At 68.8% G+C, this 169,106-nt stretch carries 136 protein-coding genes (1 of these 136 only partly in view); 65 read left to right on the forward strand and 71 right to left on the reverse strand.

The genetic code is table 11. From position 1 onward, the window contains the following. From ACFYTS_RS26205 to ACFYTS_RS26220, 4 genes are all read left to right on the forward strand, one after another. Positions 1 to 745, forward strand: partial view of a nucleobase:cation symporter-2 family protein gene (locus tag ACFYTS_RS26205; RefSeq protein WP_357287996.1) — the 3' portion only. It extends 671 nt beyond the left edge of the window; 745 of the gene's 1,416 nt are visible here — the last part of the coding sequence; the start codon falls outside the window, past its left edge; the stop codon is at positions 743 to 745. 126 nt (positions 746 to 871) lie between these two features. Continuing rightward, positions 872 to 2,086, forward strand: a complete 1,215-nt coding sequence (locus ACFYTS_RS26210; RefSeq protein ID WP_387307861.1) for a glycosyltransferase 87 family protein — start codon at positions 872 to 874, stop codon at positions 2,084 to 2,086. Positions 2,087 to 2,216: 130 nt separating this feature from the next. After that, entirely contained in the window at positions 2,217 to 2,393 is a 177-nt protein-coding gene (locus ACFYTS_RS26215) for a hypothetical protein (RefSeq protein ID WP_357287990.1), read from the forward strand. A gap of 174 nt (positions 2,394 to 2,567) precedes the next feature. Then, a complete protein-coding gene (locus tag ACFYTS_RS26220) occupies positions 2,568 to 4,061 on the forward strand; it encodes an AIM24 family protein (protein WP_357288080.1) in 1,494 nt (497 codons plus the stop codon). Here the strand turns inward: ACFYTS_RS26220 and ACFYTS_RS26225 are convergent. Next, positions 3,991 to 5,295: an RNA-guided endonuclease InsQ/TnpB family protein gene (locus ACFYTS_RS26225; RefSeq protein ID WP_387307863.1), complete on the reverse strand. Its 1,305-nt coding sequence runs from the start codon at positions 5,293 to 5,295 to the stop codon at positions 3,991 to 3,993. The genes ACFYTS_RS26220 and ACFYTS_RS26225 overlap by 71 nt on opposite strands. 22 nt (positions 5,296 to 5,317) lie before the next feature. On the opposite strand from ACFYTS_RS26225, the gene tnpA reads away from it, so the two are divergent. From tnpA to ACFYTS_RS26240, 3 genes are all read left to right on the forward strand, one after another. Continuing rightward, positions 5,318 to 5,761: an IS200/IS605 family transposase gene (tnpA, locus tag ACFYTS_RS26230; RefSeq protein ID WP_357287987.1), complete on the forward strand. Its 444-nt coding sequence runs from the start codon at positions 5,318 to 5,320 to the stop codon at positions 5,759 to 5,761. Between the two features lie 33 nt (positions 5,762 to 5,794). Then, positions 5,795 to 6,625 (forward strand): DUF1460 domain-containing protein, encoded by an 831-nt coding sequence (locus ACFYTS_RS26235; protein ID WP_387307866.1) that lies wholly within the window; start codon positions 5,795 to 5,797, stop codon positions 6,623 to 6,625. Between the two features lie 231 nt (positions 6,626 to 6,856). Further along, positions 6,857 to 8,038 (forward strand): N-acetylglucosamine-6-phosphate deacetylase, encoded by a 1,182-nt coding sequence (locus ACFYTS_RS26240; protein WP_387307868.1) that lies wholly within the window; start codon positions 6,857 to 6,859, stop codon positions 8,036 to 8,038. Between the two features lie 6 nt (positions 8,039 to 8,044). On the opposite strand, the gene ACFYTS_RS26245 is transcribed toward ACFYTS_RS26240, so the two are convergent. From ACFYTS_RS26245 to ACFYTS_RS26255, 3 genes are all read right to left on the reverse strand, one after another. Continuing rightward, positions 8,045 to 8,893 carry an NAD(P)H-binding protein gene (locus ACFYTS_RS26245; RefSeq protein ID WP_387307870.1) on the reverse strand — a complete coding sequence of 283 codons (849 nt, stop codon included), beginning with the start codon at positions 8,891 to 8,893 and terminating at the stop codon, positions 8,045 to 8,047. 11 nt (positions 8,894 to 8,904) lie between these two features. Then, complete coding sequence (locus tag ACFYTS_RS26250; RefSeq protein ID WP_387307872.1) at positions 8,905 to 9,909, reverse strand: saccharopine dehydrogenase NADP-binding domain-containing protein; 1,005 nt, start codon at positions 9,907 to 9,909, stop codon at positions 8,905 to 8,907. A gap of 147 nt (positions 9,910 to 10,056) precedes the next feature. Further along, positions 10,057 to 10,488 carry a MarR family winged helix-turn-helix transcriptional regulator gene (locus ACFYTS_RS26255; protein WP_387307874.1) on the reverse strand — a complete coding sequence of 144 codons (432 nt, stop codon included), beginning with the start codon at positions 10,486 to 10,488 and terminating at the stop codon, positions 10,057 to 10,059. Between the two features lie 115 nt (positions 10,489 to 10,603). On the opposite strand from ACFYTS_RS26255, the gene ACFYTS_RS26260 reads away from it, so the two are divergent. Next, positions 10,604 to 11,731, forward strand: a complete 1,128-nt coding sequence (locus tag ACFYTS_RS26260; protein ID WP_357287972.1) for an NADH:flavin oxidoreductase — start codon at positions 10,604 to 10,606, stop codon at positions 11,729 to 11,731. Between the two features lie 20 nt (positions 11,732 to 11,751). On the opposite strand, the gene ACFYTS_RS26265 is transcribed toward ACFYTS_RS26260, so the two are convergent. The 3 genes from ACFYTS_RS26265 to ACFYTS_RS26275 are packed head-to-tail and all read right to left on the reverse strand — an operon-like array spanning position 11,752 to position 14,671. After that, positions 11,752 to 12,945, reverse strand: a complete 1,194-nt coding sequence (locus ACFYTS_RS26265; RefSeq protein ID WP_387307876.1) for a cytochrome P450 — start codon at positions 12,943 to 12,945, stop codon at positions 11,752 to 11,754. 20 nt (positions 12,946 to 12,965) lie between these two features. Beyond that, positions 12,966 to 13,697 carry a DJ-1/PfpI family protein gene (locus ACFYTS_RS26270; RefSeq protein ID WP_357287969.1) on the reverse strand — a complete coding sequence of 244 codons (732 nt, stop codon included), beginning with the start codon at positions 13,695 to 13,697 and terminating at the stop codon, positions 12,966 to 12,968. Further along, positions 13,694 to 14,671 (reverse strand): GlxA family transcriptional regulator, encoded by a 978-nt coding sequence (locus tag ACFYTS_RS26275; RefSeq protein ID WP_379100618.1) that lies wholly within the window; start codon positions 14,669 to 14,671, stop codon positions 13,694 to 13,696. Before ACFYTS_RS26275 ends, ACFYTS_RS26270 begins: the two co-directional genes overlap by 4 nt. Before the next feature lie 114 nt (positions 14,672 to 14,785). On the opposite strand from ACFYTS_RS26275, the gene ACFYTS_RS26280 reads away from it, so the two are divergent. The 3 genes from ACFYTS_RS26280 to rplL are packed head-to-tail and all read left to right on the forward strand — an operon-like array spanning position 14,786 to position 15,984. Further along, positions 14,786 to 15,169 (forward strand): thioesterase family protein, encoded by a 384-nt coding sequence (locus ACFYTS_RS26280; RefSeq protein WP_357287965.1) that lies wholly within the window; start codon positions 14,786 to 14,788, stop codon positions 15,167 to 15,169. Then, positions 15,169 to 15,558, forward strand: coding sequence for an acyl-CoA thioesterase (locus ACFYTS_RS26285; protein WP_387307879.1), 390 nt, complete (start codon positions 15,169 to 15,171; stop codon positions 15,556 to 15,558). Before ACFYTS_RS26280 ends, ACFYTS_RS26285 begins: the two co-directional genes overlap by 1 nt. Positions 15,559 to 15,600: 42 nt before the next feature. After that, positions 15,601 to 15,984 (forward strand): 50S ribosomal protein L7/L12, encoded by a 384-nt coding sequence (rplL, locus tag ACFYTS_RS26290; RefSeq protein ID WP_357287961.1) that lies wholly within the window; start codon positions 15,601 to 15,603, stop codon positions 15,982 to 15,984. A 59-nt stretch (positions 15,985 to 16,043) separates the two neighbouring features. Here rplL and ACFYTS_RS26295 read toward each other — a convergent pair whose 3' ends face one another. From ACFYTS_RS26295 to ACFYTS_RS26325, 7 genes are all read right to left on the reverse strand, one after another. Further along, entirely contained in the window at positions 16,044 to 16,808 is a 765-nt protein-coding gene (locus ACFYTS_RS26295; RefSeq protein WP_357287959.1) for a MerR family transcriptional regulator, read from the reverse strand. Between the two features lie 72 nt (positions 16,809 to 16,880). After that, positions 16,881 to 18,347: a flavin-containing monooxygenase gene (locus tag ACFYTS_RS26300; RefSeq protein WP_387307882.1), complete on the reverse strand. Its 1,467-nt coding sequence runs from the start codon at positions 18,345 to 18,347 to the stop codon at positions 16,881 to 16,883. Continuing rightward, positions 18,344 to 19,264: a ferritin-like domain-containing protein gene (locus tag ACFYTS_RS26305; protein ID WP_387308051.1), complete on the reverse strand. Its 921-nt coding sequence runs from the start codon at positions 19,262 to 19,264 to the stop codon at positions 18,344 to 18,346. The genes ACFYTS_RS26300 and ACFYTS_RS26305 overlap by 4 nt, the downstream gene beginning before the upstream one ends. Positions 19,265 to 19,280: 16 nt before the next feature. Continuing rightward, entirely contained in the window at positions 19,281 to 20,180 is a 900-nt protein-coding gene (locus ACFYTS_RS26310) for an SDR family NAD(P)-dependent oxidoreductase (RefSeq protein WP_387307884.1), read from the reverse strand. A gap of 1 nt (position 20,181) precedes the next feature. Then, entirely contained in the window at positions 20,182 to 21,180 is a 999-nt protein-coding gene (locus ACFYTS_RS26315; RefSeq protein ID WP_387307886.1) for an alpha/beta hydrolase, read from the reverse strand. Between the two features lie 187 nt (positions 21,181 to 21,367). Next, the gene (locus ACFYTS_RS26320) at positions 21,368 to 27,415 is read right to left on the reverse strand and encodes an amino acid adenylation domain-containing protein (RefSeq protein WP_387307888.1); all 6,048 of its coding nucleotides are present in this window, start codon (positions 27,413 to 27,415) and stop codon (positions 21,368 to 21,370) included. Between the two features lie 145 nt (positions 27,416 to 27,560). Next, positions 27,561 to 28,424 (reverse strand): class I SAM-dependent methyltransferase, encoded by an 864-nt coding sequence (locus tag ACFYTS_RS26325; protein WP_387307890.1) that lies wholly within the window; start codon positions 28,422 to 28,424, stop codon positions 27,561 to 27,563. Positions 28,425 to 28,470: 46 nt separating this feature from the next. On the opposite strand from ACFYTS_RS26325, the gene ACFYTS_RS26330 reads away from it, so the two are divergent. Both ACFYTS_RS26330 and ACFYTS_RS26335 read left to right on the forward strand, forming a co-directional pair. Next, positions 28,471 to 29,169: a haloacid dehalogenase type II gene (locus ACFYTS_RS26330; protein ID WP_387308053.1), complete on the forward strand. Its 699-nt coding sequence runs from the start codon at positions 28,471 to 28,473 to the stop codon at positions 29,167 to 29,169. Positions 29,170 to 29,226: 57 nt separating this feature from the next. Then, positions 29,227 to 30,495: a TerD family protein gene (locus ACFYTS_RS26335; protein WP_387307892.1), complete on the forward strand. Its 1,269-nt coding sequence runs from the start codon at positions 29,227 to 29,229 to the stop codon at positions 30,493 to 30,495. Positions 30,496 to 30,501: 6 nt separating this feature from the next. On the opposite strand, the gene ACFYTS_RS26340 is transcribed toward ACFYTS_RS26335, so the two are convergent. Next, complete coding sequence (locus tag ACFYTS_RS26340; protein ID WP_357287939.1) at positions 30,502 to 31,596, reverse strand: TerD family protein; 1,095 nt, start codon at positions 31,594 to 31,596, stop codon at positions 30,502 to 30,504. Positions 31,597 to 31,874: 278 nt separating this feature from the next. On the opposite strand from ACFYTS_RS26340, the gene ACFYTS_RS26345 reads away from it, so the two are divergent. The 3 genes from ACFYTS_RS26345 (at position 31,875) to ACFYTS_RS26355 (ending at position 40,346) form a co-directional block, all read left to right on the forward strand. Continuing rightward, positions 31,875 to 32,504: a GNAT family N-acetyltransferase gene (locus ACFYTS_RS26345; RefSeq protein ID WP_387307894.1), complete on the forward strand. Its 630-nt coding sequence runs from the start codon at positions 31,875 to 31,877 to the stop codon at positions 32,502 to 32,504. A 100-nt stretch (positions 32,505 to 32,604) separates the two neighbouring features. Then, a complete protein-coding gene (locus ACFYTS_RS26350; protein WP_387307896.1) occupies positions 32,605 to 38,949 on the forward strand; it encodes an SDR family NAD(P)-dependent oxidoreductase in 6,345 nt (2,114 codons plus the stop codon). Then, entirely contained in the window at positions 38,946 to 40,346 is a 1,401-nt protein-coding gene (locus ACFYTS_RS26355) for an aminotransferase class I/II-fold pyridoxal phosphate-dependent enzyme (protein WP_387307898.1), read from the forward strand. The genes ACFYTS_RS26350 and ACFYTS_RS26355 overlap by 4 nt, the downstream gene beginning before the upstream one ends. Here ACFYTS_RS26355 and ACFYTS_RS26360 read toward each other — a convergent pair. Then, positions 40,319 to 41,581 (reverse strand): MFS transporter, encoded by a 1,263-nt coding sequence (locus ACFYTS_RS26360; RefSeq protein WP_387307900.1) that lies wholly within the window; start codon positions 41,579 to 41,581, stop codon positions 40,319 to 40,321. The genes ACFYTS_RS26355 and ACFYTS_RS26360 overlap by 28 nt on opposite strands. Before the next feature lie 94 nt (positions 41,582 to 41,675). Here ACFYTS_RS26360 and ACFYTS_RS26365 point away from each other — a divergent pair, with 94 nt between their 5' ends. Further along, positions 41,676 to 42,554 (forward strand): LysR family transcriptional regulator, encoded by an 879-nt coding sequence (locus ACFYTS_RS26365; protein WP_357287925.1) that lies wholly within the window; start codon positions 41,676 to 41,678, stop codon positions 42,552 to 42,554. A gap of 18 nt (positions 42,555 to 42,572) precedes the next feature. Here ACFYTS_RS26365 and ACFYTS_RS26370 read toward each other — a convergent pair whose 3' ends face one another. Further along, a complete protein-coding gene (locus ACFYTS_RS26370) occupies positions 42,573 to 44,861 on the reverse strand; it encodes a molybdopterin-dependent oxidoreductase (protein ID WP_387307902.1) in 2,289 nt (762 codons plus the stop codon). Positions 44,862 to 44,969: 108 nt separating this feature from the next. Between ACFYTS_RS26370 and ACFYTS_RS26375 the strand changes: the two genes are divergently transcribed. From ACFYTS_RS26375 to ACFYTS_RS26400, 6 genes are all read left to right on the forward strand, one after another. Then, positions 44,970 to 45,617: a TetR/AcrR family transcriptional regulator gene (locus ACFYTS_RS26375; RefSeq protein ID WP_387307904.1), complete on the forward strand. Its 648-nt coding sequence runs from the start codon at positions 44,970 to 44,972 to the stop codon at positions 45,615 to 45,617. Between the two features lie 2 nt (positions 45,618 to 45,619). Beyond that, the gene (locus ACFYTS_RS26380; protein ID WP_357288073.1) at positions 45,620 to 46,480 is read left to right on the forward strand and encodes a 3-hydroxyacyl-CoA dehydrogenase; all 861 of its coding nucleotides are present in this window, start codon (positions 45,620 to 45,622) and stop codon (positions 46,478 to 46,480) included. A gap of 46 nt (positions 46,481 to 46,526) precedes the next feature. Next, positions 46,527 to 48,290 (forward strand): oleate hydratase, encoded by a 1,764-nt coding sequence (locus tag ACFYTS_RS26385; RefSeq protein ID WP_387307906.1) that lies wholly within the window; start codon positions 46,527 to 46,529, stop codon positions 48,288 to 48,290. A 172-nt stretch (positions 48,291 to 48,462) separates the two neighbouring features. Next, positions 48,463 to 48,900, forward strand: coding sequence for a nuclear transport factor 2 family protein (locus tag ACFYTS_RS26390; RefSeq protein ID WP_387307908.1), 438 nt, complete (start codon positions 48,463 to 48,465; stop codon positions 48,898 to 48,900). A 76-nt stretch (positions 48,901 to 48,976) separates the two neighbouring features. After that, a complete protein-coding gene (locus ACFYTS_RS26395) occupies positions 48,977 to 49,771 on the forward strand; it encodes an SGNH/GDSL hydrolase family protein (protein ID WP_379272376.1) in 795 nt (264 codons plus the stop codon). 125 nt (positions 49,772 to 49,896) lie between these two features. Beyond that, positions 49,897 to 50,718: a PLP-dependent cysteine synthase family protein gene (locus ACFYTS_RS26400; RefSeq protein WP_387307909.1), complete on the forward strand. Its 822-nt coding sequence runs from the start codon at positions 49,897 to 49,899 to the stop codon at positions 50,716 to 50,718. On the opposite strand, the gene ACFYTS_RS26405 is transcribed toward ACFYTS_RS26400, so the two are convergent. Further along, entirely contained in the window at positions 50,700 to 51,275 is a 576-nt protein-coding gene (locus tag ACFYTS_RS26405; protein WP_387308056.1) for a TerD family protein, read from the reverse strand. The genes ACFYTS_RS26400 and ACFYTS_RS26405 overlap by 19 nt on opposite strands. Before the next feature lie 556 nt (positions 51,276 to 51,831). Between ACFYTS_RS26405 and ACFYTS_RS26410 the strand changes: the two genes are divergently transcribed. Next, complete coding sequence (locus ACFYTS_RS26410; RefSeq protein ID WP_387307911.1) at positions 51,832 to 53,046, forward strand: lipase family protein; 1,215 nt, start codon at positions 51,832 to 51,834, stop codon at positions 53,044 to 53,046. Between the two features lie 27 nt (positions 53,047 to 53,073). Here ACFYTS_RS26410 and ACFYTS_RS26415 read toward each other — a convergent pair whose 3' ends face one another. Continuing rightward, entirely contained in the window at positions 53,074 to 53,424 is a 351-nt protein-coding gene (locus ACFYTS_RS26415; protein ID WP_387308058.1) for a DUF6882 domain-containing protein, read from the reverse strand. Between the two features lie 9 nt (positions 53,425 to 53,433). Then, positions 53,434 to 53,778: a hypothetical protein gene (locus tag ACFYTS_RS26420; RefSeq protein ID WP_387307913.1), complete on the reverse strand. Its 345-nt coding sequence runs from the start codon at positions 53,776 to 53,778 to the stop codon at positions 53,434 to 53,436. Between the two features lie 150 nt (positions 53,779 to 53,928). Here ACFYTS_RS26420 and ACFYTS_RS26425 point away from each other — a divergent pair, with 150 nt between their 5' ends. Continuing rightward, positions 53,929 to 54,378 carry a DUF4189 domain-containing protein gene (locus ACFYTS_RS26425; protein WP_387307915.1) on the forward strand — a complete coding sequence of 150 codons (450 nt, stop codon included), beginning with the start codon at positions 53,929 to 53,931 and terminating at the stop codon, positions 54,376 to 54,378. A gap of 76 nt (positions 54,379 to 54,454) precedes the next feature. On the opposite strand, the gene ACFYTS_RS26430 is transcribed toward ACFYTS_RS26425, so the two are convergent. Then, a complete protein-coding gene (locus tag ACFYTS_RS26430; protein WP_387307917.1) occupies positions 54,455 to 54,910 on the reverse strand; it encodes an SRPBCC domain-containing protein in 456 nt (151 codons plus the stop codon). After that, positions 54,907 to 55,212 (reverse strand): meromycolate extension acyl carrier protein AcpM, encoded by a 306-nt coding sequence (acpM, locus tag ACFYTS_RS26435; RefSeq protein WP_387307919.1) that lies wholly within the window; start codon positions 55,210 to 55,212, stop codon positions 54,907 to 54,909. The genes ACFYTS_RS26430 and acpM overlap by 4 nt, the downstream gene beginning before the upstream one ends. Before the next feature lie 87 nt (positions 55,213 to 55,299). Between acpM and ACFYTS_RS26440 the strand changes: the two genes are divergently transcribed. Further along, positions 55,300 to 56,232, forward strand: a complete 933-nt coding sequence (locus ACFYTS_RS26440) for a MerR family transcriptional regulator (protein WP_387307921.1) — start codon at positions 55,300 to 55,302, stop codon at positions 56,230 to 56,232. Between the two features lie 25 nt (positions 56,233 to 56,257). On the opposite strand, the gene ACFYTS_RS26445 is transcribed toward ACFYTS_RS26440, so the two are convergent. Continuing rightward, entirely contained in the window at positions 56,258 to 57,859 is a 1,602-nt protein-coding gene (locus ACFYTS_RS26445) for a carboxylesterase/lipase family protein (protein WP_387307923.1), read from the reverse strand. Between the two features lie 185 nt (positions 57,860 to 58,044). Here ACFYTS_RS26445 and ACFYTS_RS26450 point away from each other — a divergent pair, with 185 nt between their 5' ends. Both ACFYTS_RS26450 and ACFYTS_RS26455 read left to right on the forward strand, forming a co-directional pair. Continuing rightward, positions 58,045 to 59,277 carry a cytochrome P450 gene (locus ACFYTS_RS26450; protein WP_387307925.1) on the forward strand — a complete coding sequence of 411 codons (1,233 nt, stop codon included), beginning with the start codon at positions 58,045 to 58,047 and terminating at the stop codon, positions 59,275 to 59,277. A 126-nt stretch (positions 59,278 to 59,403) separates the two neighbouring features. Next, on the forward strand, positions 59,404 to 59,787 hold the full coding sequence (locus tag ACFYTS_RS26455) for a hypothetical protein (protein WP_357288403.1): 384 nt from the start codon (positions 59,404 to 59,406) through the stop codon (positions 59,785 to 59,787). Positions 59,788 to 59,849: 62 nt separating this feature from the next. Here the strand turns inward: ACFYTS_RS26455 and ACFYTS_RS26460 are convergent, their stop codons facing one another. Then, complete coding sequence (locus tag ACFYTS_RS26460; protein ID WP_357288401.1) at positions 59,850 to 60,311, reverse strand: YiiD C-terminal domain-containing protein; 462 nt, start codon at positions 60,309 to 60,311, stop codon at positions 59,850 to 59,852. A 151-nt stretch (positions 60,312 to 60,462) separates the two neighbouring features. Here ACFYTS_RS26460 and ACFYTS_RS26465 point away from each other — a divergent pair, with 151 nt between their 5' ends. Further along, positions 60,463 to 61,113 carry a GntR family transcriptional regulator gene (locus ACFYTS_RS26465; RefSeq protein WP_357288398.1) on the forward strand — a complete coding sequence of 217 codons (651 nt, stop codon included), beginning with the start codon at positions 60,463 to 60,465 and terminating at the stop codon, positions 61,111 to 61,113. Continuing rightward, positions 61,113 to 62,339 (forward strand): MFS transporter, encoded by a 1,227-nt coding sequence (locus ACFYTS_RS26470; protein WP_387307928.1) that lies wholly within the window; start codon positions 61,113 to 61,115, stop codon positions 62,337 to 62,339. Before ACFYTS_RS26465 ends, ACFYTS_RS26470 begins: the two co-directional genes overlap by 1 nt. Before the next feature lie 50 nt (positions 62,340 to 62,389). Here ACFYTS_RS26470 and ACFYTS_RS26475 read toward each other — a convergent pair whose 3' ends face one another. Together ACFYTS_RS26475 and ACFYTS_RS26480 are read right to left on the reverse strand one after the other, a co-directional pair. Beyond that, positions 62,390 to 63,550 (reverse strand): acyl-CoA dehydrogenase family protein, encoded by a 1,161-nt coding sequence (locus tag ACFYTS_RS26475; protein ID WP_357288392.1) that lies wholly within the window; start codon positions 63,548 to 63,550, stop codon positions 62,390 to 62,392. 5 nt (positions 63,551 to 63,555) lie between these two features. After that, on the reverse strand, positions 63,556 to 64,386 hold the full coding sequence (locus ACFYTS_RS26480; RefSeq protein WP_387308061.1) for a CoA transferase: 831 nt from the start codon (positions 64,384 to 64,386) through the stop codon (positions 63,556 to 63,558). A 100-nt stretch (positions 64,387 to 64,486) separates the two neighbouring features. Here ACFYTS_RS26480 and ACFYTS_RS26485 point away from each other — a divergent pair, with 100 nt between their 5' ends. After that, positions 64,487 to 65,071, forward strand: a complete 585-nt coding sequence (locus tag ACFYTS_RS26485) for a TetR/AcrR family transcriptional regulator (RefSeq protein ID WP_387307930.1) — start codon at positions 64,487 to 64,489, stop codon at positions 65,069 to 65,071. A gap of 15 nt (positions 65,072 to 65,086) precedes the next feature. On the opposite strand, the gene ACFYTS_RS26490 is transcribed toward ACFYTS_RS26485, so the two are convergent. Continuing rightward, positions 65,087 to 65,410: a rhodanese-like domain-containing protein gene (locus ACFYTS_RS26490; protein ID WP_357288383.1), complete on the reverse strand. Its 324-nt coding sequence runs from the start codon at positions 65,408 to 65,410 to the stop codon at positions 65,087 to 65,089. An 82-nt stretch (positions 65,411 to 65,492) separates the two neighbouring features. On the opposite strand from ACFYTS_RS26490, the gene ACFYTS_RS26495 reads away from it, so the two are divergent. Both ACFYTS_RS26495 and ACFYTS_RS26500 read left to right on the forward strand, forming a co-directional pair. Then, the gene (locus ACFYTS_RS26495) at positions 65,493 to 65,957 is read left to right on the forward strand and encodes a MarR family transcriptional regulator (protein WP_357288380.1); all 465 of its coding nucleotides are present in this window, start codon (positions 65,493 to 65,495) and stop codon (positions 65,955 to 65,957) included. Between the two features lie 104 nt (positions 65,958 to 66,061). Next, positions 66,062 to 67,054, forward strand: coding sequence for an LLM class F420-dependent oxidoreductase (locus ACFYTS_RS26500; RefSeq protein WP_357288377.1), 993 nt, complete (start codon positions 66,062 to 66,064; stop codon positions 67,052 to 67,054). An 83-nt stretch (positions 67,055 to 67,137) separates the two neighbouring features. Here ACFYTS_RS26500 and ACFYTS_RS26505 read toward each other — a convergent pair whose 3' ends face one another. Further along, complete coding sequence (locus tag ACFYTS_RS26505; protein ID WP_387308063.1) at positions 67,138 to 68,451, reverse strand: family 1 glycosylhydrolase; 1,314 nt, start codon at positions 68,449 to 68,451, stop codon at positions 67,138 to 67,140. A 67-nt stretch (positions 68,452 to 68,518) separates the two neighbouring features. On the opposite strand from ACFYTS_RS26505, the gene ACFYTS_RS26510 reads away from it, so the two are divergent. Beyond that, positions 68,519 to 69,100, forward strand: a complete 582-nt coding sequence (locus ACFYTS_RS26510; protein ID WP_387307933.1) for a TetR/AcrR family transcriptional regulator — start codon at positions 68,519 to 68,521, stop codon at positions 69,098 to 69,100. Here the strand turns inward: ACFYTS_RS26510 and ACFYTS_RS26515 are convergent. The 3 genes from ACFYTS_RS26515 to ACFYTS_RS26525 form a co-directional block, all read right to left on the reverse strand. Then, positions 69,097 to 69,336 carry a hypothetical protein gene (locus ACFYTS_RS26515; protein WP_387307935.1) on the reverse strand — a complete coding sequence of 80 codons (240 nt, stop codon included), beginning with the start codon at positions 69,334 to 69,336 and terminating at the stop codon, positions 69,097 to 69,099. The two genes, ACFYTS_RS26510 and ACFYTS_RS26515, sit on opposite strands and share 4 nt — an antisense overlap. Beyond that, positions 69,279 to 71,291 (reverse strand): M20/M25/M40 family metallo-hydrolase, encoded by a 2,013-nt coding sequence (locus tag ACFYTS_RS26520; protein WP_387307937.1) that lies wholly within the window; start codon positions 71,289 to 71,291, stop codon positions 69,279 to 69,281. The genes ACFYTS_RS26515 and ACFYTS_RS26520 overlap by 58 nt, the downstream gene beginning before the upstream one ends. 72 nt (positions 71,292 to 71,363) lie before the next feature. Beyond that, complete coding sequence (locus tag ACFYTS_RS26525) at positions 71,364 to 72,662, reverse strand: ROK family protein (RefSeq protein WP_387307939.1); 1,299 nt, start codon at positions 72,660 to 72,662, stop codon at positions 71,364 to 71,366. 67 nt (positions 72,663 to 72,729) lie between these two features. Between ACFYTS_RS26525 and ACFYTS_RS26530 the strand changes: the two genes are divergently transcribed. Both ACFYTS_RS26530 and ACFYTS_RS26535 read left to right on the forward strand, forming a co-directional pair. Next, complete coding sequence (locus ACFYTS_RS26530) at positions 72,730 to 74,289, forward strand: carboxylesterase/lipase family protein (protein ID WP_387307940.1); 1,560 nt, start codon at positions 72,730 to 72,732, stop codon at positions 74,287 to 74,289. Positions 74,290 to 74,350: 61 nt separating this feature from the next. Beyond that, on the forward strand, positions 74,351 to 75,058 hold the full coding sequence (locus ACFYTS_RS26535) for a hypothetical protein (protein WP_387307942.1): 708 nt from the start codon (positions 74,351 to 74,353) through the stop codon (positions 75,056 to 75,058). A 75-nt stretch (positions 75,059 to 75,133) separates the two neighbouring features. Here the strand turns inward: ACFYTS_RS26535 and ACFYTS_RS26540 are convergent, their stop codons facing one another. The 8 genes from ACFYTS_RS26540 to ACFYTS_RS26575 form a co-directional block, all read right to left on the reverse strand. Next, positions 75,134 to 76,636: a flavin-containing monooxygenase gene (locus ACFYTS_RS26540; protein WP_387307944.1), complete on the reverse strand. Its 1,503-nt coding sequence runs from the start codon at positions 76,634 to 76,636 to the stop codon at positions 75,134 to 75,136. 92 nt (positions 76,637 to 76,728) lie between these two features. Continuing rightward, positions 76,729 to 77,736, reverse strand: a complete 1,008-nt coding sequence (locus ACFYTS_RS26545) for a diiron oxygenase (protein WP_357288351.1) — start codon at positions 77,734 to 77,736, stop codon at positions 76,729 to 76,731. A 93-nt stretch (positions 77,737 to 77,829) separates the two neighbouring features. After that, positions 77,830 to 79,182, reverse strand: coding sequence for a hypothetical protein (locus ACFYTS_RS26550; protein ID WP_357288348.1), 1,353 nt, complete (start codon positions 79,180 to 79,182; stop codon positions 77,830 to 77,832). Between the two features lie 13 nt (positions 79,183 to 79,195). Then, the gene (locus tag ACFYTS_RS26555) at positions 79,196 to 80,029 is read right to left on the reverse strand and encodes an ABC transporter permease (protein ID WP_387307947.1); all 834 of its coding nucleotides are present in this window, start codon (positions 80,027 to 80,029) and stop codon (positions 79,196 to 79,198) included. Further along, the gene (locus tag ACFYTS_RS26560) at positions 80,026 to 80,997 is read right to left on the reverse strand and encodes an ATP-binding cassette domain-containing protein (protein ID WP_387307949.1); all 972 of its coding nucleotides are present in this window, start codon (positions 80,995 to 80,997) and stop codon (positions 80,026 to 80,028) included. Before ACFYTS_RS26560 ends, ACFYTS_RS26555 begins: the two co-directional genes overlap by 4 nt. After that, positions 80,994 to 82,463: a glycosyltransferase gene (locus ACFYTS_RS26565; RefSeq protein WP_387307951.1), complete on the reverse strand. Its 1,470-nt coding sequence runs from the start codon at positions 82,461 to 82,463 to the stop codon at positions 80,994 to 80,996. The genes ACFYTS_RS26560 and ACFYTS_RS26565 overlap by 4 nt, the downstream gene beginning before the upstream one ends. Before the next feature lie 136 nt (positions 82,464 to 82,599). After that, complete coding sequence (locus tag ACFYTS_RS26570; RefSeq protein WP_387307953.1) at positions 82,600 to 84,162, reverse strand: condensation domain-containing protein; 1,563 nt, start codon at positions 84,160 to 84,162, stop codon at positions 82,600 to 82,602. Positions 84,163 to 84,357: 195 nt separating this feature from the next. After that, the gene (locus tag ACFYTS_RS26575) at positions 84,358 to 84,756 is read right to left on the reverse strand and encodes a hypothetical protein (protein WP_387307955.1); all 399 of its coding nucleotides are present in this window, start codon (positions 84,754 to 84,756) and stop codon (positions 84,358 to 84,360) included. Positions 84,757 to 85,089: 333 nt separating this feature from the next. On the opposite strand from ACFYTS_RS26575, the gene ACFYTS_RS26580 reads away from it, so the two are divergent. After that, positions 85,090 to 85,800 (forward strand): Mut7-C RNAse domain-containing protein, encoded by a 711-nt coding sequence (locus ACFYTS_RS26580; RefSeq protein ID WP_387307957.1) that lies wholly within the window; start codon positions 85,090 to 85,092, stop codon positions 85,798 to 85,800. A gap of 26 nt (positions 85,801 to 85,826) precedes the next feature. On the opposite strand, the gene ACFYTS_RS26585 is transcribed toward ACFYTS_RS26580, so the two are convergent. The 6 genes from ACFYTS_RS26585 to ACFYTS_RS26610 form a co-directional block, all read right to left on the reverse strand. Continuing rightward, positions 85,827 to 86,333, reverse strand: a complete 507-nt coding sequence (locus ACFYTS_RS26585; RefSeq protein ID WP_357288325.1) for a MarR family transcriptional regulator — start codon at positions 86,331 to 86,333, stop codon at positions 85,827 to 85,829. Next, positions 86,333 to 87,337, reverse strand: coding sequence for an aminotransferase class I/II-fold pyridoxal phosphate-dependent enzyme (locus ACFYTS_RS26590; protein WP_357288322.1), 1,005 nt, complete (start codon positions 87,335 to 87,337; stop codon positions 86,333 to 86,335). The genes ACFYTS_RS26585 and ACFYTS_RS26590 overlap by 1 nt, the downstream gene beginning before the upstream one ends. A 12-nt stretch (positions 87,338 to 87,349) precedes the next feature. Further along, a complete protein-coding gene (locus tag ACFYTS_RS26595) occupies positions 87,350 to 88,366 on the reverse strand; it encodes a 3-oxoacyl-ACP synthase III family protein (RefSeq protein WP_387307961.1) in 1,017 nt (338 codons plus the stop codon). Positions 88,367 to 88,368: 2 nt separating this feature from the next. Then, positions 88,369 to 89,028 carry an SRPBCC family protein gene (locus tag ACFYTS_RS26600; protein WP_357288316.1) on the reverse strand — a complete coding sequence of 220 codons (660 nt, stop codon included), beginning with the start codon at positions 89,026 to 89,028 and terminating at the stop codon, positions 88,369 to 88,371. After that, complete coding sequence (locus tag ACFYTS_RS26605) at positions 89,025 to 90,737, reverse strand: thiamine pyrophosphate-binding protein (RefSeq protein WP_387307963.1); 1,713 nt, start codon at positions 90,735 to 90,737, stop codon at positions 89,025 to 89,027. The genes ACFYTS_RS26600 and ACFYTS_RS26605 overlap by 4 nt, the downstream gene beginning before the upstream one ends. Before the next feature lie 234 nt (positions 90,738 to 90,971). Then, positions 90,972 to 92,192, reverse strand: a complete 1,221-nt coding sequence (locus ACFYTS_RS26610; protein ID WP_387307965.1) for a serine hydrolase domain-containing protein — start codon at positions 92,190 to 92,192, stop codon at positions 90,972 to 90,974. A gap of 172 nt (positions 92,193 to 92,364) precedes the next feature. Between ACFYTS_RS26610 and ACFYTS_RS26615 the strand changes: the two genes are divergently transcribed. Together ACFYTS_RS26615 and ACFYTS_RS26620 are read left to right on the forward strand one after the other, a co-directional pair. Continuing rightward, positions 92,365 to 93,603, forward strand: coding sequence for an MFS transporter (locus ACFYTS_RS26615; protein ID WP_387307968.1), 1,239 nt, complete (start codon positions 92,365 to 92,367; stop codon positions 93,601 to 93,603). Continuing rightward, positions 93,600 to 94,802, forward strand: a complete 1,203-nt coding sequence (locus ACFYTS_RS26620; protein WP_357288305.1) for an amidohydrolase — start codon at positions 93,600 to 93,602, stop codon at positions 94,800 to 94,802. The genes ACFYTS_RS26615 and ACFYTS_RS26620 overlap by 4 nt, the downstream gene beginning before the upstream one ends. 239 nt (positions 94,803 to 95,041) lie before the next feature. Here ACFYTS_RS26620 and ACFYTS_RS26625 read toward each other — a convergent pair whose 3' ends face one another. The 6 genes from ACFYTS_RS26625 to ACFYTS_RS26650 form a co-directional block, all read right to left on the reverse strand. Then, positions 95,042 to 96,085, reverse strand: a complete 1,044-nt coding sequence (locus ACFYTS_RS26625) for a 2Fe-2S iron-sulfur cluster-binding protein (protein WP_387307970.1) — start codon at positions 96,083 to 96,085, stop codon at positions 95,042 to 95,044. Beyond that, a complete protein-coding gene (locus tag ACFYTS_RS26630; protein WP_387307972.1) occupies positions 96,082 to 96,972 on the reverse strand; it encodes an SDR family NAD(P)-dependent oxidoreductase in 891 nt (296 codons plus the stop codon). The genes ACFYTS_RS26625 and ACFYTS_RS26630 overlap by 4 nt, the downstream gene beginning before the upstream one ends. Beyond that, a complete protein-coding gene (locus tag ACFYTS_RS26635; protein WP_387307975.1) occupies positions 96,969 to 98,540 on the reverse strand; it encodes a flavin-containing monooxygenase in 1,572 nt (523 codons plus the stop codon). The genes ACFYTS_RS26630 and ACFYTS_RS26635 overlap by 4 nt, the downstream gene beginning before the upstream one ends. 16 nt (positions 98,541 to 98,556) lie before the next feature. Further along, positions 98,557 to 99,438, reverse strand: a complete 882-nt coding sequence (locus tag ACFYTS_RS26640; protein ID WP_357288296.1) for a metal-dependent hydrolase — start codon at positions 99,436 to 99,438, stop codon at positions 98,557 to 98,559. A 31-nt stretch (positions 99,439 to 99,469) separates the two neighbouring features. Next, complete coding sequence (locus ACFYTS_RS26645) at positions 99,470 to 100,327, reverse strand: metal-dependent hydrolase (RefSeq protein ID WP_387307978.1); 858 nt, start codon at positions 100,325 to 100,327, stop codon at positions 99,470 to 99,472. A gap of 103 nt (positions 100,328 to 100,430) precedes the next feature. Beyond that, positions 100,431 to 100,973: a helix-turn-helix domain-containing protein gene (locus tag ACFYTS_RS26650; RefSeq protein WP_357288292.1), complete on the reverse strand. Its 543-nt coding sequence runs from the start codon at positions 100,971 to 100,973 to the stop codon at positions 100,431 to 100,433. 208 nt (positions 100,974 to 101,181) lie between these two features. Between ACFYTS_RS26650 and ACFYTS_RS26655 the strand changes: the two genes are divergently transcribed. From ACFYTS_RS26655 to ACFYTS_RS26665, 3 genes are all read left to right on the forward strand, one after another. Continuing rightward, positions 101,182 to 102,870, forward strand: a complete 1,689-nt coding sequence (locus ACFYTS_RS26655) for a SulP family inorganic anion transporter (RefSeq protein ID WP_387307980.1) — start codon at positions 101,182 to 101,184, stop codon at positions 102,868 to 102,870. 8 nt (positions 102,871 to 102,878) lie between these two features. After that, entirely contained in the window at positions 102,879 to 104,678 is a 1,800-nt protein-coding gene (locus tag ACFYTS_RS26660; RefSeq protein ID WP_357288288.1) for an alkyl sulfatase dimerization domain-containing protein, read from the forward strand. 135 nt (positions 104,679 to 104,813) lie between these two features. Further along, positions 104,814 to 105,449, forward strand: coding sequence for a hypothetical protein (locus tag ACFYTS_RS26665; RefSeq protein WP_387307982.1), 636 nt, complete (start codon positions 104,814 to 104,816; stop codon positions 105,447 to 105,449). Positions 105,450 to 105,456: 7 nt separating this feature from the next. On the opposite strand, the gene ACFYTS_RS26670 is transcribed toward ACFYTS_RS26665, so the two are convergent. Next, positions 105,457 to 106,080, reverse strand: coding sequence for a TetR/AcrR family transcriptional regulator (locus tag ACFYTS_RS26670; protein ID WP_387307984.1), 624 nt, complete (start codon positions 106,078 to 106,080; stop codon positions 105,457 to 105,459). A gap of 131 nt (positions 106,081 to 106,211) precedes the next feature. Here ACFYTS_RS26670 and ACFYTS_RS26675 point away from each other — a divergent pair, with 131 nt between their 5' ends. Next, a complete protein-coding gene (locus tag ACFYTS_RS26675; protein ID WP_387307986.1) occupies positions 106,212 to 107,099 on the forward strand; it encodes an oxygenase MpaB family protein in 888 nt (295 codons plus the stop codon). On the opposite strand, the gene ACFYTS_RS26680 is transcribed toward ACFYTS_RS26675, so the two are convergent. Next, the gene (locus tag ACFYTS_RS26680) at positions 107,068 to 108,276 is read right to left on the reverse strand and encodes a cytochrome P450 (protein ID WP_357288278.1); all 1,209 of its coding nucleotides are present in this window, start codon (positions 108,274 to 108,276) and stop codon (positions 107,068 to 107,070) included. The genes ACFYTS_RS26675 and ACFYTS_RS26680 overlap by 32 nt on opposite strands. A gap of 185 nt (positions 108,277 to 108,461) precedes the next feature. Here ACFYTS_RS26680 and ACFYTS_RS26685 point away from each other — a divergent pair, with 185 nt between their 5' ends. The 4 genes from ACFYTS_RS26685 to ACFYTS_RS26700 all read left to right on the forward strand — a co-directional run bounded on the left by ACFYTS_RS26685 (position 108,462) and on the right by ACFYTS_RS26700 (position 128,882). After that, positions 108,462 to 110,084, forward strand: coding sequence for a GMC oxidoreductase (locus tag ACFYTS_RS26685; RefSeq protein WP_387308065.1), 1,623 nt, complete (start codon positions 108,462 to 108,464; stop codon positions 110,082 to 110,084). A gap of 22 nt (positions 110,085 to 110,106) precedes the next feature. After that, positions 110,107 to 110,976 (forward strand): SDR family NAD(P)-dependent oxidoreductase, encoded by an 870-nt coding sequence (locus tag ACFYTS_RS26690; protein WP_387307988.1) that lies wholly within the window; start codon positions 110,107 to 110,109, stop codon positions 110,974 to 110,976. A gap of 204 nt (positions 110,977 to 111,180) precedes the next feature. Continuing rightward, the gene (locus tag ACFYTS_RS26695) at positions 111,181 to 128,211 is read left to right on the forward strand and encodes an amino acid adenylation domain-containing protein (protein WP_387307990.1); all 17,031 of its coding nucleotides are present in this window, start codon (positions 111,181 to 111,183) and stop codon (positions 128,209 to 128,211) included. Continuing rightward, on the forward strand, positions 128,208 to 128,882 hold the full coding sequence (locus ACFYTS_RS26700; protein WP_357288607.1) for a DUF6875 domain-containing protein: 675 nt from the start codon (positions 128,208 to 128,210) through the stop codon (positions 128,880 to 128,882). Before ACFYTS_RS26695 ends, ACFYTS_RS26700 begins: the two co-directional genes overlap by 4 nt. A gap of 15 nt (positions 128,883 to 128,897) precedes the next feature. On the opposite strand, the gene ACFYTS_RS26705 is transcribed toward ACFYTS_RS26700, so the two are convergent. Further along, complete coding sequence (locus ACFYTS_RS26705; protein WP_357288610.1) at positions 128,898 to 129,545, reverse strand: TetR/AcrR family transcriptional regulator; 648 nt, start codon at positions 129,543 to 129,545, stop codon at positions 128,898 to 128,900. A 105-nt stretch (positions 129,546 to 129,650) separates the two neighbouring features. On the opposite strand from ACFYTS_RS26705, the gene ACFYTS_RS26710 reads away from it, so the two are divergent. Both ACFYTS_RS26710 and ACFYTS_RS26715 read left to right on the forward strand, forming a co-directional pair. Further along, positions 129,651 to 130,901 (forward strand): oxygenase MpaB family protein, encoded by a 1,251-nt coding sequence (locus ACFYTS_RS26710; RefSeq protein ID WP_387307993.1) that lies wholly within the window; start codon positions 129,651 to 129,653, stop codon positions 130,899 to 130,901. 84 nt (positions 130,902 to 130,985) lie between these two features. After that, on the forward strand, positions 130,986 to 131,963 hold the full coding sequence (locus ACFYTS_RS26715) for a nitronate monooxygenase family protein (protein ID WP_357288616.1): 978 nt from the start codon (positions 130,986 to 130,988) through the stop codon (positions 131,961 to 131,963). Between the two features lie 70 nt (positions 131,964 to 132,033). Here ACFYTS_RS26715 and ACFYTS_RS26720 read toward each other — a convergent pair whose 3' ends face one another. After that, positions 132,034 to 133,758 carry a GMC family oxidoreductase N-terminal domain-containing protein gene (locus ACFYTS_RS26720; protein WP_387307996.1) on the reverse strand — a complete coding sequence of 575 codons (1,725 nt, stop codon included), beginning with the start codon at positions 133,756 to 133,758 and terminating at the stop codon, positions 132,034 to 132,036. 100 nt (positions 133,759 to 133,858) lie between these two features. Next, entirely contained in the window at positions 133,859 to 134,305 is a 447-nt protein-coding gene (locus tag ACFYTS_RS26725; RefSeq protein ID WP_387307998.1) for a MarR family winged helix-turn-helix transcriptional regulator, read from the reverse strand. A gap of 126 nt (positions 134,306 to 134,431) precedes the next feature. Between ACFYTS_RS26725 and ACFYTS_RS26730 the strand changes: the two genes are divergently transcribed. The 6 genes from ACFYTS_RS26730 (at position 134,432) to ACFYTS_RS26755 (ending at position 140,400) form a co-directional block, all read left to right on the forward strand. Next, entirely contained in the window at positions 134,432 to 135,343 is a 912-nt protein-coding gene (locus ACFYTS_RS26730) for a VOC family protein (protein WP_387308000.1), read from the forward strand. A 197-nt stretch (positions 135,344 to 135,540) separates the two neighbouring features. Further along, positions 135,541 to 136,809: a styrene monooxygenase/indole monooxygenase family protein gene (locus ACFYTS_RS26735; RefSeq protein WP_387308002.1), complete on the forward strand. Its 1,269-nt coding sequence runs from the start codon at positions 135,541 to 135,543 to the stop codon at positions 136,807 to 136,809. Then, positions 136,806 to 138,023, forward strand: a complete 1,218-nt coding sequence (locus tag ACFYTS_RS26740; protein ID WP_387308004.1) for an acyl-CoA dehydrogenase family protein — start codon at positions 136,806 to 136,808, stop codon at positions 138,021 to 138,023. Before ACFYTS_RS26735 ends, ACFYTS_RS26740 begins: the two co-directional genes overlap by 4 nt. A 29-nt stretch (positions 138,024 to 138,052) precedes the next feature. Further along, positions 138,053 to 138,883 carry an acyl-CoA thioesterase domain-containing protein gene (locus ACFYTS_RS26745; RefSeq protein ID WP_387308006.1) on the forward strand — a complete coding sequence of 277 codons (831 nt, stop codon included), beginning with the start codon at positions 138,053 to 138,055 and terminating at the stop codon, positions 138,881 to 138,883. 208 nt (positions 138,884 to 139,091) lie between these two features. Next, entirely contained in the window at positions 139,092 to 139,244 is a 153-nt protein-coding gene (locus ACFYTS_RS26750; RefSeq protein ID WP_357288622.1) for a hypothetical protein, read from the forward strand. Positions 139,245 to 139,329: 85 nt separating this feature from the next. After that, entirely contained in the window at positions 139,330 to 140,400 is a 1,071-nt protein-coding gene (locus ACFYTS_RS26755) for a YeiH family protein (protein WP_387308067.1), read from the forward strand. 60 nt (positions 140,401 to 140,460) lie between these two features. On the opposite strand, the gene ACFYTS_RS26760 is transcribed toward ACFYTS_RS26755, so the two are convergent. Continuing rightward, complete coding sequence (locus ACFYTS_RS26760; protein ID WP_387308008.1) at positions 140,461 to 141,603, reverse strand: lipase family protein; 1,143 nt, start codon at positions 141,601 to 141,603, stop codon at positions 140,461 to 140,463. A 223-nt stretch (positions 141,604 to 141,826) separates the two neighbouring features. Between ACFYTS_RS26760 and ACFYTS_RS26765 the strand changes: the two genes are divergently transcribed. Beyond that, complete coding sequence (locus tag ACFYTS_RS26765) at positions 141,827 to 142,396, forward strand: NADPH-dependent FMN reductase (protein ID WP_387308010.1); 570 nt, start codon at positions 141,827 to 141,829, stop codon at positions 142,394 to 142,396. A gap of 64 nt (positions 142,397 to 142,460) precedes the next feature. Here the strand turns inward: ACFYTS_RS26765 and fadD32 are convergent, their stop codons facing one another. Together fadD32 and ACFYTS_RS26775 are read right to left on the reverse strand one after the other, a co-directional pair. Further along, positions 142,461 to 144,341 carry a long-chain-fatty-acid--AMP ligase FadD32 gene (gene fadD32, locus ACFYTS_RS26770; RefSeq protein ID WP_387308012.1) on the reverse strand — a complete coding sequence of 627 codons (1,881 nt, stop codon included), beginning with the start codon at positions 144,339 to 144,341 and terminating at the stop codon, positions 142,461 to 142,463. A 109-nt stretch (positions 144,342 to 144,450) separates the two neighbouring features. Continuing rightward, on the reverse strand, positions 144,451 to 145,695 hold the full coding sequence (locus ACFYTS_RS26775; RefSeq protein WP_387308014.1) for a KasA/KasB family beta-ketoacyl-ACP synthase: 1,245 nt from the start codon (positions 145,693 to 145,695) through the stop codon (positions 144,451 to 144,453). A gap of 295 nt (positions 145,696 to 145,990) precedes the next feature. Between ACFYTS_RS26775 and ACFYTS_RS26780 the strand changes: the two genes are divergently transcribed. Beyond that, complete coding sequence (locus ACFYTS_RS26780; RefSeq protein WP_387308016.1) at positions 145,991 to 146,989, forward strand: acyl-ACP desaturase; 999 nt, start codon at positions 145,991 to 145,993, stop codon at positions 146,987 to 146,989. Between the two features lie 54 nt (positions 146,990 to 147,043). Here ACFYTS_RS26780 and ACFYTS_RS26785 read toward each other — a convergent pair whose 3' ends face one another. The 3 genes from ACFYTS_RS26785 to ACFYTS_RS26795 are packed head-to-tail and all read right to left on the reverse strand — an operon-like array spanning position 147,044 to position 150,192. Then, positions 147,044 to 147,877, reverse strand: a complete 834-nt coding sequence (locus tag ACFYTS_RS26785; protein WP_387308018.1) for a DUF72 domain-containing protein — start codon at positions 147,875 to 147,877, stop codon at positions 147,044 to 147,046. A 10-nt stretch (positions 147,878 to 147,887) separates the two neighbouring features. Further along, the gene (glpK, locus tag ACFYTS_RS26790; protein ID WP_387308020.1) at positions 147,888 to 149,402 is read right to left on the reverse strand and encodes a glycerol kinase GlpK; all 1,515 of its coding nucleotides are present in this window, start codon (positions 149,400 to 149,402) and stop codon (positions 147,888 to 147,890) included. A gap of 25 nt (positions 149,403 to 149,427) precedes the next feature. Beyond that, positions 149,428 to 150,192, reverse strand: coding sequence for an IclR family transcriptional regulator (locus tag ACFYTS_RS26795; RefSeq protein ID WP_387308022.1), 765 nt, complete (start codon positions 150,190 to 150,192; stop codon positions 149,428 to 149,430). Positions 150,193 to 150,374: 182 nt separating this feature from the next. Here ACFYTS_RS26795 and glpK (ACFYTS_RS26800) point away from each other — a divergent pair, with 182 nt between their 5' ends. The 3 genes from glpK (ACFYTS_RS26800) to ACFYTS_RS26810 all read left to right on the forward strand — a co-directional run bounded on the left by glpK (ACFYTS_RS26800) (position 150,375) and on the right by ACFYTS_RS26810 (position 155,217). Further along, a complete protein-coding gene (gene glpK / locus ACFYTS_RS26800) occupies positions 150,375 to 151,901 on the forward strand; it encodes a glycerol kinase GlpK (protein ID WP_387308024.1) in 1,527 nt (508 codons plus the stop codon). Between the two features lie 54 nt (positions 151,902 to 151,955). Beyond that, positions 151,956 to 153,632 (forward strand): glycerol-3-phosphate dehydrogenase, encoded by a 1,677-nt coding sequence (glpD, locus tag ACFYTS_RS26805; protein WP_387308026.1) that lies wholly within the window; start codon positions 151,956 to 151,958, stop codon positions 153,630 to 153,632. Between the two features lie 160 nt (positions 153,633 to 153,792). Beyond that, positions 153,793 to 155,217 carry a WGR domain-containing protein gene (locus ACFYTS_RS26810; protein ID WP_387308028.1) on the forward strand — a complete coding sequence of 475 codons (1,425 nt, stop codon included), beginning with the start codon at positions 153,793 to 153,795 and terminating at the stop codon, positions 155,215 to 155,217. A 14-nt stretch (positions 155,218 to 155,231) separates the two neighbouring features. Here ACFYTS_RS26810 and ACFYTS_RS26815 read toward each other — a convergent pair whose 3' ends face one another. Both ACFYTS_RS26815 and ACFYTS_RS26820 read right to left on the reverse strand, forming a co-directional pair. Continuing rightward, a complete protein-coding gene (locus ACFYTS_RS26815) occupies positions 155,232 to 155,735 on the reverse strand; it encodes a PaaI family thioesterase (RefSeq protein ID WP_357288654.1) in 504 nt (167 codons plus the stop codon). A gap of 47 nt (positions 155,736 to 155,782) precedes the next feature. Then, positions 155,783 to 158,374, reverse strand: coding sequence for an ATP-dependent Clp protease ATP-binding subunit (locus tag ACFYTS_RS26820; protein ID WP_387308030.1), 2,592 nt, complete (start codon positions 158,372 to 158,374; stop codon positions 155,783 to 155,785). Between the two features lie 126 nt (positions 158,375 to 158,500). Here ACFYTS_RS26820 and ACFYTS_RS26825 point away from each other — a divergent pair, with 126 nt between their 5' ends. Beyond that, positions 158,501 to 159,781 (forward strand): M20 family metallopeptidase, encoded by a 1,281-nt coding sequence (locus tag ACFYTS_RS26825; RefSeq protein ID WP_387308032.1) that lies wholly within the window; start codon positions 158,501 to 158,503, stop codon positions 159,779 to 159,781. A gap of 16 nt (positions 159,782 to 159,797) precedes the next feature. On the opposite strand, the gene ACFYTS_RS26830 is transcribed toward ACFYTS_RS26825, so the two are convergent. From ACFYTS_RS26830 to ACFYTS_RS26845, 4 genes are all read right to left on the reverse strand, one after another. Continuing rightward, positions 159,798 to 159,995, reverse strand: coding sequence for a hypothetical protein (locus ACFYTS_RS26830; protein ID WP_357288663.1), 198 nt, complete (start codon positions 159,993 to 159,995; stop codon positions 159,798 to 159,800). A gap of 239 nt (positions 159,996 to 160,234) precedes the next feature. Further along, positions 160,235 to 160,576, reverse strand: coding sequence for an Lsr2 family protein (locus ACFYTS_RS26835; RefSeq protein WP_213561466.1), 342 nt, complete (start codon positions 160,574 to 160,576; stop codon positions 160,235 to 160,237). A gap of 134 nt (positions 160,577 to 160,710) precedes the next feature. Beyond that, positions 160,711 to 161,328 carry an Rv3235 family protein gene (locus tag ACFYTS_RS26840; RefSeq protein ID WP_387308034.1) on the reverse strand — a complete coding sequence of 206 codons (618 nt, stop codon included), beginning with the start codon at positions 161,326 to 161,328 and terminating at the stop codon, positions 160,711 to 160,713. A gap of 24 nt (positions 161,329 to 161,352) precedes the next feature. Then, complete coding sequence (locus ACFYTS_RS26845; protein ID WP_387308036.1) at positions 161,353 to 162,843, reverse strand: flavin-containing monooxygenase; 1,491 nt, start codon at positions 162,841 to 162,843, stop codon at positions 161,353 to 161,355. 70 nt (positions 162,844 to 162,913) lie between these two features. Here ACFYTS_RS26845 and ACFYTS_RS26850 point away from each other — a divergent pair, with 70 nt between their 5' ends. Both ACFYTS_RS26850 and ACFYTS_RS26855 read left to right on the forward strand, forming a co-directional pair. Further along, complete coding sequence (locus ACFYTS_RS26850; protein ID WP_387308038.1) at positions 162,914 to 163,924, forward strand: AraC family transcriptional regulator ligand-binding domain-containing protein; 1,011 nt, start codon at positions 162,914 to 162,916, stop codon at positions 163,922 to 163,924. A gap of 113 nt (positions 163,925 to 164,037) precedes the next feature. Beyond that, complete coding sequence (locus tag ACFYTS_RS26855) at positions 164,038 to 164,265, forward strand: hypothetical protein (RefSeq protein ID WP_357288717.1); 228 nt, start codon at positions 164,038 to 164,040, stop codon at positions 164,263 to 164,265. A gap of 21 nt (positions 164,266 to 164,286) precedes the next feature. Here the strand turns inward: ACFYTS_RS26855 and ACFYTS_RS26860 are convergent, their stop codons facing one another. Both ACFYTS_RS26860 and ACFYTS_RS26865 read right to left on the reverse strand, forming a co-directional pair. After that, positions 164,287 to 165,093 (reverse strand): nuclear transport factor 2 family protein, encoded by an 807-nt coding sequence (locus ACFYTS_RS26860; RefSeq protein WP_387308040.1) that lies wholly within the window; start codon positions 165,091 to 165,093, stop codon positions 164,287 to 164,289. A 66-nt stretch (positions 165,094 to 165,159) separates the two neighbouring features. Continuing rightward, positions 165,160 to 166,029, reverse strand: a complete 870-nt coding sequence (locus tag ACFYTS_RS26865) for an LLM class F420-dependent oxidoreductase (protein WP_357288678.1) — start codon at positions 166,027 to 166,029, stop codon at positions 165,160 to 165,162. 127 nt (positions 166,030 to 166,156) lie between these two features. Between ACFYTS_RS26865 and ACFYTS_RS26870 the strand changes: the two genes are divergently transcribed. Together ACFYTS_RS26870 and ACFYTS_RS26875 are read left to right on the forward strand one after the other, a co-directional pair. After that, on the forward strand, positions 166,157 to 166,702 hold the full coding sequence (locus tag ACFYTS_RS26870; RefSeq protein ID WP_387308043.1) for a YdcF family protein: 546 nt from the start codon (positions 166,157 to 166,159) through the stop codon (positions 166,700 to 166,702). 104 nt (positions 166,703 to 166,806) lie between these two features. Further along, positions 166,807 to 168,399 (forward strand): GMC oxidoreductase, encoded by a 1,593-nt coding sequence (locus ACFYTS_RS26875; RefSeq protein ID WP_387308045.1) that lies wholly within the window; start codon positions 166,807 to 166,809, stop codon positions 168,397 to 168,399. Between the two features lie 19 nt (positions 168,400 to 168,418). Here ACFYTS_RS26875 and ACFYTS_RS26880 read toward each other — a convergent pair whose 3' ends face one another. Then, a complete protein-coding gene (locus ACFYTS_RS26880) occupies positions 168,419 to 169,006 on the reverse strand; it encodes a hypothetical protein (RefSeq protein ID WP_357288684.1) in 588 nt (195 codons plus the stop codon). Between the last annotated feature and the right edge of the window lie 100 nt (positions 169,007 to 169,106).

Genomic DNA, 169,106 nt, shown 5'->3' on the forward strand with positions numbered 1-169,106 from the left:
GCTGCTCAGCGTCGCGATCGGCACGCTGGTCGCGGTGCCCATGCATCTGGTGGACATGTCCGGGGTGGGGTCGGCGGGCTGGTTCGCCGTGTCCCGGCCGTTCATCTTCGGCGCGCCCGAGTTCCATCTGGGCGCGATCATCTCCATGTGCGTGGTCATGCTGGTGACCTTCACCGAGTCCACCGCCGATATGGTCGCCGTCGCCGAGATGGTCGACAAGCAGCTCGAACCGCCCGACCTGGCGCGCGGCCTGGCCGCCGACGGCTTCTCCGCGGTGCTGGCCGGCTTCATGAACTCCTTTCCCGACACCGCCTTCGCCGAGAACGTCGGCCTGGTCGGGCTGACCGGGGTACGCAGCCGCTGGGTGGTGGCGGCCTGCGGCGGCATGCTGGTCGCGCTGGGCTTGGTGCCGAAGGTGGGCAGCGTGGTCGCGGCCCTGCCGGGTCCGGTGGTCGGCGGAGCGGCCACCGTCATGTTCGCCATGGTCACCGCGGTCGGCCTGCGCATTCTGCACAAGGTCCAGTTCGAGGGGACCAGCAATATGCTCATCATCGCGGTCACCCTGTCGGTGGCGCTGCTGCCCGCGGTCGCCCCCAACATCTACAAGCAGTTCCCCACCGACTTCCAGATGATCGCGGGCAGCCCGATCACCTCGGCGGTGATCGTGGTCTTCGTGCTGAACCTGGTCTTCAACCACTGGGGCGCGGGGAAACGACAGGGCCCGCCGGGCGGGACCGTGGTGTGACGAAACCATCAAACCCTGCCGGTAGGGTTCAGCACATCCGGGAGGGGGTATCGCACATCTGAGGTGGGTTGGGTGTTGATCGGTGCTGAAACACAAGACGGTGTGGTCGAATCGAAAGATCAAGCGGTGGCGCGCGATTCCGGTGCGCCACCGCGACCGTGGAATCGAACGACGGCGTGGGTGCTGGCCTGTGGCGCGGCGCTGTCCCTGGCACTGATCTTCACCACCGTCGACCCTTGGCTGGACCAGGTGGGCTTCCTGGCCGGCGGTTTCGATGTGCACGTCTATCGCGACGGCGCCTGGAAGATCTACAACGGGCATCCCCTCTACACCGAGACCACCCATCGCGGGCTGTCCTTCACCTACACCCCGTTCTCCACCTTGAGTTTCCTGCCGATGCTGGCCATCCCGTGGCCGTACGTCACGAATACCTGGCTGGCACTGAACATCGGCGTGCTCTACGCGTGCGTCCTGTCGTGCTGGCGGGTGCTCGGCTACCGCCTGACCTGGCAACTGGCCGGGCTGAGCGCGCTGCTCACGGCCACCTGCGTGTTCCTGGAGCCCGTGCGGACCACCCTCTACTACGGCCAGATCAACCTGGTGCTGATGGCCTTGATCCTGTGGGACTTCTCGCGCCCGCCGAACAGCCGGATACGCGGTGCCGGGGTCGGGCTTGCCGCGGGAATCAAGTTGGTGCCGCTGTATTTCGTGGCGCAGTTCGTGGTGCTGCGGCAGTGGGCGGCGGCGGTGATGGCCGCGGCGACCTTCGTCTTCACGATCGGGCTCGCCGGGGCGGTGCTGCCCTCGGATTCCCGGCAGTACTGGACCCGCACCTTCTTCCAGTCCGACCGGATCGCCCCGGATAGCCAGCCCGCCAACCAGTCCCTGCGCGGCACGATCGCGCACCTCACGGGTGGCCAAGTACCGCAATGGCTGTGGCTGCTGCTGGCCGCGCCGGTGGCGATCGGCGGGCTGCTGCTCGCGGCGGAACTCTATCGGCGCGGCGAGAAGCTGCTGACCGTCACGCTCGCGGGCCTGACCTCGTGCGTGGTGTCGCCGTTCTCCTGGAATCACCACTGGGTGTGGTTCCTGCCGCTGTTCGTCTACCTGGTGTATCGCGCGGTGTCGGACCCGCGCTGGTGGGCGGCGGCCGGTGCCGTCTATGTGGCGACCGGCGCGTGGGCATACCACTGGACCGACACCTGGGTGGTGGTCGGCTGGTTCCTGTTCCCGCCGTCGTGGCCGATCTCCCCGATCCTGTTGAACTGTTACGTCGTCGCGTACGCGGTGATCGCGGGATGTCTGATCGCGTCCGTGTGGCGCGCCCGTGACACCCATTAAGCAACCGACCGGTCGGCAAACCGGCCGCATCCGTTACGCAAGAGTGCCCGGACCTATATCCGAAACAGGCCGTGAGTGGGAATCCCTCTCCCGCATACCCTTCGCGGAAGCGACGACAGAGGAGGACGCCATGACCGAGCCGATGTGCATCGATTGCTGGCGGCGTGACAACCTCAGCTTCACCCAGCGGCTGGACCCCGCCTACATCAAGCCGGGCCCGAAATACCGCTGCGCGCTGCACCGTGCCCAGTACGAAGCCGACCTGCCGCACCCGGACCACACCGAGCGCACGGACCGCGCGGCCTGACGACGCACCGGGCGCCACGCGGACTCCGGGTATCCCCGGATGGCCCTGGCGGCCGAGTTTCGACACACTGGATGCCGTGAATCGTCTATCGCCCGAACGGGTCCGCGCCGACCGCGGAGGACACCGGTGACCGCCCTCGCGCGCGGCGAGAACCGGCCCGCGCCCGCCGACCGGATGACGGTCACCGTCACCTGTTCCGTCGCGGTCGATGTGTCCGCGCTGCTCCTGGGCGCGGACGGGCGGGTCAGATCCGACGGTGACTTCATCTTCTTCAACCAGCCGGTGGGTCCCGGCGTGGTGTACCGGCACGGCCGCGGCGCGGGCGACATGGTCGACGTGATCACCGCCGCGCTGCCCGCCGACGTGGACAAGATCGCCATCACCGCCAGCCTCGACGGCAGCGGGCCCGCCACCTTCGCCGGGGCGGCGGGCTCGCTGACCGCCACCATCGGATCCGACGCGGGCACACTGACATTCCCCATGAACGGCCTGACCAGCGAGGCCGCCGTGGTGTGCGTCGAGATCTACCGGCGCGGGGACGGCTGGAAAGTACGCGCCGTCGGCCAGGGGTACGACGACGGGCTCGCGGGTCTCGCCGCGGCTTTCGGCGTCAACATCGACGACGAACCGGAACCCGCCCCGGCTCCCCCGCCGACCACCTTCGCGCCGCCGCCCCAGCCCGCGGGTTACCTGCCGACACAGCCCAACCCGGCGCCGCAGCAGATGCCGCCGCCCACCATGCCCGCGCCGCCCCACCAGCAGCCGGCGCCCGCGCCGTCCTCTCAGCAGCCGGTGCCGCCGCAGCCCTACCAGCAGCCGGTGCCACCGCCTCCGCAGCCGATGCCCGCTGCCCCGCAGTCCTTCTCACCGCCCGCGTATCCGCCCGCGGCCCCTGTTCCGAATACACCCGCATCACAAGGAGTTCCGCCCGTGCAGAGCGAGCTGTTCAATCCGCAACACGCCGAGGTCAGCGGTTTCGGCATCCAGAAGCAGGGCGGCAAGATGATTCGCGTCGCGGTCGACGGGGAGACGCTGGCGCGGGCCGGGTCGATGGTGGCCTATCAGGGTGATCTGCGATTCAAGGCGCTCGGGTCCGGCGGGATCGGGCGGGCCATCCAGCAGCGGCTGACCGGTGAGGGCGTGCCGCTCATGCAGGTGCAGGGGCGCGGTGATCTGTTCCTGGCCAATGCCGCCGCCGATGTGCACGTCGTGGATCTGGACGGCACCGACGGGCTGACCATCAACGGCGCGAACGTGCTGGCCTTCGATTCCTCGCTGTCCTACAACATCCAGCGGGTGCAGGGCGCGGCCGGTTACGCCAGCAATGCCGGGTTCTTCAACTGCGTGTTCACCGGTCGCGGCCGGATCGCCATCACCACGCACGGTCAGCCGGTAGTGCTGAATGTCGATCAGCCGACCTATGCCGACCCGCAGGCGGCGGTGGCCTGGTCGTCGAGTCTGCAGACCGGGATCAAGCGCAACGACTCCATGGGTTTCGCCCGCTTGATCGGTCGCAGCACGGGTGAGGGCCTCACGCTCTCGTTCTCGGGTCGCGGTTTCGTGATCGTGCAGCCGTCGGAGCTGCCGCCGGGCGGATTCATCGGCGGGACCGGCGGCGGGCAGGAAGCCGGACAGCAGGGTGGTCTGCTGGGCGGCCTGCTGGGTTGACGTCCTCCCCACCCTGAAGGATAGGGATTCCGGCCAGCGTCGGCTGTGCCGCGCTGCCGGTGGGTTCCTGCTTCATCGCCGGTTGCTCGACCGAAACCGAGGCTGACACCAGCTCCACAGGCGTTGGGCTGTCCGCACGTCCTGCGGCCAGAATATTGCGCGCGGCGTTCACGTCCCGGTCATGGACGGCGCCGCACCTACACGACCATTCCCGGATTTGCAGCGGCTTCTTCCCGTCCAACGCACCACACACCGAGCACATCTGCGTGGACGGGAAGAACCGGTTTACCTTGCCGAAGGTACGGCCGTACCGTGCGGCCTTCTCCTCGAGCATCCGGATGAACATTCCCCACCCGGCGTCGTGCACTGACTTCGCCATACGTGTACGGGCGAGAGCTTTGATGCGCAGGTCCTCGACGTACACCGCTTGGTTGTCGCGGATTATGATCGTGGACTGCTTATGCGCCCAATCGCGGCGCGTGTCGGCCACTTTCGCCTGCGCTCGGGCCACCTTGATCTGGGCCTTGGCCCGGTTCCCGGAGTCCTTCGCTTTGCGGGACAAGGACTTCTGTGCGTTGGCAAGCTTGCGTTCGGCCTGCCGCAGGAATCGTTGTGAGTCGATGATCCTTCCGTCCGACAACACCGCAAACGTCGTCAAGCCGAGATCGATGCCCGTGTCGGAATCGGTCGGCGGCAGCGGTTCGGTCTCGACGTCGACCACGAACGAGGCGAAATATCGGCCGGTGGCATCCTTGATCACGGTCACGCTCGATGGCTCGCAGGGCAACTCCCTCGACCAGCGAACCGGCACATCTCCCACCTTCGGAAGCCGAAGTCTCCGGTTCGCCAACACCCGGAAACGTGCATTGCGGGTGAACCGAATCGACTGCCGATTGTCCTTGCGGGATCGAAGCTTCGGCGGCGCGACCCTGGCACCCTTCCGCTTGCCCGCGACCGATTCGAAGAAGTTCCGGTAGGCGGTATTCAGATCCGCGAGGGCCTGCTGCAGTACGACGGAGGACACCTGATCCAGCCACGCCCGTTCCGAAGTCGCCTTGGCGGCGGTGAGCCGCTTGGATAGTTCCGCGTCGCTGACTCGCTGACCCGCTGCGAACGCCTCCCGACGCGCGATCAGGGCATCGTTGTACACCACTCGCGCGCACCCGAACGCCCTCGCCAGCTCTACCCGCTGGCCCGGCGTCGGGTAGACGCGATAGTTGTACCGGAGCTGCACACCAAAATCTTATCATTGGTCTATGCGCGTATCTGACGATATTCGAACTGGTAGACACTGTGTTTTTGCACTTCACGCACACTTGGTTTTTGTCACTAAGTATCGACGTCGAGTGTTCACCGACACGCATCTGCCCAAGATGGAAGAGATCATGAGGCAGGTGTGCGCGGACTTCGAATGCGCACTGGTCGAGTTCAACGGGGAAGCCGATCATGTGCACCTGCTGGTGACTTTCCCCCCGAAAGTGGCGCTGTCGAAGCTGGTGAACTCGCTCAAGGGCGTCTCCTCGCGGCGGATGCGGCAGGAATATCCCGAACTCGCACGTCACTACTGGCGGGCGACACACTTGTGGTCCGGTTCCTACTTCGCCGGATCGGTTGGCGGCGCTCCCATTTCCGCTGTTCGCGATTACATCGAGCACCAGGTCCAGGGCACGTTCGACGCCAACGGCAGCCCCACTCGGTAGTGTCAGGGGCAGTCTCGTTCCGAGGGAGGGCTCGTGCGCATACTGACCCGGCTACTGCTGATGCTGGTCACGCTGGTTTCGGCGTTGGCGCTGCCGCCGTCGCAGGCCCTGGCCGCGCCGGCCGAACCAGCTCTGGCCGCGCCGGCGGAACCGGCTCTGGACGAGTCCACCTCCCGGCAGCTGGACGAGCTGCTCGCGCTGCGCAACTCGATCCCGGGCGCCCGGACCGACGCGATCGCGCAACTGTCCGGCCGCTTCCTCGGCACCCCTTACGGGGCGAAAATGCTGATCGGCTCGGCCACCCGGGCCGAGCAGCTGGTGGTCGACTTCCGGCGGGTCGACTGCTTCACCTATCTCGACTACGTGGACGCGCTGAGCCGTTCGGCCGACCGCGCCCAGTTCGTGCAGAACCTGGTGGCCACCCGCTACGCGGATTCGCGGGTGGAATTCGCCGGCCGCAAGCATTTCTTCACCGATTGGGCGGCGGTGAACCGCACGGCCGCCACCGATATCACGCGCGGCCTCACACCCGCCGCGGTCACCGTGACCAAGCATCTGAACGCGAAAGCCGATGGCGGCAACTATCTTCCCGGCCTGCCGGTGGTGGACCGTGACATCACCTATGTTCCGGCCGCGGCGGTCGACAATACGGTGATCGGCAATCTGCGCACCGGCGATTTCCTGGGCGCGTACACCGATGCCGCGGGCCTGGACGTCACCCACGTGGGTATTTTCATCGACACCCCGAATGGGCCGATGTTCCGCAACGCGTCCTCGCTGGCCGCGAACGAGCAGGTCGTCGACACTCCGCTGACCCAGTATCTGACGACGGTCCCGGGCCTGGTGGTGCTGCGCCCCCGCTGAATCGGGTGGCGCCCGATTCAGTGGGTGCAGGGGCAGACGGCGCCCCTCAATTCGCCGTCTGCTGAATCGAAATTGGTGCTGAGAGAGCAATTTTCGGGACGAATGATTGGTATCTCTCGAATCTAACGCGGCGGCCGCCCGAATGTGATTCGTTTGAACAGGAAATCGACAGGACCGAACACCCGCGCACCGTCCCGCGATCGGTCATTCTGAGCTGATGGGTGTGGCGTGATGGCTGACGCGGCAACGGGTCTGGCGAGCGGGCGGCGCGGCCTGGAACTGCGCGGCCGCGTGGTGACCCGCGCGGGCGTGCTCGAGGACGGCGTGATCACCGTGCGGGGTGAGCGGGTGGCCGCGGTCCGGCCGGCCACCGAATGGGCCACCACGCACCGGGAATTGCCGCCGGTCTACGCGGGCACGGTGGTGCCGGGTCTGGTGGACATCCACACGCACGGCGGTTTCGGGTATCGCTTCGACACCGAGGACGCGGCCGAGGCCGAGGAGGCCGCGGCGTTCCATCATCGGCGCGGCTCGACCAGTGTGCTCGCCAGCATCGTGACCGCCGCTCCCGACACCATGGTGGCGCAGGCGGCCATGCTGCGCCGGCTCGCCGCGAACGGGGTGATCGCGGGCGTTCACATCGAGGGCCCATTTCTGTCGCGGACACGCTGCGGCGCACACGATCTCGGCTATCTGACCGATCCGGACCCGGAGCTCATCGACCGTCTCCTGCACGCCGCCGACGGTCAGCTGCGGGTCATGACCCTGGCCCCCGAACGCCCCGGATTCGACACCGCCGCCAAACAATTGGCCGACAGCGGCGTGGTGGTGGCTGTCGGGCACAGTGATTCGAGTTTCGCCCGCTTCCGGGCGGCGCTGAGCCCGCAGGGCTGCGGCACCCTGGTCACCCATCTCGCCAACGGCATGCCGCCGCTGCATCACCGCGCGCCCGGCCCGGTGGCGGCGGGCCTGGTGGCGGCGGCTCAGCGGCAGGCGTTCGTGGAGGTGATCGGTGACGGCGTGCACGTCGACTCCGGTTTCGGCGCACTCGTTTTCGCCACCGCCCCCGACCGGGTGGTACTGGTCACCGATGCCACCCAGGCCGCGGGCATGCCCGACGGCCAGTACCGGCTGGGACCGCGCCCGGTCACCGTCACCGACGGGGTGGCCCGGGTACCGGGCGGCTCGCTGGCGGGCGGCACCGCGACGCTGCTGCACTGCCTGCGCTGGGCGGTCCGCGACTGCGGCATCCCGCTCCGCGACGCGGTCGCCGCCGTCACCTCGACCCCCGCGGACGCGGCGGGCCTCGACGACGTCGGCGACCTGCGCCCCGGCATGTACGCCGACGCCGTGGTGCTCGACGACCAGCTGGGCCTGCGCCGGGTGCTGCGGCACGGACGCTGGCTCGCCTGACCGGCCTCAGGCCCCGGCGGTGAACTCCCGCAGGGTGATCGGCGGCCGCCCCGTGAAGCGCTCGATGGATTCGGTGACCCGGAACAGCTCGTGCCCCGAGCCGATGGCCGCGAACATGGTCCACAGGTGGGTCAGGTGTTCCACCGCCACTTCGTCGCGGTACACCGTCATGGCCCATGCGGACCATTCGGCCGGATCCACGTTCCGGTAAGGGACGCCGAGTAGGTCGGCGGCCTCGCCGACGGTCATGATCTCCCCGGCCAGCCACAGCACCGGATCCACCGGGCCCTCGGTGCGCAGCACCCCGGCTCCGACGCCCGCCACGTCCGCGCCCGCGATGAGCGGCAGCACGGTGTCGGGCGAGCCGAGCGGCAGCGCCAGTTCACCCCGGTCTCCGATGGCCACCCGCAGGTTCTCGAAGAACACCGCGGCCCGCAGGTGCACCGCGCCGATCCCGGCATTGTCGAGGACCTGTTCGGCCACCCAGTGCCGCCGCATGTGCGGGGTGCCCGCCTGCGGATCGGAGCCGAGCTGGGAGGTGGCGACCACCCGCTCCAGCCCGGCCTGCTTCCCGACGGCCGCGAGAACCGCGGTGGCGTCGAGCATTCCGGCGGTCACCGGGTAGGTGAAGTAGGCCCGGCGCACGCCCTGGAGAGCGGGCGTCACGGCGCTGATCTCGCGCAGATCGCCCGTGACCACCTCCGCGCCCAGGTCCTTCAGCTCGGCCGCGCGGCCGTCGTCGCGGTGCACGAAGGCGCGTACCGGCAGGCCCGCGCGTACCAGGGTCTCGGCGACGCGACGGCCGGTGCCGCCCTGACTGCCTCCGGCCGCGCCGGTGACGAGAATCGGTTCCATGGTCGCGCTCCTCACGCTTGTTCCGGCAACCGGAGTTCGAAGGCCCCGCGCGCGGCGAGATCCCGCAGGAAGCCGACGGCCTCGAAAGCCTCGGCGGGACTGGCGACTCCGCTCTTGACGGCGCCCTCGGTGAGCCGCACCGCCGCCTCCACCGAGGCCAGCGCGGCCGCCGACCACAGGTCTCGCCCGGTCAGGGTCCCGGACGCCGAGCCACTGGATGCGAGCACCTGGGCGGCGATCATGAATCGGCTGTCGGCGCGGGCGGCCGGATCGACCTGCTCGCTGGTGAAGGCCTGATCCTCGGCGAAGGTGTGCGCGGTCAGTTGCGCCTCAACCGCTTTCGTGCGGGTGTGCCGGGGCACGGTGACGGCCTCGGGGAACGGCACCGGCGCGATCATTGGCCGCGGCCCGACCGGCGGTGGGAACGCGAAGATCGCCTGCCGCGGTTCCACGAATCCGTATCGAGGCTGCCCGTCCTCGTAGCCGATGCGGTCGGTGTCGGCGAACAGCAGTCGCGCGGTCTCCACCGCGCCGTGGGTCATCATCCAGTTGGTGACGTGGTAGGCCACCGTGATCCGGTCGATGCCCGATGCCGCGCGCGCGACCGCCCCGGCGAGCAGATCACCCAGTCCCCCATAGAAACTCACACTCGGCAGCAGAGTGACCCCGGCCCGCTGCGCGGGTTCGGTGAAGTCGTCGAACAGCCGCTTCACGTGGTGCACCTCCACGGCGTGGTCGACGTAGTGGCAGCCTCCCTCGACGGCGGCGGTGGCCACGGGCAATCCGGTGGTGGCGAAGGGTCCGGCGCAGTGGATGATCACGTCCGCGGCCTCGGCCAGCGCACGCAGCGCCGCCGGATCGTCGAGCGCGGCGGGCATGACCCGCGAATGCCCCAGGGCGGCCAGGGCTTCCGGATCGCGCCCGGACACCACGACGTCCTTCCCCCGTGCGATGAGATCGGCGGCGACGAGGCGACCGGTGTGACCGGTGGCCCCGTAGATGGCGAATACGGTCATGAAAGATCAACTCTTCTGACTCGATGAATAATTCGAACGTCTGTTCAGAGATATAGACCTCGCCACCGACCGAAATTCATCGCTCGCGCGGTACCGTCTCTCCGCTGAGGCGGCACCGTCTCATCGCTCAACGCGTGCTGTCGCAGGTCACTCCGGTCGAGCGACGAAGACCCGTTTCAGCAAGGCGTACAGGCGGTCCCGGTCCTCGGCGTCGAGGTTGTCCAGGCCCTCTCGGGTGGTGTGCATCTTCGCCCGGATGGTCTCGGCGAGTCGCTCGCCCTCGGCCGTGATGACGAGGTTCGTGACGCGCCGATCCGATGCGCTGACCTCGCGGCGCACGAGGCCGCGCTTCTCGAGCCGGTCGATGATGCCCGTCACGTTGGAGGCGTCGCAGGTCATGATCTCGGCCAGGGCGCGCATCGCGATCGGGCCGTGGCGCAGCACGGTCAGCGCCTTGCCCTGGATCGCGGTGAGGTTCTCGCTCGCCGCGGCGAGGGTGAAGTCGCCGTAGTAGGCGCCGAGCGACACCGAGAGCAGCTCCATGAGCTGAGCGGTGTCGACGCGGGGACCTTCTGTCATATGAACAAGCCTATCCACAGAAACTTGACGATCTCAAATATTCACCACTAGCGTCTATCGCAATGCTTGAAGTTCTCAACCATCTAGGTTGGCAAGTAACCATGAGGAGAGTTCCGTGACCGTCACCACGTCGGACGCCGCCCGCACGGCTCAGGTCCTGTCTCGGCCCGTCACGCTGAACGGACTGACCGTTCCGAATCGCATCGTGATGGCGCCGATGACGCGCATGTTCTCCCCCGGTGGCGTTCCCGGGGACGATGTGCGCTCCTACTACGCCCGCCGCGCCGCCGCCGGCGTCGGACTGATCGTCACCGAAGGAACCTATGTCGGCCACGATTCGGCCGGTCAGAGCGATCGGGTGCCGCGCTTCCACGGTGAAGAGCAGCTGGCCGGGTGGGCGCAGGTGGCCGCGGACGTGCACGCCGCGGGCGGCACGATCGTGCCGCAGCTGTGGCACATCGGCATGGTTCGCAACCAGGGCGACGGACCCTTCACCGAGGCTCCCGCCGTGGGCCCGTCCGGTATCCGCGTCGACGGCACCGAGGGCACCGGCAACGCGATGAACCGACAAGATCTGGACGACGTCATCGGCGCTTTCGCCGAGGCCGCCGCGGCCGCCGAACGCATCGGCTTCGACGGCGTCGAACTGCACGGCGCTCACGGCTATCTGCTGGACCAGTTCCTGTGGGCACGGACGAACCGCCGCACCGACGCCTACGGCGGCGATGCCGTGGCGCGGACCACGTTCGCGGCCGAGATCGTGGCGGCGGTCCGGGAGGTCGTCTCGCCCGAATTCCCGATCATCTTCCGCTACTCGCAGTGGAAGCAGGACGCCTACGACGCGCGGCTCGCCGAGACCCCGCAGGAGCTGGAAGCCATCCTGACCCCGCTCGCCGCAGCCGGCGTCGATGCCTTCCATGCGTCGACCCGCCGCTACTGGCTGCCGGAATTCGAGGACTCGGACCTGAACCTGGCCGGCTGGACCAAGAAACTCACCGGCAAGACCACCATCACCGTCGGTTCGGTCGGCCTCGACGGCGAGTTCCTGCGCGCGTTCGCCGGCATGGGCGCCGAACTCGGCAGCCTCGACAACCTGCTCGATCGGCTGGAGCGTGACGAATTCGATCTGGTCGCCGTCGGCCGAGCCCTGCTCCAGGACCCGGAGTGGGCGGCCAAGGTCTTGGCGGGGCGGCTCGACGAGCTGAAGCCGTACGACGGCGCGGCGTTGAAGACGCTGAGCTAGCCACCCCGCGGGCCACGGATTCACGTCCGCAGTCGCACCGGCAGTCGCTTCAGGCCGCGGATCACCGGGTTCGGATGCCAGCGCAGCTCCGAATCGTGCACGGCCAGTTCGATGTCGGGGAACCGGTCGAGCAGCTGGGTGAACGCGACCCGGGCCTCGAGCCGGGCCAGCGGCGCGCCGACGCAGTAGTGGACGCCGTGACCGAAGCCCAGGTGCGCGCCGTGCTCGGCCAGCGGGTCGAGGCGGTGCGGGTCGGTGAAGTGGCCCGGGTCCCGGTTGCCGGCGGCCAGGGCCACCAGGACCAGTTCGCCCGCGGGAATGATGGTGTCGCCCACCGTGATCGGCTCGGCGGTGAACCGCAGGGTGGCCAGATCGACCGGCCCGTCGAAGCGCAGGAATTCCTCGACGGCCGCCGGGATCAGCTCCGGCGCCGCGCACAGCCGGTCCAGCCAGGGCCGGTCGCGCAGCAGCGCCAGCATGCCGTTGCCGATCAGGTTCACCGTGGTCTCGTGCCCGGCGACCAGGAGCAGCAGTGCCATGCCGATCAGTTCGCCCTCGTCGAGGCGGGCGTCGGCGTCGGTCACCAGCGCCGAGAGCAGGTCCTCGCCCGGCTCGGCCCGTTTGCGCCGCAGCAGGTTCCGCAGGAAGGCCACCATCTCGTCGTGCGCCCGGGCCGGGTCCACGCCGGGTTCCAGGGTGCCGACCAGCGCCTTGGTCCATTCCCGGAAGGTGCCCTGGTCCTCGATGTCCACATCCAGCAGGTGGCAGATGATCGCGACCGGCAGCGGCACGGCGAAGGCCCGCAGCAGATCCACTTCGTCGTGATCGGCCATGGCGTCCAGCAGTTCTCGCGCGGTCTTCTCGATGACCGGTTGCAGCGCCGCCACCCGCCGCGCGGTGAACGCCTGCGAGACCGCCCGCCGCAGCCGGGTGTGGTCGGGCGGGTCGGCATTGAGCATGTGCCGCAGCCCGTCGTGGGTGCGGGGCCCCTCCCAGGGCCCGGTGCGCTTGCGGGCGATCACCGATTCGAGGAGGTCGATGTCCTTGCGCAGCCGCGGATCCGCGAGCGCGGCGCGGGCCTCCTCGTAGCCGATGACGAGCCAGCGTTCCACGCCGTCCCCGAACCGCACCCGCAGCACCGGCCCGTCCTCGCGCCAAAGCCGGTAGTACGCATGCGGATTGGCGAAGAAGTGATCGCCGAGCAGCTCGGTCACCCTTCCGACGGTACGGGAATTCAGCGTGTGGCGGCGGCCCGATCCCGCATGCGGTTGAGGGTCAGCCGCCACAGGGCGGTGGCCACCTCGAGCGGCACCCGCGGCTTGGCCGATCGTTTGGTGGCGAGCAGGCGCGTCTTGCGTAGCAGGTCGGCGCTCGCCTTGTCGGGGTGGCCGGTGTCGTACGGCGGGTGCGGGTCGTACTCGATGTAGAGCTGGGTCATCTGCGCCCGCTCCTCCCCCGCGATCCGGCCGACCAGCCACAGCCCGAGGTCGATGCCGGCGGAAACGCCTGCGGCGGTGACGATCTTGCCGCTGTGCACGATGCGGTCGTGCGGACGCGATTCGGCGCCGAAGGGCGCGAGCGCGGGCTGGCCCAGCCAGTGGGTGGTGGCGGGCTGACCACGCAGGATGTCGGCGGCGGCCAGGATCAGCGATCCGGTGCAGACCGAGGTGGTCCACTGCGTCTTCGGGTGCACCGCCCGCAGCCAGTCGATGAGCTCCCGGTCGGCCATCGCGCCGGTGGTGCCCTGTTCCCCGCCGCCGACGAGCACCAGATCGGGTGCGGGCGTCTCGGCGAAGGTGTGGGTCGCGCCCAGCGCCAGCACCCCGCTGTCGGCCACCACCGGGCCGACTTCCCCGGCGACGAAACGGATCTCGCTGTCGGGGATGCCGCGCAGCACCTCGTACGGTCCGACCACGTCGAGCACGGTCATGCCGGGATAGAGCACGATGGCGATCTGGAATGTCATGAGACACGCTCTCCTTCGGAGTTCTTGAATCGGGCGCGGTACTCGCCCGGGGGAATGCCCAGGTGGCGGTGGAAGATTCGGTACAGGGTCTCGGGGCTGCCCAATCCGACCGCGGCGGCGACCCGGTCCATGGGCTGGTCGGTGGTCTCGAGCAGGCGCCGGGCGGCGGCGATCCGCACCCGCTCCACGTAGCGGGCGGGCGTGGTCCCGGTCTCGCCGGCGAAGACGCGGGAGAAGTGCCGCGTGCTCATACCGACCCGCAGGGCCAGCGCGGGCAGCGACAGGTCCGCGGCCGGATGCTCCTCCATCCACACCTGGAGTTCACGCAGCGGATCGCGCCGGGGCGGGTTGCCGGTGAGCGGCGCGCTGAACTGGCTCTGCCCGCCGGGCCGGTGCAGGTACACCACCATCCAGCGCGCCACTTCGCGGGCCAGTTCGGGTCCGTGGTCGGCGGCCACGATGGCCAGGGCCAGATCGATGCCCGCGGTCACCCCGGCCGAGGTCCAGATCGGGCCGTCGCGCACGTAGATGCGGTCGGGTTCGGTGGTGATGGCCGGGAACTGCTGGGCCAGAAGCTCGCCGCCCGCCCAGTGCGTGGTGGCGCGGCGGCCGTCCAGGAGTCCGGCGCGGGCCAGCAGGAAGGTGCCCGAGCAGACCGAGCCCACCCGGTCGGCCACCGCGGCCACCCGGCGGATCCCGGCCACCAGTTCGGCGTCGCCGGACGCCGCCCAGAAGGCCAGCCCGCCCACCACCAGCAGCAGGTCCAGCGGCCCGGTCCAGGTGTCGAGACCGTGCCGCGCCGTCACCTCGATGCCGCACGAGGACCGCACCGGACCGGCCTGCGCCGCGGCCAGTTCGACCCGGTAGCCGCCGCCGTCGCCGAGCAGGGCGGCGGCCCCGGAGAAGACGTCCGCGGGCCCGGCCAGATCGGTCAGCTGGAACCCGTCGAACACCACGATCAGCACCACCCGCATGCCCTCAGCCTGCGGCCCGCGGGCGACGGCGTCAACGACACGACTCTTGCAAATTCGGCCATCGCGACGATGGCCGCGAGGTTGCCGGCCCCGCCCGCTTGATATGAATGCGGGGTGGCCCGACACCTTTTCCAGTGCCCGCTGCGGTGGTCCGATATGGACGCCGACGGGCACGTGCACAATGCCGCGCATTTGCGCTACCTCGAGGAATCCCGGATCGATCTGTTCTGGAAGAAGGGATTCGGCGGGGCGAACGTGGTCGCGCAGATGGATATCGACTATCTGACGCCGCTGCGGTATCGGCCCGATCCGGTGCGGATCGAGACCTGGGTGAGCCGGGTCGGCACCTCCTCGTTCGTGTTGGAGCAGGAGATCCGCGACGACGACGTGGTGTATTCGACGGCGGTGTGCACGATGGTCGCCTTCGACCAGGAGACCCAGCGGTCCCGCGCGCTGCCCGAGGACCAGCGCGTGCTCCTGAAGGATCTGGAGGCCTGATGCACACCTACGACATCCAGTTGCGCCGCACCGATATGGACGCGCAGCAGCATCTCAACAATGTGGTCTTCGCCCAGTACCTCGACGAGGCGCGCGCGGATCTGCTGGACCGCTACGACTCCAACGGCGGTCCGTGGCGCGTGGTGGTGGCGGGTCAGCGGCTGAGCTATCGCATGCCGCTGGTCTTCCGGGCCGCGCCGGTGACCGTCACCTCCGCGGTGGAGAAGCTCGGTACCACGTCGTTCACCCTGCGGCACGAGGTGCGCGACGGCGAATTCCTTTATCTGTACGCGACTTCCACCCTGGTCGCCATCGCCGACGGCGCGCCACGCCCGCTGACACGCGGGGAGCGCGAATATCTGATGACCTTGGCGGTCCCCGGCGCTTAGAATTACTTGTATCGCCTGGTCAGCGTTGCAAGGGGTTACATCATGGCCAAGATGACCGTCGTCGAATTGCTCGACGTGTTCAAAGGGATGACGCTGCTGGAACTTTCGGAGTTCCTGAAGGCGTTCGAGGAAGAGTTCGGCGTCAGCGCCGCGCCTCCCGTGGCTGTCCAAGTCGCCGCGGATTCGGCTCCGGCGGAGGCGGCCGACGAACAGGACGAATTCGATCTCGTTCTGGAATCCTTCGGGGACAGGAAGATTCAGGTCATCAAGGCCATGCGGGAGATCATCCCGGGGCTGGGTCTCAAGGAGGCCAAGGACCTGGTCGAGGCCGCGCCGAAGGCGGTGCTGGAGAAGGTCGACAAGGACGCCGCCGAGGCCGCCCGGATCAAGCTCGAGGCGGCCGGCGCCCGCGCCGCCCTGCGGTGACTCGATCCAGCTTTCGGTGACTCGATCCAGCTGTGGTGACTGATCCAGCCCTGTGCTGATCAGTCCTGCGCGCGGCGGCGGGCGGCCGTCTCCAGGTACGCCCCGAGTTCGGCGTGCAGCACCTTGTCGAGCGCTTGATCGAGGCTGTCGCGGACCGAGCGGGTCCCGAGTTCCCGGAAATGGTTGAGCATTCCGGTGGTTTCGGCGATCTCGGCGTCGGTCTCGGGCAGCCATCCGGGTCCGTGCGCGGACTCGATGCGGTCCTTGGCCGCCACCACCATCAGCCGGGCGATGGATTCGAGCCGCTCGGCGATGGCGCTGTGCAGATCGATGAGTTCGGGCAGCCGGAATCCGTAGGAGCTGAGATCGGCGAAGATGCCGAGCAGTTCGGGCCGGGTGAGCTCGACGGTCTCGTCGCGCAGCCGCACCATGCCGAGCTGTTCGAGCCGGGCCAGCTGGTCGGAGTCGACCTGGTGCTCCTCGGTGTCGCCGAAGAAGGTGTCCACCAGTTCGCGCGGGATCGCCACCGGCTCTTCGGCTTTGCCCCAGCTGTCGGTGACCGCGCTCTGCAGCCCGAGGATCTCGGTGAGATCCTTGCCGGTCTCCCAGCTGGTGATGAAGTCGGCGATGTGGGCGATGGTGAACCCGCGTTGCAGCAGCGCGTCGATGATGCGCAGCCGGGCCAGGTGGGTGTCGTCGTAGATGAGCGCGCGCCCGCTGCGGCGGGTGGGCGTGGGCAGCAGCCCCTTCTCCTGATAGGCGCGCACATTGCGCGTCGTGGTGCCGGCGGCCTGGGCGAGATCGTCGATGCGGTACTCCGCCATTCGTTCTGTTCCCGTCCCTTCCGCCGGCGACCCCCTGGCTCCGCCGGAACTTCGGCGCAGCCGTTCTGAACACTAGCGCAGGTGGAAATCCGCCAGATCCACCCTGGCCAGCTGCCGCGCGTACTGGCTGCCGAATCCCGGGTACATGGTGGCGTTGAACCCGTCCTCGGTGAGATACCAGCTGCTGCACCCCGAGTTCCAGGTGGTGGCGGTCAACCGGCGCTGCAGGCCGCGGTTGTAGCGGTCCTGCCGATCCCGCCGGGCCTCGAGCGTGCGCAGCCCGCGGTCGAGCACGATCTTGATGGCGTCGGTGAGGTATTCGATCTGCGCCTCCATGTAGACCAGCGCCGAATTGTGGCCCGGCCCGGAGTTCGGCCCGAAGGTGAGGAACAGGTTGGGGTATCCGGCCACCGTGACGCTCTTGAACGCGTATGCGCCGCCGCGCCATTCGTCGGCCAGCACCCGGCCGCCGCGCCCAGTCACCGGAATCGGCGAGCCCTGCTTGGACACCTCGAACCCGGTCGCGAACACGATGCAGTCGAAGCGGTGCTCGATGCCCTCGGCGGTGCGGATGCCGTGCGGGGACAGTCCCGCGATCGGCCAGGTGATGAGCTTGCAGTTGTCGGCCTGCAGGGCCGGGTAGTACTCGCTGCTCATCAACAGCCGCTTGCAGCCTGCCCGGAAATCGGGGGTGAGCTGCCGCCGCAGCCACGGATCACGCACCTGGGACCGCAGATGCATCAGGGCGACCGATTCGACGACCCGGGTCAGCGGCGTATTCCACACCACGCCCAGCGCCACCGACTCGTGGCCCCAGAACCAGGCTTCCCGGGCCAGCGACTGGGTGACCGGCAGCTGCCGGTACACCTGTTTGGTGAGGCCGTTGGTGCGCCGGTTGACCCGCGGCAGCACCCAGCCGGGCGTGCGCTGGAAGACCTTCACCGAGGCGGCCTGTTTCACCAGCTCCGGGATGATCTGCACGGCGCTGGCGCCGGTGCCGACCACGGCCACCTTCTTGCCGGTGAAGTCGTAGTCGTGATCCCAGCGGGCGCTGTGGATCTTGTGGCCCTCGTAGTCGTCGATGCCCGCGATATCCGGGAACCCGGCATTGGACAGCGGGCCGGAGGCGAGGATCACGGTGCGCGCCCGCACTTTTCGCCGCCCGGCCCCGAACGACAGTGTCCACAGCCCGGTCTCGTCGTCGAACACGATGCCGGTCACGGTGTGCCCGAAGCGCAGGTGCGGGGCGATGCCCGAATCCGCGACCATGGTGTCGATGTAGCCGAGGATCTCGGCGCTGCCGGAGTAGGTCCGCGACCAGTCCGGGTTGGGCGCGAAGCTGTAGGAGTACAGCCGCGACGGAATGTCGCAGGCCGCGCCCGGATAGGTATTGTCGCGCCAGGTGCCGCCTACCCGGTCGCCGCGCTCGAAGATCGCGAAGTCGGCGATCCCCTTCTGCCGCAGGCGGATGGCCGCGCCGATGCCCGCGAATCCGGCCCCGATGATCGCCACGTCCAGTGGCTTGGTCACGGCGTTCACGCGACCGGCTCGTAGGTGAGTTCCTTGGACCAGGTCGGCTGCGTGGGCAGCAGGCGGTCCGGGATGGCCCCGGTGACCTTGACCATGGCGTCCGCGAACAGGTGATACGGGTGCTCGCGGTTGACGACCCAGTCGGAATGCATTTTGACGATCCGGTACATGGGCAGGCGGTTCACGATCGGCGCGCGCTCGCCGACCTGCTTGAAGCGGGCCATGGCGGCGTAGAGCTTCTCCTCGCTCACGCCCATGTCGACGATGTTGTCGCGCATCTTGTTCAGCAGCGGGATGTAGCTGAGCAGTCCGATGAACAGCGACGGCTTGATCCAGCCGCCCACCAGGTCGATGGCCAGCTTGCGGGCGCCGGCGTGGCCGAGCAGCTCCATGACCGCGTAATCGGTGGCCAGGTGCCGGGATTCGTCGTTGTTGATCTTCTTGAAGACCTCCTGGGCGACCGGGTCGGCGATCTCGTCGGTGACGAACTTGATCAGCGCGCCGTCGAGGGCCACCTCGAGCATGGGGATGACGGTGCCCAGGAAGGACAGCGACATGCCGTCGGAGTACTTGTCCAGGAAGTCGATGACCAGCTTGACATTGATATTGGGCTCGGGGATCTCGTCGCCCTCGAGCATGCCCCAGCGGCGCATGAGGGCGAGTTCGGCATTGGCGTGCCGCTGTTCCTCGGCGTGGAAGTAGCGGTAGATCTCGGCCAGCGCGGGGGTCGGGGCCTTCTTGGCCATGGCGGCGAAGCCGCGCGCGCCGACGTTCTCGATCCACATGAGATCGGCCATGAACGGCTTCAGCTTGGCGTGCAGGGCCGGGTCGATGAGCTCGGCGCCCGGTGCGTCCCAATCGATGTCGGCCAGCGCCCACTGCTTGGACTTGATCTTGGCCAGCATGTTGTCGAAGTCGAAGGAGATGGTTTTCGCAGACATGTCAGACTCCTGTCTTCTGGAGATTCGTGCCGGTCGCCGCCGCATCCTGCTGCGGCAGGACGCGATTCACGACGCCGAGGGCTTGGGTGTAGAGGGCCGGGAAGTGCCGCTTGAGGTGCCAGACCACGCGGGCGTCCAGCTGCGGCAGCACGTACAGCGCGCCCCGGTCGTGGGCGTCGAGGGTGGTGCGCGCCACCGACTCGGGCGAGAACCCGGTCCAGCGCATCAGCCCGTCCGCCAATCGGGAGGAGCCCGAGGTGATCCGGCCGTCGGTCACCACATTGGTGCGCACGAAGGTCGGGCACAGCGCGGTCACCGCGACCCCGCTGCCCGCCAGTTCGGCGGCCATGGTCTCCGACAGCGACACCACCGCCGCCTTGGACACGTTGTAGGCGGCCATGCCGGGCGCGGCCGCGAAGCCCGCGGCCGAGGCCACATTGATGATCCCGCCGCGGCCGGCCGCGCGCAGCTGGGGTGCGAAGATCTCGCAGCCGTGCACGACGCCCCACAGGTTGATGCCGAGCGCCCATTCCCAGTCGCCGAAACCGATGTCGCCCACCGGTTTTCCACCGATTCCGACACCCGCGTTGTTGATCACCAGGGTGGGCGCGCCGCCGAACAGCAGTTCCGCGTGCAGGGCCAGGCTCTCCACGTCCTCGCGCCGGGACACGTCGCAGAACACCGCGTGCGCCGTGCGTCCGCGGGTGCGCTCGATGAGCCGCACCGTCTCGTCGGCGCGGTCCTTGTCGATGTCCGCGCACACGACCTCACCGCCGCGCGCGGCGATCTCGAGCGCGAACGCGCGCCCGATCCCGCTGCCCGCGCCGGTCACCACGGCCTTGGCGCGCTGGGAGCGGCGCTTGCCGCCCAGTGCGAAGATCACCTCGTCGATCGGCCACATGTCAGCCCACCCGCTTTCCTGGAGTCGAATCCGATTGCGCCAGTGCCGAGGTCACGAACCCGGCGGCGCATCGCAGGGCGGGCCCGGCCTCGGGCACCAGCAACGGCAGGGCCTGGAAGACGTGGATGCGCCCGGGCCACAGTTCCAGTTCGCACGGCACGCCGGCCGCGGCGGCCATATCGCGCAGGTGGCGGGCGTCGTCGGCGAGCATCTCCCCCGCGCCGGCCTGCACGAACAGCGGCGGCAGCACGGTCCCGGCCGGAATGGTCAGCTTCAGCCGCGGCGAATCCGCGGGCTCGGCGGCGGTGTACAGCTCGATGAGCCGCCGCCCGGTGCGGGCCGGGGCCATGGGATCGGGCAGCACCCGGTCGCGGCGTTCGGCGAGGGTCAGGGTGGGATCCATGAGCGGCGAGAACATGAAGGCGCCCGCGGGCTGCGCGGTGCCGTCGATCGCGTTCTGCAGCAACAGGTCCAGGGTCAGATGACAGCCCGCCGAGTCGCCGCCGATCACCAGATCGCCTGCGCGATAGCCGTGTTCGAGCAGCCACCGGTAGCCCGCCGCGGCGTCGTCGGCGGCCGCGGGGAACGGATGCTCGGGCGCGAGCCGGTAGTCCAGCACGAACACCGGCAGCCCGGTGGCCTTGGACAGCCGGGCCGCGAGTCCGCGATGGGTCTTGGCCGAGCACACCACGTAGCCGCTGCCGTGCAGGTAGTAGATGGCCCGATCGCCGTGCCGCACACCGGCGGCCCGGACCCATTCGCCGCGCACGCCGCCGGAGCGGACCGAGGTGACCGAGGTCCCCGCCGGGGCGGGGCCGCCCGCCGCCATGATCGCGGCGATGAGCGCGCGCCCGGCCGCGATCCCGATTCGATTGTTCGGCAACCACCCATTGACCTGGCGTACCCCCACCACCGACGCCGCGGCCGCGAGTCGCGTCCGCGTCGCCGCCCGGGTGGGGACCGCCGTCGGCGGGAAGGTCGCCATTGACCTCGTCCTCATGGGCACAGCATCGCGATTCAATGTGCCAGTTGTCAATGGCACATTGGTAACGGCCTAGTCACCTGTATAGTGAGCCCTGTCAGCGCGCCGTGGTCATCGAGGAACTGGACCCGTTCCTGGTCGCCTCGGTCCAGCACCCCCGGCGAGCTCTACACCAAGCTGCACCTGCCCGCCGACTGGCGAATGGTCATGGCGGGGGCAGGAAACCGGTCTTCATGTAGTAGTCGAGGTAGCGGGCCAGGATGGGGCGATCGACTCCGGGACAGGCCGAACGGGGATCGCGCGCGGCCGTTCCGGTGACCTCGGCCGAATAGTTGACGCTGAGGGCGGCGGCGCGCACCAAACGGGGGTCCGCGTCCGGCCGTTCGGCCGCCGTGAGCAGGGCCGTGGCGAAGTCCGCCGGAGCCACCGGGGCGAGACGGTAACCGTGATAGAGGATTTCGTCTCGAACGGTGGCGAGGGACACTGTCCGGACCGGCAGCAGGGTGACGGTCTCGACGTCACCGGGTTCGGCCGGTTTCCGGGCGGCGGAGACGATCGCGGCGGCGACCTGATCGACGGGCACCATGGCGACCTCGGCATCGGGTAGCTCGGGGGCGAGACCGAGGACCAGCATGGCGCGCAGCATCGTCCACCAGGCGTCGTCGGCCCCGGCCGCGCCGCACCGGGAATCACCGGTGATGAGGCCGGGGCGGTAGACGCGGACCGGAACACCACGCTCGGCGGCGGCTCGAACCAGCTGTTCCCCCACCCATTTCGTGGCGATATAGCCGGGCACGCCGTCCGGGAGCGGGCCGTTCGAGATCGAGGCCGTCGAGATGAAGTGGACCGGTGTGGCCTGGTGGGTGGCGGCCAGCCGGAGGATCTCGGCGGTGCCGGTGACATTGGCGGCGCGCATGCGGGCGTACGGCTCGAGGTGGTTGACCAGCGCGCCGTTGTGGTAGATCGCGTCGATCCGCTCGGCCAGGTCGGCGAACTCGTTCGTGCTCAGGCCGAGGCCGGGCTGCGCGAGATCACCGGGGACAGGCACTATTCGATCCATATGCGGGACGAGGTCGATGCCGAAGCGGTCGGCATTGGCGACGATGCGACGGCGGGCCTCGAGTACGCCGGGTGCGCGGGTGAGGCAGTGGACGGTGGCGGAGGTTCGTTCGAGCAGCTCCCGGAGCAGGAAACTGCCGAGGAAACCCGTTGCGCCGGTGAGCAGTACCGCCGACCGCGAGCCCGGACGCCGGGGGGCGAGACCGGCCGCGGTGATCCGGACATCCAGCACGGCGTCCGCCACCGGGTCCGGCCCGCCGCCGGCCACGGTTGCCTCCGCCCGTAGCGCGGCGGCCAGGTCGCGGACGCGCGGGTGGGCGAACAGGTCCGTGAGGGACACCGGAAAGCCGAGCCGGCCGGCCAGGGCGGCGCGAACCCGGATGGCGGACAGAGAGTTTCCGCCCAGGGCGAAGAAGTCGTCGTCACGTCCGACCCGCTCGACACACAGTTCGGCGCCGAGGACGTCCGCGACCGCGTGCTCGTCGGCCGTTTCCGGCGCGGTGTACATCCGCGACGACGGTTCCGGGTCGGGGAGGGCGGCGCGGTCCAGCTTGCCCGTCGAGCCGAGCGGGAAGGCATCCAGAATGACGAGGTCCGAGGGAATCATGTAGCCGGGCAGCAGCTTTCGGGCCGCGGCCAGAACTTCCTCCGGGCACGGAGTGCGACCGGTGACGGCGCGCAGGTATCCGACGAGCCGGTCCCGGCGGATAGTGACCACGGCTTCGGCCACCTCCGGGTGCGCGCGCAGCGCGGCCTCCACCTCCCCCGGTTCCAGCCGTTGACCCCGCAGTTTGAGCTGTAAGTCGGTGCGGCCCAAGTATTCCAGTCCCCCATCGCGGGTGCGGCGAACCAGGTCACCGGTGCGGTACATGCGCTCCCCCGCACCGCCGAAGGGGTCGGTGACGAAGCGGCCGGCGGTGCCCGCGGGGCGTCCGAGGTAGCCGCGGGCGAGCTGCGCACCCGCGACGTACAGTTCCCCGGGCGTGCCCGGTGGCACCGGGTGCAGTCGGGCGTCGAGCACGTAGGCGCGGGAATTCCAGTGCGGCGCACCGATGGAGATCGGGCCGCCGTCGTGGTCGGTGACGTCGGTGCCGGTGATGGAGATCGTCGCCTCGGTGGGCCCGTAGAGGTTGTGCAACCGGGCCGGGCTCGCTGCCCGGAACCGCGCGATCAGCTCGGCGGGCAGGGGCTCGCCGCCGACGCACACCACCCGCAAGCCCGACAGCGCGCCGTCGGGTGCGAACTCCAGCAGCGCCCGCAGCAGGGACGGCACCGTGAGGAAAGCCGTCACCCGGTGCCGGATCAGCAGGTCGGCCAGGTGGTCCGGATCGGTGCGGCGGGCGGGCGACGGGATCACCAGGCGACCGCCCACGGCGAGCGGGGCGGTGTAGCCGATGAGCGAGGCGTCGAAGGTGCTCGACACCAGCTGGATGTAGGTATCGCGTTCGGACAGCCCGTATTCGGTGGTGAGGAAGGCGATGTGGTTGGCCATGGCTGCGTGCGAGATGCCGACGCCTTTCGGGCGGCCCGTGGACCCGGAGGTGAACAGCAGGTACGCGAGGTCCTGTTCGTGCAGTGGCCGCGACCGGACGGCGTCGGTGATCGGCGCGGGCGAGAAGCTCTCCAGCTCGGGGGCATTCACGAGATCGGCGGTCACGACGCAGACGGGCTCCGCCGTGGCGAGCAGGTCGGCGGTGCGTTCGGCGGGCTGGTCGGGTTCGATCGGAAAGTACGCGCCGCCCGCCTGCACGATGGCGTAGAGACAGATCACGAGATCGGGTCCGGGCCGCACGGCCGCGCCGACCACGGTGCCGGGTCCGACACCCGATGCGATCAGCTTGCGCGCCAACCGGTTCGACCACTCGAAGAGTTCGCCGTACGTCAGCGCGGTGCGGTCACCTGTCACCGCGACCGCTTCGGGAGTGCGCGCCGCCCGATCGGCGAAGCAGCTGAACAGGAAGGTCTGCGACACCTCGCGCCGCGGACCCGTCGTCGGCAGGGCCGCGAGTTCGGCAGGATCGGTGCAGGGCAGGTCGCCGACGGGCGCGTGCGGATCGGCGGCGATGGCGGCCAGCACGGCGACAACCCGCCCGCCGAGCCGGACGATCGTGCTCTCGTCGAACAGGTCGGTGGCGTATCGCCACGAACAGTGCAGTCCCGCGGGACCTTCGGCATCCTGCTGCGGCACCACGGTGAGCTGGAGATCCAGCGGTGACACCGCCTCACCGAGATCGATTCCGGTGACGGTGAGCCCTGGCAGTCCCAGCACCTGATCTCCGAAGTCCTGGAACGACAGCGCCACCTGGAACAGCGGGTGATGGGCCTGGGTGCGGGGTGGGTCCAGTGCGGCCACCAGCCGTTCGAAGGGCAGCTCGGCATGGGCGAAGGCGGCCAGGTCGGTGTCACGCACCCGGTCCAGCAGATCGGCGAAGCGCTCGGCCGGGTCGACGCGGGTGCGCAGGACCAGCGTATTGACGAACATGCCCACGACATCGTCGAGTTCGGGTTCCCCGCGGCCGGCCACGGGCGCGCCCACGGCCACATCGTCCACCCCGGCCAGCCGCGCCAGGACGACCGCGAGCGCGGCGTGCACCACCATGAACAGCGAGACGCCCCGGGCGCGGGCCAGCTCCGCCAAGGCCCGATGCAGGGTAGCGTCCACCCGGAAATGCTGTGCCGCACCGCGATGCGAGGCGACGGCCGGGCGGGGACGGTCGACGGGCAGGTCCAGCAGGGGCGGCAACCCCGTGAGCGCGGTCCGCCAGTGACCGAGCTGTTCGGCGTGCGATGAGCCGGGATCATCGGCCGCGCCCAGCAATTCGCGCTGCCAGACGGCGTAGTCGGCGTATTGCACCGGCAGTGGTGTCCAGTCCGGGGCGGCGCCCCGGGTGCGGGCGGCGTAGGCGGTCATGAGGTCGCGGGTCAAGGGGACCATGGAGAAGCCGTCGGCGGACAGATGGTGGATGACCACCCCGAGCACGTGGTCCTGCTCCGCGATCCGGAACAGCCGCAGTCGCAGCGGAACCTCGGTGGTGACGTCGAATCCCGTGCCCGCCAGGGCGATCAGTTCGCTCCGCACTCCGGACTCGGTCACGTCGGCCGCGACCGGGTCGATCGGCACGGCGTCCGCCGGGCGGATGTCCTGATACCCGTCGCCACCGTCCTCGGGATAGACGGTCCGCAGTGCCTCGTGCCGTTCGACCAGGTCCCTCAGTGCGCACACGAGCGCGGCCACGTCGAGCTCCCCGGTCAGGCGCAGCGCGAACGGAATGTTGTAGACCGCCGACTCCGGATCCAAGCGCGCCAGGAACCACATGCGCTGCTGCGCGAGCGACAGCGGAGCCCGCGTCCCGTGCCGCGACCGCGCGGCCGGTGCGGGCCGGTCACCGGTGCCGAGCCCGTCGATGGCCGCCGCCAGAGCGGCGACCGTCGAGTGCTCGAACACCAGCAGCACAGGCACCCGGACGGCCCGGCCGGCCCCGAGTCGTCCCGCCAATCTCGTAGCGAGCAACGAGTTTCCGCCGAGGTCGAAGAAGTCGTCGACCGCGCCCACTCGCGCGACACCGAGCAGCTCGGTGAAGGCCGCGGCCACCTCCCGCTCGGTCGCGGTCAGGGCCCGCCGGTACGGCCGGGCTGCGAATACCGGCTCGGGCAACGCGTCGCGATCCAGCTTCCCGGATGGGGTCAGCGGAAGGCGGTCGAGCACCGTGAGGGCGGCCGGCACCGCGTGGCGCGGAAGATGGTGCCGCGCATGGTCGGTCAGCGCCGCGGCATCGATATCGGCTCCGGGGACGGGCACCACGTACGACACGGCCCCGTCGACGCCACTGGGCAGCCGGCGCACCAGCGTGGTCGCGAAGGCGACGGATTCGTGGGCGAACAGCACCGCGTCGACCTCGTCCAGCTCCACCCGGATGCCGCGGATCTGCACCTGGGAGTCGTTGCGCCCCAGGTATTGCAGTCCCGGCACACCGTCGCGGTCGAGCACCCACCGCACCATGTCCCCGGTGCGATAGATGCGCTCCCCCTTACCGTTCGGGTGCGGCACGAAGCGCGCGGCGGTCAGCCCGGCCCGCCGGTGATAGCCGCGCGCGAGCCCCGGCCCGGCCAGGTAGAGCTCACCGGCCACGGCGGTCGGCACCGGCCGCAGCCGGGCGTCGAGCACCAGGGCGGTCACGCCGGGTATCGGTCCGCCGATGGTGACGGTATCGGCGCTGGTGAGCGGATCGCTGATGGTCGCGGCGACGGTGGTCTCGGTGGGTCCGTACAGATTGAAGAACCCGCGCCCCGGTGACCAGCGGGCCACCAGATCCGGCGGGCATTCCTCACCGCCCGCCACCACTACCGCGAGGTCCGGCAAATTCGAGGCATCGATCCCGGCCAGCGCGGCCGGGGTGATGAAAGCGTGCGTCACCCGCTCGGCCCGCAGCAGCCGCGCGAGTTCGCCGCCGCCGTAGCAGTCGGCGGGCGCGACGACCATCGTGGCCGCCGAGCCGACGGCCAGCAGGAGTTCCAGGATGGCCGCGTCGAAGCTGGGCGACGCGAAGTGCAGGGTGCGGGAATCCGGGTCGACCCGGAAGCGGCGGGTGAGTTCGCCGCAGAGCCCGGCCAATCCGGTGTGGGTGACCGCGACGCCCTTGGGGCGGCCCGTCGAACCGGAGGTGTAGACGACGTAGGCGATGTCGTCGGCGTGCACTCGGCGGGTGCGGTCGGTGTAGTGCAGCGGTTCGGCCGAGATGTCGGCCAGTTCCGCGCGGCAGTCCGGGGCATCGAGTTCGAGCCAGTCGAGCCCGTCACCGAGCCGCTCGCGGGTGGCGGTGAGGGTGAGTCCGCAGGCCGCGCCCGCGTCGGCGAGCATGTGCGCGACCCGGTCCGGCGGGTAGGCGGGGTCGACGGGCACGAAGGCCGCCCCGGATTTGGCGACCGCCCAGACCGCGACGACCGCCTCGGCCGAACGCGGCAGCGCCAGCACCACGCGGTCGCCGGGACCGAGTCCGCGGGCGATGAGCAGCCGGGCCACCCGGGTGGAGTACGCGTCGAGCCGGGCATAGGTGAGCGAGCGGCCGCCCGCGCGCAGGGCGATGCCGTCCGGTCTGCTCTCGACCGCGGCGGCCAGCAGACGCGGCAGCGTCTGGACCCGTCTTCGGCCGCCGGGACCCGGTGCCCGGCCTGCCGCGGGAAGATCGACGGTCACCGGTTCCTACCTTCAAGCCTCGACTCGCGTACCCACCCGAGCGAACTGAATACCGGTCCGGAGCTGATCGGGCAATAGATCGGTCGAGCGCCACCGCACCGGGGCTACCAGTGCAAATGCCGGGCAAACGGGTGGGCGCGGCGGCTCACGCCCCGGCCGCGGCGTGCAGCAGCGGCGCGGGCCGGTTCCGGGCGGGCAGGCCCGCGAGCGGCTCGCCGAGGTAGTCGGTGAACAGCTCCGCCAGCGGCCGCGCCTCGACGGTGTCGAAGCCGCAGGACCGCAGCAGCGCCTCGATGTCCTCGTGCTCGAAGTAGCTGAGCCAGGGCTCGCTGATGGCCGCGATCCGGGCCGCGCGCTCGCGGACCGACGCGCGTTCCTCGTCGGTGGTGCCGCTGCTCAAGTAGTCGAGGACCAGGTGCACCGGCCGTCCTTGTCCGGCGATGAAGCGCAGGGTCTCCTCGATGGCGAGCCGGGTCAGGTACATGACCACGCCGAGCCAGACGAACACCGCGGACCGGTCGCGATCGAACCCGGCGGCGGCCAAACCCGCTGCCAGCGTGTCGGTTTCGAAGTCGACGGGCACGAAGGTGAGCGACTCGGGAATGTCGATCCCGGCCTGCGCGAGCCGGTCGCGCTTCCAGGTCTGGGTGTCCGGGTGATCGACCTCGAACACGCGCAGTCCCGGATACGGATTGCGGTATCCGAAGGTGTCGAGCCCCGCGCCGAGAATCACCACCTGCCCGGTTCCCGCCGCGACCGCGCTCGCCACCACGTCCTCGGCGAATCGAGCCCGGGCGGCGAGGAAGTAGCGCCGGATCCGCTGCCGGGGGTCCGGACCGCCGGGCCGGTCCAGGGTCGCGGTGTCGAGATCGGCGATCCGCTCGGCGGTGACGCCCGCGATCGGCGCCGCCAGCGGATCGGTGAAGACCCGTGGTTCGCCCGAGAGCTGGTGGTAGGCGCGCGCGTACGCGGTCGCCAAGGCTGTTCTGCTGGCCCGACCGATCTCCATGCCCGCCAGCCTAGAACCGATCTCGTAGGCTTTCGCCGTGAACGCGATGAGGCCGAGAGCACTGCTGTTCGATGTCCAGGGAACCGCCACCGACTTCCACTCGACCATCGTGCGGGCCGCCGTCGCGGCCGCCGGGGAGCTGAGCCCCGACCAGGACTGGGGAAAGTTCGTGAACGACTGGCGCGCGGCCTATTTCACGGAGATGTCCCGGCAGCCCGCGGACAGCGGGTGGGTCAGCGTGGCGTCGATCTACCGCAAGACCCTCGACCCGCTGCTCGACGTCGAGGGCATCGACCTGAAGCCCGCCGCCCGCGACGAACTGGCCCGCGCCTGGGCGCGCCTGGATCCGTGGCCCGACACCGTCCCCGGCCTGCGCCGCCTGCGCGCGACGTTCACCCTCGCGACCCTGTCCAATGCCGATGTCAGTGCGGTGGTGGAGATTACGCGCCACGGCGACCTCCCCTGGCACGCCGTCTTCGCGGCCGAGATGGTGGGCGCGTTCAAGCCGGATCCGCGCACCTACGGCCTGGCCGCCCGCTACCTGGGCCTGGAGCCGTCGGAGATCATGATGGTGGCCAGCCACAAGTACGACATCCGGGCCGCGCGCGAGCTCGGTTTCCGGACCGCGTTCGTGGCCCGGCCGCTCGAATACGGCGACCCCGCGCTCGCCGATGCCGAGTTCTCCGCCGAGTTCGATATCAATGCCGTGGATTTCCTGGATCTGGCCGACCAGCTCGCCTGCTGAGCGCCGAACCGTCTCCTAGAGTGGCAGGTGGGCGTTTTCGATACGGGAGGATCGGTTTTGTCCACAACACTCGTGAAGGGTCAGAACGGCGCACTGGCCGCGGCGGAGGTGGTGGTCTCCGTCCGCGTCGCGGCCACCGCCGAATTGTCCGCGCTGCTGGTGACCGAGCAGGGGAAAGTGCGCTCGGACAACGACTTCGTGTTCTACAACCAGCCGACCGGTCCGGGGGTGCGCCTGCGCAACGGCGTGGCCGGGCAGCCCGCCGATCTGGCGGTCTCACTGGCGCAGGTGCCCGCCGAGATCACCCAGATCCGGGCGGTCATCACCCTCGACGGGACCGGGGCCACCTTCGGGCGGATCGCCCCGCCCATCGCGGTGGTCTCCGACCCGGGCGGGAACGCGCTGTACGAGTACAAGATCGAGGACCTGCAGAGCGAGTCCATCGTCATCGCGGTCGAGCTGTACCGGCGCTACGGCGCCTGGAAGGTGCGGGCCGTCGGGCAGGGGTACGCGGGCGGATTCGCCGCCTTGGTCCGCGATCACGGCGTGACGGTCGAGGACGCGCCGCGGCCCGCCCCGATGCCCGTCGCTCCCCCGCCGCCGCCCTCGGCCTACCCGCCGCCGATCGCTCCGCCGCCGATCACTCCGCCCCCGGTCCCGCCGACGCCGGCCGACCGCACCCAGCCGCCGCCTCCGCCGCCCTCTTCGCCGCACCCCACCGAGGGCGGGCTCTCGGGCGCCAAGCCGGTGAATCTGTCCAAGGGGCAACGCGTCACGCTGCGCAAGGAGGGCGGGGTCGCGCTCACCCGCATCCGCATGGGCCTGGGCTGGGACCCGGCCAAACAGGGCGGACTGTTCGGCCGCCGCGCGGCGAACATCGACCTGGACGCCTGGGTGGCCATGTTCGCCGACCGGCACCTGGTGGACGTGGCCTACTACGGTCAGCTGATCTCGAAGGACGGGTCCATCCGGCACTCCGGCGACAATCTCACCGGCGAGGGCGCGGCCGGGGACGACGAGGTGATCCTGGTCGACCTGAGTCGCATTCCGCGCCACGTGAATACACTGCTGTTCATCGTCACCTCCTACCAGGGCCACACCTTCGAGCAGGTCAGCAATGCCTACTGCCGGCTGGTGGACGACACCACGCAGGCCGAGCTGGCCCGCTACGCGCTGGCGGGCGGCATGCCGTTCACGGCCATCGCCATGGCGAAGGTGTTCCGCTCGGGCGGCGAATGGAAGCTACAGGCCATCGGCGAGGGCTTCCAGGCCAAGCACCCCGGCGAGGCGGTGCCGCAGCTGGGCCGGTTCATCACCGTGGACTGAACCCGCTCACAGGAATCCGACCACCTGGGATGCCGCTTCGACCGGGTGCCCGGCCTCGATCGGATGCCCCAGCGCCGACACCTTCCAGATGCCGTCCTCGCGATGCACCTTGGCCACCACCATGCCGGTGTGCGCGCCGCCCGAGCTCAGATTGGAGCGGGTGAGCTCGGTGCTGGTGGTGCCGTCGGTCAAGCGCCAGAACGCGTTCCGGACCCGTTCGAAGGTGTGGCCCGCGTAGGAGGTGATGACGAAGACGATGGTGGTGACCTGCGGGCCGATCCGGGTCAGGTCCACGGTGATGGTCTCGTCGTCGCCCTTGCCCTCACCGGTGAGGTTGTCGCCGGAGTGCCGGATGGCGCCGTCCTTGGTGACCAGTTGGCCGTAGTAGGCGGCGTCGATCAGATCGTGCCCGGCGTAGACCAAGGCCGAGGCGTCCAGGTCGATCTCGACCGGCCGCGAACCCCATTTGTGCTGCACGTGCACCGGATCCCAGCCCAGGCCCATCTTGACGAAGCTCAGGTCCTGGCCCTGCCGGCGCAGGGCCACGGTGTCGCCGGACTTCATGACCGGCGCGATCGACGGGGCGGCGGGGCGGGCCGCGTGCGGCGAATTGCTGATGGAAACACCGTGATCCGCGACCAGCGCCGCGAAGCCGCGGGGGTGGCCGAAGCCGACCGCGCGGGCGTACCATCCGTCGTCGCCGCGGTCCAGGTCCACCGCCGCCACCGTGGTCTCGTTGCCGAGGCCGTCGATCACGTACTCGTACAGCGGGTTTCCGCGATCGTCGGCGATGCCGATGTGCGGGGCGGGATGGTCGCCGAAGCGGCTGTCGCGGTCGTCGAGGCTGACCACGATGCGAATATGGGCCACGCCCGGCGGCACGGCGCTCAGGTTCACGGCGACGGCGTGCTGCCCGGGCACCAGCTGGATGCCGGGGCCGGTGGGCTGGTTGTAGAAGATCAGGTCGGTATCGTCACGTACCGCACCGCGATCGGTCAGGAGCAGCGCGGCGAGATCGACTCCCGCGCTGAAATGCACCGTCACGGTGATGTCCGAGACGCCCAGTTCACCGGTCTGCCCTTGGGTGAGAAGTGCGGCCACGTTCTCCACTCTATTGGTTCGGCCGGACACCCGGATGAAACGAACCCATATCTGTTTCGCGCGTGGCATTTTGTGCGCGCGAACCTTAGGGCATCCGGAGGCGCTTGGCCATCTCCCGGCGAATCGTTTTATGCCACAAGGTGAATCGGTCGCATGTTCAGTAACTGTTGGGTACATTACCGGTCAGTAGCCGTTCAGGTTACCGTCGAGTAGTGGGACGAGGGACTGTCCGTCATCGAAGTCGGGCGCTGACGGGCGCGAAAACGTAAGGGACAGTTTTGGTTCAGTCGGGTACACCGACCATTCGCCGCGCCACCGAATCCGACATCGAGGACATCGTCCGGGTCATCGCCCTGGCCTTCGAGTCCGACGATCCGATCGAGGACTACGTCTTCCCCGATCCGGAAGTGCGCGCGCGGCGCACGCCGGGCATGCTGCGCGTCCTCGTCCGGCACCGCTACCTGCCCGCCGAGGCGGCCATCGTCGCCGAGATCGACGGCGTGATCGTCGGCGCTTTGCTGTGGATTCCCCACGGCTTCCGCAATACCGCTCGGCGGGAAGCGATTTCGGGTCCGCAGCTGCTGTGGGCCATGGGCCCGGCGGCCACCCGCCGGGGTATCGAGGTGGACGCCGCCATCGCCGGCTCCGCCCCCGCCGAGCCGCACAACTACATGGTCTACCTGGGCGCGGACCCCACGGTCCCGCGTTCGGGCATCGGCCGGGCGCTGACCCGCTGGCTCATCGCCGAGTCCGAGGCCCACGGGCGCGCCCTGTGCGGCATCTGCAAGGACGCCAACGTCGGCTACTACCAAGCGATGGACTTCGCGCGGCTCGCCGGAACCCGAATCGGGAGTAAGGGTCCGGAATTGAATTTCATGCTGCGGCCGGCGGGCGTGACCGCGGGCTGACATGACTCGGAGGGGAGCCCGATCGCGGAACACGATCGGGCCGCCGCCGCGCGCCCTCGGGGGGGATCACCAGGTTCGTTCTGTTTTCCGAGGAGATGCAGTGTCTGACCTTGCCATTGTCGGAATCGGGTGCCGCTATGCCGGCGGCATCGATTCCCCGGAGTCGTTCTGGGACTTCATCATCAACAAGGGCGACGGGGTCGTGGAGATCCCGTCCGACCGGTGGGACTACCGCCGGTATTACGACCCGGACAAACGCACGCCGGGACGCATGTACACCAAACGGGCCGCCTTCATGACCGGCGACCCGTGGGCCTTCGACCCCGACTTCTTCGGCATCTCGCCGCGCGAGGCCGCCGCCATGGACCCGCAGCAGCGCCTCGTCCTCGAGGTGGCCTGGGAGGCGCTCGACGACGCGGGCATCGCCGGACAGGCCGCGGGCGCGCCGATCGGCGTCTACGTCGGGGCCTTCACGCTGGACCAGATGGCGGTGTCCAACACCAATGCGGCGCTGCCGTGGGTGGACATGCACACCGCGGCGGGCGCGTCGTACACCATGCTGTCCAACCGGATCGCCTACGCGCTCAACATGATCGGCCCCGCGCTCACCGTCGACACCGCCTGCTCGTCGTCGCTGGTGGCCTTCCACCTGGCCTGCCAGGCGCTGGCCAACGGCGACTGCGAGGTGGCCCTGGCGGGCGGCGTCACCATGCTGCTGCAGCCGGAGGTGTTCGTCTCGATGTGCAAGGGCGGCTTCCTGGCCGCCGACGGCCGCAGTAAGCCCTTCGACGCCGCCGCCGACGGCTACGGCCGCGGTGAGGGCTCGGGCATGGTGGTGCTCAAGCGGCTCGAGGACGCCGAGCGCGCCGGGGACCGGATCTACGCGGTGGTCAAGGCCACCGGATCCAATCAGGACGGGCGCACCACCGCCATCACCGTTCCCAACGCGGATCTGCAGGAGGCCCTGGCCAAGTCGGTCACCGAGCGGGCGGGCATCGCACCGCACGAGGTCACCTACGTGGAGGCGCACGGCACCGGCACCCCGGTCGGCGACCCGCTGGAACTGCGGGCCATCGGACGCGCCTACGGGCAGGTCGAGGGGCGGACCGCGCCGCTGGGCGTGGGCTCGGTCAAGGGGCAGCTCGGTCACACCGAGGCCGCCTCGGGTATCGCGAGCGTCATCAAGTCGGCGCTGGCCATCACCCACCGCACCATCGCGCCGCAGGGCTGGTTGAACGAGCCGAACCCGGAGATCCCGTTCGACGAGCTGGGTCTGGCCTTGCAGGTGGAGGCGCAGCCGGTCGATCCGGAGACCCGAATGACGGTCGCGGTCAACGGTTTCGGCTACGGCGGCACCAACGCGCACGTCATCCTCCAGGAATACGTCGCGGCGGACACTCCGGAGCGGGAGCCCAGACACCATGGCGTGCTGCCGATTTCGGCGCGCACCGACACCGCCGCGCGCGAACTGGCGCGCGGCTACGCCGAGCTCATCGCCGCCGGAGCCGAACCCGCCCGGCTGGCCGAGGCGGCGTGGACCCGGCGGCACCATCACGGTGTGCGCGCGGGCCTCACCTTCGGTGACGACGCCGAGCTGGTGCGGGCGCTGATCGACTTCGCGGGCGGCGAGGGCCGCACCGCCAAGGTGATCGCCCGCAAGGCGCCCGAACCGGTGTTCGTGTTCACCGGCATGGGTCCGCAGTGGTGGGCCATGGGCCGCCGACTGCTCACCACCGGTGGCGCTTTCGCCACCGAGGCCGAGCGGATCGACGCGGTGTTCCGGGAGATCTCGGGCTGGTCGATCGTCGAGGAGCTGCTGCGGCCCGAGGAGCAGTCGCGGGTCACCTCGACCGCGGTCGCCCAGCCCGCCAACTTCCTGATCCAGGTCGCTCTGGTCGCCCTGCTCGACGAGCTGGGCATCCGGCCCGCCGCCGTGGTCGGCCACAGTGTCGGCGAGGTGTCGGCGGCCTACGTCACCGGGATGCTGTCGCTGCGGGACGCGCTGCTGGTCAGCTTCCATCGCGCCCGCCTGCAGGCCACCACGGCCGGTTCGGGCGGCATGCTCGCGGTCGGTCTGGCCCCCGCCGCCGCGCTGGAGCTGATCGACGGCGACGAACTGGTCAGCATCGCCGCGATCAACAGCCCGAGCGCGGTCACCCTCGCGGGCAACGAGCAGCGGCTGGACGAGATCGCCGAATCCCTCACCGAGCAAGGCGTTTTCGCGCGCCGACTCCAGGTCGAGGTGCCGTATCACAGCTACCTGATGGACCCCATCCTCGACGAGCTGACCGCCGCCCTGGCCGGGCTGAGCCTCGCCGAGCCGCGTATCCCGCTGTGGTCCACCGTGACCGGCACCCGGGTGACCGCGGGCGACTGGGACGCAGCCTACTGGTGCGCCAATGTGCGGCAGCCCGTCCGCTTCGCCGACGCCATCACCGAACTGGTGGGCGTGGGCAGCCGGGTGTTCCTGGAGGTCGGCCCGCATCCGGTGCTGGGCGCCAACATTCGCGAGATCCTGATCGGCGCGAACGAGACCGGCACCACCGTCGCCACCCTCAACCGCAAGCAGGACGACGCCGAGAGCGTCCGGCAGACCCTGGCCGGGCTGTACGCGGCGGGTGTGCTCGACATCGACGCCCTCTTCGGCGATCTGGTCACCCGGCATGTGGATCTGCCGCGCTACCCATGGCAGCGCACCCGGCTGCGCGTCGAACTGAGCGGCATGCAGCGGCTCAAGTACGGCACGCCCGGTATGTACCGCATGCTCGGCGATCCCGTACCGGAGCACCCGAACACCGCATGGCGCGTCCAGCTCAGCGTCGGCGACATGCCGTGGCTGGCCGACCATGTGGTCGGCGGGTCTCGCATCCTGCCCGGCGCGGCATATCTGGACGCGGCCCTGAGCGCGGCGGCGCTGCGCACCGAGTCCACCCGGGTCGCCGTCGAGGACGTCCGGTTCCTCGCGCCGCTGGTGGTGGACGAGGGCATGGCCCCGGTGGTGGAACTGCAGGTGGAGGAATCCACCCGGCGCTTCAGCATTCGCTCCCGCGACGCGGCGGGCGACGCCTGGACGGTCAATGCCACCGGCCGCCTGGTCGAGGGCGTCTACGAGCCGTCCAAGGCCGAGCTGCCGGTGCTCGAGGAGATGGCCGCCATCGACCCCGACGCCTATTACACCGCCTTCGCCGCCCGCGGCCTCGACTACGGCCCGGACTTCCGCCGCGCCACCGCGCTGCGGGTGAGCGGCAATACCGTGGTCGCGACCCTGGACGGAACCATTGCCCGCGACAGCGGGCACCTCGCCCACCCGGCGGTCGTCGACGCGGCCGTGCAGTGCTTCGGAGCGGTCCTCGCCGCCGCGCCGAACGCCGGACGGGGAGCGCTGGTTCCGGTCGCCGTCGCAGGCGTGCGGGTGTTCGCGCCCATCCCGGAGCGGGTGACCGTGGTGGCCCGCCTCACCAGTACCAGCGGCGACCAGACCGCCGACGAGCTCACCTGCGACTACGACCTGCTCGACGATGAGAAGAACATCGTCATGCGGATCCTGGGCCTGCGGCTGGGCGACATCAACCCCGATCGTGGTGCGCTGCAACGGCTCACGGACTACTTCTACGAGGACCGCTGGGACATGCGGGAACCGGTGGACACCACCGCCCTGCCCACCCCCGATACCGCGTACACGCTGGCCGTCGACTTCGCCGCCGAGGCGGGAGCGCGGGCCACATCCATCGCGGGCGCCACGGCCCACGGCGAGGTGCTCGCCGTCGGCGATCCGGGCCGCGAGGACCTGGAATCCGTTGTGCGCGAGCGACTCCAGCGGATCCTGGCGCTCAACGGTGTCGAGCGCACGCACATCGTGCTGGTCGCGGGACACGACTACACCGACCTGGACGCGCTGTGGACGCTGCGTCGCATCGCGGTCACCGTCGAGGGCTTCCTCGAGGACTGGCTCGAGCAGCGCGGCGAGGAAATCCCTATGACCGGTGACGGTTCCGTGCACGTCTCCCTGGTCACCGAGCGGGCCTTCGCGCACCCGGACGAGGACGCGGTCCCCGATCCTGCGCACGCCGCGCTGGCCGGCGCCCGCCGGGTGCTGCTCAACGAGCAGCCACGGCTGCGCTGGCGGCTCATCGACGTGGATCCGGAGGTGAGCGAGGCGGACCTGGCGGCGGAGCTGGCAGTGCCGGGCGCGTTCACCTACGACCACGCCGACGAAGTGGTGCTGCGCAACGGGTTGCGCTGGGTGACGGTGGTCGCGGCCACCCTGCCCGAGCGCATCGACGGACTGGACCGGGCCGAGCCGCTCACCGATCCGGAGGCGAACTTCCGGCTGGAGCTGCCCAAGTCGCGGGTGCTGTCGCGGCTGGCGTGGCGGCGCTGCGAACGCCGCGCGCCCGGGGCGGGCGAGGTCGAGGTGCGCATCCTGGCGGTCGGTCTCGGCTACAAGGACCCGCTCAAGGTCATCGGGGTGCTCGGTGAGCGCGAGATGGCGGGCACCTTCTACGGCACCGAGCCCGGGATGGAGGCCGACGCCGTCGTCGTCCGGACCGGTACGGGCGTCGACGATCTCGCGGTCGGCGACCGGGTGTTCGTGACGTCCAAGGGCATGATCTCCCGCTTCCACACCACCGAGGCCGACCTGGTCACCCGGGTGCCGGCGGACACCGAGCCCGGCGCGTGCACCAGCACGGTCGCGTTCGCCACCGCCGAGCACTCGCTGCTCGAACTGGCGCGGGTGCGCAAGGGCGAGGTGGTGCTGGTGCACGGCGCGGCGGGCGGTGTCGGCTCGGCCGCGGTGCAGGTCGCGAAGCTGTACGGGGCCACGGTGATCGGCACCGCCAGCAGTGACGAGCGCCGGGCCTATGTGCTCGAACAGGGCGCCGACCACGCGCTGGACTCGCGGTCGCTGAACTTCGCCGACGACGTCCTGGGCCTCACCTCCGGTCGCGGCGCGGACGTGGTGATCAGCACCGCGCCCGGGGAGATCCTGCGGCAGAACTTCAAGGCGGTGGCCGAGTTCGGGCGCATCGTGGAGATCGGCAAGGCCGACATCTACGGCGGCGGCGTGCTCGACCTGGGATACTTCGACAAGAACCTCTCCTACCATTCCTTCGACCTGGACCGCATGCTGGCGATCAAGCGCTCGGCCACCAGCGATCTGGTACGCGGCGTGCAGGAGAAGCTGGCGTCGGGCCACTACCGGTACCTGCCGTTCGAGGTGTACGACACCGCCGACGTGGCCCGGGCCTTCGAGGACGTGGCCCGTTCGGCGCAGCTCGGCCGGATCGCGGTGCGCCTGGAATCCGAAGCGCCGCAGGTGCGTCCGCTGATCGCGGCGGTCACCGTGGATCCGGCGGCCCGGTACCTGATCACCGGCGGGTTCGGCGCGTTCGGCCTCGCCGTCGGGCGCTGGCTGGCCGGGCTGGGCGCACGCCACCTGACCCTGCTGGGCCGGGGCGGCGCGACCACCGACGCCGCCCGCGCCCAACTGGCGCGCTGGCGGGCGCAGGGCGTCGAGGTCACCGAGGAACTGGTGGACGTCACCGACATCGAGGCCATGGAAGCCGTGGTAGCGCGGGCGCATTCCGCCGAGCACCCGCTGCGCGGCGTCTTCCACACCGCGGGCACCCTCGACGACAAGCGGGTCGCCGACATGGACCGGGACAGCCTGGCCAAGGTGTACCGGCCCAAGGCGGAGGGCGTGATCGCGCTGCGGCACGGGCTGGCCGCGGCCGGAGCCGAGCTCGACATGTTCGTGCTGTTCTCCTCCGGCAGCACCATCTTCGGCAGCATCGGCCAATACGCCTACACCGCAGCCAATCTCGCACTCAATGCCACCGCCGACCTGGTGGTCCGCGACGGCGGCACGGCGCTGGCGGTCGGCTGGGGTCACATGTCCGGCGGCGGCATGGCCGACGACGACTATGTGTCCCGCTACCTGCGCACCGCCGGATTCGACCCGATCGACATGGACGAGGGCGTCGAATACCTGGAGAAGGCCCTGGAACTGGGCATCCATCACCAGGCGTCGATCATCCCGATCAACTGGTCGACGGTGGCCTCCACGGTGTCCTGGTACGCCATGACCGGCCGCACCGCCGAGCTGATCGCCGCTGCGGCGCAGGACAATTCGGCCGCCTCGCAGCTGGTGTCGGCGCTGCGCGAACTCGACGAGCAGAAGCGGGCCGACGTGGTGGCGCACATGCTGGCCGAGCAACTGGCCGTGGTGATGGGCGTCGACGCCGACTCCATCGACCTCACCATCCCGGTGCCGGAACTGGGCCTGGACTCGCTGATGGCGGTGGAATTCGGTGCGCTGGTGGGCAAGACGCTGGGCGTGGACCTGCTGTCGATGAAGGTCGGGCGGTCGTTCACCCTCCAGCTCGCGGGGGCCCGCGCCGCCGAGATGCTGGTCGGCGCGAACACCGGGGCGGTGTCGGCATGAGCGAATCCGCACGGGACCTGGCACGGAAGCTGCTGGCGGGCAACGCGACCACGGAGGCGGGAGTGCCCGGCCGGGCCACCACGGTCCGGCACACCGCGCCCGCCACGCCGGCTCCCCTCGCGGGGCGGACTGGTCCGGCTCGCGCTCCGCGCGGGCCGGGTCGGCAGTTCGCCGACCATCCGGAGGTCGCGGCGGCCGTCGCCAAACGGGCGGCCATCGCGGCCATCAGCGAGCAGTCGGGCATGCCGAACCCGCTGTTCCTGCCGCGGAACAGCCCTAACGACACCGTCATCCGGGCCATGGACACCGACCTGGTGAACTTCAGCGCCTACAACTACCTGGGACTGTCCAGCCACCCCCGGGTGGTGCGGGCGGCCCAGGAGGCCCTCGACCAGTACGGCGCGTCGGCCTCTGCGAGCCGGATCGTGTCCGGCGAGATCCCGCTCTACGGCGAACTGGAGCAGCGGCTCGCCGGAATGTACGACGTGGGCGATGCGATGGTGACCACCAGCGGCTACCTCACCAACGCGGGCGTCATCGGCTTCCTGCTGCGCGAGGGCGATGTGGCGTTCTGCGACAGCCTGATCCACGGCAGTGTGGTCTCCGGCACGCAGTGGGCCGGCTGCCGCCGGATCAACTTCCGGCACAACGATCCCGACTCGCTGCGGTCGGTGCTGAAGATGTCGCGGTCCGGGTTCGATCGGGCGCTGGTGGTGCTGGAAGGCCACTACTCCATGGACGGCACCGTCGGCCGGGTGGCCGAACTGGCCGCCGTGGCCCGCGAATTCGACTGTGCCGTCATGGTGGACGAGGCCCACTCGCTCGGCGTGTTCGGCGCGGCCGGGCACGGCATCCGCGAGCACTACGGCATGGCCGGGGCCGAGGTCGACATCTGGATGGGCACGCTGTCCAAGGCGCTGGGCAGCGTCGGCGGGTTCATCGCCGCCGACGCCGAGCTGATCGCGGCGATGAAATCCAGTGCACCGGGCGTGGCCATGCTGACCGGTGCGCCCGCGCCGTCCGCCATCGCGGCGGCGCTGGCCAGTCTGGATGTGCTCGCGGCCGAACCGGATCGGGTGGCCCGGCTGTGGCACAACGCCCGGCTGTTCGACACCGCGCTGCGGGAGCGGGGACTGGATCTCGGTGAGTCCCAGGGCACGCCGATCGTGCCGGTGATCGTGCCGGGCGAGATGCGGGCCGGATTCGTGTCCGCGCACCTGCTGCGCCAGGGCGTGTACGCCGGGGCCATCTCGGCCCCGGCGGTGCCGGTGGGCAAGGAGCGGCTGCGCTTCTTCATCACCTCCGAGCACAGCGAGCGGCAGTTGCGGTCGACGGCGGACCTGCTGGCCGAGGCGATCGCGCTGGCGGGTCAGCTGCCCGAGGCCATGGCGGTCTGAGTCCGGCGGTGCTGTGGGCGGAGCGCGAACACCGCCCACAGCACCAGACCGGCCACCGTGGCGGCCACCCCGAGTTCGCACACCCGCGTCCAGCCGCCCGCCTCGAACGCGGCCCCGGCGGTCACCGATCCGGTCACGCCGCCGAGGAAGTAGGTGACCATGTAGGCGGTGGTCAGGCGGCTGCGCGCGGCTGGATCCAGGGTGTAGATGGCCGACTGGTTGGTCAGATGCGCGCCCTGGATACCGAAGTCGAAGACCACCAGCGCGGCGATCAACGCCACCACGTTGTGCCCGCCCCACACCACCAGCACCCAGCTGGCCAGCAGCACCAGCCAGGTCAGCGTGGTGACGCGGCGCAGGTGCCCGCGGTCGGCCAGCCGGCCCACCACCGGCGCGCCCAGCGCCCCGACCACCCCCGCCAGGCCGAACAGGCCGATCACGAATTCGCCGTAGTGGTACGAACTTCCGCCCGATCCGGACAGCTGGAACGCCAGCGCGGTCCACACCAGCGAGAAGCTCCCCATCAGGATGAACCCGAGCAGCATGCGCTGCCGCAACACCGCGTGGCGGCGGATCAGACCCAGGATCGACACCAGCACTCGTGGATAGCTCTCCCCGGTCGCCGCGCGCGGGGTGGCGGGCGCGAGCAGGTACACGCTGATCGCCATCACCACCTGCAGTCCGGCCGCCACCAGCAGCACCGCGCGCCAGCCGCCCAGCTGCGCCACCGCCCCGGACAGCACCCGCGACAACAGGATTCCCAGCAGCAGGCCGCTCATCACCGTGCCGACCACCTGCCCGCGCCGCGCCGGATCGGCCAGCGCCGAGGCCCACGGCACCACCACCTGCGCCGCCGAGGCCGCCACCCCGGTGGCCGCCACTCCCGCGACGAGCACCGCGTAGTTCGGCGCGAACGCCGACACCAGCAGGGCGGCGACCGAGGCGAGCAGCAGCACCGGCACCATGCGGTGGCGGCGCAGGAAGTCACCGAGCGGGACCAGGAACGCCAGGCCGCACAGATAGCCGATCTGGGCCGCGCTCACCAACAGCGCCGCACTCGCGGTGGACACCGTCAGGTCGCCGGCGACCTGGTGCAGCAGGGGTTGCAGGTAGTAGTTGCCCGCGGCCGAGGAGCCGGCGGTCACCGCGAACACCAGCACCGTCGTCCGGGTCAGCGTCGGGTCAGCCTCGGGAGCGATCGGTGCGGGTGCCGCGGTGCGGAGCGTGGAAACCATCACCGCTTCATGGTGGGCGGGGATTTCAATCTACAAAAGCGATGGTTTTCGATACTGCTATCTATCCAATAGATGGCAGGGCTAAGCTCGGCCCATGGAGCTGCGTCAGATCGAATGCTTCCTGGCCTGTTGCGACCACCGGTCCTTCACCGCCGCGGCCCGCCACCTCAACCTGGTGCAGTCGGCGGTCTCCACCAGCGTCGCCAAACTCGAGCACGAACTCGGGGTGCGCCTGTTCGACCGCACCCCGCGCACCCTCGAGCCGACCGTCGCGGGCCGGGCCATGGTCGCGCCCGCCCGCACCCTGCTGCGCGCCCGCGGCGACATCGTGGACGCCATCGACGCCGCCCGCGGGGAGATCCGCGGGGAGGTGGTCGTCGGCAATCTGATGAACATCCACAACATCGACCTGGCGGGCATCATCGCCGAACTGCACCGGCAGTATCCGGAGGTGACCCTGCGGATGCGTCAGAGCATCTCCGGAATGGCCGGCAATGTGGCCGGGCTGCTGGACAATTCGCTCGAACTGGCGCTGCTCGCGGGCATGAGCGACGAATTCCCCGGCCTCACCACCCATCTCATCGCCGAGGAGACGCTGGTGCTGTGCACCGCGCCCGGGCATCCGCTGGCGGGCCGCCCCTTCCACGCCGCCGATCTGCACGGGGTGCGGTTCATCGACTTCCCGCCGGGCTGGGGCATCCGCACCATCGCCGACGAGCTGTTCCCGGGCCGCTATCCGGTCATCGAGGTGGCCGACCAGGCGTTCGCACTGGAGTTGGCGGCCAAGGATTTCGGGGTCGCGCTCATCCCGCTGTCGGTCGCGCGGCTCTCCCCCGGCGTCCCGTTCGCCGACTACCGGCCGTATCCGCTGCCGTGGCGTTTGTGCGTCGGTCACGCGGCCGCGCGGACTCCGTCGAACGCGGCGCGCACGGTCATCGAAGCGCTCGTCGCGCACGGCGGCGCGGGGCGATGACGTGCGGCCGCGCAGCCTTCACAGGTCGACGATGGCGGGTGGGCCGGTGACGGTCAGGGGCGGGAGCGGGTCGGTGTAGCGCTCGATCTCCACCAGGGACAGCTGGCCCGTGCACCCTTGGCTCAGGCGGGACGTGCCGCGATCCCGGGTGACCGCGTTGGGGTTTCCGTGGCGGCAGAAGGTCGCGTCGGCGGGGTCGGGGTCGTACCAGGCGCCGGTGGACAGCTGCGCGACGCCCGGGCGCACCGAATCGCTGATCTCCAGCCCGGCCAGGCAGCTGCCGCGATCGTTGAATATCCGGACGATGTCGCCCGCGGCGAGACCGCGCGCGGCCGCGTCGTCCGGGTGCAGCCGGACCGGTTCGCGGCCCCGGATCTTCGAGGACTGGCTGTGCGCGCCGATATCGAGCTGACTGTGCAGTTTGGTCCGAGGCTGGTTGGCCACCAATTGAATCGGGAACCGGGCCGCCAGCGGGCCGCCCAGCCATTCGTCCGGCTCGAGCCACACCGGGTGGCCCGGGCAGTCGTCGTAGCCGAAGCCCGCGATGGTCTCGGAGAAGATCTCGATCCGCCCGCTCGGGGTGTGCAGCGGGTGAGCGACCGGGTCGGCGCGGAAGTCGGCGAAGGCGACGTGCTCCTCGGCTTCGAGGGGCAGGTCCAGGGATTCCCCGGACCAGAAGGTGTCGTAGTCGGGCACCTCGTGGCCGCGGGCGCTCAATCGGTCGCGCCACTCGTCGTAGAGGTGGCGCAGCCATTCCCGATCCGTGCGCCCCTCGGTGAATTCCTTACCGATGCCGAGCCTTTCGGCCAGTTCACCGAACATCCAGTAGTCGTCGCGGGCCTGCGCGTGCGGCCGGGTCAGGGCGGGCATCGGGAACAGGTAGCGGTCGCCCTCGCCCGAGCCGTAGTCGTCGCGTTCGAGGGTCATGGTCGAGGGCAGCACGATGTCGGCGTGCCGGGCCGTGGCCGACCAGAACGGATCGTGCACCACCACGGTGTCCGGCCGGCCGAAGGCGGTGCGCAGCCGGGCTAGGTCCTGGTGGTGATGGAAGGGGTTGCCACCGGCCCAATAGACCAGGCGGATGGCGGGATACGTGCGATGCTCGCCGTTGTACTCGTACGGCTCACCCGGGTTCAGCAGCATGTCCGCGATGCGCGCGACGGGGATGAAGTCGTGCACGGCGTTGCGCCCCTGCGGCAGTTTCGGCGGGGACGTGACCCGCACGGCCAGACCGACATTCCCGGCCGAACCGTAGCCGTGGCCGAATCCGCCTCCGGGCAGACCGATCTGGCCGAGCATGGCGGCCAGCACCACGCCCAGCCACAGCGGCTGCTCCCCGTAGCGGGCCCGCTGCAGCGACCAGCTCACCGTGACCAGGGTGCGGGTGGCCGCCATCTCGCGGGCGAGGGCGCGAATCCGGTCCGCGGGAACACCGGTGATGTGCTCGGCCCAGTCCGGGTCCTTGACGATGCCGTCCGCCGCGCCGCGCACATAGTCGCGGAAGCGGTCGTAGCCGACGGTGTAGCGGTCCAGGAAAGCGTTGTCCGCCAGCCCTTCCGCGTCCAGCACCTGGGCCAGCGCGAGCATCAGCGCGGCATCGCTGCCCGGCCGGGACGCGATCCATTCGGTGTGCGCCTCGGCCGGGCAGTCGTCGCGCAGCGGGCCGATGGTGACGAAGCGGCAGCCATTGGCGTGCGCGGTCTCGATCCAGCCGCGGCCGTTGTGCTTGGAGACCCCGCCGGGCGAGACCACCACGTTCTTCGGGGACAGACCGCCGAAGGAGACGATCAGCTTCGAGTGCTCGGCCAGCACCGACTTGGTGGTGGCCCGGGACATGATGGTGCCCATATCGGCGAGGATGTGCGGCAGCAACACCGTCGACGCGCCCAGGCTGTAGCTGTTGCGATGCGAGACGTAACCGCCGAGGCAGTTGAGAAATCGGTGAATCTGGCTCTGCGCGTGATGGAATCGGCCCGCGCTGGCCCAGCCGTAGGAGCCGCCGTAGACGGCGCCCGCACCGAATTCCCGGTACACCCTGGCCAATTCACCGGCCAGCAGATCCAGCGCGGTCTCCCACGAGACCGGCACGAACTCCTGCGCGCCGCGCGGTCCGGGCCCGGGGCCGTGTTCCAGCCAGCCGCGCCGCACATAAGGCTGGTCGATGCGGGCCGGATGGTGCTGGGCCGAGGCGACATTCTCGATGAGCGGAGTGGGTTCGGGGTCCGCGTGCCACGGGCGGACCGCGGTCAGCCGTTCGCCGTCACTGTCCGCTTCGAGAACGCCCCAGTGGGTGAGGTGCGTGGCCATGCCCACAACATACGCCCGGCCGGTCGGGGCAGGGTTGCGGATTCAGTAGCTTGGAGTACGCTCATTTTTGAGTCCACTCAGTTCCGCAGGCAGGGTTGGAGGTGTCCGATGGCCACAACGGCCACATCGGCGCACGTCGGACGACGGCAACGCAAGATGCACGACAAACAGTCCAGGATCTTCGAGGCGGCCGCGACCCTGTTTGCCGAACAGGGCTTCGACCGGGTCACCACCCAGCAGATCTCCGATCGCGCCGATATCGCGGCGGGCACGCTGTTCCGCTACGCGGCCACCAAAGGCGAACTGTTGCTGATGGTTTACAACGAGGAGCTGCGCACCGCGCTGGAGGTCGGCGCGGATCAGGCTCGCGCGCAGGCCGATACCGTCGCGGCGGTGTGCGAGATGCTGGGCCCGCTGCTGCGGACCGCCGCGCAACGACCCGAGAACACCATCGTCTATCAGCGTGAACTGCTGTTCGGCTCACCCACTGACAAGTACCGCTCCGAGGGCCTGGCCCTGGTGGCCCGGCTGGAATCCATGATCGCCGAACGGCTCGTCGCCGACTCCGGCGCGACCGGGTCACCACAGGTCGAGGAGCGGGCGCGAGTAGCCGGTCGCAGCATCTTCGCGGTGCTGCACCTGGCCTTGGCCCGGCCGTCCACCGGCGCGCATCCCGGGCACGACGCCATGGCGGATCTGCGGGCGCAGATCGCACAGATAATCGCCGGATACTTCACATCCACAGGGAGGCAATGACAATGGGCATCGAGATCCGCAAGGTCACCGTGCTCGGCACCGGTGTGCTGGGTTCCCAGATCGCGTTCCAGACCGCGTTCCGCGGCTTCGACGTCACCGGATACGACATCGACGACGCGGCGCTGACCGCGGCCCGCGGGCGCTTCGACAAGCTGGCCGCCACCTACCGCGAGCAGGTGCCCGGTGCGGGCGACGGCAAGGCCGAGGCGACCGCGGCGGGCATCGCGCTCAGTTCCGATCTGGGCGCGGCGGTTTCGGATGCCGACCTGGTGATCGAGGCGGTGCCGGAGGTGCTCTCACTCAAGCAGGAGATCTACGAGAAGCTGGGCAAGCTGGCCCCCGAGCGCACCATCTTCGCCACCAACTCCTCCACCCTGCTGCCCAGCGCCATCAAGGATTTCACCGGTCGGCCCGACCGGTTCCTGGCGTTGCATTTCGCGAATCAGGTGTGGCACTTCAACACCGCCGAGATCATGGGCACCCCCGACACCGATCCGGCCGTCTACCAGGCGGTGGTGGACTTCGCCTCCGCCATCGGCATGGTGCCCATCGAACTGCACAAGGAGAAGGCGGGCTACGTCCTCAACTCGCTGCTGGTGCCGCTGCTCAACGCGGCCATGAACCTCGCCGAGGGCGGCTACGCGGAGCCCGAGGCGGTGGACAAGACCTGGCGCATCGGCACCGGCGCTCCGGCCGGGCCGTTCCAGATCCTCGACATCATCGGGCTCACCACGCCCTACAACATCCTGATGAGCGGTGACGCCACCGGACAGCGAATCGCGCAGTGGCTCAAGGACAACTACATCGACAAGGGCAAGCTCGGCATCGCCACCGGAGAGGGGTTCTACAAGTACACGGCCTAGGCGCACACCGTTCTTCCAGACCGATCCCCCACGGACAGGAGTTCTGATGGAGTACACCAGCGGCAACTACGAAGCCTTCGCACGGCCCCGCAAGCCCGCGGGCGTGGATGGCAAGACGGCCTGGTTCGTCGGGTCGGGTCTCGCCTCGCTGTCCGGCGCGGCCTTCCTCATCCGCGATGGCCGGATGCCCGGGAACAAGATCACCATTCTGGAAGAGCTGAAGATCCCCGGCGGCGCGCTCGACGGCATCAGGGAACCGAAGAAGGGCTTCGTCATCCGCGGCGGCCGCGAGATGGAGAACCACTTCGAATGCCTGTGGGACCTGTTCCGGTCCATCCCGTCCATCGAGGTCGAGGACGCCAGCGTGCTCGACGAGTTCTACTGGCTCAACAAGGACGACCCGAACTTCTCGCTGGAGCGCGCCACCGTCAATCGCGGGCAGAGCGCGCAGACCAAGAACCTCTTCACGCTGAACGACAAGGCGCAGCAGGACGTCACCAAGATCTTCCTCGCCACCCGGGAGGAGATGGAGGGCAAGCGGATCAACGAGGTGTTCTCGAAGGACTTCTTCGAGAGCAACTTCTGGATGTACTGGCGCACCATGTTCGCCTTCGAGGACTGGCACAGCGCGCTGGAGATGAAGCTGTACCTGCACCGATTCGTGCACCACATCGGGGGGCTGCCGGACTTCTCGGCGCTGAAGTTCACCAAGTACAACCAGTACGAGTCGCTGGTGCTGCCGCTGTACCGGTGGCTGCTGGACCAGGGCGTGACGTTCACGTTCGACACCACCGTCACCGACGTCGACTTCGAGATCAGCGGGGATCGCAAGCAGGCCACCAGGATTCACTGGACTTCCGAGGGAGTCGACGGCGGGGTGGACCTGGGTCCGGACGATCTGCTGCTGATGACCATCGGGTCGCTGACCGAGAACTCCGACGAGGGCGACCAGCACACGCCCGCCCAGCTGAACGAGGGCCCGGCGCCGGCGTGGGATCTGTGGCGGCGCATCGCGGCCAAGGACGAGGCTTTCGGGCGGCCCGACGTGTTCGGCTCGCATATCCCCGAGACCAAGTGGGAGTCGGCCACCGTCACCACGCTGGATCAGCGCATCCCCGAATACATTCAGAAGATCTGTAAGCGGGATCCCTTCAGCGGCAAGGTCGTCACCGGCGGCATCGTCACCGTCAAGGACTCCAGCTGGCTGATGAGCTGGACGGTGAACCGGCAGCCGCACTTCAAGCAGCAGCCCAAGGATCAGATCGTGGTCTGGGTGTACGCGCTGTTCGCCGACAAGCCCGGTGACTACGTGAAGAAGACCATGCAGGAGTGCACCGGCGCGGAGATCACCCAGGAATGGCTGTACCACCTGGGCGTGCCCGAGTCTGACATCCCCGAACTGGCGGCCGAGGCGGCGCGCTGCGTGCCGGTGATGATGCCGTACGTGACCGCCTTCTTCATGCCCCGCAAGGCCGGCGACCGGCCCGACGTGGTGCCCGCGGGTTCGGTGAACTTCGCGTTCATCGGCCAGTTCGCGGAGACCAGCCGGGACTGCATCTTCACCACCGAGTACTCGGTGCGCACCGGGATGGAGGCGGCGTATCAGCTGCTCGACATCGAGCGGGGTGTGCCGGAGGTGTTCAACTCCACCTACGACATCCGCACGCTGCTGACGGCCATGACGCGGCTGCGCGACGGCGACCCGATCGACCTGCCCGGGCCGGAGCTGCTGTGGCGCGGGGTGGCGAAGCGGTTCGGCAACAACGAGATCGGCGAGCTGCTGACCCAGTACGGGGTCATCGGCACATAACGCCCGCCGCGACGGCCCGGTTCCGCAGGGGATCGGGCCGTCGTCGTCTCCACACCCGGCCGCGAGCTGGATAGTGAACTAATTGTCTATATGAACCCTGGACAGTTCATGCGGCCACGAGCTACCGTTCGAATAAATAGGCAATGATTTGACTACCAGGATGTGAGGGATCATGCACGCGTTCCGTCAGGCCGTCGAGGCCCGCGATGCCGCGGCCATCGAAGCGCTGCTCGCCGACAATGTCGTGTTCACCAGCCCGGTCGCCTTCAAGCCGTACCCGGGTAAGGCCATCACCGCGGCCATCCTGCGCGGGGTGCTGCGGGTGTTCGAGGACTTCCGGTACGTGAAGGAGATCGGCGCGCCCGACGCCGCCGATCACGCGCTGGTGTTCGAGACGACGGTCTCGGGCAAGCGCATCACCGGGTGCGACTTCCTGCACCTCGACGCCGACGGGAAGATCGACGAGTTCACCGTCATGGTTCGCCCGCTCTCCGGTGCGCAGGCGCTGGCCGGGGCCATGGCCGCCCAGTTCGCGCAGATCCAGGCCGAGGCCGTCGCGCAAATCGAACGGGAGGCAGCGGCGGCCGAACGCCAGGCGGCGGGTGCGTGAACGTGTTCGCGGGGGCCGCCGTAGCCGCCGGTTTCCTGGGATGATCCACGGACAGTCACCGAAAGGCCGATCCGCCATGACCGATGGCACCTACACCCGTTACGTCGCGCTCGGCGACAGCCAGACCGAGGGCGTCGGCGACGGCGACGACCGGACCGGCCTGCGGGGCTGGGCGGACCGGCTGGCCGAGCGAGTGGCCGCCTCCAATCCGGGCCTGTCGTATGCCAATCTGGCGGTGCGCGGGAAGCTGGCCGGGCAGATCCGGGCCGACCAGTTGGACGCGGCGCTGTCGCTGCGGCCCGATCTGGCGACCGTGCTCGCGGGCATGAACGACCTGCTGCGCCCCAACTTCGATCCGGACGCCATCGTCGCGGACGTCGAGGCGATGTTCGCCGCGCTCACCGCGACCGGCGCGGTCGTGGCCACCCTGACCTTTCCCGATGTCGCAGAGACGATTCCGCTGGCCCGGCCGCTGCGCGGGCGGGTGTCGATCCTCAACGAGCGGTTGCGGGCGGCGGCCCGGCGGCACGGGGTCCTGATCGCGGAGACCGGGCATCATGCCGTCGTCACCGATCCGCGGCTGTGGAGTCCCGACCGGTTGCACGCCAGTCCGCTCGGGCATCAGCGCATCGCCGAGGCCATGGCCGAGGCGTTGCGGCTGCCCGGCTCCGACGACACCTGGACCCGTCCGCTCATTCCCGCACTGCCCCAGCAGGGGCTGCTGCGGTCGATGGCGGCCGAACTCGAGTGGGCGGCAACCGCGCTGGGGCCGTGGGCCATGCGCCGGCTGCGCGGAATCTCCTCCGGTGACCAGCGGGTCGCCAAGCGGCCGCAGCCGCTGCCGGTGATCGGCGCGCCGCTCGCGCACTGAACCTCCAGCGCACGCCGAATCCTCGTCGCGGGCCGAACCTGCGCCGATCCGGCCCGCGGGCCTGCCCCGCTGCCGGACAATCGAACCCGAGCCCAGTCGGGGCCCGGGAAGGGTCGGCGCGGATCATGTTCATCGGCGACAACGTCTTGGCGGCGATCGGCAACACTCCGCTGGTGCGATTGCACCGGGTGACGCCCGAGGGGTGCGCGGAGATCCTGGTGAAACTCGAGGGACAGAATCCGTCCGGCAGCATGAAGGATCGGGCCGCCCAGGCCATGATCGCGGTGGCCGAGCGGGACGGGCGGCTGCGACCCGGTGACACAGTGGTCGAATACGCGTGCGGCAGTAGTGGTTCCGCGCTCGGGCTGGTGTGCGCGGCCAAGGGGTATCGGCTGCGACTGGTCGACTCCACCGCCGCGGCCGAGCGGGAGAGCAGGGAACCCGGCACCTTCTGGCCCGATCACCTGAACAACACCGACGCCATCACCGGCTATCACGGTCTGGGGCAGGAGATCTGGACGCAGACCGAGTGCCGGGTGGACGCGTTCGTTCAGGCGGTCGGCAGTGCCGCCGCGCTCCGCGGCAGCGCCGCGCTGCTCCGCTATCACAAGCAGCGGCGGATCCACGTCGTGGCAGTGGAGCCCGCCGAGTCGCCCGTGCTGTCCGGCGGCCCGCCCGGTGAGCACCGGATCGAGGGCATCGGCCTGGGTTATCCACCGCCCCTGTGGGATCCGACCCTGGTCGACGAGGTGGTGCCGGTCTCCAGTCCCGAGGCCGAGGCCATGGCGCATCGGCTGGCCCGCGAGGAGGGCCTGCGCGCCGGAAACTCCTCCGGCGCGAATGTGGTCGCGGCCATCCGCGTGGGGCTTCGCCTGGGTCCGCGAGCCCGCGTGGTCACGCTGCTACCGGACTCCGGCCTGAAGCAGGGTCAGACGTTGACGCCGTAATCCCGTGCGATTCCGCCCAATCCGGACGCATACCCCTGCCCGATGGCCCGGAACTTCCATTCCGCGCCGTGCCGGTACAACTCCCCGAACACCATGGCCGTCTCGGTGGAGGCGTCCTCGGTCAGATCAAACCGGGCCAGTTCCGTCCCCGTGACCGCGTCCACCACCCGGATGTACGCGTTCCGGACCTGCCCGAACGCCTGCCGCCGCGCCTCGGCCTCGTAAATCGATACGGGGAAGAAGATATTCGTGATCGTGGGCGGCATGGCCGCCAAGTCCACATTGATCACCTCGTCGTCGCCCTCCCCCGCGCCGGTCAGGTTGTCGCCCGTGTGCTCGATCGTCCCCTCCGGCGAGCGCAGGTTGTTGTAGAACACGAAGTGCTTGTCCGACACCACCCGCTGATTCGGCCCGCACGCCATGGCGCTGGCGTCCAAGTCGAAATCGGCCCCGGTGGTGCTGCGCACATCCCACCCCAGCCCCACCGAAACCTTCGTCAGATTCGGCGCCTGCTTCGACAGCGAGATATTCCCACCCTTGGCCAGACTGACACTCATCGAACTACCTTCCCTCCGAAGTCGATCCCATCCCCAATCGTCCTCGCGTCGCACCCGCAGAGCCACCGATTCGGCGTCCAGCTGCTCGGCGATCACGGCCACCCGCCGCTGCAACGCCAGTAACTCGATCAGATCCCGGGGCACCGCGGGCTCCCCCGGCTCCGCCGCCGCCACCGCCCGCATCGCCTCGGCATGCGCTTCCCGGATCGCGGCCCGCAATCGCGCGCCCGCCAACGGCTCCCCCATACCGAGCGTCACTCCTCGAATGTACTCGTCCGGCAGTTCTTCGAAACGCTCGCGAACAGCAACCCGGTTCGAATTGAAACCTGTTACAGTTCGAGCGCCGAAGGGGAGGTGGCCGATGTCGTCGAGCCGTAAATATCATTACCGGACAACATTTTTCACGCGATTCGCGCGAGTGGCGATACCGATCGCAGCCTTGATGGGGGCCACGAGCGTCATGGCGGCACCGGCGTCGGCGGTACCCAATACCGCAGACTCCTTCTACACGCCGCCCGAAGATTATGCGACGCAACAGCCCGGGACGATCCTCCGCGTGCGACCGATCCAAGCCAGCTATTCACAGTTGGTCCCGTGGCCGGTCCAGGCGTGGCAGTTGCTGTATCGGACCACCGCGGCGAACGGTCAGCCCTATGCCGCGGTGACGACGGTCCTGAAGACCGCGAACACGACTCGGCCGACGGCACTGCTGTCGTTCCAGAACATGACCGACGCGATCGCGCCGCAGTGCCAGCCGTCCCAGGCGTTGTTCCAGGGCCATGTCCCCTGGATCGATCCGTCGAAATCCGGCCCGCTGCAATTGACCACGATGTCCGGTGAGACCGCGTTTATCGCCGCCGGGCTGGCTCGCGGCTGGGCGGTCTCGGTGCCGGACTTCGGTGGCGTCGACAACCACTACTCGACGCCGAAGGAGCCCGGTTACACCGTGCTGGACGGTATTCGGGCTGTCGAGGCGTTCGAACCGGCCGCCCTGTCGGGACCCGGCACCCCCGCGCTCCTGTGGGGCTACTCCGGTGGCGGCATCGCGAGCACCTGGGCCGCACAGGAACAGCCGCGGTACGCGCCCGAACTGAATCTGGTCGGGACGGCAGCCGGCGCACCGGTCGCCGACCCTCGTGTCGCGATGCTCGCCATGAACGGCACGCCCGTCGGCGGCGGCCTCCGCGATCTTCTGTTTCCTGTCGCGCTGATGGGCGTCATGCAGGATTCCCCCGCGTTCACCGCCGCCATGAACCGCTACCTCACTCCCGCTGGGAAACAGAAGATCGCGGAGGCCGCCGACAACTGCACACCCCAGAACATGGTGTCCAGCCTCGGTCTCGACGCCGACCAGTTCCTCACCGAACCCATCGAGCAGATTCTCACCGACCCCGCCATCAACGCCGCCCTCGAGGAACGCGCCCTGGGCGCCACCGCCCCCACCACCTCCCTCTACATCTACAACGCCATAGACGACGAGGGCAGCCTCATCACCAGCATGGACACCCTGGTCGCCACCTACTGCGCCGCCGGCACCCCCGTCACCTACCGCCGAGAACAACTCGCCATGCCCGCCTCCGCCCACACCGGCGAATGGTTCCTGGGCGCCCCCGCCGCCCTCGCCTGGCTCCAACAACAAGCCGAAACCCCCACCGCCCACCCCACCTGCGACACCCGAACCGTCCCCACCACCGCCACCGACCCCGCCGCCCTGGACGCCCTCACCACCGGCATCCTCACCGGCCCCGTCCGCACCTTCCTGGGCATCTGACATCTCGACGGCGGAGTCACACCGCCCTCATTCCGCGGCGGACTCCACCTCGATATCAATCTGGAAGGTCGAACTCGTCCCGTCTTCCGCGGTAAGAGTGACCGGACCGAACGTGATGAACGGTATTGCGGCACTTCCCGTCCCCCGATAGAAGCCGGGAGCCGCGGTCACCCGCACGGCAATGGCGGCCAACATGGCAGCCATCTGATCGTCGGCATCGATCATCGGCTCCGCCAGCCCCGAATACCCCTGCGCCAGCAGCCAATCACGGACAACAACGGAGTCCCGACTCATCTCGGGAAGAATGCTCTGATTCCCCCACGCCCAAAGCCACGTTCCGGCGTCCGCGTTGGCGAGACGGTCGAGCCAGGCGTCCAGGCGGGCTGGTCAACCGGGGCCGGACCAGCCGTCGCTTGTCCAGTTGCGGAGGTCTTCGACGTACCAGTCGTGTTGCTGACTTTCCCAGGCGCGCATGTTCGGGTAGCGGTCGCCACAGTAGCGGCGCTCCATGTAGGCGGCCAGGGCCTCCCGCTCGGCGTCGTCGGCCAGGACTATCGATGTTCGACCTGCGCGGATCTCATAACCACCGTCGGGGAGTCGCCGGCTCGAGGACTCGACGCCTTGGGACTCGAAGCCGCTCGAGGCCTTCAGATAGGCGGAATAGATTACGCGGTACGAGAATTCGTCGCTGTCATCACGGATTTCGTCGAGCCATGCGTCGAACTTCTCCATGAGGCGATTAGATCATCCCGTGCCGGGCGGCGGCGAGGATCGCCGGTGGAGGTATGGGCGTTATGTCCGATATGCATTGGGCGAATTCGGGGTGATCGGACATGATTCGTCAAGTTTGTGTTGGTGCTTGTTCGAAGAGGGAAGAGTTAGATGAAGTTCATGGGTAAGGCCGTTGTCGCGGTCGCGGCGGTTGGTCTTGCGGCGGGGTCGGCGATCGGTGCGGGTACCGCTGATGCGGCCGGACTGTATGGGTCGATCGCGTTCAGCGGTGACAACTGGATCTATGGCAGCAGCGTGAATGCGCCGAGCGCGGACGCGGCGATGGCCGAGGCGTTGGATCAGTGCGGGTGGGAAGGGGCCACCGACTGCCAGGTGATGATCACCTGGGCGAACGGGTGTGGCGCGCTGGTGTATCGAAATGACGACACCGACAATCTCGCGGTGGGCACCGGCACGGGGCGCGATCGCGCGACCGCATTGCGCAGCGCTTACGAGAGCCTCTCCCAGTACTACCCGCCCGCGATGCTGGCGAATGTCGGGTCGGCGGATCTGTCGGCGACGGGGATCAGCAAGGTGGTTTGCACCGCTAACGCTGGTTAGGGGTTCGAGTCCTCGGGACAGTTCGGTGTCGCAGGCGGCGCGATCACCTGCGACACCGGATGTCAGCCGGTCGAGGTCAGTGGAGGATCACCTGGCCGAGGCGGGGCAGCAGGAGTCGTTTCCAGCTGCGTTCGACGGCGTTGCGGGCCATCTTCTGGCGGCGGTCCTCGATGTCGAAACCTGTCTGCGTCAGCAGGAGTCGGGTGCCATGGCCCTGCGGGTGTAGCGCCCAGTCGACAATCCATCGGGTGGGGTAGTCGGCCCGTGGATATGTCCAGGTGTAGGACAGTCGCTCGCAGGGACGAGCGGTCAGTACCTCGCAGAGGATCTCGTCTATCGACGAATCCGGGGTGGTGAATCGGAAATGGGTTCCGGCGGATGCCGCGAAGCCGGTCGGCCGGAGCAGCCACTTCTCGAGTAGATCCGGGTCGGTCAGGGCCCGCCATACCGCGTCCGGCGGCTGCCGGAAGAAGCTGCCGAGCTCGACGGCGGCGGGATCCAACCGCGTATCGGCGATCACCGTATCGCTCAATTCGCCTGACCTTCCTGGTATTTCGCCTCCATTTCCGCGGCGAGCTGCGGCTTCTCGGCCTCCATCTTCTGGACGTACGCGACCGCGTCAGCGACGGTCCGCAGGCCGGCGAGGTCTTCGTCGGGGACCTTGACGTCGTACCTGTCCTCCAACTGGACCGCGATCTCCACCTGCGACAGCGAATCGATTTCCAGGTCTTCGACAAAGGACTTCTCGATCGTCACCTCGGACGCATCGATTCCCGTCACCTCTTCGACGATCTCCGCGATCCCGCTGACAATTTCTTCCTGCGTGCTGGCCACGAAACACTCTCCTCGCTGTGACGACACATACCTGAACGGCAGTGCCAGTACGCTAAAAGCTCCAGTGGGGTGGAGGTTCAAGAACTTGTGACGGACGACACAAAGACCGCTGCGCTCATGAGCATCGGGGAATTGGCGCGCAACTCGGGGCTGTCGGTGCGCACAATCCGGTTCTACTGCGACGAAGGCATTCTCGAATCCCAGCGCAGCGGCGGCGGACATCGAATGTTCGACGCCGACAGCGCGACCGAACGACTGCTGCTGGTGCGGCGATTACGGGCACTCGGACTCGGGTTGGACTCGATCACCGGCGTCCTGCGCGGAGAACAGTCGATGGAAGAGGCCATCGCCGCCGAAAGCGCCAAGCTCGATATCGAATTCAGCTCACTGGCCTGGCGTCGCGCATCGGTACGGGCCATGGAGGCCGCCGCCCCGGCACAACGCGCCGAACGGCTCGCATTATTGGCCGCAGCCCAGGACGGTAATGCGTTGCACGAGAACCTCATTCGCTTCTGGCATCGCATTCTCACACCGATTCCGCGGTCCGACAGCGACGGCTGGGTGTGCTGGAACGTCCCGGAACCGCCCACCGACCCATCAGTCGACGAGGTCGTCACCTACGCCGAACTGGCCGCCCTCGCCTCCAGCCCCGACCTGAACAACGCAGTCCGACACCAATACTGGCGAGATCGCCCCGACCTGATCCGCGACCCGCGAGCCCTCTACCACGCGATGGGCGAGATAATGATCGACGTCGTGCCCCTCGTAGCCGACGGCATCCCCCCGCACTCCGGCAACGAACTCGACCGATTCGTCACCGCCCACGCCACCGCCCGCGGCGAACGCGACACCCGAGAATTCCGCGAACACCTCTTACGCGACGCAACCGACTCCGACCCCCGAATCCACCGCTATTGGTCCCTGACAGACCAACTCCTCGGCCCCCGAGTCACGATCGGCCGCGCCCACGACTGGCTGTACAACGCACTGGCCGAGACTTCAGCGGCAAGGGCCGAATAGGCCTGAAAGGGGCCGTACGCATGGCCTATTGGAACAGGGTGTTCCAGAAGGGGCAGCGGTGGTCGGTGGCGAAGGTGGTGGAGAACTGGTTTCCGGTGGGGCGGAAGGAAAGGAAGGTGGGGGTGGTGGGGGTGTATTGGGGGATGGCGGGGAGGTTGGCGGGGTCGGGGGTGCCGGTGTTGATGAAGCGGGTCCAGTAGCGGCGGATGTCGGATTGGAGGCGGCGTTGGGGTGGGGTCATGACGCCGTCGAGGGCGAAGCCGGCTTGGACCAGGTCGAAGAGGGAGGGGAGTTCGGCGGCGTGATAGGCGCCCATGGGGAAGGTGCTGGGTGGGGCCAAGGCGCCGCGGTCGTCGAATTCGTAGACGTAGGTGGGGTTGTGGCGGGAGAGGTCGGAGACCTGGGAGATGAGTTTGCAGACGAGTTGGTCTGTCCAGGCTCGGGTGAGAGCCAGGGCCGGTTGGGGGTAGTCGGTGAGGGGGTATTCGCCGATGACCTGGTCGGTTTGGGCTGGGGTCAGGTCGGGGATCTTGGCGGCGAGGAGGCGGGGGTAGTCGGCGGCGGTCATGACGGGGCCGAGGGGGATGCCGTATTTGATCCAGACCCAGAGGGCCACCTCGTCGTGATTGGAGCCGACGAAGGTGGGAATGCGGGACATGCCACCGGATTTCAGCAGGGTCAGCGGGCTTTCGGGGAGGTAGGCGTTGCCGTGGACAATATTGGTGTCGTCGGGGCCGCGGTCCACCAGGATGTCGGGTGAGAGGGTGCGGAGGCAGGTCGCGTCGTCGGTGGCGGGGCAACCCGCGGCGGCGGCCCAGGCGTCGCCTTCGGCCTCCGCGTCCGGGAGGGATTGGCTCGCACACGGACCGCTCTGGAGGATGGCGGCCTGGAAGAGGGGCTTGGAGGACGGGGTGGCCATGTGGGCGCAGATCGAGACGCCGCCGGCCGATTCGCCGTCCAGGGTGACGCGATCGGGGTCGCCGCCGAACGCGGCGATATTGCGGTGGACCCAGCGCAGGGCGGCCTGCTGGTCCATGAGGCCGTAGTCGCCGGAGCCGGAACCGTCGTCCAGGGCCGAGGCGGCCAGGAAGCCGAACAGTCCGAGCCGGTAGTTGATGGTGACGACGATGACGTCCCCGTCGGGTTGGGAGACCAAAGGGGCTGCTCCGTACATGCTTCCGGTGCCGGTCTGCAGGCTGCCGCCGTGGATCCACACCATGACGGGCAGGGCGCGGCCGTCGGCGGGGAGCGTCGGCGGCGTCCAGACATTGAGGTACAGGCAGTCTTCGACGGTGGTGCGCAGGCCGCCCAACCCGGTCGGCTGGGCGCAGTTCGGGCCCGCGTCGCGGGCCTCACGAACTCCGGGCCACGGCGCGACCGGCTCGGGCGGCCGCCAGCGCAGCGCACCGACCGGTGGTGCGGCGTAAGGGATTCCATTGAACAGGCGATACGACGGGGTCGAGACACCGTGCAACGCACCACTATCGATGGTGACCGTGTCCGGGGCGAGTCCCGAATAGGCCCGCGCCGTCGAGCCGTTCACCGCGAAGATCACCACCAGTAGCGCCACCGCCGCGAACACCGCGCCGGATCCCCGCCTCATCCACCCCTGTTCACGCACGATCACCCGAGCCTCCTGGGCCAGCAAGCGCTGTCGCGTAGTCGTTCGATACTAGTCGGCCGGCCCAGACGGGGGTCCGAAGTCTCACGAAACCGGGAAAACTCCTGCTTACGGGCGGGTCCGCACGGCGGATCCGTCTCACCGCGAGACGCTTGTTGACACTCGATTCAGGTCGGGACGACGGTGGCCCCATGACCCGCACCTCACCCGATGCGCTCGACGTCTTCGATCCCGCGCACATCGACGACCCCTACGCGCTGTACCGGCGGCTGCGCGAGCAATCCCCTGTCTACCGCATCCCGGGCACCGACTTCTACCTGGTGACGTCGTGGGATCTGGTGACCGAGGCCGTGAATCGAGGCGACGAGTTCTCCTCGAACCTCACCGGCGCACTCCTGCGGCAGGAGGGACAGCCGCCCGTCACCTTCGACATGGACGGCGGTGGCCAGGCCGTCCACGTCCTCGCCACCGCCGACGACCCGAGCCACCAGGCCCAGCGCAAACTCGTGCAGCCCTTGCTGGCCAAGCGGATTCGCGGCCTCGGCCCCACCGTCACCGAACTGGTGGACCGGCTGTGGACCGAGGAACTACACGGCGATCGCATCGACTGGGCGACCGGTATGGCCGACCGCCTCCCCCTGGCGCTCGTCGCCGACATCATCGGACTCCCCGACGCCGCGGTGCCGCAACTGCTCACCTGGGCCTACGACAGCACCGAGATGCTGGGCGGCGTGGTCGACTCGGACCGTTTCGTGCACCTGGTCAGCGCCGCCACCGAACTCACCGGCTACCTGCACACCGAATTCGCCGCCGCCCAGCGCAACCCGGGCGACGACCTGCTCGGCGTGCTGGCCCGCGCCTGCGCCGCCGGGGAGATCACCGATGTGGTGGCCGTGCTGATCCTGGTCCAACTCGTCGGCGCGGGCGGCGAATCCACGGCGGGTCTCATCGCCAATGCCGCCCGGCTGCTGGCCACCCGCCCCGACCTCCAGGACGAGCTGCGCGCCGAACCCGCCCTGCTGCCCGCCTTCCTGGACGAGGCGCTGCGCCTGGAATCGCCCTTCCGAGGCCATCATCGGCACGTCACCACCGATACCGTGCTGGGCGGCATCGAGATTCCCGCGGGCAGCCACCTGCTGTTGCAGTGGGGCGCCGCCAATCGCGACCCGGCCCGCTTCGACGATCCGGACACCCTCGATCTGGACCGCCGCAGCGGCGCCAACAATCTCGCCTTCGGGCGCGGCATCCACTTCTGTATCGGCTCGGCACTGGCCAAGCTGGAGGCCACCGCCGCGCTCACCGCCCTGTTCGAGCGCACCACCGCCTTCACCCTCGTCGAAGACGCCCCGCCGCAGTGGTTTCCGAGCATCTTCGTGCGCCGCCATCGCACCCTGCCGCTGCGCCTCCGCATCCGAAACACGTGAGCCCGCGGACTCGCCCGGATTCTTCCGCGCGTCCGCCACGTGCCGGGGGCGCGGTCACGGCATGATCGTCGTCGATCGATCAGGGGGGGCATCCACAGCTGTGACCACAGGAAAGGGGTTTTGTTCGTGAAGACCGTGTACGTCCGCCGCATCACCCTGGCGGCAACCGCGTGTGCCCTGTCCGGTGCGCTGGCCGCGCCGGCCGCCGCCGACGCCGCGCCGCAGAAGATCACGCTCGACTACGCCAAGGGCCGGTGCGGCCAGACCACGCTGTTGGCGCACTCGTTCACACCCACCACGCTGGAGATCACCACCTCCAGCAACTTCACCGACGACGCCAAGATCGACATGGCAGGGAAGCGCACCCCGCTGCCCGACACCTACGGCGCGGTCACCACCACCGTCGATCTGGGCACCCCGATGCCGGGCGCCATCCCGTTCGAGGTGTCGGGCTCGGACTGGCCGGGCAGCCTGGGCACCGGCTGTAAAGGCTGGATCATCGTCGCCTGATCGGCAGCCGACAACGATCGAGCCCCGGGAGCGATTCCCGGGGCTCGATCGATTGTCGCGGCCTACTTGCCGTGGGCGCGCAGCTGGTACAGCCCCTGGGTCTCGGCCACGACCACACCGTTGGCGTCGGTCACCTTCGCCGTGAGGGTGAAGTCGGCCTTGCCCTTGGCGTCGGCCTCCTCGGTGATCCGCGCGATCTCCTCCTCCGACAGCGACGCTTCGGCGCGCACATCGGTGGCGGCGGGCTTCCGGAAGAACACGTGCAGGTCCTTCACCAGCGGGAAGTACTTGGCGGTGTCGAAGCTGGAGATGGCGATCGCGCCACCCAGGATCTCCGCGACCGTGAACAGCACACCGGCGTACATGACGCCGAAGTGATTGCCGTTGCCCTCGATGGGGACCGTGGTGGCCGCGAACCCGGGGCGCACCTCCTCGGCCCGCACCCCCATCTTGTGCGCGATCGGAATCGTGAACTCCAGACCGCCGTTCACGACCTCGTTCAGCGCGGGGGCATCGTTCGCCATGCGGACCTCCTCGTCCCAGAAGTTATGGCAACTTACTGACGTGCTGCCAACAAGGTGAATCATTCCGCGTGAGAGGGTTACCGCGCAACTCTGTCATCCCGCCCCGTGAAACCCGCCACATCCAGGCAAATCATCCCACGACCCCTCTAGTATGCAAGTCGTGTCCAAGACTTTCTCCGCCGCCGAGCGGGCCTACCGCGAAATCAAGGAACGTATACTCAGCGGCGATCTCCCCGGCGGGGAGCTGGTCAGCGAGAACGAGATGGCCGGGGAGCTGGGCACCTCCCGCACCCCCATCCGCGAGGCCTTCCTGCGGCTCGAGACCGAGGGCTGGATGCGGCTCTACCCCAAGCGCGGCGCCCTCGTGGTGCCCGTCCCCTCGCACGAGGCCGACCATGTGATCCACGCCCGCTACATCGTGGAAACCGGTGCGGTGGACGCGCTCACCCGCATCGCCCGCGCGGGCCTGATTCCCCGGCTGCGTGAATCCCTGGACCGCCAGCGCGAACTCGCCGACGCCGGCGACCTCGAGGAATTCGCCATCGCCGACGCCGACTTCCACCGCGAATACGTGGTGGCCGCGGACAACCCGCTGCTCATCGGCTTCTACGACTCGCTGCGCGAACGGCAGCGCCGGATGAACAGCGTCGCGCTGCAACGCGGCGAGACCAACCCGCACCGCATCATCGAGCAGCACACCCGCCTCGCGGATCTGATCGACGCCGCCGACGGCGCCGGATTCGCCGAGGCCCTCGCCGAACACCTCACCGACGTGCACGGCGTCACCCCGAGGGGGATGTGATGGCGACCCTGACCACGCTCGACACCCGCGCCGATCGACTGGGCACCCACCCGACGGCGTGGCTCGGCGTCGCGACGGCCATCTTCGCGATCGCCTGGGGCGGTAACGAATTCACGCCCCTGCTGGTCATGTACAAGCGCGACGGACTGCCCGTCACCACCGTCGACCTGCTGCTGTTCGAATACGTGCTGGGCATCGTGCCCGCCCTGCTCATCGGCGGCCCGCTGTCGGACCGCTACGGCCGGCGCCCGCTCATGCGGCCCGCGCCGTTCATCGCGGCCACCGGCTCGACGCTGCTGGCCTTCGGATCCCATTCGGTCCCCATGCTTTCCGCGGGCCGGGTGCTGTGCGGCATCGCACTGGGCCTGGCCATGGCGGTGGGCAGCAGCTGGCTCAAGGAGCTGTCGCAGCCGCCGTTCACCGCCGATACCGCCTCCGGCACCGGGGCGCGCCGTTCGGCCATGAGCCTCACCGGCGGCTTCGGCGTCGGCGCGGGTGTGGCGGGCGTGCTGGCGCAGTGGGGTCCGTGGCCGGACTCACTCGCCTATCTGATCAATGTGACGCTGTGTGCCGCGGCCGCGGCGCTGCTGTTCCGCGCGCCGGAAACCATCGTGCCACAGGTGAATCCGGGACCGCTCCTCGACGATCTGAAGGTCCCGGTCGGCGCGCATCACCGCTTCCGCACCGTCGCGCTGCCGGTGTGCCTGTGGCTGTTCACCTCGTCGGCGGCGGCGTACGCCATCATGCCGACGCTCATGATGCCCAAGGTGCACGACGCCCCGATCGCGTTCTCCGCCCTGATCACCGTGATCACCCTCGGCTGTGGTTTCGGCATCCAGTCGGTGGCGCGCAAGATCGATCGCCCCGGTTCGCTGCGACTGCCGGTACTGGCCCTGAGCCTGGTCATCCTCGGAATGCTGCTCGCCGCAGCCGCTTCCGCCACCCTCACCCTGTGGCTGACCGTGCTGACCGCCGTCGCCCTGGGCATGGGATTCGGCAGCGGGCTGGTCGCGGGCCTGCTGGAGATCGAGCGCATGGCCCGTCCCGACGACCTGGCCGGACTGACCGCGGTGTTCTACGCGGTCAGCTACCTCGGCTTCGGCGTCCCGGCCCTGATGGCGGTCTGCCACAACGGCATCGGCGTCGGCTACCCCGCCATGTTCGGCGTCCTCGCCGCCGCCTGCGCGGCGTGCCTGGCCATCGTGAGCCGGTCCCGCCCGGCCTGAGCTCGGATATCCCGGCGGCGGCCCCCAACCGCCCGCCGCCGGGCCCCGCCTCACAGCGAGCGGGAGATGATCTCCTTCATGATCTCGCTGGTGCCGCCGTAGATGCGGTTCACGCGCGAACCCGTGTACATGTTCGCGATCGGGTACTCCATCATGTAGCCGTAGCCGCCGAACAGCTGCAGGCAGCGGTCGACCACCTTGTCGCAGGTCTCCGCGGCGAACAGCTTGGCCATGGACGCGGTCGACGGGTCGTTCCTGCCGTCGATGTACTGCTGGATCGCGTAGTCCACCAAGGTCTTGATGGCCAGCGCCTCGGTCTTGACCTCCGCCAGGGTGAAGGCGTTGTGCTGGAACTTGCCGATCGGGCGGCCGAACGCCTCGCGCTCCTTGGAGTAGCGCAGCGCTTCCAGCACCGCGGCCTCGGCCAGCGCCGAACACAGGCTGGCGATGATCAGCCGCTCCCGGGCCAGCTGCTCCATGAGCTGGTAGAAGCCCAGACCCTCCTGCGCGCCCAGCAGATTCCCCACCGGAACGCGCATGTCGGAGAAGAACAGCTCGCGGGTGTCCTGCGCGTGCTGGCCCATCTTCTCCAGCACCCGGCCGCGCTCGAAGCCCGGCAGGTCCTTGGTCTCGGCCACGATGAGCGAGACACCGGCCGCACCCTTGGACGGGTCGGTCTTGGCCACGATCACCAGCAGATCGCAGTGGGTCGCGTTGGAGATGAACGTCTTCGAGCCATTGATGACGTAGTGGTCGCCCTCGCGGATCGCGGTGGTGCGCACCGACTGCAGGTCCGATCCGGTGCCCGGCTCGGTCATGGCGATGGCCAGCACCAGGTCGCCGCTGATGATGCCCGGCAGCCACTTCGCGCGCTGCTCGTCATTGCCGTAGTTGTAGATGTAGTGCGACACGATCGGCGAGTGCACGGAGAAGCCGAAGCCGTTGTCGTGGGCGTAGACCAGCTCCTCCTGGACGATGGCCTGCATGCCGTAATCGCCGCCCGCGCCGCCGAATTCCTCCGGCAGGTCCAGGCCGAGCAGGCCCGCGGCGCCGGCCTTGTTCCAGAACTCGCGGTCGACCATGTGCTGCGCGGTCCAGCGCTCGCGATTCGGCACAGCCTCCTTGCGGAAGAACTCCGCGGCGTGCTTGCGCAGCTCGCGGTGCTGATCGGTCTCCCAGGTAGGCCGGTAGTCGGGGAACAGTTCGGACATCGGTGTCACTCTCCGTTGTTGCGTCGGATGCCGTTGAGCGGCAGGTCCTCCCGAGCCGCGATGATTTCGAGCTCGGCGATGGTCTGGTCGGCGAACGCCTTCCGGAAGGCCTCGTGGGTGCCGTCGGCGCCGAAGGCGGCCAGCGCGCCCAGGAAGAAGTGCGGCTCCACCGCGCCCAGCGCGACATGGCCGTCGGCGCATTCGTAGATGCCGTAGCCGGGGAACGCGCCGCCCAGTACCGCGCCGTCGCCCATGAGGCGGTAGCGCACGGCGTCGCCCGCGCAGGCCGCGGCTTCTTCCAGCGCGACCCGATACGGCTGTCCCGCACCGGTTGTCGCCCGGCGTACCAGGGCGGCCAGGGCGGTGGAGACCGCGCGCTCCGCGCCGAGCATGTCGGCGATCGGGACCTTCGGCATGTGCGGCGGGGTCAGGGTGCCGTGCACCGCTTGGTAATTCAGGTCGTGGCCCGGTACCTCGGGCTCGGCGGCGTGGCCGATGATCTCGATGAGCGAGAGCTCCGGGAAGCGCTGCTGCGGCTGCGCCAGGCCGAGGCGGGCCAGGGCGGAGGGGCGCATGGAGGTGATGAGCAGGTCGGCGGTGGCCAGCAGCTCGTCGAGCTTGGCGCGGTCCGCGTCCTGCTTCACGTCGAGGGTGACGACCTGCTGGCTCGCGACCAGGTGCTCGTACCACTGCGGCGCGGCGGCGGCCAGCGGGTCACCGGTCGGCGGCTCGACCTTGATCACCTGCGCGCCCAGCTCGGCCAGCCGCGCGGCGGCGAGCGGACCGGGCAGGTTGACCGCCAGGGACACGACTTCGACTCCGGCCAGGGGCCGCAGCGGTGGTTCCTCCATATCGCGAACGATACAGTTGTATCGTGAACCGGTCAATCACATCAATTGCCGGGTACACAGTCCGGAACCGCTAAGTTGAGGGGCGATGCTGAACCCACGAGCCACCAACGAGGACCTGACCGCCAAGGCCCGCATCCGCAATGCCGCCATGGACCTGTTCGCCCAGTACGGCGACTCCCGGGTGTCACTGCGCGCGGTCGCGGCCGAGGCCGGCGTGACCCTCGGACTGGTTCAGCACCACTTCAAGACCAAGGACGGCCTGCGCGACGCGGTCGACAAGCTGGTCGTCGAATACTTCGCACAGGCCGTCGCCTCGATCCCGCCGACCGGCACCCACGCCGAGGTCGCCTCCGCGCGTGACGAAGCGGTGCGGAACATGCTGCACGCCAACCCCGCCGTGGTGAACTACATCCGCCGGTCGCTGCTCGAGCCCTCCGAGACCCGCATCCACCTGCTGGACGCGGTGGTCGAACTGACCCGCAGCGAGGTCGCCGGACTCCGCGCCGCGGGCCTGGCCTCGACCGACAAGCCGGAGTCGGACCAGATCGTCGCCGTGCTGCTGCGCCAGTTCGGCGAGCTGCTGCTGGCCCCGATGCTGGACGCCGTCTGGGAGCGGGTCTCCCCCGACAACCCCACCCGGCCCCGGCTGTCGATCACCGTCAAGGACTGAATCCCCGAGGGCGGATCAGCTTTCGACGGGCAGGCCCGCTTCGGCCCAGTCCTGGATGCCGTCGCGGTACTTGCGGATATTGGTGTAGCCGAGCCGTTCCAGCTTGGTGGCGACGTTCTGACTATTGGGGCAGGCCGCGTTCGAGCAGTAGGTGACGATGGCGGCGTCGCGATCCGGAAGCAGGCGCGGCGCTTCGGTTTCCACATCGGCCTCGATCAGCGCGAGCGCGCCGGGCAGATGCGCCTTGGCGTAGTACGTGCCGCCGAGCGCGTCGAGCACGGTGACGGTTCCGGCGGCGATCTCCTGGGCGAGTTCCTCGCGGGTGATGAGTGCGGTCATGAGAGTTCCTTTCACGGAAATTTGTGTGCGTGTGCACGCTACTACTTAGGTGCGCGCGCACGCAACCGGTTAAGATGGGGCGGTGTCCTCCCGATCCCGTCCAGCTGTCCGCGCCTGGGCCGCCCTGCTCCAAGTCCACGCCCTGCTCGTGCCCGAGCTGGACGCCGAACTGCGCCGCAGCACCGGGCTGCCGCTGAGCTGGTACGACGTCCTGCTGGAACTCGATGCGCCGCACCGGCTCCGGATGAGCGACCTGGGTGAGCGGGTGGTGCTCAGCCGCACCCGGGTCAGCAGGCTGGTGACCGAGATGGAGATGCAGGGGCTGGTCCGGCGCGAAGCCAATCCCGACGACGGACGGTCGGCGTTCGTGGCCATCACCGACGAGGGCCGGCGGAGATTCCGGGAGTCGGCGCCGCACTATCTCGCGGGCATCGAACGGCGCTTCGGGGAGAAGCTGGACGCCAGCGAACTCGAGACCGTCGCGTCCGCGCTGCGGAAAGTGCTGGACCCGGCCGATATCGCCGGACCGGAGGGCGGCGCTCCGTAGTTCGGCGCGGGCTGGGCAGAACGGTTGCCGCCGGACGGGGCGACGGGAACAGTGGATGCCGGAATCGATTCGATCGGACCGGATTCGAACAGAGGAGACATCTCGTGCGCTTCGGCATCTTCATCCCGCAGGGCTGGCGGCTCGACCTGGTCGGCATCGACCCGGCCGCGCACTGGGGAGTGATGCGGGACCTGGCCACGCGCGCGGATTCCGGGGACGCCTGGGAATCGCTGTGGGTCTACGACCACTTCCACACCGTCCCCGTGCCCACCGAGGAGGCCACCCACGAGGCGTGGACGCTGATGTCGGCACTGGCCGCCAGCACCTCGCGAATCCGGCTGGGGCAGATGTGCACCGCCATCAGCTACCGGAACCCGGCCTACCTGGCCAAGGTCGCCGCCACCGTGGACCTCATCTCCGGCGGTCGCGTGGAGATGGGCATCGGCGGCGGCTGGTACGAGCACGAATGGCGCGCCTACGGGTACGGATTCCCGTCCGCCGGTGAGCGATTGGGTCGGCTCGACGAAGGCGTGCAGATCTTCAGGCAGGCCTGGACGACGGGTAAGGCGACCCTCGACGGCAAGCACTACCAGGTGGACGGCGCGATCGTGCGGCCGCTTCCCGTGCAGGAGGGCGGGATTCCGATCTGGGTCGCCGGCGGCGGCGAGAAGGTGACATTGCGAATCGCGGCGAAGTACGCGCGGTACACCAACTTCGCGGGCGACCCGGAGACCTTCGCGCAGAAGTCGGAGCTGCTGCGCGGCCACTGTGCCGCGGTCGGAACCGATTTCGACGCCATCACCCGCAGCTCCAACTTCAATACGCTGGTCGGCGCGACGGAGGCCGAGGTCGAGGACCGGCTGACGCAGCTGGAGTCCCGCCTGACCCCGTTCGTCGGCGCGGAGGGCGCGGCCCAGCACGTCAAGGATCTGTTCCGCAACTCCCCCGCCGTCGGCACGCCGGAGCAGATCGTCGAACGGCTCTCGCGGGTCAAGGATCTGGGACTGGGCTATTCGATCCACTACTTCCCCGAAACCGCCTATGACACTTCGGGTCTGGAGCTGTTCGAGCGTGAGGTCATTCCGGCGCTGCGCTGAGCGGGAGTCGCTCGCCGGATCGGCCGCGCACCCGATGCGCGGGCGCGGGTGTCCCGCGGCCGATCCGGCGAACCGCCGGGTGGTCAGTGCGGCAGCGTCACCGGATCAGTGCAGCTGGACGGGGCGTCGACCAGCGAGCACGTCTTGGGGTCGCGGGTCGGGCGGTAACCGGCGGGGACGCCGCCCGCGCCGGTGATCTCGGTGTAGGCCGGAACCGCGTCGGTCGGACGCCGGGTGAGCGCCGGGTCGGTCTTCACATCGACGGTGTACAGGCCGAATCGCGGTGTGTAGGAGCCCCATTCGTAGTTGTCGGTGAGGCTCCAGTAGTTGTAGCCGATGACGTTCATGCCGTCGGCCTTGGCGCGCTGGACCCAGTAGACGGTGTCGCGCAGGTCGTCGGCGCGGGTGTATCCGTCGGCGCGGGGCTGGCCGTCCTCCGTGGGCATCCCGTTCTCCACGATGTAGAGCGGCTTGCCGGGGTACGCGCGCGAATAGTGGTCCAGCGCGTAGTAGATGCCGTCGGCCTGCAGCGGGTTCTTCCACATCTCCGAGAGCGAACCCGAGTTCATGGCGTCCGGGGACACCCCGTAGTAATAGTCGATCCCGATGTAGTCGAGCTTGGCCGCGATCCTGCCGAGCAGCGGGCCGTTCACCAGGTCCTCGGCGGTCGGAAGGTAGGCGACATTGCTGGTGACCATGGCGCCCGGCTGCACCTGGTGGATGTAGTCGTAGATGGCGTTGTGCGCCTGCGCGATTCGATCCTGCATGATCGGCACCGAGGTCGCGGGCAGGATGCCCAGCCGGACCTCGTTGATCATGTACATGGCGGGTTCGTTGAAGGTCACCCACAGCGGGTTGCCGGAGGCGTAGCGATCCACCACCGTCCGCGCGTTCGCCAGCCAGTCATCCACCATGCCGGGGCGATTCCAGCCGCCGCGGTCGGCCTCCCAGCCCGGATACACCCAGTGGTCGATGGTCAGCATGGGCCGCATGCCGGCGGCCTCGATCGCGCCGATCACCTTGTCGTAGAAGCGAAGTCCGTCCTCGTCCCACACCCCGGGCTGGGGTTGGACGCGCGCCCATTCGATGCCGATGCGGTACACCTTCACGCCCAATTGCCTGGCGAGCTGGATATCGGATTCGAACCGGTCGTAGAAGTCGATCGAGTCGCGGTAGGTGTCCTCGGTCTTCCCGGAGGCGGCGTAGCGCGACCAATTGCTGTCCGGCGCATGACCTTCGGACTGGAAGCCCGACGCCGCGACGCCCCAGAGGAAGTCGGGTCCGAGCGGCGCTAGGTGCGTGGGCGGCTGCGGCCGCGCGAAGGCGGGGGCGCTGGTGAGGGTGAGACCGGCGGCGGCCACGACGGCCAGAGCGAGGGTGCGGCGGCGTAAGCGCATGGCGAAAACCGTACTACTCACGGTTTTGACGGACAAGGAACTCTCACAATCCGCTTAGACTCGACCGGTGGCGAAACGCGGACCCTACGGAAAGGGCATCGAACGGCGGGAGCAGATCCTCGAGGCCGCCCTGAAGACCATCGCGGAACGCGGCTTCCTCGCGACCTCGGTGGCCGAACTGGCCGAGGCCGTCGGGCTGAGCCAGAGCGGACTGCTGCACTACTTCGGTTCCAAGGAGGAACTGTTCGTCGCGGTGCTGCTCAAGCGGGATCAGATCGACGCCGCCAATCTGGGCGAGGCCACGCCCGAGGCGCTGATCCGGCTCATCCGACACAACACCCAGGTCCCCGGGCTCATCGAACTCTTCACCCACATGCAGGCCGCGGCCGCGGACCCCAACCATCCCGCGCACGAATACATGCGGCTGCACTACGAACTGGGCACCGCCGCCTTCGCCGAGCTGATCCGCGGTTTGCAACGCGACGGCGAGGTCCCGCCCGCCGTCGACCCCCAGGTGATGGCGACCGCGTTCATGGCCCTGTCCGACGGACTGCAATCGCGGTGGCTCATCGACCCGGCCATCGATATGGAGTTCTACCTGCGGCAGTGCTGGGCCCAGTTCACCGGCGTCGAGCCCCGGACCGGCTAGCAGAGCCACGCCGCGATCGCCAGGAACACCCCGATCAGCACGAACAGAATGGCCATCAGCGGGACGATGAACTTCACGTACCGGTCGTAGCGCACCTTGGCCAGCGCGATACCACCGGTGACCACCGCGGTCGTGGGCGTCACCAGATTCGCCCAGCCCGACGCCGACTGCCACGCCGTCACCACCAGCGACCGCGGGACATGCGCGAAATCGGCCAGCGGGGCCATGATCGGCATGGCCAGCGTGGCGTGCCGGTGGCGAACGGGTTCACCGTCGAACACAGCACACCGATGCCCGCGCCCGAGATGATCGCGCCGACCGCGGTCATGCGGTCATAGCCCAGGGCCAGGGTCAACGGGACCAGCAGGGCGTAGAAACCCAGGGTCTCCTCGGCGAATCCCTCGACGGTGCCGGCGATCGCGAACACCACCATGATGCCGACGATCAGCAGGATCGACCGGGCGCGGAGCTTGAACGCCAGGCGTCCGATCCCGCTGTCCAGCGCGCCGGTGGCGAAGGCGACGGTGATGAACGCGCCCACCGCCAGCACGAACAGGAACACCGCCGCCGCGCCGTAGAGCGAACCGCTCAGGTCCGGGGCGACCTGCGAGGTCTTCGCGTCCTGAATGCCGTAGAGGCCGTTGACCGGAGCCAGGAACAAGTCCCGGACGCGGGCCGAGAACTCCTTGGCGTCCGCGATGCGATGATAGGAGCCCGCGATCGGGCGGCCCTGCGCGTCCACGTCGTAGGCGCCCGGCGGAATCACGAAGGCCGCCAGCCACACCGCGAGGGTGACCCCGGCCAGGATCGTGTACGTGGACGGGAAGCCGCGCTTCTTCTTGTGCCGCACGGGCTTCGGAGCGTCCTCGATGGTCGCGGTATCGCTCATCGGCGCGCCTTGTCGGCGAAGAGCTGGAAGAACTCGGCCTCGGCCAGCGCCACATTCCGCAACTCGCTCAGCAGCACCCGCTCGTTGAAGCCGTGCATATTGCATTCGGAATCCTCGACGCCGAGCATGAGCACCTCGGAGCCCGTTGGCGGCGGCCATGGCATTGGTCAGCGGAATGGAACCGCCCATGGCCGAATCGATGGCGTCGACACCCCACGCCTTGGTCATGGCCTCACCCATGGCCGCGTACGCGGGACCGTCGGTGCGGGCGGCGAATCCGGTGCCGATATCGCCACCGGTCACCTCCAGTTCGACCCCGAACGGCTTGGCCTTCCTCAGATGCTCGATGACGGCACGCTGCCCCTCGGCGGGGTCCTGCTCGGGGTGCACGCGCACGTTCAGGTACGCCTTGGCGTATGGAACCACCGCGGACGCGGCGGTTTTCGTCGGCGGGGCGTCCAACCCGATCACGGTGATCGCCGGGCCGTACCAGATCCGCTCACCGATCGGACCGGTCCCGAGCAACGGCATACCCGGTCGCATCCCCGTCACCCGAGCGAATTCGGCGTCGGTGTAGTTCGCGCCCGTCCAGTGGTCGCGACGCAGCCCCGGCACCGCGACATTCCCGTCCGCGTCGTGCAGCGTGGCCAACGCGGCGATCAACGACAACAGCGCATCCGGTGCCGCACCGCCGAACTGCCCCGAGTGCACCGGCGCGGCCAGGGTGCGCACCTCCACGAACACGTCCGCGACCTCGCGCAACGCGGTCACCAGCGTCGGCTGCCCCGCGCGAATATTGCCCGCATCGCAGATCAACAACGCGTCGGCTTCGAACAGCTCCGGATGCTCGGCCGGATAGTCGTCGAAGACCGACCCGTACTCCTCCTGCCCCTCGATCACCACCGTCACCCCGACCGGCGGCTTGCCCCCGAACGCCCGCAACGCCCCGATATGCGCCACCACATTGGCCTTACAGTCCGCCGCGCCCCGCCCGTAGATCGCGCCATCCTTCTCGGTCGGCGTGAACGGCGGTGTATGCCAAAGACTTTCATCCCCGGAAGGCTGCACATCGTAATGCCCGTACAGCAGGACGGTCGGCGCGGCCTCCGGAGCCGGGATCCGTCCGTAGACGACCGGCGAGGTATCGGGCAGATCCAGCACCCGAATCTCGTCAACCCCGGACTTCCGCAACTCCTTCGCGACCAGATCGTGCGCCCGCTGGACATTCTCCTTCGGATAGTCCGGAAACGCGATGGACGGTATCTTCACCAATTGCCCGAGAAGCGCTTTCAACTCCGGCATGAGTGCGTCGACAGTACCGCTCAGATCCCGGCGCAGGTCCATCCCGCCATCGAACCACCACCCGAAGTCAGTTCACCGCGAATCTTCAGCGACACGCAGAATCGGCAGCGGCGGGACCACGGCGGGGTCGGCCAGGACCGCGCGGCGGGCGAAGCCGAGGGCGCCGATGAGGATGGCATCGTCGCCGAGGGCCGCGGGTGCGATCCGAAGCCCGAGTGTGGGGGCCAGGACCCGGCGGCCATGGAGGCGATTCTCGATGGTCGGCGCGATCCACGGGAACCACTCCGCCAGCAGGCCGCCGAGGACGACTTCGTCGGTATCGAGGAGGGCGGAGATCGAGAGGATGGCCGTGCCGAGGGCGGTGGCGGCGGCGTCCATTGCCGAGAGTGCTTGGGGTTCGGACTGTCTCAGCAGGGAGAGGAGTTCGGATCGGGCGGCTTGCAGGCCCTCGTTGTGGAGTAGAGAGGTGAGGCCGGCGGAATCGAGGACAGCCTCGGGTCCCGCGAAGGTGACCAGGCAGCCGCGGGCGCCGCAGACGCAGTCGGGGCCGGTCATGGCTACCGGGAGGTGGCCGGGCTCGCCGGCGACGCCGTGGCTGCCGGTGTGGATGCGGCCGTCCAGGACGACGCCACCGCCGATGCCGGTGCCGGCCTCGATGAGGACCAGGCCGCGGGAATCGCGAGGGAGAGCGTGGAATTCGGCGAGCGCGGCGGCGTTGGCGTCGTTGATCACGTCGATCGCCACGGCCGGGGGCGGGAGGTGGGCGGCGATCAGGTCGCGGAGGGGGACCGAGTCGAGCCAGCCGAAATCCGGTGCCACCACCACGGTTTGGTCGGGGTCGTCCAGGACCGGGCCGGCCATGGCGATCACCGCGCGGGCGAGGACGGGCGCGGGGCCCGATTCGGGGAGCGTGGCGGCGGCGCGGGCGATGAGGGACGCGATGGCGGCGGCCATGGCGGCGGGCGTGCCGGGGGCGAGGTCGTGCGCGACGGTGTCGCGCCAGGTGATGACTCCCGCGAGGTCGGAGACGGCGACGCGGAGCTGTTCGGAGGTGACCTGGATGGCGGCCACGGCGGCGCGACCGGGTTCCAGTCGCAGCGGGCGGCCGGGGCGGCCGCGGACGCCGGAACGCTGGGCGTCGTCCTCGGCGATGAGGCCGCGGTCGGCGAGATCGGCGACGAGGGCGGTGACCGAACCGTGGGCCAGTCCGGTGGCGGCGGCCACCTCGGTGCGCGGGCACGGGCCGTGGTCGGCGAGGTGCCGCAACACCAGACCCAGGTTGCGACGCCGAATGGCGGCCGCGTCGGCCGGGGGCGACACGGTCGGGCCGCCGGGGGTGGCGGGACGTCGGGTGGGCGGTGTGGGATCCACGGGATCGAGATTATGGTGTCAGGTAATTATTTCAAGTGTTGACGTTAATTCGGGATCAGAGGTTGGCATGGGCGTGGAACGGATCGGACGACGAACTCTGCTGCTCGGAGCGGGGGCGCTGGCCTTCACGGCGGCGTGCGCACGCGGGACGTCGGAGTCCGAGAAGCCGAAGGAGACGGTGGTCGTGACCACCGCGGCGGGAGCGGTACGCGGGGTGCGGCGGGAGACCGGCGCCGCGTTCCTCGGTATCCCGTTCGCACAGCCACCGGTGGGCGCGCTGCGGTTCGCCGCGCCGGTACCCGCCGCCGCGTGGGCCGAGACCCGGGACTGCACCACGTACGGACCGACCGCTCAGGTCAAGCAGTTGTCCGAGGTGACCGCGATTCCGGAGCCGTCGATTCCCGGGGACGACATCCTCACGGTGAACGTGTTCACCCCGAAGCCGGATCCGGACGCGAAACTGCCTGTGCTGGTGTGGATTCACGGCGGCGGGTTCGTGGCGGGCAGCCCGGCCAGCCCCTGGTACGACGGCGCGGCGTTCAATCGCGACGGCGTGGTGCTGGTGTCGGTCGGGTACCGCCTGGGCATCGAAGGCTTCCTGCATCTCGACGATGCCCCCGACAATCGCGGCGTGCTGGATTGGATCGCCGCGCTGGCCTGGGTGCGCGCCAATATCGCCGCGTTCGGCGGGGATCCGGCGAAGGTGACGATCGCGGGCCAGTCGGCGGGCGGCGGCGCGGTGTGGGCGCTCCTGAACACCCCGTCCGCGAAAGGTCTTTTCCGCGCGGGCATTTCGGAGTCCGGCGCGGTCACCCAGCCCAATGATCGCGCCACCGCGCTGGCCATGTCGGCCCTGTTCACCAAGCGCACCGGCCTGCCCGCCACCGCCGCCGCGCTGCGGGACCTGAGCAGGTCCGGGTTGCAGGACCTCGAGGACAAGCTGCGCATGCCCGGACCCGACAGCACGGCCGCCACCCTGCTCGGCCTCGCCCCGTGGGCGGACGGCACGCTCATCCCGGCCACCAGCGCCGAGGTGCTGAAGTCCGGTGCGGACCAAGATATTCCGCTCATGCTGGGCTTCACCGCCCACGAATTCAATGCCGCGCCGCTGACCGGGGAACGGCCGCCGGTCACCGACACCACGCTGCCCGCCGCCCTGGGCGCGCTCGGTTTCGACGCCTCCCGCGCCGCCGACTGGCACCTCGCCTACCCGGGGCTGTCGGCGGATCAGCTTGCGGGACAGGCCCAGAGCGATGCCGTGATCCGGATGCCGTCCTACCGGGTGGCCGAGATGCGGGCGGGCCACGGGCAGCCCACCTGGCTCTACGAATTCACCTGGACCTCGAACGCCTCCGAGTTCCAGGGCATGTCCTTCCACTGCCTCGACGTCCCGTTCGCCTTCGACCTGCTGAAGGCTCAGGGTGTGACCGCGGTGACCGGCGAGCATCCGCCGCAGGCGCTGGCCGACGCCATGCACCGGGCGTGGGTCGCGTTCATCAGCGACGCCGACCCGGGCGCCGACTGGCCCCGCTACACTCTCGACCGGCGCGAAACCATGATCTGGTCGGACGCGCCGCACGTCCAGTCCGATCCCTTCGCCGCACAGCGCCCGGTCTGGCTGCGCTGAACCCGCGGGCTACCGTGGAGCAATACGCGTCGAGTCGAATCGTGGATAGGTGGGTCGGTCAATGCAGGTGAAGCGCTGGATCGCACCGGCCGCGGTGGCCGTGGCCTGCGGGCTGTCGACCGTCCCAGCCGCTCAGGCCGCACCGGGTGACACCCAGGCCGCGCTGGGCGGCGGCTCGGGCCTGGTGCTGGGCCAGGGCGGGCACACCGCCAAGTGCAGCCTGACCACCATCGGCTACGACGCCGCCGGGCGACTGGTCGGCTTCACCGCCGGACACTGCGCCGAGGCCGGTACGCCGGTGCACGGCGAGCAGTTCCCCGACGCCGGGGTGGTCGGGGTGGTCCGCGCCGCGGACGCGCAACTCGACTACGCGGTCATCGAATTCGATCCGGCCACGGTCACCCCGCTGCGCTCGTTCGACGGCACCACCATCGCCGGGTTCGCGCCGACGCCGCCCGCCTGGAGCGTGGTGTGCCAGAACGGCCGGACCAGCGGGCACGCCTGTGGCGTGGTGTGGACGTCGAGCCCGGTGGGGCTGCTGGAGCAGGCCTGCTCCAGCTACGGCGATTCGGGCGCGCCGGTCACCATCGGGGACAGGCTGGTCGGCATGATCTCCGCGCCGCTGATCAGCGACACCCGCAATCTCCGGTTCAGCTGCACCGACGCCAATAATCCGCTGCACTCCCCCGTCATCGCCGTCGCGTTCGACACCGTGCGCGCCGCGGTCGACGCCGGCAAGGGCGTGGGCAGCGGTTTCCAGCCGGTCTAGGGCCACCTACCCCGTCCCGGAGAATGACGAACCCGGCCGCACCCTGCACGGCCGGGTTCGAGATCCGGAATCCGATCAGGCCGAACGGGTTTCGGCCGCGACCGGAGCCGCCTTGCGGCTGCCGCGACGGAACCGCAGCACACCGTCCTCCAGCGGAGCCTTGCGCAGCATGGCGCGGTCGCGGAAGTAGTTGTTGATCACCAGCCACGGCCCCCGGGTGCCCTGACGCGGCATGACGCCGTCACCGCGCTGGATGTAGCCGGAGGTCAGCGCGCCGCCCATGAGCGACGCCTCGGACCGGTCGCCCTCCTCGGGCACCGCGACCACTTCACTGAAACCGTTGTCCCGCATGTGGTTCAGCAGGCGGCAGAAGTACTCCGCGGCCAGGTCGGCCTTGAGGGTCCAGGAGGCGTTGGTGTAGCCGAGGATCACCATCATGTTCGGGACGGTGCCGAGCAGCGCGCCCTTGTAGGCCACCAGATCCCGGGTGGCGAGGGTCTGCCCGTCCACCTCGAGCGCCGCGCCGCCGAGCATCTGCACGGTGAGACCCGTCGCGCTGACCACGATGTCGGCCTCGAGCTCCTCGCCCGAGGACAGGCGGATGCCCTTCTCGGTGAAGGTCTCGATGGTGCCGGTGGCGATCGATGCCTCGCCCCGCTTCAGCACCTTGAACAGGTCGCCGTTGGGCACCACGCACAGGCGCTGGTCCCACGGGTTGTAGCTGGGGGTGAAGTGCTTCATGTCGATATGGGGACCGACCTGCGCGCGCACCGCGGCCAGCATCAGCTTGGCCGACAGCTTCGGGTTGGTGCGCGAGAGCTGGTAGCTGGCCCGCTGCAGTCCGATATTGCGCGCCCGGCCCGCCTTGTAAGCGATGGCCGCGGGGACCTTGGCCAGCTTGAAGCCGACCGCGACCGGGTCGTCGGCGGGCAGCGCGGCGATGTAGGTGGGCGAACGCTGCAGCATGGTGACGTGCGCGGCGTCCTTGCTCATGGCCGGGATCAGGGTGATGGCGGTGGCGCCACTGCCGATGACGACCACTTTCTTGCCCTGGTAGTCGAGATCCTCGGGCCAGTGCTGCGGGTGCACGATCCGGCCGCCGAAGTTCTCCTCGCCGGGGAACGTGGGCCGGTAGCCGTTGTCGTAGTCGTAGTAGCCGGTGCAGCCGATGAAGAAGTCGCTGGTGTAGGTCTCGGTCTCGCCGGTGGCCTCGTCGAGCACCTCGACGGTCCAGATGCTCTCGTCGCTGGACCAGGACGCCTTGGTGACCTTGCGGCCGAAGCGGATGTGGTCGGTGACGCCGTATTCGGCGGCGGTGTCCTCGATGTACTGGCGGATGCGCGGTCCGTCGGCGAGCACCTTGGTGCCGTGCCAGGGCCGGAAGCCGTAGCCGAAGGTGTACATGTCCGAGTCGGATCGGATACCGGGGTACTTGAACAGGTCCCAGGTGCCGCCGATGGCGGTCCGGCGCTCCAGGATCAGGTAGCTGCGCCCGGTCTTCTCCCTGGTCAGGTGGCAGGCCATGCCGATACCGGACAGGCCCGCGCCGATGATCAGTACGTCGACATGCCGCGTCATGGGGGAACTCGCTTCTGGTCGCGCCCGGACACCGGCGTCCGGGCGTACCGAGTATTACATGTTATTTCCGGTAACGTCTACCACCGGTCGGGCTAGGCGGCGCGGACCTGGCCCGGCCGATCCGGCTCCGACCGATAACGCGTGCTCGGGCCGCCGATGCCGAGGGCGTTCCAGACCCGCTTGGACACCGGGTTCATCAGCCCGATCTTCTTGGCCAGCGACCGCACGTCACCGAAGAAGCCCGCGAACGCCTCCTTCGAGTCGGGGGAGCCGAAGAACACCTCCTCGCGGACCTCGCGCGGGATGCCGAACTCCTCGAAGAAGGCGCGGGGCGGAACCAGGATCGCCCGCCCGCCGATCCACATGACGATCGGGAAGGCCAGCGACAGCACAAACTTGTCGAACGGGTTCGCCTGCGGCACATGGTGTTCCAGGAACTCGTGCGCGAAGGAGATGTGGCGGGCCTCCTCGGCGATGTGAATCGCCATGACGCCGCGCATGATCGGGTGGATGTCCTCGCCGGCGCGCAGGATCGCCTTCTGGATGTGGTCGATCGGCTCCTCGCCCGAGAGCACCGCCATGAAGAACAGGTTCGGGAAGACCGAGGCCAGCGGCGGCACCAGGTAGGTGAGCTGCTTGAGGATCGTGCTCATGCCGGGCACGTCGATCCCGATGCGGTTCACCATCTCCTGGAACATCAGGGTGTGGTTGCACTCCTCGATGACCTCGTGGGTGCAGTACCGGAACTCCGGCGAGCCATTGGGCAGTTTGAAGGTGTGCTGCACCATGCCGCCGATGAGCAGGGTCTCGAACTGCAGGCCAACCTTGGCGATATTGGCCTGCCGCCACAGTCCGATGGCGATCTTGCGCGCCTCGGACTGGGCCTGATACCAGGGGTGCCGGGCGAACATGTCGCCGGAGACGGGCAGGATCCAGCGCTTGTCGTCGGCCTTGACCTCGAAATCGGGGTGGTCCCAATCGATATCGGTGTAGGGATCGAAATTCTTGTCGACGGACCCCTGCGAGAGCAGCATGAGCTTGTCGGCGTACTGCCGGGCAAGCGCGACCGCGGGGTCGTCCGTCGCGTGTGCTGACGTCATTGTCAGAGCCTCTTTCGGAAATGGACCCAAGTATCTGTAATCCATGGTTACGCGTACATTGGCGCCACGTCAACAGGTACCGACCAGTAGGGTTCAACTCCAGAAGAGAGGATGCAGTCCCCAGGCCTCGAATTCGGCTCCGACCAGGTCGCGAAGGGCTTCCCGGGTCGGGAACCGATCCGGATCCGCACCGGTGATCGCCAGGGTGACCGTGTCGCCGTCACTCGACCAGGACAGGTTCAGGCCGACCTCCACGCGACGGAACAGATCGGTGTCGGCGGTGCAGACCACCGGGCGCATGAGCACCGAGCGGGCGCGCACGCCCGCGATGGTCGCCACCCCCTGACCGGTCTCACCGAGATTCGTGCACAGGCATTCCGGGGCCTTGGCCGTGCGGGAGAAGAAGCCCAGAACGAACTTCGGCAGCATCATCTGGACCGGCTGGAGGTGTTGCAGCGCGGGGGTGGTGGCCGGATCGGAATAGGCGCGGGCCGCCTGTTTGACGGCGGTCCGCACCTGACGCAGGTCGGTGCGCTCACCCTTGCGGTAGGGCACGGCGATGGGCAGGCCGGTGGTGGCGTTGCCGCGGGGATCGTCGAGGCCGCGCAGGGACCGCGGAATATCGACGCGGACCTCGGCGCCGTCCTCGATCCGGCCGCTGCGGCCGAGCAGTCCGACGGCGACGCCGACCATGAGGCCGTTGTCGGTGCCGTCGTGCGCGGCGGCGACGGCATTCCATTCGGCCGCATCGACTTCCACGACGAGGTCGGCGGCGGAGTGGCGATCCGGGAGCGGCAGCCGCGGTTCGGCGGGGCGCGGGTTGCGGTCGGGCTCGCGGACATCGCGGGCCTTGATCGCGGCCCGGATCCCGCGGGCGGCGGCGCGCAGCCGGCCGACGGCGTCGGCGAGGTGCGCGCGGAACAGACCGTCGGTGGGAATCGAACCCACGAGACGACCCGAACTGGTTGCGATATCCGGTGTGTCCCCGGCGTCCAGGCGGCGTAGCGCGTCACCCAGCGCGTAGAGCACCGCGCCGCCGTCCGCGCCCACATGCGAGGTGACCAGGGACAGCAGGGTGCCGCCGGAGGTGGTCGGCGCGGCCGACAGTCGCCACACCCGGCCGGTGAGCGGGTCGAACTCCACCCGGCTCTGTTCGAGAAGCCAATCCAGGACGGCTGTTTCGGATACCGGCTGCTGTTGCACAGCCAGCGGTTCCGCCGTCGTGGCCGATACCCACCACGGCCGAGCGAAGGGGACGGATGTGGTCATCACCCGCCGCGCCAGGAAGCCGTGGGCGAGGTGCGCGTGCAGGCGTTCCAGCACAGCGGGATCCAGCGGTTCGTCGAAGCGCCAGGCCAGCTGGTTGACCAAAGCGTTGCCGTACAGGTCGTGCAGTTTCAGGAACAGGTCGTCGTCGGCGGTGAGCCGGTTCAGGACGGCGGGCATGACGGTCTCCAGATCACCGGGCACGCAGGGTGCGAACGGTCAAGGGCGCGAACACGATCGCGACGACGAGCGCGGAACCCACCGACCAGGCGAAGTCGGAGCCGACCGCACCGGACTCGGCCAGGGTGCGCACCGCCGCCACCAGATGCGAGACGGGGTTGAAGTCGGAGACGTGACGCAGCCAGGTGGGCATGGCCTCCTCCGGGACCAGGGCGTTGGAGGCGAAGCTGGCGAAGGTGAGCACCAGCATCGACATGCCCTGCACGGCGGCGGGTTTGGCCACGGTCACGCCGATGAAGGCGAACAGCCAGCTCATGGCGGTGGTCGCGAACACCACCAGGGCCGCGCCCGCCACCAGGCCCAGCGGGTGGTCCGGCCGGTAGCCCATGCCGAACCCCACCAGCAGCACCATGAGCGCGGCGATCACGTAGCGGGTCGCGCCCGCCAGCAGGCCGCCGGCCACCGGCGCGAAGCGCGCGATCGGCATGGAGACGAAGCGGTCGAAGACGCCCGAGCGGATGTCCTCGGAGAGCTGGACGCCCATGGCGACCGAGGAGGTGAGCACGATCTGCACCAGCACACCGGGAATCAGCGTGGGCAGGTACGCGTCCAGGCTGCCCGCGATGGCCTTGCCGAAGACGCTGCCGAACAGCAGCGGGCCCACGATCGGCAGCAGCACGGCGTCGTAGAGCAGCTGCGGGCTGTGCCGGAAGGTCAGCAGGCCGCGCTGGGCCATGAACAGCGACTGCGCCAGACCCGCGCGCAGGCCGACCCGGGTGAGCCGCGGCCGCCGGGCGATGCGGGCGGTGGGGTGCGCGAGCACCGGGGTGTCGGACAGGATGGTCATGCGGTCCGCCTTTCGGCCGGAGGCGTGGTACGGGCCGGGCGCCGGGTGAGCGCCAGGAACACCGAATTCAGGTCGGGGCGTTCGACCCCGAAGCCGCGCAGGCGGATCCCGGTGTCGCGGCAGGCGGCGACGATGTCGGCGGCAGCGCCGATATCGGTGAGCGGCACCGTCACGGTGGCGGGATTGTCGCCGTGCAGTGGCACAGTGCCGGTGAGTCTTTCGACGACGGCGTCGGCGAGCGGGCGCTGGGCGGGATCGGCCAGATCCAGGCGCAGCATCTCCTCGCCGATGGAGGACTTCAACTCCCCCGCGGTGCCCTCGGCGACCACGCTGCCGTGGTCGATGACGGCGATCCGGTCCGCGAGGGCGTCCGCCTCCTCGAGGTACTGCGTGGTGAGCAGGATGGTCGCGCCCCGCCCGACCAGACCGCGCACCACCGACCACATGCGGTCGCGGGTGTGCGGGTCCAGACCGGTGGTGGGCTCGTCCAGGAAGATCAAGGGCGGCACCGTGATCAGCGTCGCCGCCAGATCCAGTCGCCGCCGCATGCCGCCGGAGAACGACCCGACCCGCCGGTTGGCCGCGGCCGTCAGCTCGAACTCGTCCAGCAGTTCCGCCGCCCGATCCTGCGCCGCCCTACGGCCGAGGCCGAGCAGCCGGCCGAACAGGCGCAGGTTCTCCCACGCGGTCAGGTTCTCGTCCACGGCCGCGTACTGGCCGGTGAGCCCGATCATCGAGCGCACCGCCATGGCCTGACCGACCACGTCGTACCCGAAAACCGTTGCCGTGCCACGGGATGGACGCGCCAGGGTGGCCAGCATCCGCACGGTGGTCGTCTTCCCCGCACCATTGGGTCCCAGCAGCGCGAACACCGTCCCGGCCGCGACGTCCAGATCCACGGCGTCGACGGCGGTCATGGATCCGAAACTCTTTCCGAGTCCCCGTGTTTCGATGGCGATCTCACTCATCGCACACCTCCGATCATGGTCGAAGCCGAATGCCCAGCGGTTGGGTTCGAGAGCCCGTCCGCACCCGCCGATCGCGGCGCCGTCGGCAGCAGTGCTTCGACGGCATCCGCGGCGCGCGCGACCCCGTCATCACGGAATCGCGCCCCGTAGGCGGCCGCCCGCAGGCGCACCTCCGGCCGGGTCGCGCGAATCAGTGACCGCTCCAGCCGATTCGCGGTGATTCCCGAGAACGGCGCAGTCGCCCCCAGCCCGAGGGCCTCCACCTGCCTGCCCCAGTACGACTGATCCGCCTGCACCGAACAGATCACCGACGGCACCCCCGCGCGCAGGACGGCAGCGGTGGTCCCAGCCCCGCCGTGGTGGACAGCGGCATCGCACAACGGCAGCACCGCTCGGTGGTCGACCTGATCCACCACCGCCAGCTCATCACCGATCCGGCCTCGGAACATCGGGCCCACCAGCAATATCCGCCGCCCGAGCCGCCGACCCACCTCTCGGACCAGCGACTCGACCGCGACCGGTTCGGCCACCGGCATCGACCCGAAACCCGCGTACACCGGAGCGGGGCCCGCGATCAGCCACTCGAGCAACTCCGCACCGAGGCCGGAACCTGGTTCCTCGACCGCGCTCGTTCCCGGCCCGGGCCGCTCCGCAGCACGCCGCCCGGCACCGTCGTCGGCAGGTACCGGGAACCCGGTGAACGGCACATCGCGCAGTTCGTCCGCGAGCCCGGGGAACAGCGCGGGGTCGTAGGCCTGAATCGCCGTGTACGCCGGGGTCCGCCCGCCCCCACGATCGACCAGGGGCGGTATCGACCCGGCCCGCCCGGATCCGGGCGCCCTGTCCTCCGGCCGGGCGCGGGCCTCGAAGCCGCCGGCGTGCGCGGAGGATGTGCGCGAGTCCGAGTCACGGGCGGCGGCGCGACGGAAAGCCGCGCGCTCGGGCTCGAGGGCCCACGACCGCGCCACGGTCAACGCCTGCCAGCCCAGCCGGTTCAGCGGGCCCGGAAGGTGTCGGCCCCATGCCGCCGGGATCACCGGTACCGCACGATTCGGTTCGATCGGGAAGAAGTGCAGCGCCGTGATCGGAATCCTGTGGTGCCGTGCGACTTCCGCTGCGGCCTCCTCGCATGCCATGCCGGTGACCAGCGCGTCGGAGTCGCCGGCCAGGGCGCGCAGATCGCCCGCCGCCTCGGCGAATCCGCGGCGTTGCAGGTCCAGCACCGCCTGCGCCCGCCGTACGGGATTCGGGTGCCGGAAGCGCCGATCATCGCGTTGGGCGCGCAGCAGTTCGTCGCTGTCGAGGCCGAACCCCAGGGCCGGAACGCCATGGCGTTCAGCGAATTCGACCAGGTTCGGGGACACCGCGACGGTGACGTCGTGGCCTCGTCGTAGCAATTCCGAGCCGAGCAGCACGCCCGGCTGCGCATCACCCCGGCTGCCGGCGAAGGCGAGCAGCACCTTCATCGCGTACCCCCGATCTCGAGGACGCGACCGGGTGGCGCCGCCATGGGGACGGCGAAACGCCGGCGCACGCGTTGATCCGGCCGATGGCGCACATCATCGCGGCGAGCACGCGGGGTCTTCGACGGCGTACCCATGGTCAGACCCGGGCCGGTGTCAGCGCCCGCGGGGCTGGGGGCATGGACTCCGCGGCGCGGGCGGCCGACGGGAGCGCGAAAGACGCTCGCGTGTCGGCGGTTCGGTCTCCGCCACCCTGCGTGCCCGCGAATTCGCGCATGGCGCGGGTGAATTCGGCGAGGAAGCGGTCCATCTCGACCTCCGGGAAGGTGGCCGGGAAGCGGGTGGACAGGCGCAGGCCGTCGGTGGCTCGGACTATCCAGAAGAAGACCTCGTCGGGAGAGTAGGACTCGGCGCGGAGGGTGTGGCCGCGCAGGGATTCGACGAGTTCGTGGTCGGGGAGGGCCCGGATGTCGAGGAAGGAGATGCCGAAGCGGGGGTGGTCGGTGCAGTTCAGGAGTTCCAGGACGCGGGTCCAGGTGGCGTCGTTGGCGGTGCGGGAGCGGCGCAGGACGGTGCGGGTGGACTCCAGGGCGCTGTCCAGGTCCAGGTCGGGGGCGAGGGTGAGGTCGAGGGGGACGACGTTGACGAACCAGCCCATGGATTCGAGCCAGCGCAGGTCGGGGCGAGTGGCGATGGGCATGATGGCGCGCAGGGAGCGGTGGCCGAAGGCCCGGCGGTAGGCGATGGCGAGCGCGGTGAAGACCGCCACCGAGAGGCGGTGTCCGCGCTCGGTCACCGCGCGCTCCACCTGCTCGAGTTCGCTGAGCGACAACAGCTTTCGCGACACGGATGTTTGCGGGAGCGCCTCGAGCTCGCCCCCGCCGACGACCGCGCCCGTCCCGCCGCCCGCGACCGAGCCGGTCGCACCGCCCGCGATCACAGTCGCCCGCCCCGTGGCAGTGATCGCGGGTTCGAAGCGGGGCAGCATGCCGCCGGAGCCGTCGAGGAAGCGCTGCCAGTAGCGAACCGCGTCGCAGTCGGGGGTGAGGGCGGCGGCGGTGTCGCGTTCCCATTGGGCGAAGTCCGCGGCACTGCCGAAGGTCGGCGATTCGCGGGGCGGCTCGCCTCGGGTGACCTCGGCGTACAGGGCGCGGAGTTCGAGGATGACGATGGCCTGCGAGTAGGCGTCCAGGACGGAGTGGTCGGCGGCCACCAGGACGGTGAAGTCGCCGGTGTCGGCGTGCTCCACGGTGGCGAGCAGGCAGTGCGGCCACCGCAGGGGCGAGAGTCTCGATTCCAGTGTGGTGGTGAGGTATTCGTTGATCGCTCCGGAGCCCGTGATGCCGGGGATCGGCTCGGCGGTGACGGCGACGTCGGCGGCCGCGCAGACCAGCCGCTCGGGTTCGGGGCCGTCGTGGCGGGTCAGGGTGGTGCGCAGGCCCTCATGGCGGGCGTGCCAGCGGCGCGCGGTCTCGCGCCAGTGCGCGGGGTGGAACGGCGCGTCCATTTCGAAGATGGTTCCGATCCAGCGATCCCGGCCCGGTCGCGGGTCGGCGGCGTCCGTCGCCCGGCAGTGGCGGACGTGCACGCTGGCCAGGGGCCGGGCGTCGGCGGTCCACGCCGCCCCGGAGGCCAGTTCGGCCCGCCACAGGGTCAGTGCGCCCGGGCGTACCGCGAATTCGGATAGGTGGGTGTAATCCATGACCGTCTCCCTCATCGAGACTTCGCCGGTACCGGTGCGGCCGTTCGATTTCCGTGAAGAATTCACGGTGCGCGAACCAGCGCGATCGAACCCGTTTATGAGCTATCCGGCGAATTGGAAGCTATTGAATAGTGATATGCCGCTCGACGGTGATCCGGCACATCGGAAGCCCCCCGCCCACTGTGTTGTCGAGCACTATTTCCCGGCGGATCCGGCGCCCGCGGCGGCGCTGCCCGAGCCCAGGGCCTGGGCCGCGGTGCCGCCCGCCTGGGCGGACCCACTGGCCGCGCCGCTGCCGGTGCCGAGCAGATCGAGCACCGAGCCGGGTCCGGGCACCACCCCGGCCAGGCTGCCGGCGGCGGCACTGCCGGTGCCGAGCGCCCCGGCCAGTCCGGCGGCAGTGGACGACCCGGTGCCCACGGCGGAGCTACCGGTTCCGAGCTGCGGCAATATCGATTGCTCAGGGGCCGGTCCGGCGCCGGCGGGGGTCTCGCCACCCGCCGGTGCGGCGGTGGCCAGGACGGGCACGAGCAGGGGCACCGCGATCGCCGCCAGCAGGACTGCGGCCGCACGAGCCGATCGGAATACAGACATGGCCCGATTTCCTTTCACCTTCATCAGGACAAGCGCGCCGAGAGCGGCGACTTGGTGGGGGCAGGTCCGAATTGTGATTGGCGACGCTGCCGAGGATTTTCACCCGATGGGTAGATGACCTGCGAACCCAAGAAAATCATCAACCGACCAACTCCGCAACCAGCCTGAGCGCAAACAATTGGTTAACGGACTGTTCTCACGCCCTTCCCCTGTGCTTCAGGCCACTGCACCGGTGAAATTCACCTCTACTTCACATTCGGCCGCAGACCGCTGTCGCGGCCCGACCGGAAATCGAGTTGCTCGCGGGTACCCGATTTCTGAGATCCTGGGCTGGTGAACGCAGGGGAAATCACCGTCGAGTTCGCGCCGGAGCTGCGCGTGTTCGTCGGTCAGCGGGACCGCACGCCGGTCCGGGTGGACGGCACCTCGACGCTCGGGCACGTGGTGGAGTCGCTGGGTGTGCCGCTCACCGAGGTGGGCACGGTCCTGGTCGACGGCGAATCCGCTGCCACCGGCCACATTCCGCGCGGCGGCGAGAAGATCACCGTGTCGGCCGTGGCCCGCCCGCAAGCGTGCGCCGAGCCGCTGCGCTTCCTGCTCGACATCCATCTGGGCACCCTGGCGCGCCGCCTGCGTCTGCTGGGAATCGATGCGGCCTACGAGAATCCGGATATCGGCGACGCCGCCCTGGCCTCCCGTTCCGCCGCCGAGCAACGGGTCCTGCTCTCCCGCGACCGCGGGCTGCTGCGCCGCCGCGAAATCTATTCCGGCGCCTACGTGTACAGCCATCACCCCGCCGAGCAGCTGGACGACATCCTGTCCCGCTTCGCCCCGCGGCTGGCCCCCTGGACCCGGTGCACCTCCTGCAACGGCGCGCTCCGCCCCGCCGACCCGGCCACGGTCCGCGACCGCCTGCCGGACAACACCGGCCAGAGCTACGACACCTTCGCCGAGTGCGTCGACTGCGGCCAGACCTATTGGAAGGGCGCGCACCACGCACGTCTGGACGCCATCGTGGCCGACGCCTTGGCGAAATTCGCCTGAGCGACTCCGGTGGTCAGCAGTTGGAGTCAGCGGGCGCGGGCGGCGGCCGCGGCGGCGTCCAGGCGCGCGCCCAGGGTCTTGACCTGGTCGCGCAGGACTTCGATGTCCTCCACCGGAACTCCCACCAGATCCAGCACGGTGCGGATCATCTGCTGCGCGCCCTGCTGGAGTTCGCGGCTGGCCTCGGTGGCGTGCAGGACCACGGCCCGGCCGTCGGTGGCGCTGCGCACGCTCTCCACCAGTCCGCGCGCCTGCAGTCGCTGAACCAGCGGGGAGAGGGTGCCGTAGTCGAGGTGTACCTGTTCGCCCAGGTCCTTCATGGCGATGCCGGGACGCTCCCACAGCGCCAGCAGCACCAGGTATTGCGGGTAGGTCAGATTCATATCGTCCAGGAACGGCCGGTAGGCGGCGGTCATGGATCGCGACGTGGAGTACAGCGCGAAGCACAGCTGGGCATTGAGCGAGAGCAGCGCGTAATCGATCTCCTCGTCCGCTCCGGCCCCAGCGGGTGCGGAAGGCGGATGTTCTTGCATTACTGCACTGTACTGCGGACCGTGGCGAGCACCGCGTCCGTGGCCGCCCGATCGCCGACCGTGATGCGGATACCGGTGGGATAGGACTTGACGTGGATGTCCGCGCCCGCCAGCGCGGTCGCGACCCGATCGGCCTCGGGACCGGGCAGGGTCAGGTAGGAGAAATTGGCGTAGCTGTCGGGCACCGAGAGACCGAGCGCGCGCAGTCCGCTGGTGAGCCGGTCGCGGTGCGCGGCCAGGGTCGCGACCCGTGCCTCGATCTCGGATTCGGCCTCGTAGCAGGCCCGCACCGCCACCTCGGCCAGCGCGGTCATACCGAAAGGCAACTGCCAGCGGGCTATTCGCGTGATCAGCCGCGTGGCCCCGAGCGCGTAGCCGACCCGCAGCGCGGCCAGACCGTACGCCTTGGAGAAGGTGCGCAGGACGAGCAGGTTCGGATGTCGATCCAGCAGGGCGAACACATCGACGCGATCGGTGTCCGACACGAAGTCCACGTACGCCTCGTCGAGGACCACGGTGACGGTGTCCGGAACTTCCTTCAAGAGATTCTCGAATTCCCTTGCCGGAACCAGGGTTCCGGTGGGGTTGTGCGGGCTGCAGACCACCAGCAGCCGGGTTCTCTCGGTGACCGCGGCGGCCAGTGCCGGGAGATCCTGGCACCCGGAATCGTTGAGCGGCACCGTGATCGGCCGCCCGCCCGCCATGCTGGTCAGAATGGGGAATCCGTCGAAGGTGGGCGACGCCATCACCACCTCGGCGCCACCCGCCCCGAATTCCTGGACGATGTGCATGATCACGCCGGTCGCGCCCGCGCCCACCACGATCCGATCGGGCGGGCAGCCGAGCCGTTCGGCGATCAGCCGGGGCAGGCGGCGGGGCAGGAATTCCGGATACCGGTTGGCCGAGGCCAGCGCCGCGCTGAGCGCCTCCTGCACCGAGGGCGGCGGACCGTAGGGAATCTCGTTGAGCTGCAGCCGATGTCCGGCCGTCACCAGGGGGCTCACGGCGCCGCCCCTTCAGCGTCCGCCCCAGCGGAGGGCGGCGGCCCCCGCGAAATCGCCCGCGTGCGCGAAGCCCGCGAACATGACCAGCGATCCGGCCGGCACCCGGCCATCGTCGACCGCGCGGTCGAAGGTGACGGGAATGCCCGCGCCGAACAGGTTTCCGCAGTCGTCGAAGGTGTCGGGATGCCGTTCCTGCGGCAGTTGCAGGGCGTCTCTCCAATTGCGCAGGAAGGCTCTATTGGGTTGATTGGTGACCAATAGGTCCAGGTCCTGGGTGGGCACGCCGATCCGGCCGCACACCGCCGACGCCACCTCGGGAACCAGCCGGTTGCCGCGCTGCAGCACCTTCGCGATCTTGGATTCGGTGAAGCCGACGTGCATCTCACCGCTGCCGGCCTCCCAGTAGCGGCGCGGCGGGTCGGCGATCACGGTCATCTGCCCGGAGAATTCGGGCAGATGACGGGTCTCGATATCGAGGATCGGCGAATCACCGGACTTCACCAGCAGTCCCGCGCCCGCCCCGTCACCCGGAATCGCGGCCTGCGCCTTGCCGCGCACCTGCTCCTGGGTGAAGACCTGACCGGCCACGTTCTGGATGGTGACCACCAGCGCCGAGCGGGCGTCGGAGGACAGCAGGATCTGGCGGGCCAGCTTCATGCCGTACACGAACGACGCGCAGCCGCCATTGTGCAGGTCGATCAGCCACTCCGGCGCGATGCCGAGCCGGGCCGCCACATCCCCGCCACTGCCGACGATGCCGATATCGGGCAGCTGGGTGTGCACGATCAGAATGTCGATGCCCCGCAACACGTCCCGGCCGTGCCGGTCCAGGATCGGGGCGACCGCGCGCTCGGCCATATCGGCCGGGGTCTCGCCCGGCGCGACGTGGCGGCGGAACTTGGGGGCCTTGAACATGAGGTTCGAGGTGACCTCGTCCGGGTCGGCGTACTGCGCGAAATAGTCGGCGGAGACGATGTTCTCGGGCAGGTACCCGGCGACGTCGAGCAGGCTCACGGTGTCGGCGCTCATGATCAGTCCATCCATTCCGGCTTGATCGGCTGCCCGGCGGCGTGCCGGTGTTCGCAGATCGCTTTGAGATTGCGCAGTTCCAGCAGGTGCCCGGCGGCGAAGAGGTGCCAGAAGTCGCCGACCCACACCGGGCGGCCCTCGGGCGCGGTCTCGGGGTAGGCGTTGTCCTCGTAGAAGGGGTGGTGGCAATTGGTCCAGGTGACGACCGAACCCGGCTTGTTCAGCACCACCTGCGCGTCCACCACCCGCATCAGGTAGACCATCCACAGGTGGTCGGCCTGGTCCCAGGCGCAGTGGTAGTCGACGGTGCGGGCCTCGGGGTTGGCGACGGTGCGGGTGAAGATGCGGGTGTGCGAGCCGATCCGGTCGTCGGACACCCACACCTCGGGATCGGCGGTGCGCTCGAAACCGCGCATGCTGTAGGTCCATTCGCACAGGCTGCGGGTGTCGGCCAGGTAGGCGTACACCTCGTCCGGCGGCGCGGCCACGTACTCGGTGACGGTGCAGTACTGGCCGTAGATCTCGTCGTGCGGGTACACGGCGCGGGTCATGTCCAGGACCAGCGGCATGCCCTCCTTGAGGGCCATGCTCTCGATGCGGTACACGCCGGGCACGTCCAGCTCCGGGACTTCGATCGGCTCGTCGGCGACGGTCTCGGTCATGCGAAAGACTCCTTCAGGAACGGTGCGAAGGGTGGGAACTCGTCCGGGTCACACTGCAGTTCGATGAACGCGGGCCCCGGTATTGCCCGCGACTTGTCCAGGGCTTGCTCGAACTCGGGGAGGGTGCGCGCGGTCCAGACCGGGAGCTCCGGGAACAGGGCGGCGACCCCCGCGCCGATCTCCGACACGCGGAATCTGTTGAAGCTGTACTCGCCGGAGTAGAAGACCTGCTCGCGCGTCACGCACATGGCGTGGGCATTGTTGTTGAACACGATGAAGGTGACCGGCGCCTGGTACTCGACCGCCGTGTGCACCTCGTGGCCGTGCATGAAATACGCGCCGTCCCCGGCGATCACCACGGTGCGGCGGCCGCGGCCCAGCGCGCAGCCGATGCCGGCGCCGAACGCATAGCCCATGCCGCCCATGCCCAGGGCGATCAGAAACCGGCCGCCCTCGGGGATTCCGAGGTGGTGCACGACGGCCGCGCCGGTATTCCCGGCGTCGGCGACCACGTCGGTGCCGGGGTCCAGTGCCGCTTCGATGGCCGCCACGGCGGGGCGGTACCGGACGCCGCGTCCGGGCGCGGGCGGCACGGACAACTCGGGCAAAGGCAGGCGATCAGGGTGTGCGCCGACGGATCCCGGCTCGAGGTGCGCGCCCTCGGTCCCGTGGGTCGAGTTCGCGACACCGCGCAGCGCGGCGGCCAGCGGACCACGCGCCTCGGCGTGCACCGGGACGAAAGGCTGCTCGATACCCAGGTACACGACCCGTGGACAGGCGGCGAGCGCGGTGTCCAGTCCGGCGCGGGCGGTGAGCGGGAGTGAGGCTCCCACGAGCAGGCAGAGTTCCGCCTCGGACACCAGGCGGGCGGCGTTCGGATGACCCATCACGCCGACCACACCGGCGAAGCGGGGATCCGCGTTCGAGTACGCGTCCTTCGCGTCCGGGGTGACCAGCACCGTCGCATCGAGCGCCCGCACGACGGTCGCCAATTCGGCGCGCGCGCCGGCCGCGGCGACCTCCGGTCCGGCGATGACTACGACCGGACTCCCCTGCGGCAGCCCCGCCAGCAGATCCACGATGTCATCGGGCAGCAGCTCCGGATCACCGGACTGCTCCGCGGTGGCGCGTCCCCGAGCCTGCGCTTCGACCGTCGCCCGGTCACCTTCGATGAGCGGAGCGGCCTGGATATCCTTGGGCAGCAGCAGGACAGCCGGACCACCGGCCAGTGCCGCCGCGATCGCCCGGTCGAGCTCCACCGAGATGTCCTGCGGTCGACGGACTTTCACGCAGCGGCGGGCGACCTGGGCGAAGAGCTGCTCGGCATCGATGCGGCCGGGAACCCCGCTGGTGTCCTGAAAGGCACCCCGGCCCTCCAGGCCCAGTGGCGGCTGACCCACCAGAGCGAGGACCGGAACCCGCGAGTCGAATGATTCCGCCAGGGCCGCAAGCAGATTCATCGCGCCTCCGCCGGAGGTCGCGACCACCACACCGAGCCGGTTGGTGGCGCGGGCGTACCCGTCGGCCATGGTGGCCGCGCCGAACTCGTGTTTGGCGATGATGCCGGTGAGCTCCGAATGCCGGTGCAGGGCGTCGTAGACGTCCTCGATATTGGCCCCGCCGACCCCGAAGACATGGTCGGCGTGGATCGCGAGCCGTTCGACGACGAGGTCGGCGACGGTTCGGGCCGCGCGTTCGCTCTGGGTCACAGTCCCCCGTTCATATTGCCTTGTCCACGATGCATCGCACACAAGGTATCTGGCCGGACGGATCTCGATCAATGTGTCTCAGGTCACAGACATACCCGAAAGATGCTGTCGTACAGGCACTTTGGCCATGCGAAGACCCCACCGGGGATATCCCGGCGGGGCCCCGGTCCGGGCACAGGGGGAAATCCGGACCGCATCTGGACGGCTACCGGCCCGGAGGCCGATACATCGGGATCAACGAGCGGCGGACCGCCGCGGTTCAGTGCGCGTGCGCGTTCGGCGTGTCGAGGAGTCGAACACCGCGCGGGCCAGACGTAGGCAACGCCGGTCGCCATTGAGGGTGAGACCCAGCCGATTGGGGACGTAGGCGAAGGAGAGCCCGGTCGCCGGATCGGCGAAACCGAGCGAACCACCCATTCCGGGCGTGCCATAGGCGCGGTGGTCGGATGAGCCGAAGGGGAAGGCGGGACACGACTTCCGGAAGCCCAGGTGGAATCGGGTCGGAGTGCGCAGCACGGCGTCCGGGGCGGGCACCGGGCCCGGATCGGCGATGCGGGCCCGCACCTCCGGCGCGATCGGCAACTCGCCGGTGAGGCCCGCCGCGTAGATGCGGGCCAGGCCGCGCGCCGAGCCGACCCCATTGCTGCCGGGCAACTCGACCGACATGATCTCGGGGCGCACGAAATCCTCGGGCATGCCCAGGTCCGGCACCGACAGGGCGCGGAAGAGCTGACCGCGGCGCAACAGCGCCGGAATCGCCTGATTCCACGGCAGGTTCCGCTCGTGCCGCAGGTCCAGGCCGATGGTGCGGGTCAGGTGGGCGATCCGGTCACCGCCCAGGTCCGCGTCCAGGCCGAGGGTGAAATCGACGCCCAGCGGACCGGAGATCTCCTCGGCGAGGAAGGTCCGGATGCTGCGCCCGGCCGGGTCCGCGCGACGAACCAGTTCATTGAGATACAGCCCGATGCTGACCGGGTGATAGCCCTGCCGCGTGCCCGGCGCCCACCCGGGGCGCTGAGCCGCCAGCACCGCGGCCACGCTGTCCAGATCGTGCAGGTCGTCGAGGGTCATCCGGATGTCTCGCAGGATGTGCAGGCCCACTTGATGGTCGATGAGCTGGCGGACCGTCACCTCATCCTTGCCGTGGGCCGCGAATTCCGGCCAGTACCGCACCACGGGCTCGTCGTAATCCAGCTGCCCGCGCGAGACGAGCATGGCCAGGATCAGCGCCGCGACGCCCTTCGTGCACGAGAAGACGGGCGCGATGGTGTCGCGCTCCCACGGGAGTCCACGCACCGGGTCGCGCGGGCCGCCCCACAGGTCCACCACGGGGGTGTCGCCGTCGAAGACCGCGACCGCCGCGCCGATCTCGCCGTGCCGGAAATTGCGGCGGAAGGCGTCGGCGACCCGGCCGTAGCCCTCGGCCACATACCCGTGCGTCATCGTCTCGCTCATCGTCGGCGAGCCTACGGGGACCGGCTTTCGGGCCGGTAGCGGCACCGGCGGGTCAGCCGCCGCCGGGCCGATCGAGGGGCCCGGTTCGTATGGCAATATCGGGCAAATCGCCCCTATTCTCGGATTCGGGGGCCACTGTGGCATGCAGCCACTCCCGTTGTGAAGGGGCCTGATGCCACGCACCACACGGATAACCGTCATGCTGCTGTTCGCGGCCTGGGTTGTCGACTACATCGATCGCACCGTGATCAATTTCGCGCTGCCGTCGATCGGCGAGGACCTGGGGCTGGACCACACGCAGCAGGGGTTGTTGGTGTCGGTGTTCTTCGTCGCGTACGCGATCATCCAGGTGCCCGGGGGTCTGCTCGCGGATCGGTACGGGGCGCTGCGGGTAGGGATCATCGGATTGACTGCCTGGTCGATCTTCACCGGGTTGACCGCGCTCGCCTGGTCGTTCAGCGTGCTGCTCGCGATTCGATTCCTGTTCGGTCTGGTGCAGGGCGTGTTCCCGGCGGCGGCCATCAAGGCGCTCGCCGAACGCAGCTATCCCGAGCAGCGCACCACGGCCGCCGGCTGGACCAACTCCTCCAACGCGGCGGGCCTGCTGCTGGCGGCGGTGATCGCGGGCGTCCTGCTGCCCACGGTGGGCTGGCGGGTCATGTTCGCGGTGATCTCGGTGCTCGGGGTGGCGGTCATCCTGGCCTGGCGGCGGTGGATGCCGGAACCACTGACCCAGGACGAGATTCCGGTCGCGCCCGCCGGGCCCGCGGCCGAACGCCGCTCGGTGCTGTTCTCCCCCGCGCTGCTCGGCTTCGCGGTCATGTTCTTCGGTTACGACGTGCTGGTGTGGGGCGTGACCGCGTGGACGCCGACCTTCCTGCACGAACAGCGCGGAATCTCCATGGCGGGCATCGCTTTCGCGGCGGTGCCGACCACGCTGGCCGCGGCGGCCGGAGTGGTGCTGGGGGCGCGGCTCTCGGATCGGCTCGGCGGCCGGCCACGGGTGATCGTGGTGCCCGCCATGGCGTTCACCGCCGCCATGCTCTTCGCACTGCCGCGGGCGGAGTCGTTCCCGCTGTTCGTGGGGCTGGGCGTGGTGATGAGCCTGGTCGCGGGGCTGGCCTACATGCCCGCGTTCTCGGTGCCGCTGCGGGCGCTGCCCAGCGTCTACATCGGCGCGGCCACCGGCGTGATCATCTTCGGCGGGCAGCTGGCGGGCGTGGTGAGCCCGCTCGCCTTCGGGTTCATCACCGATCATGTTTCGTACACAACGGCTTTCGAAACCATGGCCATCGGGCCGCTGCTGGCACTGCTGGCGGCGCTGGTGGTTCCGCAAACCGCCGACGCGTTCCGGACGATGGTGTCCCGGCGCGCCGCGGCGGCCGTCCCGTCGAAGGAGCGTCTCCCATGATCGAGCACTGGCAGCAGGTCTACCGGCATCTGCACGCCCACCCCGAGCTGTCGGGTGAGGAGCGGGCCACGGCGCGACTGGTGGCCGACGAGCTGCGCGCGCTGCCCGGCTGGGAGGTGACCGAGAACGTCGGCGGCACCGGCGTCGTCGGGGTGCTGCACAGCGGGCCCGGGCCGGTGGTGTGGCTGCGCGCGGACATGGACGGCCTGCCGGTACAGGAGGAGACCGGCCTCGACTACGCCTCGACCGTCCCCGGGGTCATGCATGCCTGCGGCCACGACGTGCACGTCACCGCGCTGCTGGGCGCGTGCGCGGAACTGTCCGCGAATCCGCTGCCCGGCACCGTGGTCGCGCTGTTCCAGCCCGCCGAGGAGAACGGCTCGGGCGCGCAGGACATGCTCAACGACGGTCTGCTGGACCGGTTTCCGACGCCGCGCATCGTGCTCGGCCAGCACGTCGGCCCGCTGCCCGCAGGGCTGATCCTGAGCCGCCCCGGCACCCTGATGGCCGCCTCCGACTCGGTGCGCATCACCTTCCTCGGCAAGGGCGGCCACGCCTCCCAGCCGCACACCGCCATCGACCCGCTGCTCATGGCGGCGACCTTCGTGGTGCGCATGCAGGCGCTGACCGCCCGCCAGACCGCCACCGCCGCAACGCCGGTCCTCACCGCCGGAGCACTGCACGCGGGCACCCGCCCCAATATCATCGCCGACAGCTCCGAGGTCCTGCTCAGCCTGCGCACCTTCACCGACGGCTCCCGCGCCCGCATGATCGAGGGCATCCAGCGCCTGGCCGAGGCCGAGGCCGCCGCCGCGGGCGCGCCCCAGGAACCGAAGGTCGAGTTCTACGACCACTTCCCGGTCACCGAGAACACCCCCGGCGATACCGAACGCGTCCTGGCCGCCCTCACCGCCGCGAGCCTGCCCGTCATGCCCATGGAGAACCCCATCACCGGCAGCGAGGATTTCGGCGCCTTCGGCACCGCCGCGGGGGTCCCCTCCGTCTTCTGGCACATCGGCGGCATGGACCCCGCCCGCTTCACCCAGGACGACCTCCACTACATGCTCACCGAATCCGCCCTCCCACCCCACTACCCCTCCAACCACTCCCCCCACTTCGCCCCCGACCCCGCCCAGGCCCTCCCCGCCGCCATCACCACCATGCTGACGGCGGCCCGCTCCGAACTCACCCGCCCGTAACGACGCGAGCCCGGTATCCCCTGCCGCACGGGCCGAGTGGATACCGGGCTCGCGATCGACTACCGGAACAGGGTCAGCACCAGATCTGCCACCACGAGCACTTCGGCGGCGTGGTCGTGGTCGACGGCGGCGTCCAGGCCGGCGCCACGGTGACCGTCCTATTGCCCTGGTCGGTGCAGTAGCCGTGCGGGCAGGTCACCGAGGAGATGAGTTCTACCGGACCCGTGTCCTCGGGTGGGTTACGGGTCGAAGGAGATGTGCAGGTCGTCGGATTCGGGGAGGGTTTGGCAGGCGAGGGTCTGGCCCTGGGCCAGTTCCTCCTCGATGAGGGACTCGTTCCGGAGCATGCGGGTGCGGCCTTGTTCGACGGTGCAGACGCAGGTCGCGCAGGCGGATTCGCGGCAGACGTAGGGGGCGTCTATGCCGTGGTCGAGGAGGACGTCGAGGAGCTTCTTGGTGCGGGGCCAAGGCAGGGTGTGGGATTCGCCGTCGATGTCGACTCGGACGGTGGCGGCGGTGGGGTCGACCGGTTGCGGGGTGGCCGCGACTGGGGTGTGGTGTTCGAAGGGGTTGTCGGTCAGTGAACGGTAGTCCTCACGGTGGATGGCTCGGTCGGGGATACGGAGTTGACCCAGGCCCTGGCGGACCGTTGAGGCGAATCCGGTCGGGCCGCAGAGATATACGTCATGGCGCCGGTAGGGGCGGGCCCACGTCGCGAGGTCGCGGGGAGTGGGGAGGCCGCGGTCGGATTCGAGCCAGTGGGTCACCGTGAGGCGGCGAGGGTGGCGGCGGGTCAGGTCGTGCAACCGGGAGCCGAAGATGACGGAGGCGCGGTCGCGGTTGGCGTACAGCAGGACGATGTTGCCGCGGCCCAGGGTGAGGGCGGATTTCAGGATGGAGATGATGGGGGTGATGCCGCTACCGGCGGCGCAGAGCAGGAGATCGTGGGTCCAGGCGCGGGGGACGAAGGCGCCGGCGGGTTCGAGCACGGTGAGGATGTCGCCGGGAGAGACGTTGTCGCACAGCCAGTTCGAGGCATAGCCGCCGAGTGTGCGTTTGACGGTGACGGTGGGGCGGTCGTCGCAGTGGGGGCTGCTGGACAAGGAGTAGCAGCGGGCCACGGAGCCGGTGCGGTCGCTGGGGACGCGCAGGGTCAGGTACTGGCCCGGGGAATAGGCGAAACGCGGAGTGAGGTCGGTGGGGATATCGAAGATCAGCGAGACCGCGTCGGCGGTCTCGCTGACGACTTCACGCACCTTCAGCTGGTGGGCGCGAGCGGTCACGGCGCTCTCCTGCCGAAAACCAGCTCACCGGCCGCCTGGATGCGGTCCATCGACAAGGCCTGGGTCATGCGGCGATTCACGCCCGGCGCCAGCCGCAGCATGAAGTACCCCAGCCATGCCTCGGTGCGGACCGGGACCACCGCCAGGTCGTAGCGGATCGAGCGGACCACGGCGCGCGCCACCAGATCAGGGCTCATCGGCGAGAACGGCAGGCGTTCGGCCAGCGCCTGGAGCTGCGCGGTGAGCTGCTGCCCACGCTCCACCAGCCGTGGATCCACCCCCACCGTGGTGGCGTGCCGGGCGATATCGGTATTGATCACGCCCGGGCAGATCGCGCTCACCCCCACGCCTTTCGGCGCGAACTCCAGCCGCAGGCATTCGGTGAGCATCTTGACCCCGGCCTTGGACACCGAGTACGCCGACATGACCGGCGTCGGCGTGAACGCGGCCGCGGAGGCGATGTTCACGATGTGCCCGCGCTTGCCCTCGTCGATCATGAGCCGCCCGAACGACCGGCAGCCGTGCACCACCCCGAGCAGGTTCACGTCCAGCTGCAGTTCCCAGTCGTCGGGTTCGAGATCCAGGAACGCCCCGCTGACCAGAATTCCGGCATTGTTGACCAGCACGTCCGGCACCCCGTGATCGGCGTGCACGTCCCGGGCGAAAGCAGCCCAGGCGTGCGGATCGGTCACATCGAGCTGGGCGGCGACCGCCCGCCGCCCCTCGGCCTGGATGAGTGCCACCGTGGAGAGCGCCGCGTCCTTGTCGATATCGGAGACGATCACCTGGGATCCCCCACGCGCGAACCGCAGTGCCGTCGCCCGCCCGATCCCGCTGCCCGCGCCGGTGACCACCACCAGTTTCGGATCGATGGCATCGAGTTTCACGAGACCTCCTCCGAGAGCGCGACCGTCTCGGCCGCCACCGGCGCACCCACCGTGTAGCGGTAGACGTCGAGATCGAAATGCCGGTTCTGCCAGTACATCTCGCCGTGCGTGGACGGCCGGAACGGCGAATCACCGTGATTGTCGAGGTAGTAGGTATTGGAACCCTCGCACACCGGCGTGAACAAGAAGTTCTTCCGCTGCCTGCGCAGGCACTGCCGGAAGTACTCGTCGTGCACCTCCTGCCGGATCTCGACCTCCGTGGTGCCGCGCGCCTTGGACTCGGCGATGACCCGCGCCAGATGCGCCGAGGTCGCCTCGATCATCCAGATGTAGGAACCCAGCACGAACCCGTACGGCCCGGTGATCGTGAACGAGTTCGGGTATCCGGGCACCGAAACACCCTGGTAGGACTGATATCGGTGCTCGTCCCAGAACTTCTCGAGATCCTGCCCGCCACGCCCGCGGACAGGGAACGGCGGGATCGAGCCCTTCTCCCACAGCTTGAAGCCGGTGGCGCAGACGAGCACGTCGACCTCGTGCTCGGTCCCGTCCACGGTGACCACCCCATGCTCGGTGATCCGCGCGATGGAGTCGGTGACCAGGCTGACGTCGGACCGGTTGAAGGTCCGCAGGTAGTCATTGGACATGGATGGCCGTTTGCAGCCCAATCCGTAACGCGGCGTGAGCTTTTCCCGCAGCTCCGCATCATGGACCTGGGACCGCATCCAGCGGCGGATCGGCGCCTCGGCGGCCCGGCGCACGGTCGAGGTCAGCCAGGCCGGTCCGGCCACCATGCCGCTCATGGCGACCTCGGTGCCGAGATTGCCCGCCAGCCGCAGGGCGGTGCGGATCCCGGTATTGCCCAGCACCATCCGCCCGAGCGGCCCGACCTCGGCGTCGTTCTTCGGGAACACCCAGATGGGCGTCCGCTGGAACACGGTCAGGTGCTCGGTCTGGTCCACGATCGCCGGAATCAGTTGCAGCGCTGTGGCTCCGGTGCCGATGACCGCTACCCGCTTCCCGGCCAGGGAGACATCGTGATCCCACAGCGCCGTGTGCACCAGCGTCCCGCCGAAGTCGTCGAGTCCCGGGATGTCGGGCATCTTGGGCCGTTCCAGCCCGCCGATCGCCAGCACGATGTACCGCGCGGTGAGCTGCTCACCGCCATCGGTGCGCAAGCGCCACAGACTGTTCCGGTCGTCGAAGTCGGCCGCCATGATGGTGGTGTTCAGCCGCAGTTTCTCCCGCAGCCCGTACTTGTCGACCATGCCCTCGGCGTAGTCCCGCAGTTCGGTGCCGGGCGCGAAGACCCGCGACCAGTCCCCGCGCTGCTCGTAGGAGAAGCTGTAGATGAACGACGGAATATCCACCGCCACACCGGGATAGGTGTTGGCGTGCCAGGTGCCGCCGACCCGATCCCACTTATCCACGATCACGAAGTCGTGGATTCCCCTCCGTTGCAGTGCGATCCCGGTGCCGATGCCCCCGAATCCGGCGCCGACCACGATGACCTCGTGATCGGGCCGGACGGCGGACGCCGCACCCGTGCCACCGCGCTGTGTTGCCATGTCGGTCTCCTCCGGCTCAGCCGATGCGGTCGGACAGTTCGCCGTCCGCGCCGAAAAGTTCTCGCTGCCATTGCGCGAGCAGCCCGTCGGTGTCGATGTCGTCGGGATGGAAGCCCGGCCGCATATAGGGCCGCATCTCCCTCAGCAGTCCCTTCACGATGGGCCCGCGCGCCAGCCGCACCGTCTGCCGCGCCACCTGCCACGGCCGCCAGCTGCGCGGATCGCTGAGGATCGAGGCGAGGACGCCGAGCGACACCACCGGGATCGTGAACACGTACATCCCCGCCATCACCCCGATCCGCACGACCTCGGTCCCGCCGGCGGCCCGGAAGACGTCGAACGCCACGGACTTGTGCTCGAGTTCCTCGAAGGCGTGCCAGTTCAGCAGCTGCCACACCTCCGGATCCCCCGGAATGTCCTGGATCTCCTGGCTGCTCAGAATCCGTTTGGCGAGCGTGGCCGTGTAGTGCTCGGCCGCGGCCGTGAACGCCAGATGCACCTCCGGCGGCACCGCGTTCTCGATCGCCATCACCCCGCGTTCGCGCAGCGCGCCCGGCGTGAAGGTGAACAGCCGCACGATCGGGAAGCCGTTCTCGACGAGCTGCTCGTTCAACCGCCGATGCTGCTGCCCGTGCACGGCTTCCTGCCCGATGAATCCGGCCACCCGCTTCTTGAGCACGGGATCGGTGACCTGCCCGGAGAATTTGCGCACCGAGCGGATGAACGATTCCTCCCCCGGCGGAAAGGCGCCGGAGAGCACGGCGATCAAATGTGTCAAAGGGATGTCGCCCCGGACGAATTGGTGCGCCATCGGCTCGGGGTCGCCGAACCGGAAACGCATGCGCCGCACCTTCGGGTAGGGCATGAGGGACGCGGAGTCCTGCCGACCGATCGTCATTGGCCGGTCCTTTCTGGCAATGGAGTTGTGACTACTTCAGGTGGTCGACGAGCTGGCCGTCGTCGCCGAAAAGCTTCGACTGCCACCGGGACAGCAGGGCGGAGGTGTCGATGTCGTCGGGATGGAAGCCGGGGCGCAGATACTTGCCCAGCTCCGGCATGAGCCGGTGGAAGACCGGACCGGTGAACAGCCGATACGCCTCGCGCGCAACGCGGATCGGCTGCTGCCGCGCGACCGGATCGCGCCCGACGGCCAGCGCCAGCGTCACATAGGTCAGCGGCAGCGTGAGCGAGTACATGGCGAGCATGACCGCGACGCGGGTGCGCTCGCTGCCGCCGACCGCACGGAAGACGTCGAAGGCCACCGACTTGTGCTCGAGTTCTTCCAGCGCATGCCAATTCAGCAGATTCCAGACTTCCGGATCGCCGGGAATCGCCTGGATCTCATCGCTGGACAGGATGCGCTGCGCCAGGACCGCCGTGTAGTGCTCGGCTGCCGCCGTCATGGCCAGGTGCACCTCGGGCGACACCCGCTCCTCGATCCACCGCATACGCTCGACGGCCCGCGGCGAGTCCAGCCAGGCGATGGGATAGCCCAGCTCGACCAATTTTTCGTTGAGTTTGCGATGCTCGAGGCCGTGCATGGCCTCCTGTCCGACGAAGCCGGTCACCCGCTTCTTCAGCACCGGATCGGTGACCCGGTCGGCCACCCGGCGGACCGAGCGGATGAAGGACTCCTCCCCCGCCGGGAAGCCGCCGGACATGCCGGCCACGAAATGGCTGTAGACCATGTCGTTCTCGACGAAGTATTTGTCGCTGGAAGCGCGATCGAATCGGAACTTGATACGGCGGGCCCGGGGATAGGTCTGCGCCGGAAGGGTATTCGCCATCTGGACCATCCTTGGTGCGACACAAGGTACCTGGTACCGCGTGTTCGATAGACCAAGTGTAGGACTGTCCCAGACAGTAGACAAGGGCTCGTCCCGGCCGGTTTCAGCGGATGAAGCGCTCCACCATCCGCCGCTCGCTCGCAGCGTCGGCCAGCGGCCAGGTCAGCAGCGAGAGCACGATGCGCACAATCCATTGCACCGCTTCGTCATCCGGCGCGACGCCGGTGAGCAGGGTCGCGATCCGCCCGAGCTCCGGCGAGCTGGCGAACGCGCCGTCACTGCCGCCCGCCCGGGTGCCGGCGAATCCCTTGGCCAGCACCGGATCCGAGCGCACAGCGGCCACCGACGCCAGGATCGCCTCGATGATTCGCCGGGAGCCCTCGTAGCGCCGCACGGTCGCGGCCACTCGCTCGGCGACCCCCACCGCCGACTTGGCCATGACCGCGTCGAACAGCGCCGCCTTGCCCGGGAAGTGCCGATAGAGAGTTGCCCGCGAGCAGCCGACCGCCGCCGCCACGTCGTCCATGCCCACCCGGTCGAAGCCCCGGGTCTGGAACAGTTCCGAGGCGACCGCGACGATCCGATCCGAGGCGGCCGACCTCCGCACCCCGCCCGTCAGCCAATCCACGCGCTGCTCGGCCACCATGCCCACTCCTCACCGGTGAAGACCAGGTCTCATCCTGAGACGTACGTCCGGATTCGTCCAGGGGCCAGTTCTGAGCAACAGACCGGTATCAATTTGCCGGAAGTTCGCCCGGTCTATGTAAGGCTATTCGGGGACGCAGTGCGCTGCGTTCTACTTGATCTGGGTTCCAGCTTGTCGACGGCTGATCGGGCAGCGAGGAGACACACGCGTGGGCGCAAGCGCGATGAGCATTCGGCAACGCATCGGCAAACCAACAGCCAAAGACGTCACCGCCGGAATGGCGACCGGCTTGTTCAGCATCCCCGAGGGGATGGCCTACGCCTCCATCGCCGGATTCAATCCGGTGGCCGGACTCTACGCGGGCGTGGTGCCGCCCATCCTGGGCTCGCTCACCGCCTCCACCGTCCTCATGGTCACCACCCTGACCAGCGCGATCGCCCTCACCGGCCAATCCGCCATCGCCACCGCCGGACTCGATCCGCACGACGCGGGCAATCTGGCCGCGCTGACCCTGCTGGTCGGCGTGGTCATGGTGCTCATGGGCGTGCTGCGCCTGGGCGTGGTCATGAGCTTCGTGTCCAACGCCGTCATGGTCGGCTTCTCCACCGGCATCGCCCTGCAGATCATGACCGGCGTGTTCAAGGACGCCACCGGCTACAAGCCGCCTGGGCACAACAAGCTTGTGCAGGTATGGAATTGGCTCACCGGCATCGGGCACTGGCAGTCCTCGGCCACCTGGGTCGCCGTCGGCACCATCCTGGTCTGGGCGGTCGCCCGGCTGATACCCAGGATCGAGGCCCTGGCCTTGTTGGTCGCCATGGTGGTGGTCAGCGTGGCGGTCGCGATCCTGGGCACCGACATCGAACTCGTGTCCGATATCGCGAGCATCCCCGGCGCGTTGCCCGGGCTGTCGCTACCGAACTGGGACGCCATGCCGCACTTGGCCGCCGGTGCGCTGTCGGTGGCGCTGGTCGCGCTGGCCCAGGCCGCCAGCGTCGCACCGTCCATGCCGAACCCGGACGGCAGCCGCTCGAGCGTCAATGCCGACTTCACCGCCCAGGGCATCGCCAATCTGGGCGGCGGCCTGTTCTCCTCGCTGCCGTCGGGCGGGTCGCTGTCCCGGACCGGCGTCGCGGCCGGGGTCGGGGCCCGAACCCGCTGGGCCGGCATCATTTCCGGCGTCTTCCTGGCGCTGGTTGTGGTCATCTGCGGCAGCCTGGCCGAGCGCATCCCGATGCCGGTGATCGGCGGGCTCATCCTGGTGGTCGGCGGCGAACTGATCTGGGGCAAGGTCAAGGACATCAAGCTGGTGACCCGCACGTCGATGCTGTCCACCGCGGCCATGATCGCCACCTTCGCCGCCACCACCCAGCTGCCGTTGCAGCAGGCCATCGTGATCGGCGCGATGCTGTCGCTGCTCCTGTACTGCGTGCAGGCGGCGCGGCAGATCCAGCTGGTCGGCCTGACCCGCGATACGGACGGCGCATGGTGCACCGCGCCTGTGCCGCAGGCGCTTCCGTCCGGCGAGGTCACCGTCCTCGACTATCGCGGCACCAGCTTCTTCGCCGAACTGCCCCGGCTCGAAGCCGCTCTGCCCGATGTCTCCGGGGCCCGGAACGCGGTGCTGGTGCTGGTCCTGCGCGCCATGCCCGACATCCCCTCCTCCGCCATCCTGCGTTTGCTCGAACGCTACAACCGCGAATTGCACACCGCCGGCGGACGACTCGTGCTCGCGGGCGTCGAGCCCGAACTGGCGCGGGTCCTGCAGCACACCGGGCTCACCGACGAGCTCGGCGTCGACGGCATCGTCGCGGCCGAACCCGAGATCTTCGGGCCCGTCGCCAAGGCCGTCGACCTCGGAACCAACTGGATCGAGAGTCGGAAAACCCAACAGTGAGGTGACACATGACAGCAGCACCCGTTGACCGCACCGATTTCGAGAACGCCGAGCGTGGATTCATCGCCCGTCTGATACCAGGTGTGATTCCGGCGAAGAACGGCGGCACGGCGTACGACGCCGACTCCTTCGACTTCCTGAAAGGCAAGGGCGCGGACACCGTCCCGCCCAGCCTCTGGCGGCAGTCCCAGCTCACGGCCATCCACGGCCTGTACGAGGTGTGCGAGGGCGTGTATCAGGTTCGCGGCCTGGACATCTCGAACATGACCCTGATCGAGTCCGACAACGGCGTGATCGTCGTCGACCCGCTGGTCAGCACGGAGACCGCGGCCGCCGCGCTGGGGCTCTACCGCGCGAATCGCGGCGACCGCGAGGTGCGGGCGGTGATCTACACCCACCCGCACGCGGACCACTTCGGCGGCGTGCTCGGCGTGGTCGACCCGGACACCACGGTGCCGATCATCGCGCCCGAGCATTTCATGGAACACGCCATCTCCGAGAACGTGTACGCCGGCACCGCCATGTTGCGCCGCGGCATGTACTACTCCGGCGCGAACCTGCCACGTAACCCCGAAGGCGTGGTCGGCATGGGCCTGGGCCCGATCGCGTCGGCGGGTGAATTCGGTTTGCTGCCACCGACCCTCGACATCACCGCGACCGGGCAGGAGGAGGAGATCGACGGCGTGCGGTTCATCTTCCAGATGACACCGGGCACCGAGGCCCCCGCCGAGATGAACTTCCTGCTCCCGGACCGCAACGCGCTGTGCATGGCCGAGAACGCCTGCCACACCCTGCACAACATACTGACCCTGCGCGGCGCTCAGGTTCGGGACTCGCGCATGTGGTCGCGCTACATCGCCGAGGCCATCGAATTGTTCGCCGAGCGCGCCGACGTCGTCTTCGCCTCGCATCACTGGCCGACCTGGGGCCGGGAGAACCTCGTCGAGTTCCTGACCCAGCAGCGCGACACCTATGCCTACCTGCACGACCAGACCGTGCGCCGGATGAACCAGGGCGAGACCGGCAGCGAGATCGCCGAGGACTTCCCGCTCGCGCCGGATCTGGCGGCGCAGTGGAACAACCGGGGCTACTACGGCTCGATCAGCCACGACGTGAAGGCCATCTACCAGCGCTACCTCGGCTGGTACGACGCAAACCCGGCACACCTGTGGATGCATCCGCCACAGGAACAGGCCACTCGGTACGTGCGGCTGCTCGGCGGTGTGGACGCGACCGTGGCCAAAGTGAAGGAGTTCGCGAGTTCTGGCGACCTGCGGTTCGCGGCGGAACTGGGCAGTCACGCGGTCTTCGCCGACCCGTCCCACGCCGAGGCGAAGAAGGCGCTCGCCTCGATCCTGGAACGCCTGGCCTACGGGTCCGAAAACGCCACCTGGCGCAACTGTTTCCTCACCGGCGCGTTCGAACTGCGCAACCCCATCCCCCACACCCTGCTCGCGCCCAGCCCCGAGATGGCGAAGGCGATGAGCATCACCCAGCTCTTCGACACTCTCTCGCTGAATGTCGTGGGCGAGCGGGCCTGGTCCGAAAAGTTCAGCATCAGCTGGCATTTCACCGACAGCGGTGAGAACTACCGCATGGAACTGAGCCACGGGGCGCTGATCCATTACCCCACGACCCGGGACCACACCTCGGATCTGGACATGACCCTCACCAAGCTCGGCCTGCTGCAACTGATCGGCACCGGCTCGTTCGACAACGTACAGGCCAAGGGCGACACGACGGTGTGGAAGCGGCTCACCGGACTGCTCGACAAATCCGATCCCGATTTCGCGATCGTCACCCCCTGATACTGCGGCCGTCCGGATCGCATCGACCAGCTCAGACGCGATCCGGACGGGTTTTCTCCCACACCGGATCCACCCGAACCGACAAGAAGCGAGGACATGAAGGTGACGGCGCCAACCGCACGGGGAACCGGCCGCATGGCCTCGATCGAAGCCATGGGCTTCACCGGAATCGTTTTCGCGATCCTGACGCTGGTCGGGGTGGAGCTGCTGCGCGGCATGCCCGGCTGGAGCGCCGATCACGCGACCGTGGAGCAGTGGCTCTCCCAGTCCGGCCATCGCACCCGGCTCACCGCCGTCGTGCTGATCATGGTGGTGGCGTCGATCGCGCTGCTGTGGTTCATCGGCACCCTCCGCCGCCGCCTCGGCACCGGCGAAGATCAGCTGTTCGCCACGGTCTTCCTCGGCAGCGGAGTGCTCCTCATCGCACTGCTGCTCACTTCGGTGGCCGCCTTCGCGGTGCCGGCCACCCTCGCCCAGCAGGCGAGCCCGGCGATCGCCGCGGACGCCTACCCGGCCAGCCACGGCCTGGGCATCACCCTGATCACCGTCATCGCACCGCGCATCTCCGCGGTATTCATGCTCTCCCTGGCCAATCTCGGCCGCGTCACCGGTGCGTTCCCGCGCTGGCTGAGCCTGCTGTCCATGGCCGCAGCGCTTTTCATGCTGATCGCGGTGACCACGGAGATCCGCATCGCCTGGGTCCTGCCCGTGTGGGCCCTGGTGGTCGGCATCCATATCGTCTCGCGGCGAAAGCATCTCGCCGCCGAGTGAATCGAAGTCAGGGCGCGGTCAACAAGGGCTGGAGGTAGCGGACGGCATAGTCGCGCAGCCGCTCCTCCGAGTCCAGCAGCGGCGGGGCGTCCGGGGTCAGCACCAGCGAATGGATCAGCCGCACGATGGTGGTGGCGTAGAACTCCGTCTGGTCGTCCCCCGACAGTCCGAGCTGCGCCCGGGCCGCGCCGACCTGCTCGGTCACGAACACGGTTGCTATACCGAGAATCTCACCGGCCTCGAGGGTGAGCCAGCCGAGCACCTCGTCACGATCGACGGCGAGCAGCCGCCGCAGCAGCGGATGGTCGCGCAGCGTGCTCACGGTGACGACGAAGCCACGGGTGTGGCGTTCCAGCGGATCGGCGATATCCCCGATCCCACGCTCGATCTCGGCCAGGGTCCGGCGCACCTCGTGGGCGAACGCGGCCCGAGTGATCTCCTCGCGCCCGCCCATCCGCCGGTAGAGGGTGGCCCGGTTGACCCCGGCCCGCTTGGCGATGTCGTCGGCGCTGGTCCGGCGGATGCCGACCAGCGAGAACTGTTCCAGGGCGGCCTCTTTGATGCGGGTGTCCACGGCGTCGTCGGGTTCGACGGCCGTGAGCAGAGCCTGCAACGACAAGGGGGATTCCACCGGGCGCACCTCCTGACCGGAGTCTAATCGTTTGCGACAGTGCGACACAATCTGTCGCATAGCCTTGCGACAAAGAGAGACAATGTGTTGCACTCTTTGGCAGGAGTTCCCAATGACGTGGAGGCCGTGCCATGAGCAGCGCAGCAGAGATCGAACAGCCGACAACCGTTCCGCGGGGCGCGCCCCTGGGCCCCGGCTCACTGCTGTGGGAGTACTTCGGCGACCATCGCCTCAAACTGTTCTTCGGGCGCTCCGGCACCCTGCAGAACATGCACCCCGCCGTTTCCGCGGCGCTGCAACAGCATTCGAACTTCTTCGACGACCCGTGGGATCGGCTGCTGCGCTCGGTGCCTCGGATCGAGGACTCCATCTACGACCCGCCCGAGTCCGCCGCGGCCGTACGAGTACGCGACTACCACCGCGACATCAAGGGCGTGGACCACCACGGACAGCGGTATCACGCACTGAATCCCGACATCTTCTGGTGGACACACGTCACGTTCGTCGAGGCCGTCATGGCCATGAACGAATACTTCGGCACCCCGCTGACCGGCGATCAGAAGCAGCAGCTCTGGGCCGAGGGCGTCACCTGGTGGGAGCGCTACGGGCTCTCGGCGCAGCCGGTGTTCGGGACTTACGAAGAGTTCCAGGCGTATTGGGAGCACATGCTCGCCGACGAGCTGGAGGCCAACGAGACCACCGACTTCGCGCTTCGGGCGGCCGGCATCCCGATTCCCCCCGTACCGGGGGTGCCGACCTGGGCGTGGACGGTGATCCGGCGGCCATTCATGGAATTCAACGTCTGGCTGGTCGCCGCGATGATGCCCGAACGCGGCCGGGAGATCCTGGGCATCGACTGGAATCGGCTCGACGAGTTCGGCTTCCGGGTCTTCGCGGGCACGGTCCGGAGGGCCTGGCCGCTGCTCCCCCGGCCGCTGCGCTACGACCGGCGCGTCTACCGCAAGATCCGGGCCGCCGAGCAGGGCCTCAGCCAGGGGTCGCTCGCGCGCCCAGCTTGACGGGCATGGAACGGTAGGCGTGCAGGTTGCGCAGAGGGTGCGGGATCGGTGGGCCGTCCAGGCACAGATTCGGGTAGCGATCGAAGAGGGCGGGCAGCGCGATGGAGCCTTCCAGCCGGGCCAGCCGGGATCCCAGGCAGCCGTGGATTCCGCTGCCGAACGAAAGATGTTCCGCGGCATTGTCTCTGGTCACATCGAATCGATGGGGATCGGGGAAGACCGCGGGGTCGTGGTTGGCGCCGGCCAAGGACAGCAGGACCAGGGAACCCGATGGGATCCGCTGATGATCGAGGTCGACGTCGCAGTTCGCGACCCGGCCGGTCATCCGCACGGGACCGTCATAGCGCAGGATCTCCTCGACGGCGTTGCGCCACAGCCACGGCTGCGCGGCCAACTGTTCCAGCTGGTCCGGATTGCCTGCCAGCAGGGCGATCCCATTGCCGAGCATGTTGATGGTGGTCAGGAATCCGGCGTCCAGCAGCAGGGCGGCATTGGCCACCTGCTCGCGGCGGGTCATGTCGCCCGCTGTCACCAGCATGCTGAGCACGTCATTGCCCGGTTCGTCGCCGAGCCCGTCGAGGTGCCGGTCGAAGTATTCTTTGACCTCCACCAGGTCTTCGATGGCGTCGCGGTAGGTGCTCCAGTCCAGACCTCGCTCGAGCAGCGGCGCGCCGGAGTCGCCCCACTTCAGCAGGGTCGAATGCATGTCGGCGGGCAGCCCGAGCATCTCGGCGATGATGGTGACGGGCATCTGCGCGGAGAAATCGCTGATCAGATCGGGTCGAGGCTTCGATTCCAGGCGATCGATCAGGTCATCGGCCACCTCGGCGATGCGCTGCTCCAGGGTCGCGATCGCCTTCGGGCCGAAAGCCTGCCCGACGGTGCGTCGATATCGGGTGTGATCCGGCGGATCGGTCACCAGCATCGAGGGCGGTTCCCCCAGGTTCGGAAGTCCCAGATCCGTTTTGGCCAGCATCCAGCGGATCGGCTTCGGCAGACCTGGATGATTGGGCGAGACCACGCCGAAGCTGCGGTCGCGAAGGATGGTTCGGCACACCGCGTAATCGGTGGTGATGTACACACCCGACATCCGGGGAATCGGACCCCGCCGCCTGATCTCCTCGAGATACGGCGACGAGCCGAGCAGGCGGTCCGACCCGAAGGCCAGGTTTCCCAAGGGTTCACCCCGGCGCGCCGACCACCGGAGGTAGGTCCGCAGAAAGCCGTGTGTGAGCAACCACCGAGTCCATGTGCGAGTCAACATCTGTCACCTCACCCCCCGACCTGCTCTTTATGATAATGATTCGCTATGAGATTGCCACAGGTGCTGGGATGACGGTCGGATCGGGCGACCGGCGCGCCATGGACAGGCGCCGTTTCCTCGCGGGCGTCGGCTCGGCCACGGCGTTGCTGGGCCTCGCGAGCACCGGTTCGGCCACGTCCGTCGCACGCGCGGATATTGCTGGTCAGAGCCCGAATACGCCGATCTACCGCGCGCTGGTGCCGGAGATCTTCGCGCCGCTGCCCGATCCGCCCGATCACGTACCCGCGATCGTCGTCGGATCAGGGTTCGGGGCGGCGGTCACCGCACTGCGCTTGGCGCAGGCCGGGATCGATGTCGCGGTGCTCGAGCGCGGATCACGCTGGCCTAACGATCCGTGGCGCGACATCTTCGCCGTCGACACGATTCCCGACGGCCGCGGCTTCTGGCATCGCACCAGCTTCACCGGGGCGACCCGGATCCCGGTGGCCGTCGATTCCTTCGGCGGCGTCCTCGACGTGTGCAGCTACCCGGGCATCGACGTATGGCGCGCCGCGTGTGTCGGCGGCGGCTCGGTCGTGTTCACCGGGGTGATGATCGAGCCGGAACAGCGATTCTTCGAACACGTGTTCCGCGGCGTGGTCGGCTACCGCGAGATGCACGACATCTACTACCCCAGGGTTCGAGAGATGTTGCGGCCCAGCCCGATACCGGACGACATCTTCCGCTCCCCCGCGTTCGCGCACTCCCGCGCCTGGGACGAACAGGCCCGCGCGGCCGGATACTCACCGCAGCCCCTCGACGGCACCTGGCGGTGGGACATCATCCGCGACGAGCTGGCGGGGCGATCGCTGCCATCGGCGACGGTGGGCTGTTCCGACCTCGGCAATTCCAACGGCGCGAAGTTCGATCTGAACCAGAACTACCTGCGCTGGGCCGAGGACACCGGCCGCGCCCGGATCTACCCGGGCCAGCGCGTGGACGCCATCGCCGCGGAGCCGAGCCGCTACGCCGTCACGGTGACCACCCTCGCCCCGACCGGCGAAGCGCTCCGCACCCGAACGCTGACCTGCGACATGCTGTTCCTGGCCGCCGGCTCGGTCGGCACCTCCGAACTCCTGGTGCGAGCCCGGGCGACCGGCGCGCTGCCGAACCTGAACGAGCATGTCGGCGAAGGCTGGGGCAGCAACGGCGATGTCGCCCTGTCCCGGCCGCTCACCACGCTCGCAGTGGGCACCCAGGGCACGCCCTCCGCGAGCCGTATCCTGGACGAGAGGGGCGCGCCCGTGTCCTTGGAGAGCTGGTTCATCCCCGGCACCACGCCCCTCGATATCGGCCTGCTCGGATCGCTGGGCTTGGTGCTCGACGACACCCGTGGCCGGTTCGTCTACGCGGACGACGGGCGCGTGGACCTGCTCTGGCCGGTCGACGGCGCCGCCGGGTATCTCGCCCGGGCCCGCGAGGTCAACGATTCCATGACCTGTCACTGCGGGCCGATCGCTCGGCCCGACCTGGAAGCGAACGCCTCGTTCACCGCACACCCGTTGGGCGGCGCGGTAATCGGACGCGCGACGGACGAATACGGCCGGGTGCGCGGATACCGGAACCTCTATGTGATGGATGGCGCGGCGGTGCCCGGCAGCACCGGAACGGTCAATCCCTCACTGACGATCGCCGCGCTGGCGGAGCGCAATATCGAAAGGATCATCGGTGCCGGGGGATAGCCCCGAGCGATACAGTCGACTGGTGGACGAGACTCCGGTCCCACACCATCGGCGTTCGCGCGCCGAGCGGTTGGCGATCCGGCTGCTGTACCCGACATTCCGGCCCGCCGAGGAGTCGTTGCGGACGGCTGTCACCGGCAAGGTGGTGCTGGTGACCGGGGCCTCGCACGGCATCGGCAAGGCCAGTGCGCGCAAGCTGGCCGCGGCGGGGGCGAAGGTGCTGCTGGTAGCGCGTTCGCGGCCCGAATTGGAACGGCTGGCCACCGAGATCACGGCCGCGGGCGGAGTCGCCCACGTGTACCCGACCGACCTGACCGACATGGATGCCGTGGGCCGGCTCGGCGCGACGCTGCTGGCCGAGCACGGGCACATCGATGTCGTAATCAGCAACGCGGGCAAGTCGATTCGCCGCCCGATCGCCGAGTCCTACGACCGCTTCCACGATTTCACCCGCACCATCGACATCAACTACCTCGGCCCGGTGCGACTGCTGCTGACCCTGCTGCCCGCCATGCGCGCACGCGGGCGGGGGCACATCGTGAATGTCTCCACCTGGGGCGTGCTCATGCCACCGAGTCCGCGCTGGTCGGCCTACGGCGCCTCGAAAGCGGCCTTCGACGTCTGGCTGCGCAGCGTCGCCGCGGAGATCGCCGCCGACGGCGTCAGCACCACCTCGGTCTACATGCCACTGGTCCACACCAGGATGAGCGCCCCCACCGACTTCCGTCGCATACCCGCCCTGACCGTCGAGGAAGCCTCCGACCTCATCGCGCACGCCGTCACCGTCAAACCCGGTGAGGTGGCGCCCTGGTGGGCGGTGCGGGTCCAGGCCTGGTCCGCGGTCCACCGCGATCGGGTCCAGCGCTTCATGGAGCATCGACTCCAACGCTGAATGAACGGAAATTGATTCGGTGGTCCGATCGAAGACCAAATGTCGCCGAATCGTTGCCCTCGACCAAATCGACGCCCTTCCAGCCAGAACCAACCGCGGCGCTGGTTCGTATACAGCTATGACCGCTGGGCATATACTGTCGGCGGTCGGGGTTTTGCAGTAAGTAATGCGCGAATAATGCGCGGTCGAAGCTCGAGGGAAACCATGACTGCACCGCGACCGCAGCCGATACCGCTGTCCGCCGGTCAGCAGGGATTGTGGCTGGCCCAGAAACTGAGTCCCGATGTGCCGATATCCGAGGCACAATATATCGAGTTCGACGGCGACCTCGACATCGAAACGCTGCGCATGGCAGCGATTCGAGCGGGTCACGAGTTCCAATCGGGGTATCTGAGACTGGTCGAGACCGACGGTGCGCCGTATCAGGTGTACGACCCGGCACTCGGCTATGAGACAACGCTGATCGATGTCCGGGACGCACCGGATCCGATCGCGGCGGGCTTGGAGTGGATGCGCCGGGAATACACGGCGCCGTTGGACATGACCCGGGACAAGTTGGTCGCGACGGCGATCGTGCAGGTGGGAGAGCGGCGCTATCTGCTGTACAGCCGGTGTCATCACGTCGCGCTCGACGGCTACGGCGCGATGATGAACGTGAACCGGATCGCCGCGCTGTACGCGGCGGCGGTGCGGGGCGAACCGGCCGAACCCAATCAGCCCGCGGACATCCGCGCCTTGTACGAGGCCGATCGCAGCTACCGGGAGTCGAAGCGATTCGCCGACGACCAGGCCTATTGGATGACCCGGCTCGCGGGCGTCGGCGAGGAGTCCAGTCTGGCCGCCGGACGGGCGCCCGCGTGCGCGGACAGCGCCGTCTCGATCACCGACCTACCGGCGGCGACGATGGAGCGGATCGACCGTGCGGCGAATGCGGTGGGAACGAGCTCGGCCGCGCTGGTGATCGCCGCGTTCGGCTGTTACCTGGCCCGGAAGACCGGCCGTGACGAGGTCCTGGTCAACATTCCGGTATCGGGTCGAACGACCGCCGTGCTGCGGCGATCCGCAGGGGTTTTCGTCAATGTGGCGCCGCTGCCGATCGCCCTCGAGCCGGCCGACACCGTCGCGACGCTGGCGCTGCGGGTGCAGTCCGATCTGGTGGGTGTGTTGCGGCACCAGCGGTGCGGCCTCACCGACATTCGCGCCGCCCTGGGGATCCCGGGCGCCCAGCGGCGGTTCGCGGGCCCGGTCGTGAACGTCATGCTCTTCGACCACAAGCTCCACTTCGGTTCGGTGACCGGACAGTTCCATATCCTCAGCTCCGGCCCGGTCGACGATCTGCTGCTCGACGTGTATCGGACGGGGGATCCGCCGCGCACGATCCTCCAGTTCCTGGCCAATCCCAACCTCTACACCGACCGCGAACTGTCGGCGCACGGCACCGGATTCGCGGAGTTCCTCGACGAGTTCGCCGCCGCATCGGACGCCGAGCTCGGACAGGTCCACCCCCGCAGCGCCGCCGAGGGCGCCGGGATCCGCCGCCGCCGTGAGAATCTGGCGTTCTGGCGTGAGACGCTCGCCGATCTTCCCGAAGAGCTTCCATTGCCATTCGACCGTCCGCGTCCGGCGGTGATGTCGAATCAGCATGCGATCGCGGACTTTTCGTTGGGCACGGAATTGGTTCGAGGATTGCAGAATTGTGCACGGCAGCATGATTCTTCGTTCTTCACGGTGGTGCACGGTGCGTTGGCGGTGCTGCTGGCGCGAATGAGCGGCGGCACCGATATTTCGGTCGGCACACCGGTCGACGATGCGATCGGCGATACGGTGGTGTTGCGGACCGAAATCGATTCGCGGGAATCGTTCGCCGAATTGCTCGGGCGGGTGCGGCAGGTGGATTCGAGCGCTTTCGACCATGCCGATATTCCGTTCGAACAAGTGGCGGAGCAGCTGTCGCGACATCCCGCGTGCCAAGTATTGCTGGCAGTTGGCCAGGTCAGCGAAATGTCCGGCTTCGACCTGCAATTCAACCTGTCTACGCCCGACGGTGACGGCGACACGGCCGGTGCGGTCACCTTCGCCACGGACGTGTTCGATGCCACGACGATCGATTCCCTTGTCCGTCGGTGGATCCGGATTCTGGAGTCGGTGGTCGCCGATCCGACGATTCCGGTCGGGGCGATCGACGTGCTCGAATCCGCCGAACGCGCCGATCTACTGACCCGCCGCGGCGCACCCGCGGCCGCGCCGATCACCCTGCCCGAACTGCTGGCCGCCGCGGTCGCGGTGGATCCGGAGGCGACGGCGATCGTCGCCGGGGGGCGGGAAGCGAGCTACCGGGAGATCGACGAACGCTCGAATCGGTGGGCGCGGAAGCTGATCGAGCGGGGCATCGGTCCGGAGGGCATCGTCGCGATCGCCATGCCGCGTTCCACCGAATCGGTGCTGGCGGTGTGGGCGGTAGCCAAGACGGGGGCCGCCTTCCTGCCGATCGATCCGGGCCATCCGGTCGAACGCGTCGCCCACATACTGACCGACTCGAGGGCGGCGGTCGGCCTGACCATGGCAGTCGCCCGCGCCCGCTCACCCGATGACATCGACTGGCTGACAACGGAGTACCTCGACGATGGCGACGATCGGCCGATCACCGACGGTGATCGGGTGCGCCCGCTGCGGGCCGACGATACCGCGTACGTCATCTACACCTCCGGATCGACCGGGCTGCCCAAGGGCGTCGCCGTCACCCATCGCGGACTGCACACCTGCGCCGTCGAACACCGGGATGTCCTGAGCATCGAACCATCCTCCCGCACACTGCATCTGGCCTCACCGAGTTTCGATGTCTCGGTACTGGAACTGCTGTTGGCGCTGTGTGCGGGCGCGACGCTGGTCGTCGCACCCGGCGACAGCTTCGGTGGCGACGAGCTCGCCGAACTCCTGGATCGCCAACACGTCAGCCACGCGTGTATGACGCCTTCGATGCTCTCGACCATCGACCACACCCGTTGGCCGTTACCGGATCTGGGGCATCTGGTCGTCGGTGGCGAGGACTACGGCACCGAGTTGGTCGAACGGTGGAGCGGAACCCGTCTGCTGTTCAACGAATACGGGCCCACCGAGACCACGATCGCGGTCACGCTGACCGCGTTGGCGGCGGGTGAGCTCGTCACGATCGGCCGGCCGATCCGCGGCGTCTCCGCCTGGATACTCGACCAGCGATTGCAGCCGGTGCCGGTCGGTGTGGCGGGTGAGTTGTATGTCGCCGGTGGTCTCCTGGCTCGTGGATATCACCACCGGGCAGGGTTGACGGCGGAGCGGTTCGTGGCGTGTCCGTGGTTGCCGGGCGAGCGCATGTATCGGACCGGGGATGTGGTCCGCTGGTCGGCCGACGGTGCGGTCCAGCACCTGGGGCGATCGGATTTCCAGGTCAAGATCCGTGGTCTGCGTATCGAGCTCGGCGAGATCGACGCCGTGCTCGCGGGTCACCCGAGCGTCGGTTATGCCGCCACGATCGGCCATCACGCCGATTCGGGAGCTCAGCAGCTCGTCTCGTATGTCGTCGCCGCGCCCGGCCATACGATCGATACCGCTCTCGTGGCGGATCATCTCGCCGATCACCTGCCGCCCTATATGGTTCCGGCCGCGATCGTCGTGCTGGACCGGATCCCGTTGACGCCGGCGGGCAAGCTCGATCGAAAAGCGTTGCCCGAACCGGTGTTCGCCGACAACAAGCCCTACCGGGCACCGCGAACACCGATCGAGCGTCTCATCGCCGAGACCTTCGCCGATGTGCTCCACATCGACACCATCGGCGTCGACGACTCCTTCTTCGCGCTCGGCGCGGACAGTCTGGTCGCGACCCGAGTCGCGGCGCGCCTGGGTGCCGCGCTGGACGCCGAGATTCCGGTGCGGCTGCTGTTCGAGGCGGCCACGACCGCCGAACTGGCCACCCGCATCGAGCAGGAGACCGCGCCGGGTCGGCGGCCCCGCCCACCGCTGATCGCCGGTCCGCGCCCCGACCTGGTGCCGTTGGCCCCGGCGCAACAACGCATGTGGTTCTTCAACCAGTACGACACCGGCTCCGGGGCCTACAACATGCCGATCGCCCTGCGGCTACGTGGCGAACTGAACATCGACGCCCTGCGACAGGCCATGATCGACGTGCTGACCCGACACGAGTCGCTGCGCACCCGGTACCCGGACCATGACGGCGTGCTGATCCAAGTGGTCGAATCCGTCGATCACCTGGACTCGGATCCCGCGCTGACGACGGTGCCGTTCGGCGAATTGATCCCGGCGGTCACCGAATTCGTCACCGAGGGCTTCGATGTGAGCACCCGGGCGCCGGTGCGCGCCCGGCTGTTCCGGGTGGCCGACGCCGAGGAACCGGAATACCTGCTGGCCGTCGTGGTGCATCACATCGCCGCGGACGGCTTCTCGATGGCGCCGCTGGCGCGCGATGTGGCGACGGCCTTCGCCGCCCGGCTGCGCGGTGAAACACCGTCGTGGACACCGCTGCCCGTCCAGTACGCGGACTACGCACTGTGGCAACGAGACGTGCTCGGTTCGCCGGACGAACCGGAGTCGCTGAGCGCCCGGCAACTTCGCTACTGGACCGCGACCCTGGACGGAGTGATCGAGGAACTGCCGCTGCCGTTCGACCGGCCGCGGCCGGTGGTCATGTCGAATCGTGGTGCTACCGAGGGCTATTCGTTGAGCGCCGACCTGGTCCGGGGGTTGGAGGATTGCGCTCGGCAGCACGATTCCACGTTGTTCATGGTGGTGCACGGTACGTTGGCGGTGTTGCTGGCACGGATGAGCGGCGGCACCGATGTACCGGTCGGCACCCCGATCGCGGGGCGCGGCGTGGCGGCGCTCGACGATATGGTCGGCATGTTCGTCAATACCTTGGTATTGCGGACCGAGGTCGATCCGGGGCGGTCGTTCGCCGATCTGCTCGGCCGGGTCCGGCGGGTGGATCTGGATGCGTTCGACCACGCCGATATCCCGTTCGAGCAGGTGGTGGACCAGCTGGTCACCCAGCGGTCCCAGGCTCGCCATCCGTTGTTCCAGGTGCTGCTGGCATTCCAGAACCTGGAACCGGTGACGCTGGAACTCCCCGGTCTCGAACTGTCGGTGGTCGACCTGCCCGGCACCGCGTCCCGTTTCGACCTGCAATTCATCCTCTCGCCGGATCACGACAGCGGCGGCGTGACGGTGGCGGTCACCTATGCCACAGACCTGTTCGACGCCGCGACGGTCGATTCCCTCACCCACCGGTGGATCCGGGTTCTGGAGTCGGTGGTCGCCGATCCGACGATTCCGGTCGGGGCGATCGAGGTGCTCGAGCCCGCCGAGCGCGTCGATCTGCTGAGCCACAGCGGTGCGGTCGCGGCGGCGCCGATCACGCTGCCGGACCTGCTGACCACGGCGGCCGCACGGGATCCCGACGCCACGGCGATCGTGTTCGCGGGACAGCGGATGAGCTATCGGGAGTTGGATGAGCGTTCGAATCGATTGGCGCGATCGCTCATTCGCCGTGGTGTCGGCCCGGAGGACATCGTCGCGATCGGGATGCCGCGGTCCCTGGACTCGGTACTGGCCGTCTTGGCGATCGCGAAATCGGGTGCGGCGTTCCTGCCGATCGATCCGGGTCATCCCAGGAACCGCATCACGCACATGATGACCGAGTCGGGGGCGGTCCTCGGGGTGACCGTGCCGTCCGTGCGCACCCGGCTGCCCGACGGAGTCGATTGGCTGACACCGGACGACCTCGACCGCACCGACGCCGCCGATGGCCGGCCCATCACCGACCGCGAACGGACACGTCCACTGCGGGTCGACGATCTCGCCTACGTCATCTACACCTCCGGATCGACCGGACTGCCCAAAGGCGTCGAAGTCACGCATCGCGGACTGTACGACTGCGCCATCGTGCACCGGGAGGCCATGGGTATCGAATCCGATTCGCGCACACTGCATATGGCCTCACCGAGCTTCGACGTGTCGGTCCTGGAACTGCTGCTGTCGCTGGGTTCCGGCGCCACCATGGTCATCGCGCCCGGCGACGTCTACGGCGGTGACGAACTCGCCGACCTGATCGCCCGCGAACGGGTCAGCCATGTCCTCGTGACACCGTCCACGCTCGCGACCATCGACCACACCCGCTGGCCGCTACCGGATTTGACCCACCTGGCGGTCGGTGGCGAGGACTACGGCACCGACGTGGTGCGGCGCTGGGGTGTCGACCACGCCATGCTGAACAGCTACGGGCCTACCGAAACGACCATTGTCGCGACGCTGAGCACCCCGTTGACGGCTGACGAGGTGGTGACAATCGGTACTCCGATTCGTGGTGTGTCGGGGTGGATCCTGGACCAGCGGCTGCAGCCCGTTCCGGTCGGCGTGGCGGGCGAATTGTATTTCGCGGGTGCCGGTCTGGCGCGCGGATACCACGGCAGGGCGGGCGCGACGGCGGAACGTTTCATCGCATGTCCTTGGGCGCCGGGCGAGCGGATGTACCGGACCGGGGATATGGCTCGGTGGACGCCCGAGGGAACGGTCGAACATGTGGGTCGTTCCGATTTCCAGGTGAAGATCCGGGGTCTGCGCATCGAGCTGGGCGAGATCGATGCGGCGCTGGCGGCCCATGCGGCGGTGAGTTACGCGGTGACCGTCGGCAGTCACTCCGATTCGGGAGGTCAGTCGCTGGTCTCGTATATCGTTGCCGCGCCGGGGTGTTCGATCGATCCGACGGTGTTGACCGAGTATCTGGGTGACCGGTTGCCGTCCTACATGGTTCCGGCGTCGATCATGGTGCTGGATCGGGTGCCGTTGACGCCGATGGGGAAGCTGGATCGTCAGGCCTTGCCGAAGCCGGTGTTCGCCGCGGACAAGCCTTTCCGGGCGCCTCGGACGCCGACCGAGCGGGTCATCGCCCAGTGCTTCGCGGATGTCCTGGGCTCCGACGGGGTCGGCGCGGACGATTCCTTCTTCGCCCTCGGCGGCGACAGCATCATGTCGATCCAACTGGTGACGCGGGCCAGAACGGCGGGCGTGGTGTTCTCCCCACGCGATGTGTTCGAGCGCAAGACCGTCGCCGGACTCGCCCTGGTCGCCACCCAGGAGAGTGACACCGCGACAACGCTTCCGGCGGAACTGCCCGGCGCGGGCCCGCTACCGCTGACACCGATCATGCGAGAGCTGCTCGAGCGGACGGGGTCCGCGTGCGCCCGCTTCGCGCAGGCGATGCTGCTGGGTCTACCGGCGGGGATCGACCGGCGGCGGCTGACCGACACCGTGCAGACCGTCCTCGACCGGCACGGCATGCTGCGGGCACGAACCCGCCGGAGCGCCGACGGGCAGTGGGCGTGGAACGTGCTGCCGCCCGGCATGATTCGCGCTGACGACCTGATCGTGCGGGTTCCGGCGGAAGCGGGGCCGGGACGCGCCGAGTTCCGTGCGCCGGCGGCGGCCGAGCTGGAGGCCGCCGCCGACCGGCTCGATCCGGGGGCCGGGATCCTCACGCAGGTGGTCTGGTTCGACCCGGTGAGCGCCGCCGAGCCGGGCACGGTCCTCGTGGTCGTGCATCGTTCGGCGATCGATCCCGTGTCCTGGCAGGTGCTGGCGGCGGATCTGACGGCCGCGTGGTCTCCGCTCGATTCCGTCGAGCCACCCGAGCCGGCCCCGGCCGGAACGTCCATGCGCGGCTGGGCGTACGGGCTGGTCGAGGCGGCCCGGCGGCCGGAGCGCGCCGCCGAGCTCGAGTTGTGGCGAGCGATGACCTCCGGGGACGATCCCCTGATCGGGTCTCGCCCGCTCGACCCCTCGATCGACGTGGTCTCGACCACCGGCACGGTCCGGATCGACGTGGACCCCGCGGTGACCGAGGCCCTGCTGACCACCCTGCCCGCGGCCTTCCACGGCAGCGTGGACGATGGGCTGCTGACCGCGCTGGCGGTCACCGTCGCGAGGTGGCGGCTCGAGCACCGGACAGCGGCCGCCGCGGACGTGACGATTCGTCTCGAAGGGAACGGTCGCGTCGAAGGCGTTGTCCCGGAAGCGGATCCGACGCGGACGGTCGGCTGGTTCGCCACGAGCTATCCGATGCGCCTGGATCTGTCGGGCATCGATCTCGACCGAGCGTGCGCGGGCGGACCGGAGTTGGGGACAGCGGTCAAGTCCGTCAAGGAACAGCTGCTCGCCGTCCCCGACCACGGGATCGGCTACGGCCTGCTGCGGTATCTCGACGAGGACGCCGGGCCGAGCCTCACGACCGCGTCGCCGCAGATCGCGTTCACCTACCTCGGACGCCACGCCACCGGGATGGCCGAGGCGATCCCGGTGGGCGGATGGGCGCCGGTGGACGTCGGCGCTGCCGCGGGTGCGGCGGAACTCGCCGCCACCCAGCCTCCGGATATGCCGGTGTCCGCGGTGCTCGACATCAAGGTCACTGTCCTGGACGACCCGAAAGGTGCACGACTACAGGCGATCTGGACGTATCCCACGGGTGTGCTCACCGCCGACGAGGTGCGCGGGATCGCGGAGCTCTGGCGCTCGGTACTGACCGCGTCGGCGACACATGCCCGCCGCGTGGGGAGCGGCGGGCGGACGCCGTCGGATCTGACCGCCGAGCTCGGACAATCCGACATCGAGCGACTCGAGGACCGGTATCCGGCCTTGCGCGACGTCTGGCCCCTGGCCCCACTGCAGCAGGGGCTGCTGTTCCACGCGCTGGTGTCCGAGCAGTCGGTGGATGCCTACATCACGCAGCTGGTGCTCGAGCTGCACGGCCGGGTCGACGCGGGGCGGCTGCGCCGGGCCGTGCGGGTACTGCTCGACCGGCACGCGAATCTGCGCACCGCGTTCGTCACCGACCCGGAACCGGTGCAGGTGGTCGACGATGCCGCCGAAGCGCCGTGGTCGGAACCGGACCTGTCCGGGCTGGACGACGAGGCACGCGATCGCGAGTGGACGGGGCTGCTGGCCGCGGACCGCTCCACCCGGTTCGACCCGGCTCGTCCCCCGCTGCTCCGCTGGATGCTGGCCACCATCGGGCCCGAGCGGTACCGGCTGGTGCTGACCAACCATCACCTGCTGCTCGACGGCTGGTCGACGCCGCTGCTCCTGAAGGAGCTGCTGGTGCTCTACGCCACCGACTGCGACACCACCGTGCTGCCGGAGTTGCGTCCCTACCGGGACTTCCTCACCTGGGTCGCGCGGCAGGACCGGGCCGCGGCGCTCGACGCCTGGGCCCGGGCGTTCGACGGCTCCGACGAGCCGACCCTGGTGGCCGCACCTGATCCCAGCCGCCGCTACACCGAATCACGGCAGTTGTTCGGCGAACTCACCGAGGAGCAAACCGCGGCACTGATCGGCCGCGCGCGGTCCCGCGGCATCACCCTCAACACCATGATCGAGGTGGCGTGGGCGATCGTGCTGGGCGCGTTGACATCCCGGAAGGACGTGACGTTCGGCGCCGTGGTCTCCGGCCGGCCACCGCAGGTCGCGGGTGTCGAATCGATGATCGGGCTGCTGATCAACACGGTGCCGGTGCGCGTTCGTCTCGACGCCGCCGAGACCATCGGGCAATTGCTCGACCGCGTCCAGGCCGAGCAGGCCGCGCTGCTCGATCACCAATTCGTCGGGCTGGCCGAGATCGAGCGAGTGGCCGGGCCGGGGGCGGTATTCGACACGATGACGGTGTTCGAGTCCTTTCCGGTCGACCGCTACGGGCTGACCGCGGACACCGACATCGCCGGTATGCGGCTGGTCGACGTGACCGGTTCCGACGCGGCCCACTATCCGATGGGCGTGGTCGGGCGGGTCGACTCGCGACTGCACCTCGAGATCAAGTACCTGCCCGAACTACTCGACCAGGACACGATCGCGGCGACCCTGCGCCGGATCCTGGACGTCCTGGGCGACATGGCCGCCGACCCGGAGGCGCCGCTCGCCCGGCTGAATCTGCTCTCGCCGCAGGAATACCGCGAGCTGGCGCCGGTCTCGGGTGATCCCCCGGTACCGGAGCGGGTGTTGCCGGAGCTGCTCGCGGCCACCCAGGCCCGGGATCCGGCAGCGGTGGCGGTGGTGTGCGGGGACCGGCAGTGGACCTACGGCGAGCTGGATGCCGAGTCGAATCGGTTGGCGCGCATGCTGATCGATCGAGGGGCCAGGCCCGAGACGAATGTCGCGATCGGACTGCCGCGCAGCTACGAGTCGGTGCTCGCGGTGTGGGCGGTGGCGAAGTCGGGGGCGGCATTCGTCCCGGTGGATCCGCGCAATCCCGGGGACCGGGTCGAGCACATGCTCGCCGACTCGGGTGTGTCGATCGGAATCACCGTGTCGGAGTGGAAGGATCGGCTGCCCGGATCGGTGCGCTGGCTGGTCCTCGACGACCCGGCGGCCGCGGCGGAAGCGGCGCGGTCGCCCGCGCTGCCGGTGACCGACGCCGACCGCGTTCGGCCGATTCGGCTCGACCATCCCGTGTACGTGATCTACACGTCCGGCTCGACGGGAGTGCCGAAGGGCGTGGTGGTCTCGCACCGGGGGTTGGCGAACCTGGTGGCCGAGCAGTGCTCACGGTTCGACATCGGGCCGGGCGCGCGGGTGCTGCACGCGGCGTCGCCCATTTTCGACGCGGCGATCCTGGAGCTCCTCTGGGCCTTCGCGTCGGGCGGGCGCCTGGTGATCGCGCCGCCGGCGGTCCTCGGCGGAATCGAATTGGCGCAACTCATTTCGCAGCAGGCAGTGACCCATGCCGCGCTGACTCCCACGGCCCTCGGCACGATCGATCCGGCCGGGCTGCGGGACCTCGGGACGGTCGTGATCGGTGGCGAAGCGCCCCCGCCACGACTGGTGTCACGGTGGGCACCGGGCCGGAAACTGTTCAACACCTACGGTCCGGCGGAGGCCACGATCCAGACCGACGCGGGCGCGCCGATGGTGCCGGGCGAGACCGCGACGATCGGCGGACCGATCCGCGGCGTCGGTGAGATCGTGCTCGACGCGTGGTTGCGTCCGGTGCCGATCGGAGTCGTCGGCGAGTTGTACCTCACCGGGCCCGGATTGGCGCGCGGATACCGGAACCGGATGGGCCTGACCGCGTCCCGGTTCGTCGCCGATCCGTTCGCCGGCGGCGGGCAACGCATGTACCGGACCGGGGACCTGGTGCGGTGGCTGCGGCTACCGGAAGGAGGTCTGACCCTCGACTATGTCGGGCGGACGGACTTCCAGGTCAAGATTCGCGGCTTCCGCATCGAGCTCGGCGAGGTCGAATCGGGTCTGCTGGGCTGCCCCGGCGTGGCCCGCGCGGTGGCGGCCGTGCACCACGGCTCCACCGGCGATCGGCTGATCGGATACGTCGTGCCCGAACCCGGCGCCGAACTGGACCCGGTCGCGGTCCTCGCGGCCGCCGGGCAACGACTGGCCCCGCACCTGGTGCCCGCCACCGTGATGGTGCTGGACGCGCTGCCGACGACCGAGACCGGCAAGATCGACCGCCGCGCACTGCCCGAACCGGACTTCAGCACGGGCCGAGCCGAATTCCGCCCGCCGGTCACCGAAACCGAGACGACGCTCGCGGCGCTGTTCGCCGAGGTCCTGGGGATCGACCCGATCGGGCTCGACGATTCGTTCTTCGCGCTCGGCGGCGACAGCATCATGTCGATCCAATTGGTCACGCGCGCCAAGGCGGCGGGTCTGGCGCTGTCCGTGCGTGATGTGTTCGAGCGCAAGACGGTCGCCGGACTGGCCCGGAGCGCCGTCCGCGACAACGCGGCCGCGCTTCCGGCGGAACTGCCCGGCGGGGGCGTGGGGCCGATGCCGTTGACGCCGATCATGTGCTGGATGGTGGAGCGCGGCGGATTCGACAGCTTCTGCCAGTGGGTGATGCTCACGCTGCCGACCGGCGTCGAGGCGACCGTGATCGAGGCGACCGTGCAGGCCGTGCTCGATCATCACGACATGCTGCGGGCCCGGCTGGTGCCCGATCCCGCGCACCCGTCGGGCTGGGCGATGCGGGTGCGACCGACCGAGGTGTCCGCCGCCGAGCTGATCCGGCGCGTGCCGGTGGACGCGGCGCCGGACAGCAGCGCCTTCACCACGATCGCCGGTGTGGAGTCGCGGGCGGCCGCCGAGCGCCTCGACCCCGCCGAAGGTGTTGTGCTGCAGGTGGTCTGGTTCGACCGCGCCGCAGGGCCCGGCCGGCTGCTGATCGTCGCGCACCACCTGGTGGTGGACGGGGTGTCGTGGCGGATCCTGGTGCCCGACTTCGCACTTGCCGCGGCCCAGGTGACCGCCGGGCAGCCGCCGCAGCTCGCGCCCGTCGGTACGTCGATGCGCCGCTGGGCACACGCCCTCGACACCGCCGCCGCGAATCACGACGAACTCGACCGGTGGCGTTCCACGCTGTCCGCCGCCGATCCGCCGATCGGGACGCGCGGGCTCGACCCCGCCGTGGACAAGCAGGCCACCGTGGCCACCGTCCGGGTGACACTGCCCGCCACGGTGACCCGTGGCGTACTCACCACCGTGCCCCAGGCGTTCAACGGCAAGGTGGACGATGCCCTGATCGCCGCGCTCGCACTGGCGCTGACCCGGTGGCGGCACCGCCGCGGCGACACCCTGACCGAGGCGTTGCTGACCCTCGAGAGCCACGGGCGCGACGACACGGTCCTCCCCGGCGCCGACCTCACCCGCACGGTCGGATGGTTCACCACCACGTACCCGGTGCGAATCGACCTGTCCGACATCGACATCGACGACGCGTTCGCCGGCGGCGCCGCCGCGGGGGCGGTCATCAAATCGGTCAAGGAACAACTCCGGCGGGTCCCCGGCAACGGGACCGGCTACGGGCTGCTGCGCTACCTCGACGCCGATACCGCCCGCATCTTGGGCGCGCTGCCCGACCCCCAGGTGAGTTTCAACTATCTCGGGCGGTTCGACACGATCCCCGAGGCGGCGCTCGACTTCGGGTGGCTGCCCGCCGGCGCCGATGCCGCCGGCGGCGCCCAGCCCCCCGACGCGTCGGCGGCGGCCGTGCTGGGCGTCAACGCGGCCACCACGGACACACCGGACGGACCAGCCCTGAGCGCGGCCTGGGACTACCCGGCCGGGCTGATCACCGCCGCCGAGGTCACCGAGCTCACGGAACTGTGGAGCGACGCGGTGATCGCCCTCGCGGCCCACGCGGCCCGGCCCGGCGCGGGCGGGCTGACGCCCTCCGACCTCGACCTCGTCGACCTCGATCAGGCCGCGATCGACCGGATCGAAGCCGAATATCCTGAGCTGGAAGACATGTGGTCGCTCACGCCGCTGCAGGCGGGACTGTTGTTCCACGCCCAGCTCGCCGACGGCGCCCACGACGACTACATCGTGCAACTCCGGATGGAACTCGGCGGGCAGGTCGACGCGGACCGGTTGCGCCGCGCCCTGCAGACCCTCATCGGACGGCACCCGAACCTGCGGACCTCGTTCGCGCGCGACAGCGCGGGCGAACCGGTCCAGCTGGTACACCGCCGCGTCGAGGTGCCGTTCCAGCGGATCGACCTCACCGACCGCGCCGACACCGCGGCAGCGCTCGAGCAGCTCATGGCCGCCGACCGGCACTTCGACATGACCGCCGCGCCGCTGCTGCGACTGACCCTGGTCGACACCTCCCCGCAGCGGTACACGCTGCTGCTGAGCATGCACCACATCCTGATCGACGGCTGGTCCACCCCACTGCTGATCCGGGAACTGCTGATCCTCTACGCCGCCGACAGCGACCCCGGCGCACTGCCCCCGCCCCGCCCCTACCGCGACTACCTGGCATGGCTGGAAACCCGGGATCAGGAGGCGGCGGAAGCGGCGTGGACCCGGGCGCTCGAGGGCGTCGACGAACCGACGCTGCTGGCCCGGCCGGACAGCAGCCGAGGAACCGCCGCCGCGCGCCAAGTCCGGGTGCACCTGAGCGAAGACCGCACCGCGGCCCTGGTCGCCGTGGCCCACCGGCAGGAGACCACCCTCAACACCGTCGTGCGAGCGGCCTGGGCGATCGTGCTCGCGAGCGCGACCGCGCGCGAGGACGTCGTCTTCGGCGCCACCGTCTCCGGACGGCCCCCACAGCTCCCCGGCATCGAATCGATGATCGGCCTGTTCGTCAACACCGTGCCGGTCCGGGTCCGGCTCGACTACGGCGAAACCCTCGCTCAGCTGCTCCGGCGCATGCAAACCGAACAAGCCGCGCTGCTCGACCACGACCACCTCGGCCTCGCCCGCATCCAGCAGGCGGCCGGGACCGCCGCGATGTTCGACACCGTGACCGTCTTCGAGTCCTACCCGGTCGACACGGCCGGCTTGTCCGAAGACACCGACATCGCCGGGATGCACGTCCTCGACGTGCACGGACGAGACGCCGCGCACTACCCCCTCGGTCTGATCGTCCATCTCGGCGCCCGGCTGCAGCTGACCTTCGAATACCTGCCCGATTCGTTCACCCCGCAGCAGATCGACGCCCTCGCCGACCGGCTGCGGCGGGTGCTCGACGCCATCACCGACGACATCGAGCTCCCCCTGCTGCGGGTCCAGCTGTTGTCACCGGACGAGCTGGCCACCTTGGCGCCCGTCCGCGGCAGGCCCAGCGCGCCGCCCTCGACGCTGCCGCAGCTGCTGGCCGCCGCGGCGAGCTCCCGCTCCGAAGCGGTGGTCTGTGACGGCGAAGGGTTGTCCTACCGCGAACTCGACGAGACCTCGAACCGGTGGGCGCGTGTACTGATCGACGCCGGAGCCGGACCGGAATCGATTGTGGCCGTGGCATTCCCACGCTCCCTCGACGCGATGACCGCCATCTGGGCGGTCGCCAAGACCGGCGCGGCGTTCGTTCAGATCGACCCCGACCAGCCGCTCGACCGGATCAGCGGCATTCTCGCCGACGCCGACCCCGTCGTCGGGCTGACAGCCGAGTCCTATCGGAACCTGCTGCCGGACACCACAACCTGGCTCAGCTTCGACAGTCCCGGATTCGCCACCAAGGCGGCCTTCGCGCGCGCCACCGCGATCGACGATGACGAGCGCACGACCACGCTCCGGCCGGAGCATCCCGCCTACCTGATCTACACCTCGGGCTCCACCGGGATCCCCAAGGGGGTCGTGGTCACCCATACCGGGATCGCGAATCTGGCCGCCGCAGCGCGGGAACGGTTCGGCCTCGACTCCTCGTCCCGGATGCTGGCCGCGGCCTCGCCGACCTTCGACGTGTCGATCCTCGAATGGGTCTGCGCCGCTGCCGCCGGAGCCACCCTGGTGGTCGCCCCGGATCGAGTGGTCGCCGGCGCCGAGCTGGCCGAGCGGATCACCGCCACCCAGGCCACCCACGCGGCGTTCACCCCGACGGTGCTCGAATCCCTGCCCGCCGGTGAACTCGACTCCCTGCGCACCCTGATCCTCGGCGGCGAGACCTGCCAACCGGATCTGGTGAACCGTTGGGTGCCGGGCCGCACGCTGATCAATACGTACGGGGCCACCGAGACCACCATCATGAGTTGCTGCGACATCGCCGTGACCACGATGACGGAGAGCGCGCCACTGATCGGCGGCCCGGCCCGCGGGTTCTCCGCCATGGTCCTGGACCGCGGACTGCGCCCGGTGCCGCCCGGAGTGGCGGGCGAACTGTATCTGTCCGGACCCGGCATCGCCCGCGGCTACCATGGGCAACCCGCCCTCACGGCCGCGCGATTCCTCCCCGACCTGTGGGGGCCGCCCGGGACGCGCATGTATCGGACCGGCGATCTGGTCGTCTGGAACGGCGACCGGAGACTGCGGTACCTGGGGCGCAGCGATCTGCAGATCAAGCTCAATGGCCATCGCATCGAACCGGGCGACATCGAAACCGCCTTGCGCGGTCACCCCGACGTCTCCCGCGCAGCGGTCGCAGTCCACCCCAGGCCGGGCGGCGGCGACCTGCTCACCGGCTACGTGGTGCCCACCCGGCACGCCACGCCGGATCCCACGGTGCTGACCAGGCACCTCGCTACCCGATTGCCCATCCACATGATCCCGGCCACCATCGTCACGCTCGACCGGCTACCGGTCACGGCCACCGGCAAACTCGATTACAACGCCCTGCCGGTACCCGACCTGAGCCGTCGAGCCCGGTACCGAGCGCCCGCCACCCCGCTCGAGATCGCCGTCTGCGCGGCCTTCGCCGAAACCCTCAACATCGAACGCGTCGGGGTCGACGACGGCTTCTTCGCGCTCGGCGGCAACTCGCTGGCCGCGACCCGACTGATGGCGCGGCTCGCGGAGTCCACCGGTATCACCGTGCCGCTGCAGTGGCTGTTCACCGATCCGACGCCGCAAGCGCTTGCCCGCCGCATGGAGAACCGCCGCGACGGCCTCGAGGAGCCGGAGTCCGGCGAAGCGGATCTCGCCGCGGCTGCCGCCGTCGTGCTGCCCCTGCGGGCGGACGGAACCGAACCGCCACTGTTCTGTGTCCACCCGGCGGTCGGATTGGCTTGGGGTTTCAGCGGATTGGTGCAATACCTCGATCCCGACTGTCCCGTCCTGGGGCTGCAGTCCCCGGCGTTGTCCGACCCCACCGCGCGGTTCGACACCCTCGACGAGCTGGCTGCCCGCTACGTGCGCGAGATCCGGGCCGTCCAACCGCACGGTCCCTATCATCTGCTCGGCTATTCGCTCGGCGGCACCATCGCGCACGCGATCGCCGTCCGGCTCCGCCGCGACGGCGACGCCGTCGCCACCCTGGCCATGATGGACACCCGCGTCGTCTCCGCCGACAGCGTGCGGGCTCCGACACCGTCGGTGGCGACGATGCTCACCGAATTCGGCGGTATCGCGGTGCCGGACGGCTCCACCGAGCTGACCGTCGACGCCGCGACCGAATTGCTGCACCAACAGGGCGGACTCTTCACCGCGGTGACCGCCGAGCATGTCGTGCGCCTGCAACGCGACTACACCCGGCTGATCGACCTCACCTGGGAGCATCGGCCGGGATCGTTCGACGGCGATCTGATCTACTTCAGCGCCGCCGACGACCCCGTCGACGGGTCCTCGCCCGCGCGCGCCTGGAACACCCACGTCACCGGGCGCATCACCGAGCACCGGATCCCCGTCCGGCACGAACGGATGACCGAACGAGATGCGCTCCGCGCCATCGGTTCCGTGCTCACCGAGCACTTCCGGTCCACCCGCACTGTCCCCACAGAGTCACGAACCCAAGCAAGGACGAGCCGATCATGAACACCGACCGATTCGTCGGAACACGTTCCGGCGTCGAGCCAGTCAACCTGTTCGACCCCGATATCGCGGCGGGTAACGGCGTGTACCCGCGTGCGGGCGAACTGCGCCGGTGGATGGTCGACTACCTGTGCCACTCCCACCCCGACCTCGGCCGTCCCGGCGCGGTCTGTCCCTACACCAGCCACGCCATCACGATCAATTCCCTGTGGGCCGCGTTCATCACCGGTCGCGAGATCGAACGCGAGCGCATCAGCGAGATCATCGCCGACCTGTACGACCTCTTCCCCACCCTGCCGCCCCTGAAGGAACCCGATTCCCGGCTCAAGGCGGTCCTCGCGGTGTTCCCCGACCTCACCGAGTACACCGACATCGAATCCGTTCAGCACGACCAGAAGACGAAATTCGTGCAACAGGGTCTGATGCTCGGGCAGTTCTATCCGGGCTGCACCGTTCCAGGGCTGCACAATCCATCGTTCCCCGCCCTCGACGCGCCGCTGCCCATGCTCGCCATCCGCTACATGGCGCCCACCGATTTCCCGTTCCTCAACTCGCGCCACGATTGGATGGACTTCTACCTGCAGATCTTCGCCCCCGCCATCCCCAAGTTCATCGCCAGCGCCATGTCCGACAAGCTCGTCCAGACACCCGACGATCGGACGAGTGCGAACTGATCGCTCCGAACACCGTCAGCCGGCGGCCATTTCGCGTTGCACGGTGGTGGTGATCTGGGCGGCGGTGAGGATCATGGCCACCAGGAAGTCGACGAGCTGGGCGCGGTCGATATCCAGTTCGCCGCGCAGCCATTCGGTGAGGATCTCCAGTCCGCCGTGGGCGACGGTGCGGGCGGAGAGTTCGGCGTGCAGGCCCGTGACGGCCTCCTCGCCGAGCAGTTCCCGCCCCTGGTCGAGCATGACGTTCGCGACGACGCCCACGAGTTCGGTTCTGCGGTGCCGCAATTCGTCGGTGAGTTGCATGTCGATGGTGAGCCGCCGGCGAGCCGGATGGTCGGCGATGGCGGTGATCCCGGCCTCGACGACCGCGCGCAGGCGGACACGGGTGTCGGCGGGGGCGGTGGTGATGGCGGTCATGACCACGCCGACGACCTCGGCCAGTTGCTCGTCGGCCAGTTCGTACAGCAACCGGTCGACGTGGCTGTAGGTCTCGTAGAAGTAGCGGTCGTTGAGACCGGCGCGGGCGCACAGGGCGCGCACCTTCAGACCGGCGATGCCCTCCTCGGCGATGGCTTCGAGGGCGGCCTCGCGCAGGCGTTCGCGGCGCTGGTTCCGGCGTTCGTCCGCGCTGAGCCCGGCGTAGCGCCCACGAGGTGTTTCCACGGTTTCGCCCTGTCTCTTGCCATGCCCCCAAGGTTTGGTGAAGACTATCACCAAATGTTTGGTGACATCCTTCACCAGAACCTGAGCACACCCAGGAGGCACGCAATGACGCGTTCCGAGTTGCCCGATCCGGTGATCTTCCGGGAGTTCCCCTTCAACTTCGGGGTCAAGGTTCTCGGCCCCGGCGATATCCGGCCCACCCCCGAACAGCAGGCGGCGTACCGGAAATTCACCGCCATGGGCGATCCATTGGCCGACGACGTGGTCGCCATGTTCAAACGACTGCCCACCGGGCAGGGCCGGGCCATGTTCGAGACAGCCCTGGAACGCGGCATCGACCAGGTGCCCGAGGCGCCCGCCGAACTGAAAGCCCTTTTCGCGCAACTCGATTCGCTGCCGTTCTGGCTCGACCGCGACAAGCTGGATCTCGCCGCCCGAGTCAGCGGCCGGGTCGGGCCGTGGGCGACCAATCTGGCCCTGTCCATGTTCGCGCTCAATGGCGGCTACCTGGCCTCGCGGGCCGGCAAGGTGCTGATCGGCACCGGCGGCCTGTCCGCGCGGAACATGGCCCCGCGCCGGGTGGCCGAGACCGTGGGCTGGTGGATGGACACCACCGCGCGCGGCGGGCTCGAGCGGTTCGCGCCCGGGTTCAAGAACACGGTGCGGGTGCGCATCATGCACGCGCAGGTCCGCGCCGGAATGAAGCAGCGGCCCGACTGGGACTACGACCAGTGGGACGAGCCGGTGAACCAGTCGCTGACCGCGGGCACCCTCATGCTGTTCTCGCTGGCCACCATCGCCGGCTGCAATACCGTCGGACTCACGTTCTCCCGCAAGGAGAAAGCGGCCGTCTACCACCTGTGGCGCTACGTCGGACATCTCATCGGACTCGACCCGGAGGTCGTGCCCGCCGACGAAACCGACACCTGGCGGCTGCTGTGGCTGCAAGCCGACTACGAATTCCTGCCCGACGAGGACTCACGCGCACTGTCCAAGGCGCTCATCTCGGCGCTCGGCAGCATCTACGGGTTCGACGGCCACGACCTGCGCTCCCGGCTGTTCAGCCGGGCCTACACCCTCTACGCCGCGTCCTACGGCCGGATCATGGTGGGCCGCACCAATGCCGACTTCCTGGAGATGCCGCGCAGCCGGTTCTTCATGGCGGCCGTCTTCGCCACCGCGGGATTCAATGGGGCGCTGGAGGTTCCGCGCCGGATCATTCCGGGCGCGACCCGGCTCAGCGAGACCGTGGGCCGCCGGATCACCGAGCGCATGCATGCCCGGATCGTGCGCGCGAACCGGCCCGACCACAGCTACGCCCGCCACGACCGGCTGGCCGAAACCCGCGCCGCTTGACTTTTCTTACCGCCTAGTAACATACGCCGGGTTGACATGGGGTTTCAGGCGAAGCCCCTGAGAGCTACGAGAGTTGTTTCGTTCATGAGCCTGCCGCCCATCCTGTCCGAGCGCCTGCGCCTGCCCGCGGTCGCCTCTCCCATGTTCATCGTGTCCGGGCCCGAACTGGTGATCGCCCAGTCCAAGGCCGGCATCGTGGGTTCGTTCCCGTCGCTGAACGCGCGTCCGCAGTCGCTCTTCAAGGAGTGGCTGGTGCGGATCAACGAGGAACTCGCCAAGCACGACGCCGACAATCCGGATCGGCCGTCCGCGCCGTACGCGGTGAACCTGATCGTGCACAAGAGCAATGACCGGCTGGAGGAGGACCTGGCCACGGTGGTCGAGCACAAGGTGCCGATCGTCATCACCTCGCTGGGCGCGCGGCCCGACGTGAACGAGGCCGTGCACTCCTACGGCGGCATCGTGCTGCACGACATCATCAACAATGTGTTCGCGCACAAGGCTGTCGAGCGCGGCGCGGACGGCCTGATCGCGGTGGCGGCGGGCGCGGGCGGGCACGCCGGGCCGCAGTCGCCGTTCGCGCTGGTCCAGGAGATCCGGGACTGGTTCGACGGGCCGCTGCTGCTGTCGGGTTCCATCGCGCACGGCCGGTCCATCCTGGCCGCGCAGGCCGCGGGCGCGGACCTGGCCTACATCGGGTCGGCCTTCATCGCCACCGACGAGGCCAATGCCGTTCCCGGCTACAAGCAGATGATCGTCGACTCCGCCGCGAGCGACATCGTCTACTCCAACCTGTTCACCGGCGTCCACGGCAACTACCTGCGCGGCAGCATCACCGCCGCGGGCATGGACCCCGACGACCTGGGCCAGTCCGACCCGTCGGCCATGGACTTCGGCACCGGCGAATCGGATTCGACCACGCCGGGCGCCAAGCCGTGGAAGGACATCTGGGGCTCGGGCCAGGGCATCGGCGCGGTCGACGCGGTCCTCCCGGCCGCCGACCTGGTCGAGCGGTTGATCCGCGAGTACGACGAGGCCAAGGCGCGCCTGCTGGCGCTCTGATCGAATACGAAGGGCGGGCGCATGTTTCGCGCCCGCCCTTCGTGTTTCCGGAACTCTCGCTTCCCGGAAGCTACACCCCTGGCACGTCGACCCGGGGAATCGTGATCTCCACGATCGGCAGGCGCAGCGCGGCGGGGGCCGTGGGCGGGACCACGGGACCGCGGGGCGCGGTCGGCGCGATCCGCCGATAGGCCGCACCGGGCTCCGGGCGCGGATCGGGCTCACCCTTGTTGGGCCACAAAGAGATCGCGCGTTCGGCCTGGGCGGTGATGGTGAGCGAGGGGTTGACGCCGAGGTTCGCCGAGATGGTGGAGCCGTCGACGACGTGCAGGCCCGGGTGGCCGTAGAGGCGGTGGTAGGCGTCCACGACGCCGGTGGACGGGGAGTCGCCAATGACGCAACCGCCGATGAAGTGGCCCGTCATGGGGATATTGAAGATGCTGCTGCTGGTGGCCGCCGTGGGAACGCCGTCGATCTTGTCCGCGATGCGGCGGGCCACCTCGTGGCCGGAGGGAATCCAGTCCGGATTGGGTTGGCCCGCACCCTGTCTGGTGGTCATGGTGCGACCGAACACGCCGCGCTTGGTGTAGGTGGTGATGGAGTTGTCCACCGACTGCATGACCAGCAGGCCCAGGGTCTGTTCGGACCAGTGGCGGGGGTTGTGGATGCGGATCAGATCGCGCCGGTTGCGGGCGAGGGCGCGCAGCCAGCCACGCCAGCGGGGGCCGTCGCCGCTGACCATGGCGGTGGTCATCGGCGACATGGCATTGCTGCCCTTGCCATAGCGGACCGGCTCGACGTGGGTGTCGGGGTCGGGGTGGATGGATGACGTGATGGCCACCCCCTTGGTGAAGTCACTGGCGCGGTCGCGACTGCGAACCGCCAGCAGCTCTTCGGAATTCGTGCGCGACAGCTCACCCAGCCGGTCCGAGATGCTCGGCAGCGAACCGCGGTCACGCAAGCGGTGCAGCAACTTCTGGGTGCCGAGCGAAGCGGCCGCGAAGACGACCTGCTCGGCGGTGAACTCGTGCCGCCGCGTGCGCACCCAGCGGCCGGTCCGGGTGGTCATCACGGCGTAGCCCCCGCCGGACAGCGGCCGCACGTCGGTGACCGTGGTCAGCGGATGCACCGTGGCGCCGGCCTTTTCAGCCAGGTACAGGTAGTTCTTGACCAGGGTGTTCTTGGCGTTGTGGCGGCAGCCGGTCATGCACTCGCCGCAATGGGTGCAGGTGCGGCGATCGGGTCCGGCGCCGCCGAAGAACGGGTCGGGCACATCCTCGCCGGGGCGCCGGCCCGGACCACCGAAGAAGACGCCGACCGGTGTCCGCTGATAGGTGTCCTCGATACCCATCTCCTCGGCCACGTCTCGCAGTACGCGATCGGCCGGGGTGGTCGCGGGGTTCTCGGTGACGCCCAGCATCCGTTTGGCCTGGTCGTAGTGCGGGGCCAGTTCGGCCTTCCAATCGGTGATGTGGCCCCACTGGCGGTCGGCGTAGAACTTGTCCGGCGGCTCGTACAGGGTGTTGGCGTAGACCAGCGAGCCGCCGCCGACACCCGCGCCCGCCATGATGAAGGTGTCCTTCAGCAGCGTCAGGCGTTGAATGCCGAAGCAGCCCAGAGCCGGAGCCCACAGATAGCGCCGCACCCGCCACGAGGTCCGCGCGAACTCGTCGTCGGCGAACCGCCGCCCGGCCTCCATCACGCCGACGCGGTAGCCCTTCTCGGTCAGCCGCAGCGCACTCACACTGCCCCCGAATCCGGAGCCGATCACGATGACGTCGTAGTCGAATCGCATACCCCGACGCTACGACCAGCGGTTATGACGACATGACAGACCGGCGGCCACAAAATCCACACTTTCGGCCAGAAGGCTTGGAATCAGGCGACTTCGTTTCTCATTCGAGACTTCGATACAACGTTTCGAGGCTGGCGTTCAACGCTTCCCTCTCGCCCAGGCCGAGGCTGCTGAATGTCTCGACCTCCACGGCATCGAGGGCATTGTCGGCTGTCTCGAGTACCTGCACACCGGTCGCCGTCAACGACACGATCTGCCGCCGCCGATCCGCGGGGTCACGATTCCGTTCGATGTACCCGCCGGTTTCCAACGCATCCAGGTAGGCGACGATGTCGCCGGGATCGAGACGAGTCTGCTTGGCGACTTCCTTCTGCGGGCCCGGGCCATGCTCGTTCAGCGTGCTGAGTATCACATGCTGATTGGGCGACAGGCCGATCGCCGCCAGCGCATGGACATAGCGCTGACGCACCCGCATAGCCGTTCTGACCAGTAGATATCCGGGTCTGTTCGCGAGCGTCCGGGTGGTGTCGGCAAGCCTCTCAGTCATGTGCGACATCCTATATTGCACGCACCCGCCAATAGTTGGGGTTGCCAGTTATTGGCACCCATGCTTAATGTGGGGGCATCGGTGCCGCAGCGCAGCGGTGAACATCTGACTTAGGGGGAATCGTCAGTGATTCAAGAACTTTCGTACGTCGGCTTCGCATCGCCACGCTTCGACGAGTGGCGTGAATATGGCCCGAATCTGTTGGGCGCCAAGCTCGCCGGCGAGGGGCCGGACGGCGCCGTACGACTGGCGATCGACGATGTCAACTATCGGATCGCCCTGCACCCGGGCGAGACCGACGAGTTCTTGTACGCGGGGTGGGGCATGGCCAACGAGACCGATCTGCGCGCCTATGCGGACCAGATCGGCGAACGTGGGGTCGTGGTGCACTGGGGCGACGAGTCCCTGTGCAAGGAACGCGAGGTCGCCGAGCTGGCTTGGTTCTGCGATCCGTGGGGTTTGCGTCACGAGCTCACCTGGGGGAAAACCGCCACCCCCAACTCGTTTCAGCCGGGCCGGGTGATGCGAGGTGGATTCGTCACCGGGGATCAAGGTTTGGGTCACGTGGTGTTCCAGGTGCCCAGCCTGGTCGAGGCGAATGCCTTCTACGCCGACATCCTCGGCTTCCGCCTCTCGGATCGAATCATCAACGACCACTTCAACGTCCGCTTCTACCACATCAATGGCCGCCATCACTCTCTCGCGCTGGCCGAGCTGCCCGGTCACGTCGGGTTCAACCACCTGATGCTCGAATACAGCAGCATGGACGACCTCGGAAGAGCCATCGACCTGTTGCGACGCAACAACACCGAGATCATGCAGACCCTGGGCCGCCACACCAACGACCTGATGACCTCCGTATACATCGGCACTCCTTCGAGCCTGCAGATCGAACTCGGCTACGGCGGCCTCGTCGTCGACGACCTGAGCTGGGTCGCACGCACATACAACAAGCCGAGCTATTGGGGACACCGCTACACCCGCACCGCAATGGAATCGGCGCCCGGAATCATCCGGCCGATCGACCAGCTTCCGTAGGAGGCTGTCGCCGGAACACGACCGCTCCAAGCGGTCAGGAGGGTCGACGAATCCGGCCCTCCGCATGACAAGACTTCCGTGCTCGAGCGACACGGAATCAATGGGGGCGGATGGGGGGCCTTGGTTGGGGGACCTCGCCGCAGCTCGATCGTCGCTTGTTCAACGCGACGATTTCTGAATCCAGATTGGGGAAATGGATGACCAAGGCACGCGGTATGCGCGGAAAGATCACGATTGTTGGCGCAGGTCAAGCGGGATTATCACTGGGTATCGGCCTGCGGAGATTCGGATTCGACGTGACTATAGTCTCCGACCGAACTCCGGACGAGATCGGTACCGGTCACGTGATGTCGAGCCAGTGCATGTTCGATACCGCACAAGGTTTCGAGCGAGCGCTGGGAATCAATTTCTGGGATCGGGAATGCCCCCTGATCGAGGGCATGCGTTTCTCGGTTTTCCTCGAAGGATTCTCCGATTCACCTGTAAACGCTTGGTCTGCCTCCTTCGAGCGGCCCGCTCGCTCGGTGGACCAGCGGCTGAAGATGCCGCGATGGATGGAGGAGTTCGAGCGGCTGGGAGGTGAGCTGTCGATCGAGACGGCCACCATCGAGTCGCTGGAACGCTACGCGCGGTCCAGCGACCTGGTGATCGTGGCGGCTGGGAAGGGCGCGATCACACAGCTTTTCGAGACCGATTTCGGTCGGTCGCCGTTCCAGACGCCGCAACGCTCGCTCGCAATGTTCTACGTCGACGGACTTCGACGCCCATCAGGAGACTCTCATATCGAATTCAGTCTGATCCCCGGATTCGGTGAGTACCTCACCTATCCCGCCCTGACCATCGACGGCGAATGCGACATCATGCTGTTCGAGGCTGTTCCGGGCGGACCAATGGATCGTTGGTCGCAGCGGAAGGCACCGAGGGAGATGCTCTCCGATGCCGTGTCTTTCCTGGCGGATCACCTTCCACATGAAGCACGGCGGGCGGCGGGCATCAGTCTGGTGGACGACAAGGCGGTACTGGCGGGCGCCGTGACTCCTCGCGTACGAAACCCGATTGCGACCTTGCCATCCGGTGCCGAGGTGCTGGGCATGGCAGACGCGATCGTTGTCAACGATCCGCTCTCCGCACAGGGCGCCAACAATGCGAACAAATGTGCCGACGTGTACCTCCAAGCCATCGTCAGGCACGACGGCGCCTTCGATCGACGTTTCATGACCAGAGCATTCGAAGAATTCTGGAAGATCGGCGGCCCTGCAACCGATTTCACCAACCAGCTACTCGGCCCGGCACTGCCGCATACCTCACAGCTGCACCTGGCTGCAGCGAAGTACGGCGAGATCGCTGCCCGGTTCGCACACTGCATGGATGACCCGGCCGACGCTCTCGACTGGATCCTGGATCCGATAGGAGCCCACCGCTACATCCAGCGAGTCACCGCCCGCCACAGTCAACTCGTCGCGTGATCGACCAGAAAGGCCCTTCCATGAAGACTTTCACCACATTGGATGTCACGGATGAGGAAGCCCTGTATCGTGCACGCCTGCTCCGCGAGAAGCTGTCGAGTCGAGCATTCGATATCGCCGATCATCGACGGCTTCCCGATGAGGTGTTCGCCATGTTTCTCGAATCCGGGCTGATGCGAATATCACAACCGCGCAGCTGGGGCGGCGCGCAGTTGCCACTCACTACTCACATCGAGGTGATCAGCGAAATCGCCAGGGCTTGCGGCTCTTCCGCCTGGACGATGGGTGTCTTCCTCAGCCATAACTGGAACCTCACCCTGTTCGACCCACTCGCGCAAGACGATGTCTGGGGACCGAACCCGGAGGCCGTCGCATGCACCTCCGCGGTCGGCGGTCCACCGGCACAGCGCGTTCCAGGTGGTGCGATCATCCGCGCCGGCCGATGGACTTTCCTCTCGGGTGTCCATCACGCCGACTGGATCATCGTGAACTCGACCCTCGAACGGGAGGGCGTTCCGGACGGCCCTCGCGAGCTGTTCTCCCTCCTGATACCCAAAGGCCAGTTCCGCATCATCGACGACTGGAAGGCCATCGGGTTGTCCGGAACCGGTACCTGCAGTGTGGAACTCGAGGACGTGTTCGTGCCAGAGCATCGGATCCTCAGCTTCGCGGCGCAACAGAACGGCTCGACTCCTGGCGGAAGGCACCGGGTGGACCCCGTCTACAGTGCGCCCCTGGACGCCACATGGCCTGCCTACCTGGCGGCCCCCGCCATCGGGATCGCGCGAGGCGCCGTTGACGCATGGATAGAGCGCACAGGAAGCCGCAACCATGCCTATACCGGCATGCCCGCGTCCGCCGAGTTCCAGCGGCAGTTCAAGCTGGGCGAAGCAGAAGCGCAGATCGACGCGGCCGATGAGATTCTGCACCGCGCAACGACTGCCGTGGTCGAAGCGGCCAAGACGCAAGTCGACGTTCCCGAGATTCGCTCGCGAAATCGCCGCGACTTCGCGTTCGTGGTCCGGTTGTGCGTCAACGCGGTGGAGTCCGTATTCCTGGCCTCAGGTGCGTCCTCGCTAGCGGAATCCAATGTTATCCAGCGGCATTGGCGTGACGTGCACGCTATCGCCCAACACGCGATGTTCGAGTACGAACGCAGCGTATCCGCATGGGGACGCCGACGCCTCGGTGTCGACGACGGTCTCACCTTCTGATCCGCAGCCTCACAGGAGAGCAGAAAGCCATGATCAACAGACCCGCCTTTTTCGACCACACGGGCGAAGGAAACTTCACACCGACGCCCCTGGCTGCCAGTCCTTGGAACCCGCGAACGGTCAGCGGGCCCGCCCTCTGCGGCCTCCTCGCCCGCGAGCTGGAGGTCAACCACAGCGCGGAAGGATTTCAACCCGCCCGATTGACGATCGACATGTTCAAACCCGCACCGGCGGAACCACTGCGGGTCTCGACTACCGAAGTGCGTGCCGGAAACCGCATCATTGTCGCCGATGCGCTACTGACCAGCGGAGGAATCGAGTTCGCACGTGCGAGTGCGGTATTCCTGAAGCGGTCGCACCAGCCTCAGGGTGAGATTTGGCAACGCGCGACGACACCCCCGACGCCACCCGAAATCCTTGTCGCCCAACTCGAGCAGCACGGCGTCCCCTTGTTCGGCAGTGACATCCACCCCGACGGCTGGTCCATGGATATGGCACAGCACCAGGGCGTGAGCAAGAAGCGCATGTGGTCGCGAGTGATCTCCCTCGTAGCCGACGAGACGCCGTCACCGTTCGTACATGCCGCCATCGTCGGCGAAGCCGCGAGCCTGGTGACCAACTGGGGTAGTGAGGGCGTCGGCTTCATCAATGCCGACCTCACGCTGACATTGGCCCGGATGCCGCGTGGAACGGACTTGGGAATCGAAACCGACAACCACCTGAGCGCCGATGGTGTGGCGACGGGATCCGCGGTGCTGTATGACCAGGATGGACCCGTGGGTATGTGCGTGGTCACCGCTGTTTCCAACGCGGCCCGTCAGATCGATCTGGGCAGACCACTGGAGTCCTCCTCTCGATAGACACATGGGATCAGCTGCGGCCACATGAAAGAGGGCAGTAACTGCTGAGACCCGGGGGAACCTAGGGAAACCAAGGACCCCCGGGTCTCGGCACCCGGAGAACAATATGTCGGATGCCGGGCGTAGCCAGGAGGGCTGAAATCAGGGCGAGTGCAATGGTGTCCGAAAACCTCCGGTGGGCTCATAGTTCACGACGCTGTACCGCGTTATGACCTGGAGGTTCCTGGTGAACAGTCCCACTCCCCCGTCGTCGAGGCTCGATGCCCTCGGGCGGCTCGGGGCCGACTGGTGGTCCGTGATCGTGTCGGGCGTGGTGGTCGCGCTCGCTGTGCTCGGCGTGCTGCCGAAGATTCCGTGGTGACGGGATGAGCGACACCACCATCGACGCCGGGAAGACCGTTGACAACGACGCCGCCGCAACCGAATTCGAGCAGCCGTCGGGGCCGGTGACCCTCGCACGACTGCTCGGTTACGTTCCCGGCGTGCTGTTGCTCGTCGCGGTCGGCGTGCTCGGGAAGTACGCGCAGATCTGGTGGAACAGTGCCGCCAAGCATCAGCATTGGACTGTTCCCGATATCGAGTACGTGCTGTGGGCCATTCTGATCGGGCTGGTCATCACCAATACCGTTGGGCTGCATCCGATCTTCCGGCCCGGGGTGGGGACGTACGAGTTCTGGCTCAAGATCGGGATCGTGGCGTTGGGGTCGCGGTTCGTGCTCGGGGATGTGGCGAAGCTGGGTGGGACCAGTTTTCTGCAGATCCTGATCGATATGACGGTGTCGGGGGCGATCATTCTCGCCGTGGCGCGGTGGCTGGGGCTGTCCGGGAAGCTCGGGTCGCTATTGGCCATCGGCACCTCGATTTGCGGGGTGTCGGCGATCATCGCGGGGAAGGGTGCGATTCGGGCGCGGAACTCCGAGGTCAGTTATGCCATCGCGGCGATCCTGGCGCTCGGCGCGGTGGCGCTGTTCGCGTTGCCGCCGCTCGGGCACGCGATCGGGCTCAGCGATCACGAGTTCGGGTTGTGGGCCGGTCTGGCGGTGGACAATACGGCCGAGACCACGGCTACCGGGTATCTGTTCTCCGATGAGGCGGGCAAGGTCGCGGTGCTGGTGAAGTCGACGCGAAATGCGCTGATCGGGTTCGTCGTGCTGGGGTTCGCGGCGTATTGGGCCGCGCGGGGTGAGGCCGATGCGATCGCGCCGGGTGTGCGGGCCAAGGCGGCGTTCGTGTGGTCCAAGTTCCCGAAGTTCGTGCTGGGCTTCTTGGCGGTGTCGGCGGTGGCCACCTTTCACTGGCTGTCCAAGCAGCAGACGACCAACCTGGCCAATGTGTCCCGGTGGGCGTTCCTGCTGACCTTCGCGGGCGTCGGGTTGAACACCAATATTCGTGAGCTGGCCCGGACCGGCTGGCGGCCGCTCGTGGTCGCGGTGGTCGGGCTGGTGACGGTCGCGGTGGTGTCGCTGGGGCTGGTGCTGTTCACCTCGCGCGTCCTGCACTGGGGTGTCGCCGGCTGAGACCGGATATGACGAAGGGCCGGGATCCGAATCGGATCCCGGCCCTTCGCGTGTCGAGGATTACGCGCCGCGTTGCAGAGCGGGAGCGGCGGCGTCTTCGACGAGCCGCTCGGACAGGAAGCGCATGGCCGGTCCGGCGAAGGCCATCGCGCCGCCGATGTGCTCACGGCCCTTCAGGGTTCGCATGGTGATGTCCACGCCCAGGGCCGTCCAGTCCTCCGCCAGTCGCACGGCCTGCGGATACGGGATGACCTGCTCGGCGGTGCCGCCCGCGACCAGAACCGGTGCGGCGGGAGCGATCCCGCCGAGCCGGTTCTCCAGCAGCCGGGCCTTCACCTCGGGCACCTCGAAGGGCAGGCGGTGGCAGTAGGTGGAGACGCGGGTCGGGACCAGCAGGCCCGCGCCGACGCCGAGCAGGCCGGCGGCGGCGATGTGGGTGCGGCGGAACAGCGCGGCCAGGGCGCGGCCCTGGGTGTTGAGGTGCCGCAGGACGTTGAGCTCCGGGTAGGCGGCCTCGATGCCGAGGACGCCGTAGAAGAGGAGGAACGCGGCGGGGGTGCCGTCGAGGAACTTCACCATGTCGAGCATGTCGGCGGGGGCCGAGCCGACCGCCCCGCCCGCGATCCGCAGCTCGGGGGCGTAGGTGGGCGCCAACTGCAGGGCCCAGCCCGCGGCGTTGCCGCCCTCGGAGTAGCCGTAGATGCCGACCGGACCGTCAGGATCCAGCTCGGCTCCGATCACGTGCCGCGCGGCGCGAATGCTGTCCAGCACGGCGGGGCCGAGGGCACGGCCCATGACATACGGATGCAGACCGGGATTGCCGAGCCCGGGATAGTCGGTGACGGCCAGCGCCCAGCCGCGATTCAGGGCGACACGCAGGAAGACCGACTCGTATTCGACGCCGAAACGCAACTGCCAGGAGGCGGCGGCGACCGTGCTCGCCAGCCCCTGGGTGCCGACCGCGTAGCCGACGAGCGGACGGGGGCCGGGGCCGCGCCACGGCGTGTTCGGAACCAGGACGGTGCCGCTGACCTGCGTCGGAGCTCCGGTGGCGGTGGTCGAGGTGTAGCTGATGCGCCAGGCGTGCGCGGGCAGTTTCAGTCCGGGCAGCATTCTCGCCGTCATCGGTTCGGCGGCCAGCAGTCTGCCGGGTCCGAACGCACCGACCGCCGCCTCATCGAGGCGGTTGGCGTTCGCAGTCATCGTTGCCTGCCCTTCTTGCACTAACTCGCGTTATGCAGTTGTCGCACAACCGGATCCAAGGGGCATCAGCTGTCCCGGACAGTCCGGCTGATCGAAACCATACCCACTATGCGAGATGACGACACCTCTTGTCACAACAACTCCCAGTCGGTGGGACGGCGCATACGAGACAACCGTCCAGATCACCCGAAATACTCCGGCCCCGCCGCGGGTTGCCGAAGCTGTGACCATTCCGCGCATCCTGCTGGTCTCCGGCAGCACCCGTGAGGCCTCGACCAATACCGCCGCGCTGCGCACCGTCGCCGCCGACGCCGGGTCCGATTTCGTGGCCGACCGATACGAGGGCCTGCTCGACCTGCCCGCCTTCGTGCCCGGCGCCGATCCCGAGCCGCCCGTGGTCGAGGCCCTGCACCGCCGGCTCGCCGAGGTCGACGCGGTGCTGTTCTGCACCCCCGAATACGCGGGCATGATCCCCGGCAGCCTGAAGAACCTGCTGGAGTGGACGGTCGGCAATGCCGATCTCAGCGACAAGCCGGTCGCCTACGTGAACGTCGCCTACGAGGGCCGCGGCGACGCGGCGGTGGCGACGCTGCGCACGGTGCTCGGTTATGTCGGGGCCGAACTGGTCGAAGCGGCCTGCGGCCGGATCACGGTTCTGCAAAGCGCCGTCGGACCGGACGGATTCGTCGCCGACGCCGAGGCCCGCGCCCGCCTCAACACCGCCGCCCGCGCCCTGGCCGAACACGCGGCCCGCCCCGCCGAGCCCACGACCGCGGTCCGGCTCGACACCTGAACACCCCCGGAAACGCCGTGGGGCACACCACCACCGGTGCGCCCCTCGGCGACGCGCGCCGGAGTCAGTCCACGTGGTCGGGGAAGGCCTGCTGGCGATGGCCGCCCCGGAGGGTGCCCTCCAGATAGGCCGCCTTGCACGCGCGGCGCGCGATCTTGCCGCTGGAGGTGCGGGGAATGGACCCCGCGGGCACCAGCAGCAGGTCTCGGACGGTCACGCCGTGCCGCTTGGCGATGGCCGCCCGGACGGTCTCGGTGATCGGCTCCGGATCGAGTTTGGCCGCGCCGGTTCCGCGTTCGGCCACGATGACCAGTTGCTCGGCGCCGGTGGCCGGTTCCGAGCCATTGACCGTGACCACCTGGTCGGGCAGCTGGTCGCCGGCGACCGAGAAGGCGGCCACGAAGCCGGGCCGCAGCGCGGTGCTGGATTCCTGGGCGGAGTACTCCAGATCCTGCGGGTAGTGATTGCGCCCGTCCACGATGACCAGGTCCTTGAGGCGGCCGGTGATGAAGAGTTCACCGTCGCAGTACGCGCCGAAATCGCCGGTGCGCATCCAGTTCGCCTCCGGCTCGGTGCCTTCGGCGTGGCTCTCGGGCTGCCGGGCGACGATCCGGTTGTGGAAGGTGGCCTCGCTCTCCTGGGGTTGGCCCCAGTAGCCGCGGCCGATATTGGCGCCGTGCAGCCAGATCTCGCCGACCTCGCCGTCAGGCTTCTCCGCGCCCGTCTCCGGATCCACGATGGCCGCCCACTGCGATAGCGCCACATACCCGCAGGACACCTGGGACACCGCGTTGTCCGCGTGCTCGTCGACCTCGACCATGCGTCCGGCGTTGAGCTTGGTGCGGTCCACCCAGACCGTGCGGGCCTCGTCCTCGCGCTTGGTGGCGGAGACGAACAGGGTGGCCTCGGCCATGCCGTAGCAGGGCTTGATGGCGGTCTTGGGCAGGCCGTAGGGGGCGAAGGCCTCGTTGAACTTCCGCATGGAGGTCACCGACACCGGCTCGCTGCCATTGATCAGGCCGATGACATTGGACAGGTCCAATTCCTCACCGGGCTTGGGCAATCCGCGCGCCGCCGCGTGTTCGAAGGCGAAATTGGGTGCGGCGGCGAAGATCTCGGCGCCGTCCTCCTGGGCGGCCAGCTCCTTGATCCAGCGGTGCGGCCGGCGCACGAAGGCGCTGGGCGACATGATGGTGATGTACTTGCCGCCCAGGGTGGGCAGGATGACGGTCAGCAGCCCCATGTCGTGGAACAGCGGCAGCCAGGTGACGCCGCGCGCCTTCTCGGTGATGCCGATGGCGTCGATCATCTGCAGCAGGTTGGTGCCGACCGCCCGGTGGGTGATCTCGACACCGGCCGGGATGCGGGTCGATCCGGAGGTGTACTGCAGGTAGGCGACGTCGTCCATCTTCAGGTGCGGCCGCACCCAGCTCTCCCCCACCCCGTCCGGGATGGCCTCGACCGCGATGATGCGCGGACGTTGCGGTGCGGGCAGGTGTTTGAAGATCTCGCGCACTCCGGCCGCGGCAGAGCCGACGGTCAGGATGGCCGTGGGCTTGCAGTCCTCGAGCACGGCGTAGAGCCGGTCGGTGTGGCCCTGCTCGTCCGGATCGAACAGCGGCACCGCGATATTGCCGGCGTACACCGAGGCGTACATGGCCACGATGTAGTCCAGGCCCTGCGGCGCGAGGATGGCGACGCGGTCCCCCGGCTGCGTGACCTGTTGCAGCCGGGCGGCTACCGCGCGCAGCCGGACGCCGAAGCGGTTCCACGTGATGTCGTGGTACTCGCCGTCGCGTTCGCGTGAATAGTCGATATAGCGGTAGGCGAGCTCGTCCGCGTTGGCCGCGGCATGTTTGTCGACCAGGTCGACCATGGTCTGGTTGTCAGGGATCTTGATGTGGCCGTGCTCGTCCAGATAGTCATCGAAGGTCTCGCCGATCATTCCCTATCCTTTTTCAGCTCGCGGTCCGTCAGAACCGCGCAGTGACACCGAACAAAGATCGACACGAAAGCCCGAATGTAGCTGGGGGCTTCGGGACTCTAGCAGAGGGTCAGTACCTGCCGAAAGCGATGGCGACGTTGTGCCCGCCGAAGCCGAAGGAGTTGTTGAGCGCGTAGTCGTAGCGCCCCGGCCGGGCCTGGCCCTTCACCACGTCGAGGTCGATCTCCGGGTCCTGGTTCTCCAGATTCAGTGTGGGAGGGATGATTCCGTCCCGCACGCTGAGCACGGTGATGACCGACTCCAGCGCACCGACCGCGCCGATCGAATGTCCGAGCGCGGACTTGGGCGCGTATACCGCGGCATGATTGCCGACCGCTTGCTGAATCGCGTTGGCCTCCGCGGTATCCCCGATCGGGGTGGCGGTGGCGTGCGCATTGATGTGCGTGACATCGGATTTGGCCAAGCCCGCGAACTCCATGGCGCGGCTCATGGCGCGCGCCGCGCCGGTGCCCTCCGGATCGGGGGCCACCAGGTGGAACCCGTCGGAGGTGATGCCCGCGCCCATGATGCGGGCGTGGATGGTGGCCCCGCGCGCCTTGGCGTGGTCCTCGGTCTCGATCACCATGAGCGCCCCGGCCTCGCCGAAGACGAAACCGTCGCGCTCCATGTCGAAGGGGCGGGAGGCGCCCTTGGGGTCGTGGTTGCGGGTGCTCATGGCGCGCATCATGGAGAACCCCGCGATGGGCAGCGCCTGGATGGAACCTTCGACGCCGCCGGTGACCACCATGTCGGCATCACCCATGACGACCGTGCGCCAGGCGTTCGCGATCGCCTCCGAACCGGACGAACAAGCCGAAACAGGCGTTGACACACCGGCCCTCGCACCCAGTTCGACACCCACGCAGGCGGCCGCGCCGTTGGGCATGACGGCTTGCACGGTGTGCGGCAACACCTTCCGGTAACCGCCGTTGACCAGCTTGTCGCGGGTGGCGATGAGCATCTCCGCGCCGCCCAGTCCGGTGCCGATGGAGACCGCGAGGCGATCCTGGTCGACCTGCGGGGATCCGGCGTTGACCCAGACCTCCCGAGCCAGCACCATCGCCATCTGCTCGACGTAGGACAGGCGCCGGGCCTCCGCCTCGGACAGCTGGTCGGTGGGCAACACCTTGAGGTGCCCGCCGATTCGGACGGGGAGGCCGAAGTCGTCGAGGAAGCTGTCCTCGAGAACGTCGATCCCGCTCTCGCCGTTGAGTAACCCCTTCCACGTCGAGTCGACGTCACCCGCGATCGAGGTGGTCGCTGCCAGCGAAGTGACGACGACACTGGGATATTTCCGGCGGTTGGGCGTCTGCATGTTCACACTCTCCGTAGCAATGCTTCGGCGAATCTGGTATCGATCCGCGTGGGCTGTCAAGGGCAGGTGGAAGCTGACGAACGGGCCCGGCTGTAGAGACTCCGGCGGGGTGATGAGGACAATATTCGGCGAACTGAGCTAGATTATCCGAGGCGAAGCCGACCAGTCCCATTAAGCGACACGCGGGCATCCCTTTTTCAATCACCCGGATCCCTCTCGACGCGGCGGCCGATCGCCGGATCTCCCGAGCATCATTCCCGCAGTGCCGAGCCATTTCAAGGGAGGGCATACGATCGTGACCAGGAGTCTCACGCAGTTGGAGCTGCTCCTCGAGCTGGAACCGATTGCCGAGCAGAACGTGCACCGCCATCTATCGATGGCCAAGGACTGGCACCCCCACGACTACGTCCCGTGGGACCAGGGTCGCAACTTCGCAGCTATGGACGGCACGGACTGGCAGCCGGAGCAGTCGGCACTCAGCGAAGTCGCCAAGGCGGCAATGATCACCAATCTTCTCACCGAGGACAATCTGCCCAGCTATCACCGGGAAATCGCCGAGAACTTCTCTCAGGACGGCCCGTGGGGCACCTGGGTGGGCCGCTGGACCGCCGAGGAGAACCGGCACGGCATCGTGATCCGGGACTATCTGGTCGTCACCCGGGGCGTGGATCCGGTGGCGCTGGAGCAGGCGCGGATGACGCACATGACGAGCGGCTACAACGCCGCCCAGCTGATCAAGAAACACGCCGGGACCGACTACGTGCCCGTCGACGCCGGATTCATGCATTCGGTCGCCTATGTGACGTTCCAGGAATTGGCGACGCGCGTGTCGCACCGCAATACCGGCAAAGCGTGCGAAGACCCCATAGCGGACCGCATGCTGCAGCGCATCGCCGCCGACGAGAACCTGCACATGATCTTCTACCGCAATATGTGCGCCGCGGCCCTGGACCTCTCACCGGACCAGGCCATGGAGGCCATCACCAATGTCGTGCTCCGCTTCCAGATGCCCGGCCTGGGGATGCCCAACTTCCGCCGCAACGGCGTGCTGATGGCCAAGCACGGCATCTACGATCTGCGCCAGCACCTGGAGGAAGTGCTGCTGCCCAACCTCAAGAAGTGGAACATCTTCGAGCGCAACGACTTCGGGCCCGAGGGCGACCGCCGCCGCAACGAGGTCGGAATGTACCTGGACAAGCTCCAGAAGGACGTGGTCCGGTTCGAGGAACAGCGGGACAAGTCCCTGGCCCGCGAGGCCCGGCGCAGCGGCACCCCGCCCCTGCTGATCGGCTGAGCCCCCCGGCGGCGCACGGTGACCGGACGACATCCACCGTGTGCCGCCGGCTCGTCAGAACAGGGTCATCGGATCGGTGGGTTCGGGGGTCGGCAGGGGCTCCAGATCGGGCACCCGCGCGGCCACCTCGGCGTGGAAGCGGCGGGCCAGGGCGCGGGAGGCCGCGTTGTCCGGCGTGTGGATGAACACCGTGGGGGAACGACCTTCCCGCAGCCAGCCGACGGTGGTGTCGATCCACGGCTGCCAGCCCGCCACGGTGGCGGCGGTGTCGTCGCGGCCGTGATAGCGGACGATCGGGAACTCGGTGAGCGCGCGGGTGCGACGGGGGTTGGCCGGCTTCTTCGACGACGCCTCGTACTCGGCGGCGCTGGTGGGTGGCGCGGCGAACAGCACAGTGGTGTCGAAGGGTATCCACTCGGCCCCGGCCGCGTTCAACACCGCTTCGAGTTGCGCTGTGGCGCGTGGGTTCTCGAAGAAGGCCGGGTGGCGCACCTCCACGGCGCAGCGGTGGTGGGACGGGATGGCCTGGAGCAGGTCGGCCAGCGCGGTCAGGTTGGTGAACGAGCCCGGCAGCTGGATCCACAGCGCGTGCAGGCGGCGGCCCAATGGTTCGATGGCGTCGAGGAAGCCCGACATCTCGTCGTCCACGCCGGTGAGACGGCGGTCATGGGTGATGGTGCGGGGCAGCTTCATGACGAACCGGAAGTCGGGATCGGTTTGCCGGGCCCAGGATTGGACGGTGCGGCGCTGCGGGACGGCGTAGAAGGTGGTGTTGCCCTCCACCGCGTTGCACCAGGAGGAGTAGTTGCGCAGGCGTTCGGCCGGGGGTATCGGCTTCTCCTGCCAGTCCGGGTGTGTCCACATTGCGCAACCGACGTAGAGCCGCATACCTGCCACGTTAGGTCAAGGGCTTCTTGGGGCGCAGCCAACCGAAGGTAAGCTCCACCGCCCGCCGCCAGTTGTCGTATTCTTCGGCGCGCAGCGCGGGGTCCATGCGCGGCAGCCATTGGGCCGCGACGCGCCAATTGTGGCGCAGGCCCTCGAGATCCGGCCAGAAACCGACCGCCAGGCCCGCCGCGTAGGCCGCGCCCAGCGACACCGTCTCGGCCACGATCGGGCGCAGCACCGGGATGTCGAGGACGTCGGCGACGATCTGCATGAGCAGGTTGTCCGAGGTCATGCCGCCGGCCACCCGCAGAGATCCGGCCCGCAGCCCGGAATCGGCGTTCATGGCCTCGAGCACGTCGCGGGTCTGCCACGCCGTCGCCTCCAGCACGGCCCGCGCTATGTGGCCCTTGGTGATGTACGAGGTGAGCCCGATGAGCAGCCCGCGCGCGTCGCTGCGCCAGTGCGGCGCGTACAGGCCGGAGAAGGCGGGCACCAGATAGCAGCCGCCATTGTCTTCCACTGTGCCCGCGAGGGTTTCGATCTCGGGAGCGCTCGCGATCAGGCCGATATTGTCGCGCAGCCACTGCACCAGCGAGCCGGTCACCGCGATCGGGCCCTCCAGGGCGTACACCGGCTCCGGGCCCACCTGGTAGCCGATGGTGGTGAGCAGCCCGTGTTCGGACCGCACCAGCTCCTTGCCGGTGTTCATCAAGAGGAATCCACCAGTGCCGTACGTACATTCGGTCTCGCCCGGCGCGAAACACGTCTGGCCGAACAGCGCCGCGTGCTGGTCCCCGAGCGCCGCCGCGATGCGCACGCCGGGCAGCACCTTCGCAGCGGTCCCGAAGTCGCCGGTGGACGGCTGGATGGCCGGCAGCATGGCCCGCGGAATGTCGAAGAACCGCAGCAGTTCCGGATCCCATTGCAGCGTGGCCAGATTCATCAGCAGGGTGCGTCCGGCATTGGTGACGTCGGTGACGTGCACTCCCCCGTCCGGTCCCCCGGTGAGGTTCCAGATCAGCCAGGTCTCCATGGTCCCGAACAGCACCTCGCCGCGTTCGGCCCGATCCCGCAGGCCCGGTGTGCGGTCGAGCAGCCAGCGCAGCCGGGGCGCGGCGAAGTAGGTGGCCAGCGGCAAACCGCAGAGCTCCCGGATGCGTTCCGCCCCAGGGGTTTCTCGCATACGCTCGACCAGATCCTCGGTGCGCACGTCCTGCCACACGATGGCGCGGGCGACCGGCGCGCCGGTGGCGCGGTCCCACACCACGGTGGTCTCACGCTGATTCGCGATACCCACCGCCGCCACCTGATCGGCGGTGATGCCCGAATCCCGCAGGGCCGCGGGCACGATGCGCTCCACATTGCGCCAGATCTGCACCGCGTCCTGCTCCATCCAGCCCGGCCGCGGGTAGTACTGGCGGTGCTCGCGCTGCGCCACGCCGCTCAGGCGGGCGCGCTGATCGAAGAGGATGGCGCGGGTCGAGGTGGTGCCCTGGTCGATGGCGAGCACGAACCGCTGCGTCATGCGTGACCGCTCCTGTCCGGGAAAGTCATTGCGCGCCACCGAGATCCCGGGAGACCGCGGCCGCCGCGTCGGCGACCTGGGTGACCGGTGCGGACCGGATGCGCAGCTGTCCGTCGCAGAGCCGGTCGATCGGCCCGGTGATGCCGATGGCTCCGACCACCAAACCACCCCGGGAGCGAATCGGCGCGGCGACACTCGCCTCGCCGGAACGGTATTCGCCGATATCGCCCGCCCATCCGGCGCGCCGGACCTCGGCGATCGTCCGCCGCAATGCCGCCGCATCGGTGATGGTGCGATGGGTGAGGGCGGGCAGCGCGCCGTCGCGCATCCCGTCGGCGAGGTCGCCGTCGTAGGCCAGCAGCACCTTGCCCAGCGCGGTCGCGTGCGGCGGCAGTTCCTCGCCGACCGCGAGTTCCTGTTCGGTGTTGTCGGGGCGGAAGACGTGGTGGACGACCACCACGCCGCCCTCCACGGGGGCGGCGATGCGCACCGATTCGCCGCTGCGCGCGGCCAGGGCGTCGGCCCGGTTGATGGCGCGGGAGCGGAGTTCGTTGGCGTCCAGATGTCCGGCCCCGAGATCCTGCAAGGCCGGGCTCAGCAGGTATTTGCCGCTGACCGGGTCCTGATCGACGAATCCGACGCCCTGCAGGGTCCGGAGAATGCCGTGCGCGGTGGGCTTGGCCAGGCCGAGCGCCGCCGCGATCTCGCCGACCGCCATCCGCCCGGAACCGCGGGCCAGCAGCCGCAGCATGGCCGCGGCGCGTTCGATCGACTGAATCGGACCCGGCATGTTCGTAACCTACCAGCTAACCGTTCGGCATTGTCGAACACTTCCTCTGTGCGGACGACATTCCACTTCGTAGCGTGGTGATCGGACCCGGTAGGCGCCGGTTCCACCCTCTCGACCCCCGCCGCCACCCCCGGGGACCCAGGGATATCGGACTCAATGGCGAGCTTCCCGAAAGGACCGCGATGACGCAGTATGTCGGAGCCATCGATCAGGGCACGACCTCCACGCGCTTCATGGTGTTCGACCACGGCGGCACTGTGGTTGCCCGCCATCAGCTCGAACATGAGCAGATTCTCCCGCAGGCCGGGTGGGTGGAACACAATCCCGACGAGATCTGGGAGCGCGCCCGCACCGTCATCAAGAGCGCCCTGGCCGGCGCCGGTCTGACCGCGAACGACCTGGCCGCCGTCGGCGTCACCAATCAGCGCGAGACCACCATCGTGTGGAACCGCCACACCGGACGCCCTTACTACAACGCCATCGTCTGGCAGGACACCCGCACCGACCGCATCGTGGCCGAGGTGGAGAAGGCGGGCAAGGGCGATCTGATCCGCGAACGCGCCGGACTGCCGCCCGCCCCGTACTTCTCCGGCGGCAAGCTGAAGTGGATCCTCGACAACGTTCCCGGCGTACGCGAGGACGCGGAAGCCGGTGACGCCCTCTTCGGCACCCCCGACGCCTGGATCATCTGGAACCTCACCGGCGGCGTCCACGGCGGTGTGCACATCACCGACCCCACGAACGCCTCGCGCACCATGCTCATGGATCTCGAAACCCTGGACTGGGACGAGGAATTGCTCGCGGTGTTCGGCGTGCCGCGCGCCATGCTGCCGCGCATCGCGCCCTCCTCGAATCCGGAGGGTTTCGGCGTCACCTTCGCCGGCGGTCCGTTCAAGGGTGAGGTCCCGATCACGGGCGTGCTCGGCGATCAGCAGGCCGCCACCGTCGGCCAGGTCTGCTTCCGCCCGGGTGAGGCCAAGAACACCTATGGCACCGGCAATTTCCTCATGCTGAACACCGGCACCGAGATCGTGCGCTCCAAGCACGGGCTGCTCACCACCGTCGCCTACCAGTTCGGCGACGACAAGGCGGTGTACGCGCTGGAGGGCTCGATCGCCGTCACCGGGTCGGCCGTGCAGTGGCTGCGCGATCAGCTCGGCATCATCTCCGGCGCGGAGCGGGTCGAGGCCCTGGCCCGGCAGGTCTCCGACAATGGCGGCGTCTATTTCGTGCCCGCCTTCTCCGGCCTGTTCGCGCCCTACTGGCGCGCCGATGCCCGCGGCGTCATCGTGGGCCTGTCGCGCTACAGCAACAATGCCCACATCGCCAGGGCCACACTGGAATCCATCTGCTACCAGACCCGCGATGTGGTCGAGGCCATGCAGCAGGACTCCGGCGTCACCCTCGACACGCTGCGCGTGGACGGCGGCGTCACCGCCAACGAACTCGCCATGCAGATCCAGGCCGACTTTCTCGGCGTCCCGGTCTCGCGGCCGGTCGTCTCCGAGACCACCGCGCTCGGCGCCGCCTACGCGGCCGGGCTCGCGGTCGGATTCTGGAGCAGCACGGACGAACTCGTCGCCAACTGGCACGAGGACCGGAACTGGCAACCCGCCATGACCGAAGAGCAGCGGCAGCGCGGTTACGCCCGCTGGCTCAAAGCGGTGTCCCGCACCCTCGACTGGGTCGACCTCGACGACGAGGACTGAACGGTGACCGGCACCCATCACAAGCCTGAAAACACCGATAGCAAGGAGCATTTCGTGTCCGCACAACTGGATCCCGCCTACCGCGCCCGGGCGATTGATTCGCTCGGCGACACCGAAATCGACGTGCTCGTGATCGGAGGTGGAGTGACCGGAGCGGGCGCCGCCCTCGACGCCGCCTCGCGCGGGCTGTCCGTCACCCTGGTCGAGGCGCGCGACTTCGCGGCCGGCACCTCGAGCCGGTCGTCCAAGCTCATCCACGGCGGCCTGCGCTACCTCGAGCAGTACGACTTCGCCCTGGTCCGTGAGGCTTTGAAGGAACGCGGCCTGCTGCTCAACAAGCTGGCCCCGCACCTGGTCCACCCGGTGTCGTTCCTGTTCCCGCTGCAGAAGCACTACGAGCGCTTCTACATCGGCGCGGGCATCGCCCTCTACGACACCATGGGCGGCGCGCGCTCGGTGCCGATGCACAAGCACCTGAGCCGTTCCCGCGCACTGGAATTGGCGCCCGCACTCAAGGAAGACGCCATGACCGGCGCCATCCGCTACTACGACGCGCAGGTCGACGACGCCCGCCACACCATGATGATCGCGCGCACCGCGGCCCAGCACGGCGCGACCGTGCTGACCCGCACCAAGGTCACCGGCCTGCTGCGCGACGGCGAGCGGATCGCCGGCGCGAAGGTCGTGGACCTGGAAACCGGTCTGGAGCACAGCATCCGGGCCCGAACCGTGATCTCGGCGACCGGTGTGTGGACCGACGACATGATCAAGATGACCGGCGTGGAGTTCCCGTTCCATGTGCGCATGTCCAAGGGCGTGCACATCATGGTGCCGCGCGAGAAGCTCGACCTGGGCACCGGCATCGCCATGAAGACCGAGAAGTCGGTGCTGTTCGTCATCCCGTGGGCCGAGCACTGGATCATCGGCACCACCGACACCGATTGGTCGCTGGACAAGAACCACCCGACCGCCACCGCCGGGGATGTCCAGTACATCCTCGACCACGTCAATTCGCTGCTGCGCGAACCGCTCACCCGCGCCGACATCGTCGGCACCTACGCGGGCCTGCGGCCGCTCATGACCGGCGCGTCCAAGGAGACCTCGAAGCTCTCACGCGAACACGCGGTGGCCGAGCCCGCCCCGGGCCTGTTCGTCATCGCGGGCGGCAAGTACACCACCTACCGGGTGATGGCCGCCGACGTGGTGGACGCCGCCGCCGAACGTCTGGGCAGCGATGTCGCGCCCTCGGTGACCGCGAACCTGCCCATCCTGGGCGCGGTCGGCTACCAGGAGCTGCTCGACCGGGCGCCCGAGGTGGCCGCGGCCGCCGGGCTGCCGGAGCAGACCGTCACCCACCTGCTGGGCCGCTACGGCTCGCTGACCGACGAGATCTTCGACCTCATCGCGGCGGTTCCCGCACTGGCCGAACCGATTCCGGGCGCGGAGGACTACCTGGGCGCGGAAGCCGTCTACGCCGCCACCCACGAGGGCGCGCTGCACCTGGACGACCTGCTCACCCGCCGCACCCGCATCTCGATCGAGGTGCCCGACCGCGGACTGCGGGCGGCGCGCGAGATCGCCCGGCTCATCGCCCCGCACCTGGGCTGGGACGACGAGCGCACCAATGCCGAGATCAACCGCTACTTCGACCGCGTGCACGCCGAGCTGGCCGCCAACGAGAAGCAGGACGACGAGGCCGCCAACGCGGCCCGCATGATCGCCGTCGGCTGACGACGGGCCGAGTGTTCCGACGCCGCGCGGGGAGTCCCGCGCGGCGATGGAGCGCATTCCCCTTCTCCCACGGGCCGTCGACCTCGGCAGATGCCGAATGTCGGTGGGCCTTGTTAGTTTTCGCCGCACATCGAGTTGAACGTGAATCTTGGAGCAAGGCATGAGCGGCGGGGAGACCACGTACCTGGAACTGTCCCAGGACAGCGGTACGGCACACAAGTTCTACGAGGTCGTCGTGACCGGGACGCAGGTGACGATCCGATACGGGCGCATCGGCGACGCCGGGGCACGACAGGTGAGTTCGTTCCCGACAGCGGAGAAGGCGCGCGCGGCGGCGGCCAAGAAGGTCGGCGAGAAGATGCGCAAGGGTTACGCGCCCGCGGTGATGGGCGCCCGCGCGGCACGGCCGGTCACCCGGCGCGCCATCGTCAGTCAGCGCTCCACCGCCAAGAAGGCCCCGGTGTTGTGGAGCTTCGACTCCGGCGCGGCGGCGTTCGGCATCTTCGTCGACGACGAGCGCTGCTGGGTCGGCAACGAGCACGGCGATGTCTTCACCATCACCCCCGACGGCACGGTGACCGGCCGGTTCCGGCTGCCCGACGCGGTGAAGTGCATTGTCGCCGACGATTTCTGGATCTACGCGGGCTGCGACGACGGCCGCGTCTACGACCTGACCGGCAAGGTGCCGCGCGCGGCCTACGACATCGCCGCCAATGTCGACATCTATTGGCTCGACATCCACGACGGCATCCTCGGCGTCTCCGACCGGCAGGGCGGGCTCACCGTCATCGACCACGAGGAGGAATCGCTGTGGACGCGGCGCAGCACCGGCGACTCCGGCTGGATGGTGCGCATCGACGAATCCGGTGTTTACCACGGGCATTCGAACGGCGTCACCACCTACGACCTGGCCACCGGTGACACCCGCTGGCAGGTCGGCACCGGCGGCGCGGTGCTGTTCGGCTGGCAGGAGAACGACGCCGTGTACGCGGGCACCGGCACCAGGCAGGTGCGCATGGTGGCCAAGGACGGACAGGCCGAACGCACCTACCAGTGCGACGCGGCCGTCTTCTCCTGCGCCACCTCACCCGACGGGCGCTTCGTGTTCGCGGGCGACAACTACTCGTCGGTGTACTGCTTCGACGCCGCGGGCAACCGCCTGTGGAAGCTGGCCACCGGCTGCGGCTCGGCGTACTCCATGCAGTACCACGACGAGAAGCTCTACCTGGTCACCACCAACGGCACCCTGGCCTGCCTGGATGTCAGCGAAGCCGCCATCCGCGACGCCGAGCAGGGCGTGCTGCCGCAGACGCTGTCGATCAAGGCCCCGGAGATCTCGGCCGTGATGCCCAGCGCCACGGTGGAGGTGATCGCGGACGCCGGGGACGGCATCGTGGTCGAATGCGTCCAGGAGAACGGCAACCTGCGCGTGCACGTGGTCTCGGCCGGGTACCAGCGCGGCTGGAATGTGCAGTTCCCCAGGGAGATTCGCGAGGCGGGCGCGCGGTACGTGGTCGACGCGGTCACCGAGTCGGCGCGCGGCGGGTTCTACCGGGTACGCGGCGACATCCGCCGACTGCGCTGAGTCCCGAGCCCGAATCAGGCTCCGACGCTGGACAATTCACCCGGTGTAGCACCGAAGCGGTGGAAGTGGGCGGCGGTGACCTCGACGAAGATCGCGCGGCCGGTGGCGACCACGGTGTCGCCGTCGGTCAGCTCGGTGTGGATGAACAGCTTGCGGCCTTCCCGTCCGACCAGCTTCGAGGTGACCGTCAATTCTCGGTGCAGCTGGACGGGCACCGTGAAGTCGACCTCGAGTTTCACGGTCACGGCGGGCAGCTGCAGCGGCATCAGCACCGAACCGGACGCCTCGTCCAGGGCGGCGGAGACGATGCCGCCGTGCGCCACACCGGGTGCGCCCTGATGCCGCTCGTCCAGCACGAAAGTGCTGCGGACCAGGTCGCCGTGGCGTTCGAAGGTCATGGCGGGGGAAGCCGGATTGGCCGGGCCACAGCCGAAACAGCCGGGGTGATGCGGCGGGAAGGGCCCCTCGGCGAACAGGTCGCCGAGGGGCAACGGCGCGGCGTCGCGATCGTTCTCCATACCTGAAAGTTAACCCAGGTTCACGTCGGACGCGCAAGCCCCCGAGGTCAGCTCTTGGCCGCCCCCGACTTCCCGCGCGGCGGCTTCACGCCGTTCTTGCCGTGACCGTCGGGCTTGCCGTCGGCGCCCTTCTTGCCGCTCTTGCCGACGGTCATGATCGATTGCTCGGAGACCTTGGCATCGGTCTTCTTACCGCCGCTGTGGTGCAGCGCCTCGATCAGCAATCCGTTGTCGTCGGCGTCGATGCGCACGGTGTCGCCGGGCGCCAGTGAGCCTTCCAACAACTTCTTGGCCAGGGCGTTGTCCAGCTCCTTCTGCACCGTGCGGCGCAGCGGGCGGGCGCCGAACTCGGGCTGATACCCGTTGTCCGCCAGCCAATCCATGGCCTGGTCGGACACGTCCAGGGCGATGTCCTGGGCGTGCAGCCGGCGACGGGTGCCGTCCAGCACCAGGCCGACGATGGTGCGCAGCTGCTCCTTGTCGAGGCGGTGGAAGATGATCGTCTCGTCGAGCCGGTTGAGGAACTCCGGACGGAACTGCTTGCGTAGTCGCTCCTCCAGCTGCGGCTTGATCGAATCCAGGTCGCCGTCCTTGGCGGACAGGATGAGGTCGGAGCCGATATTGCTGGTCAGGATGACGATGGTGTTCTTGAAATCGACGGTGCGGCCCTTGGAATCGGTGACCCGGCCGTCGTCGAGCAACTGCAGCAGCACATTGAACACATCCGGGTGCGCCTTCTCGACCTCGTCGAACAGGATCACCGAATAGGGCTGGCGGCGGACCTTGTCGGTGAGCTGGGCGGCGTCGTCGTAGCCGACGTATCCGGGCGGGGCGCCGACCAGCCGGGCCACCGTGTGCTTCTCCTGGAACTCGCTCATGTCGAAGCGGATGAGCCGGTCTTCGTCGCCGAACACCGCGGCCGCCAGGGCTTTCGCAAGCTCGGTCTTGCCGACGCCGGTGGGGCCCAGGAACAGGAACGAGCCGATCGGCCGGTTGGGGTCCTTGAGTCCGGCGCGGGCGCGCCGCACCGCCTCGGCCACCGCGACGATGGCCTCCTCCTGGCCGATCACCCGCTGGTGCAGATCCTGTTCCAGCTTCAGCAGTTTCGCGCGTTCCTCGGTGGTCAGGTCGGCGACCGGGATGCCGGTGCGGCGCGAGATCACCTCGGCGATATCGGTGATGGTGACCGTCGGGATCTCGGTGCGGTCCACCTCGTCGGCGGTCTTCCGCTCCAGCTTCGTGATCTCGGCCTTGATCTTGTTGGCCTTCTCGTAGTCCTCGCCCTTGACCGCAGCGTCCTTCTCCCGATTCAGGTGCGCCAGTCGATCTTCCAGCTCGCGCACCTTGGGATCCGGTGTGCGCGTGCGCAATCGGACGCGGGCGCCGGCCTGGTCGATCAGGTCGATCGCCTTGTCCGGCATGAACCGATCGGTCAGGTAGCGGTCGGACAGTTCGGCCGCCGCGATCAGCGCCTCGTCCAGATAGCGGACCTGGTGGTGCTCCTCGTACACGTCGGCCAGACCGCGCAGGATCTCGATGGTGTCGGCCACCGACGGCTCGGACACCATGACCGGCTGGAAACGGCGTTCCAGCGCCGCGTCCTTCTCGATGTATTTGCGGTACTCGTCGATGGTGGTCGCGCCGATGGCGTGCAATTCGCCGCGGGCCAGGGCGGGCTTGAGCATATTGCCCGCGTCCATGGAACCCTCGCCACCACCGCCCGCCCCCACGATGGTGTGCAGTTCGTCGATGAACACCACCAATTCGTCGGAGTGCGCGCGCACCTCGTCGAGCACCTTGGTGAGCCGTTCCTCGAATTCGCCGCGGTATTTGCTGCCCGCCACCATGGAACTCACGTCGAGGGCGACCACGCGGCGGTCGGCCAGCGTGGCGGGTACGTCGCCGTTGACGATGCGCTGGGCCAGGCCCTCCACGATGGCGGTCTTGCCGACGCCCGGATCACCGATCAGCACCGGATTGTTCTTACGCCGCCGCGACAGGATCTCGACGGTCTGCTCGATCTCCTCGGCCCGGCCGACCACCGGGTCGACCTGGCCCGCGCGGGCCTCCGCGGTGAGGTCGCGGCCGTACTCGTCCAGAGTCGGGGTGTCGGAGGGCTCCTTGGCCGCCGGCCCCCCGGTGGCCGCGGGCATCTTCGCGCCCGCCAGCGCCTGGGCGGCCGCGCTGTCGTGCAGGCCCGCGATGCCCAGCAGGATGTGCTCGGGCCCGATGTAGCTGCTGCCCGCCTCGGCGGCGCTGCGCTGCGAATTGCGCAGGGCCAGCTTGGCGGCCGGGCTCAGGGCCGGGGCGTGGTCGTCGCCGTGCGCGCCGACGCCGCCGCCCGCCGCGGTGCGCATGTGCTCGCGCAACTGTTCGGGGTCGCGACCGATCTCGGCGATGATGCTGCGCGCCGGCTCGATGGCCGCCGCCGCGTAGAGCAGATGCTCGGGGGTGATCTCGGTACTGCCCCAGTCGTGGGCGGCCTGGCGCGCGGTGTCGACGACCTGTTTGGCGCTCTCGCTCAGCAATCGGGTCAGGTCGATGCGCTGCACCGGTGGCCTGCGCGACATTCCGGATCCGAAGAAGCGGTCGAAGATATCGTCGAAGGAATCCATCGAACTGGGCCAGCCCTGCGTCATGCGGTCACCTCGCGGCTTCGGGTGACGCCCCGGCAGACCCGGTAGGGCTCGGTATGACAACGAGCCTGCCGACGCGTCAGCTAACGGATGGCGAACTCGGTGACCACAGTAGTAGCCTCGGCCCCGATGAGCGACCTCTACGGAGATCTCGATACGCGCGCGGCCGCGGTGGCCGCGCAGGTGGTGCGATGGCGGCAACACCTCCACGAGCACCCGGAACTGTCCAATCGCGAGACCGGGACCGCGGCGCTGATCACCACCCATCTGAAGTCACTGGGCCTGGACGACATTCGCACCGACATCGCCGGACACGGCGTGGTCGGGGTGCTGCGCGGCGGGTTGCCCGGGGACCGGGTGGTGGCGCTGCGCGCGGACATCGACGCGCTGCCGGTGCCCGATCTGTGCGGAGTGCCGTTCGCCTCGCACGCGGTCGATCAGGACTACCCCGGCGGCCCGTTCCCGGTGTCACACGCCTGCGGCCACGACTGTCATACGGCCATGCTCATGGGCGCGGCCACCGTCCTGTCCGGGCTCCGCGAACAACTGCCCGGCAGCGTGCTTTTCGTGTTCCAGCCCGCCGAGGAGGGCCCGCCGGTCGACGAAAAGGGCGGCGCGCGAGCGATGCTCGACGCGGGCGCGCTCGACGATCCGGCCCCGACCATGGCGTTCGGCTTCCATGTCACGCCATATCCCAAGGGCTACATCGGGTATCGCGTGGGCAATCAGTTCGGCGCGTCCAGCCTGGTGAAGATCACCGTCACCGGACAGCAGGTGCACGGGTCCACACCGTGGATGGGCATCGATCCCATGCCCGCGGCCGGGGCGATCCTGACCGGTGTCGGGCAGCTCTACCGGCAGGTCAGCGCCTTCGACCCGATCACCGTCAGCATCGGGCACATCGAGGACGTCGGGCGGTTCAACATCATCGGCCAGACCGTCACCCTGTGGGGCACCATCCGCTGCAGCGTCGAGCGGGACATGGCCGAGGTGCGGACGCGGCTGCGCACGCTGGCCACCAACAGCGCTGCGGCGTACAACTGTTCGGCCGCGGTGGAGTTCCTCCAGGACGTGCCCGCGGTGCACAACGAGCAGGCCTGGATGGATGCGGCGCTGCCCACCTTCCGGCGGGTGGCCGGGGACGACCGGGTGGTGGCGACCGGGCCCACGCTCGGGTACGACGACGTCTCCGAGTTCGTGAACAGGTACGGCGGGCTCTACGTGACGCTCGGCGTGCAGGACGCCCAGCTCGACGAGACAGACCTGCCAGTCCCGGCGCCCGGGGGACGCGGGCTCTACATGAACCACAATCCGCACTTCTACGCCGACGACGACACGCTCGTCACCGGGGTGCGATTGCACGCGCAGGTGGCCTACGACCATCTCAGCGGCGCCTTGGCGCCGGGCTAGCGTGCGAGGAGAGCCCTCAACGGGCAGCGAGAACCTGGAGGAACGGGGCGTAGTCGCGGACGTGGCCCTCGGTCCAGTCCCAGAACGAGGCCGGGTCCACCGCCACCCCGCGCTGCAGCATCAGATGCCAGCCGTCATCGCGCTTTTCCCACATGTCACCGTCCCGATCGACGTACAGGCCGGTGCTTTCGGGCTCGATACCTGTCTCGCCCACAACGATCACCCCTAGAACTCAGGTTGCTTCTGTTCGGAAGCATTCTCCCCGACACCTGTTGTTCACTTTCGACCGGGGTGGTGGCCGTGCGGTCGCCGCACATAGCGACCGTGCCGATTGTCGCGAGAAATCCAGGAGAGCTAATGGCCTGATTTGTCAGTTTTGGCCCGATATGTCAGTAGCCGCCGCCAACCGGCCCCGGCACCCCGCCGAATTTCCCGCGCTCGGATTTGCGCTGGCTAATTCTTGGCGCGCTGGTAAGCCTCGACGATCTCGGCCGGGATACGACCGCGCGAGGAAACCTGATGACCCTGCGCCCGCGCCCATTCCCGGATCGCGGTGCTCTCCTCGCGGTCCACGGCCGGACGGGTACGGCCGCCGGCGGCCACCTTGCGCTTGGAACGACCCACCTTGCGGGCCTTCTCCGACCACGGTTCCAAGGCTTCCCGCAGCTTACCGGCGTTCTTGTTCGACAGATCGATCTCGAAGTCGTTGCCGTCGATCGAGAAAAAGACGGTCTCGTCGGCCTTCGATTCGCCGTCGTAGTCGTCAACCAGAGTTACTGTGACTTTCTTCGCCATGGACTGCCCTTCCACGTGTAGGTGCCGCTATTCGCCGAAATGCTAATCCCGCGGGATGCAGGATTCAAACCAGGCGCGAATCGAATTCGGCGCCACCAGACAATTCAGCTATTACCGCTGAGACCCTCCGGTCTTCAGCACACCCGGAATGCGGCCAAGCGCCACCCGGAACGACCGCGGACAATGCGTGCCGCGAGCGCGAAATGCCGGCCGCCCCGATCGTAGGCCGCGCAAACCTCACCCCCGGCGGTCCCGGTCATGATCACATCGACCCTGGTGAGGGTGGCGGTGCCGAGCTCGCGCCCCGGTAGTCCGCGCCCGCCCGCGAGGGTGCGCACCGCGGCCACGACCGCGGGCTCCGCGAGCGGGGCCAACTGCCCCGGCGGCCGCCGACCATCCAACACCTCGAGCGCCGATCGCAGGGCGATTCGGGCGAATTGCCCTGCGCCGGTGTTGCGTTCGTCACTCCGCCCGGAATTCGCAGGGTGCGAAGACCGCAAAACCCGCTGCAGGCCGGCCGGGCGCGAAGCCCGGACCGCTGATTCGGAGCCCACCCGAGGCCTGCATCCCGGCGCCCCACCGCCCGGCCGCAGCGACGATGGCAACGGCGGCTCGAATCCCGGTGCGGGCAGCAGAAATCCGCTCTCCGTCTCCACCACCACTCCCCCTCGACTTCCCCTACTCCGCGTTCGGATGCCACACAGAATCACACGGGGTACGCGGAGCCCACCGGCCGGACGCGAACTTCGCACCCGGCGGTGGTGGTGAGACCAGCGTCACACCCGCTGCAACTCCGCGGCGGCCACCGGACGCAGGGTTTTGCTCAGATCGGTGCGCATGACCGTCGCGGTGTCGAGCAGATAGTTCTGACGGACCGTCCACGGAGTGCGGTCGCCCTGGCGCGGGAAATCACCGATCGATCGCTGGACGTAGCCGGACGCGAGATCCAGCAGCGGCCGTTCGCGCAGCGCGCGCTCCGGCTCCGGGACCACCGCGGTGTAGCCGTTGCGTTCCATGTAGCCGAGCACCTTGCAGACCAGGCGCGAGGTGAGGTCGGCGCGCAGCGTCCACGAGGCGTTGGTGTAGCCGATGCAGACCGCGAAGTTGGGCACGCCGGTGAGCATGGCGCCCTGCCAGACGAACTGCTCCGACAGCGCGACCGGGGTCCCGTCGACCACCAGGTCGATGCCGCCGAACGCGAGCAGCTGCAGACCGGTGGCGGTGACCACCACGTCGGCTTCGATCACCGTGCCGGACTTCAGCCGGATGCCTTCGGGCACAAAGGTTTCGATGTGATCGGTGACCACCTCGGCCTTGCCCTTGCGCATGGCCTTGAAGAAGTCGGCGTTGGGCACCGCGCACAGTCGCTGGTCCCACGGGTCGTAGTCGGGGGTGAAGTGCTCGGCGACCAGGGCCTCGTCCTTCAGGATCCGGGTGGTGAGCCCGGTGAGCAGCTTCTTCGCGGCCTCGGGCCGGCGGCGGCAGTACTGATAGAAGCCGATGTTGAACAGGATGTTCTTGGTGCGGATGAGCCGGTGTGCCAGATCGGCGGGCAGCAGTTCGCGCATCCGGTCGGCCACCTTGTCACGGCCGGGCACCGCGGAGATCCAGGTGGGGCTGCGCTGCAACATGGTCACCAGTTCGGCCTGCTCGGCCATGGCCGGGACCAGGGTGACCGCGGTCGCGCCGCTGCCGATGACCACCACGCGCTTGCCCGCGTAATCCAGGTCCTCGGGCCAGAACTGGGGGTGCACCACGGTGCCGGTGAAGTCGTCGATGCCGGGGAACACCGGATTGTGGCCCTGGTCGTAGTTGTAGTAGCCGGAGCAGGAGTACAGGAAGCCACAGGTGAGGACGCGGCGCTCCACCCGGTCGCCGGTACGCTGCTCCAGCGTCAGGGTCCAGCGGGACTCACCGCTGTTCCATTCGGCGGCAAGAACTTTGGTGCCGAACCGAATGTTCCGGTCGATGCCGTTCTCCGCCGCGGTCTCGGTGATGTAGCGCAGGATGGACGGCCCGTCGGCGATGGACTTGGCGTCGCGCCAGGGCTTGAACGGGTAGCCGAGGGTGAACATGTCGCTGTCGGAGCGGATGCCCGGGTAGCGGAACAGGTCCCAGGTGCCGCCGAGCGCGTCGCGCGCCTCGAGGACGGCGTAGCTGCGGCCGGGCTGCTCGGTCTGGAGCCGGTACGCCGCGCCGATGCCGGAAAGCCCGGCTCCGACGATGACGACGTCGAGGTGTTCAGCGGGGGTCTGCGCGGCGTTCATGGCTTCCAGTCTGTTGGGCTCGGGATTCGGTTTCTTGACACTACGCGACAACTATTTGATCCTGGACGACATGTCGGTGATCAGATCCGCGGGCCTGCGCGGATTCCGCGCCACCGTGGCCGAGCTGGGCGGGAACGCCGAGGAGCTGGCGCTCGCCTGCGGTCTGCCGGTCGCCGCCCTCGACACCGACGATCTGCTGGTCCCCGACCAGGCCGTGGCGGCGGTGCTCGAGCTGGCCGCCCATCAGCTCGACTGTCCCGATCTGGGTCTGCGCATGGCGCGGCGGCAGGATCTGGACATGCTGGGCCCGCTGGCCCTGGCCATCCGCAACGCCACCAGCCTGGCCGCGGTACTGGAGTGCACCTCGCGCTACCTGTTCGTGCACGCTCGCTCGCTGAGCCTGACCATGGAACCCGACCCGTACGGCGACCGCGGCGTCATCGCCCTGCGCTACGGCCTCAGCACGCCCGGCGCGCCCACCCCCGTGCAGGGCACCGATCTCGGATTGGCCTTCGTGCACAGGACGATTCAGCGGCTCGTCGAGGACCGCTACGGGCTGCGCTCGGTGGAACTGCCCTACCGGCCCGCCGCGCCCATCCGGGCGTACGAGGAGTTCTTCGGCGCGCCCGTGCGCATCGAACGCCCGGCCGCGCTGCTGCGGGGCCCGGCCGCCCTGGGCGACCGGCAGCTCGCGGGCGGTGACGAGAACCTGCACCGGCTGGCCCTGGCCTTCCTGGCCGGACAGTCCGGCGACGCCGCCGCGGCCCTCGCCCCGCGGGTGCGCACCACGCTCCAGAAGCTGCTGGGCACCGCCGCCCCCGAGATCGACGCCGTGGCACGGCTGCTCACCATCCACCCGCGCACGCTGCAGCGGCGGCTCACCTCGGAGGGCACCAGCTTCGGGGCGATTCTGGACGATGTGCGGCGCGCGGAGGCGCGGCGCTACCTGACCACCACCGACATGCCGATGAGCCAGGTCGCCTCGCTGCTGGGGCTGGCCGAGCAGTCGGTGTTCACCCGCTGCTGTCAGCGCTGGTGGGGGGCAACGCCGACCGCGGTGCGCAAGGGCAAAACGGTCTGACCACAGGGCTTGTCAGAAAGACCGGCTCGAGTTGCGCTGCACCCATTGGCAAATCATGCACGGCGAGTCGTGCAAGAAACGCCATCGATTTGCCGGATTGGCGCGTGTCGATCATGGTCATGTGCCGCTCGCGCGCGCAGGATGTGCAGATGATCGCCGAATGCCCGTCCTGCGCTTGGCCCTCGCCCGCCTCCATCTCCTCCCACCGCGGTGTGCAGTACCACCGTTGCGTGTGTGGACAGTGGTTGATCAGCGTCCACGGAAAGGTGGTCGGCGCGGCCGGGGGCACCACGTTCAGCGGGGAGAATCCCCTGGCCGAGATCGCCGGACTCCGGGACTGACCCGTCCCGGAGGGGCCGGAATCAGGCCGCCGACACGAAGATTCGCGCGGACTCGATACGCAGGCCGCGCTCGGCGAAGTCGAATTCGGCGATGCCCCGGCCCTCGCGGGTGTCCACCGACACCGTCACCGAATGACCTGCGGCGAGGGCCTTGTCCCAGCGCACGCCCTTGACCCGGGTGGCGAAGTCCTCCAGCGACATCGCGCCGTCGACACCCCACTCCAGGCGCGGCACCGGCGCCAGAACGGCACGGGCACTGGACGAATCGCCACGCGAGACCGCGTCCAGCAGCCGCTCGGCCGCCTGCTTGCCCGGCGCGCCCACACCGCGCAGCCCGGACATGAAGCCCATCGCGCCGCCCAGACCCTGGTTTCCCAGCAACTGCGGGCCCAGTTTGGCCCCGGCCAGCAGACCCTTCGTGCCCGATCCCATGAGCTGGCCGATCATGCCCGCCAGCTCCCAATGTGCGCGCAGGCGACGAATTTTCAGCACGTCGTCCACCTCGGCCAAGTCGTAGCGCAGGTGCATGGGCACGTGCAGGGTGACCCCGGTCGACATGGTGGTGGCGATGCTCAGATCGCGGAAGACCGTCATGCCGCACACCACGTCATTGGTGACGTCGAAGGCGATGCCGTTGGGTCCGATGAAGGTGTCGTAGAAGCGCTCGATGGCGGCGCGGCCCACGTGCGGGCGCGAGCCGACCGGGTCCTCGACGCTGCCGTCGGCGGCGAAAAGGCCCACCCAGGCGGCCTTGTCGTGCGCGCCGACCGCCTGCGGTGAGGCTTCGACGGTCGCCAGCAGTTCGGCGGCGGTGGGGTTCGCGGGCACGGTGTCCTCCAAGTGGTAAAGCCAAGCGCGCGCGATGATACCGAACCCCAGGCGGGTAATCCGGAATCAGATGGCGGCCAGCCGCGGCAGCAGCCGCTCGGCGAACTCGGTGGCGTAGGCGACGGGCTCGCGGTCTGGCATGAAGTCCAGCTGGGCGATACCCAGCCCGGCCAGCTGTTCGGCGTCGCGCAGCACCTGGTCGGGATCGGTGAGCGCGATCGGAGCGACATAGAGCGCGGTCTTGCGGATCGCGTCGTAATCGCGCCCCTCGGCCGCGCAGTGCCCGCGCAGCACCTCCAGTTTGTGCGCGACGTCCTCGACCGAACTCGCGAACAGGTTGCAGGCGTCGGCGTAGCGGGCCACCAGCAGCAGTGTCTTCTTCTCGCCACCACCGCCGATCAGGATGGGCGGATGCGGCCGCGACAGCGGTGCGGGCACACAGACGGTCTCGGCCAGCTCGTAGTGCTCGCCCTTGAACGGCCCGTTGTCGGGGCCCCACATCTGCAGGCAGACGCGAAGCGTCTCCTCGAGCCGTTCGAATCGCTCGCCGACCGGGACCACCGGCACGCCGAGGGCGCGCTGCTCGCGCTCGTACCAGGACGCGCCGATGCCGAGTTCGGCCCGGCCGCCGGAGAGCACGTCCAGGGTGGTGACGATCTTGGCCAGCAGGCCCGGATACCGGTACATCACGCCGGTCACCAGGACACCCAACCGCATCCGCTCGGTCAGCGCGGCCACGAAGCCGAGGGTGGTGTAGCCCTCCAGCATGGGCTCGTCGTGGGCGGCGGTGTACTCCATCTGGAAGTAGTGGTCCATGACCGAGAACTGCGCGAATCCCGCCTGTTCGGCGATACGGGCGGTGCGCGCCAGGGTGGGCGCGATCAGCGCGGGCTCGGCGGGGGTCGAAAAGTTCCAGTAGTGCAGGCCCAGATCCATGTCGGACTCCTCTCGTTCCCGGATGACACATGTTGTGTGGCTGGGTGATCCGTTCGCGCGGCTGTCCCCAGTCTGCCCGATCGGGGCGTTCCGGGCAGCCCGGTCGGCGATCGGTACCGTCGAGGGCGTGACTGGTCTCCGGAGGGTCGCCCTGTCCGTCGCCCTGGTGGCGGCGCTGATCACCGGTCTGGCGTTCGCGGGACTGCCGGTGTTCGTGCACCCGCAGGTCGATCCGCTGCGCCCCGCCGACGCCATCGTGGTGCTGGGCGGGACCGCGTACGCGCGCTACGACCTGGGACTGGAACTCGCGCAGCAGGGGTACGCGCCGGAACTGCTGATCTCGCGGTCCACGGGACAGAACGACACGGTGATGGACCGCTACTGCGACGGCGGATTCACCTTCACGGTGTCGTGCTTCGTACCGGACCCGTGGACCACCCAGGGCGAGGCGCGTGAGATCCGGCGGCGCGCCCAGGCCGGGCACTGGCGGCACATCATCGTGGTGACCTACACCCCGCACGTGTCGCGGGCGCGCTACATCGTCGGAAAGTGCTTTTCCGGACAGATCACCATGGTTGCCAGCCCCAGTGATTCGGGTCTGTTGTTCTGGTCGTGGATGTATGTACGGCAGTCCGCCGGTTATGTGCGCGCGTTTCTGCAGCGCGGATGCTGACCCGAAAGATGCGCCCCGGCCGCGCAATTGAGCGGTTACGATGAGGTCCGGGCAAAGGGAAGCGCGTCCTCTCGGGGGTGGATGCGGGTGCGGGAGGATTTCCGGTGCATATCGACGACCTCAGTACCGTGCGGGACAGCGAGCTGGCGGCGGACCTGTGCATCATCGGTTCCGGACCGGCCGGTCTGACCTTGGCCGCCGAACTCGCGGGAAGTTCGCTGCGGGTCCTGGTACTCGAAAGCGGCGGCCTCGAACTCACCCCCGAACGCGATGCGCTCAATGACATAGAGAATGTCGGAGCCGCGCGGGCCCAGCCGTATCGGAATGCGCGCAATCGCATTCTCGGCGGCAGTTCACACACCTGGAGCGGACGTTGCGCGCCACTCGACGAACTCGATTTCGCGGCCCGCCCCTGGGTCCCGTTCTCCGGCTGGCCGATCGGATTGTCCGAGGTGGAACCGTATCTGGACCGGGCGGCCGCGCACCTGGGCCTGGGCTACGGGGCCGGCTTCACCGGCGACCGGTTCTGGGAACTCGCCGATCGGCATGCGCCGCACCAGGAGGTGGACCGGCGCTGGCTGCGGCCCTACTTCTGGCAGATCAGCAAGGACCCCGCCGATCCGTTCGACTCCAAGCGATTCGGACCGCACGCGGCGGAGATCACCGCGAGCAATATTCGAATTCTGTTGAATGCCACGGTGACCCATATAGATACCGATCCCGAAGGCACGCGAGTACTGGCATTACGCGTCGCGGATTCGGCCGGACGCGACCGCAGCGTGCACGCCACCCGCATTGTGCTGGCCGCCGGAGGAATCGAGAACGCGCGCCTGCTGCTCGCCTCGAATCGCATCGTTCCCACCGGAATCGGCAATCGGCACGATGTCGTCGGGCGTTATCTGCTGGATCATCGCTGCGGCGTGGTCGGCATGCTCGACCCGCGCACCTCCGCCGCCGCGCGGGATCGATTCGGCAAATACGTCGTGAAAACCCGCGGCGGCAAACACACGTTCCTGCACGGGCTGGCGCTCTCACCGGAGATCCAGGCCGACGAGGGACTCCTCAACTGCGCCTTGTGGATTCAGGAAGTGCCCGCCGAGGACGACCCCTGGGAGTCGGTGAAGAACCTGCTGCGCGGCCACCTGAACCTCCACGACGCGCGCACCGTCGCCAGCAATCCCGGCCTGCTGCTGTCGGGGGCCAAACGCCGGCTGATCAACCACACCGGCCTGCCGCACAAGCTCGAACAGGTGGAACTGCGCTGCATGGTCGAGCAGAGGCCCGACCCGGACAGCCGGATCAGCCTGAGCGACACCGTCGATGGGCTCGGGCTGCCACATCCGCGCATCGACTGGAAGATCAGCGCCCAGGAGGACGCCACTGTGCGCCGCGCCGCCGCCCTGGTGGCCGGGGAGTTCGCCCGGCTCGGCTACGACCCGCCCGCACTGGACGAATGGGTGCATGAGGCCAGTCCGCTGCCGGCCCGGCTCACCGACTGGGCGCATCCCACCGGCGCCACCCGCATGTCCGCCGACCCGCGCACCGGCGTGGTGGACGGCGACTGCCGGGTGCACGGCATGGAGAACCTGTACATCGCGGGCAGTTCGGTGTTCCCGACCAACGGCCACGCCAATCCGACGCTGACCATTGTGGCGCTGGCGGTCCGGCTGGCGGACGAGCTACGCCGGACCGCGTGACCGCTCGCGCGGCGGGCGGCTACTGCTTGGGCAGCGGCAGATCGATGCCGCCGACCTCGGTGACCTTCCAGTCGCTCGGGTCGACATCGACCGTGTAGTACACGGTGGTCAGCACGCCGTCGGGGTTCTGGGCGTTGGTGGAGTTCACGTTCAGATAGACGTTGACCTTGTACAGGCTGTTGTCGCGGTTGATCACCTGCGCGCTCAGCAGGGTCGGGCTCGAGGTCCACTTCAGCGGAACCAGGATCTCCTGCAGCTTCGAGGAGGTGGCGTCGAACTTGCCCGCCAGCGCCGGGGTGGTGTTGGCCTTGAGCCGCGCGGTCCAGGCGTTGAAGTCGGCGTAGTTGAGGTTGGCCGCGCCCATGGCGTACTCGGAGGCGACTTCCGCGGCGTGCTGGTCGTCGGCCGCGCGGGTGTCGTGCGAGCGCACGTCGCCGCGGGCGGACTGCCACAGCACGGTGACGGTCACCAGGGCGGCGATCAGCACGGCCGCCGCGACCGCGGTCACCAGCGTCGAGACCTTCAGCGACACCGTCTTACCGGCGGGCGGCGCCACGGGCGTGGTGTCCGGCTCGACCGGAGTCTTCGTATCGGCGTCCTGGGACATGGGTCTTCCTTAAGATTTAGGCGGTCCAGGAGGACCGGGTGTGGCTGATGGGTTTCTGCCCTCGAGGGCTCCAGGAGAATGGCCGCCTGGTCCTCCGGGA

This window comes from Nocardia sp. NPDC004151, from assembly GCF_042874235.1.
In the GTDB taxonomy this organism is placed as follows: domain Bacteria; phylum Actinomycetota; class Actinomycetes; order Mycobacteriales; family Mycobacteriaceae; genus Nocardia.

Coding starts and splice junctions, on each gene's coding strand:
- ACFYTS_RS26215 (WP_357287990.1), top strand. CDS start 2,217: ATGACCGAGCCGATGTGCATCGATTGCTGGCGGCGTGACAACCTCAGC.
- ACFYTS_RS26220 (WP_357288080.1), top strand. CDS start 2,568: ATGACGGTCACCGTCACCTGTTCCGTCGCGGTCGATGTGTCCGCGCTG.
- tnpA (WP_357287987.1), top strand. CDS start 5,318: ATGCGCGTATCTGACGATATTCGAACTGGTAGACACTGTGTTTTTGCA.
- ACFYTS_RS26240 (WP_387307868.1), top strand. CDS start 6,857: ATGGCTGACGCGGCAACGGGTCTGGCGAGCGGGCGGCGCGGCCTGGAA.
- ACFYTS_RS26245 (WP_387307870.1), bottom strand. CDS start 8,893: ATGGAACCGATTCTCGTCACCGGCGCGGCCGGAGGCAGTCAGGGCGGC.
- ACFYTS_RS26250 (WP_387307872.1), bottom strand. CDS start 9,909: ATGACCGTATTCGCCATCTACGGGGCCACCGGTCACACCGGTCGCCTC.
- ACFYTS_RS26255 (WP_387307874.1), bottom strand. CDS start 10,488: ATGACAGAAGGTCCCCGCGTCGACACCGCTCAGCTCATGGAGCTGCTC.
- ACFYTS_RS26270 (WP_357287969.1), bottom strand. CDS start 13,697: ATGACATTCCAGATCGCCATCGTGCTCTATCCCGGCATGACCGTGCTC.
- ACFYTS_RS26275 (WP_379100618.1), bottom strand. CDS start 14,671: ATGCGGGTGGTGCTGATCGTGGTGTTCGACGGGTTCCAGCTGACCGAT.
- ACFYTS_RS26285 (WP_387307879.1), top strand. CDS start 15,169: ATGCACACCTACGACATCCAGTTGCGCCGCACCGATATGGACGCGCAG.
- rplL (WP_357287961.1), top strand. CDS start 15,601: ATGGCCAAGATGACCGTCGTCGAATTGCTCGACGTGTTCAAAGGGATG.
- ACFYTS_RS26295 (WP_357287959.1), bottom strand. CDS start 16,808: ATGGCGGAGTACCGCATCGACGATCTCGCCCAGGCCGCCGGCACCACG.
- ACFYTS_RS26310 (WP_387307884.1), bottom strand. CDS start 20,180: ATGTGGCCGATCGACGAGGTGATCTTCGCACTGGGCGGCAAGCGCCGC.
- ACFYTS_RS26315 (WP_387307886.1), bottom strand. CDS start 21,180: ATGAGGACGAGGTCAATGGCGACCTTCCCGCCGACGGCGGTCCCCACC.
- ACFYTS_RS26325 (WP_387307890.1), bottom strand. CDS start 28,424: ATGGAGATCGGTCGGGCCAGCAGAACAGCCTTGGCGACCGCGTACGCG.
- ACFYTS_RS26330 (WP_387308053.1), top strand. CDS start 28,471: ATGAGGCCGAGAGCACTGCTGTTCGATGTCCAGGGAACCGCCACCGAC.
- ACFYTS_RS26355 (WP_387307898.1), top strand. CDS start 38,946: ATGAGCGAATCCGCACGGGACCTGGCACGGAAGCTGCTGGCGGGCAAC.
- ACFYTS_RS26360 (WP_387307900.1), bottom strand. CDS start 41,581: ATGGTTTCCACGCTCCGCACCGCGGCACCCGCACCGATCGCTCCCGAG.
- ACFYTS_RS26365 (WP_357287925.1), top strand. CDS start 41,676: ATGGAGCTGCGTCAGATCGAATGCTTCCTGGCCTGTTGCGACCACCGG.
- ACFYTS_RS26370 (WP_387307902.1), bottom strand. CDS start 44,861: ATGGCCACGCACCTCACCCACTGGGGCGTTCTCGAAGCGGACAGTGAC.
- ACFYTS_RS26375 (WP_387307904.1), top strand. CDS start 44,970: ATGGCCACAACGGCCACATCGGCGCACGTCGGACGACGGCAACGCAAG.
- ACFYTS_RS26380 (WP_357288073.1), top strand. CDS start 45,620: ATGGGCATCGAGATCCGCAAGGTCACCGTGCTCGGCACCGGTGTGCTG.
- ACFYTS_RS26385 (WP_387307906.1), top strand. CDS start 46,527: ATGGAGTACACCAGCGGCAACTACGAAGCCTTCGCACGGCCCCGCAAG.
- ACFYTS_RS26390 (WP_387307908.1), top strand. CDS start 48,463: ATGCACGCGTTCCGTCAGGCCGTCGAGGCCCGCGATGCCGCGGCCATC.
- ACFYTS_RS26395 (WP_379272376.1), top strand. CDS start 48,977: ATGACCGATGGCACCTACACCCGTTACGTCGCGCTCGGCGACAGCCAG.
- ACFYTS_RS26400 (WP_387307909.1), top strand. CDS start 49,897: ATGTTCATCGGCGACAACGTCTTGGCGGCGATCGGCAACACTCCGCTG.
- ACFYTS_RS26405 (WP_387308056.1), bottom strand. CDS start 51,275: ATGAGTGTCAGTCTGGCCAAGGGTGGGAATATCTCGCTGTCGAAGCAG.
- ACFYTS_RS26420 (WP_387307913.1), bottom strand. CDS start 53,778: ATGGAGAAGTTCGACGCATGGCTCGACGAAATCCGTGATGACAGCGAC.
- ACFYTS_RS26425 (WP_387307915.1), top strand. CDS start 53,929: ATGAAGTTCATGGGTAAGGCCGTTGTCGCGGTCGCGGCGGTTGGTCTT.
- ACFYTS_RS26450 (WP_387307925.1), top strand. CDS start 58,045: ATGACCCGCACCTCACCCGATGCGCTCGACGTCTTCGATCCCGCGCAC.
- ACFYTS_RS26460 (WP_357288401.1), bottom strand. CDS start 60,311: ATGGCGAACGATGCCCCCGCGCTGAACGAGGTCGTGAACGGCGGTCTG.
- ACFYTS_RS26465 (WP_357288398.1), top strand. CDS start 60,463: ATGCAAGTCGTGTCCAAGACTTTCTCCGCCGCCGAGCGGGCCTACCGC.
- ACFYTS_RS26470 (WP_387307928.1), top strand. CDS start 61,113: ATGGCGACCCTGACCACGCTCGACACCCGCGCCGATCGACTGGGCACC.
- ACFYTS_RS26475 (WP_357288392.1), bottom strand. CDS start 63,550: ATGTCCGAACTGTTCCCCGACTACCGGCCTACCTGGGAGACCGATCAG.
- ACFYTS_RS26485 (WP_387307930.1), top strand. CDS start 64,487: ATGCTGAACCCACGAGCCACCAACGAGGACCTGACCGCCAAGGCCCGC.
- ACFYTS_RS26490 (WP_357288383.1), bottom strand. CDS start 65,410: ATGACCGCACTCATCACCCGCGAGGAACTCGCCCAGGAGATCGCCGCC.
- ACFYTS_RS26505 (WP_387308063.1), bottom strand. CDS start 68,451: ATGCGCTTACGCCGCCGCACCCTCGCTCTGGCCGTCGTGGCCGCCGCC.
- ACFYTS_RS26515 (WP_387307935.1), bottom strand. CDS start 69,336: ATGCCGATCATGGCCCCGCTGGCCGATTTCGCGCATGTCCCGCGGTCG.
- ACFYTS_RS26520 (WP_387307937.1), bottom strand. CDS start 71,291: ATGCCGGAGTTGAAAGCGCTTCTCGGGCAATTGGTGAAGATACCGTCC.
- ACFYTS_RS26530 (WP_387307940.1), top strand. CDS start 72,730: ATGGGCGTGGAACGGATCGGACGACGAACTCTGCTGCTCGGAGCGGGG.
- ACFYTS_RS26535 (WP_387307942.1), top strand. CDS start 74,351: ATGCAGGTGAAGCGCTGGATCGCACCGGCCGCGGTGGCCGTGGCCTGC.
- ACFYTS_RS26540 (WP_387307944.1), bottom strand. CDS start 76,636: ATGACGCGGCATGTCGACGTACTGATCATCGGCGCGGGCCTGTCCGGT.
- ACFYTS_RS26545 (WP_357288351.1), bottom strand. CDS start 77,736: ATGACGTCAGCACACGCGACGGACGACCCCGCGGTCGCGCTTGCCCGG.
- ACFYTS_RS26550 (WP_357288348.1), bottom strand. CDS start 79,182: ATGCCCGCCGTCCTGAACCGGCTCACCGCCGACGACGACCTGTTCCTG.
- ACFYTS_RS26555 (WP_387307947.1), bottom strand. CDS start 80,029: ATGACCATCCTGTCCGACACCCCGGTGCTCGCGCACCCCACCGCCCGC.
- ACFYTS_RS26560 (WP_387307949.1), bottom strand. CDS start 80,997: ATGAGTGAGATCGCCATCGAAACACGGGGACTCGGAAAGAGTTTCGGA.
- ACFYTS_RS26565 (WP_387307951.1), bottom strand. CDS start 82,463: ATGAAGGTGCTGCTCGCCTTCGCCGGCAGCCGGGGTGATGCGCAGCCG.
- ACFYTS_RS26570 (WP_387307953.1), bottom strand. CDS start 84,162: ATGGATTACACCCACCTATCCGAATTCGCGGTACGCCCGGGCGCACTG.
- ACFYTS_RS26575 (WP_387307955.1), bottom strand. CDS start 84,756: ATGTCTGTATTCCGATCGGCTCGTGCGGCCGCAGTCCTGCTGGCGGCG.
- ACFYTS_RS26585 (WP_357288325.1), bottom strand. CDS start 86,333: ATGCAAGAACATCCGCCTTCCGCACCCGCTGGGGCCGGAGCGGACGAG.
- ACFYTS_RS26595 (WP_387307961.1), bottom strand. CDS start 88,366: ATGAGCGCCGACACCGTGAGCCTGCTCGACGTCGCCGGGTACCTGCCC.
- ACFYTS_RS26600 (WP_357288316.1), bottom strand. CDS start 89,028: ATGACCGAGACCGTCGCCGACGAGCCGATCGAAGTCCCGGAGCTGGAC.
- ACFYTS_RS26610 (WP_387307965.1), bottom strand. CDS start 92,192: ATGAGCGAGACGATGACGCACGGGTATGTGGCCGAGGGCTACGGCCGG.
- ACFYTS_RS26615 (WP_387307968.1), top strand. CDS start 92,365: ATGCCACGCACCACACGGATAACCGTCATGCTGCTGTTCGCGGCCTGG.
- ACFYTS_RS26620 (WP_357288305.1), top strand. CDS start 93,600: ATGATCGAGCACTGGCAGCAGGTCTACCGGCATCTGCACGCCCACCCC.
- ACFYTS_RS26635 (WP_387307975.1), bottom strand. CDS start 98,540: ATGGCAACACAGCGCGGTGGCACGGGTGCGGCGTCCGCCGTCCGGCCC.
- ACFYTS_RS26640 (WP_357288296.1), bottom strand. CDS start 99,438: ATGACGATCGGTCGGCAGGACTCCGCGTCCCTCATGCCCTACCCGAAG.
- ACFYTS_RS26645 (WP_387307978.1), bottom strand. CDS start 100,327: ATGGCGAATACCCTTCCGGCGCAGACCTATCCCCGGGCCCGCCGTATC.
- ACFYTS_RS26650 (WP_357288292.1), bottom strand. CDS start 100,973: ATGGTGGCCGAGCAGCGCGTGGATTGGCTGACGGGCGGGGTGCGGAGG.
- ACFYTS_RS26660 (WP_357288288.1), top strand. CDS start 102,879: ATGACAGCAGCACCCGTTGACCGCACCGATTTCGAGAACGCCGAGCGT.
- ACFYTS_RS26665 (WP_387307982.1), top strand. CDS start 104,814: ATGGCCTCGATCGAAGCCATGGGCTTCACCGGAATCGTTTTCGCGATC.
- ACFYTS_RS26675 (WP_387307986.1), top strand. CDS start 106,212: ATGAGCAGCGCAGCAGAGATCGAACAGCCGACAACCGTTCCGCGGGGC.
- ACFYTS_RS26685 (WP_387308065.1), top strand. CDS start 108,462: ATGGACAGGCGCCGTTTCCTCGCGGGCGTCGGCTCGGCCACGGCGTTG.
- ACFYTS_RS26695 (WP_387307990.1), top strand. CDS start 111,181: ATGACTGCACCGCGACCGCAGCCGATACCGCTGTCCGCCGGTCAGCAG.
- ACFYTS_RS26700 (WP_357288607.1), top strand. CDS start 128,208: ATGAACACCGACCGATTCGTCGGAACACGTTCCGGCGTCGAGCCAGTC.
- ACFYTS_RS26710 (WP_387307993.1), top strand. CDS start 129,651: ATGACGCGTTCCGAGTTGCCCGATCCGGTGATCTTCCGGGAGTTCCCC.
- ACFYTS_RS26715 (WP_357288616.1), top strand. CDS start 130,986: ATGAGCCTGCCGCCCATCCTGTCCGAGCGCCTGCGCCTGCCCGCGGTC.
- ACFYTS_RS26720 (WP_387307996.1), bottom strand. CDS start 133,758: ATGCGATTCGACTACGACGTCATCGTGATCGGCTCCGGATTCGGGGGC.
- ACFYTS_RS26725 (WP_387307998.1), bottom strand. CDS start 134,305: ATGACTGAGAGGCTTGCCGACACCACCCGGACGCTCGCGAACAGACCC.
- ACFYTS_RS26735 (WP_387308002.1), top strand. CDS start 135,541: ATGACCAAGGCACGCGGTATGCGCGGAAAGATCACGATTGTTGGCGCA.
- ACFYTS_RS26745 (WP_387308006.1), top strand. CDS start 138,053: ATGATCAACAGACCCGCCTTTTTCGACCACACGGGCGAAGGAAACTTC.
- ACFYTS_RS26750 (WP_357288622.1), top strand. CDS start 139,092: ATGACCTGGAGGTTCCTGGTGAACAGTCCCACTCCCCCGTCGTCGAGG.
- ACFYTS_RS26760 (WP_387308008.1), bottom strand. CDS start 141,603: ATGACTGCGAACGCCAACCGCCTCGATGAGGCGGCGGTCGGTGCGTTC.
- fadD32 (WP_387308012.1), bottom strand. CDS start 144,341: ATGATCGGCGAGACCTTCGATGACTATCTGGACGAGCACGGCCACATC.
- ACFYTS_RS26775 (WP_387308014.1), bottom strand. CDS start 145,695: ATGCAGACGCCCAACCGCCGGAAATATCCCAGTGTCGTCGTCACTTCG.
- ACFYTS_RS26785 (WP_387308018.1), bottom strand. CDS start 147,877: ATGCGGCTCTACGTCGGTTGCGCAATGTGGACACACCCGGACTGGCAG.
- glpK (WP_387308020.1), bottom strand. CDS start 149,402: ATGACGCAGCGGTTCGTGCTCGCCATCGACCAGGGCACCACCTCGACC.
- ACFYTS_RS26795 (WP_387308022.1), bottom strand. CDS start 150,192: ATGCCGGGTCCGATTCAGTCGATCGAACGCGCCGCGGCCATGCTGCGG.
- glpK (WP_387308024.1), top strand. CDS start 150,375: ATGACGCAGTATGTCGGAGCCATCGATCAGGGCACGACCTCCACGCGC.
- ACFYTS_RS26810 (WP_387308028.1), top strand. CDS start 153,793: ATGAGCGGCGGGGAGACCACGTACCTGGAACTGTCCCAGGACAGCGGT.
- ACFYTS_RS26815 (WP_357288654.1), bottom strand. CDS start 155,735: ATGGAGAACGATCGCGACGCCGCGCCGTTGCCCCTCGGCGACCTGTTC.
- ACFYTS_RS26820 (WP_387308030.1), bottom strand. CDS start 158,374: ATGACGCAGGGCTGGCCCAGTTCGATGGATTCCTTCGACGATATCTTC.
- ACFYTS_RS26825 (WP_387308032.1), top strand. CDS start 158,501: ATGAGCGACCTCTACGGAGATCTCGATACGCGCGCGGCCGCGGTGGCC.
- ACFYTS_RS26835 (WP_213561466.1), bottom strand. CDS start 160,576: ATGGCGAAGAAAGTCACAGTAACTCTGGTTGACGACTACGACGGCGAA.
- ACFYTS_RS26845 (WP_387308036.1), bottom strand. CDS start 162,843: ATGAACGCCGCGCAGACCCCCGCTGAACACCTCGACGTCGTCATCGTC.
- ACFYTS_RS26850 (WP_387308038.1), top strand. CDS start 162,914: ATGTCGGTGATCAGATCCGCGGGCCTGCGCGGATTCCGCGCCACCGTG.
- ACFYTS_RS26855 (WP_357288717.1), top strand. CDS start 164,038: ATGGTCATGTGCCGCTCGCGCGCGCAGGATGTGCAGATGATCGCCGAA.
- ACFYTS_RS26865 (WP_357288678.1), bottom strand. CDS start 166,029: ATGGATCTGGGCCTGCACTACTGGAACTTTTCGACCCCCGCCGAGCCC.
- ACFYTS_RS26880 (WP_357288684.1), bottom strand. CDS start 169,006: ATGTCCCAGGACGCCGATACGAAGACTCCGGTCGAGCCGGACACCACG.